This is a genomic window from Insolitispirillum peregrinum (assembly GCF_900156605.1).
Taxonomy (GTDB): domain Bacteria; phylum Pseudomonadota; class Alphaproteobacteria; order Rhodospirillales; family Rhodospirillaceae; genus Insolitispirillum; species Insolitispirillum peregrinum.
This window is the reverse complement of record NZ_FTOA01000002.1, coordinates 230,687-461,372: the sequence shown is the minus strand read 5'-3', so window position 1 is coordinate 461,372 and position 230,686 is coordinate 230,687. Positions and strand designations below refer to the sequence as shown.

The following is a 230,686-nucleotide window of genomic DNA, read 5'->3' as shown; positions in this document are numbered from 1 at the left end:
AGAAATACCCAGACTGTAGGCGGGCTGAGGAATGCCCAGTTCATCAAAAAACACATCCCGCATACCAGGATCAAAATGCTGGCCGGTATGGATCATCACTTCCGAAATGCCCGCCGCCGCCAGTGCCCGACTGACCGCAGCGGCCTTAATGAACTGCGGGCGCGTGCCCACCACCGAGACAAGTTTCATTCCGTCACCGTTTTTCCGTTTTAGAGCCCGCACCGTCACGCCGAACAACCAGCCTGCCGGGCCGACGCGACTCTGGCCGACGCGACCGACGCCAGCAGCGTCGCATAGCGACCGGTAATGGCAGAAAGATCATAGTTCGGCAATGCGGCATATCCGCCCTGCCGCAAACCCTGCTGCTGCTCCGGGTTGGACAGCAGCAGGCTCAAGGCCGAGGCCAGCGCCGGACAGTCACCCTCAGGCAACAGCAGCCCGTTCTGCCCGGACACGATGACGTCGCGTGGACCATAGGGGCAGTCAAAGGACAGCACCGGCGCACCGCAAGCCATCGCCTCGACCAGCACATGCCCAAAGCCTTCCCAGCGCGACGACAGCACAAAGGCCGCAGCATGGGCCAGCCATGCCGCTGGCGAGCGCACAAACCCCGGCAGCAGCAGATCAACGCCAAGCGCCTGCGCCTGTGCGCTCAGGGCATCGCGCAGGCTGCCTTCGCCGAGGATCACCACCCGGGGCCGCTGGTCGGCGGGCAGCAGCGCCACCGCCTCGATCAACCGTTCAAAACCCTTTTGGCGATGCAGACGCCCCATCCCGACCACCACCGGCCGGGAGCTGTCTGCCCCCCATGGTGGCGGCGCTGCACGGGCGGCGTCGGCCTGTTGGCGCAAGCTGGTGGTATCCACCGGATTCGGGATCACCGTCACATGGTGCGGCGACAGGTGATAGCTGTGGATCATTTCCTGCCCCACGCCCGACGACAGCGCCACCAGATGATCGGCCCCACGATAGGCCCATCCGGCGATCCGGGTCAGCCAGCCGGGCAGATCGCCGCGCGCCTGATGGCTGTTGGTTTCCCGCACCACCAGCGCCGGACGGTGGCGCAAGCCCAGACAGGCCACCCGTGCCGCCACGTTGCCATCAATCAGGGTCGAGAACACCACGTCCGGCTGCCAGTCCCGTATCAGCCGCCGCAGGCGCAGCGGCGCTTGCCGGGATCGGAGCACGGCCAGATCAACCACTTCGGTATGGGGTTTCAGCCAGTCGCGCGCTCCGCCAGAGGCCCGCCCGACCGCCAGCTTGACCTGCCAGCCCAGAGTCGGCAGTTCATTGGCCAGATTGACCATCGTCCGTTCGGCACCCCCGCCCTCCAGCCCCGGCAGATAGCACAGAACCTTAGGCATTACCCTCGCCCCCCGGCGGCAGGATTGCATCCCGCCCGACACCGGCCAGTTCGCCCCGTCCCAAACGCTCGATCAGGTCCAGTTCCCAGTCAATCCGCTGCTGCCATGAGCCAAGGAAGCCGGACGCCGCCTGTCGCATCGCATCGCCCATCCGTTGCCGTTCTGCCGGATTGCGGTGCAGGTCGAGAATCGCCTCGGCCAGTGCCGCCACATCGCCGGCATGAGGAATGCGGCGAACAGCATCAGGCGGTATCAATTCATCTGTGGCCATATCAATCCCGCTGTCCGGCTGCGCCTGCGGGAAGATCATGCACTGCCCCAGCGTCATCGCCTCGAGATTGGCATTACTGAGGTTACCCAGCCGGTTCAGCGACGCATAAATATCCGAGCGACGACGGGCAGCGGCCACCTGGGCAAACGGCAGGCGTGAAATGAAGGTCACCGCATCGGCGGCCCCGGCTTCGGCAACCTGTTGCCGCAGGCGGTCTTCGAGGCTGCCAGTCCCGATCACCAGCGCGTGCAGGCCGTCCGGGGCCTGTTTCCACGCCTGCAAAAAGCCGTCAATAAAGGTGTCAACCCCCTTGGGCTGCTCCAGCTTGCCAACGCTCAGGACAACGGTCTTGTCCTTCGGCAAAGCCGCCAGCGCCGGATGCAGCTCGCTGTCGGCCAGCTCCGGCAGCGGATCAATGCCGTTCAACACCCGCACCCGCGGCACGTCAGGCCGCAGGGCATCGCGCAGCCAGCCTTCGACCCCGCTGCCATCCTGTGAGCAGACCACCAGCCCGAACGGCGCGCCATAGCACCAGCGCAGGGCTTTCAGCTTCCAGCGCGGCGAAGTCAGCGCCTCGCGCATCACCGAATGAATCCCCATCACCCGGAACAACACCTTTCCCGGCATCAGGCGTCCCAGCACCCCGGCAACCCAGACGTTGGCATGATCGAGATAGACCACATCAGGCCGCATTTTCCGTACTTGCCGAATCACCGCCCATGCCTGCCGCAGATCACGCAACGCGGTGCGCAGACGACCACACCATGCCGGAATGGCCGCCTTGCCCGCCTGTACCCGCACCGGCGTCGCCAGTCCGGCCAGGGTCAGCGTGACATCATCAGCACGGGTCCACGGCGAGGTTTCATCCCGTGCCGACAGCACAAAACTGACCCGGTGCGGACCACGATCCAGTGCTTCCATCATTTTGAAGATCGTCGGAACCCCGGTCGGTTCCCACCGCTGCGCCTGAACTGATGTTTCCAGCCCGCCGAACAAACGGACACTGTACAGAATGGAAAGGCTCATCGCCCTGCGGTCTCCTGCATGAGAATATTGTGCGAAAACAAGACAACAAAACAAAACCGACAACTGTCGGAGAGGATCACATCTATCGTGCAGTGAAGAGTCTCACGGCTTCAGCGGTTTTCCCTGCCAGTCGAGGCCATGCCGGGCGAGATAGCGCTCCTCCACCCACGAGACGGGATTGCGATAACCGCGACGATCCACCAGCACCCGCAGATAAGGCAGAAAAGCCATGTTCAACAGCACGTCCATCGGGTAGCCAAACACCTGCTTTTCGACCCGATGCCACGTCTGGCGTCCGAACGGCGCACAGGCCAGCTTGGCCAGCAGGCGCGGCCCGCGCAGCCAGCCCGGCACCACCGTGCGCGGCGGCGTACGATAGCCCTGCCAGACGCCGCCCCAGTCAAGCTCCCACAGAACCTCGCGGTACAACGCCTGCCCGACTTTCAGCGAGGCCGGAACACCTTCGTAGAAATCAATCAGCGGCTTTTCCCACAGCGGTAACCGCCAATCCAGTCCGAAAAAGTCATAAACCCGCTGGCCGGAAACCACATATTTAGCCTGCCGGTTTTCATATTCCGACACCTCATAGGCCCCATGCGGAGCCTCTGCCGGAATATCCGACAGACCAATATCACTCAAATGTGCCTGCAGGCGAACCTTGATCAACGCCATCAGGTCGGGCGTTTGCGCGCTTTGCCACAGGTCATAGTGTTTTTTGACCAGCGCAGCAAACACGCGGTCAAACCGTTCCGCCGCCGACAGGCCCGGCAAGGGAGCCGCCAGTGAGGACGGTATATGTCCACCGGTCAGATAATCACCCGACTGACCGTTGATCATCACGCAGTCCGCCGGTAACCAGCCCTGGTCCATCAGGTCACGGATAGCGAGGAAATCCTGTTCAAACGGTGCAGCGCTCAGACTGTCGCCGAAGGCCACATAATCATCATGCAGGGTCGAGGTCAGCGCCGCCCGCTGCCGGGACAGGGTGTAGGGAACAAAAGTCCAGCGATAGCCCAACCGCTCGGCAATCTGGCGGCTGGCAATTGCTTCGTAATTGCCCGGCTGACCATAGGCAAAGCAATGCACATCCTTCACGCCCGCCGCATGCAGGCCGCTGACAATCAGGCGGGAGTCCAGCCCGGCGCTCAGCGGCACCACAACCGGACGTCCGGCACAGCCCTGTGCCAGCGTCTGGAACAGCTGTTGAAGAACGTCTTTCAGCTCGTGGCGGGCACGCTCGGGCGTCAGATCGGACCGCACCAGCCAGGGCCGGTACTGGTGCCAGCGGTGAAAGTCCACCTGCCCCGGTCCCCGGACATGGCACAGTTCCCCCACTGCCAATCGACGGATCTCACGGTGCAGGGTAGCTGTGCCGGTACTGAAACCAGCCAGCGCCATCTCGCGCGCGGTGTCGGTATCAAGGGCCTGCAACAGCGGGGTATCGCTCACCTGCAACGGCCGGTCACTGATCCGGCCATCGGTCCCGATGAACAACGGAAAGCTGGCCACCCGGTCCACCGCCGCCCAGACTTCCCCTTGCCGTTCCGCCCGCAGACAGAAATGACCATCCAGCGTGGACAGAAAGGCCGCCAGTTGCCCCTGAACGATGGCCTCGCGGACCAGCCCGGCCAGCGCCGCTCCCTGATGCGTCCGGCCAGCGGCTATCCCATAACCCTTGACCGCCACCTGCCAGCCATCATCCCCCGCCGGGACAGAGGTCCAGCCTGTCGCCGCTGCCTGTCCGTCTGTCGTCGTCCAGCTGTGGTTCACCGTTGGTTATCCTTGTTCCGCCAGCAGATATTTCCGGGCAAAGGCCCCGCCATCATCCGGGGCCGTCTGCAACGCCGCCGCCACCTCGGCAAAGTCAACCTGCGGCCGGCCATCTTCATCCATCCGACTGGGAACAATCGCACAGCGGGCCGAAAAATCCTGCCAGACTTCCGGGTTCCAGTGGGCCAGATGATGATCAATGAACACCACCGGCTTTTCACTGCAAATCGCTTCCCACAGGGTTGATGTGGCCGGATAGTCGAGCACAAAGGCATCGGCCTGATCCATCACATCGCCAAAGCGCCCGCCGAGAAACTCGCCAGCTTGCGACCTTTTCAGCGGAACACCTCTGCGCAGTCCCTCCGGGTGCTGCTTGACCAGCACCTCGAGCCCCTGCCCGGCCAGACCATCCACCAGACGCCCCTGCCAGTCGGCATAGACCGGGTCCGGCAACAGGGGTTGAAGTGGATATTGCATTTCCCCGACAAACGCCGTGGTGACGTACATCACCCGTTTCGGCGGTTGCGCCCCCTGCCCCTTGCGGAACGGCCAACTGGCACGCGGCCCGCTGGTTGCGTCGATCCGCGGCATCGCGCCGTCAAGAGACCCTTCGCGAGAGATCCCCCGCGACAGAATCTCTGCCTTGGCCGGAGCATCAACGATAAAGCGATCACAGAACGCCAGTTCATTCACCTGAAACGGCATCAGATTGGCGTGGATATGACACCCCCCACCGTGGTCAAAACCGGTGACCGTCCCGCCCTCACGCTGGACCGCCAGACGCAGCAGGCGGGTCATCAGATTGCCGCCCGTCCCTGTCCACAGTTCGGCAGGAACATCACGCCATGCACGGGACAACGCCGCATCATAACGTGCCACTTCCGCCAGAAAAGCCGAACAGCTCTGGAGCATCACCTGTCGCAGAGGGGCAAGGTCGCCTCCCCCCAAAGCCTCCAGCACCGGCAGAACCCTCGCCGTCAACGCCTCGACCATTTCCGTCAGCCGCTTCTGCACCGACGCCGGTGCCTCGGGAAGATCTCCGGCACGGTGATGACGAAAGACCTGATCGGTCATCAGGTAGGTAAAGTGCCGCTGCCGGTCAGCCCGTGCCATGCCTTGCAGCATGGTATTATGGTTAAAGACCCCCGTCCGCTGTTCCCAGGGAAGCACGGGGCGACGATTGGTCATCAAACCATGGGCAGCAGAGCGCAACCAACTGTGCTTTTGTGGCATGGCGTTGCGCTGCATCCGGTTTTCGATCTCGCGGGAAAAGAAAGCACCATCCATGATGCCCCCTTCGCACAAGGTCCGCACAAGGCCGGGCCGCTGGAAACGGAATTTGATCCCAAGCGCCTCTGCCCTGCGCCACGTCAGCCACGTCATGCACAGGGTCAGAACCGTCACATCCAGAACAGGGGCGGCCAGCATGAATGCAGTCCGACTGGCCGTATCGGATTCCTGACCGGCGATAGCCACGACACCGGAAATGAGCGCCTTATTCAGGGCATGCGCATCCTCGACAGACGTCGGCCAGCGAATGGCGTCATCCGGCCATTGTTCGACCGCCGTAATGTCATAGGAACACAGCATCATTCACCGCGGGTCTTTTCGAACAGCCACCAGGTGGTATCGTCAAACGGCGAGTTGCCCAGCCAGAAAAAGCCGGTGTTCAGCGGCTTCAGATCAGGCCATTGCTCCTGATAGTAACGACCGAAATCGCGCTTGAACAGCAGCCCGGCCTCACCGCGATAGCTGATCTCTTCCGGCTGCTTGGCAAAGTACTCGTTGCACAGGACATAGCGCCGGGAAACGCGCACCACTTCACTCATGATCCGCGGCAGATCAGCCGGAGCGATGTGGATCAGCACCCCGGAGGTGAACACGAAATCAATCGAGTTGTCTTCGAACGGCAGTTCAAAGCCGCTGCAATTGTGCGCAGAGGTCAAACGATCCCCCAGCAGGGACGGCTGTTGCGCGAACGCATCGGCAAAGGGCTCCACCGCGTGCAGACTGGCATCGGTCAGACGGGCCCAGCAGGCCAGATTGCGACCGATGTTGGCACCGACTTCGAGAATCGATCCGGGGACTTCCGGAAAAGAACGCAGCACATTCCCCCACGCAGCCGTCCGCGGAGCCAGATCCGTATCATCGGTCACGCTGTTCCGCTGGAGGTATGCACGACCGAAGTCGCCGGTCCAGGCGTCAAGTTGCTTGGTATTCGTCACGGTGTGAGTCCATTCGCAAGAGAAAACAAGGGCGGCCCCGGTCACGGGTTCCGCCCCCGGTAAACTGGAATCCTGTGCTGCCTTAAGGGGCGGGGGCGCTACAGTCTGTGACCTGCACCCCATCCCCCACAGCAATGGCCCGCAGGGCCTGATGTCCGTCAATCAGTGGCAAATCATGCGGATGCGCCCCCGGGGTCCGCTTTCCCGGACGCAGGATGGCCAGATTGTCCCCCAACCGCAGCAGATCACCAGCGGCAATCGGGCGGATCGCCTGCACCCGCCGCCGGGCAAAGGCATAGAGTTCATCCTCGATCGGTTCCACTTTTTTGACCCCATCGCCCAGCATCGCCTCGATGGCGCGGATACCGTGGACAAGAGTTTGCAGTTCTTCCGGCAGGATCGAGTTGAAATGGTCCGGGCCCGGGCCGTTGCGGTCGAGCGTAAAGTGCTTTTCCAACACCTTGGCCCCCAGCGAAACGGCGGCGAAGGGGGCATGCAGCGGGTGCGGGCTGTGATCCGACAGGCCGGGCACGGCGGCGAACGTCTGCCCCAGAGCCGGAATCGCCCGCAGGTTCAGCGCTTCGTCCGGTGCCGGATAGCTGGCAGTGCATTGCAGAACCGACAGGTCCTTGCCGCCGGCATCGCGGAAGCATTCAACCGCCCATGCCACATCCTGCGGGATGGCCGCACCGGTGGACATGATCAGCGGCTTGCCGGTACGGGCAATGGCCTCGATCAGCGGATAGAAGGTGATCTCGTAGGAGGCCAGCTTGTGAATCGGCGTCAGGGGATCAACGATCGCAAAATCTTCGAGCGAGAAGCACGAAGACATGAACACCACCCCGCACGAGGTGGCAAAGTCGGCCAACCCCGGCACCATTTCCGGCGGCAGGACATTTTCCCGGATAATGTCGGCAATCGAACGCTTGATCCCGGCGGCAGACAGATAATCACTCTCACCGGGGTCGGGGACATAGAGGGTTTCTGGCCGGAAGGTCTGGAACTTCACCGCATCGCATCCGGCGGCAGCCGCCACTTCGATCATGCGGCGGGCCGCCGTGTCGTCGCTCCGGTCGCCCATCAGCCAGTTGCTGCCGATTTCCGCAATCACAAAGCACGGCGCATCCCCCCCGATCTGTCGCATGCCTTTTGGAGTCGGAATGGTAAAGGACGCCGGAACCGGCACCGAACATGCGTCATGGGACATCGGGCATTTCTTCCGCAACAGGGGAGCATAAAGACGCGATTGCATATACCACGGCCTCGGGACCGCGACAATCCATCCCGCCATACGCGCGGCTGGCCATAGCCTGACGATAGCCAGCATCGGACAGCAGACGGCGCATGGCCTGCAGAAGCTCGTCATCACTGGCCGACGACGGCAGCACGTCGGCAAATCCGGCCCGGGCAAGGCCCTGCCCCAGCATCAACTGGTTATCCACAAACGGGACCAGAACCTGCGCCACCCCAAGGCTGGCCCGTTCCAGCGCCGCCCCGGCGGGGGCCCCGAAAGCAATGTCATGCTCCGCCACCAGCCCGGCCATGTCAGGAACCTGCTCGCGCAGCACCAGACCCGGCAGGGACGACAGTTCCCGCACCACCTCGGCCCGGGCCTCGGTGGTCACCACTCCCAGAACCACCGTACCGCCAACCTGACGTAAAGCGGGATCGGAATTCAGTAACCGCAGAAAACGGGCCGTCAGGCCACCATCCTGCCCTCCACTACAACTGATCAGCAGCTTCTGTCCCTGCTTTGCACCACGGCGGCGCGTTGCAAAGGCCGACCCGATCAGGCAATGCACCGGAGCGCGCAAAACGGGCGCGCCATCCGATGGCAGACCAGCAACCTCCAGCCCCTCAAAGACCGTCGGCAACACCATCAGGTCACACAGAACCGGCTGCAAAGGGGGGTCAGTGACCACCACCAGACGCGCCGCTGTCTGGTCGCGGCAGCGCTGATACCACGGCAAATCCAGCGCATACAGGTCCGCAACGACCGCCGTCGCCCCGGCGGTCAAGGCCAGAAAGGTCGGGTCAGACCAATCCTGCATCATCTGCCGTTCATCATGCGCAGGCGGAACCATCGCCGCCTGCGCCCAGCGGGCCTGCAGAAACGGCGGGACGGTCCCATAGATCGCAACAGCCCACCCCGCAGCCACAAAGGCCTCGGCCAGTGCCAGCGAGCGCATCAGGTGCCCCAACCCGATATGATTGGCCCCCGATGTCCGGAACAAAACACGCCGTCCCGCCGCAGAGGCGGCGGCATGGCCGGAGACGATATCCTGTCGATAGGTCAGGTAGCCGTCTTTCAGCCCACAGGGAGTATAGTGCGCAGCCAGAAACAACCGCTGCGAGGCCGTATTGTCCGGTTTGACGACGGCATGCAGGACACTCACCCAGCCGCACGCCTGCTCACGGGCATGGGCCAGCAGGATTTGCCCCACTCCCTTGCCGCGCTGCGCCTGATCGACGGTAATGCTGACTTCGGCTTCCCAGCCCGCACGGTCCAGCCGTACCTGCCCCAGCGGCACACCCTGTGCGTCTTCGGCAATAAACAGGCGACATTCCGAAGAGGCCAGCCGGGAGGCAAACCACCGCTGATGGGTTTCCCAGGAAATCGGCGCCGTCGAGCGGGCCGTTTGCCGGACAGTCGGATCATTGGCCCAGCGAAACAGCAAGGCACAATCGTCCGCAGTCATTGGGCGGCAACGGATCTGTTCTGTGGCCATCGGATGCCCTCTCCTTTGTTGCTACTGACGGCCCCGCCGGTTGCCTAAGACTGCAGCTCGACCACTTTCTGATACCATGGCGTGGTGCGGATCAGTTCGTCGTGGGTGCCGACCCCCAGCAAGGCGCCGTTGTCCAACACCACCGTCAGGTCAGCGTGGCTGACCGTCGACAAGCGGTGCGCAATAATGACAATGGTCGTCCCGTGCTGCCTTTGCTGCCGTTCCAGCGCCTGCTGCACTGCCTGTTCGCTTTCCGCATCAAGCGCACTGGTCGGCTCGTCCAGCAGCAGGACCGGCACCCGCGCCAGCAAGGCGCGGGCCAGCGCGATACGCTGCCGTTGCCCGCCCGACAGGCGGGCTCCGCGTTCCCCCAACACCGTGTCATAGCCCTGCGGCAGACGCAGGATGAAATCTTCGGCAAAGGCATCACGGGCAGCCCGCTGAATGTCTTCCAGCGTCGCCTGTGGATTCCCGTAGCGCAGGTTTTCTTCCACCGTGCCATCAACGACCAGAATATCCTGCGACACCATCGCAATGTTGGCGCGCAGATCACCCAGCGGGATGTCACTGGCCAGGACATCATCGAAATGAATTGTGCCGTCATTAGGGATCTTCAACCGTGGCAGCAGGTCAATCAGGGTTGATTTCCCGGCTCCCGATGGCCCCAGCAAGGCAATGGTCCGCCCGGCAGGCAGAAACAGCGAAATGTTTTTCAGGGCCAAAACCGGCTGTTCATCACCATCAACGACCGGATAGGCGTAGGAAACATTGTCCAGCCGGATGCCGTTCCGTAGCGGACACGGGAAAGCAACATGACCATCCAGGTTTTCCTGCTGTGTCTCGGCGCGCTCGATCAGTTCGGAAATACGGTCAAGACTGGCCTGATAAGAGGCCATCTGCTGCAGGTTTGAGGACAACTCCTTCATCACCGGCATCAAACGGAACAAGATCAGGACGAAAACACCAACCTCGGACAACCCCATATTCAGGACACGGGAGGCGACGTACAGGATCAACAGCGCAACCACCACCCCAATGGGCTCAAGGCTTGCACCAACACGGCTGTTGTCACGAACCAGCGACGTCGAAAGGGTTTCCACTACCGTTGCTTTTTGCTGGAACAGGCTGGTTTCGGTATCCTGTGTTCCGGCCATTTTCATCAAACGCAGAAGGCGCACCCGCTCGACCACGAAACGACTGAGGCTGTCGTTGGCATCCGCCAGCTCGCTGCCAGCCCCCATCGAACGACGAAAGCCTTTTTTCGATGCGATACCCACAACGGACAGGATCATAAGTCCGCCCAGCGTTGCCTGCCAGGACAGGAACAGCATGAACATGACAAAGATGGCCAGTTTTGCCAGGCTGGTTACGACATTCAAAGCCGCCATCGCCAGCAAACCAGCCCGCTTTGCCTCTGTGGTCAGGGCGTTGATAAGGCTCCCTGAACGCTGTTGTTCAATGAAATGAATGTCTGTGGAAACGATAGACTCGAACAGCTGCGAGGACAGATAGGTGACAGCCCGGTTACTGAAACGCCCGCGCGAGACGTTCACCACATACGTAAAGACCTGGCGCAGAATAATCAGCAGTGCCACCGACACCATCAAGACTTCAAGTGTGGCCGGGACATGCAGACTGTCACTAATCCGAACAATATATTCAAAAATAACGGATTGCTGCGACAGGCTAACCAGATCCTGCCCTGTCCTCATCACTTCCAGAATCGGATAGACGAGAACAGCCCCCACCCCCTCGATCATCGATGCGATCAAGGTCATGAGGATCAAAAGAACCATCGAAAGCGGGCTGGCACCGGCAAAGGTGGGCAGAACCCCCAGAATGTACCCGGATTTCTTAGTACGCTTTGTCATGATACACCTGGACAGGAAAGGTCCGTCACATATGCGCCGGGCCCTTCACGATAGAAAGACGCCCCTTTTACAGACCATTTCCGCATTTCACGAAAACAGCTCACGAAAAGAGGATATGCTGCCGGTTTAAAGCCGCTATCTGCGGATGGGTTTGCAGAAACAGGACAATATCGGCGAAACGGAAATCCGGTTTATGCGGGTAGAGGCCCTCGTAAACAGCGCGGATCAGTTCCAGATCCTCGGGATAATCCAGTGTCAGGCGCAAAGACACATGGTCAGGATCAGCCGCAGTCACATTGATTTGCCGGAACCTTTCGGGCTGGCTCCAGATAAAGGGCATGACATGCTCGCGATGCATCGGGCTGACCGCTTCGGCGGCCGCCACATCCATCGCTCGCCGAGAGGCCACTTCGCAATCAAAACCATGCGGAAACGTCCGGGGATGACAGTTAGAGGCAAAATCTGTTCCTGGCGTTGCCAGGAATGCCTGCCAGATCAAAGACAGGACATCAGGATCAATCAAGGGGCAATCCCCGGTCAACCGCATCACCGCATCGAGATCATACTGATGAACGATATCAGTATACCGTGACAAGACGTCCTGTTCAGACCCACGAAACACATCAACCTGGGGCAGATCGGCGCACAGATCGGCAATGGCGTCGTCCTGAGGCAACGTACTGGTCGCCACGATAACCTGTTGAACTCCGGGGGTGCGCCAAATACGCTCAATCTGGCGGACCAAAGCCGGTCGCCCAGCCAGATCGGCCAACACCTTTCCCGGTAAACGGGTTGACCCCATCCGGGCTTGCACCACAACGGCCCACCGCAGGCCGTCGCGGTCAGGCTCCGTTGCTCCCTGCATCATACTCTCCTTCGCCAACACAGCATCGCTCAAACCTTCACCCACAGATGAAAGTCGGCCCTGGGGAAACCATCACGCCCCGAGCACACCCTTCAGGGTGGACACAACACGTTCAACATCCCCATCCTGCAACGCCGGATACAGCGGCAGGGACAGACAGCGGCGATAATAGGACTCTGCCCCCGGTATCGCCGGACCCGCAACAGCGCGCCCCTGCCAGTAGGGGTGCCAGGGAACCGGCATATAATGCACTTGCGAGCCGATCCCCTGCGCTGCCAATGCACGCATCACCGTGGCTCGATCTGTCCCCAGTCCGTCAAAATCAATCAGTGCCACAGCCAGATGCCACGCCGGTGTACTGCCTGCCACCCGCCCAAGAGGACGAACGCCCGGCACATCAGCCAGAAGATCCTGATACAAATCCACCAGATGCCGCCGACGCGCCACAAAGACGTCGAGCTTTTTCAGCTGACTGGTTCCCAAAGCACACTGAATGTCGGTGGCCCGGTAATTGTTTCCCTCGGCAACCATCTCATAGTACCAGGGGTTGACCTGACCATCGGGACCAAGGGCCAGATCTGGCCGCTGGAACAGGGCTGGGTCACGGGTCATGCCGTGGCTGCGCAGGATACGCATGGTCTGATCCAGATCAGGCATCCGCGCAGTGACCGCGCCACCCTCGCCCATCGCGATTGTTTTGACCGGATGAAAGGAAAAACAGGTGAGCGCAGCGTGGGCACCCGCCCCGACCAGATGCGTGACACCATCAGCATCCCGATACGACGTCCCCAGCGCATGACAGGCATCTTCGACCACCACCGCTCCGTAACGGCTGGCGACATCAGCCATACCCACCGGATCACCGGTTTGCCCGCTCAAATGCACTGGCGCCAGCAGTTTGACTTTTTTACCCGCCGCCTGTGCTGCCAACACGGCTGCTTCGGCATGGGCAGGCATCATCAGGCCGGTCTCAGGATCAACATCGGCAAAAACCACCTCTGCACCCAGATAATGGGCCGCATTCGCGGTTGCGAGGAATGTAATGGCGGGCACCACCACACAATCACCCTCCCCCACACCAATTGCAGCATAGGCCAGGTGCAGGGCAGACGTCCCGGTCGAACAGACCATTGCCGATGGCGCCTTGACATGGTCAGCCAGCGCATGTTCGAACGCACCGACAGCCGGGCCACCGGTTAACCAGTCTCCCCGCAAAACCTGTGTCACAGCAGCAATGTCATCATCGTCAATGGTTTGACGACCATAGGGCAAGAAAGGGGCAGGCGTGCTGGTCACGATCGACTCCGGACAGGAGGGCCCATTTCAGCCCACTCGGCAACCGCATCACGGCAGGAGCAGGCCCATCACCAACGGGCCGACAGCCGGCCACTGTAAAAGCCTGCTCATGGTTTGGCAACAGTCAGCCCCTGCAGCATGCAAGACAGCCTGAGAGGCAGCGACCAAAACCTGTTTCCTGTTACCACCATGGCAGACACTCAAGACTTCCGTCGCGATGACAAAAGACACCCCGCCCGAAGATTCTCCGGGCGGGGTGTTCCACATCAGACGCCAACGTCTTGCACTGAGTCTCAGGCGCGGGCCTTTTCCTCTGCCGCGACCGGAACTTCCAGCCGCGACAGCATTTCCTTCGGCACCACCTGCCAGAACTTGCCGACTTCACGCTCCCAGCCGGTCAGCAGGCTCTTGGCGAACGGCGACTGGGTTTCGGCCAGATGCTCTTCGACCAGCGCCTTCAGCATGTCTTCGTAGTAGGGAACTTCGATCCGCTGCCAGACGATCGACTCGCTGTTGGCACGCGATTCGAACAGCCCCTCGCCGTCATAGACAAAGGCCATCCCGCCGGTCATCCCGGCCCCGAAGTTCGCCCCGACGCTGCCGAGGATCACCACCGTACCGTTGGTCATGTATTCACAACCGTTGGAACCACAGCCTTCGATCACCACCTGCGCCCCGGAGTTGCGCACCGCGAAGCGTTCCCCCGCCTGACCGGCGGCAAACAGCTTGCCGCTGGTCGCCCCGTACAGGACGGTGTTGCCGATGATGGTATTCTCGTTCGACTTCAGCGGGCTGTTGACCGCCGGACGAACGACGATGGTGCCGCCCGACAGACCCTTGCCGACATAGTCGTTGGAGTCGCCGAACACTTCCAGCTTCAGACCCTGAACGGCAAACGCCCCCAGCGACTGACCGGCCGACCCGCGCAGGCGGATGGTGATGTGGCCCGGCTGCAGACCGGTCATGCCGTACTTCTTGACGATCATGTGCGACAGCTTGGTGCCGACGGCGCGGTGGGTGTTGCGCACGTTGTAGGCCAGCTGCATCTTTTCGCCGTCTTCCAGCGCCGGACGGGCGTCGAGGATCATCTGGGCGTCAAGGGTTTCGGCAACTTCGTTGCGGCCTTCGACCTTGTTGATGGTCGGCAGACCACCGGCATCGGCCTGCACCAGCAGCGAATTCATGTCAAGGTCGTCAAGGTGCGACGCCCCACGCGACACCTGCGACAGCAGGTCGGTGCGGCCAATCACCTGATCGAGCGAGCTGAAGCCCAGATCGGCAAGGATCTGACGGACTTCATCGGCCATGAAGGTGAACAGGTTGACCACCTTTTCCGGCGAGCCGGTGAACTTGGCGCGCAGGGCCGGGTCCTGGGTGCACACCCCGACCGGGCAGGTGTTGGAATGGCACTGGCGGACCATGATGCAGCCCATCGCCACCAGCGAGATGGTGCCAACGGCGAACTCTTCGGCGCCCAGCATGGCAGCGATCACCACGTCACGACCGGTCTTGATGCCACCGTCGGTGCGCAGCAGAACCTTGTGACGCAGACGGTTGAGGGTCAGCACCTGATGGACTTCCGACAGGCCCATTTCCCACGGCAGACCGGCGTACTTGATCGAGGTCTGCGGGCTGGCACCGGTGCCGCCAACGTGGCCGGAGACATGGATCACGTCGGCCTTGGCCTTGGCCACCCCGGCGGCAATCGTCCCGATACCCGAACGGGACACCAGCTTGACGATCACCCGCGCCTTGGGGTTGATCTGCTTCAGGTCATAGATCAGCTGGGCCAGATCTTCGATCGAATAGATGTCGTGGTGCGGCGGCGGCGAGATCAGCATCACCCCCGGCGTCGAGTGGCGCAGCTTGGCGATTTCGACCGTCACCTTGAAACCGGGCAACTGGCCACCTTCGCCGGGCTTGGCCCCCTGAGCGACCTTGATCTCGATTTCACGGCACTGGTTCAGGTATTCCGCCGTCACCCCAAAGCGGCCAGAGGCCACCTGCTTGATCGCCGAGTTGGCATTGTCGCCGTTCGGACGCGGACGGTAACGGCTGGGGTCTTCCCCGCCTTCGCCGCTGTCCGACTTGGCGCCGATGCGGTTCATGGCAATATTGAGGGTGCCATGGGCTTCGGTGGACAGGGCGCCGAGCGACATCGCCGGGGTGATGAAACGCTTGCGGATTTCGGTCACGCTTTCGACTTCATCCACCGAGATCGGATGGTCGGCGGGCTTGAAGTCCAGCAGGTCACGCAGGTTGATCGGCCGCATCTTGCGCAGGCCATCGGAATAGCGCTTGTACAGGTCGTAATTGTCGGTTTCCACCGCCTGCTGCAGGGTGTGGATCAGCGTACCATCGAACGAGTGCGGCTCGCCCGAGTGACGACGGAAGCGATAGAAGCCACCGACCGGCAGCACCGCCGACGGGCCGGTAAAGCCAACACCGTGCTGTTCCAGCACCTTTTTCTGGATACCGGCCATCCCCAGACCGGAAATGCGCGACGGCATGCCGGGGAAGAATTCGGCCACCAGCGAGCGCGACAGGCCGACGGCTTCGAAGTTCAGACCGCCACGGTAGGACGAGATCACCGAGATGCCCATCTTGGACATGATCTTGCGCAGGCCGTCGTCGATGGCCTTCTTGAAGTGCTTCAGGCCCTTGTCGAGCGGCAGATCCCCGAACAGGCCACGGGCATGGCGTTCCTTGATCGCTTCTTCGGCCAGATAGGCGTTGACGGTGGTGGCACCGACACCGATCAGCACCGCGAAGTAATGGGTATCGAGGCACTCGCCGGAACGGACGTTCAGGCTGGTGAAGGTGCGCAGCTGCTGCTGGATCAGGTGGGTATGCACCGCACCGGCGGCCAGGATCATCGGGATCGGCGCACGGGTGGCGGTGGTCTTTTCGTCGGTCAGGATGACGTGGGTGCAACCACCACGGATGGCGTCTTCGGCATCCCGCTGAATGGCGGTGATCGCATCGCGCAGGGCGTTTTCGCCACCATCAACCGGGAAGGTACAATCGACGATCGCCACCGTGTCCTTCATGTAGGCCCGCATGGCGCGGAACTCATGGGTCAGCAACACCGGGCTTTCCAGTTGCAGCAGGTCGCACTGGCTGGCGTCTTCGTCGAGGATGTTGCCGAGGTTGCCCAGACGGGTGTTCAGGCTCATCACGCGGGTTTCGCGCAACGGGTCAATCGGCGGGTTGGTCACCTGCGAGAAGTTCTGGCGGAAGAAGTGGTGCAGGCCACGATAGTTGCCCGACAACACCGCCAGCGGGGTATCGTCGCCCATCGAGCCGATGGCTTCCTTGCCGTCCTCGACCATCGGATGCAGGATCATTTCCATGTCTTCCATGGTCAGGCCATGGGCAGACTGGCGGCGGCGCAGGGTCGGCGTGTCGAGGTCCGATTCGCTGCTGCTCGGGGTGTTGTTGATCAGGCTGTCGAGATGGGTGATGCGGGCGGTCCACTTGGCGTAGTCGTGCTCGCCCGAGATGACGTTCTTCAGCTCGCTGTCGTGATAGAACTTGCCCGCCGACAGGTCGATGGCGATGCATTCACCCGGCCCGACGCGGCCCTTTTCGATCACTTCGGCTTCGTTCAGGCGCACCATGCCGGTTTCCGACCCGACCACCAGCAGGCCGTCCGAGGTCTTGGAATAGCGCAGCGGACGCAGGCCGTTGCGGTCCAGACCGGCGACAACCCAGCGCCCGTCGGTGGCGCACAGCGCCGCCGGACCGTCCCACGGTTCCATGATGCAGTTGCAGTAGCTGAAGAACTGGCGGTGTTCTTCCGGCATGTTGGAATTCGAGCTGATCGATTCCGGGATCAGCATCGCCTTGACCACCGGCGCGATACGGCCCGAGCGGGTCAGCAGTTCAAACACCGCATCCAGCGCCGCCGAGTCGGAGGAGAACGGCTGGATCACCGGCTTCAGGTCGGCGATACGGTCGCCGAACACTTCCGATGCCAGACGCGTTTCGTGCGCCTTCATCCAGTTGGCGTTGCCGTTCAGGGTGTTGATTTCGCCGTTGTGGGCAAGCGTGCGGAACGGCTGGGCCAGACGCCAGGTCGGGAAGGTGTTGGTCGAATAGCGCTGGTGATAGATGGCAAAGGCCGACACAAAGCGTTCGTCGCGCAGGTCGGGATAGAACACGTCGAGCTGTTCGGCGAGGAACATGCCCTTGTAGATCACCGAACGGCAGGACAGCGAGCAGATGTAGAATTCCATCAGGTTGGCGGCCAAAGCCCGCTTTTCCATCCGGCGACGCAGCACGTAGAGGTCGGTTTCAAACTGTTCGTCCGACACCCCCTTGGTGTTGGCGATCATGATCTGCTCGATCTCGGGGCGGGTGGCGTTGGCCTTTTCCCCGATCACGTCGATGTTCACCGGCACCTGACGCCAGCCATAAATGGTATAGCCGTAGTGCAGGATTTCCGACTCGACGATGGTGCGGCAATGTTCCTGCGCGTCCATGTCGTTCTTCGGCAGGAACACCATTCCGACGGCCAGACGGCCCCGGGCCAGCTCGTGGCCGGTGCGGCGAACGTGTTCCTTGAAGAATTCCTGCGGGATTTCAACGTGGATACCGGCGCCATCGCCGGTCTTGCCATCGGCATCGACCGCGCCACGGTGGAACAGCACCTTCAGGGCTTCGATCCCGGCTTCGACCACCTGACGGCGCGGCTTGCCGTCGATGGCGGCCACCAGACCGACGCCGCAGTTGGCGTGTTCTTCGGCCGGGTTGTAGAGGTGGGCGGCTTCGAGCCTGGCGGCATTGGCCTTCCACTCGGCCACAAACTGTTCGCCGGAAACGGACTGGATGTTGTTTTCGTTCGACATGTTTTTCAATCCCTGTTCGGCGTTATTCGGCGGCCTGAGCCACGGCTTTTTCATTCAGGTAGCGACCGATCGACGCGGCGGCATCACGGCCATCGCGGATCCCCCACACCACCAGCGACGCCCCGCGCACGATGTCTCCGGCGGCGAACACGCCGTCCAGCGAGGTCATCAGGGTGCGTGGATGGGTCTTCAGGGTGCCCCAGCGGGTGACGGTCAGGTCGGCTTCGCCGAACATCGCCGGCAGGTCTTCCGGCTCAAAGCCCAGCGCCTCGATCACCAGATCGGCCGGCAGGACAAACTGGCTGCCCGGAGTCGGTTCCGGCGACTGACGGCCCGAGGCATCGGCGATGCCCAGATGCATGCGGATGCAGCGCACACCCGACACAGCCTGATCGGTGCCTTCGTTCAGCAGCGCCTCGGGGGCGGCCAGCCAGACGAATTCCACACCTTCTTCCTCGGCGTTGGCCACTTCACGCTGCGAACCGGGCATGTTGTCGCGGTCGCGGCGATACAGGCACTTCACCGACTTCGCCCCCTGACGGATGGCGGTGCGCACGCAGTCCATCGCGGTATCGCCACCGCCGATCACCACCACGTCCTTGCCCGCCGCGTTCAGTTCGCCGCTGGTGTAGGCCTCGATGCTGTCACCAAGGCTGACCTTGTTGGAGGTGATCAGGTAATCCAGCGCCTTGTGCACGCCGGTCAGCCCCGCACCGGGGATGGTCAGCGCCCGGGCCTTGTACACGCCAGTGGCAATCAGGATCGAGTCGTGGCGGCTGCGCAGCTCGGCAAAGGTCACCGTCTTGCCGATGTCGGTGTTCGGGTGGAACACCACGCCGCTACGCTCCAGCAGGTCGACACGGCGGGCGATGACGTCCTTTTCCAGCTTGAAGCCGGGGATCCCGTACACCAGCAGGCCGCCCATGCGGTCATAGCGGTCATAAACATGGACCTGGAAGCCCTGCATGCGCAGTTGTTCCGCCGCCGCCAGACCAGCCGGACCCCCACCGATGATGCCGACGCTTTCGCTGCGCTCTTCGGTCGGGGCGATGGGCTGCACCCAGCCCTTTTCCCATGCGGTGTCGGTGATGTACTTCTCCACCGCGCCGATGGTCACCGAGCGGTGACGGCTTTGCTCCAGCACGCACGACCCTTCGCACAGACGGTCCTGCGGGCAGATGCGGCCGCAGACTTCCGGCATCGAGTTGGTCGATGACGACAGGGCATAGGCTTCTTCCAGACGGCCATTGGCGGTCAGCATCAGCCAGTCGGGGATGTGGTTCCCCAGCGGGCAGTGCACCGAGCAGAACGGGATGCCGCACTGTTCGCAACGTGACGCCTGATCAGTCGCGCGATCGTCCTGGAAGCCCCCGTAGATTTCATTGAAATCCTGTTTGCGAGTTTCAGCAGCCCGCTTGTCGGGGGATTGCTGCTCGATATGAGTAAACTGCAACATTTTGGACGACATCCGTCGGCCTCCTCAGGTGTTCCAGAGACGATACGACATTCTTGTGGCGGGCTCGTGCGCGGGCCTCGCTTACCTTCTCCTCTTACGCCTGGAATTGGCCTATTTCAAGGAAAAATCGGGAAATAGGTCAACTATGTTTACTATTTTCGAGACGTGATCACCTTTTTACGCCCACCCCCTCCCCCCACCCCCGACAAGGGAGGGAGGAAATAGTAAACAAATCATACCTATTTTGTAACTATGGCGCAAAACCATAAGAATGGTAAAAACAGTCCTCTACACCACGTCAGCTGCGGAGCGTCCGGTGCCTTTCCTGCAAATCTTTGTGCTTGCCCTGGTGCAAGGGATCACGGAATTCCTGCCCATCAGCTCGTCCGGCCATCTGGTGCTGGTGCCCGTCCTGACCCACTGGCCCGATCAGGGGCAGGACATGGACATCGCCGTTCACGTCGGTACCCTCGGGGCGGTGGTCCTGTACCTGTGGCGTGACATCTGGGCGATGCTGGTCGGCCTTGGCCGGTCGCTGCGCGGGCGCAAGGACCCCGGTGCCCGGCTGTTCTGGCAATTGATTGTCGGCACCATTCCGGTGGTGATCTGCGGCTTTGCCGCCAAAAAGCTGCTGGGTGAAGAGTTCTTCCGCTCGGTGACGATCATCGGCTGGTCGATGCTGCTGTGGGGGATCGTCCTGTGGCTGGCCGACGTGATGAGCCTGACCGTCAAGCGCATGGAACACATGCCGTGGTTTGATGCCATCGCCATCGGCGCATCGCAGGTGTTGGCCCTGCTGCCCGGCACCTCGCGCTCGGGCATCACCATGACTGCCGCCCGTGCCCTGGGTTATGAACGGTCGGATGCCGCCCGCTTCTCGATGCTGCTGTCCATCCCGACCATCGTCGGGGCCGGTGTACTGGCGGGCAAGGACATCTATGAAGCCGGTGATCCGGTGATGACCCAGACCGCCCTGATCGCCGTCGCCCTGTCCTTTGTCTCGGCGCTGATCACCATCACCATCCTGATGTCCTGGCTGAAACGGGCCAGCTTTACCCCGTTCGTGCTGTACCGGGTGGTGTTCGGTATTTTCCTGATTGCCCTCAGCTATGGCTGGGTACAGGTTTAACGAGCCTTAAAGGGTTCGCCCGCTACACTGGGGGGACAGGGTCTGCGCCCTGTCCTTCCGGTCGTTCGCATCCGGTCCGGCTCCACCAGCGTAGAAGGGTACCATGAGCGTTACATCCTACGTTTCTGCCAATGGTATGGAACCGATGCCGCTGTCAGCAATGACACCGGATGCCGGACCCCAGAAAGTGCCTGCCAACTCCCCGGCATCCGCTGCGGTTTCTGGTGCAGACGCCGCCAGCCCGAACGGCGAAGCCGTCACCAACAGCGAAGACGACGCGTTCTCGTTCTGGGATGTCCTGGACATGGTGAACCCGTTGCAGCACATCCCGATTGTCTCGACCATCTACCGCGAAATCACCGGCGACAGCATCAAGGATGTCTCGCGCGTGGTTGGCGGTGCCCTGCTGGGCGGACCGATCGGGGCAGCGGTGGCACTGGTCGATGTCGGGATCAATCAGACCACCGGCAAGCATATCGACGAACACATGCTGGCAATGGTCGACGGCGACGGCAGCACAGCATCCACCGCAACGGCGGCGATCAGCAGCGGCACCGACAACAGCGAATCGGCCTATAACATGATTCCCCCCGCAGGGACCGCGATACCGCGTGTCGGCAAGGGCCGCGTTGATGTCACCCTGCCTGCCGAACAGCAGTCCCAGGCCCCGCAGACCGGCGCGACCACCACCGCCGAAGCCACCTTTGGGCAAGCCCAGCCGCTCACAGTCCCCGCCGCAAAGCCGCTGACCGCCACCTCGCTGTCGCCGGAAAAGCACGCCGCCGCCCATGCCGTTCAGGGGCAAGAGCAACAGGCTGATGCCTCGCAGGCCCCCCCGCAAGGGCGGCGGTTTGCCCTGAACCGCACCCGCGACACCCGGACAGCCGACGTCAAGCATATCCGGGTCGAAAGCGAATATCCCACCATCAACAAGCCCGACCTGCGCCAATCGACACCGACCTCCTACCGCACGCCTGCCGCAGCCCCGAGCACCAGCGCAGCAACCGCCGCCTCCATGCCGTTGACGCTGGGCGGCGAAACCGCTGTCAACGCGGGGGCGGCACCCGATGCGGTCCCGATGGGCAACGCCACCCTGCCGATGGGTGTGCTGGCCCCGCAGGACGGTACCGTCCCGGCCGGATCATCCCAGCCATCGCCCGACGCCCTCTACAAGGCAATGCAGGCGCAGGGACTGGAGCCCAATCAGCACCCGTCCTTTGCCGGAACCGAAAAGACCACCGCTGCCCAGAAAGCCAGCGCCGACAAGACCGCCCGCGCCCAGCGCCGCAAGGCCATGTCAGCCGCCGACTCGGCGGAGATGGGCACCGCCATCATGCCCGCAGGCATGGGCGGGGGATCAACCCCGACCGCCAGCGCGGCGGCGGCCAGCTATAGCCAGACAGCGGCCACCACCCAGCCGGGGGTACAGACAACCGCCACGGCTCCGGCAACACCGGCTTCAACAACGTCTGCCGCGACTCCGACCCAGTTGCCCGGCTGGTATGATCAGGCGGTGCAGAAGGCCTATTCCAGCTATCAGAAAACCGGTGCCCTGACGGGGGGCAATGCCACCGTTGCCACCAACGCCCCCACGCCGATCAACACGGTTGAATAGGGCCTGCCCGCCGGATGCCGGATCAGCCGCACGACATTCTGGTGATCGCCACCAGCCCCGACGCCCGGCAGGGGGAGATCCGTCATCGTGGCAGAACCTTCCGCTGCGCTGTGGGAAAAGGGGGCCTGAAGCCCGCTGCTGACAAGCGTGAAGGCGATGGCGCCTCTCCCATCGGGCGCTACCCTTTGCGGCAAGTCTTTTACCGCCCCGATCACCAGCCGACTCCGCAAACCTGCCTGCCCGTCACCGCCATCACCCCGGCCATGGGCTGGTGCGATGATCCGGCAGACCCGGCATACAACCGACTGGTCACGCTTCCCCATGCTGCCAGCCATGAACGGCTGTGGCGTGATGATCACCTGTATGATCTGGTGCTGGTGTTGGGGCACAACGATGATCCACCCCAGCCCGGTCTGGGCAGTGCCATTTTCCTGCACGTCGCCCGCCCCGGCTATCTGCCGACCGAAGGCTGTGTGGCGCTGGCGGTGGAGGATGTCCGCAGCCTGTTGCAGCAGCTCGGCCCCGACGACCAGTTGGAAATCATGATCACTCCGGCCTGAGCGCCACAGGCGGCCACAGCCGATTATCTTCCAGCCTTCCCGCCCACGGTACCGCCGTCTTTACGGCTCACCCGCCAGATGGTTTGCCCGACATCATCGGACACCAGCAACGCCCCGTCTGCCGCCCACACCAACCCGACCGGACGCCCCCAGACGCGCGCCGCCCCGTCGGGGCTGTCCCCCAGCCGGAACCCGCTGACCAGCACCTGATAATCGCCGACCGGGGCACCATCGCGGAATGGCACCCGCACCACCATGTAGCCACGCGGAGCTTCGGCATTCCATGAGCCATGCAAGGCCACAATGGCATCCCCGCTGCGGTCAAACACCAGCCCCAGCGGAGCCGAATGACTGGCAAACAGCAGCGGAGGCACCACCGCCCGCGCGATCAGCGCCGCCACCTCCGGGGCCGGGCGGCGCACGGCAGGCAAATCCGGTTGCGGATGGGAGCCGGTATAGCTGTACGGCCAGCCAAAAAAGCTGCCCTCCTCCAGCCGGGCCAGATAATCCGGCACCAGCCCGTCGCCCAGCCCATCCCGCTCATTGACCACCGTCCACAAGTGCCCGGTTCCCGGCTGAAAGGCCAACCCGACCGGGTTGCGCAGCCCGCTGGCCCAGGTTCGCTGCTCCCGAGCCTCGCGCCCGTCCCCGGACAGGGTGAACGCCTGCACCGATGCCCGCGGCAAGGGGTCTTCGCTGATGTTGCTGCGCGAGCCAATGGCGACGTACAGGGTGCTCTGATCCGGCGAAACCGCCAGCGTCCGCGTCCAGTGACCATCGCCACTGCCCAGCGCCCCATCGGGGGTGACCTGATGCAGGGACACCGGCAGGGTTTCGACCGGATAGGGCGCGAACCACACCGCCCGCGTATCGGCGATGTAGACACCACCATGGGCAAAGGCCAGACCATGCGGACGCACCAGCCCTTCGGCCAGAACCTGCTGCTCCTCGGCCTCGCCGTCGTGGTTGCCATCCCGCAGAATGGTCACCCGCCCGGCAGCAGACTCACTGACCAGCACCGCCCCATCCGGGGCCACCGCCAGCCAGCGGGCATGCAGCAGGGCCGAGGCAAACAGGGAAACCTGCCAGCCATCGGCCACACGCGGCATCATGGCCGCTGTGCGGGCAATTTTTTCCGGGCTGTTGGCGATGCTGACACCGGCATAGGGTGACGGCACGGTGGCCGGATCGACCCGCAGCACCGTTCCCGGACGGAGATCCCCTGCCGCCCGGACAGGCAAGGCAAACCCCGCCAGAACCACGACCAAAGCAAGCACCGTCACACCATGGCGTCCCATCGGTCCGTCCTTTCGCTGCAAGCGGCCCCGTACCGAACCGCAGGCGATCAGCGGTGTATCATCGCCAACCAGCTGGCCAGATCCTGCTGCCGGATATCATCGCGCAGGATGTCATCATCAAGGCCCAGCGCCACCAGCAGATCAGCCCGTTCGCTGACCTGACATTCAATGGCCCGGCGGGAAAAGGCCGCCACCTGCCCCGAATCGGCAAACAGCCCCTCATCAATCAGGTCGTCCTGATGCAAGGTGGCATAGGAGGCCATCTCGCGCAGATCGAATTCCGGCAGATACTGCACCCCGCAAAAGGTGCTGCCCCCCGGCAGCGGAATTTCCACTGCCTGCACCCCGCCGGTCCGGTTGTAGGCCAGAATCAGCGACCCCAGCGGCAAGGCTTCAATCACATCGGCATGCAACGCAAAAGCGTCATAGGACTGGGTGCGTCCGGCGAACACCGGATGAGTCACCCCGCACTGGGTCAGCTGAATCTTGCGTGCCAGCGGGAATTCACGCCGTAACGGATTACGGGTGACTTCGCCGCCCAACGCGACCACCGCCAGATGCATCCCCCAGCCAGAGCCGAACACCGGCACCCCGGCCTGGGCACAGGCCCGCATCAGCGCCAGATGCTGGGCGATCAGGGGCGAATCCGGGCTTTCACACACGCTGAGATCAGTTCCTGTCCACAGGATACCGTTAAAGCTGTTCAGCGCCAACCCCGCAGGCAGCTCTTGCCCGTCCCCCGCCCGCAAAACGGTCAACACCGCCTGTGGACATAACCGGTCGAGGGTCTCCAGCAGAACCTGCGCGGCACCGCCTCCCCCAACGGCTTCCAGATGAGCCGTCCGGCGGGCGGTTCGCGGGGTACCGTCAATGACCAGCAGGGCAAGCTGTGGCATCAGAAGCCTCCGGTGATTTCCCTCAAGAGCATTTCTTGTCTCTGTTCTCAGCAGGATAAGCCGGAAGCCAGCGATGCATCAACCGCTGCCAGCGTTCGTTGCAACAGTCCGTCCCGGACCCCCAGCGCCGCCAGCTGGGCGACCGTCTGCGCCAGATAGTCCCGGCTGCTGCCCTGTTCCCCCCGCCCCTGACACAACAACGCCAGCCGCCGCTGGGCCGACAGGTGGCCGCCATACTGCGGATGCGCCGGGTCGGTGACATAGACATAGCTGTCAACCCGACGCCCGTCGGTCAACCGGATGGGGGCAAAGCGGGGCAGGTAGCAGCGCGATGGCAATTCACGCCCGTCGAGATACTCGGCCGCCGCCTGCCGTTCCCCGGCGGCGACGCGATAGGCAATCCCCTTGCACGATCCGCCCCGGTCCAGCCCCAGCACCAGCCCGGGAACCTCGGGCGTTCCGCGATACTGGATCGACAGGATGCACAGCGACCGGTGCCAGCCATGCAGCACTGCGGGTACCCGCTCGACAAAGGAAAAGCCGGGCCGCCACATCAGCGAACCGTAGGCAAAGACCCACAGGTCGCCCGGCTCATGGCGCGCCCGCCACTCGGCAACTGTCTGGTATTGATCAGGAACGCTCATCTTTTCACCCGGACCATCAGCGCAGAGCGGCATCATGACATTCTTTCGCCAGCCGTGGTAAGACAACAGAAGGATGACCGGGGACAGATTCGCAAGGAGCACGGCAGATGGCCAAGCCACCACCGAAAGCATCGGCAAGCCCGAAGGCGGCCGCAGGCAAAGGCAGCCCGCCGTCCTCGAAGGCGGCAGGGAAAGGCCGCCCGGACTCTGATGCCCTGCATGCTCCGCTGGAAATGAAGTCGCGTACCCATGAGGAAATGGCGCAGGACGCCAAACGGACATCCCGCGGCAAAGGACAAGGCAACGGTGCCAAAGAGGCCAAAGCCCACCTTGAACGACGCCAGAAAATGTCGCGGACCAAGCAACTGGCCGTATTGATGACCCTGCCGCTGATGGTGCTGGGGGTGCTGGGGATTTACACCGTCCTGTGGTTCAACGCCGCCCATACCGTTCGCAACATCGCCCACGAGGCACTGGCGGGCGAGTACAGCGACAAGGACTGGTCCCTCGGGGCCAAAACCGCCAGCGGAGAAGATGCCGAAGTCAGCATTTCCGGCTTCCCGTTGAAAATCATCGGTACCCTTCCCGGTGTGGCGATCAAGGCCCCCGAGCGCTGGGGCGGCTGGAGCCTGAGCAATGCCACCCTGCGGCTGGAAGGCAAAGCCTGGGGCCGCAACGAAGTCCGGATTCATCCACAGGGCAAAACCACCCTGACGCTGGCTTCGGGGCGCAGCTTTGACCTGACCGCCACCGACCTGTCGCTGTTGCTGGGACTCGGGCGGGGAGATACCGTCAACACCCTGACCCTCAGCGCCAAAGACCTGACCATCCAGCCACCATCAGGCGCTGCTCCGGCGGTCATCGCCTCGTTTGAACTGGTCGGCAGCGCCCTGCCCGTTTCGGGACAGGCCGATTCCCATACCCCGACCTATGAAGGCTCGCTGACCGTGCGCGATGCCAGCTTGCCACCGGATATGGCTCCGCCCATCGGCCCGTCGATCCGCTCGCTGGAAATTCAGGGCCGCCTGCTCGGGCTGCTGGGGAGTGGCCCGTCCCTGCGGGAAAAAATGAGCAAATGGCGCGATGACGGCGGCGTGGCCGAACTTGATCGCCTGTATCTGAACTGGTCGCCGCTGCAACTGGCCGCCACCGGCACCATCGCCCTTGATGACCACCTGCAGCCGGTCGGAGCCCTGTCCAGCCAGATGCAGGGCTACCTCGAAGCCGCTGACGGTTTGTACAAGGGCAAACTGATGCGCGCCCGCGACCTGACCCTCAGCCGGGTGGTGCTGAACAGCATGGCCGAAATGAAGGACGGCGTTCCGACCCTGACCACCCCGATGAGCGTCCAGAACGGCCAGCTGTTGCTGGGCCCGGTGACGGTGACCGAGCTGCCGACCCTGTCCTGGCCGCCATCCGCCGAAGGCCGCGAACTGCCCACATTGCGACCGAACTATCAGGTCGATCGCTGGGGAAATGTCTCACGACAGGATTAGGCGGGGTTCGGTGGCTTTTGCTATTGCCTAACGGTGCTGGCTGTCCCCATATTCGCCGCACCCTGCCGATTGTGCCGAACCAGAAAGTAAAGCCGTGTCCTCACACCCTGCCCCGTCCCATGCTGCCGCCATTGACGCCAACCAGCCGACTGCCGAAACCACCGCCTCGCCCGAAGCCCTGAGCGGTGAGAAAAAGCGGCTGTTCATCCGCACCTACGGCTGTCAGATGAACGTCTATGACTCCGGCCGGATGACCGACGTGCTGGCACCATTCGGCTATGCCCCGACCGATCAGCCCGAAGGCGCCGACATGGTGGTGATCAACACCTGCCATATCCGCGAAAAGGCGTCGGAAAAGGTGTTCTCGGAACTGGGCCGCCTGCGGGTGCTGAAAGAAGAGCGTCGCGCCGACGGCAAGGACATGATTCTGGCCGTCGCAGGCTGCGTCGCTCAGGCCGAAGGCGAATTCATCCTGCAGCGCGCCCCGTTCGTCGATATCGTGCTGGGGCCGCAGACCTATCACAAGCTGCCGGAAATGGTCGCCCGCGCCGAACGCGCTGCCGCCAGCAAGACTGGCCGCAAGACCGGCGTCGGCATTCTCGATACCGATTTCCCGCTGGAACCGAAATTCGACCACCTGCCCGAGCCGGTGGCCCATGGGTCTGCCGCCTTCCTGTCGGTGCAGGAAGGCTGCGACAAGTTCTGTACCTTCTGCGTCGTGCCCTATACCCGGGGGGCGGAATACTCCCGCCCGGTGGATGACGTGCTGAAGGAAGCCCGCCTGCTGGTCGGTCAAGGGGTGCGCGAACTGACCCTGCTGGGCCAGAACGTCAACGCCTACCACGGCACCAGCGCCGATGGCCGTGAGCTGGGGCTGGGCGATCTGTGCCGCGAGTTGGCCACCATCGATGGTCTGGAGCGGATTCGCTATACCACCTCGCATCCGCGCGACCTCGACGACGCCCTGATCAGTGCCCATGCCGAACTGCCGCAGTTGATGCCGTTCCTGCACCTGCCGGTCCAGTCCGGCTCGGACCGCATCCTGAAGGCAATGAATCGCGGCCATACCGCCGCCGACTACATCGCCAAAATCGAGCGGCTGCGGCAGGCCAACCCCGACCTCGCCCTGTCGTCGGATTTCATCGTCGGCTTCCCCGGTGAAACCGATGCCGACTTTGATGCCACCATGGCGCTGGTCCAGACGGTCGGCTTTGTGCAGGCCTATTCCTTCAAGTACAGCCCACGGCCGGGGACTCCGGCGGCGACGATGGAACAGCAGGTTCCCGAAAACGTCAAAAGCGCCCGCCTCAGCGCCCTGCAAGCCCTGTTGAGTGCGCAGCAGGACGCCTTTAACCAGTCGTGCATCGGCCGCGATCTGCGCGTGCTGCTCGACCGCACTGGCCGCCATGACGGCCAGATGGTTGGCCGCAGCCCGTTCATGCAGCCCGTCCACGTCACTGCCCCCGCCGAACTGTTCGGTCAGGTGGTCACCCTGCGGATCGTCGGGGCCACTGCCACCAGTCTGGCTGGCGAGCTTGTTTAACCCAAGGGAAACTACCCGATGCGTCTGACCCTGACCTTGACCGACAACTCTCTGGTGCCGTTGGTCTATGGTCCGCACAACAGCAATCTGGAACGCCTGGAGGGCAATCTGGGTGTCAGCCTGTCCACCCTCGGCAACACCATCACCATCGAAGGCGCCGAGCGCGCCATCACCGCCGCCCGGGCGGTGATCGAGGACCTGTATGAACAGGCCCGTCTGGGGAGCGACATTGATCTGGGGGCCGTTGATGCCTCGGTCCGCATGGTGCCGCGTGATCCGGCGGCAGCCGTCGGGACCGAAGGCGTCGAGGACCTGACGATTCGCACCCGCAAGCGGTCGGTGGTCCCCCGCACCCCGACCCAGGCCGATTACATTCGCGCCATGCGGGATAACGAACTGGTGTTCGGTCTGGGTCCGGCTGGCACCGGCAAGACCTATATGGCGGTGGCGATGGCGGTCAGCATGAAGCTGCGCGGACTGGTCGACCGCATCATCCTGTCCCGTCCGGCGGTCGAAGCCGGGGAACGTCTGGGCTTCCTGCCCGGCGACATGCGGGAAAAGGTCGATCCCTACCTGCGTCCGCTGTACGACGCCCTGCACGACATGCTGCCCGGTGACACGGTGGTCAAGGCGATGGAAAGCCAGGAAATCGAAGTCGCTCCGCTGGCCTTCATGCGGGGCCGCACCCTGTCGCGCGCCTTCATCATCCTTGACGAAGCCCAGAACACCTCGGCGATGCAGATGAAGATGTTCCTCACCCGTCTGGGCGAGAACTCGCGCATGGTGGTCACTGGCGACATGAGCCAGATCGACCTGCCCAGCGGCGTCAAGTCCGGCCTGCGCGATGCCCGCGAGGTTCTGGCCGGGACGCCGGGGATTCGCTTTGTCGAATTTTCGCGGGCCGACGTGCTGCGGCATGATCTGGTCGCCCGCATCGTCAACGCCTATGAAACCCGCGAAGCGCGCGAACAGTTGCAAAAAGCCGCCACCCCGGACGCTGGAACCCGAGAACATGCGCCACCCGCTGAGTGACTTTGCCATCCTGCCGGAAGACCCCCGCTGGAGCGCCGCCTTTGCCGATGGCGAAGCCGGGCTGATTGCCTGGTGCGAACGGGCGGTCGATGCCGCCATCACCGGGGCCGAAGAAACCGACGCGCCGCTGGAACTGTCGGTGGTGCTGACCGATGACGCCAGCGTGCAGACCCTGAACCGGGACTATCGCCACAAGGACGCCCCGACCAACGTGCTGTCCTTTGCCGCCCGCGAAATGGGACTCGAGTTGCCCGACGACATGCCGGACGACATGCCCGAGCCGGTCGGCGACGTGATCATCGCCTATGAGACCACCGCCCGCGAAGCGGTCGAAGGCGAAAAATCCCTGCCCGACCACCTCTGTCATCTGATCATCCATGGCGTCTTGCACCTGTTGGGCTATGATCATCAGGACGACGCTGATGCCGAAGAGATGGAAGCCCTGGAAGCCGACATTCTCGCCGGTCTCGGGATCGTCAACCCCTATGCCGACGAGGATTGATCCCCGCCGGTCCGTACTTGTTGCGACGAGACCAGCGTGCGTTGAACCTGTTCCCACGTTTCGCACAACGCTCTATGGGTAAACGATGAACGACGAGCCTTCGAGTAGACGGCCCCGGATTGAAGCCGGGGCAGAAGAGACACCTTCGCTGCTGAGCCTGCTCAAGCGCCTGCTGCCCGGGCGACGCAGCGATGACGCCGTGCGCGAAGCCATCGAAGAGTTGATGGAAGAGAGTGACGATGACACCTCGACCAGCTCGCACGAACGCATCCTGCTGGGCAACGTCCTGCGCCTGCGCGATGTGACCGCCTATGACGTGATGATCCCGCGCGCCGACATCGTCGCCGTCGAAGTCAGTACTCCCCTGCCCGATCTGGTCGGCCTGATCGCCAAAAGCGGCCATTCCCGCCTGCCGGTGTACCGCGACACCCTGGATGATGTGCTGGGAATGATTCACATCAAGGACCTGTTGCCGGTCCTGTCCGCCCCCGCAACACCGCCGTCACCATCGACGATGCGGTCACTGATGCGGCGGGTGATGTTCGTCAGTCCGGCGATCCGGGTTCTTGATCTTTTGCTCGACATGCGGCTGAAGCGCACCCATATGGCGCTGGTGGTGGACGAATATGGTGGCATCGACGGCCTGATCAGCATCGAAGACCTGATTGAGCAGATCGTGGGCGACATCGAAGACGAACACGAAACCGAAATCGAACCGGAAATGGTGCTGGGTGCGGACAATACCCTGATCGCCGATGCCCGCGTCCTGCTGGAAGACTTTGAAAACCGCTTTGGTGCCAGTTTCACCGAAGAGGAAAAAGACTATACCGACACCCTCGGCGGGTTGGTGTTCCGCATGATTGGCCGTGTCCCGATGCGGGGCGAACTGATCAGCCACCCGTCAGGCCTGGAATTCGAAGTGGTCGAGGCCGACCCCCGGCGAATCCGCCGACTGCGTGTCCGCAACCTGCCCGGAACTGGCACGGCAGACGACGACACCCCCGAACCGGCCCCGGCCGATGCCAAGGAGTAGGACCTATTCCGCCCGTTGATCTTTCCCCTGATGCATCATCCCATGCGTCGTCATCCATTCCCCTGTCACCCCCATGGGTGGCAGGGGTTGCCACATTCGGGCTGCGCCTTGGCACGCTGCGCACTTCGCTGCGTTTGCTGGTCGCCCTGATTGCCGGTGCAGTCAGTGTGCTGACCCTGCCGCCGGTCCATTGGGTTCCCCTGCTGGCGGTCACTCTGCCGTCCCTGTTGTGGCTGCTGGACGGAGTGCGCAGCAAAGCCGGCTCGTTCTGCTTGGGCTGGGCCTTCGGGACCGGCTTTTTTGCCGCCGGCCTGTACTGGGTCTCCAACGCCCTGCTGGTCGATGCCGCACAGTTCGGCTGGCTGGTTCCCTTTGCCATCACCGGTCTCGGTGTTGGGCTGGGGCTGTTCCATGGCCTGCTCCTGCTGCTGGTCCACCTCAGTGGAACACGGGGCCTGGGCCGGGTGGTTACCTTTGCCGCCCTGTGGACCCTGCTGGAAATCGTCCGCGGCTATGCCTTTACCGGCTTTCCGTGGAATCTTGCCGCCAGCATCTGGGCTGAATGGCCGACCATGCTGCAATCACTGGCATGGATCGGCTCCTATGGCCTGTCCCTGATCACCGTGCTGGCCTTCAGCCTGCCCGCGCTGATCAGCTGGCAGGGACGGCGCGGGGTTGCGACCAGTGTCGCCGGGCTGCTGGTGCTGGTCCTGCTGGGGATCATCGGCAGTCAGCGCTTGCCTGAACAGGCCGCGCCCATCGTTGATGGCGTGACCCTGCGGCTGGTTCAGCCCAACATTCCGCAAAGCGAGAAATGGCGCAACGACCTGCGGCAAGCCAATCTGCGCGACCATCTGGCGCTCAGTCTGGCCGAAGGCGACAAGCCGGTCACCCATGTGATCTGGAGTGAAACCGCCCTGCCCTATGCGCTGGACGGCAAGGATGATGCCGAACTGCGCACCGCCCTCGCCGACGCCCTGCGCGACGACGACAGCGCCAGCCCACGCGCCGATGGCCGCAAGGGGCCGATCCTGATCACCGGCACGGTGCGCAAGACCCCGGCGGGCGTCGAGCCGTTTCAGGTGTGGAACAGCATGGTGGCGCTGGATGACACCGGCACGGTCGTCGCGCAGTTCGACAAGGCCCATCTGGTGCCGTTTGGCGAATACATGCCGCTGAAGTCCATTCTGCCGCTGAAAAAGATCACTGCCGGACTGGTGGACTTTACCCCGGGCCCAGGCCCGGCAACCGAAGCCATGCCCGGTACCCCACCCGTGTCACCGCTGATCTGCTATGAAGCGATCTTCCCCGGTGCAGTGACCGCTGGCAGCGACAGCGCCACCCGTCCCGGCTGGTTGCTGAATCTGACCAATGACGGCTGGTATGGCCTGTCTGCCGGTCCCTATCAGCATTACGCCAGCACCCGTATGCGGGCCGTGGAAGAAGGCTTGCCGCTGGTCCGCGTCGCCAACACCGGCATTTCGGCGATTGTCGATCCGTGGGGCCGCGAAGTGGCCCGCCTTGATCTGGAAGCCAAGGGCTTTGTTGACGGCCCCCTGCCACAGGCATTGCCTGCGACCCTGTTTGCCCATTGGGGTAATGCCCTGCCGCTGAGTCTTGCGGTGATCGCCCTGATGGCCGGAGTGTTCGGCGGACGACGCCGGGCTTCCTGACCCTGTCTCCCTGTCAAAAAAAGAAAAGGGCGAGGCTTTCGACAAGAGAGCCTCGCCCTTTGTCTAGGCAACACTTACCCTAGGATGCAAAGATTACACGCTTAAAGACTATAAATATCAATATTTTCATGTAATACATGTGCCCATCGTATTAATACACATACATCCCTAGCATAGCTTCGTTGACGAAATAGCCTTGTCGGTATTACGGTTCCGCAAGTTTCTTTAGCACTAAAGAACTTATGATCAGACGTCACGTTTTACGATCACACGCGAAAATAAATTCCTCCAAAAAGGGGAAGAGGCAAAAGCGGAGACCCTATGCCATGACCGATTCAGAGGACATCGCCGTAATCGACTGCGATGAAGACGAAGATGAAGGCAGCAGCCTGAAGCGATCCCGCCGGGGTCGTCTGCCGTCGGGCAAGCCCAATCCCGTCGACGTGCATGTCGGTGGACGGGTCCGCCTGCGTCGCACCCTGCTGGGCCTGAGCCAGGAAAAGCTGGGGGAAGCCATCGGCCTGACCTTTCAACAGGTGCAGAAATATGAACGCGGTGCCAACCGCATCGGTGCATCGCGTCTTTATGATCTGTCCCGTGTACTCGAGGTTCCTGTCTCCTTCTTTTTTGAAGACATGGACCCGCAAACGGCCGCCCTGTCACCGCGCAACATGACGCCGGAAACCACCGAAATCAGCAACAGCGAGAATGACCCGATGTCCAAACGGGAAACGCTGGAGCTGGTGCGGACCTATTACCGCATTCCTGATCCAGTGGTCCGGCGGCGGATCTATGAGCTGGCCAAAGCGGTGGCCATTTCCTGCGAAGCCCTGGAACAGGCTCAGGACCCGGCAACGCTGCACGAACAGGCCAATTAAGCCTCCCGACCATGGCGATGACAGCCTGTCCCATTCGCCTGTCGCTGCCCGATACACCGTGAGTAAAGAGAGACAACAGGCCTGCACTCCGCTGGTACTGGCTTGCAACAGGGGGAGCCATCCGACTTGGCTTTCCCCTGATTTTCTTGCCATCGCCAGCGGTTTCCTTTAATGCATGAGGCACGTTTCAGAGCGCGACATGCTGTTGCCTGTTGCCCAATCCCTCTTGCACAGGAAACGGCACGCAAGAGGGCGTTGCAGATGGGGCAAAAGCCCCCTCAACCGGAGGATTTTCAGGTGTCCCTGAAGGATTATCTCTTTACCAGTGAATCTGTCTCGGAAGGCCACCCCGACAAGGTGTGTGACCGGATTTCCGATACCATTGTTGACCTGTTTCTGGCTGCCGACCCCTATGCCCGCGTGGCGGTCGAAACCCTGGCGACGACCAATTTTGTCGTGCTGGCCGGCGAAGTCCGTGGGCCGGATCACCTGACGCACGACCTGTTCAGGGAAAAGGCCCGCGAAGCCATCCGGGACATTGGCTATGAACAGCACGGGTTCCACTGGAAAGACTGCGAAATCATTTCGCACATCCACAGCCAGTCTGCCGACATCGCCGTCGGCGTTGACGCCGCCGGGGCCAAGGACGAAGGCGCTGGCGACCAGGGCATCATGTTCGGCTATGCCTGCAACGAAACCGAAGAGCTGATGCCGGCTCCGATCCAGTATTCGCACCGGATCCTGAAGTCGCTGGCCGACGCCCGTCATGGCGGCCAGAAGCTGCTCGGCCCCGACAGCAAGTCGCAGGTCACCCTGCGCTATGTCGATGGCAAGCCGGTCGGCGCCACCTCGATCGTGGTGTCCACCCAGCACGCCGCCGCCGCCTCGACCGAGGAAATCCGCGAGCTGGTGCGTCCGCACGTGATGGCTGCCCTGCCGGAAGGCTGGATGTGCCCGGAGGAAGCGTTCTACGTCAACCCGACCGGTCGTTTCGTGATCGGTGGCCCGGATGGTGACTGCGGCCTGACCGGTCGCAAGATCATCGTCGACACCTACGGCGGGGCTGCTCCGCATGGTGGCGGCGCCTTCTCGGGCAAGGATCCGACCAAGGTTGACCGCTCGGCCGCCTATGCCGCCCGCTATCTGGCCAAGAACGTGGTGGCCGCCGGTCTGGCAGAGAAGTGCGTGATCCAGCTGTCCTACGCCATTGGCGTTTCCAGGCCGCTGTCGGTCTACGTCAACACTTTTGAGACCGGCAAGGTCGAAGAAGCGAAGCTGTCGACCGTCCTGCAGGAGCTGATGAACCTCAGCCCGCGCGGGATCCGCGAGCACCTGCAGCTGAACAAGCCGATCTATGCCCGCACCGCCGCCTATGGTCACTTCGGCCGCACCCCCGAAGCCGATGGCGGCTTCTCGTGGGAACGCACCGATCTGGTCAGCGACCTGAAGAGCGCCTTCGGCGCCTGACGGATTCGCCTGGACGACAGACAGGGGCTTGGCTTGACAAACAGGCCAGGCCCCTTTCCTTATGGACCCCGTTTTCAACCGTAACAGAGCCCCCGCGTCAAAGATGGACCAGAAACCGGAAGATCGCCGTTTCTATGGACGCCGCCACGGCAAACGCCTGAAGCCCGGCCAGAAAAACCTGATGGAAACCCTGTACCCGACTTTGGCCCTGCCAATCATCGACCGGGGAGAGGCCGAGGCCGGTCCGCGCCCGGACCTGGCTGGTTCGATTGATCCGTGCAGCTTTTTCACCGACATGCCGCAGCCCCCGGATTCCCTGTGGCTGGAAATCGGCTTTGGCGGCGGGGAACATCTGGCCCATCAGGCACAGCACAATCCGGCCATCGGCTTTCTTGGCGCTGAACCGTTTATCAACGGCATCGGCAAGCTGCTGAGCAAGATTGACGAGCACGACCTGAAGAATGTCCGTCTGTATGGCGAGGACGTCCGCCCCCTGCTCGACCGACTGCCGGATGCCTGCTTTGACAAGATATTTCTGCTGTTTCCCGATCCGTGGCCGAAATCGCGCCACTGGCGGCGGCGGTTCGTCAACGACTGGAACCTCGACATGATCGGGCGGTTGCTGAAGGACGGCGGCGAATTCCGGGTGGCCTCGGACGACCCGACCTATCAGACCTGGACCATGCGGGTGGTCCCGGAGCATCCGCTGTTCCAATGGACGGCCCAGGGCCCCGATGACTGGCGCAACCGCTGGGCTGACGCCTGCCCGACCCGCTATGAACAAAAAGCCGTCCGTTGTGGCCGCACCCCGATGTATTTCAGCTTTGCCCGCAAACCCCGCAGCGCCTGATCATCGCAACGGCAACCGTGAGCATCGCCTTCCCCCTTCTGCCCACAGTTCAGGCAGGAGGGGGATTGTGTTTTAAGCACAACCGGCGTATATAGACGTCTATGACATTCTCTGGTGTGGCCCACAGGGGCGCAGGGGGTGGGCCAGTGGCCCACTTTTTTTGTTATTGGGGCCTGAATTACCGGCCCTGCCAACGACTCCCGCGCCAGGCCCACCCCTCTCTTGCGTTTCTTTGCCAATGGGATACCCCGATGGACCTGGTTGACCGGCTGATCAGCATCATTGAACCCACCATTGACGCGATGGGCTATGAGCTGGTGCGCGTGCAAATTCAAGGGAACCGTCGTCAGACCGTGCAGGTGATGGCCGACCGCAAGGACGGCGCCTCGATGACGGTGGACGACTGTTCTGATATCAGCCATGCCGTTTCGGCGGCACTGGACGTGGAAGATCCGATCGCAGGGGCGTATAATCTGGAAATCAGTTCGCCGGGGATCGATCGTCCGCTCACCCGCCTGAAGGATTTTGAAGCCTGGGCCGGGTTCGAGTGCAAGCTCGAAGCCAAGGGCCTGCAGGACGGACGCAAGCGGTACGCAGGCAAGTTGCTGGGCCTTGAAGGTTCGGACGTGCTGCTGCTGGTTGACGGCGAAACCTTCCGCGTCCCGTTCGACGCGGTGTCCAAAGCCAAACTGGTCCTGACCGACGAGCTGATCGCAGCTGTCACCCAGGGCGCAGACCTGACCGATCCGGACGGCGACGATGGCGACCTGGGCGAGCTGCCCGACGGCGACATCGAGCCGGACAACGACAACATCATTCAAGACTAAAGCTAGGGCTTAGACGATGGAACGAACTGTTGGCATGGCGCGGCCGGAACTTTTGCAGGTCGCCGACAGCGTGGCCCGCGACAAGAACATTGATCGCGAGGAAGTTTTCGCCGCCATGGAGCAGGCCATTCAAAAGGCTGGCCGCTCCAAGTATGGCCATGAACACGACATCCGCGCCCACATCGACCGCCGCAGCGGCGAAATCAAGCTGGCGCGTTACATCGAACTCGTCGAAACGGTCGAGGACGAGCACACCCAGATGACGGTCGCCCAGGCCCGCCGCAAAAAGCCCGATGGCAAGGTCGGCGACTTTGTGGTTGACCCGCTGCCGCCGATCGACTTTGGCCGCATCGCTGCCCAGACCGCCAAGCAGGTGATCGTGCAGAAGGTGCGTGACGCCGAGCGTGAACGCCAGTTCAACGAATACAAGGACCGGATTGGCGAAATCGTCAACGGTCTGGTCAAGCGTGTCGAATTCGGCAATGTGATTGTCGATATGGGCCGCGCCGAAGCCCTGTTGCGCCGTGACGAACTGATCCCGCGCGAGCATTTCAAAAACGGTGACCGCGTGCGCGCCTACATCATGGATGTGCGCAAGGAACAGCGTGGCCCGCAGATTTTCCTGTCGCGCTCTCACCCGGGCTTCATGGCCCAGCTGTTTGCCCAGGAAGTGCCGGAAATTTATGACGGCATCATCGAAATCAAGGCCGTCGCCCGTGATCCCGGCTCGCGTGCCAAGATCGCCGTGGTGTCCAACGACTCCGGCATCGACCCGGTCGGCGCCTGCGTCGGCATGCGCGGTTCGCGCGTGCAGGCGGTGGTTGCCGAGCTGCAGGGCGAAAAGATCGACATCATTCCCTGGACCGCCGACCCGGCGACCTTTGTGGTCAACGCGCTGGCTCCGGCCGAAGTGGCCAAGGTGGTTCTGGACGAAGATGCCGGCCGCATCGAAGTGGTCGTTCCCGACGACCAGCTGTCGCTGGCCATCGGCCGTCGTGGTCAGAACGTTCGTCTGGCCAGCCAGTTGTCTGGCTGGGATATCGACATCCTGACCGAAGAAGCCGAATCCGAACGCCGTCAGGAAGAGTTCCGGACCCGTTCAAACCTGTTCATCGAAGCGCTGGACATCGACGACGTGATCGCTCACCTGCTGGTGACCGAAGGCTTTACCACCGTCGAAGAAGTGGCCTACGTTCCGCTGGACGAACTGACCGAAATCGAAGGCTTTGATGGCGATGTCGCCACCGAGCTGCAGGCGCGCGCCCAGGGGTATCTGGCCGAACAGGCCCGGATCGCCGAACAGCGCTGCGACGAGCTGGGTGTTGATGCCGCCCTGCGCCAGATGGAAGGCCTGACCCCGCAGGTTCTGGTCGCTCTGGGCGAAGCCGGTGTGAAAACCCTGGATGATCTGGCCGACCTGTCGTCGGGCGAATTCCAGGATTACGTCGGGGCCGACGCCGTCAGCGAAGGCGAAGCCAATGCCATCATCATGGCGGCTCGCGTGCAGGCTGGCTGGTTCGAAGGCCTGGATGACAACGAGGAGAACGCCTGACTCCATGACATCACAGTCCCGGGTTCCCATCCCGCCTGACCTTGCCACAGCCCCTCCGCCACCCGATACACGGCGCAAGGGTCACCGCAAGGGAGAAAAAACGGCCCCCCGTCATGGGGCTGCCGACTCTGACAGTGATCCGACGCTCCGCCGCTGTATCGTCAGCGGCGAGAGCTTCCCGAAAGAGCGGATGATCCGCTTTGTTGCCACTCCCGATGGTTCGGTGGTGGCAGATCTGGACGGAAAACTGCCCGGGCGGGGTTTGTGGTTGAGTGCGCGCCGCGATATGGTAGAAACAGCCACGCGCAAGCGGGCATTCTCCCGCGCAGCCCGGCAAGCCTTGACGGCTCCGCCGGATCTGGCCGATCAGGTCGCGATGCAGTTGCGCAACCGTTGCCTTGATACCCTTGGCTTTGCCCGCCGCGCCGGTCTGGTGGTGGCAGGATTTGACAAGGTCAAGGCCGAAGCCAAGGCAGGACGGGTTGTCCTGCTGCTGGAAGCCGAGGACGGTGCCGAGGACGGACGGCGCAAATTGACTGCACTGGCCCCCAAAGCGCCAGTGGTTGACATGTTTTCGGGGGCCGAACTGGCCGCCATTCTTGGCCGTGACCACGTGGTGCATGTCGCCCTGGTCGCTGGTCCCCTGGCTCAGCGGCCCCTGGTCGCCCGGCTGGAACACCTTATCGATCGCCTGGTGGCCTATCTGGGCCAGGGTGATTGTGCGGAACACGTCCCCGCGCCAGCGCAGGGGCGGACGGAACCGACGGAACCGGCCCCGGCGCACGCCTGGTCCGAAGGGCCGTCCGAGCACACTGATTTTGACGCCTAAGGACGAACCGGTACGAATGTCGAACGATAACGAAAAGAAGCCTTTGTCGCTCTCGCGCGGAAAGCTGGAACTGACGAAAACGGTCGGGGCTGGCAAGGTCGAGCAGACCTTCCCCCATGGCCGTAAGAAGGAAGTCACCGTCGAGCGCCGCAAGAAGCGTTCGTTTACCCCGGGCGCTGAAGGTCCGTCAAACGACAAGCGCAAGGACGCGGCGACCGCCTCCCTGCCCACCATTGAGCTGCCCAATCACCCCTCGCTGGCCAAGCTGACCCCGGAAGAGCGTCAGCACCGCGTGCAGGTGTTGCAGCTGGCCCATCGCGCTGCCGAGGAAGAAGCCCGTAAAAAGGTTGAAGCTGAAAAGCGCGCAGTCGAAGCTGCCAAGCTCGCCGCCGAAGAAGCCGAAAAGGCTCGAATCGTCGCCGAGGAAGACGCTCGCCGCAAGGCGATCGAGGACGCCGCTGCCGCCAAGGCCGCCGAGGAAGCCGCCGCCAAGGCTGCGGTCGAACAGGCTGCGCAGGCTGCTGCTGCTCCCAGGCCCGCTCCGGCTGCTGCCGCCCAGGCTCCGCGCCCCGCTGCTCAGGCAGGTCGTGGCCCGGGTCAGGGTCAGGGCGCTGGTGGCCCCCGTCAAGGTGCTGGTGGTGGTCCGCGCTCGTCCAACAACCGCCCGGCGGTTCCGGCGCCCAAGGCGCTGAGCCGTGATCAGGGTGGTCGTGACCAAGGCAACCGGGCCGATCAGGCTCCGCGCGGTGACCTGGCTCCCAAGGAGCCGCCGGTCAAGGAAAACACCAAGGCCGTCAAGCCCGCCGATCCGGAACGCAAGTCCCGCCTGATCGACGACGAGGACGAACGCCGGAAGGGTCTGGGCGCGGCCGCCAAGGTTGCCGCCAAGGTCGCGCCGGTCAAGAAGGCCGTCGATGTCAAGCGTCGTGGCAAGCTCAGCGTCAGCTCGGTGATGGAGGATGATGAAGGCCGTCGTGGTCGTTCCGTCGCCGCCATGAAGCGTGCGGCGCAAAAAGAACGCCGCAAGATGCAGGCCCAGTTCCAGAGCCCGGAAAAGGTCGTCCGCGAAGTCATCATTCCGGACGCCATCACCGTGCAGGAACTGGCCAACCGTATGGCCGAACGCGCCCCGAACGTCATCAAGGCCCTGATGAAGATGGGCGTGATGGCGACCATCAACCAGGTGATTGATTCGGATACCGCCCAGCTGGTGGTCGAAGAATTCAACCACCAGGCCAAGCGCGTGTCGGAAAGCGACGTCGAAGTCGGTCTGGAAACCGGCCCGGACATCGAAGGCAGCCTGCGGTCGCGTGCCCCGGTTGTTACCGTCATGGGTCACGTTGACCACGGCAAGACCTCGCTGCTTGACGCCCTGCGTGAAACCGACGTGGTGTCGGGCGAAGCCGGTGGCATCACCCAGCATATCGGTGCCTATCAGGTCACCATGTCCACCGGTGCCAAGATCACCTTCATCGACACCCCGGGCCACGAGGCGTTCACCGCCATGCGTGCCCGCGGTGCCAAGGTGACCGACATCGTGATTCTGGTGGTGGCTGCCGATGACGGCATCATGCCGCAGACCATCGAAGCCATCCGCCACGCCAAGGCCGCCGAAGTGCCGATCGTGGTGGCGGTCAACAAGATGGACAAGCACGGTGCCGATCCGGAACGCGTGCGCACCGAACTGCTGAGCCACGAAATCGTGGTCGAGCAGCTGGGCGGCGACGTGCAGTGCATCGAAGTGTCGGCGAAAAAGCGCCTCAACCTCGACAAACTGGAAGAAGCCATTCTGTTGCAGGCCGAAATCCTGGAACTGAAGGCCAACCCGAACCGTCTGGCCGAAGGCACCATCGTCGAAGCCAAGATGGAAAAGGGCCGTGGCTCGGTGGCCACCGTGCTGGTCAAGCGCGGTACCCTGCGCGTCGGCGACATCTTTGTGGCTGGCGCCGAGTGGGGCCGTGTCCGCGCGATGATCGACGACCATGGCAACCGTGTCGAAGAAGCTGGTCCGTCAATGCCGGTCGAAATCCTCGGCCTGCAGGGTGTTCCGGCGGCTGGTGATGACCTGATCGTGGTCGAAGACGAACAGAAGGCACGCGAAGTGTCGAGCTATCGTCAGCGCAAGGACCGCGAAGCCCAGGCCGTCAAGTCGGCGCGCGGCACCATGGAACAGATGTTCGCCAAGATCCAGGCGGGCGAAGCCAAGGAACTGCCGGTCGTCATCAAGGGCGACGTGCAGGGTTCGATCGAAGCCCTCATCGGTACCCTGGAAAAGTGCGGTTCGGACGAAGTCAAGGTGCGCGTGCTGCACGGTGCCGTTGGCGCGATCAACGAATCCGACATCACCCTGGCCAAGGCATCCGAGGCTCTGGTGGTCGGCTTCAACGTCCGTGCCAACCCGCAGGCGCGCGAAATGGCCCGCCGCGACGGGGTGGACATCCGTTACTACTCGATCATCTACGATGTCGCCAACGACATGCGTGCGGCCCTGACCGGTATGCTTTCGCCGACCTATCAGGAAAAGTTCATCGGTTACGCCGAAATCCGCGAAGTGTTCAACATCACCAAGGTTGGCAAGGTCGCTGGGTGTCGTGTTACCGAAGGCATCATCAAGCGCGGCTGCAAGGTTCGCTTGCTGCGTGACAACGTGGTTGTCCACGAAGGCGATCTCGGCCAGCTCAAGCGCTTCAAGGACGACGTCAAGGAAGTCCGCGAAGGCTTTGAATGCGGGATGTCGTTTGCCAACTATGACAACATCCAGGTTGGCGACGTCTTCGAATGCTTTGAAATGGAAGAAATCGCCGCCCAGCTGTAAGGCTGACCAGGCACTTTTCCAGGCTGTTTCCCCGGCATCTCCCTTTTGGGTCGATGCCGGGGCTGGCTGCTACGGCGCCCGGTCGGTTTTCACCGCACGGGTGCCGTTTTCTTTTTACAGCCCGGCCCATCACGATTTTACAGGAAACAAGGAGCCCCCCTCATGTCTCGCGCTCCCAGCAAGGCCCCCTCGCAGCGCCAGCTGCGCGTTGCCGAAGAAATCCGCTACGCTCTGGCAATGACCATCGAGCGCGGTGATGTGCACGACGCCGTGCTGCAACAGCACCCGCTGACCATCACCCAGGTCCGGGTCAGCCCGGACCTGAAGAACGCCACCGCCTTTTTCACCCCGCTGGGTGGTGGCGAGGCGGCTCCGTTGCTTGACGCCCTGAAGCGGGCAACGCCGTTCCTGCGTCATGAACTGGCGCGCCGGGTCAACATGAAGTTCGTGCCACGGCTGTCGTTCCAGACCGATACCAGCTTTGACGAATACAGCCACATCGAGGAACTGCTGCATCGCCCCGAAGTCCTGCGCGACACCGGTGCCAGCCACACCCCGGGTAACGAAGACGATGATGATATCGACGATACAGATGATGCCACTGATGGCACCGACCGGCTGAAAGACTGAAACGATGGCACGTCGGCGCAAGGGAGAACCGGTCCATGGCTGGATTGCCATCGACAAACCGGTGGGAATGACCTCGACGCAGGTGGTGGCCAAGGTGCGATGGCTGTTCAACGCCCAGAAGGCTGGACACGGCGGCACGCTTGACCCGTTGGCCAGTGGCATCCTGCCAGTGGCGCTGGGAGAGGCGACCAAAACCGTTCCTTATGTGATGGACGGGCAAAAAGTCTATTCCTTTGCCATCGTCTGGGGGGAACAACGCACCACCGACGACGAAGAGGGCGAAGTCTGCGCCACTTCGGACCATCGCCCCTCGGTCGAAGCGATTGAGGCTGCCCTCCCGCAGTTCACCGGCACCATCTCGCAGGTGCCGCCGCGCTATTCGGCGATCAAGGTCGATGGTCAGCGTGCCTATGATCTGGCCCGCGATGGCGAAGAGGTTGATCTCGACGCCCGCCCGATCCGCATCGACGCCTTTGAGCTGGTCGAAGCCCTGCCGGACCGGGCGCGCTTCCGCGTGCTCAGCGGCAAGGGAGCCTATATGCGCTCGCTGGCCCGCGACCTCGCACAGGCGGTTGGAACGGTCGGTTACATCACCGAATTGCGCCGCCTGAGCTGTGGCCCGTTCACCGAAGCAACGGCGATTTCGCTGGATAAGCTGGGGGAAGTCGGGCATAGTGCAGCCCCGTTGGATCTTCTGTTACCGATCGCGACCGCGCTGGACGACATCCCGGCGCTGGCCGTTTCCGAAGCAGAAGCTCGTCGCCTCCATACCGGACAGACCCTGCCGTTAAACGCCGGGGTTGGCCGTGTTACGCGTTCCGATCTGACAGACGGCTGTCTGGTTTGCGTCGGAACCGCTGACAAACCGGTGGCGATCGCCCGTATCGAGGACGGATCCATCCGCCCGATTCGCGTATTGAACCTCTAAGACATGAACGGAGTTTCCGATGTCGATTACTGCTGAACGCAAGCAGGCCCTGATCACCGAATTCGCCACCCAGCCGGGTGACACCGGTTCGCCGGAAGTCCAGATCGCCATCATGAGCGAGCGGATCAAGAACCTGACCGAACACTTCAAGAGCCACAAGAAGGACAACCACTCCCGTCGTGGTCTCCTGATGATGGTCGGCCAGCGCCGTGCGATGCTCGACTACCTGAAGAAGAAGAACGTGAAGCGTTACGAGACGCTGATCGAACGTCTGGGCATCCGCAAGTAATTCGGACCCGTTTCGGACAGGGCGCCCTCCCCGGGCGTCCTCGTCTGTTTTAAGTACCTTTTTATAAGACACCTTCGCGATTTCGAAGGATGCCGCACAGGCTTCACCGCCTGCGGCTGCGACCGGGAACGGTTGCTTATTCGTTTGGTTATGAAAGAAAAGACTAAATCGGGGTCAACTGACCCGTTTGCATGGGGTACACGGTACCTCCTCTGCGGCGGCCTCCGGGTTGACCCACCTGAACTAAGGAAAAACGACGATATGTCCATGTTCACCGTGATCCGTAAGGAACTCCTGTGGGGCGGCCGCAAGCTGGTGCTGGAAACCGGCCAGATCGCCCGCCAGGCTGATGGTGCGGTTCTGGTCACCTACGGCGAAACCACCGTTCTGGTGACCGCCGTTGGCGCCAAGTCCGCCAAGCCCGGCCAGGACTTTTTCCCGCTGACCGTGAACTACCAGGAAAAGGCGTTCGCTGCGGGCAAGATCCCCGGCGGCTTTTTCAAGCGTGAAGGTCGTCCCTCGGAAAAGGAAACCCTGGTTTCCCGCCTGATCGACCGTCCGATCCGCCCGCTGTTCCACGAAGACTACAAGTGCGAAACCCAGGTGGTCGCCACTGTTCTGGCCCACGATCTGGAAAACGACCCCGACATCGCATCGATGATCGGCGCGTCGGCCGCGCTGACCCTGTCCGGCCTGCCGTTCCTCGGCCCCATCGGTGCTGCCCGCGTCGGCTTCAAGGATGGTGCCTACCTGCTGAACCCGACCTCCGCCGACATGGCTGACAGCGCCCTTGATCTGGTCGTTGCCGGTACCCGTGAAGGGGTGCTGATGGTCGAGTCCGAAGCCAAGGAACTGTCCGAAGAAATCATGCTGGGCGCGGTGACCTTTGGTCACGACCAGATGCAGGTGGTGATCGATGCGATCATCGATCTGGCCGAAGCTGCCGCCAAGGATCCGCGCGATCTGGCCGCCCCGTCGCCGGTCTATGCCGAGGTCAAGGCGAAGTTCGAAGCCGTCCGCGCCGACCTGTCCGCCGCCTACAAGATTGCCGCCAAGACCGCCCGTCACGAAGCCGTCAGCGCCGTCAAGGCCAAGGCGATGGAACTGATCGCGCCGGAACAGGCTCAGGTCGCCGGCGAAGTGTTCAAGGGGCTGGAAGCCGACGTGGTGCGTTCCACCATCCTCGACACCGGCATCCGCATCGATGGCCGCGACACCAAGACCGTCCGTCCGATCGAATCGGTGGTTGGCGTTCTGCAGCGTGCCCACGGCTCGGCCCTGTTCACCCGTGGCGAAACCCAGGCGCTGGTGGTCACCACCCTCGGCACCGGCCAGGACGAACAGATCATCGACGCGCTGGCGGGCGAATACCGCGAAACCTTCATGCTGCACTACAACTTCCCGCCGTACTCGGTCGGTGAAGCTGGCCGCATGGGCTCGCCGGGCCGTCGTGAAATCGGTCACGGCAAGCTGGCATGGCGCGCCGTCCACCCGCTGCTGCCGGGCAAGGACAAGTTCCCCTACACCATCCGCGTGGTGTCGGAAATCACCGAATCCAACGGTTCGTCGTCGATGGCAACCGTCTGCGGCACCTCGCTGGCGCTGATGGATGCCGGTGTGCCGCTGACCCGTCCGGTGGCTGGCATTGCCATGGGTCTGATCAAGGAAGGCGACCGTTTCGCCGTCCTGTCCGACATTCTGGGTGACGAAGATCATCTGGGTGACATGGACTTCAAGGTGGCCGGGACCGAAGCGGGCGTGACCTCGCTGCAGATGGACATCAAGATCACCTCCATCACCCGCGAAATCATGCGCATTGCGCTCGATCAGGCCCGCGACGGTCGCCTGCACATTCTGGGCGAAATGACCAAGGCTCTGGGCGCTGCCCGGACCGACGTGTCGGGCAATGCTCCGCGCATCACCACCTTCAAGATCGACTCCGGCAAGATCCGTGACGTGATCGGTTCGGGTGGCAAGGTGATCCGTGAAATCACCGAAACCACCGGCACCAAGATCGACATCGAAGACGACGGCACCATCAAGGTTGCCTCGACCGATGCCGACGCCGCCGCCAAGGCCGTGAACTGGATCAAGGGCATTGTTGCTGAACCGGAAATCGGCGTTGTCTATCAGGGCAAGGTCGTGAAGGTGATGGACTTCGGTGCCTTCGTGAACTTCCTCGGCAAGCGCGACGGTCTGGTCCACATCTCGGAAATGACCGAACAGCGCGGTTCCAAGCCGTCCGACTTCGTGACCATGGGCGACAACGTCTGGGTCAAGTGCGTCGGTTTCGACGACCGCGGCAAGGTCAAGCTGTCGATGAAGCAGGTTGACCAGGCCACTGGCGAACTGAAGACCAAGGAAGCCGACGCCTGATAAGGCCGAGGTTCCATCCTGACTGACATCGGCCTGACAGACCCCCGTACCGGGTCTGTCAGGCTTGATGCTATCAGGCGGCCTTTTTTCAGGACGTTTCTACTTCGCAATTCCCCCCACCAGCCCCCATCAGAGAGAAACAAGCGTGCCCATCGGACTTGCGACCCTGTATCCGTCACCGGTGATTGGTCACCGGGGCGCCTGTGCCCTGGCGCCGGAAAACACCTTGGCGTCGTTTCGTCAGGCAGCCCGCGACGGCGCGGCAATGGTCGAGTTCGATGCCAAGCTGACCGCCGACAACCGGGCAATCGTCTTTCATGACGATGATCTGGAACGGACCACCGATGGAACCGGGCCAGTGCAGGACATTACCTTCGAGGCCCTGAGCGGTCTGGACGCCGGCGGCTGGTTTTCCCCGGCCTTTCAGGGCGCGCAGGTCCCCAGTCTGGAAGAGGTCCTTGATTGCGCGCAAGATCATGATCTGGCGATCAATCTGGAACTGAAGCCCTGCCCGAACCGCGTCGAGGAAACGGCGCGGGTGGTGCTGGCAACAGCGGCCCTGCAATGGTCGGCCGATGACCGCCCGCCGCTGATCAGCAGCTTTTCCCGTGCCGCGCTGGCGGTCGCCCGTGATCTGGCGCCGTCCTGGCCGCGAGCGTTGCTGTGTGACAACCTGCCCGATGACTGGCGCGAACAGGCTGCCATCCTGCGCGTGCAGGCCCTGCATCTGGGAGACGTGGAATTGTCTCCGGCGACCATCGCCCAGGTGAAGAATCACGGATTGGCTGTTGCGGTCTGGACGGTGAATGACCCGGAACGGGTGCGGTTTTTGCTCGCCGCCGGGGCTGATGCGGTGTTCAGTGATGATCCGGGCGCGATCAGAAAGGCTCTCGGATAGCGGTATTGCAGGGCAAAACGGGGCTGATGCGATGCGGTAATTGCATTTGCCCTGTTGCAGAGGGTAGCCAAGGCTGTCTTCGCTGAATATATAGAGGACGCGGGGAGTCCTGTGCGTGGCTGGCAAGCGGCACGGGACAACAAACAAATGTCATGGTCCGCCCGCACGGCAAATGGCAGGGAACGGACCAGTGCCTGACGGTCAGGGATGTCCGACAGGTTTATGGCTAGAACAGCGGCGAACCACGGGTTCGCCTGACGGGTGACTTGGGAGAGAGCAGTGAAGGCGATTAAGCCGGTTATCATTTCCGGAAAAGAAGTGCTTCCCATTGTCGAAGGCGGCAAGGGCGTAGCGGTGTCAAACGGTCGAACCTGTGGCGCATTCGCTGCCGCCGGGGCCGTCGGGACGTTTTCCGGGGTTAACGCCGACGATTACGATGAAAACGGCCATCCCAAGCCGGTAATCTATGAAGGCCGCACCCGTCAGGAACGCCACCGTGAACTGATCGAGATGGGCATTCGCGGCGCCATCCGTCAGGCCCGGATCGCACACGACCTGTCGAACGGCGAAGGCCGCATCCACATGAACGTCCTGTGGGAAATGGGCGGTGCCGAAGAAATCATGGAAGGCGCGCTGGAAGGGGCCAGGGGCCTGATCCACGGCGTGACCTGCGGGGCTGGCATGCCCTATAAGGTGGCCGAAATCGCCGCCCGTCACAACGTGTACTATTACCCGATCATCTCCTCGGCCCGTGCCTTCCGCGCCTTGTGGAAGCGCAGCTTTCACAAGATCCCCCACCTGCTGGGCGGCGTGGTCTATGAAGACCCGTGGCTGGCTGGCGGTCACAACGGCCTGACCAACGTCGAAGACCCGCGTCAGCCGCAAGACCCGTTGCCGCGCGTGATCGAACTGCGCAAGACCATGCGGGAAATGGGCGTCGCTGAAGTTCCGGTATTCATGGCCGGTGGCGTGTGGTTCCTGCGTGAATGGGCTGAATGGCTGGATAATGCCGAGGTCGGCCCGATTGCCTTCCAGTATGGCAGCCGCCCGCTGCTGACGCAGGAAAGCCCGATCCCCGATGGCTGGAAGCAGCGCCTGCTGACCCTGAAGGCGGGCGACGTGCTGCTGCACCGCTTCAGCCCGACCGGCTTCTATTCCTCGGCGGTGCGCAACGACTTCCTGCGCACCCTCGAAGCCCGCTCCGAGCGTCAGGTAAGCTACAGCCGTGAGCCGAGCGATGTCCTGAGCGAAGCGATTGCCATCGGTGCCCGTGGTCGCGAAATTTTCGTCACCCCCGCCGATGCCATCCGCGTGCGCAGCTGGCTGGAGTCCGGTTACACTCAGGGCATCCGCACCCCCGACGGGACGATGGTCTTTACCACCCCCGACGAATCGACCGAAATCCTCAAGGACCAGCGCGATTGCATGGGCTGCCTGTCGTCCTGCGCCTTCTCCAACTGGTCGCAGAACGAAGCTGGCACCACCGGCCGTCTGGCCGACCCGCGCAGCTTCTGCATCCAGAAAACCCTGCAGTCGATCGCCCACGGCGGCAATGTCGAAAACGAGCTGATGTTTGCCGGTCACAATGCCTATCGTTTTGGTGAAGATCCGTTCTATGCCAACGGCTTCATCCCGACCGTCGGCCAGCTGGTCGAACGGATCATGCAGGGTGACTGATCGCCCGCAGGACCGGTAACGGCCCGCACGGACCGTCACTTTTCAGGCTGTACCATATTGCAGATGGTGCAGCCTGATCTTACTTTAAGGCAAGGTTCATCAACCGGAACGCTCTTCATTGCACGACTCCATGCGGTTCCTGTTCCCATCGGCCTTACTTTTCGGTAAAACTTGCAATTCGTCCAAAGCGTTTCCGGCAGAAACAAAACTGTTCCTGTCTGAAGAGGCGTTCTGACCTTATGAAACAAGGGCACCATCACGAGACGTGCCCTGACTGAAGGACCATGCTCCATGCAGATGATGCACCGGCCCTATACGAACATCCTGGAACGCCTGCGCAGTGTTGGCTTGCGTCCGACCCGCCAGCGCCTTGCCCTGGCCAAGCTGTTGTTCGAGGGAGGGGACCGTCACCTGTCAGCCGAGCAGTTGCACTCCGAAGCCCAGGCCCACAACATCCGGGTGTCGCTGGCCACCGTCTATAACGCCTTGCACCAGTTCACTGATGCCGGTCTGCTGCACGAGATCGTTGTCGATGCCGGGCGATCCTATTTCGATACCAACACCAGCACCCACCACCATTTCTTTTTTGAACGCTCGGGGCGTCTGGAAGACATTCCGGGGGATCAGATCGAACTGACCCGTTTGCCGCAGGCTCCGGCGGGCTACGACATTTCGCGGGTGGATGTCATTGTGCGGGTGAACGGTTAGAGCAGGCTGCCACCTGAGCCGCTCGGAGCCTGAGGCTCCGAACCCCCATTTTTTCTTTTATGATCAAAGGAATGGGGTCTGGGGCCTCAAGGCCCCAGCGAGGTGTGGAGCAGCGCTCCACGTCCTTGTTTCCCAACTGTCGTGTCCTGTGGCGTGACATTTAACCCACGCAAATCGAACAGAGCCAAAGCCGCCAGCGCAAACCCCCTCTGGCGGTTTTCCTGACCCCATAAATAACAAATTAATTAAGTTATATAAAAACAATTTACATTAATAAATGCGCAATGCTAGCATCACTCCATCGTTCCTCACGCTGGAGAGCTTTGCGATGTCCTCCCCCTCGCCTGTCCTGATTGTTCCCGGCCTTGGCGGCAGCGGGGCAGACCACTGGCAAGCCCACCTCGCTCGCGCGCTGAATGCCCGCTGGCTGGAGCAAACCGACTGGGATACCCCCTCGCCAGTCCAGTGGGAGCAAACTCTTGCCGCCGCTTTGTCCGGCAGCACCGAGCCCGTCACGCTGGTCGCCCACAGCCTCGGGTGCATTCTGTCGGTACGCTGGATACTCGCCCATCCCGAAGAGGCTCGCCGTCGGGTCAATGGCGTGCTGCTGGTGGCCCCTGCTGATGTGGACAGCCCCAGCCATACACCGTCCGTTGTCCACAGCTTTGCCCCCATTCCCTTGCACACCCTGCCGGTTCCCAGCGTGGTGGTTGCCAGCCAGACCGACCCTTATTGCAGCTTTGCCCGTGCCCGCCAGTTTGCCGGACAGTGGGGAAGCGACCTGATTGATTTGGGGGATGCGGGCCACATCAATGTCGCCGCAGGCTACGGTCCGTGGCCACTGGCCCAAACATTGTGCGAAACATGGCACACTACCAGACCTGCGTGCGTTAGATCTGACGCCACAGTACACGACAATTGTGAAACAAGGACGTGGAGCGCTGCTCCACACCTCGCTGGGGCCTTAAGGCCCCAGACCCCATTCCTTTGATCATAAAAGAAAAAATGGGGGTTCGGGGCCTCAGGCCCCGAGCAGTTCAGGCGGCAGCCTGCACTGGTTTCACTCACTGTCGTGTACCGTGATCTGACGCAGGCACGCTGGTCTAACCTTTTGTCGTGCCGCATTGTTGTTGCGAAAACCGGTTCCCACTTTTCGCACAATGCTCCGGCCTGTCGGAGTAAGATGATCACCCCCCGGCCCTGTTTGCGCGAGGCTTGCAATGACCACCGCCCCCACCGAGACACCCTTTCTGCTGCCCCTGGTGTTGCAGCATAATCCCGCCGTTGCCCGTGCCCTACGGGCGGTGGCGGCTGACGTGGATCAGGTGAGTGACTGGTGGGGGCTAAGTGGTGCGCTCGCCGGACATGTTGCCGATCTCGTGGCTTTTCCCGGCAACAAAAGCGAGCGCTTGATGCTGGCCGCAGTGCTGGTCAAGGCTGACTATGCGGATGCGGCCTGTCAGATATCGCCCGATTTCTGGCGGGCGTGGTCAGGGCTGGATCGCCGGAACAAGCGGCTGATTATGGCCCTGCTGGAGGAAGACTTAGCCTTGCTCGACCTTTGAACGCGGCTTGATGCTGTCAATGTCGCAACGGGCAATACCGATATCGGCCAGCATGTGGTCATCCATCGCATGCAGCACGCGCATCTCGCGGCCGTGGTCCAGGCCATCCACCAGACGATCAAACAGGGTGATCATGGTCCGGGACAGACGCTCGCTCCACCGGGTGCGCTTCGGATGACCAAGGATATTTGACACTTCACAAGCCTGATTTGTGGTCAGGGCCTTTGTCGAAAAATCCATTGCTGACATAGCATTAGCTCCATTTCCCTATCCGGGTTGTCGTTACAAGGGCATAATGCGCTGCAAAATCAGGCAATACAAACGAGGCTTTTTCATATAAAGACTTAGAGGAGCTAACCCTTCTCCGAGGTTGCCATGGTCCGCCGTCTTCCCCCACTCAACGCCCTGCGTGCCTTCGAGGCCGCCGCTCGTCTGGGCAGCTTTACCGCTGCTGCCGACGAACTGAATGTTACCCCGGCGGCGATCAGCCATCAGGTCAAGAGTCTGGAAGAGTATCTGAATGTCGAGCTGTTCGTGCGGCTGCCACGCGGGTTGTACCTGACCGATGACGGCAAGGCATATCTGCCGGACCTGACCGCGGGCTTTGACTCCCTCGCCCATGCCACCGACAGTCTGCATGGCAGCCGTCTGGATGGTTTGCTGGCCATCAGCGTTCCGCCCAGCTTTGCACAATGCTGGCTGATGTCCCGCCTGCCGGACTTCTGCAAACGCTATCCCCAGATTGATCTGCGCCTCGAATCCAATGCCGAGAACTCACATTTCATCAAGGATCAGATTGATGTCGGTATCCGGCACGGGCTGGGCCGCTATCCCGGCCTGCGGTCACGGCTGATCATGACCGAGGAAATTTATCCGGTCGCCAGTCCGGCCCTGCTGGCCGGGGCGCATCCTTTACGGACATGGAACGATCTGCGCTATCATACTTTGCTGCATGATTACGTCGCCAATGACCGTGAACGCTGGCTGACGTGGGAACCATGGCTGGATCTGAACGGCATCCACACCGTTGATGTCTCGCGCGGGCTGCAATTCAACAACTCGGCAATGATGGTCGATGCGGCTCTGGCCGGGATGGGAGTGATGCTGGGGCGCACTGCGCTGGTTGGTCAGCATGTGCGCGACGGTCGCCTGGTGGCCCTGTTCGACAGCCGCCGCACTGCTGATTTTTCCTATTACGCCGTCTGCCCCGAAGCCACCGCCGACAAGCCTCGCATCCGGGTATTTGTCGACTGGCTGGTGCAGACGGCGCAAAGCAACGGGTAATGGGAATGGATTATTCCGCCAGCGGCTTGGGGCGCGAGCCGAAAATCGCCGTCCCCACCCGCACATGGGTCGCCCCCAAAGCGATGGCCGTCTGATAGTCGCCGCTCATCCCCATCGACAGGACAGTCAGCCCGTTACGGCGGGCAATTTCCCGCAGCAGGGCAAAATGCGGTGCCGGGTTTTCGTCCACTGGCGGGATGCACATCAGCCCGATGATCGACAGGCCCAGCGCCCGGCACGAGGCAATGAAGGCATCGGCCTGTTGTGGGGCAATCCCGGCTTTTTGCTCTTCCAGCCCGGTGTTGATCTGCACCAGACAGGCCGGGTGCCGCCCCTGCCGGGTCATTTCCTCGGCCAGCGCCTGCGCGATTTTCGGGCGGTCAACGCTTTCGATCACATCGAACAGTGCCACCGCTTCGCGAGCCTTGTTCGACTGCAACGGGCCAATCAGATGCAGTTCCAGATCGGGGAAATCAGCACGCAGCGCAGGCCACTTGCCTTCGGCTTCCTGCACGCGGTTTTCCCCGAACACCCGCTGCCCGGCGTCCAGCGTCGGGCGGATGGTGTCGGCGTCGTGGGTCTTGCTGACGGCAACCAGTGTTACCGCCCCGACCGGACGCCCGGCATCGTCTTCGGCAGCAGCAATGGCAGCCTTGACCGCCAGAAGACCATTGACCTGTTCACAAGAAGCGTTCATCGACCTTACCCAATCCTGTACCTCGGGGCAAAAAAGTGATGCCGACCCTAGCAGACAGCGTCTCGAAGCTCAAATGCCAGCGTAACCGCCGCCGCTCGCCTGCGGTCGCCCTGCCCACAGGCTGGTTGATGACCGACGAGCGCCTTGCAAACCCTCTGGCCTGTCTGGCCCGGCTGCCGGTGGGGACCGGAGTGATCGTGCGGGCAAAAACCCCCGCAGCCCTGCGTACCCTGGCCCTCGCCTTGCGCCCACTGGCCCGACGCCGACGGCTGCCGCTGCTGATTGCGGGTGACTGGCGGCTGGCAGCCCGCCTGCGCGTCGATGGAGTCCACCTGCCCGAAGCCCAAGCCCGATATGGTGTGCTGGCTGGAGTGCGTCTGTGGCACAAGCAGGGACGCCAACGCCTGTTGACGGTGGCCTGCCATGACCGCGCCGGGCTGGCGCGCGCCAAGGCCCTGAACGCCAGCGCCTGCACCCTGTCGCCGTTGTTTGCCACCCGCAGTCATCCGGGCAGTCGGACATGGGGCATCACGCGCGCCAGTTTGCTGATTGGTGCGCAGGCGACGGTTCCGGTGATGGCTTTGGGGGGGATCAATCCGCTGTCGGCGCAGACCCTGAACGGGCGTGGTTTCAGCGGGCTTGCCGCTATTGACGGCTGGACCGGCTAACCGCAGCAGCCCCCGCACGGAAACGCGCCAGCCTCCCGCGCGGAAACGCGCCAGCCCCCCGCGCGGAAACGCGCCAGCCCCCCGCGCGGAAACGCGCCAGCCCCCCGCGCGGAACGCGCCAGCCATCGTGTTCCCGAAGCGGGGAGAGGGATAACTCAGGGACACGATGGCCGCGCACCACTGACACAGGAGAGGATGGCCCATACCATGACAAAGTTCGTTTAATATGTTTAGTACTGATTTTATCTATGATTAATATGGTTAGCATATCAATGAACCGGCGACCCAACCATGCCCCGTCTGTCTGTCGAACTCCGCCGCATCCGCTATTTTCTCGCGGTCGCTGAAACCCTGCACTTTGGCCGCGCCGCCGAACGGCTGGGTATGGCCCAGCCGCCGCTGAGCGAACAAATCCGCAAGCTGGAAGAAGAGCTGGAAGTCACCCTGTTTGTCCGCAACACCCGCACGGTTGCCCTGACCGACGCCGGAGCCATCTTTCTGGCCGGAGCCCGCCGGGCGATGGACGAAATGGAGCGCGCCGCCGTTGCCGCCCGGCAGGCTGAACGGGGGATTCGCGGCCATCTGGTGCTGGGCTTTGTCAGCTCGGCCAGTGTCACCGTTCTCCCCAAGGCACTGGGACGCCTGCGGACCAGCATGCCCGACCTTGAACTGGACCTGCGCCAGTACCGCCACTCGCGTGATGTCATCGAATCGCTGTTGCAGGGCGAAGTGGACATCGCCGTCACCCGCCCCAGCGGCAAGGCCAGCATCAGCGAACACATCCTGTTGCGCGACCGGGTGCTGGTGGCCTATCGCGAAGACCATCCTCTGGCCGCGCTGGACGAAATCACCCCCGATACCTTGCGGGAAGAGCTGTTCGTCCTGTTCCCGCCCTATCAGGGCAATGTGGTCAACTCCGTGATTGGCCGCATTTGTCAGGCCTCTGGCTTCACCCCTCGCCCGGCGCACTTCGTTGATGACGTCTATGCCATGCTGGGACTGGTGGCCGCCGGAACCGGCATCGCCCTATTACCAGAGTCGCTGGCCAAGCTGGCGGTCAGTGGGGTGGCCTATCGTCCGCTCAGTGGCAGCAATGAAACCATGGACCTGTGCGTGGCGTGGCGGCGGAACGAAACCGCCCATCGCCTGCTGTTGCACCATGCGGTCAACCAGATTCTGGAATCACAAGGACTGCCTCCCCCTCTGGCGCAGGCGTCGCTGACGCCCTAGGTATCCCGCACTGGGGCTTTTCCGCCGTTCCCCCCACACGGCTACCGGAATGACAGCATGCTGATCGAAAAACTGAACTGGCGCTATGCCGCCAAAAAGATGGACCCCGCCCGCCCGGTCGACGCCGACAAGGTCGAGCGCATTCTGGAAGCCATCCGGCTGGCCCCGACCTCCAGCGGCTTGCAGCCGTTCGAGGTGATCGTGATCACCAATCAGGCCCTGAAGGAAAAAATCCAGCCGATCGCCTACAATCAGGGGCAGGTTGTCGACGGCTCGCACCTGCTGGTGTTTGCCGCGTGGGATACCTATACCGCCGACCGCATCAACATGATGTTTGATCTGGTCAATGCCGAGCGCCAGAGCGTCAACGAAGGGTGGGAAAATTACCGCCAGATGCTGCTGTCGACCTATCCGCAGCGGGACGCGCAGGTCAATTTCGAGCACGCTGCCCGTCAGGCCTATATCGGTCTGGGGATGGCGCTCGCAGCCGCTGCCTTTGAAGGCGTCGATGCGACTCCGATGGAAGGCTTCGATGCTGCACAGCTCGATACCCTGCTGGACCTGCGTGCCCAGGGGCTGCGCTCGGTGGCAATCCTGCCGCTGGGGTATCGTGATACCGCTGGCGACTGGCTGGTCAACCTGAAAAAGGTCCGCCGCCCGCGTGCCGACTTCGTTCGTGAGATTTCCTGACCAAACCTGCCGTTGTCCTGCCTTTCCCGTCACTTCCTACAGTGACGGGGGGCAGGCATCCTGTTAAAAAGTGCCTCCCGTGAATTGAGCCTGCATTTGATCGTCCCCACATAGTACAGGACGCCGTGCCGCACTCCGCACCGGAGGCCCCAGATGGTCCAGCCCAGCTTTTCCCGCTCCCGCCTGATCCTGCGCCTTGGCCTGCTGGTCCTCACCAGCATGATTGGGTTCGGCTCCGCCCACGCCGAAACGGCGGCCTCCAGCGAAACCGGCATCCGTTTTGTGCAAATCGCCACCGGCCCCACCGCCGGAACCTACTTTCCGGTTGGCGGTCTGATCGCCAACGCCATTTCCAATCCCCCCGGCTCCCGCCCGTGCGAGCGGGGCGGCAGTTGTGGCGTCCCCGGTCTGATCGCTGTCGCCCAGTCCACCAACGGCAGCATGGCCAATCTGGCCTCTCTGGCCGCCGGAACGGTGGATCTGGGGATGAGTCAGGCCGATCTTGCCTATTGGGCCTACCATGGCACCGGAGTCTACAAAGGCAAGGAACCGCAAAGCAAACTGCGTGGTATTGCCATGCTGTATTCCGAAAGCATCCACCTGGTCGCCCGCAAGGATGCCCGGATCACCTCGGTTGCCGATCTGAAGGGCAAGCGGGTTTCGGTCGGCGAAGAAGGCTCGGGTACGCTGGTTGACGCCATGCTGGTTCTGGAAGCCTATGGCCTGCGCAAGACCGACATCAAGCCGGAATACACCCGCCCGAGCAGTGCCGCCGACGCCCTGATTCAGGGCAAGATTGATGCCTTTTTCTTCGTCGCCGGGGCCCCGGTGTCAGCGGTCACCGCCTTGACCAACGAAGGACTCGCCACACTGGTGCCCTTGAGTGGCCCGCCAGCGCATGCATTGGCCCAGCAATACCCGTTCCTGCTGGTCAGCACCATTCCGGCCGACACCTACGAGGGCGTCCCCGAAACGCCAACCCTGTCGGTCGGGGCGCTGCTGGTTTGTTCAGCCGATGCCCCCGATGAGCTGGTCTACGGCATCACCGCTGCCATTTTCCATCCCAACACCCGCCCGCTGTTTGCCAAAGGCCATCCGGCAGCAAACAAAATCGCACTCGAAACGGCCTCCACAGGATTGGGGATTCCCCTCCACGCCGGGGCCGCCCGTTATTATGATGGACAAAAGGGGGCTTCGGCCACCAACCCCACGCAATAGGATGTGACCTGATGCCCTGTCCCGCCGTGCTTGTCGATGCCGCTGCCCTGACGCCCGAGGCTGTCGAGGTCGCCTGTCCCGTCCGCCTGATCGCCAGCACCGATGACCGGGCATCCCTGCCGCCGTATGCCGTTGCCACCGGCTTCAAGGCCGCTGTGGGCAGCATCTGTCTTTTGCCAAGCCAGGACGGGACCGGCATTGCCGCTGTCCTGCTGGGGATCGGGGATGGCACGGACCCCTACACCAGCCCCTTTGCCGCAGGCGATCTGGCCCGCAAGCTGCCTGCCGGACTGTACCGGCTCGCCGACGACACCCCGCAGGAGCAGGCCGGACAGGCCGCGCTGGCGTGGATGCTGGGGGCCTATGCCTTTGACCGCTACAAGAGCAAAGCCAGCGACGACGCTCTGGCCTGCCTGCTCTGGCCCGCCGGAGTTGACCGTGTCGCGGTCGAAGCTCTGGCAGCCGCCTTCGCTCTGGTCCGCGATCTGGTCAACACACCAGCCGCCGATATGGGTCCGCAAGAGCTGGAAGACACCGCCCGCGCCCTTGCCGACCAGTACGGAGCCGGAATGACCTCCATCATCGGGGATGACCTGCTGCATGCAGGCTATCCGGCGATTCATGCTGTTGGTGCCTCGTCGCCCCGCGCTCCCCGCCTGCTTGATCTGCGCTGGGGGGATGCCGATGCCCCCAAAGTTACTCTGGTCGGCAAGGGCGTGGTCTTTGATACCGGCGGCCTTGACCTGAAGCCCGCCAGCGCCATGAAGCTGATGAAAAAGGACATGGGTGGAGCCGCCCATGCCTTGGGGGTCGCCTTGCTGGTGATGGCCCACAAACTGCCGATTCGCCTGCGCGTGCTGATCCCGGTGGCCGAAAATGCCGTTTCCGGCACCGCCATGCGCCCCGGTGATGTCCTGCAAACCCGCAAGGGCCTGACCATTGAGGTCAACAACACTGATGCCGAAGGGCGCCTGATTCTCGCCGACGCCCTCACCGAGGCCGACAGCGAGTCGCCCGAGGTTCTGATTGATTTTGCCACCCTGACCGGTGCCGCCCGCGTGGCACTGGGGACCGACCTGCCCGCCCTGTTCAGCAACAACGATGCGCTGGCTGCCGACCTGCTGGCCGCCAGCACCGACAGCGCCGATCCGCTGTGGCGTCTGCCGCTGTGGCCGGGCTATCGCAGTCAGGTCGAAAGCAAGGTTGCCGATCTGGACAATGCCCCGGAAGGCGGCATGGCCGGGGCCATCACCGCCGCCCTGTTCCTCGAGCGCTTTGTTTCGCCCGACACACCCTGGGCCCACCTCGATACCTATGCCTGGAACGGCAAACCCCGCCCCGGCCATCCGACTGGCGGCAATGCATTGGGGATGCGGGCGGTGTTTACCGCCCTTCACAGTCGTTTCGGTTGACGAACTATCCCCCATCCTCTTAACTGCTGGCAGAGGGGCAACGCTGCCCTTCTGCCAGCCGACCATTCCGGGATGAAGCGGAGACCCCATGAGCGTCAAGATCACTGCCGTCGAGGCCCTCGACCTATGGCGCGGCGCCATCGTCGAAAGCGTCCGCCGCGAAGCTCCCGACCTGTCCGCCCGCCAGATGGCGCTGCTGCTGACCGTCTACCTGACCTCTCCGCCCCATACCGTGCGCGGACTGGCAACCCTGCTGAATGTGTCCAAGCCCGCCATCACTCGGGCCGTTGACCGGCTATCAGAATATGGTCTGGTCAAGCGCAAGGCCGACGAACTGGACCGCCGCAGCGTTCTGATCCAGCGCACGGTCAAGGGCAGCGTCTTTCTGCGGGAATTCGGTGACATTGTGGTCCATGCCGCCGCCGATGTTGGCAGTGATAGCACAAAAAGCACCGGTGGAGCTGGTGCCGCTGCCTAGAACTGTGAGCCTTAGAGCGTTTTCACACTGAGCGAAAACGCTCTCCATTTTTCGTGCCGTATTTTCCGAGCCGTTGACCGGAGACGGTCAACTTGAAAATGCTCTAAATGTGACGCCACGGTACACGACAGTTGTGAAACAGGGTCATGGAGCGCTGTTCCAAACCTCGCTGGGGCCTTGAGGCCCCAGCCCCCATTGATTTGATATTGAAAGAAAAATGGGGGTTCGGGGCCTCAGGCCCCGAATGGGTTTGGGCGATAGTCCATTCTTTTCCACCAACTGTCGTGTACCGTGCCCTGACGCAGGCACGCTGGTCTAACCTTTTGATCTGTCCAGTAATTTTGCGCAAAACCGGTTCCCGTTCTTGCGCTCACTGCTCTCAAGCAAGTTCCGAGGCATTCCGCGCACCCTTGCGTATTGAAAAAGCCGCTTTCCAGCAGGAAGGCGGCTTTTTCAATACGCGCTTTCAGCTCCATGACGTGCACAGGACCGATATGAACGATATTTCGTTCATATCGGATAAAGCAGAGACCCACCCTTCACGCTTTTCCCGAAACACCCAGACATAACCACTGGTGGAAAATCATCTGATAGAATATTCACATCATTGAATTTACTAAAAATATTCCATTCTTACTCCGCAAATATGCCACACTCCCCTTCTATAACCGGTGGGGTCACAGTCGGACACAGGTCCGCCTTTCCGACCATTGTATCGCATGCTGCCTGTCAGCTATGCGCACCTTGGCGTGTACGATTCTCACGACAGGGATGGTTGAGGCTGCACGATTCTCAAGCCAAGCGTTTCCCGGATGCCATGCCAGCAGGCAAAGGTACCCCTTGCAGGTCACGCCGCAAGTGCTGCAGGGCCATTTTCAGGCCGATCGCCCGTTCATCCGGATCCTCATAGGCATCCGACAGGTCCGCATAGATTCTCGCCGCCAGTCGCCCCACATCACGGTCGGAAATCGCCGCTCCGACCTCTTTGTAAACCCGCCGGATTCCTTCAACGACTCGCCCCAGCAGGTCCTCATCCAGAACCACTGGCATGGTACTGACAGACGACGACCGCGGCATATCCTGCCCTGTGGCCAGCCAGTCGATGCTAACCCGTCCTGCACGGGCAATTGCGATCAACGTATCCAGAGTTGGACGGTTTCCGGACAGAATACTTTGCAGGGTGCTGGGTGCAACGCCTGCCCCCAAAGCAAAAGAGCGGACAGACTGTCCCCCAATGATGGCCCGTATCCGGGCTGACAGATCATCACTCATCGTACAGACCATTATAATCCACTGATAAACATCAAGAATGACAGGGTTTCCCAGCTTCCGCTTCCCAACGACAGGAACAACTGAAGCGATTAAAGATGCAGATATGCGACAAACTTTCGTTTTTCCGATTGACCGGTGAACGAAATTTCGTTAACTCTGCCTTTAGAGAACACACGCATAGCGATATGTGACGGAAGTACCCACTTTAAGGTACGGACACGAATTGTCACGACCTTGCGCCAACAGCATGACAACCCATTCTTTTACAAGAAGAATCCTTCCCATTTACGGGTAACCGATACGCACAAACCGCCTCCATCATGGTGAACGACTTTTAGTGTACCGGACGACCCCAGCCTAGCACGCGCAAAACGCGCTGCCATCATGAAAAACCCGCCTGGCTTCCTTTCCCCGGGATTCGCTGTTCCGGCCGGATAAGCCGTTCGTGCGCCCATTTCGCCATTCTCATCAGCCGCCAGAAAAGCATCGAGTCCATCCATGTCCATTGACCATCACACTCCGGCTTCCCGCCTGTCCCTCCGCCACCGTGGCGAACGGCCCCCCCGTCGGCCACAACGCCGCCCTCTGGCCCATCAACAACACCGCCCGACGCCGTTTCTCAGCGAGACCATCCGCATTGCGGTGATTGCCGAATTGCACCGTCTGCGCTGGAGTCCCACCCTGCCATCCGATGCCGTGGAAATCGGTCGATGATCAGTCTGAGCGACAATCTGGCGGCTTTTTCCGCCTTCCTCGCCGGCTATCAGGACAGCGGCATGGTCCTCGAAGCCCCTGCTCTGCGGGCCCTGCGAGATGAGTTTGACCGCTATGTCGAACAGGCACGCACCCTGGAAAGCCATTTGCCTTCTGCAATTCCCTTTGATCTGGAGACCCGTTGATGATCTCGCCTTCCTTGCCTGCCCTGCTGGCCGAACTGGCCGACGCCATCGGCCTGCCCGCCGCCCTTGCCATCGCCCATAACCGGGGGGGACAGATGGTTTATATTCCGCAACCGGATCATTTGCCGGACAGCCACTGGCTGGTTGAAACCGTCGGCATGGATGCAGCGCGCACCGTCGCCGCTCATCTGGGTGGCGGCTGTCACTTGATTCCTCTGGGACCGACCGGCACACGGGCCACCATCAAGACCGCGATTACCGACAGCCTTCAACGTGGTCTGTCCATTACGCAGATTGTTGCCGAAACGGGTGTTTCCCGGCGTACGGTCGAACGCCATCGGGCCACGCTCCGGCAAAAATAAGGTCTTTTTTTACACCCTGCGACAACTGTCGGTCTTATTATCAACAGCAATCTACCTCAAATTGCCCTCACCAACGACACCACAGCGCGAGGGCACAGCGTGATCCACTCTCTTGATCAGGCATTCAAAACCAGACTGAACAGCGCCAGCAGCGGTGGCTTGCTGGGCTACACCCTGGGGACCATCGCCTCGGTTCCAACTGTCCGTGGTCAACTGGCAGCCCTGGCCCAGACGCCTCCCTCTCTGCCCGGCTGCTGGCTCTGTATCAGTGATATCATCGCCCAGGAGGGGAGCCACAATGGCAAATGGCCACTGCGCGTGACCCTGTCAATCCTGTGTGCGGCCCCAACGCTCGACGATCAGGCCGACCAGCCAGGCAGCCTGACAATCGCACAGGATCTATTGGCCCTGTTGACCGATCAAAGTCTGGGGCTTGCCGGGGTCTTCACTCCGCTGACTCCGGTCAGTCTGTCCCCGGTGACCGTGACGCCTGCCAATGGCAGTGCGCTGTCGGTGTGGCTGCTGACCTTGACCACCCGCCTGATCCTGTCAGCGCACCCTGATGCCCTCAGCCCCGATTTGCCTGCCCTCAGCGCCCTGCCCGCCACCACCGGAGCCACCTCGGCAGCCCGGCTGGAGGCCGCGCTGACACAAGGCGCAATCATCACCGGTCCGAATACGGTTTCCCTGCAATGGGATACTGGAACGACCAGTGTGCCCTACACCGACACCCTGACGGTGTAGCCCTGTCCTCTTACGAGGTTTTCCATGTCTGAACTTCTGCTGATCAAACCGGCCCGTGCCGGTGAGATCGTCCGCGACCCGGTCGACGGTACGCCGTTGGCCGCAGCGGGCGACTACAAGCCGCGTCTGTCGTACTGGCTGCGCCGTCTGGCCGCTGGCGATGTGACCGATCTTTCTTCCCTTGCCGCTCAGGAGCCGCAGGAATGACCATTTCCTTTAATCAAATCAGTGCCTCTCTGCGTACGCCGGGGGTTTATGTCGAGTTCGACAACTCCAAGGCCGTGCAGGGTCTGGCGCTGGATGTGACCCGCCCGCTGATGCTGGGCCAGATGCTGACCTCGGGTTCGGCGACCGCGCTGGTGCCGGTGCGGGTGACCAGCGCCGCGCAGGCCGTCCGCCTGTTTGGCCGTGGGTCGATGCTGGCCCAGATGGTTGCCGCCTGGAAAACCGCCAACAGCGACAGCGATCTGTGGGTGATGCCGCTGGCTGACAACAGCGCCGGTCAGGCCGCCAGCGGGACCATCACCGTCAGCGGCACTCCGACCGCTGCCGGAACTCTCGCCCTCTACGTCGCTGGTCAGCGGGTGCAGGTGGCGATTGCGGCGGGCCAGAGCGCGGCCACCGTTGCGACCGCGATTGCGGCGGCGATCAATGCCGATGCCGACCTGATCGTGACCGCCAGCGCCACCACCACCGTCGTTACCCTGACCTGCCGCCACAAAGGTCAGGTGTTCAACGGTCTGGACCTGCGTCTGAACTACTATCCGGGCGAAAGCACCCCCAGCGGTCTGGGCATCGCCTTTACCACCGTCAACGGCGGCTCGGGCAACCCCGATCTGACCGATGCGCTGGCGGCGCTGGGGGACGTGCAGTACCACCACCTCTGCTCGCCCTACGCCGATGTTGCCAATCTGGTGCTGCTGGAAGACGAGTTCGGCAGCCGCTGGGACGGCATGCGCCAGATCGAAGGTCAGGTGTGGACCGCCACCGTCGGCAGCCACAGCAGCCTGTCGACGCTGGGCGCCAGCCGCAATTCCGAAGTCCTGTCGATCCTGGGCGTGCAGGGCTCGCCGACCCCGGTGTGGGTGATTGCCGCCATCTATACCGCGGTGGCGATCAAGGCGCTGGACAACGACCCGGCCCGCCCGCTGCAAACGCTGGTGCTGACCGGCATGCTGGCCCCGTCGGAATCGCTGCGCTTTACCCGCACCGAACGCAACCTGCTGCTGTTTGACGGCATCAGCACCTTTACCGTCGCCGCCGATGGCACCTGTGCCATCGAACGCGCCATCACCACCTATCAGGTCAACAGCTCGGGCCTGCCCGATCCGTCGTATCTCGACGTCGAAACGCTGGCCACCCTCGCCGTCCTGCGCCGCACCATGCGGTCGCGTCTGGCGCAGAAATTCCCCCGCCACAAGCTGGCCAACGATGGCACCAACTATGGCATCGGGCAGGCGATCGTCACCCCGTCGCTGTTGCGGGCGGAACTGATTGCGCTGGCCCGTGAATGGGAAACCCGTGGCTGGGTCGAAAACATCGACGACTTCAAGGACCAGCTGATCGTCGAACGCAACGCCGACGACGCCAACCGCGTCGATGCGGTGATCCCGCCGGACCTGATCAACCAGCTGCGCGTGTTCGCTGGTCAGGTGCAGTTCCGGGTGTGACCGGCCTGCCGTTCTCCTGTTTCTCTTTTCTGCTCTGAAAGGGGCTCTTCATGACCATGTATATTGGCCGCGCCAAAATCACCTTTGACGGCACCGAACTGGACTCGGCTCCGGGGGCCAAAATCACCCTGGGCGGCGTCAAGCGCACCCCGGTGACCACCATGTACAAGGTGGGCTACAGCGAGTCGCTGGTCCCCGCCACCATCGAATGCGAAATCGCGGTGTCGGATGCCACCCCGCTGGAAACCATCCGCCAGATTGCCGGTGCCACGGTGGTGTTCCGCACCGACATCGGCAAGTCGTGGATGGTGGCCAACGCCTTTGTCGAAGACCCGCTGGCGATCACCGCGAAGGAAGGCGGCAAAATGACCGTCAAGCTGACCGGCGACCCGGCCGAAGCCGTCTGATCAGGAGGCACCGACCATGAACGATGACAGCAGCCAGGCGATGTCCTCTGCCGATCCGTCCCTGTATGCGGTGTCTTTGGGGAGCCCCGTTCATCTGAACGGGGCCACCTATCACACCCTGCACCTGCGCCCGCCGACCGTCGGCGACCAGCTCGATGCCGTCAAGCCGGGCATGAGCAATGCCGAGGCCGAACTGGCCCTGATCACCCGGTTGACTGGCGTGCCGCTGGAGGTCATCCGCCAGCTGTTGCTGACCGATTACCACCGCCTGCAGGAGATTCTGCTGGGTTTTTTCTCCCGGACGCCGGGCACCTCCGCCGGGACGTGATCGCCTTCAGCCGAGGCACCGGCTGGTCCCTGTCCGAGATTCGCCGCCTGACCACCCACGACTACCTGCTGTGGGTGAAGGCCTTCAACGCCTTGTATAGCGAGGGTTCCTGATGAGCAGCAACCGCCCCTCCGGGGCCAATGATGGCGGCGAGTCGGCAGACTTTGCCTCGGTCATCACTGGCACGAAAAACTCCTTCTCACAATTGGCGGCCTCAGGTGCACGCCTGAATCGCGTATTGCAAGCTATCGAGCTGTCCATCACCGCATCCAAATTTTTCTACGAATTTGGAGCGCGCGGAATTCAAAGCCTGTCTCCAAGCTATGACATGGTCTTTGACCTCAAAATGGACAGTAGAGAGGCCCCGCACCTATACCGGAACCTGAACAATCTGGGAGACGCCAACGAAACAAACCTGCCCTGGAGTACTATAAGCGGTATCGGGCAAATCTTGGCCAATGACGATATCGACGAGATTCAACTACGGCAGGGGGTGAGGGGTGTCGGGCGAACGGAGCAGGCCACCCAAGTGCCCTACGAAACTGCCGCCCAAGCCGCCCGCAAAGCCCATGATGACCTGAAAGTGGCTTATAACGATATTGAGGAGGTACTAGGCGTACTGCATGATATGGGAGATCCGGACGATCTCGACTTTGAGCCCCTGCTGAACGCCATCCCCAACCTCAGCCAGTTGGCCGAGAATATCGGCATGAAAGACAAGCAAGGCCTGATCGATCTGGGGGCTGCCCTGAAAGAAGCCGGCACCCTGACCGATACCCCGGTCGCAGCCTCGACGATGGTGTCCGAAACACTGAAGAGCCTGAATTCAGCCACAACACAGGATGCCTTCAAGGCCGCAGGGATCGACCTGAAAGCCCGTCTGGCAGAGGGAAGGGCCCAAAATCTCTCGGAATTCACCGTTGCAGCTCAGGCGGTCCACGAAGTGGCCGGGGATGATCCAAAGAAACGGACCGCCCTGCTCAATTCCCCGCAGGCCGAAATGCTGCTCAGCAGGATCGGTGGCAAGGACAGCCGGCTTCAAGAGCTGCGGAGCCATAAGCCGGATGAACAAAACACCATCGGCGCCTTGTACAAGCGGCGCCGCGAGAACCCAAAAAGCAATGCTGATGCTGCAGAAAACGCCAGAAGCCGACTTGGGCGCGCAATTGATATGGGCTTCAAACCATTCACGGACAAAGTGAATCAAATTCAGGCTCCACTCTTGAATGACGTGGCACAGTTTGTCGAATCGATCGTCTTCAAGCCTGAAACCGGCCTGTCAGACCAGGATTTTCTCGACGCAAAAATGCGCAATAAAAATAATGCGCCAGTTTCTTTGCCAATACCACCACGCGAGAAAACGGGCACCTCGGCGCCACAGAACAAAAGCAAGGCACCAATTTCCCTGCCCATGCCCCCCCCTGCAACTGAGAAACCTCACGCGGCAGGCTCTCTCGCCCCGGGGGACGCCTACGACACCGCTCGTAGCAATGCAGCCACTCTTACCCCTGTTTCCGCGGAGACCAGCTCTCCCCCCGGCCCGCAAAGCCTCCTCGACCCCAATCGTCCCCTACTCGCCGACCCCGCGACCAAGGGCAAGGTCGATGTGTCGATCACCTTTGCCAATGCCCCGCCAGCGGCGATTTCCACCCGCTCGGATTCTCCGCAGGTGACGGTCAGCACCCAGATTTTCTCCGCCGCTCTCGGCCCGTCGATGAATGGACCTGTCTGAAATGACTTCATATTTCGACTCCCTGCGCGCCGCCAGCTTTCGTGGCGTCATGTTTGATGTCTCGACCCGCACCCTGAAGGGCGGTCGGCGCATCGTCCAGCACAGTTATCCCCAGCGCGATGCCGTCGGCAGCGAAGACATGGGCCGCGAAGCCCGCACCTTTACCGTCAAGGCCTTTCTGGTCGGGGCGGGCTGGATGCTGCGGCGCGATGCCCTGATCAAGGCATTCGAACAGGGCGGCCCCGGCGATTACATTGACCCGTGGGGGCGCAAACAGCGGGTGGTCCTGACCAGCTACTCCCTTGAAGAGAACATGGGACAAGGGGGGCATTGCACCTTTGACCTGTCGTTTGTCGAAGCCGCCGAACAGCACCGCCACACTGTCCTGACCGACACCGCCGGAGTCAGCACCAGCACCGCGACCACCGCCAGCACGGCCATCCTCAGTGACTTCTACGCCCTGTTTGACACCAGCAAGGCCAATGCCCTGGTGCAGGATGCACAGGCAACGCTGTTTGGCCTGTGCGACACCATCAACGGACTCAGTGCTGCATCGGGGGTCATCGCCGGGATCAACAGCCTGAAAGCCTCGGTCTATGGCCTGCTGGTTGCTCCGGCTGATCTGGCAAGCGCTGTGCTTGACCTGATTGGAACGCTGGGAAACAGCGTCGATATCGCCGACCGCTATCGCACGCTCGGACGATTGGCCGGTTTTCAGGCCCAGTCGGTTGGCTCGGCCTCGGTCGGCTGGGTGGCTCCGGCGACCAGCAGCCAGATTGCCGCCGCCCGCCAGAACGCCGCCACCGGCACAACCACCAACACCAGCGTCAGTGAAGCGGTGGCGGTCAACCGCGCCGCCCTGACCACACTGGTTCAGGATACGGTGCTGATCGAACAGGCCAAATGCTCTGCGGCGATGACGTTCGAGTCCTATGACGATGCCGTTGCCATTCGTGACGCCCTGATCAGCGGACTGGAAACCCGCATGAGCACCGCCGATGACGAGGTGTACCGCGCCTTTGACAGCCTGCGGACCGCCATCGTTGCCGATATCGCTGCCCGTGGCCTGTATCTGGAACGCCTGACCACCCTGACCCTGCCGACCTCGCTGCCCGCACTGGCGTTGGCATGGCGTCTGTATGGCGATGCCACCCGCGACGAAGAGCTGATTGCCCGCAACAGCCGTCTGATCTGCCATCCCGGCTTTGTCCCCGGTGGCGTTCCGCTGAAGGTGCTCAACCATGCCTGAGACCGCTGCCGACCTCGTGACCTTGCGCGTCAACAACACCCTGCATCGCGGTTGGAGCACCGTCGATATCACCCGTTCGCTCAGCACCATCAGCAACGCCTTTTCCCTCACCGTTGCCAACGACTGGGGATCGGACAGCCCGACCCTCAACAGCACCCTGCTGGCGCCGGGCGATATCTGTCAGGTGCTGATCAATGACCAGCCGGTGGTCACCGGCTATATCGACAGCGTCAAGCCGTCCTACGATGCCAAACAGCACCAGATCAGCGTCAGCGGACGCGACCGCACCGGCGATCTGGTCGATTGTTCGGCAGACGTTCAGGAATGGCATGATCATTCCCTCGACGATATCGTCCGCGCCCTGATTGCGCCGTTTTCCCACCCCGAGCTGGGGGAGATCGGGATCAGGGTTGTTCCCGAGGGTCGCCTTCTTCCACAGGTGGCCAAACATTCGGTGCATCCCGGCGATACGGTGTACAGCGTCATCGAACGTCTCAGCCGTCAAACCGGCTGTCTGGTCTGGTCTGACGGCACCGGAGGCCTGATCATCGGCAATCCGGAGACGACCGAGACCGCTGCCCCCCTGCAGCGGGGCGTCAACATCCTCAGTGCCAATGCCAGCAACAGCTGGAGCAAGCGCTACAGAAACATCGTCGTGCTCAGCGATACCCCAGGCAAAACCAGCGGACCGACAGGCACCCCCCCCTTTTCACTGAGCGATCCCGCCATCGGAGCCAGAGACCCGGAGATCACCCGCTATCGCCCCCTGCTGATGATTGCCGAAGCAAGCGTCAGGGACGATCTGCTGCAGAGACGGGCCGAATGGGAACGGCGACACAATGCCGGGCAAGGTCAATCCTATATCGTCACGGTGCAGGGCTGGTTGCAGGATGGCCAGCTGTGGACGCCGGGGCAAACCGTCTCCCTGAAAGACGCCTGGCTGGGGGCAGACGACAACTATCTGATTTCCACCGTCAACTTCAAACACGGGACCGGCGGTACCACCACCACCCTGACGGTGACCCCGGAAAGCGCCCTCGGCCCGGAACCCAACGACGGGTACTACAAAAAGAAACAGCAGGACTCATCAGAGCCCCCCACAAACACCAGCGCTGCCTCACAGAAAACCTGACACAAGGCCTTTTCCCATGCCCCATATCGCTCATCTGGCGCGCCGACTGGCGTTGCTGATCGGACGCGGCTGGCTGCGGCTGACCAATGACACCCCGGCCATCCAGCAAATTCAAGCCGAATTCTTTGCCGGAGAAGTCCACGACCAGATGGAACGGGTCCAGGACTACGGACTGACCTCGGTCGCCCATCCCGGCATGCAGGCCATCAGTGCCTTTGTCAATGGTGACCGCAGCAACAGCATCGTGCTGGCCGTTGCCGACACCCGCTATCGCCTGCGCGGCCTGCAAACCGGCGAAGTCGCCCTGTACGACGATCAGGGGCAGGTGGTCCACCTGACCCGCAGCGGCATCAGCATCAGCACCCCGCTGTCGGTGACGGTCAGCGCCGGTCAAAGCCTGCGCCTTGAAGCCGAAGACATCGCCCTGCATGGCCGGACCTCGCTGTCATGGGACGTGGATGGCTATGGCCGCCGCGTCACCAGCACCGGCGGCGGCAGTTACGAAGACAAGACCTGGCAGCAAGGGGCCGTCGTGTCGCCGCAAACCCTGCCGATCCGTCCCCCCGAAGGGCCATAAGGAGTGCCCCCATGGATATCTGCACCACCTTTTCACCAGAAACGCTGGAGTGCGACTGGGGACTGGACATCGACAGCGACAGCTCGGCTCCGGTCGATCTGACCAGCGACACCAGCCTGCGCACCGCCATCCTGCTGTCCCTGTTTACCGATCGCCGGGCCAATGGCGACGACAGCCTGCCCGACGACACCGACGACCGGCGGGGCTGGTGGGGCGACAGCCTGCCCCCTGCCACGGCGGCAACCGGCTGGCAAACCGGCTCGCGGTTGTGGCTGCTGTCCCGCGCCAAACAAACCGATGAAACCGCCCGGCGCGCCCGCGATTACGCCGAGGAAGCCCTTGTCTGGCTGACCGACAGCGGCGCGGCCGATGCGGTCACCGTTGAAACCGCCTGGCTTCCTGCCAGCACGACGAGTGCCCGCTCGGGCGTGTTGACCCTGAAGGTCACCGTCGACCGCCCGTCGGGGGTCCCCGCCACCTATGACCTGTTATGGAGTCTCGTGTAATGCCCTGGTCACGCCCATCCCTGAAAGAACTGGTCAGCAGCGCCGAAACCACCATCGCCACCGCGCTGGGCCTGACCGTCCGCCCGCAGGTTTCCAACTGGGGCATTCTGGCCCGCGTGGTCGCCGGGGCGACCCATGGCCTGTATGGCTATCTGGGCTGGCTCAGCCGCCAGCTGTTGCCCGATACCGCTGAAACGGCATGGCTGGAACGTCATGCCTCGATCTGGGGCCTGCAGCGCAGCGCCGCCAGCCGTGCCAGCGGCCAGCTGACCGTCACCGGCGCCAGCGGAGCCATTCTGCCGCAGGGCACCCTGTTCCGCCGCAGCGACGGGCAACGCTTTGCCACCACCGCCGACCTGACCATCCCGTCCAGCGGCACCGGCAGCGTTGCCATCACTGCCAGCACCGGCGGGACCAGTAGCAACAGCGACAGCGGCATCACCCTGACGCTGCTCACCTCACAATCCGGGATTGCCACCACCGCCACCATCAGCACCGGCGGCCTGAGTGGCGGGACCGATGCAGAGAGCGATGACTCGTTACGCTCCCGCCTGCTGACCCGCCTGCGCCGCCCACCGCAGGGCGGCTGCGCCGATGACTACCTTGCGTGGGCACGGGAAGTTGCCGGCGTCACCCGTGCCTGGGTCTATCCTGATTGGGCCGGAGCCGGCACCGTCGGCCTTGCCTTTGTCTGTGACGAACTGGCTGACCCGATCCCAACCGCCACCATGCGGGCCACCGTCAAGGAGTGGGTTGATGCCAAGCGGCCAGTGACCGCCCACCTCGAAGTCATTCCGCTGACCGCGCAACCGATCACTGTTGTTTTGTCCTCGCTGACCCCCAACACCAGCCTGGTCCGCACCGCCATTGAAACCAACCTGCGCGACCTGCTGGCCCGCGAGTCAGCCCCCGGAGCCACCGTGTTGATCTCGCACATCCGCGAGGCGATCAGTCAGGCCACCGGCGAAACCGATCACGTGCTGGTCTCCCCCATCGCCAACATCACCCTCGCCAGCACCGCCTTTCCGGTCTTTGGCGCCCTGACCGTCCAGTAACCCGCTGAACCCCGCTGAACATGGATCTTGTCCCATGGCCCCTTCTACCGAAGAGTCCGTTCCGGTAGTGCTGACCCCCGGCTGGGTCGCCTCTGCCGCCGACTACGCCAGTTCCCTTGCCGCCCTGTTCCCCCGTGGCCTTGCCTGGCCCCGCCACCCCGACAGCATTGTGGGGCAGGTGATCGGTGGACTGGCCCACTGTTTTTCCCGCAGCAATACCGACCTTGCCGCCTTGCTGGAAGAAGCCGACCCGCGCACCGCCATCGCCCTGCTGGACGACTGGGAACGGGTTCTGGACCTGCCCGACGGCTGTACTGGCGAGGGCGCCAGCACCATTCAGGGACGGCGCGCCGCCATTTTGTCCAAACTGCTGATGCAGGGGGGACAATCGCGTGCCGCGTTCCTCAAACTGGCCGAGACTCTCGGCTACCAGATCAGCATCGAGGAATTCCGTCCCTTCCGCGTCGGGTTCAGCCGGGCCGGTGATCCGCTGATTGGCATTGAGGGAGCGTATCTGTGGCGTGTCCGCATTTACGCCGTCCCCGTCCTGCGCTTTCAGGCCGGATCAAGCCAGACCGGAGACCCGCTGGCCGCCGGAACCGCCAGTGATCTGGAATGCCTGTTCCGCCGCCTGAAACCCGCCCACACCACCATCACTTTCCTCTATGAGGTCTGAGCATGTACTACATTGATACCACCGACGCCGTCACCGCCGCAGCCAAACCCACCCCGCCGACCGCGGGCAGCGAGAAGTTCTTTTCCGACACCCCCGGCTCGGCCACCGTCGTTCCGGCGTGGTTCCTCAACATGCTGCAGGAAGAGCTGGGCAATCTGGTCAGCGCCGCCAGTCTCAGCCACAGCAAAACCGACAACAGCCAGTTGCTGAAGGCGGTGCAGGCGCTGATCGCCAGCAAAACCACCGGGACCCTGCTGGCCAGCAAAAACCTGTCCGACGTCGCCAATGTCGCCACCGCCCGCAGCAATCTGGGGCTGGCAACGGTGGCCAGCAGCGGGTCGTACACCGACCTCAACAACAAGCCCGCTCTGGCCGCTGTGGCCACCAGTGGCTCTTATGCCGATCTCGCCAACAAGCCCGATCTGACGGCGCTGCCCGGCTATGCCAAGACCACCACCGGGGCAAAGATCGAAGCCTTTAACATCTATGGGGGGGATTTGAACGCCTGTAACGGCACTCCCGGTGTGGTGATCACGGAATGTACCACTGCCTGCACGCCACTCCCCGCCGAAATGGCAAATACCACCGGCGGTCTCCTCATCCAGTTCGCTGATAGTGGCGGCGATGATATCAGGATGCAACTTTTGATAAATGCCACTGGCACCACGATGTACCAGCGCATCAAGTGGGGGGGTGGGATATCTGGCACGTGGTCAGCCTGGCGTAACCTCTCCCAGACCACCTATGACATTCCCTTCCTCGCTGGCTGGGGGGCGGAGATGTCAGGCGAAGACCTGGCCATCCGCCAGTATGGCGGGGTGGTCATCGCGCGCGATGTGGCCATTGATCCGGCTGCCATCATCACCTGGTGCGAAGTTCCACCGACTGGTTCGGCGGTGATTTTTGATGTGCGGGTCAATGGGACGTCCATCTTCAGCACCCTACCGACCATCCCCGTCGGCAGCTCCAGCAACACGGCAGGTACCGGCACGTCCACCACTATCAGCCTGTCCCGTTTTGACCGGCTGACATTCCACGTCACTCAGGTTGGATCGACCGTCAAGGGGCAGAAGCTGTATGTCTGCGTCAAGGGGACCTGCTGATGCTGTATGCCTCGCAACACCAGATTGCCCCACAGGGACGCAAGCCGATGACCCTGTCGATCACCGCCTCGGGCCGTAACATCAACCTGCGCACGCTGGCTGATGCCGCTGGCTATAACGGCACCTCCCCCGCAGCGGTAACCGTCACGGTGGCCGCAGGGGTGATCATCGGATCGACCAGCACCAGTACCTATGCGCTCGATACCGGCACATGGCCGACCGGGACCACGTTGCGGCTGATCATCGGCAGCGGTGCCTATGTGGTCGGCAGAGGCGGGGATGGTGGATACCCTCCATTTACAACACCAGCATTGTCTGGTGGCCCAGCCCTTCGCTTACGTGTTGCTACGACGATCATCAATTTAGGAACTATTGGTGGTGGTGGCGGCGGTGGTGGCCTCACAATTGATGATGGCACCTCCCTGCCTGGAGACGAGATCGTCGGAGGTCGGTCCACGTTTCCATTTTCTGGGGGAGGAGCCGGGGATCTCCCCGGCAATTACGGTTATGGCGGAATCAATCCTCTGGGAACATTGACCACCGGTGGCAAAGGCTCGGTGGACATCTACAGCGTCTACCAGAAAACCGGTGGCAACGGCGGCGATCTCGGTATGCCAGGAACAGTTGGTGATATGCCAGGAGGCTCCGCCGGAGCCGCCATCACCGGTGGAGCCTATGCCACCTATGCCACGACTGGCACCATCCTTGGGAGCATCCTTTCATGACCTTGTACATCCACGTCACCGACGGCCAGCCCGTCGGCATCCCTGACTCTCGCCCGATCACCGTCACCCTCCCGGCCCGCCCGGCACTGCACCCCGATGGCACCCCGATGGAAGGTGTCACCCTGCCGGAAGCAGTGGTTGGCTGTGATCACTGGGACGATGACGCCCTGCGGGAGTACGGCTGGTATCCGGTCGCAGACGAAGAGATTCCGGAAACCCACAGCCTGACCGGCTATGCCGTCGATGGCCTGCTGGTCCGTGCGCAAACCGTACCGCGGCCGGACAGCGAACTCACCACCATTGCCGCTGATCGGCGGCGTGCCGAAGTGCTCGCCCGACTGATGGACCTTGATACCATCAGCACCCGCCCACTACGTGCCATCACTGCAGGCACTGCCACGCCTGAAGATCATGCCCGGCTGACGGCTCTCGAAACCGAAGCCAGCGCACTGCGTATCGAGCTGGCCTCCCTTTCCTCCCTCTCGTGATCCAGCGGACTCATCATGGCGGCGCGTGACCGGGGTGCTGGTGCGCCCTGTCACCGCCTGCCTCCACACCACCGTTATCTCCCCCCATGAGGTCTGAGCATGTACTATATCGATACCCCCGACGCCGTCAGCGCCTCGGCCAAACCCACCCCGCCGGACGCCGACAGCGAGAAGTTCTTTTCCGATGCCCCCGGCGTGGCCACCGCCGTTCCGGCGTGGTTCCTCAACATGCTGCAGGAAGAGCTGGGCAATGTGGTCAGCGGTGCCAACCTCAGCCACAGCAAAACCGACAACAGCCAGTTGCTGAAGGCGGTGCAGGCGCTGGTCGCCAGCAAAACCGATGGTGCCCTGCTGGCCAGCAAAAACCTGTCCGACGTCGCCAATATCGCCACCGCCCGCAGCAATCTGGGGCTGGCAACGGTGGCCAGCAGCGGGTCGTACAGCGACCTCAGCAACAAGCCCGCTCTGGCGACCGTGGCCACCAGCGGCTCCTACGCTGATCTCGGCAACAAGCCCGATCTGACGGAATACCTGTCAAGGGGGCAAATCGGCATCGCGGCACAGGTTGCCCCCGGTCAGGGAGGACCGAATGGGGCAGTTGTATCCCTTAACGGAACTGCCCTGTCTGGCTTCGGGGAAGTCACCGGATATGCAACTTACTCCAGTTTCGACGATAGGCCTCTCGTATGGGGCTGGTCTTATGTCATCGGCACAGGCAACTCGCCTCATGCCGGGTATCAAGGCGGCTACCGTCAGAGAGTCTCGATGGGATACGAGCATGGGGACTATGCCCTAGAGTGGTGTGTGCCACGGTACGGGACCGGTCCCGACGCCGACCCGACGGCAGTATACACCCGGCAGATGACGGCCAACGCCTGGGGCGATTGGACTAAAATCTCCGCAGGAAATGCCGACACGCTGGGCGGGTACAACGCCAGCCAGATCACCGGAGCTGTTAAAAAATACCTCGTTCTGGATCAGTACAATGGCAACATCATCCGGAACAGCCTGGGAATTTCATCGATCACGGATCACGCTGTCGGGCAATACACGGTAAGTTTCACCACGCCGTGGCCGAACGTCTATTATGTGCCTGCTAGTTGTACGCTTGGTGATACAGGCAACCCCGATTGTGTGGTTATCGAAGATGAGCCTGGCTTGACGTTCTGGTCGGATACAAAAATGCGTATGGCCCACAAGGTCTCGGGGACCGGCAATTATGTTGACGGCCGTCCTGACACCATCATCTTCGCCGGGATGTAACGATGCTCACCACCTCCCAGCGGATTGCCGCATGGCAGGGTACCCCGGTTCCCGGACAGTATGCCATCGCCTTTGAAGCCAACCTTGACGAGCCGGTGTCGGTGCTGATTCCCGACCCGTCGTGGCTGGCGATGGCTCTGGCCGGGGGGATTTTGCCTCCCCTCGACGCCTATGCCGGAGGGCTGGAGGCGGTTGACGCTGCCGCTCCCCTCGGCCCGATGACCGAAGAACAGGCGATGGAATACCTGCTGCAAAAGGACGTTCCCGCTCATGTCTGGGACGCCCCGGCAGGCAATCGCCGACGCTTTGCCATCACCCGTAAGGACATGTTGCCCACAAGCCGCCAATGGCGTGGGGCCTGGAAACTGAAGGACCTGAGCGATGACTGATACCGATCTCATCCAGTTACAAGACAGCCCGTCTGCCGACGCCAGCACTGCCGAAACCCCGGCAACCGTCTCCGTTGAGATGAACGGCAGCGTCATCGACAGCGAACACACCCAGTCCCTGCCCCGCACCTTCCGCGATGCCTGGGTGCTGGACGGTGACGCCGTGGTGATCGACATGGGGAGCGCCCGCGATATCCATCGGGCGGCTCTGCGGCAGGCCCGCCCTGCCCTGTTCCTGCCTCTCGACGACACCTTGCGCCGACTGGCGCGCAAGGACCTGCTTGACGGGCTGAGTGAAGACGAGCGGGCCGAAGCCCGCGCCGCCGAAGCCGCCTGTCAAGTCTTGCGCGATATCACCATCGACCCCCGGATCGAGGCTGCCGCATCGCCCGATGAGCTGGCAGCCCTGACCATCACCGCCCTGCTCGCCTGACCCGGCATCCGCAGGCTTACTTGGCGTAGATCGACTTGACCAGTTCGGTCAGGGTGACGCCGATGCGGTCGCCTTCGGTGATCACCACTTCGCCACGCGCCACCAGAATATCGTTGGCGTAGATTTCCACCGGGTCGTCGGTGCGCTGGTCCAGTTCGACCACCGCACCACGGCCCAGTTTCAGCAACTGGTTGACGCGCAGTTCGGACTTGCCCAGCACCACCGAGATTTCCACCGGTACGGTAAAGATGGCGTCCGAGGTCAGTTGCCGATTCCCGCCGATCGTATCGAGATCGGGATCATCCATCGAACGCGGGTTTTCATCGACCATTGGGCTGTCCTTGCGCAAACGGAGCCATCATTCCCCACGGCATACAATCGCCGGGGTTTCTCTGCAAGGGCGCATCATAGCGCGGGCAGAATGGCAATGAAAGCTCACAGCATCAGGGGGAAAGGCAAGAGCCCCCTTACCCCCTGACACTGTGGCTGGTGTTACTGCAGGCTGTCGATCTGGCCCTGCAGGTTCTGATAGGCCGGGCCATCCTTGGGCAGCGTTGACAGCAAGCGGGTCCATTTGGACTTCGCCAGCGCCTTGTCACCCTGAATCGCCGCCGCCAGACCGCCCAGATACAGCACGTCAGCACTGTCCGGAGCCAGAGCTTCGGCCTTGGCCACCACCGCAAAGAACTGCGGGTCGGGCTGGTCCTGACCGGTCTTTTCCGCCACATCAATCAGCGAGGTTGCCAGATTGAACAGCGGCTCGACCTCGGTCGGCTTCAGGGCTGCGGCCTTGCCATAGGCGTCCACCGCCCCTGCCGGGTCCTTCATCACCGTCAGCGAGCGGCCAAGCTGCATCCAGCCGTTATAGTCGTCCGGCTGGCTGGCCAGACGATCCTTCAGACGCTGAACCATACTGCCGATCATCTGCTTTTCATCACCGCTGAAACCTTCGCCCGGCTTGCGGTTGGCGTCGGCCTCGGCACGCATGGCAGACCCGGCATCGACCTCGGCGGTTGCCTTGCCGTCGATCAGGTCCAGCGGATGCACCGGCTTGACCGCCATCGGTGGCAGGTTTTCCTGCCGGGCCACCTGCCCCATGCGGGCGCGCAGCATCCCCATCCACGGCGCATCAGCCGGGCTGGAGGCCGACAGGTCGCGCCAGATGGCCAGCGCCGCACGGTTGTCCCCGTCCTGCACCCGCGCCAGCCCAAGGTAATAGCGCGAACGGGCATCATCGCGGCTCAGACGCAGGGCATTGACGAACGCCGCCCGCGCCTGCTCGCTGACCGCCCCGTCCGAGGCCAGCACCTGCGCCTCGCCAATCGAGGCCCACACGTCCGCCGCAACCGGCCCCAGCGCCACCGCCTTGTCAAACGCAATCAACGCCTGCGCCGATTCGCGCAGGGCGGCGCGGGCTTCGGCCAGCGCCAGCCAGCGCTTTTGATCCTGCGGGTTGGCGTCGGCAGCAGCGGCCAGGGTCTGCTCCTGCCGCTTCAGTTCGGCCATTTTGGCCTCGTCCAGCCCCATCCGCTTGGCCTGCTGGGCTTCAAAGGGAAAATCCGGCATACCCGGCGTTCCCAGCACGCCATACATCACCAGCGTTCCGACCGGCACCAGCACCGCCAGCAACGCCGCCAGTGCCCGCCGGGTTTTATGCCCCGGCAGGGGAGCCTGTCCAGCGGCCATCGCCCGCGCTTCGCTGTCGGCGGCCAGCATCCGGCGCTGGATTTCCACCCGTGCCGCCTCCGCCTGAGCCTCGGTCAGCAGCCCGCGATCCCGGTCGCGCTCCACTTCACCCAACTGGTCGCGGTACACCCGCAGGTCATAGTCTGCCCGAATCGCCGATGCCGCCGGACGGCGCAGTAACGGCCAAACCACAAACAGCCCGACCGTTGCCACAGCCAGCCCGACAAAGAACACGATTTGCACGGTCATCGGGCGTTATCCTCATCCCGCAGGAGCTTTTCCAGACGCTTTTTCTCCTCCGCCGACAGCGGAGCCACCACCGGCTCGCTGTCAGCCGTCGCGGTCGCCGGACGGCGGAAGAAACTCCAGCCGCCCCACAAGGCCAGCAGCAGGAACGCCAGCGGACCAAACCACAGAGCATAGGTTGACAGCTTGAACGGCGGCTTCAGCAGCACGTAATCGCCATAGCGGGCGACCACAAAATCCAGCACCTGCTGGTTGCTGTCGCCTTTTTGCACCCGGTCGCGCACGATCAGGCGCAGATCACGGGCCAGCTCGGCGTTCGATTCGTCGATGCTTTCGTTCTGACAGACCACACAGCGCAGCTCGCGCGAAACCTCGCGGGCGCGGGCCTCCAGCGCCGGGTCTTTCAACATTTCATCCGGCTGCACGGCCCACGCCGTGGCCGACAGGCCGACGGTCAGCACCGCCGCCAACAGACCTTGCCGCAGCCGGGGGCTCATTTGCGCAGTCCTTCAATGATCGGCTTCAGGGTATTGGCCCATACTTCGTCGGTCACCGGGCCGACGTGCTTGTAGCGGATCACCCCGGCCTTATCGACCACGAAGGTTTCCGGTGCGCCGGTCACCCCGAAATCCACCGCCACTTTCGAGTCCGGGTCCAGCCCGACCAGCGTATAGGGATTGCCGTTGCGGTCCAGCCAGCGCCGCCCGTCTGCCGGATTCTTTTCCCGCCAGTCGATGCCGTAAATCTTCACAAAGCCGGTATCGCGAATCTTGACCAGATAGGGATGCTCGGCCACGCAGGCCACGCACCACGAGCCAAAGATATTGACCAGACTGACATCGCCTTTCAGGTCGTCACTGGTCAGGCCGCGCGTATCCCCCGGCAACGGTTCCAGTGCAAAGGCCGGAACCGGACGATTGATCAGCACTGAGGGAATGTCACGCGGGTTGTTGTTCAGGCCCAGCACGAACGCCCCCACCAGCAGCAGGAACATCAACGCCGGAGCAATGAAAATCAGCTTTCTTACCATCAGAGCCTCAAGAGTACCGATCAGGTTCAGGCCTGTCGCCTTGTGCGAAAAGCGGGAACCGGTTTTCGCACAAGGCGACAGAACAAAAGGTCAGGCCGATGCAGGGGGAGCAGAAGACGCCCGCGCCCGTACCGGAGCCCCGACGCGGTGGCGGCGGTCGGTCAGCGAGACGAACCCACCCAGCCCCATCAGCAGCACGCCGTACCACAGGAACGGCACCAGCGGTTCAAAGTACAGGCGGGTCACCCAGCCCTTGCCATCCTTGGCCGGATCACCCACCACCGCGTACAGGTCGGCAATGCCGGTGGTGTGGATGGCGGCTTCGGTGGTCGGCATCGGTGGCTGGCGATAGGTGCGCTTTTCCGGTGTCAGCACCGAAATCAGCGCGCCATCCTTGCGCACCTCAAAGGTGCCTTGCAGGGCGCTGTAGTTCGGGCCATCGACCGACTTGACCCCGGTCAGGGTCAGTTGATAGCCCTGAATGGTCAGGGTCTGGCCGATCTCCTGCGTCTGCACCATCTCCTGCTTCCACGCCGACGAGGCCGTGACCCCGGCCACCACAAAGGCAACGCCGATGTGGGCCAGCGTCATCCCCCACGCCGCACGCGGCAGGTTGGCCGCCCGGCGCAGGCTTTCGCCCAGCGGTGCGCGGAACAGCTTGATGCGTCCGGCCCATTCGACCAGCGAACCGACGAACAGCCAGCCCGCCAGCCCCAGACCAAAGGCCGCCAGCAGCGAATCGACATCGCCGCCGTGCCAGGCCCACACCGCCAGCATCACCACCACCAGCGCGGCAGCGGCGGCCCACAGGCGGCTCAGGGCGCCGCGCAGGTCGCCACGCTTCCACGCCAGAAACGGACCACAGGCCATCGCCAGCAGCATCGGCACCATCAGCGGCACGAACACCCCGTTAAAGAACGGCGCGCCCACCGACACCTTGCCCAGATGGAACACATCGGCAAACATTGGGTACAGCGTGCCAAGCAGGATCGAGGCCGCGGCGGTGGTCATCAGCAGGTTGTTCAGCAGCAAAGCACCTTCACGCGAAATCGGCGCGAACAGGCCCCCGGCCTTCAGCGACGGAGCCCGCCAGGCGTACAGCATCAGCGAGCCGCCCACCGCCACCGACAGCAGCACCAGAATGAACAGGCCACGGGTCGGATCACTGGCAAAGGCGTGCACCGAAGTGATCACCCCGGAGCGGACGAGGAAAGTCCCCAGCAGGCTCATCGCAAAGGCGAGGATCGCCAGCAGGATGGTCCAGCTTTTCAGGCTGTCGCGCTTTTCCACCACGATTGCCGAATGCAGCAGGGCGGTCCCCACCAGCCACGGCATGAACGAGGCGTTTTCCACCGGGTCCCAGAACCACCAGCCGCCCCAGCCCAGTTCGTAATAGGCCCACCACGAGCCCAGACCGATGCCCAGCGTCAGGAAGGTCCACGCCGCCAGCGTCCACGGGCGCACCCAGCGGGCCCAGGCGGCATCCACCCGACCTTCGATCAGCGCGGCAATGGCAAAGGAAAAGGCCATCGAGAAGCCGACATAGCCGAGGTACAGCATCGGCGGATGGAACGCCAGACCGGGGTCCTGCAACATCGGGTTCAGGCCGCGACCGTTGGCCGGAATTTCCGGCAGGCGCAGGAACGGGTTGGAGGTGAACAGGATGAACAGCAGGAAGCCACTGGTGATCATCGCCTGCACCGACAGCGCCCGCGCCCGCAGTTGCGGCGGGATGTTGCCGCCAACCAGTGCCACCGCCAGACCAAACACCGTCAGAATGGTGATCCACAGCAGCAGCGAGCCTTCGTGGTTCCCCCACAGGCCGCTGACCTTGTACAGCATCGGCTTGTCGGAATGCGAATTCTGGAACACGTTGCTGACCGAAAAATCGGACACCACAAACGAATAGGTCAGGCAGCCAAAGGCCAGCCCAACCAGCAGAAACAGCCCCAAAGCCCCGGCGCGCGAGGCATTCATCATCACCACATCGCCCTTCTGCGCCCCCCACATCGGGATGATCGACTGGGCAAGGGCGACAAACAACGCCAGGATCAGGGCAAAGTGTCCGAGTTCGGCGACCATCAGGGTTCCTTACTTCGCGCTGGCCGGGGCGGTCATGCCCGCCGGATGGCCTTGTTCTTTCATACGTTCCGTCTCGGCGCCGGTCCATTTCCCGGACTTTTTCAGCGATTCGGCGACTTCGGGCGGCATGTAGTTCTCGTCGTGCTTGGCCAGCACCTCGACCGCCTTGAAGGTGCCGCTGCCATCGAGCGCGCCTTCGGCCACCACCCCTTGCCCCTCGCGGAACAGGTCGGGCAGGATGCCGGTAAAACTGACCGGCAGGCTGTTGTTGAGGTCGGTCACGTTAAAGCGGACCGTGGTCCCGTCCTTGTGTACCGAGCCCTCTTCGACCAACCCACCCAGACGGAACCGGCGACCCGGATCGACGTGCTTTTCCTGTACGTCCGATGGACTGTAGAAGAACACCAGATTGTCCTGAAAGGCGGTCAGGGTCAGCGCCGTTGCCGATCCCAGCAACAGCATCCCCAGCCCCACCAGCATCAGGCGGCGTTTTTTGCGCGTCATGGCCGCTCGGCTCCCGTATCCACCGTCGAAGGAGTAACAGCCTGATCCCCGACCGGGGCCGCACCCCGACGGGACCGGCGACCGCCACGGGCCTGCTGCAACAGATCAAGGGTCTTCTGGCTGCTGGCCGCCCCGCGCAGGGTCAGAACCAGCACCAGCACCAGCACCACCAGGGCGATGGCATAGGCGGGCCAGACATAGCCGCCATAGCCCCCCATTGTCAGAAAGTCGTTCATCGCCTCACCAGCTTTCCGTTATCCGTGCAGTTCCGCCATCCGCAGGGTGCGAATCTTCGCCTCGGCAATTTCCGTACGAATGCGAATTAATAGCACGACCACGTAATACCCCTTGAAGGCCAAGGCCATCAACAACAAAGGCACCAGCATCGACGCATCAATCGCCGGACCGCCCATCTTCACCACACTGGCCGGCTGGTGCAGGGTGTTCCACCAGTCAACCGAGAACTTGATGATCGGCACATTGACGAATCCCACCAGCGCCAGAACCGAGGCCGCCTTTTGCCCCCGGCGCGGATCGTCAAAGGCCGACTGCAACGCCATATAGCCCAAATAGAGGAACAACAGAATTAACATACTGGTGAGGCGGGCATCCCACACCCACCAGGTTCCCCACATCGGCTTGCCCCACAGCGACCCGGTCACCAGACAGATCAGGGTAAAGGCCGCCCCCACCGGCGCACTGGCTTTCCCGGCCAGATCGGCCAGCGGATGTTTCCAGATCAGCGCCACCGCACTGGCAATCGCCATCATGGTGTAGGCAAACATCCCCATCCAGGCGGCCGGCACATGGATGTACATGATGCGGACGGTTTCCCCCTGCTGATAATCGGCAGGAGACAGGACCAGGGCATAGGCCAGCCCGGCGACCAGTGAAATCACCGTCACCCCGACCGCCCACGGCAGCAGGATGGTCGCCAGTCTGAGAAAGCGGGCCGGATTGGCAAAGCGATGCATGGGAACTCCCAATCAAGCAGACAGCCTGAGGCAACGGGCGGAGCCATACCGCCCAATCGTGGCAAAATTCGGGGACTGTTTTAGCGCCGCTTTGCGCCGTGTGCTACCGTTCTCGCGGGTTAACTCTGGGCGAGCCATATCAGATTGTGCTGAATGGTTGCTGAAACCGGCAAAAACAAAACGGCAGAGCGCCATGCCCTGCCGTTTTGTCATCATCCACACCCCGCCAGCACGACGGGGACAGGCATGTTCAGTTTCAGGTGCCAGCCTCAGGCGTCGGCTTCCAGAACCGACTCCACCCATTCCACCATCTTGTTCTTCGGCAGGGCGCCGATCTTGGTGGCGGCGATCTGGCCGTTCATGAACACCATCAGGGTCGGAATCCCGCGCACACCGTATTTGGTGGGGATTTCCGGGTTTTCGTCGATGTTGACCTTGGCGACATCCAGGCGGTCAGCCAGCTCGGCGGCCAGTTCTTCCAGCGCCGGAGCGATCTGACGGCACGGGCCGCACCATTCGGCCCAGAAATCCACCAGCACCGGCTTTTCTGCCTTCAGCACATCCTGCTCAAAGGAGGCGTCAGTAACCTGTTTCATCGATTTGTCCTTTTATACGGCATCACCGGGCACTTGTGGCACAGCCATCGCGCCAGGCCTGCAAACACGGTGGTAAGAAGAAATCCGGCTGACCAAGGATGCTCGTGCCACCGCTGATCAATGGCTAGAGTCTAAGGAGGGGACGGAAGGTCGTCAAGGCGGGCAATACCCTTGAAAAGAATATGCTCATACTGTCAGGGGCTGCGCGGACCACAATTCAGCTCGCCCAGATCCCAGTCATAGCGCACCCAGTCGGTCACCTCGGCCACCTGATCATAAAGAACCCGCGCCGTCGCATTATCGGCCTTGGTCTGCCAGTACAGCCGCCGCCAGCCGAACTGGCGGCCACGGGCGGCACAGGCTTCCAGCAAGGCCCGGCCCACCCCCTGCCCACGGGCAGACGCGGCCACGAACAGGTCTTCCAGATAGCCGACCTGCTGGCGACTCCACGTTCCCGGATGGGTCACCACAATCGCAAAGCCGACCAGATCCCCGTCAACCACCGCCACCAGACAGTCCATCGGCCAGACATCGCTCAGACAGCGCCGCCAGGTGGCCTGCGTGACCTCGGTCGGAACGGCCGCCTCGTAGAACGCCAGATAGCCCTGCCACAGGCGATACCACGCCAGATAATCCCCCGCCGTCGCCATTCTGACCCGTACAAGGGGCCTGTTGCCCTGCGACTTGCCGGTTTCACTCATCCCGTTGTCCTCCCGAGTCACCACCCCCCAGGCGGTTGTTTTTCAGGCTAGCCTCCAGAACCGCGCGAGGCAATGGCATAACAAAGGGACCATCCGTCCAGACCAGAGCGCAGTCCACCCGCCGCCCGGGATAAATCCCCTGCAAGACCTGCCGGTAGAGGGCCAACTGGACGCAATAGGCTTCCGCGACGTCTTCAACGCGCCTCGGTGGCGGGCGATTGGTTTTGAAATCAACGATCAACACCGCTTCGTCGGTCACCACCAGCCGGTCAACCTGCCCCGACACCACATGGCCACCGACCACCCCGGTGATCGGCACTTCGGCCAGCGAGCCGGGACCAAACAGCGGGGCAATGTCCGGGTGATCGAGGACCGCCAGCGTCTCGCGGCACAGGGCGGCCTGTGCCGCAGGCGACAGCTCCCACACCGGACGGGCAAGGAAGGTTGCCGCCGCCGCCTGCCGGTGGAGCGGGGCCAGATCGGGCAGGCTCTGCAACAGGCGGTGAACCAGCGTCCCGCGCCGGAACCGCCGCTTGGCATCGCTGGCCGGGTTGTCTCCGTGATCCAGTGGCGAACGGGCGGGCGGGTCCGGCAGCTCCACCCGCGACGGGGCCAGCGGGCGCGGCGGCGACGGCTCGGCAGGCGGCGGTGCCGCCGTCCAGGCAGGCAACGGAGCCTCTTCCGCCGCCATTGCCAGCTCCCCGTGCGCGCTGATGCGGGGGGCAACCGTCTGCGCCGACTGCAGGCGCCAGATGGTGGCACTCTCGACGCCAAAGGCCGGACCTTCGCGGCTGAGGAACGGGTCATCGCAGGATTGGCCAATCGCCGCCATCCCGGCTTCGACCAGATCATACCAACAGCCCTCGGGGCGGCGGGTCTTGCCCTGCCAGCCACAGACCAACAGACGGTCTTCGGCACGGGTCAGCGCCACGTACAGCAGGCGATTGTATTCCTGCAGCTGGGCATCCTTCAGCCGTTCAATCTGCTGGTCGCTCAAGGGGTCACGCATTTCCTTGCGCGGTGGCCACAGCATCAGGCCGTGCTCGTCCTCCCACAACACACTGTCGAGCTTTGACGGCACCCCGCAGGTATCGGGCAGGATCACCACCGGCGCCTGCAAGCCTTTCGAGCCATGGACGGTCATCACCCGCACCTCGTCCCGACGTTCGGCCATGTCGCGCTTTTTCTGGCTGTCGTCATAGCGCGCCCAGTGCAAAAAGCCCTGCAACGACGGCGGGTTGCCCCGGTCATAGGTCAGGGTCAACTGCACGAATTCGTCAATCGCATCCAGCGCATCCGGGCCCAGCCGGGCCACCAGTTTTTCCCGCCCGCGCAATGGGCCCAACACCCGGGCATACAGCTCGTGCGGCGGCAGAAAGTCGGCCTGCCCCATCAGGTCGGCCAGCGTTTCATGGGCCGGACGGAACGGCCCCCCACCCTTTTCCGCCGCCGCCCGCAACGACCGCCACAGACTGACCCCGCGCGGACGCCCGGCGGCGATCTGCAACAACTGGTCTTCACTGAGGCCGATCAGCGGCCCTTTCAGCACACAGGCCAGCGTCAGATCATCATCGGGCAGCAACAGGGCCTCGCCCAGCGCCAACAGGTCCATCACCGCCATTTGCTCGGACAACACCATCCGGTCGGCCCCGGCCACTGGCACCTCGGCCTTTTTCAGCGCCCGCACCAGATCTTCGACAAAGCCGCCACGCCGCCGCACCAGCACCAGAATGTCACCGGCAGTCATCGGTCGATCCTGACTGAGCAACCGCTCGCCCGAGATCATCGCCTTGATGCGGGCGGCCAGCAGACGGGCCAGCCGCGCCTGCGCGGTGTCACCGCTGACCACCTCCACCGGTGGCTTCCACGGCTGACCATCCGCTGCCTTGGCGGTTTCCAGTACCGGCCACAGCTCGACCAACCCGGCCATCCCCTCGCGGGCGGCCAGATGATGCACTGGTTCATGCCGCTCGCGCACCCCGTGGCAGGCTTCGGTGGCGTTGAACACCTGATCGACCAGATCGAGCACCGCCGACACGCTGCGGAACGACACCCCCAGCGTCACATCGTGAAAGGTCTGCTCCGCCGCCGGAACGACCTCACGGTAGCGCGCCCGCATGGTGTCAAAGGCCGCCGGGTCGGCCCCCTGAAAGGAATAGATCGACTGCTTGCGGTCGCCGACGGCAAACACCGTGCGCACCGCCTCGTTGATCCGCCCTTCGCCGCTGAAAAACTCTTCGGTCAGACTGCGGATCACTCCCCACTGGTCGGGGCTGTTGTCCTGTGCTTCATCGACCATCACATGATCAATGCCACCGTCGAGCTTGTACAGCACCCACGCCGTCGCCTCGCTGCCCGACAGCAGGGCACGGGTGGTAAAGATCAGGTCGTCAAAGTCCATCAGCCCGCGCTGTTCCTTGGCCGCCTCATAGCCGGAGATCAACGCGTTGCCCAGCACCAGCAGCGCCGCACTGCACTCGGCCACCTGCGCCGCCTTGTACCGTCGTTCCCACAGCAGAACGGTATCGGTCAGCTGGTCGAGAACGGTCAGCACATCGGGATAGGTTTCCTTCACCGCCTTGCTGGGATACTTGCTCTGGCTGCGCGCCGCGCCGTCCTTGGTCAGAAAGGCCGCGCTCATCAGCTCCCACTGGCTGGCCTGATCGGGTGGTGACGAAGTGAACCAGCGGGCCAGACTTTCGGCAATCCCCTGATCGGTCTTGCCGCCGCTGGCCATCATGCGGGCAAAGGAGCGCAGTTCGTCGCCATCGAGCACCGCCACGGCCTTCAGCCGGATATCAGCGGCGGTCTCGCCCTCGGCCACCTCCAGAACGCGGTACAGCGCCGCCAGCGCCTCGTCCAGTCCTCCATGCCGCCGCAACAGACGGCGCAGCTTGCCCCGGTTGCCGGTCAGTTGCCCCATCAGGGCCGGAAAGTTCATCTCGTGGACCTGAGCCGTCACCACCGCCAGGGCTCTGGCCAGCGGGCTGTCACCGCCAGCCCGCACCGTTTGCAGCAGCCGTTCATAGGCCTGATCCATCAATTCGGCGGACGATCGTTCATCCAGAACCTCGAAATGCGGCGACACCCCGGCTTCCAGCGGGAACCGGCGCAGCAGGCTTTGACAGAAGGCATGGATCGTTTCGATCCGCATCCCCCCCGGCACATCCAGCAAACGGGCAAACAGCCGACGGGCCACCGTGCGCTGGGCGGCATCGGGGATACGGCCCAGATCACGCAACGCCTGATCCAGCGCCTCGTCGCTGATCACCGCCCAGTCGGACAGCTTGGCTGCCAGACGGGTGGACATTTCGGCGGCGGCGGCCTTGGTGAAGGTCAGGCACAGAATCCGTTCCGGCCCGGTGCCTTCCAGCAGCAGGTTCAGCACCCGGTCGGTCAACACCTTGGTCTTGCCGGTCCCGGCATTGGCCCCCACCCACACCGAGGCACGGGGATCGGCGGCCTGTCGCTGGCTATGGGTCGCCTGCGCAATGATCTCACTCATTCGCTCTCTCCTTCACCCGCCGACCATTCGCGCACCCGCGCCAGATGCAGATAGTCCGACCACTTCGGCGCCCGTTCAGGATGGGGCCGGGCGAGATAAGGAGTCTCGGGGGCATCAAAGGCGCGGATCAGTCCGCGCACCCCGTCCAGCGCCTCGGTCACCAGCTCACCCAGCGGTTTGTCTTTTGTTTTGACGCTGCGCGCCTCGCCGCCGTCGGTATTGCCCTTCAGGTGCCAGAATTGCAGGTCCGAAACGGGTCGTCCCGGAACACCGTCAAAGCCGCCACTCTGGGCAATCAGCGCCTCCAGCGGCAACTGCGGCGCAAACCCGGCCAGCACTTCCTTGTCCGATGGCGGCTGGCCGGTCTTGTAATCAAGGATCGCCAGCGTGCCATCCTGCAGCAGGTCGATACGGTCGGCGGTGGCGGTCAGCAGGAAGTCCCCCAGATCCAGCTTGCCACGGGCCTCAACATGGGTTTCGCGCACCAGCGGACGACGAGCGGTTTCTTCCTGCGCCACCCAGCGCGCCAGCCGCTCGAAACGTGGCCACCAGAAGGCCCACACCGCCGGGCGAGCGATGGTTTCGGCAAACACCTGTTCGCCACAGGCCAGCAGCGCCGCATAGGGGTCGGCGGGCAAAGCCTGTGGATAGCGGCGCTGGAACAGCTCCAGCGCCCGGTGTACCAGCGTGCCGTAATCCCCCGCTCCCGGGTCTTCGTCGAGCGCCTTCAACGCCCGCAATCCCAGAATGTACTGGGCATAGATCGCATAGGGGTCGCGCATCCAGGTCTCGATCCGCGTCACCGACAACTTGCGCGGACGCAGGGCCACCGGCGGACAGGGTGCCGGGCGCCGCCCCAGATCATAGCGGTCGGGCTGGTCCAGCCGACTGACCCACGACAGCCACGGTGCCCGACAGCCCAGCCTGGGCAGTCCGGCAGCGGTCAGCACCGTATCGAGCCGCAACAGCCAGCGCGACGGCACCGTCGGAGTCCCGTCGATCTTTTCCGCCCGCGTCAGCACCACCTGCGGCGCGCAGAACAGCGCGGCGAAATCATGGGCGGCATGGCCGACCCGTTGTTCCGGTTGCGGCAAGCCGAACTCGCCCCGCATCGGGCGGCTCATCCACGGGTCGATGGCCGTTTGCGGCGGCCAGACGTCTTCGTTCAGGCCGCCCAGAATCAGCAGGTCGGCATGGCGCAGGCGGGCTTCCATCGGCCCGAGAATGGCCAGACGCGGATGGTTGCCGAACTCCTGCCGCACGCCGGTGCCGGTCATCAGGCCATCGAGGACTGCCGGATAGCGCCCCGGAACGATGGTGTCCAGCACACTGGCGGTATCGCCCAGATCGCGCGCCCAGATCGCCGCCGTGTCCCCGGCATCTTCGGCCCACAGGCGCAACGGTCCCGGCATCGCCGCCGTCCCTGCCAGCGCCTCGGCCAGCCGCATGTGGGCTTCGAGCAGGTCGGCAAACGACGCTTCATCCTGTTCCATCAGCGTAACGAAGCCCTGACAGCACTGCTCCAGTGTGTCCAGCAGCATCGCCAGCCCGTCCAGATCGTCGCCGCCAACCGCTTCCGAGGCCAGCAGCGCCGTCCGCAGCCCGGCAATCCCCGGCCCCGGGCGGACCCCGCGCAGGACGGCCATTTCCAGTCGGCGGGCCGCATCGCGGAAGATCGCCGGTTCCAGCCCGGCCCCTGCCAGCGGATGTTTCAGCACCGACAGCAACGGCACCGGCGCAAAGCGTTCAGCCACCATCGTCGCCGTCAGCCGCAGAAAGGCTCCCGGCGGTGTTACCGCCAGCGGCCTGCCCGCCGAGTCATCAACGCGGATGTGCCAGCGGGCCAGTTCCGCCGACACCCGCCGCGCCAGATCGCGGTCAGGCGTCACCAGCGCCGCCGTCCGTTCGGCGGTTTGCAGGGTCTGGCGCATCAGCAGGGCAATCGCCAAAGCCTCTTGCCGCTGGTCGGGGCAGTCCAGCCGGGTGATCCCCGCTGTCGCCCGCTCGTCCAGCGGTGCAGCCGCCCCGGTCGACAAATCGCGCCAGCGGTGGGTGGTCTGGGCCGGTCGCATCGCTTCCGAAATCAGCCGCACCCGCGACGGGTCGGCCAGCGATGGATCATCCTCGCCGGTCTGCGGCCAGTCGGCCACCGCCTGCCGCTCGCAGCCGATCACCGCCAGCAGGGTCTTCAGGGCATATTGTGGATGACTGTCATCCAGCGCCTGCCACGAATCGTCGTCCATCTCGCGGTCCAGCCCCGGCAACACCACCATCCCGCCCGGCAGGCGGGCCACCACCGCCAGCACCTCGGCGGCGGCAGGCAGCGAGCCGGTGATCCCGGCGGCAATCACCCGCCCGTGGGGCGGCACCTGTTGCCACGCCACCGCCTGCGCCCGCAGCAGGCGATTACGCCGGTCGGCCGGGTCCAGACAGCCCTCGGCCTCCAGAAGGGTCGGCCAGACCTGCGCGACAATCGCCAGAAACTCGACAATCCGGGTCCAGTGCGCCGCATACCGATCCGGGGCCAGCGTCCCCAGCCGCCCCAGATCACAGTCGGCGGTCTGCACCTGATCAAGCAGGCGGGCCAGTTCATCGGCCAGCCGCAACGCCTGATCAGGGGTATAGGGCCGCCCGGTCTCGTCGCCCTTGGCCATCACCAACCGGCTGAGCAACAACCGCCGCCGCAGGGGCGGAATCGCCGGAGCCAGCGCCTCGACCGCGCCATCGGCAGACCCCAACCCCTGAAAGCCGTTGAACAGCATTTCGTCGTCGTCAAGGTCGCCCAGCGCCAGCAGGCGCGGCAGCATCAAGGGCCGACCACCCGACCGCCGGAGAAAGGCTTCGCGGACCGTGCGCTGGGTGCGCCGGTTGGGCAACAGCAAGGTAATACCGGCCAGATCGAGCGGATCACTGCCGCACTGTGCCAGCACCCCCGCAGCCAGGGTATCGCCAAAGGACAAACGGGGAGAGATGGTATAGAGCGACATCAGGCACCCTTTCGAATCAGCAACAGCCCTTACCGCCCGAGCCGGGCAATCTGGTCGGAGGTCGGGGCAATCCGGTCCGGCGTGCCGACGTGGAACCAGTGGCCATCATGGACCACCCCATAAAGCCGTCCCACCGCCAGCAGGCGGTCAAAGATCACGTTCAGCGACCAGGCCCCGGTCGGGGTATCAGCAAACAGTTCCGGTTTCAGAATTTGCACACCGGCATAAACATAAGGCGCCCGCCCCTGCCCGTCCCGCCGACCCACAATGCGGCCATCGGCCTGCCAGTGGAAATCCCCGGTGCCGTCGTAGCCATGGGCGGTTTCCAGCGGGTGGAGCAACAGCAGGGCATCCATCCGTTCCGGGTCCCATGCCGCCGCCAGCCGGGCCAGCGCCGTTTCCCCCGGCCCGTCGAGCCACAGGATATCGGCATTGGCCACCCAGAACGGCGCATCCCCCAACAGCGGCAGGGCATGACGGACGCCACCGCCGGTTTCCAGCAAGGCCGCCCGTTCATCGGAATAGCGCAGTTCGACCGCAGGCGGCAGCGGATGAGCCTGCATGTGCTGCTCCACCCGCTCGGCCAGATGATGCAGGTTGATCACCACCCGCGACACCCCCGCCGCCGTCACATGGGCCAGCACCCGGTCGAGCATGGTCATCCCGCCAACCTCGACCAGTGGCTTGGGGGTATGGTCGGTGATCGGGCGCATGCGCGTGCCCAACCCGGCGGCCAGCACCATCGCGCTGGTCAACGCGGCCCCGCTCATTGCGGCGACCGCTGACGAACCGCAGGCGGAACGTAGGCCTGCAACCACGCCTGCACCGGCGCACAGGCCGGATGCTGGCAGGCTGTTTCCAGCAGACGCCACACGCGCGGAATGTGCGGCAGATAGCCCGGCTTGCCATCCCGCTTGTACAAGCGGGCAAAAATGCCGATCACCTTGGCATGACGCTGGGCAGCCATCACCGCCCACGACGCGGCAAAGGTTTCTGCGTGCAGGTCGGGGCGGGCGACCAGAAAACGCGCGGTCATCGCCGCCACCAGTGCCGGGTCGATATCCCGGCGGGCGTCTTCCAGCAGGCTCATCAGGTCATAGGTCAGCGGACCTACCACCGCATCCTGAAAGTCAAGCAAACCACAGGCGGCCAGCCCCGCCCGTCCGGGCAACAGCAGCAGGTTGTCAACATGGTAATCGCGCAGCACCAGCGCACTCGGCACTCCGCGCGCCACCGGCAACAGGTCAAGCCAGATCCGATCCCACTCGGCGCGAGCCTCGGCAGACACGGCTGCCCCGACACTGGTCAGAAACCAGTCCGGCAGCAAACCGGTTTCGGTCAGCAGGCGCTGATCATCATAGGCCGGAACATCCGCCGGGACCGGCTGCTGCGACAGCTCGGCCAGAACGTCGGTGGCCAGCGCATACAACGACCACTCGTCATTGCCCTGCTGCAACAGGCGGGTATAGGTGCCGTCGCCCAGATCCTCCAGCAGAAGAAAGCCGTTGTCCTCATCAACCAACGCCACATGGGGGACGGAAAACCCCAGTGCCTCAAGATGGTTCGCCACCCGAACGAACGGCCGAACGTCTTCCTGCGGCGGCGGCGCATCCATGATCACCATCGTCGCGCCATCAGCCCGCCGCAGTCGCCAGTATTTCCGGAACGAGGCATCCCCGGCCAGTAACGACCGTTCGGCATCTCCCCAGCCTGCACGCTGTTGAAAGCCGGTCAGCAAGGTCTCACGCATCTGTCAGATCATCTTTCCTGCAGAATTTCATTTCGCTGCCGCCTGCGCTGCCGTAAAGGCCGCCGACAGGCGGGACAGCAGGTGCGGTTGCGCCTCGACATCGACCCGCCGCGAGGTCTCGCCGGTCTGGATCAGGGTCAGGTGAATCGCCCGCCGGGGCAACAGCCGCCCCAGCCGGTCGGGCCATTCGATCAGTGCCACCCCTTCTTCAAAGGCGTCTTCGATGTCCAGCTCATAGGCATCTTCGGGCTGTTCCAGCCGGTAAAGATCGTAATGCCAGATCGCCCAGCCCGGCGTGTCATAGACCTGCACCAGCGTAAAGGTCGGACTGGGGACTTCTTCTGCCGGATCACCGACCGCCGCCCGGATATAGGCCCGGCACAGGGCGGTCTTGCCAGTCCCCAAATCTCCTTGCAGAGCCAGAACATCCCCCGGCCGCAGCACATCGGCCAGCGCCACCCCCAGGCAGCCGGTCGCCGCCGGGGTCGCCAGTTCCAGCGACAGTCGTGAAGCAGACGATGTGCTATCGGTCATCATGTCCCCCTGTTGGCCCCGACATCTGTCGCAAGGGTAGGGGAAAGATCGTCGCGATGCCAGAGGCTTCCCGGCTCTCCTCCGAGGATCAACTTGATTCCCGGCGCGCCTCGCGCCACAGTCAGCCCTTCCAGATCCGCTCCCCCCACGGAGCACGGCAAGACCAGTTACAGGAAAGCGAGTCGCCCATGGTTGACCAGACCCTTCATCACACCGACGCCTGCGTTATCGGGGGCGGCCCCGTCGGCCTGTTCACCGTTTTCCAGTGCGGGATGGTGCGGATCAAATGTCATGTGGTGGACGTGCTGGATGCGCTCGGGGGCCAGTGCGCCGCCCTGTACCCGGAAAAGCCGATCTATGACATTCCGGCCCACCCCAGCATTCTGGCCGGTGACCTGATCGGCCAGCTGGAACAGCAGGCCGCCCCGTTCAATCCGGTCTATCACCTGAGCCAGCAGGTGGTCGGCCTGACCCGTCAGGACAATGGCCGCTGGCTGGTGGAAACCGACAAGGGCACGCAGATCGATTGCGCGGTGGTGATCATCGCCGCCGGTGCCGGAGCCTTTGGTCCCAACCGTCCGCCGCTGGACGGTCTGGCCCATTACGAAGGCAAATCGGTGTTCTATTTTGTGAAAAGCCGCGAAGCCTTCCGCGGCAAGCGGGTGGTGATTGCCGGTGGCGGGGACTCGGCGGTGGACTGGGCCGTTTCCCTGTCCGAAGTCGCCGCCAGCGTCGCGGTGATCCACCGCCGCCCGAAATTCCGCTGCGCCCCGGAAAGCGCCGCCCGTCTGCAGGACCTGGCCAGCCAGGGCAAGATCGATCTGGTGGTGCCCTATCAGTTGTCCGCCCTTGAGGGTGACACCGCCAGCGGCCAGTTGAACACCGTGCGCGTTGCCGACCTTGACGGCGGCCTGCGCGACCTGCCCGCCGACATCCTGCTGCCGTTCTTTGGGCTGGCCACCTCGCTGGGGCCGATCAGCAGCTGGGGTCTGGGGATGGACAAAAGCCACATCACCATTGATCAGGGCACCAGCGCCACCAACGTCGAAGGCATCTTTGCCGCTGGCGACGTCTGCACCTACCCCGGCAAGCTGAAGCTGATCCTGACCGGGTTCGCCGAAGCGGCACAGGCGGCGCATCATGCCTATCCGTTTGTGTACAAAGGCGAACACCTGCACTTTGAACACTCGACCAGCATCGGCGTTCCGGCGTAACCCTTTTGCACCGGGTGGAGACGTTTTTCTTCACCCGGTGCAAAAACAAAGGTGTTAAGACAAGGCCTTGTTGATCCCTGCGGTGATCGTTGCCATGTCAGCCCCTTTTGCCAGCCTGTCCATCCGCATCGCCTCCACCGCCGCCGAGCGCGAGGCAATCTATCGCTTTCGCTATGACATTTACGTGCGCGAAATGGGCAAGGTCCGTCTGGAACAGGCCGACCACGGGCGCGGCTGGCTGAAGGATGATGCCGACGATCAGGCCACCCTCTACGGGGCCTATGCCGAAGACGGCAGTGTGATCGGCACCCTGCAAGTGATCGGCGGAGAAACCGGCATACCCGATGCCTTTCGCCAGCTCCCCCACTTTGAACAGTTCCTCACCCTGCCCCCCTCAGCCCTGTCGTTCACCGGACGCCTGATGGTTGCCCCCGGACGGCGCGGCGGTCAGGCGATGACCGCGCTGGTCGGGCGGGCCTATCAGGACGGACTGGCCACCGGGCGGCATTTCAATTTCTGCGTCTGCTCGCCGGGGCTGGTTGATCTGTACGAGCACCTTGGCTATCGCCGCTTTACCGGCAATCTGGTCGATCCGGTGGTCGGCTATCAGGTGCCGCTGGTGCTGGCGGCCCGTGACCGCGAACACCTGTCCACCATTCAGTCGCCGCTGTGGCGGATTCTGCGCCACCTCCCCGGCGAGTCCGGGCCAAACGATGATGCCCGCCGCCTGCTGGACTGGCTGCATGCCAGTGTGCCGGTGACCTCGGTGGTGCGCGACTGGATCGAGCAGGAAGACGCCTTTTGGGTCTTTCTCGCCGACAAGGTCCGCCATGCCGCCAGCGGAACCGCCTCGATTCTGGCCGACCTCGGCGAGGACGAGCAAAAGCGCCTGCTGAAAGGCGGAACCCTGCTCGACTGTGCGCGCGGCGACCTGATCATCAAGGCCGGTGCCGTTGGGACCGAGGTGTTTGTGGTTCTATCCGGGCTGGTCGAAGTGCGCCTGGCCGGACAAAGCACTCCGCTGGCGGTGCTGGATAGCGGGCAGGTCTTTGGCGAGATTGCCTTTATCACCGACATCACCCGCACCGCCGATGTGGTGGCGCTAACCGATGCCCGCTTGCTGGTGGTCAGCCAGACAGCCCTGAAACGCCTGATGGCCACCGCCCCGGCCCTCGCCGCCAAGCTGATGTTCAACCTGTCACGGGTTCTGTGCGAGCGGCTGATTTCATCAAACCGGCGGATTACGGGATAACCCTATCGTTGACGTAACAAGTCCATCGCCGCATTCAACTGGCTCATCCGCTGATGGCTGCCATAGGGGCTGTCGGGATGGTGAACGGTGGCCAACAGCCGAAAGCGGGCACGCAGTTCGCGGCTGTCCGGGTCGGCGGTCGGGGGATAGCCAAACACAAACAGTGCCTCGCCTTCGGTCTGCACGCCGCTGGGCAGCGGATCAAAGGACAGCACCGACAAAACCGTTCGCAAGCGGTCCAATTCCTCGGTGTGGATAGCAATTTCACTGGTCAGCCGGGACACCTGCTCGGCCAGCTCCGGGTCCGGCTCGCAGCGGGCAGGTTCAGGCGGCGGTGGTGGAGGGGCAGCCGGAGGGGGGGCCATCGTCCCGCCCAGAACAATCCCGTTTTTGTCTCCGACCTGCAAAGACATCATTCCACCTGCGAGCGCAAGCGCCAGATTCAGAGACTTACGGATAAAAGAGCTGCTCATGCCGGATGGCAGGCGGACCTGAAGGCGAGGCTTGCGGCGCAGCACCTTGCCCATCGACGGCCCGGAGTGCAGGTTGACCATTTCACGGTCGTCGTCTGCGGGTTCGCCGGGATCGGGATACAGCTCGATCACCTCGGGCGGAACGACCAGCATCACCGAACGGGCCAGGTCCCCGGCATTCACCCGACGCTGTTCCGCCAACGCCAGCACCGCATCGCGGAAGGCCGATGAGCATGATAGCGTATAACTCTCTTTGACCTCAGCCACAACCAATCGATCTCCACACTCTGCACCGCCGCAGATCAGACACCAAACCCACCATGCCCGACAAGCGGGACAGAGGACCTACAGGGGTGAGCCGTCCCGGCGCGCCGCTCTTTTCCCGCCAATTCCACGGGAATAACGCTGCCAAAGACCCCTCCATAGACGGGGGTGTATCCCGGGGCAGCAAATTTTAGTGCGACATCGCAATGAAAATGGCTCGCAACGGCACTTTTCACCTACGATCGTAGATTTTCAAGTCCGAAGGACAGGCGGGTGAGGAAAACACCCGCCCAAAGATCACAAACAACATGAAGAAAAGAATATAGTGAATTGATATCCATTGGCTTTATTAGACCGGCATCGGCATCGGCGGGCGCGTCTGGAACATGGCCTCCATCGCCTCCCCCGGCAAGGGCCGCGACATCAGGAAGCCCTGAATCTGGTCACACCCCACACCATGCAGGAAATTCAGCTGATCCTGCGTTTCCACCCCTTCGGCCACCACCTTCAGGTCCAGCGCATTGGCCATCGCGATCATCGCACAGACAATAGCGGCATCGCCCGGATCGGTGGTCACTTCGTTCACAAACGAGCGGTCAATCTTCAGCTTGCCGATCGGAAACCGCTTGAGCACTGACAAAGAAGAATAGCCGGTGCCAAAATCATCAATCGCACAGGAAATGCCCCGTTCGGTCAGCAAGCGAACCACATTGATGGCGTTCTCCGGGTCGCTCATCGCCGAGCTTTCGGTCAATTCCAGCTCAAGATACTGCGGCGGCATATCAAAATCCCGCAACACCGTATCGACCATGGTCAGCAGTTGCCGGGAATTGTGGAACTGGCGGCCCGAGATGTTCACCGCCACCGGCACATGCGCCAACCCCAGATCCTGCCAGCGCTTGTTCCAACGGCAGGCATCCCGCAACACCTGTTCGCACATGGTGTCGATCAGGCCGAATTCTTCCGCCACGTCGATAAAGGCACCGGGGGGAATCAGGCCGTGTTCCGGGCTGATCCAGCGGACCAGCGCCTCCATCCCCACAATCCTGCCCGAGCGGGTTTCAATCTGCGGCTGGAAGTACGAAACAAATTCCTCATTTTCCAGCGCCCGCCGCAACCGATGCTGCATGGTCAGCGTCTGCTGGGCCTTTGCCCCCATCTCTTCGGTAAAGATCAGGAACGACGACGGGCCATTGCCTTTCTTTGCCTGCTGCATCGCCGTCTCGGAATGCATGATCAAGGCCTCGGCACTTTCGCCATCGCGCGGGAAAACCGCCGCCCCAACGGAGACCGTCAGGTCAAACTCCTCGTCTTCAACGGTCAACGGCTCAAGAAAACGCGCCTGAATCGTCCGAATGGCCTGCTCGATATCACTGGCCGAGGTCATCCCGGTCAGCATCAACAGGAACCGGTCGCCACTGGCCCGACACAACAGGTCGCCCACCTCAATGGTTTCCTGAATCCGGTGCGCCACCGCCAGCAGGACCTTATCCCCCATCGAATGGCCGAGCGTCGCATTGACGATCGAAAAGCGGTCAACCCCCAGCGACAGCACCACCACCCATGCGTCAATCTGGGTAGCAAAGCTGCGCGCCCGACCAAAGCGTTCCATGAACAGCGAGCGGTTGCCCAGCCCGGTCAGCGGATCGTAGTAGGCAAGGAAGGTCAGCTCTTCTTCGGCCCGTTTGCGGTCGGTCACATCCAGCGCCACGCCGTCCCAGATCAGGCTGCCATTGGCCCCCTTGCGGGGCCGCGACCACGACCGCAACCAGCGTTCTTCATTGCGGCGATTGACCAGCTTGATGTCAGCCTCCATCGGCTCCATCGTTTCGGCGGATCGCCGCATGGCATCAATGAAACCACTCCGGTCCGACAGGTCCATCAGGTCGGTAAACAACTCGCCATCACTGCGGATTTCTTCGGGCAGAACGCCCAGAATCTCGCGGCACCCTTCCGAGATGTAGCTGAACGAGATGTGCCCCTCGGCGGAAACCTCACGCTGAAAGACAATCCCCTGAATGTTGTCGGCGATATTCAGCAAACGCTGTTCGCTCTCGTGCAGGCGGGCCTCGGTTTCCTTGCGGGCGGTAATGTCGCGCACGATGGCAATGAACAGTCGCTTGCCCTCGGTCAGCACTTCGCTCAGCGACAGCTCCATCGGAAAGACATGGCCGTCCTTGCGTTGCCCCTGCAACTCGACCGGTCCATGCCCCAGCATGGCGCTTTCTCCGGTCTTCAGGTAATCATGAACAATTCCGCCTTCACCGGTATTGGCGAGGGCCGAGCCATCGGGGGTCAGGAACACCACGTCCTTACCCAGCAACTCATCGGCGGACCAGCCAAACACACGCTCAACGGCGGCATTGACCGACTCGATCCGGCCTTCGGCATCCATGGTGATGATGCCGTCCGCTGCATGATCCATGATCATCTGCAGACGATGTTCCGCCCGCATCCGGTCGCTGACATCAATCAGTACCGCGTCCCAAATGACATCGCCATTGGGCAGACGTTCAGGCTTCAGGGTGGCCGACAGCCAACGGACATCACCACTGCGGCTGATGGCTCGCCATTCTTCGGTATAGCCGGTCAGGGTACGGGCCGACTCGTGCAGGCGGGCCAGATAATCGCTGCGGTCCGCCCAGTGAATGCAATCCAGACAGCCGTCCTGGGTGATCCGCATCTCCTCTGGGGCATACCCCAGAATGTCGAGCGTTCCCGAAGAAAAGAACGGGTAGTAAATCACCCCGTCAGTCTGCAAGACCCGCTGCAGGATGATCCCCGGCAGATTCTGCGCCACCGATCCCAGACGCTCTTCGGCTTCGGTCCAGCCATCGGCCAGACTGCTGAGCAGATCTGCCGCACGCAGACTGACCACAAACAAGCGCTCGCCTTGATGGTTCAGTACAGCAATCGTACTGTCGAGGGTCACATGCCCGCCGTTGCCGCGTCGATAGGGGAGAAAGCGCCGCCCGCCGGTGTATAGATCAGGATTCCCCCCAACCAGCATGCACAACCCGGCTCCCGGCGGAGGTTGGAGTGTTTCGAGTCCCCGGCCAGCCAGATCCTCGGCCCGCACCTCCAGCAGGTCAGCCGCCGCCGCATTCAGCAGGAGAATCTGTCCCGCAGCATCACAGACAAACTGCGCGGCAGGAGACAGGGCGAACAGGGCCAACAGGCGATCACGCGACAAACGTTCAGAGGGCGAGGGCACACCAACAGACAACACCGGGGACGCAGGATCCTCGTCGGTCATCCGTCCACCCATGATCATCACCCACACTTGCTATTGGTTTGCGGTGCCGGACCACTGGCGTATGCCACCATGCGGCCCTGATTTCAGCCATTCTGTAACAGAATTCTGACGTTAGAGCATTGTGCGAAAAACGGGAACCGGTTTTCGCAAAAACAATGCGACACTACAAAATGTTATCGCCTGCCCTCAGGACAGGCAACAATCAAACGCAGATGCCGCAACAGTACACACGAAAACGCCAGCACCATCAGAGCAGTGCCAGCCAAAGACGTGTCTTTTTTTTCAGGAAGGGTGGTGCCGCAGAAGGGATTCGAACCCCCGACCCACGCATTACGAATGCGTTGCTCTACCGAACTGAGCTACTGCGGCACACTGACATGATCAGATACGACAGACCATGAACATCATCCCCTGCCGAAACAGGGAAGGCGGGCGGAAGATACGCAAGGCCAGCATCTTTGGCAAGAGCCTTTTTCAGCAAACACCCTGCTGCGCCACAAAAAGAAAGGGCCACCCGAGGGCGGCCCTTTCCCAGCAGTCCTGCCAAACTTTCCGTAAGGAAAGATTAGAAGGTCAGCGACAGACCGGTGGCAACCACCCAGCCGCTGTTTTCGTTGCTGTTCTTCTGAGCGGTGGTCGCACCAGCGGCCGTACCGTTTTCGAAGTCGACGTGAGCAACACCGGCGACCAGAGCAACGCCCGGGCCCATGGTGTATTCGCCAGCCAGTTCCCAAATCTTCATGGTGTCGTCAGAGACGTTCTTGGCAGCGTTTTCCATCGACGAGTCGAAGTAGGCCAGGCTCACGCCATAGGGGCCGGTCTTGTACTGCAGACCCACGTCCCAAGCGCGACCATTCATCTCGTCACGAGCGCCCAGACCGGCAAGCGTCAGACCGTTGCTGGCCTTGAGGTCCTGGCTAACGTCACGGTAGCCACCGCCGAAGGTGAAGCCAGCGTAGCCGACCTGACCACCCAACTGCCATTCTTCACGGCCGGCACCGTACACGCCACCAACAAGATTGGCATTTCCAGTGGTGTTCGGGCCAGCATCAGCCCACAGATAGCCACCCTGGGCAGCAATGGTCACGCCACTGACGGTACCGTTCCACATCAGGCCAGCGCCATAGGCTTCGTTCGAGCCATTGGCACCGCGCAGGCTGCTCGGCTGGTTCGGGTTGTCGTCACCGCCGAGAGCATCCGGCATATAGGTGGCGCCAAAGGTGAAGCCAGCGATCGCCGGGGAGATGTAGCTGATGGTTTCCGCATCGCCCCCGGTGTTGATGTAGGCGGAGTTCAGGGCGTTGTCGAAGCCAGCCGGACGCAGGACGTAGGCGCCATCCTGCAGGTCGCCTTCTTCCAGACCGCCGTTGAAGATACGGCCGCCGACGTTCGGGGCAGTCTTGGCAATGGCAGCCAGGGCGGTGTCGTCAGCACCGGCAACGATGCTACCGAAAGCACCCGACACGGTGATGTTGTATTCGTCAGCGCTGTCGATGGTGGTGTTGGCGTTCACCGAACGGCCACCGGCTTCGATTTCGTACTTCACGGACACGGTCAGGCCGTTGTCCAGAGTGGTCGAACCCTTGAAGTGGATTTCGTTGTCGCCCTTGACGTCAACGCCGGTCACTTCGCGACCGGTGGCCTTGGTGTAGTCGTCGTCCTGGGAGGCATAGCCAACCATGACGGCGCCATAACCACCAACAGACAACTTGATCGGGTCAGCGGCCTGAGCGGCGCCGGCGATCGAGGCAGCGGCCACGAGGGCCGAGGTGCCGATGAGAAGCTTCTTCATTCTCTCGAAATCCCTAATTTCACGTTAGACTGGAACGAGCCGTTCAGTACCGCCCGGGGCAAACAGAGCGTCCACAGAGCGTCACCACTGAAAGCCCGTCACATACGGTAGGCCCATAAGGCCATTTTCAAAGGCAAGGGTCAAGGCACCAGCGCCCTCCTTTGTGTCTATTCCCGCACAGTGTGGATTTTGTGCAACAACACCCTTCAGCCCCACGTCCAAAGGGCAAACGGGGCCCCACTTGGTTTTTGCTTAACGCTGCCCGGTCCCCCCTGCTATATAAAGAGCCGCATGTGCTCCACACAGCCATGCGGCACATTCTGCGCGACTCGGGGTTTTTGCACCCCGTCAGGCACAACAAAGGGTTCTCTTCCCATGGTGATGAAGACCACCGCCACTTCCCGCCGCCGGATCTGGGGCATGACGATGGCGTCATTGGCAACTGCCTTGCTGCTGGGAGGCTGCGGCCTCGATACGGACAGCCGTCCGATGCAAAAGCAGGGCGACGGCACCTGGTCCCGCGAAGATCCGACGCAACGCGACACGATCTTTGGCAAGGGCGGTCTGGAGCTGTTTGGCGGCAAGAAAAAAGACGAAGCCGCAGGCGGTGGCACCGGTATCGGGGTCAACCTGTACCTGTGGCGGGCGGCGCTCGATACTGTCGGCTTCATGCCGCTCAGTTCCGCCGATCCGTTTGGCGGGGTGATCATCACCGACTGGTATCAGCCCCAGAGCAGCCCCGGCGAGCGCTTCAAGGTCAACCTGTACATCCTCAGCCGCGAGCTGCGCGCCGATGCCCTCAAGGCGTCGGTGTTCCGTCAGGTGCGCGACCCGGCCACCGGTGGCTGGCTGGATGCCCAGGTCGATGCCTCGACCAACACCGAATTTGAAAATGCCGTCCTGACCCGCGCCCGCCAGATCCGCACCGCCGAAGCGTCCAAGGATCAATAAGGCCCGAGTCCCGACCGCCGACCGGACAGGCGCCCACCGGGCGCCGTCCCTGTTTCATTGCCGACCGCCGCACCCTGTTCCCGACGCCTGTGCGGCCGCTGTGTCCGATATTGTAGTCTTGTGGCGAAACCCCGGCGTCCCTGTTTCGCCCGATGTTCCAGGAGTAGCACGACGATGGCCCGCGAGGACCGCTATAACGTAAAGGAAACCGAACGCAAGTGGCAGGCGGCGTGGGAGTCGCGCCAGTGTTTCCAGGCCAGCGAAGATACCTCCCGGCCCAAGTACTATGTCCTTGAGATGTTCCCCTATCCGTCGGGCCGCATCCACATGGGCCACGTGCGGAACTATACGCTGGGCGACGTTGTTGCCCGCTTCAAACGCGCTCAGGGCTTCAACGTGCTGCATCCGATGGGCTGGGATGCCTTTGGCCTGCCGGCCGAAAACGCCGCCATCGAACGCGGGGCCCATCCCGGCCAGTGGACCTATTCCAACATCGACACCATGCGCGAACAGTTCAAGCCGATGGGCCTGTCCATCGACTGGAGTCGCGAAGTCGCCACCTGCCGCCCGGAATACTACCGCCACGAACAGAAAATGTTCCTGGACTTCCTGAAGCAGGGTCTGGCCTACCGCAAGGAAAGCTGGGTCAACTGGGACCCGGTGGACAACACCGTGCTGGCCAACGAACAGGTGATTGACGGGCGCGGCTGGCGCACAGGCGCGCTGGTCGAACGGCGCAAGCTGAGCCAGTGGTTCCTGAAAATTACCCACTACGCCGACGACCTGCTCGACGCCCTGACCGGCCTCGACCGCTGGCCGGAAAAGGTCCGCACCATGCAGACCAACTGGATCGGCAAGTCCGAAGGCGCCCGTGTGCAGTGGGCCATTGCCGGTCGGGATGGCGAGTCGATCGAGGTGTTCACCACCCGCCCCGACACCCTGTTCGGGGCCAGTTTTGTCGCCATTTCGGCCCACCACCCGCTGACCACCGAGCTGGCGGCCACCAACACCGCGCTGGCTGACTTCGTTGCCGAATGCGACCGCATGGGCACCTCGGAAGAAGCGATCGAGACGGCGGAAAAGAAGGGCTATGACACCGGCCTGCGCGTCATCCACCCGCTGGACCCGACCTGGACCGTGCCGGTGTATGTCGCCAACTTCGTGCTGATGGACTACGGTACCGGGGCGGTGTTCGGCTGCCCGGCCCACGACCAGCGCGACATGGACTTTGCCCGCAAGTATGGCCTGCCGGTCAAGGCCGTCGTCGCCCCCAAGGGTGCCGACGCCGACGCCTTTGCCCGCGACCTCGAATCAGCCACCGAAGCCTTCACCGATGACGGTGTAGCGATCAACTCCGGCGACTTCAACGGCCTGTCGGTCACCGACGCCAAGCGCGCCGCGATTGCCAAAGTCGAGTCGCTGGGCAAGGGCCAAGGCACCATCCAGTTCCGCCTGCGCGACTGGGGCGTGTCCCGCCAGCGTTATTGGGGCTGCCCGATTCCGGTGATTCACTGCGACGAGTGCGGCGTGGTGCCGGTCCCGGAAGACCAGTTGCCGGTCACCCTGCCCGAAGACGTCACCTTTGACGCCCCCGGCAACCCGCTGGCCCGCCACCCCAGTTGGCAGTTCGTCAAGTGCCCGTGCTGTGGCAAGGATGCCCGGCGCGAGACCGACACCTTTGACACCTTCTTTGAAAGCTCGTGGTACTTCAGCCGCTTCTGCGACCCGCGCAATGCCGACAGCGCCTATGACCGCAACAAGGTCGATTACTGGATGCCGGTTGACCAGTACATCGGCGGGGTCGAACATGCCGTCCTACACTTGCTGTACTCGCGCTTCTTCACCCGCGCCCTGCGCGATTGCGGCTACCTCAGCGCCTCGGAACCATTCGCCGGTCTGTTCACTCAGGGCATGATCTGCCACGAGACCTACAAGTCCGCCGAAGGCAAGTGGCTGGACCCGTCCGAAATCGACCGCCGCGATGATGGCTCGCTGGTCAAAATCGACGATGGCTCGACAGTCACCGTCGGCCGGTCGGAAAAAATGTCGAAGTCGAAGAAGAACGTGGTCGATCCCAACCACATCATCGACACCTACGGCGCCGATGCCGCCCGCCTGTTCATGCTGTCCGACTGTCCGCCCGACCGTGATATGGACTGGTCCGACGCCGGGATCGAAGGCGCATGGCGCTATCTGCACCGCCTGTGGCGCATGGCCGGGGATGTGGCCAGCGACGCCAACCCGGCAGACGTCCCGACCGATGGTGCGTCGGATGCAGGCAAGCTGGTTCGCCTGTGCCACAAAACCATTGCCGACGTCAGCGAAGACCTGGAACGCCTGCGCTTCAACAACGCCGTCGCCCGCATCCGCGAACTGACCAATGCGGTGCAGGCGCTGAAGCAAACCGACGCTGCCAGCCAGAACGCTTATCGTTTCGGTCTGGAAATGGTGATCCGCCTGCTGGCGCCGATGACCCCGCACCTGTCCGAAGAACTGTGGGCCGAGCTGCGCGGCGCTGATGCCCTGCTGGCAGAAACTGCCTGGCCGACCTTTGACCCGGCCCTGCTGGTGCAGGACACTGTCACGCTGGCAGTGCAGGTCAACGGCAAGCTGCGCGGGACGCTGGACATGCCGAAGTCTGCTCCGCAGGCCGAGGTGGAACAGGCGGCGCTGGCAATGGACAACGTCCAGACCCAGATCGCCGGGAAAACGATCCGCAAGGTCGTGGTCGTCCCGGGGAAAATCGTCAATGTGGTGGCCAATTAAACCGCGGCAGCCCCACCGGGCTGCCCTGTCCCGCCGCACCGTGCTGGTCGGGCTGACGACAACCGTCGTCGGCCTGCCGCTGGCTGCCTGTGGTTTCAAACCGATGTATGCCGGTGGCAAATCCTCGCCGGTCACCGCTCAGCTGGGGCAGGTCGAGGTCGCCCGCATCAATGATCGCAACGGTCAGGTTCTGCGCAATGCCCTGGAGCAACGACTGGAGCGCAGTCAGAATGCTGGCAAGAAAATCTACCTGCTGACCGTCAGTTTGCAGGAATCGATCGACGAAACCGGCCTGTCAAAAGACAGCTTTGCCACCCGCGCCGACATGATCATCAGCGTAAACTTTGCCCTGACCTATGGTAAGGCACAGTTGCTGGCGGGCATATCCGAAGGCGTGGTCTCCTACAACATCCTTGACCAGCAATACGCCACGGTGATTTCCGAAAAGGATGCCCGGACGCGCGCCATAGAACAGGTGGCCGACGACATCCAGCGGCGCCTGTCGGCCTATTTCTCACAGCACCCGTCGCCTCCTGCCAGCCCTGCCCCGCAATGAAAATCAGTGCTGACCGCGCCGATGCCTTCAGCAACCGCCCGGATGCCAAAGCCCGGGCGGTTCTGGTCTATGGTCCCGACGAAGGTCTGGTGCGCGAGCGGGCCCAACGCCTGATGCGAACGGTCGTCAGCGAGCTGAACGACCCCTTCCGGGTCGCCGACCTCGTCGGCAGTCAGGTCAAAAACGACCCGGCCCTGCTGATCGACGAAGCCGCCGCCCTGTCGATGACCGGTGGCCGACGAGTCGTCCGCCTGCGCGACGCCGATGACGGCCATACCAAAGCCGTGCAGGCTTTCCTCGAGTCGCCCCCCGGGGATGCACTGGTGGTGCTACAGGCCGGCGATCTGGCCGCCAAATCATCACTGCGCAAACTGTGCGAGTCGGCGCTGAACGCCGCCGCCATTGCCTGCTATATGGACGATGGTCAGGCGGTCGAACTGGTCATTCGCGACAGTCTGGGCAAGTTCGGCATCAGCATCGCCCCCGAAGCTCTCGACCTGATGGCCAGCCAGCTGGGCAGCGACCGTCAGGTAACGCGCGCCGAGGTCGAAAAGCTGATCACCTACATGGGGGGCCCGGATGCCAGGGGCCTGACCGTGACGCTGGACGACATTCAGGCCTGCGTCGGCGACCTGTCGGCCCTGTCGATGGATGACATGACGCTGGCGCTGGCCGACGGTGACGACAGCACCGCTCAGGCGATGCTGGACCGCTTCGTCGCCGAAGGACAATCGATGATCCCGCTGCTGCGCAGTGTGACCCGCCATTTTCTGCGCCTGCATCTGGTCAGCGGTGCTCTGGCCCATGGCAAGCCTGCAGAACAGGCGGTCGCCCTGCTGAAGCCGCCGCTGTTTTTCAAGACCAAACCGCGCTTCATGACCCAGGTCCGCCGCTGGCCAACCCAGCGGATTACGCAGGTTCTCGACCTGCTGCTGGATGCCGAGATGGATTGCAAAAGCACCGGCGCCCGCGAGCATGAAATCGTATCACGGGTATTTCTCCAGATTTCTCATGCCTCACGGGTAGCAAAGCCTACGCCTTCGGGACCATAAGCCCTTCCCCGCGATCACGTTTTACGCCGCCCTCTCGAGCATTGTGCGAAAAGTGGGAACCCGTTTTCGCAACAACAATGCGGCAATACAAAAAGTTAGATCAGCGTGCATGCGTCGTATCACAGTAGACGACAGTTTGGCAAGAAAGTGCAGGCTGCCGCCTGAACTGCTCGAGGCATGAGGCCCCGAACCCCCATTTTTTCTTTAAGAATCAAGTCAATGGGGTCTGGGGCCTCAAGGCGCCAGCGAGGTTTGGAGCAGCGCTCCATGAGCCTGTTTCACAACTGTCGTGTACTGTGGCGTCATATTTAGAACGTTTTCACACCGAGCGAAAACGCTCTTCCCTTTTAGTGCCGCATTTTCCGAGCCGCTGACCGTCGACGGTCAACTTGAAAATACTCTAACGCACGTTGATCTATGGCTTTTGGCCATAGGGATTTTGCGCCCTTTCCAGCATGAGGCGTTGTCTGGCATAACAATCTTGCATTTTATGCAAATTCGCAGAAAAACCATTCTAATTGCGAGGGTGTTGATGCAGGCCGCACACATTGGGAACAGTATCCTTGACGAAGGCCACGAGGCCCTCGCCCAGCAGGTCAATGCCCTGTGGGATTACTGGCGCCATACTGGTGATCGCCCCAGCCTGATCGCTGCCCTCAATGCCTTTATCGGCCAGCTCCGCCACCACTTCAGCCTGGAAGAAATCATCATTCGGGGGGCAGGCTTTCCCGCCACCGACCATCACAGCGAACGGCATCATACCCTGCTTGCCACCATCGCCGGGGTTCGCAATCAACTGGCAATTGACAGCACACTCCGGCTGTCCGAGGCGATGCAGGATCTCGAATCCCTGCTCTGTGACCATGAATTGATCGAAGACAGTGCCTATTGGCCCTATCTGCAACGGTTTGCCGACCATGCCGAAGCGATGCGCAACACCCGCAGCGGGCAGATTTTGCAATGGCATGAAACCTACCTGACCGGCAACATCCAGATCGACTCGCACCATCGTTCGCTGATGTACCATGCCGAACGGCTGAACCGGCTGGCAGGCCAACAGGCCCGGCACCAGTTCAGCCATGCCATGCACGAGTTCCGCGCTCTGGCTGCCCACCATTTCCGGGTCGAAGAAAGCGTGCTGGCGGAGCAGGATCAGGATATTGGTCAGACCCATCGGTTGGCCCATGTCGGGCTGATGCGCAGTCTGGATGCCATGATCCAGCGCGTCGAGCAGGGCAAGCTTGCACCACTGAGTTTCGCACGTGATTTTCTCAGCTTCTGGATGCTCAATCACATCACCGAAGGCGACATGAAGGACTTTCGCCGCCTGGCCCCGACGCTGGCAGCTCAAGCCCTGTAGTGCAGGCTGCCGCCTGGAACCGCTTGGGGCCTCAGGCCCCAAACCCCCATTTTCTCTTTCAATATCAAATTAATGGGGTCCGGGGCCTCCCAGTCCCGGCGAGGTTTGGAGCAGCGCTCCATGATCCTGTTTTTCTACTTTCGTGTACTGTGGCGTCCGGTTTAACGCACGCGGCTCCAAGCAATCCCTCCCTCAAACCGGGCCGGTCATCGGGGCAAACCCATCCTGCCCCCGCACCTTGCGCCAGCTTTCCAGCGCCCACGCCACATTCGGATAGGCCAGCTCGTTCCACGGAATTTCGTCCCAGCGGAACAGCGCCGTTTCGATGCTTTCCGGGCCTGCGCCGTGGTGACTGGTCATCATGCGGGCGCGATAGATCAGATGGACCTGACTGATCTCCGGCAAATTGTAAATCGCCAGCAGATGGTCGGTTTCGACCCGGGCGCGGGCTTCTTCCCACACCTCGCGCGCTGCCCCGGCATGGCTGGTCTCGTGCAGTTCCATATAGCCGGACGGCAGCCCCCAATAGCCCAGCTGCGGCTCGATCCCTCGCCGGATCATCAGGAACAGCGGCTCACCATCCGCATCATCCCAGGTACAAACCGCACCGACGATCACCTTGGGGTTTTCGTAATAGACGAAACCGCAATCGTCACAGACCTTGCGCAAACGATCATCGCCTTCCGGCATCCGCAAGGATACCGGACCACGCCCGCCGCATCCGCTCCGGGCGGCGGTATCGGGGGCAACAGCGGGTCCCTTTGGTGGCGTGAACTGCGTCATCAGGCGGCTCTCGTCGTCGCTCGAACGGTTTCAGGTTACTCCCAGTGTGGCGACCGCCGCCGCCAAGAGCAACAAAAACCCCGCCGGATGATCCGGCGGGGTTCCGATACACGTCCTGTTGGTGACGCTGAACGGATCAGCGACGGTCGCCAAAGAAGCGCAGCAGCATCAGGAACAGGTTGATGAAGTCCATGTACAGGGTCAGCGCACCCATCACCGCCTTTTTCGAGGCCATCTCCGCGCTGTCGGCTTCGTAGTACATTTCCTTGATCTTCTGGGTGTCATAGGCGGTCAGACCAGCGAAAATCAGCACACCGGCAGCAGAGATCACCCAGTGCATCATCGTGCTCTGCATGAAGATATTGACCACGCTGGCAATCAGCAGGCCGATCAGGCCCATGATCAGGAACGAGCCAAACCCGGTCAGATCACGCTTGGTGGTATAGCCGTACAGCGACAGACCGGCAAACGCACCCGCCGAGATGAAGAACACACGCGCAATCGAATCAGCGGTGTAGGTGTAGAAGATCGGCGCCAGACCGATACCGGCCAGGGTGGCATAGGCCCAGAACAGGCCCTGCGCGGTCGAGGCGCGCATGTGGTTGATGCGGAAGCTGAGGAAGAACACCATCCCGATGCTCAGCAGGATCGCGCCCCACGACAGCATCGACGGAGCATAGCCACCCTTGGGGGTCATAACGAAGAACAGACCACTGAGCGAGGTGTTCACAACCAGCCAGGAAATGATCCCGGTCAGGGCAACAGCCGATGCCATGTAGTTGTAAACGCGCAACATGTAGCTGCGCAGGCCCTGATCGACTTCATAGGCTGCCTCTGCCGAACGGGCCTGCATATAATCGCGGTCCTGAAAGGCCATCGTGATGTGTCCTCTGTGTTAAAGCATCGCTGACAAGGTCATCTCACCCCGGCGACGCACCATTCCGCCCCGCCGTGCCAGCCCGATGGCAGGCCACAGCGGAACCCTCATGCCCTCCAAGGTAGGGGCAGCTCTGACCCTGCGCAATGGAAACCCGACAGGGCGAGGGTAAATTTTGCACTTTTTTCATTTTTCACTTTGATTCACAGGATAAAAAGCAATTTAACTTTTTGTCATTCTTGTCGCAGCAACGGTGCCGCCTTGGCTGCCAGCGCCCGCCCGGTGGCCCACAGCCCGGCCAGTGCCACCAGCAGCACACAGACGGCCACCACCCCACCGGCGACTCCGGGCATCGCCAGCCAGTCCATCCGCATCACAAAGCGCAACACCGCCCACGCCGCCGTGCCACCGACCAGCACCGCCAACGCCCCGGTGGCCAGCCCGATCAGGGCATATTCCAGCAGATGGGCGCGCAGGATATCCCCCCGTGCGGCCCCCAGCACCTTCAGGATCACCGACTCGTAACTGCGCCGCCGCTGACCGGCGGCCAGCGCCCCGCCCAGCACCAGCGCCCCGGCGCACAGCGTCACCAGCGCGGTGGCCCGCACCGCCAACCCGGCCTGCTCCAGAATACCACTGACCGTCACCAGCGTTTGCCGGATACTCAGCGCCGAAGCATTGGGGGCGACCTCGGCCACCGCCCGTTGCAGGGCATCTTCAGCGGTTGGCGGCACGGCCACCGAGGCAATCCAGGTGGTCGGAGCCCCCTGCAACGCCCCCGGCGACAGGATCACCGCAAAGTTCATCGCCAGACTCGACCACTGGACTTCGCGCAGGCTGGTGATGGTGCCGGTGATCTCGCGCCCCAACACATTGACGGTCAGACTGTCGCCCAGCCCGACGTGCAGCCCCTTGGCCAGACTGGCGGCCAACGATACCTGTGGCGGTCCGGCATAGTCTGCCGCCCACCACTGACCAGCGGAAACCACCGCCCCGGCAGGCAATTCGGCGGCAGAGGTCAGCGCCCGGTCTCCGCGCACCGCCCACTGGACATCCGGCTCCACCGCCTCGACATCGACCGTTTGCCCCTTCAGGGCTGAAATACGGCCACGGACAATCCCGGCGTCATTAAGAATTTCGGCCTGCGGCGTCGCCCGCACCGCCTGTCGGAACCCGTCCAGTTGGTCCGGCTGCAGATCGATGAAGTAAAAGGCCGGTCCTTGTTTCGGTAACGTTTCGTTGATCTGGTGGCTGATGTTGGCCTCGATCAGCGCCACCGTCACCAGCACCGTCAACCCCAGCCCCAGCGACACCACCAGCGACGGGGTTTGTGTTCCACTGCGATGGAGGTTGGACAGCGCCAGTCGCACACCGGGCCGTCCCTGCACCACCGCAGGCAAGGCCATCAACCGGCGGGCCACCGCCATCAGGCCACTGGCCGCCAGCCGGAACAGCACCAAAGCCAGCACCGCCCCGACCACAAAGCCGATCGCCACAATCTTGCGGTCGGTGGTCAGCAGGGTCAGCCCCACCAACCCCAGACTGCCTGCGGCCAGCACCAGCCAGCCTGCCAGCCCGATCACCCGTCCAGCATCACTTTCACCTTCAGCGGTACGGAACAGGGCAGCGGCGGGAGTGGCCCGGCTGCGCAGCAACGGCCACAGCCCGAACACCAGCGCCGTCAACAGGCCAAAGCCAGCCGCCAGCGCCAGCGGAGCCGGATAGAGGCCGATCTCCAGCGGCATCGGCATCAATGGCTCCAGCAGCGGCCCGGCCACCCACGGCACGCCACCGCCCAGCACCACCCCGATCAACACCCCGGCCAGCGCCAGCAGGGCGATTTGCAGCAGATAAATCCACAACACCTGCGCCGACGACGCCCCCAGCGTTTTCAGGGTGGCAATGGTGGCGATGCGGCCTTGCAGATAGGCATGGATGGCGTTGGCCACCCCCAAGCCCCCCACCAGCAGGGCGGTCAAACCGACCAGCGTCAGGTACAGGGTGACGGTATCCATGAAGCGGGTGATGCCGGGCGAGGCATCATCGAGTTGGCGGATTTCCCATGCCGCATGCGGAAAGGCATCGTTCAGGCTGCGCACCAGTGCCGCAGGCGTACCGCTGGTCACCCGCACCGTCACCACCTCGCGCACCAGCGACCCCAGTTGCAGCAGGCCGGTATCGGCGAGCGCTGGCAGGGTGATCATCACCCGTGGACCCAACGCCAGCCGCGCCCCGCCCCGGCCCGGTTCGCTGGTCAGCAAGGCGGACAGGCGGAACGTTGCGTCCCCGATGTGAAAGCTGTCCCCCACCGCCAGCCCCAGACGACTGGCCAGCGCCGGTTCGATCACCGCCCCCCAACTGCTGCCGTCCGCCTGCCGCGCCAGCGCCGTTGCCAGCGGCTGACCCGTTGACAGGGTAACGGTGCCGAACAGCGGATAGCCCTGATCAACCGCCTTGACCTCGGCCAGCGCCTGCGCCCAGTCCGCAGACCCGACCGTCCCGCGCCGGGCCATCACCCGCAATTCCTGCGCTTCACTGATCTCGCCGTGCTGTTGCAGCATCGCCCGCTGGTCGGCATCAAGGGTGCGATAGGTCTGGCTGATCTCCAGATCGCCGCCCAGCAGAATCTGGGCATTGTTGGCAATACCGCCTTCCACCGCCATGCGGGTTGACCCCGCCGCCGCGATGGCAAACACCCCCAGCGCCAGACAGGCCATCAAGATCCGGAAAGACCGCACACCCCCGCGCAAATCACGCAGGGCCAACCGCACCACCACCGCCATCACCGTCTCCCGTCAGCCACGCCGGTGGCAGAGATAGCCACCGAACAGAAATCCGCCAAAGAATCGCTCGGCGGGGGTGAAACCGGCCTCGTCCAGCAGGCTGGCAAGACGTGTTTCGGAAACAAAATGAATGTCGCGGTCAACGTGAGCGACACCCTTGGCAATCTCTGCGTCGGGAATTCCCATCGTCCGCTGCCACGCGACCCACGCCGCCCGCAGATGGGCAAAGCGGGGAGTCTGCGGGTCTTCGTACATGTCGGCAAAAATGAACGGCGCCCCCGGTGGCAGACGATCGGCCACCGAGCGCAACAGCGCCAGTTTGCTGCCGTCATCGGGCAGAAAGTGCAGGACCAGCAGGCAGGTCGCGGCGACAAACGGCCCGGCGTCGGTCGGCACCGCATCCAGCGTGCAGGGAAAGAACTGCACCCGCTCAGCAACGCCCAACGCCTGCGCCCGCTCTTCGGCCACCGCCAGCATTCCGGCGGACGGATCGCAGGCGGCAAAGGACCAACCGACCTGCGCCGGAGCCAGCGCCGCCAGCTCGGCCCCGGTGCCGGTGCCGACCAGCAGAATCCGCCCCTGCCCCGCCGTCGCCTGCGCCAGCAGCGCGGCGGTCATGCTGTGCAGGGCCTCATACCCGGGGATCACCCGCCGGATGGTGTCGTCATAGCGTTTGGCACGGCTGGCATGGAAGGTTTGCGCGCCGTCGGCACCAGAAGTTTCAGCGGTCATCACCGGCATCCTTGCAAAACTGTCGATCTCAATGGGCTGTCAGCGCCCCGTCTTCCAGCCGCACCGCCCGGTCACACCGCCCGGCCAGAACCGGATCATGGGTGATCAGCAACAGCGTGCATCCCGTGGCTTCACGGCGGGAAAACAACAGATCCATAATATGCTCACCGGTGGAACGGTCCAGATTGCCGGTTGGCTCGTCGGCCAGCAGCACCGCCGGGTCGACGGCAAAGGCCCGCGCCAGCGCCACCCGCTGTTGCTCGCCCCCGGACAACTGGCTGGGCCGGTGCCCCAGCCGGTGGCCCAGCCCGACCGCGATCAATTCCCGCTCGGCCCGCTCAAAGGCATCGCGCCGACCGGCAAGTTCCAGCGGGATCGCCACATTTTCCAACGCACTCATTGTCGGAATCAGGTGGAAGGATTGAAAAACGATCCCCACATTATCACGACGGAAGCGGGCCAAGGCGTCTTCGGACAGGCCGTTCAGCGTCTGCCCGGCCACCGCCACCCGCCCCGCCGTCGCCTGCTCAAGACCGGCGGCAACCATCATCATCGTTGATTTGCCCGACCCCGAAGGACCGACCACCCCGACCGCTTCCCCCCGCCTTACCTGCAACGACAGGCCGCGCAAGATGGGCACCTGCCCGCCCGGCCCACCAAGGATCACCTGAACGTCTTGCAAATCAATGGCTAAAGCACCAGCATCATCCGGAGTCAAAGAGCGCACCATGCCGGGAACAACCGCTTCGTCAGGGGGGAGTAAAGACATGAGCCTCTCACAGGATTATCAGACTGCCGCACTGCATCACCAGCACGGACCGTGCTCGGGATATGGCAGTGCGTTTTCTCCCGTCAAGGCGGGGACACGCCGAAAGGGGGCTTTTTTTGCCGTTCTCCTGTCTGCCGGACTGCTGATGACCAGCCTGTTTACAACCGCGGCCCACGCCGAAACCACCATTCTCGCCCTCGGCGACAGCCTGACCGCGGGCTATAACCTGCCTGCCGCCAACGCCTTTCCGGTCCGCCTGCAACAGGCCCTGCACGACAAGGGGCACGCGGTCAAAGTCATCAACGGCGGCGTTTCGGGGGATACCACCACTGGTGGCCTTGCCCGGCTGGACTGGATGCTGGCCGAGCATCCACAGGTAGCACTGGTCGAGCTGGGCGCCAATGACGCCCTGCGCGGACTGGACCCGGCGCGGGCCGAAGCCAACCTTGACCAGATTCTGACCCGCCTGAAAAAAGACAACATCCGCATCCTGTTGATCGGCATGAAGGCTCCCCCCAACTTGGGACGCGACTATCAGACAGCCTTTGACGGCCTTTACCCCCGCCTTGCCGCCAAACATCAGGTGGCACTGTATCCCTTCTTCCTTGACGGCGTCGCCGCACAGGCCACCCTGTTGCAGACCGATGGCCTGCATCCGACTGCGCAGGGTGTTGATGAAATCGTCAAACGCATCCTGCCTGCCGTGGAGCCCCTGCTGCCCGCAGCGCCGTCCAGCACACAGGCAAAGCCATGAAACCGCGTTTCCGTTCCATGGCGGCCCAGGCGCACGACTGGCGCACCGCCGCCATGATCTGCGCCGAGGCCGTCGCCCCCGTCGATCATGCGGCGCTGGGGCTGGTCTATGTCACCGAAGCCGTCGCCGCCCATCTGCCCGAGGTGGTCTCGCTGCTGTCGGCCACCACCGGCGTTCGTCACTGGGCCGGAACGATTGGGGCCGGGGTCTGCGGAATCAACGAAGAGTTCTTTAGCGGTGCCGCCGTTTCCATCCTGATCCTGCCGCTGGAGGAAGACGACTGGACCTTCCTGCCCAGCCTGCGCCAACCCGAAGACGTCGCCGATGCCATCCCCGAAGACTGGATGCAGACCGCCCGCCCGCTGGTTGGTCTGGTCCACGGCGACCCGCGCAACGAAGCCATTCCCGGCATCATCGACCTGCTGCCCGAAGCCATTGACAGCTATCTGGTCGGCGGGCTGACCGTCCTGCCCGACAGCCTGTCCCACCTCGGCACCAAGGGACTGGGCAGCGTCGGCGGCCACATCGCCGGAACCCTGGTCCCTGATCACCACGGCGAACAGCCCGGTTTTGAAACGATCACCGGCGGTGGTCTGTCCGGGGTGCTGTTCGGTGCTGACGTGCCGGTGGTGGTCGGCCTGTCGCAAGGCTGCCAACCCATCGGCCCGCCGCACCTGATCACCAGCATGGATGATGACTGGGTCGAGGGACTGAACAACCGCACCGCCCTTGATGTTCTGCGGCAGGATTTGCAGGCCGCCAACCTGTTGAGCAAAAACCCGCGCCAGCAGGATGATGACGGCCTCGCCAGTCTGGCCGGAACAATCCATGCTGCCGTCCCGGTCAGCGGTTCGGACACCGCCGACTATCTGGTGCGCAGCCTGATGGCGATTGACATTCAGGACGGGCGGCTGGGGATTGCCGCCGATCTGGTCGAAGGCGAACGGCTGATGTTCGTGCGCCGCGACCCGGTCAGCGCCGAAGCCGACCTGCGGGCGATGGTCCACCGCCTGCTCGCCCGCTGCCCCGAGCCGCCGCGCGGGGCCCTGTACATCAGTTGCCTCGCCCGCGGTCCGCGCCTGTTCGGTCAGGACCGGCAGGAAATGGCGATCATCACCGAGGAACTCGGCACCGTCCCGCTGACCGGCTTTTTTGCCGGTGGCGAGATCAACCACAACCGCATCTACACCTTCACCGGGGTGCTGATGCTGTTCCTGTAGGGGAAAGGGCAAACATCAGGCCGTCATACAGGTACATCGGCACCACCGAGCCATGGTCCAGACCGGGGTGTTCGCGGTAGTCCACCGTCAGCCCCGGCAGGGCGGCCAGCAGCGTCCGCATCTCCTGCGCATTGCCCAACATGCGGTTGCCCTGCTTCCACGCCAGACGGCGGGCGGCATCGGGTTGCGCCTGCTCGGCGGCGGTCAGCCGCTCTTCGTCGCCGCCGGTGACAATCAACACCCGCCGCCCGGTGGTATCCGCCGTGCCGCTGGTCATAACGGCTTTGGCCTGTTGTAACAACGCCCCTTGGCCGAACCACACCGACGGGCTTCCTGCCACATAACTGTGGAAGGCCTCCGGGTGCGACAGCAGGGTGTGGAGGGTGAACAGCCCGCCGAACGAATGTCCCATCAACACATCCTGCTGCGGATTGACCGGCAGGCGGGAGGCCACCAGCGGCTTGACCTGCTGTTGCAGGAAATGCAGGAATTCATCGGCTCCACCGGTTTCCGACCATGGCTGGCCGTTGGGCCGCATCGGCAAGGTCTGCGGGTCCACGGACGGCGTCAGGTCCCGGGTCCGGCGGGTCAGGTCATAGGCGGCATCGGTCGGATAGGCGATCCCCACCACCACCGCAGGCCGCACGCCGGTTTTGCCCGCCGACTCCGACCGGCTGTTCATGATGTCGGTCACCATCCCGAAAACGCTGTTGGCATCCAGCAAATAGACCACCGGCCAACCGTCGGGCGGCGGCGGCGAGGCCGGGCGCCAGATCAGCAGGCGATAGGCCTCACCGGTTCTGGAATTGACCACCGGCAGGTCTTCACTGCGCGGAATGCTGACCGCTGCAGGAGCCGTAGCGCAGGCCGCCAGCATCGACATCAGCATTCCCAGCCCGATCCGGCGCATCCACTGCCTCGCCCGTTTCCCCATCATCCCGACCATCTTTCGCACATCCTTCCCTCACATGAGCGTTTTCACACCGAGCGAAAACGCTCTTCCCTTTTAGTGCCGCATTTTCCGAGCCGTTGACCGTCGACGGTCAACTTGAAAATGCTCATGGCAAATCCCGGACCGGTGCTGTCACCGATCCGGGAGTCCATAACCCTCTGCCCTTGATTTAGAATTTGGCTTCCAGACGCAGGGCGGCACTCAGCGGTTCACCGTAGAAGTTGAACACCGAGGTCCCGCCGACCCGTTCGTAATAGGTGGCGTCAAACAGGTTGTTGACGGTCAGGGTGGTTGAAATCGAGTCGGTCAGTTGATAACCGACCATCGCGTCAACCACCGCATAGCCGTCGGCATCAATGGAGGTACCGTTGGAAATCGAGCGGAAATCGCTGAACGCCTTGACCCCACCGCCGACGGTCAGCTTCGGCACCGCTTCGAGGTGGTGCTTGACCCAGGCCTGCACCATGTGACGCGGGGTGTAGGTGCTGAAGGTCGAGCCGTTCGAGGTGCCGTTCAGGTATTCCGACCGGCTGAGGGTATAGCCTGCCATCACCTCCCAGCCCGGCGCCACCGTCCCCGCCGCCTGCAGTTCCAGACCGCGCATCCGCACTTCTTCCGAAGCGACGTTGTTGCCGTTGCCATCGCTCATCGAGCGGTTCTTGTCGGTCAGCTCGAACAGTGCCGCCGCCACATCCAGCCCGTCGAGCACCGTTCCCTTGACGCCGATTTCATACTGGCCGCCGGTACGCGGATCGAGAATCTTGCCGGTGGCGTCGGTGACATCCTGCGGCTGGAAAATCTCGGTGTAGCTGGCATAGACCGATGCCTCGGGCAGCACGTCATAGACCGCCCCATAGTACGGAGTCAGCTTGCCGCCGATGACCTGGCTGCTGGTCTGCACTCCGGTCAGCATGTTGACCGCCTTGTCATTGTACCAGGTACCACGCGCACCGCCGATCAGGGTCAGGTCATCAACCGGCTTGACCCGCAGCTGGCCGTACAGGCCATATTGCTCGGAGTCGGTCTCGGTCTGCGTCGAATAGGTGACGCGCGGCATGCTGATGTCGGTGTTCCAGGCATAGACGTTGTTGCGGGTGGCAATGCTGCCGCGCCCCTGCAACAGGGTGCTGTCCACTTTCTGGTAATCGGCCCCGACCAGCACGTTGTGCTCCTGCCCGAACAGGACGAACGGACGGCTGACGTGAGCATCGACGGCCAGCGAGTCTTCTTCATAATCGCGCGCCAGCCACGCCATGCTGGTCACCGTGCCGCTGCTGTTGGCCGCCGTACCGGCATAGCCATAGAGGAAATCCACATCACGGTCGGAATAGCGCGCCGACAGCTTGGCATAGCCACCCGAGTCAAAGCGGTGCTCGATCTCGCCAATGTAATCAACCACCTGATTGCTGAAGTCGTTCCAGTCGGTGCCGGTGGTGGTCGAACGGTCCACATCCAGCAAGGTGCCGTTGGCCAGCGTCGGCAGGCCGTTGAACGGCTTCATGTCGCGCTGCAGGTTGCTGTAGCTGAGGGTGACAGTGGTCAGGTCAGTCAGGTCGCCTTGCAGCGACAGATAGCCAACGGTGGTATTGTTGTCGTTGTTGTCGATCCACGTCTGACCATCATCGCGCACCATCACTGCCCGGCCACGCAGCTTGCCATCGGGGGTCAGCGGTGTGGACACATCGCCTTCGACCCGCACCCCGCCCCAGCTGTCGCCGGTCACCGCCACCGAACCGCCCAACTCTTTGGTCGGCTGCTTCAGGCGCATGTTGATCGCCCCGGCAGGCTCACCGGCCCCGGCAAACAGGCCCGATGGCCCGCGCAGGATTTCCACATGGTCAACGATCGCCATGTCCGGCTGGGTGCCATAGATGCTCGACAGCGGGGCAGGCAGGCCGTTGAAATAGAGCGAATCGAACTCAAATCCACGGGAATAGAGGCTGGAGCGGCCATTGTCATTGCTGAGCACCACCACCCCCGGCGTCTTGCGCAGGGCGGTATCGAGCGACGACACATCACGGTCATCGAGATATTGCCGGGTCAGCACGGTGGTGGTCTGCGGCACTTCACGCGGGGTGCGGGCGTCCTTTTCCCCGACGCTGATCTGTGACGAGGTGTAGCTGGTGCTGTCTTCGGTCTCATAGCCCGAGCCAGTCACCCGCACGGTCGGCAGAACCACCCCCTGTGGATCGGTGTGTGGATCGGCCTGCGCCTCTGCCGTGTTGTCCTTGGCCTTGTCCGTCTGGCTGGTGTCGTCGGCCCACGCTGGCGTTGCCAGCATGATCGCCAAAACCAGAGCCGATGGTCCCCACAGCCGGTTATCCCGCCGCATACGCATGATCCCTCCGATCCGAAATCTGTGCCGCACCACAGGGTGTGCTTTGGGGGCTGTGTGATCCGGCGCTCCCCGGCGCAGGATATCCCCTTCTTTTGTGCGGCTTGTGCATGTGTGATAATGATTGTTAATATCATACGTGCAACAAAGACCTGCCTCCAGCCATCGCACCTTTGCAGAACGCTCAAAAGGCTTTGCCGTCCATTCATTTATCTCCCCCTCACCCCGGAGTTCCCTGCCCATGCCCCCCTGTCCCTCCGGCGCCGTCGCCTTTGCAACGATTGCGGAAAGCTCGGTCGCGGTCGGGCAGAACTTCCGGGTGGTGCGTCCCTCCCCCCTACCCGCCCCCGTGCCACCCGGCCCGGCCCTGCACGGCTCCTATGGGCTGCGACGTCTGCGGGACAGCATGGTGCTGCATGCTTCGGATGCGGTGGACCTGCACGATCTGGTCACCCAGGTCGAACGGGCCCCCGGTATGTCGGTGCAGGTCTTTCTGAACGGGACGGTCAACGCCTCGATGGGCGGGCGGCATCTGCTGGCCGACGCCCAGCACGGCGAGGTGGTTCCTCTGCCCCGGCCGCAGGTGGTGGTCAGCAGCCGCACCCAGACCGAGCTGTTTGAACGCCGCGCCCAACAGGGCGACCGCATCCGCAAGGTCAGCCTCAGCCTGTCGCCGCACTGGCTGGAAAGTTATGGCGATCTGTGGAAAACCGAGGCGCAGGACCTGTATCGCTTCAGCCGCCAGCACATGGCCCGGCGGAGCTGGACGCCCTCGGCGCAGGTGGTGGCGCTGGCTGAACGTCTGGTCCAGACCACCCACAGCAACGGCGCGCTGGCGGCGCTGTATCAGGAAAGTGCGGCTCTGGAATTGTTGGGACAGGTGTTCACCACCTTTACCGATCCCCCGGCCCCGCGCCCGGAGCCGCGCGACCAGCAGCGACTGCGCCGGATCGAGGAGTTCCTCGCCAGCACGGACAGCGCGCTGGTATCACTGGACGATCTGGCCGGTGCCGCTGGCACCAGCATCAGCACCGTGCAGCGGCTGTTTCAGACCACCTATGGCCTGAGCGCCTTTGAAGCCCTGCGCCGCCGGGCGCTGGAGCGCGCCCGCGCCGCCTTGCAGCAGGGCCTGAGCGTCAAGGAAGCCGCCTATCTGGCAGGCTATGGCAGCGCGGCCAATTTCTCGACCGCCTTCCGCAAGCATTTCGGCTGTTCACCGGGGCGATACGGCGACCCGTCAGCGAGCTGACACCACAGTACACGACAGTACCGTGGAGCGCTGCTCCACACCTCGCTGGGGCCAGTCGGCCCCAGACCCCATTTCTTTGATCATAAAAGAAAAATGGGGGTTCGGGGCCTCAGGCCCCGAGCAGTTTCAGGCGGCAGCCTGCACTGATTGAACCAACTGTCGTGTGCTGTGACCTGACGCAGGCACACCGGTCTAACCTTTTTATCTGTCGCAGTGATGATGCGCAAAACCGGCTCCGGTTTTTGCGCTCAGGGCTCCAATCCCCTCAGGACATTGGCCACGTTCTTGCCGACATCGGCCACCGCATAGCCGCCTTCCATCACCACCAGCGTCGGCAACCCCAGCAAGGCCAGGTGTTGCCCCATGGCGGCGAAATCCTCGGTTTGCAGGGCAAAGCCGCTAATCGGGTCGCCATACCAGGTGTCAACGCCAAGGGAGACCACCAGCGCCGTCGCTCCGTGGGCCTTGGTCGCGGCCAGCATCTGCTCCAGCGCCGGTTGATAGCCCTGCCAGTCAGTCCCGCGCGGCAGCGGCAGGTTCAGAGTGGCTCCAGCCCCGTCACCGGCACCGGTTTCATCGGCATAGCCACAGAAATAGGGGAAATCGGTCAGGGGCTCGGCGTGAATCGAGCCATAGAACACATCGCCCCGCTGCCAGAAAATATCCTGCGTACCGTTGCCATGGTGATAATCGACATCAAGGATGGCAACTTTGGCATGACCGGCTTGCCGCAGGGACTCGGCGGCCAGAGCGGCATTGTTGAAGAAGCAATAGCCGCCATAGTACCCCCGCCCGGCGTGGTGCCCCGGCGGACGACAGAGGGCAAAGGCCAGCGGGACACCCTCGGCCAGCAGGTCGGCCCCGGTCAGCGCCGTCTGGGCCGACCAGTAGGCCGCTTCCCAGGTGCCGCCGACAATCGGCGTTCCGACATCGAAACAATAGTGCCCCAGCCGGGCAAAGATGCTGTTTTGCGGCGTCATCGGACGACGCGCCATCCCCCCCGAGGCCGGAAAGGTAAACGGCAGGGCGCTGCCCTCGCGGCCACTGGCCCGCCAGTCGGCATAAGCGGTTTTCAGAAACGCCACAAAGTCAGCATCATGGCAGGCCAGCAACGGCTGCTCGCCATGGTCGCGTGGGGCCAGCGGTTCGGCAAAGCCCTGATCGCGCAGGGCGGCGGTGATGAAATCGGCCCGCTCGGGGCATTCGTGGCAGGGAACGATGCTGCCGCGATTGAGTTCCTCGCCCCCGGCATGCGAGCGCTGCAATGGGCTGAAAATCCAGGGAATCATGCGGATGCCGTCTCCAGCAGGCTGAGGGGGGCCACGTAGTCTTCGCCCAGGGCATGGGCCACGCCCTTGTGGGTGATCTTGCCGTGCAGCAGGTTCAGACCCGCACACAGATGGGGATTGCCGATCAGTGCGGCCTGCCAGCCATGGTCGGCCAGCTCCAGAATATAGGGCAAGGTGGCGTTGTTGAGGGCAAAGGTCGAGGTCCGCGCCACCGCGCCGGGCATGTTGGAAACGCAGTAATGCACCACGTCCTGCACCACAAAGGTCGGCGAGGCGTGGGTGGTCGGGTGGCTGGTTTCAAAGCATCCACCCTGATCAATCGCCACATCAACCAGCACCGAGCCGCGCCGCATGCCGCCAACCATTTCCGCGCTGACCAGTTTCGGCGCGACATCGCCGGGAACCAGCACCGCCCCGACCACCAGATCGGCATCCAGCACGGCGGATTCGATGTTTTCCATCGACGACGACAGGGTGTTCAGGCGCGAGCCAAAGAACATGTCGAGTTTGCGCAATCGCGCCACCGAGGCATCCAGCAGGGTGACCTGTGCCCCCAGTCCGATCGCCACCCGGGCGGCATTGGTGCCGACCACCCCGGCACCGAGGATCACCACCTTGGCCGCCGGAACACCGGGAACGCCGCCCAGCAGAATCCCGCGTCCGCCGATGGATTTTTCCAGACAGTGCGCCCCGGCCTGAATCGCCATCCGTCCGGCAACTTCGGACATCGGGGCCAACAGCGGCAGGCCACCGTGATCATCGGTCACCGTTTCATAAGCCATCGCCACGCACCCCGAGTCGCGCAACAGCCGGGCCTGACGGCGGTCCGCCGCCAGATGCAGGTAGGTGAACAGGATCTGCCCGTTGCGCAGCATCCGGCATTCGTCGGCCTGCGGTTCCTTGACCTTGACGATCATGTCGGCACGCGCAAAGACCTCTGCGGCGGTATCAACCACCTCGGCTCCGGCGGCGCGATAGGCCGCATCGTCGATTCCAGCCCCGCTGCCCGCTTCGCGCTCGACGATCACCGCGTGACCGTGGTGCACAAGCTCGCGCACGCCTCCTGCGGTTAACCCAACCCGGTATTCGTGGGTCTTGATTTCCCTCGGCACGCCGACCAGCATGGACTTCTCCGACTCTGTTGGTGCGATGGCGCCACGCTAACACGCCATCTCGCCCCCGACCAGTGCGGGCGTTAAGCACAACCGAGCACCCAGACCCAAGAGGAACGCATGGCTAAATCCTTGAGTGCCGACGATTACCGCCAGATGGCCGCCGAGCTGACGCCGCGCACGCAAGCCTTTATCGGTGGTCAGTTCGTGGATGCCGCGTCGGGCAAAACCTTTGCCACCGTCAACCCGGCGACCGGCACGGTGATTGCCGAAATTGCCGAGTGTAATGCCGAGGATGTCAACCGCGCCGTGGCGCTGGCACGGGCGGCGTTTGACGATGGCCGGTGGAGCCACCAGTCGCCGCGCAACCGCAAGCGGGTGCTGCTGAAGCTGGCCGAGCTGATGCGGCGCGATGCCCAGCATCTGGCCCTGCTGGAAACCCTCGACATGGGCAAGCCGATTGCCGAGGCGCTGGCGGTCGATGTCGGATCGTCGGCCAATTGCGTGCAGTGGTACGCCGAAGCGGTCGACAAGGTGTATGACGAAATCTCGCCGTCGGGTCCGCACGCGCTGGGGCTGATCACCCGCGACCCGATCGGGGTGGTGGCGTGCGTGGTCCCGTGGAACTTCCCGCTGCTGATGGCATCGTGGAAGATTGCCCCGGCGCTGGCCGCCGGGAACTCGGTGATCCTCAAGCCCGCCGAACAAAGCCCGCTGACCGCCCTGAAGCTGGCCGAACTGTGCGCCGAGGCCGGTCTGCCCGAAGGCGTCTTTCAGGTGCTGCCGGGCTTCGGCCCGACCACAGGCAAGGCGCTGGGCCTGCACATGGATGTCGATTGTCTGGCCTTTACCGGCTCGACCGAGGTCGGCAAGCTGTTCATGCAATACGGCGGGCAGTCGAACCTGAAACGGGTCTGGCTGGAATGCGGCGGCAAAAGCCCGAATGTGGTGCTGAGCGATGTCGCTGATCTCGACAAGGCGGCTTTCCACGCCGCGCTGGGCATTTTCTACAATCAGGGCGAGGTCTGTACCGCCGCATCCCGGCTGATCGTCGAAGACAGCATCCATGATGCCTTACTGGAAAAGGTGATCGCGCTGGGGCAGGCCATGCAGCCGGGCGATCCGCTGGACCCGGCGACCAAAATGGGTGCCATCGTCGATCAGCGCCAGATGCAACGGGTGCTGGGCTACATTGATCAGGGCGTCCGCGAGGGCGGTGTGCTGGCGCTGGGTGGACGACAAGCACGGGTGAACAGTGGCGGCTATTTCATCGAGCCGACCATTTTCAGCGGCATTTCCAACGACATGACCATCGCCCGCGAAGAAATCTTTGGGCCGGTGTTGTCGGTGATCCGGGTGAAGGACGCCGACGAGGCCATCCGGGTGGCCAATACCTGCGATTACGGGCTGGCCGCCTGTCTGTGGACCCGCGATGTCACCAAGGCTCATACCCTGTCGCGCAAGTTGCGGGCGGGCAGTGTGTGGGTCAACTGCTGGGATGGTGGCGACATGACCATGCCGTTTGGTGGCTTCAAACAGTCGGGCAATGGCCGCGACAAATCCCTGCATGCGCTGGACAAGTACACCGAGCTGAAGGCAACGTGGATTGATCTGACCTGACAAGGTCAAAAAGGGCATCCTCCCGTTCTGGGGAAGATGCCCTTTCCTGTCCCGGACAGCTTACTTCGTCACGTTGCAGGCCTTGTTGATCGCATCCAGCGCCTGACCAAAGCCACGCAGGGAATAGGTATCGTTGGTCTTGGTGCCCTTTTGCGACGTGCCGGTGATCACCATCGACGCCCCCTTGCGCATGCCGTCGGCAATCGCCTTGTCGGTGTCGGAATCATGCGCCCAGGCGCGCTCACCCTTGGTGAACAACTGCCATTCCTTTTTGCCGATGGCGATCGAGGTCTGGCTGTTGGCCTTGTAGGGATAGCCCGCCACGATCGACACCACATACAAGGCGTTCTTGTCCTTGGGGCGGTGGGTGATCAACGCATAAATGTTGCCACGCTGGGCATAGTCCCCGTCTGCTTTGGTCGGCTGGCTGGCAACGTAGCAAACCGGTTCGCCGCCTTCCTGCACCGTATAGGCGGTCCAGTCACCAAAGGCGCCGAGCACTTTCGGATCGGCAGCCTGGGCGGCAGAGGTGAAGCCGGCAGTGGCCAGCAGAGTCGCGAAAGCAAGGCTGGCAAAGCGTCTGCTGCCCAAGGTGCGCGAGAGAAGCGTCATGGTCCTGATCCCCGATGGTAGAAAACGGATTTGGCAAAAATCGCTTGCGACCAAAGGAACCCGCTGTGCCCGGCACGCACCGTCCCCCTGCCCGAGCCTTTTATATGGGGTAAAGCAGGGGGTGGTGCGAGTGAAAATCTGGCAAGACCTAGAACTTTTTCACTAACAGCCAGAGCCGTGAGCCTTAAATGTGACCCACATTACAGGACATGGCAGTAGAGTGGAGCGCTGCTCCACACCTCGCCGGGGCCTTGAGGCCCCAGACCCCATTTATTTGATAGTCCAAGAAAAAGAGCGGCTGGGGGGTCGCGGGTATCGTCCCACGTGGAGGCCCGCAACTCCCGTCATGAAAGCCCGTCAGCCGCCGCAATCAGAACGCGGGCCGAGGCCGCCAGCCCTTCGGCTTCGGCAGGGGACAACAGGGGAGTCAGGGTATCGCTGATCCCCTGCGCACCAATCACCCGTGGCAGCGACAGGGCAACCGGAGCCAGCGGAGTATCCTGACCGGGCAGCATCAACCCCGTTTCCAGACAGGACAGGGTCAGGATGGCGCTTTCGTCGTGGGCGACCGCCTGAACAATGCGGGCCAACCCTCCACCGATGCCGTACCACGTCGCCCCTTTGCCGTTGATGATGGTATAGGCGGCACGGCGGACGCCATGGTCAATGGTCGCCCGCACCTCGTCGGTCAGCGGGCAGCCACGCTGGGCAGCCATTTCTGCCACGGGCAGCGTACCCGCCATTGCCGACGACCAGCAGAGAATTTCAGAATCACCATGCTCGCCAAGGACATGGGCATGCACCGAGGTGGCGGAAATGCCCAGATGACTGGCCAGCAAGGCCCGGAAACGGGCGGTGTCGAGAATCGTCCCGCTGCCGAAACACCGCCCAGGCGGCAGTCCTGACAGGCGGCAGGCAATGGCGGTCATGATATCGACCGGGTTGGTCGCCACCACCAGAATCGCATCGGGGGCGGCAGCCTGCACCTGCGGGATGATCTCGGCAAAGACCGCCGCATTGCGCGACAGCAGCGCCAGCCGGGTCTCGCCCGGCTGCTGGTTGACCCCGGCGGTCAGGATCACCACTTTTGCCCCGTCAAGGTCGGCATAGCCGCCGCTGATCACCCGTGTCCCGTGGGCGAAGGGGGTGGCGTGCAGGATATCTTCGGCCTGCGCCTGCGCCAGTGCGGCATTCCGGTCCACCAGCACCACTTCGCTGGCAACCCCGCGCAGGGTGATGGCAAAGGCTGCGGCGCTGCCCACCATGCCTGCGCCAATAATTCCGACCTTCATGCCGTGCTCTCCTGTGGCTCCCGCCGTCAGGCCACCGGATCGAGCGGCGTGACCAGCGGGGCAAATTCGTCACAAACCGCCTGATAGATATCGCGCTTGAACGGCACGATATGGCGGGGAACGTCCGCCAGGGACATCCAGCGCCAAGCATCAAACTCGGGATGCTCGGTGGCAATGTTGATTTCGCTGTCCTCCCCCAAAAAGCGGACGAGGAACCATTTCTGCTTCTGGCCGCGATACTTGCCCTTCCACACCTTGCCGATCAGATGATCGGGCAGGTCATAGGCCAGCCAGTCGGCGGTTTCGGCGATGATTTCGGCGTTGTCGGTGCCGATTTCCTCTTTCATCTCGCGCAGGGCCGCCGCACGCGGCGCTTCGCCCTCGTCAATGCCACCCTGTGGCATCTGCCAGGCATCGAGATCGGTATCAATCCGGCGGGCAACAAAGATTTCCCCCTGCCGGTTCATCACCATCAGCCCGGCGCACGGGCGATAGGGCAGAGCATCCTTGTCGATCATTCTGGACCTGTCCTTTGTTTTAGCGTTCTTTCCCATCGATCCCTTACCCTTGCGAGCCACTGACCGCCGCCGAAACCGGGGCGAGGGAAATCCCCTTCGCACTCAGGCCGTTGGCCCAGTTGACCACCCGGTGGAACGACAGCGGATAGGTGTGCAGGACGGCCACCACCGTTCCCCGGCTTTTGGCGACATCGGTCAGATACTGCAACCGGCTGTCGATGGCATCGCGGAAGGGGCGGTCATCAATGGCAATCAAGGCCTCGGCCATCGGCAACGGCAGATCAACGTTGGCCGCCAGAGCATCCGACGGCGTGGAGCTGACATACAGCAGACCCCGGCTGCTCAGGGCCTCGAGAACCGGGCGCAGGCTTTGCGGCACGGCGGTAAACTTGCTGCCCATGCGGCTGATCACCCCGGTATAGCCATTCCCGCGCCCCAGCGCCGTTTCGAGCCGGGTGATGTTGTCACCGGCTGGCAGGCTGCTGAGCATGGCCAGCGGGCCGGGGTCCTGCGCCGGGAAGGTGTCCGGCTCCATCGGCAGGTCGAGCAGGACTTCATGACCAGCGGCACGGGCGGCGGCCATCTGCTCGGACAGCTTGGGGGCATAGGGGCTGAAGGCCAGCGTCACGTCAGCGGGCAGGCTGGTGATGGCGGCACTGGTCGCCTCGGGGTTCATCCCCAGACCGACCACCACCAGCGCCACCCGGGGGGTATTGGTCTGGGTGGTGAACGGGCGGGCATAGGCCTGCCAGGCGGCACGCCCGTCGGCGGCACGAACCGGCAGCATCCCGAGCGGGGACTGGCGCACCAGATCCTTGGCCGGGGCCGGGGTCAGGGCCGCCGCAGGCTGCGCAGGCTTGGGCAGGGCCTCGTAAGACGGAACCGGGTCCTTGCCATTCGGCTGGGTCGGTTGCCTGACCTCGGGCATTTTGGGCAACGGCGCCAGCGCGACCTGCATGTTGCCGCCAGACGCCGCCGCAGAGGCCGGGTCCGCGGTCGGCGGGGCGACAGGTGCGGCGGCAGGCGGCGGAGTGACCGCAGCCTGAGCTGGCACTTGCGCCGGGGGCTCTGGCGTTGCCGCCGCCGGGGCCGCAGGTGGCGTCTCCGGCGCGGCAGCGTCACCGCCGGTCAGCCAGGGGCGACGCGACGCCGACTTCTCGGTGGCGGCTTCGGCAGTCGCATCCGGCATGGCGGGCGGAGGGGGCAACGCCATCGAAATCTTGTCGCCGGACAAACCCTTGTCCGAAGTCATCCGGGATGCGGACGCGCCATCATCGGCAGCCGGAGTCCCCTGCCCCTGCGCGCCCCCCCCAATGGTACCCCCAACACTGCCCGAGGCTGCCGTCGAGGTCGCCGGGGACTTTTCACCCCCCAGCACCATCCACAGGCCACCCCCGACCACAGCAACCCCGGCCAGCCCGGCCGCAGCGATCATGGCGACCTTTTTCATCTTTTCTTTCCGGTCGGCGCTCATGGTCCCTGCAGCTCGATCATCGTCATCGACCCCTCCCAACGACGGCCCGCCAAATCCGTCTTCATCCCCCTCGTACCGTATCGAGTTCTTCATGGGGTCAGGCATTGCAAAGTTTGGCAGGCTCCCGTATTCCCGCTCGGGCTTGGGCGGCTGGGGAGACAGCTCGTCTTCCAGGTCGGGCTCCTCCTCCTCCGGCTCCTCTGGCGGGGGCGGAGGAGCGGCCACGACCGGCTCGGGCGCGGGCTTGGCTTTCGGGGTCGCGGGTTGGGGCTCCTCGCTGGCGACTTCTTCGGGCAAGGGGATGGCCGCCACTTCCGAGGCAATCAGGGCCATCAGTTCCGGGTTGTCGAACGGGTCAACGACCGGCCCGCTGTCCTTTTTGCCTTTCCGCAGAAAGGGCAAGGCGGCGGTCATCTTTTCCATCATGCGAGCCAGCGGAGGCGTCTTGCGTTTGTTTTTCGCCCGCTCCAGGCGTTCGGCTTCCATGGCAGGAATTTCCTCGGAGGCGCGGGCGAACGGATCATCGTCCAGTTCGCCCATCGCGTCTGCCGGGTCTTTCTTCTTGCCTTTCAGCAGGGATTTCAAAGAGAAAGCCACGCTCTGCCTCGCCTTGCTGTGCTCAGAGCAAAGGCCCGGCACGGGATGCCGGGACCTTTGCCTGTTGCGGAATCACCAAAGGACAGCCCCCGGTGAGGTCATCTTTCGCGCCGTGATGCAGACGGTTCGCACCAAGGCTGATCCCCTGCACGGCATCACACGACGCCGTGCAGGGGGGCCATAAAACGTACTCTACCTTAGAGCAGCGTGCGTTAAACCGGTTCCCACTTTTCGCACAATGCTCTAGCGCGCCATCGTATCGCGTTCGCGGTACAGCGCAACCCCACGCAGAATATCAAGGGCGCGTGCGAGCTGATAGTCTTTCAGCTTGCTCTCTTCAGGGTTGGCGGCTTCGACGCCATTTTCCGGCTCGTTGCCATCGGCCTGATCCTGCGGTGCCTTGTCATCCTTTTTCACGGTGTCGTTGGTCAGGGCATTGCGGTAATCCGCCTCGGCCCGACGGTGGGCCGGGTTGATTTCAGACACCGACAGCTGCTTGACCTCGATGTCCGGCTCGATCCCGACCGCCTGAATCGACCGGCCCGACGGCGTGTAATAGCGGGCGGTGGTCAGGCGCATCGCACCATGCGACGGCAACGGAATGATCGTCTGCACGCTGCCTTTCCCAAAGCTCTTGGTGCCGACGATGATCGCCCGCTTGTGGTCCTGCAGGGCGCCGGCGACGATTTCCGACGCCGAGGCCGACCCGTCGTTGATCAGCACCACCAGCGGCAGGCCGTTGGTCAGGTCACCGCTGTGGGCATTGAACCGCTGGGTATCTTCGGCATGACGCGAACGGGTCGAAACGATTTCGCCCGACTCGAGGAAGGCGTCAGACACCGCAATCGCCTGATCCAGCAGACCACCGGGGTTGTTGCGCAGGTCAAGCACAAAGCCCTTGACCTTGTCCTTGCCGATTTCTTTGGTCAGCTTGTCGATGGCATCCTTCATGCCATCGTAGGTCTTTTCGCTGAACGAGGTGATGCGGATGTAGCCGATATCGCCTTCGCGCTGCGAACGGGCCGACTTGATCTTGATGGTGTCGCGCACCAGCGAGACATCAAACGGCTCGGCACTCTTGCGGCTGACCGACAACTTGATCGAGGTGCCGACCTTGCCACGCATCATGTCAACGGCGTCTTGCAGGGTCATCCCCTGAACACTCTTGCCATCGAGATGGGTGATGTAATCGCCGGGCTTCAGGCCCGCGCGGAACGCCGGGGTATCGTCAATCGGCGACACGACTTTGACAAAGCCGTTCTCCATGCTGACTTCAATCCCCAGACCGCCAAACTCGCCACGGGTCTGGACCTGCATGTCCTTGTAGCTGTCGGCATTCAGATAGTTCGAATGCGGGTCCAGCGAGGTCAGCATGCCGTTGATGGCGGCCTCGATCAGCTGCTTGTCGGTGACTTCTTCGACATAATCCCGACGGACACGTTCAAAGACGCTGCCGAACAGGTCGAGCAGGCCATAGGTATTTTCCTCGTCCTTGGTCGCGGTTTCCGCGTGGGCGACAGGGGTGGAACTAAAATAGGCAACCCCGGTACCAACCGAGAGGGCCAGAACGGCGCAGGCCGCCAGGAGGGTTTTCCGCATCATCTTCGCCACAGTTAACCTTTGCGCGCAGTGAGCCAAGGGAGGGGGTTGATGGGCTGGCCATCCTGGCGCAGCTCCACATAAAGGCTGGGTCCGTCCGAGTCGTCCATCACACCGACCGGTTCGCCTGCCAGGATTCGTTGGCCAACGACCGCGTCGATCCGGTTCATCCCGGACAGCAGGGTATGATAGCCGCCGCTGTGTTCCATGATCAAGAGTTGCCCATACCCCCGGAAAGAGCCCGCAAAAGCGACCACACCGTCTGCGACGGCAACGACCTGGGCGCGCGGGCGTGTTTTAAGGACCAAACCTTTCTGAGTTGGGCCAGTCCCGTCGGTTTGTCCATAGTGAGAGGTAATTTGTCCACGGGCGGGCAAGGGCATCTGCCCACGGAGTTCTTCAAAACTCCGCAGTTTCTGGGATTTCCCATGCGCCGGGGCAGGCGACGTGACCACCGAGGCGGTCTGAAGCTCTGCCGCTGGTTCGCTGGCCCGTGGGGTTTCAGCCGGATCCGACGGCGGGGTCGGTTCGGCCTTGGGGGCTTCGGCCCTGGCCGGGTCCACTTTGACAGGGTCCGCTTTGGCAACCACGGGTTCCGGCGGTTTGGGGGCCGCAGGCTTGCTGGTCAGCAGGGCGGCCACCCGTCGGGCTTCCTCCTGCTGACGCTTGCGCTCTTCGTCTTCCCGCCGCTTGCGCTCGACCTCCAGCCGATCCAGCAGATCGCGCATCGACGATGCACTGGCCGCCAGATCCTCGGCCCGTTTGGTGGCGGCATCGCTGGCCTCAAGGGTCGATTTCTGCAGGGTCTGTTTGCGGGTCAGCAGGTCATTCAGACGGGTCTGCTGTTTGGTCAGCTTGGCCCCTTCGCGGGCAATGTCGCGGCGCTGAGAGGAAATCTGCTTGCGCAGGGCCAACAGCTCCTGCAACTGGCCGCGCAGGGTTCCGGCCATGTCGTGCAATTGCGGGACCGCCGAACGCAACAAAATGGCCGAACGAATGGCATCGGCGGCTGGCATCGGCTGCACCAACAGGGCTTCGGGCGGGCGCATGGCCTGCCGTTCGAGGGCCGTCAGCACCTCCAGCAACTGGGTATCGCGGCTGGACAGCTCGTTGCGCAGGGTCTTTTCCCGCTCGCTCAGGCCACTCAGGCGACCTTCCAGATCGGACAGGTTTTCTTCAGTGTCCTGGGCGGCTCCGGCGGCGCTGATCAGCTCCTGCTGCAAGCTGTCGATCTCTTGCGCCAGGGCCTCGGCCTTGGCTTGCAGGGCTTTTTGTTCCTGACGGCTTTCTTCCAGCTTTTTTTCCACCGCCTTCAGATCGCGTTCGGAAACAGCTTTGGACAGCCGTTCCATCTCCTCGTTGCTCATCGGGGCAGAGGCCGGAGCGGGGGCCGGTTTGGCCTCGGGTTTGGCCTCGGGTTTTGCCTCTGGCTTGGGGTCGGCCTTGTCTTCGCTTTTGATTTCTGGCTTGGCTTCCGGGGCCGGAGGCAGATCCGCCGGAGGCTTGGGCATCGGGCTCTGGACCGCCGACGGCGACGCCGCCCACAGCGGCGGGAAAGACAGCAGCAGCAGCGCCATCCCCAGCATCACCCCAGCGCCAACGGCCCGGCAGGACACGCCTTGCCGGGCCATCGTCTGCCAACCCCTCAGGCCAGCATCATGTCGCAGGTGGTCAGCCACCCGCCCGTGCCAGCAGCGACGCACCGGTCATTTCCGCCGGTTGCGGCAGGCCGACCAGCTCCAGCACCGTCGGGGCCAGATCGGCCAGACGTCCCGGATGGAGCGCCGTCACCGTCTGCGGGCCATTGACCAGCACCGCATAGACCTTGCCGACGGTGTGCTGGGTGTACGGTTCGCCGGTTTCCGGGTCTTTCATCAGCTCGGCGTTGCCATGGTCGGCGGTGACGATCATCACCCCGCCCGCCGCCTTCAGCGCCTGTTCCAGCCGCCCGAGCGAAGCATCAATGGTTTCCGCCGCCTTCATGGCGGCAGACATGATGCCGGTGTGGCCAACCATGTCACCGTTGGCAAAGTTGACAATGATCACGTCATAGGTGCCAGCCTCGATCGCCGCCACCAGCTTGTCGGTGACTTCGGGGGCCGACATTTCGGGTTGCAGGTCGTAGGTGGCAACCTTCGGGCTGGGGATCAGGATACGGTCTTCGCCGGGGAAAACCGTCTCTTCGCCACCGTTGAAGAAAAATGTTACGTGTGCGTATTTTTCCGTTTCGGCGATGCGCAACTGACGCAGACCGGCCTTCGACACCACTTCGCCCAGAATGCCGCTCAACTGCTCGGGGCCGAACAGCACGTCGAGAAAGCGGTTATGGTCGCGCGAATATTCGGTCAGAGACAGGGCCGCCGCAGCCTTGAACCGGCGGCTGCGCTCAAAGCCGTCAAAGCTGTCATCCAGCAGGGCCTGCGAGATTTCCCGCGCCCGGTCGGCGCGGAAGTTGGCAAACAGGATGCCGTCGCCATCGACCATCCCGGCATAGTCGCCAATCACCGTCGGCAGGACGAATTCATCGCTCTTGTCGGCAGCATAGCTGGCATCAATCGCCGCAATCGGGTTGGCGGCGGTCGGCCCGTTGGCGTCCAGCCCCTTGACCATCGCGTCATGGGCCAGCACCACCCGCTCCCAGCGCTTGTCGCGGTCCATGGCGTAATAGCGGCCCGAGACGGTGGCAATCGACAGCTTGGGAATGTCGCGGGTGTCCTTCAGGAACTCCTCGACAAAGCCCTTGGCACTCTTTGGCGGGGTGTCGCGGCCATCAAGGAAGGCATGGACCTTCACCGGAATGCCTTCGGCGGCCAGCACCGCCGCCAGCGCCGCCATGTGCTTTTGATGCGAGTGGACGCCGCCGGGGCTGAGCAGTCCCAGCAGATGCGCCGCGCCGCCGCTGGCCTTCAGGGCGTCAATGAAGCGGCGGAGCGCCGGTTCACGGGCCACCGAACCATCGGCGCAGGCAGCATCAATGCGGGGCAGGTCCTGCATCACCACCCGGCCCGCCCCGATGTTCATGTGACCGACCTCGGAATTGCCCATCTGGCCGTCCGGCAGGCCGACATCCAGACCAGAGGTCTCGATCAGCGACCACGGACAATCGTTCAGCAAACGGTCCCACACGGGGGTGTTCGCCTGGGCGATGGCGTTGTCTTGCGGGTCCGGGCGATAGCCCCACCCATCAAGAATACACAGGACAACCGGCTTGGCAGCACGCGAAACAGGGGCAGTGGTCATGGAAAAAGGCCTATGGGTTGGCGTGATACGAGTGTGCCTCACTATAGGCAATGCGGCAAAAAATGCGAGGGCCGATCCCCCGGCAGGTGGTGCTTTTCTTGCGGGATGCGAGTCCGACCCGGCGCACAGAGGCGGTGGGAGCAGGACAGCATAAAGTTCTTTTAATCGGGTATCATTTCGACGATTTGCCTGAGGACGGGGGGCAAGTCGTTTGATATAAAGCCCGCTCCTGCAACCCGCCAGAAAGAGATGCTGATCATGGATACCCTTCCTCCCTGCCCGCAGTGCGGCAGCGCCTATGCCTATCAGGATGGCCAGATGCTGATTTGCCCGGAATGCGCCCATGAATGGGACCCGGCCCAGACGCCTGCCGCCGCCGATGGCGCGCTGGTGGTCAAGGATGCCAACGGCAACCTGCTGGCCGACGGGGATACCGTCACCGTGCTGAAAGATCTGAAGGTCAAAGGCTCGTCGCAGGTGCTGAAGGCCGGGACCAAGGTCAAGGGCATCCGGCTGGTCGATAGTGACCACAACATCGACTGCAAGATTCCCGGTATCGGGGCGATGGGCCTGAAGTCGGAATTCGTCAAGAAGGCATAAGGCAGGCTATCGTACACGACAAAAAGAAAACAAGACCATGGAGCGCTGCTCCATACCTCGTTGGGGCCAGTCGGCCCCAAACCCCATTCCTTTGATCATAAAAGAAAAAATGGGGGTTCGAGGGCATTAGTCCCCGAGCAGCCCAGGCGGCAGCCTGCACCGATGCGACGGACTGTCGTATACTGTGAAAAACCCTGTCGAGGTGTGGAGCGCTGCTCCACGGAAAGACAAGGCCCGCCCCCTGTACAGGGAACGGGCCTTTTTCTTTGTCAACCGACCGCGTAACGAACGCTTACGCGCCGCGGTTTTCGATCAGGTCATCGACCACCGACGGATCGGCAAGGGTCGAGGTATCGCCCAGCGCGCCAAAGTCGTTTTCGGCGATCTTGCGCAGGATACGGCGCATGATCTTGCCCGAACGGGTCTTCGGCAGGCCCGGAGCCCACTGAATGACGTCCGGCGAGGCGATCGGACCGATTTCGGTACGGACCCAGCCCACCAGTTCCTTGCGCAGGGCGTCGGTCGGTTCTTCGCCCGCCACCAGAGTCACATAGGCATAGATGCCCTGGCCCTTGATGTCGTGCGGATAGCCCACCACCGCCGCTTCGGCGACCTTGGCATGAGCAACCAGCGCGGATTCGATTTCGGCGGTGCCCATGCGGTGACCGGACACGTTGATCACGTCATCGACGCGGCCAGTGATCCAGTAGTAGCCATCTTCATCGCGACGGCAGCCGTCACCGGTGAAGTAATAGCCCTTGTAGGTGGTGAAGTAGGTCTGCACAAAGCGTTCATGGTCGCCATAAACGGTGCGCATCTGGCCCGGCCAGCTGTCGGCAATGCACAGGTTGCCTTCGGTGGCACCGCTCAGTTCGTTGCCTTCGGCATCGACCAGCAGCGGCTGGACGCCAAAGAACGGACGGGTGGCCGAACCCGGCTTCAGGGCGGTCGCGCCCGGCAGCGGGGTGATCAGGATGCCGCCGGTTTCAGTCTGCCACCATGTGTCGACGATCGGGCACCGGCCTTCACCGACGACGTTGTAGTACCACATCCAGGCTTCCGGATTGATCGGCTCGCCGACCGACCCCAGAATGCGCAGGGACTTGCGGCTGGACTTCTTCACCGGCTCTTCGCCTTCGCGCATCAGCGAACGGATGGCGGTCGGGGCGGTGTAGAAGATGTTGACCTGATGCTTGTCGATCACGTCCCAGAAGCGCGAGACGCTCGGGTAGTTCGGGATGCCTTCGAACATCAGCGAGGTCGCACCGTTGGCCAGCGGGCCATAGACGATGTACGAGTGGCCGGTCACCCAACCCACGTCAGCGGTACACCAATAGATTTCGCCGTCCTTGTAATCAAAGACGTACTCATGGGTCATCGAGGCATAGACCAGATACCCGCCCGAGGTGTGCAGCACGCCCTTCGGGCTGCCGGTCGAACCGGAGGTGTAGAGAATGAACAGCGGGTCTTCGGCGTTCATTTCTTCCGGAGCGCACTCGGCAGGCTGGTTGGCGGTGACGTCGTGGTAATAGCTGTCACGGCCTTCGACCATCGGCACCGCACCGCCGGTACGGCGGACGACGATGACGTTTTTCACCGACGGGCAGTCTTCCAGCGCCTTGTCGGCGTTGGTCTTCAGCGGCACCTTGCGACCACCGCGCAGACCTTCGTCGGCGGTGATGACCATCACGCATTCCGAGTCCTTGATGCGGCTGCCCAGCGAGTCGGGCGAGAAGCCACCAAAGACGATCGAGTGCACCGCACCAATACGGGCGCAAGCCAGCATCGAGACGGCGGCTTCGGGGATCATCGGCAGATAGATGCAGACGCGATCACCCTTCTTCACGCCCATTTCGCGCATGGCATTGGCCATTTTGCAGACGCGTTCATAGAGGTCGCGGTAGGTGATCTTGGCGTCGTCGTTCGGGTCGTCGCCTTCCCAGATGATGGCGACCTGATCACCACGGGTGGCGAGGTGACGGTCCAGGCAGTTGGCCGCAACGTTCAGGCTGCCGTCATGGAACCACTTGATGTGCACATCATGCGGATCATAGGAGACGTCCTTGACCTGGGTATAGGGCTTGATCCAGTCCAGGCGCTTGCCGTGCTCACCCCAGAATGCGGTGGGGTCCTCGACGGACTGCTTGTACATCGCCTGATACTTGGCATCGTCCACGAGAGCGTTTTTGGCAGTCGCTTCGGGAACGGGAAAAACTTGGGCGTCCATAGACTGTCTCCTTAGATCATCCGCTGGCCTTGTTTTTACGGGGCGGGAAGGCGCACAGATGGGGCCTGTTGACGCAGATGTGTAACATCATTGCGCAAATGACCTCGTAACCTCCCCTTTTCGTCTCTTTTTGGACGATTCGGCGCAATATTAGATCAAAGCGTGTCCTGCTGTCACGGCTTCAGTTGTATAAAATGCAAAAACCGTATGGGTAGGATGCACTACCCGTATACGCGGGGCAAGCCCTGAAAAAGACCGCCCAAAGGGGTAGGGTACCAAAAACAGGGTGCATTGCCGGTTCGCAGACGCACCAAACCAACCCGGTCGCAAGGCATCAGCCGGGGAAAAGATCACCATTCACGGGAGGAAAGAGCCGGTATTTCAAAGAAGTAGAGCACCATTCGCCGGACAGGTCCAGCGTCCTGTGCTTACGGTTTGCCAGAGGGTGCCGCAGGGGCAGCCGGAGCTGGTGCGGGCGACGGGGCCGGACAAGTGTCCGTTGCAACGGCAGCCATCCAGCGGGCCAGTGTAGCACTGATCGCTTCGGCGCTATAGGGCACCGGAACTTCCTGGTCGCGGGGGAACTCGGGGATATCCTTGTGGGTCATCGACAGGACTGTCACCTCGGGCGGGGTGCGGGTCAGGTCGTAAAAAACCTCCAGACGCGGATAGGGATCACCGCCGGAAAAGTCATCCGCCCCAAAGGTGATGGCATAGCCCGGAGCATTGAACAGACTGCGGACCTGCCGAGCCGGTTTGCCGCGATAGCACAGGGTTTCATGGGCTAACGCCTGTTCGACAGCCCGGTTGGCCGGAGCAGGCAGCGTCGAGGGAGCAGGCATGGTCAGCCCCTGCACCGAGGCAATCACCGCCTTGGCCGGTGGCGGCGCTTCGCTTTCCGGCGGGCTTTCCTCGTCGGTCTTGATCTTGCGCGCCTTGGGGTCAACCTGGGCGGCCTTTTCAACCACCTGCTTTTCCGCCACCGGACCGACACGGGTCAGCGGCACAGACCGCTCGGCCTTCGCAGCATCGGGAGCAGAAGAGCTTCCTTTGGTCATGCCAGGCAAGTACACAATCGCTGCAATCACGGCGGAGATAACAACCACCGAGGCCAGACAGCCAATCATGCCTTTTGTATCATCATCCATCGGCGCGTTTTACTCTGTTTTATGCTGATACCGGGGAACCCTTGGATCAGAAGAACTATACCCGCCTTTGGTACGCTTGTCCTGCGGCTTTCAGGCATCGAGATTTATGATGCCGTTCTGCTCATGAATGGCAACAGACTCGAGAAAGCGCCCGAAACAGGGGCCGTGGGTGCATTCTCCGCTGACCGGGTTAAACAACGCCTTGTGCATCGCGCACATCAGCGCCGTCCGCTCAGGATTCCAGAACCCCTCCGGCTGCCAGTTCAGGGGAACGCGCAGATGGGGACACAGGTTGCGATAGGCGCGCACCTGTCCCTGATGGCGCAGAACAATCAGTGACTGCGGATCACCTGCACTACCGGGGAGGGGAATCTCTCTGGCAATCCCCTCGGGCAACTCAGCGGAGGGCAGCAGGGGATGCGGCATCGGTCAGACCTCCGGCAAGATCGAGGATGATCGCCCACGCCTCCGCATCAATCGGCACCACCGACAGGCGCGACTGACGCAGCAGGGCCAGATGGGCCAGACGCGGATCGGCCTTGATCTGTGCCAGCGTCACCGGGCGCACAAGGGCGGAGTCGGCCCGCATCCCGACCACCCCGAACCGGCCTGTCACATCCTCCGGGTCCGGACTCCACGGCGCGGTGACGGTCAGCACCCCAATCGCTGCCCGCTGGCTCTGGCTGTGGTAGAACAACGCCTGATCACCGATCACCATCGCCTTCATATAGCCGTTGGCCTGATGATTGCGCACGCCGTCCCACGGGGCGGTGCCCGCGCGGCAATGATCATCCCACGACCAGCATTCGGGTTCGGACTTGACCAGCCAGAAGGCCATGGTGACTCCTGTGGTATGCGGACGCACAGAGGCACCTTGCCTCTGTGCGTCCACAAAGACGTTACGCCGCTGGCAGAACCTTCTTGAACGGCTTGACGGTCGAGCTGGCAAACAGACCGGCCTTGGCATAGGGGTCTTCGGCGGCCCATGCCTGCGCGGCGGCAAGGTCGGGGAAATCGACCACCACCAGCGACCCAATCATCGTTTCGCCATCGTCAGACAGCAGCGGACCGGCCAGAAACAGCGAGTCGCCCAGTGCCTTGAGGAATTCGACGTGCGCCGGACGATTGTCCAGACGGATCTGCAAAGCGCCCGCGTTGTCGAGATTGTAAACTGCAAACAGTGCCATGGGAGTGTCTCTCTCTTTTCAAGAACGCCGGAGTCCCGGCAAACAGGTCATCACCGGCCTCGATCGCCAGTGATCAGTGTTCCAGTTCGACGCGGAACGGACGCGACAGCAGGGCGGCAACCACCTGTTCCACATCGGCCCCGCGATTGAGGATCGCATCGACCGCCTGACAGATCGGCATGTCAACGCCCAGTTGTTCCGCAAGAGCAACGACGGCAGCGGCAGTGAACACCCCTTCGGTGACGGCTTTGCGTCCGGCAAGAATCGCGCTCAGGCTTTTGCCTTCCCCCAGCGCAAAACCGAGCGAAAAATTGCGCGACTGCATCGAGGTCGCGGTCAGCAACAGGTCGCCCATCCCCGACAGACCCATGAACGTCCCCGGCAGCCCGCCCTTGGCGACGCCCAGACGGGTGATTTCAGCCAACCCACGGGTCAGCAGGGCGGCGCGGGCATTGTCCCCCATCGCCCGCCCTTCGAGCACACCACAGGCGATGGCCAGCACGTTTTTCACTGCGCCGCCAACCTCGGCCCCGATCAGGTCCGCCGACAGATAGGGGCGGAACGACCGGCTGCCAAGGGCACTCAGCAAAGACGTGCCAAGCGCCTGATCCTCGCAGGCCAGCGTCACCGCCGTCGGCAGCCCACGGGCGACTTCGGCGGCAAAGCTGGGACCGGACAAGGCCACCAGCGGCACCGTTGCCGGTAACGTTTCGGCAGCGACTTCGCTCATCAACTGGCCGCTGCCCTGCTCGATCCCCTTGGCACAGATCAACGCCGGAACACCGGGACGCCAGTGCGGGGCCAAAGTGGCACAGGTGGCCCGCAGGTGCTGGGCCGGAACCACCAGCAGCACCGCATCGGCAGCCGCCAGCACCGCCAGCGCATCGGTGGTCGCCCGCAGGGACGGGTCCAGCGGCAGGCCGGGGAGATAGTCGGGATTTTCATGCTGGCCGTTGATGGCGTCGGCGACGGCCTGTTCCCGCGCCCACAGGGTTGTCTGCCGTCCGGCCCGCGTTGCCGCCAGCGCCAGCGCCGTACCCCAGGCGCCTGCTCCGATTACCCCAATCCGTTGCACTGTCTGCTTTCTCCGCTCTCCCGCCCATCGCTGGCCGGGTGAAAATGATCATTCGCCGACATTGAGCAACAAGCCACGCCGCCGCGCAACCCGGAAGGTGTACAAAAACAGTCCACCCAACAGAGACAGATAGCCCAGATCGAGCACCAAGGCTGTCCACCACAGGCTCCAGTCAAAGGTGCCGGTGGTCAAAACGACGCGCATTCCCTCGAAAACGTGCGAGGACGGCAGCCACCAGGCGACGGTTTGCAGCCATCCGGGCAGGGTCGAGATGGGGTAATAAATTCCCGACAGCGGGGCGAGGGCAAAAATCAGCACCCACGCCAGACTCTCCGCCCCCAGCCCAAAGCGCAGGACCAGCGCCGAAACCCCCAGACCGACACTCCAGCCGGTGATCAGCAACAGCAGGAAAAAGCCGACCAGCGGCAGACCCATGGCGAAAATGTTGTAGTGGAACAACGGAATCGCCAACAGCGCCGCTGGCAACAGGCCAATGGTGGTGCGGATGGCGCTCATGGTGATCAGGGCGACGATGAATTCATAGGGGCGCAACGGGCTGACGAACAGGTGTCCGAGATTGCGCGCCCACATTTCTTCCATGAACGACAGCGACAGGCCGAGATTGGCGCGGAACAACACGTCCCACAGCAGCACGGCGGCCAGCAGCGCCCCGGCCGCCTGCACCAGCCATGATGACTGGGTGGTGAAGAACTGGCTGATGAAGCCCCACATCACCATCTGGACCGTCGGCCAATAGGCCATTTCCAGCAGCCGGATCGGGCTGGAGCGCATCACATACAGGTGCCGCAGACACACGGCCCCGACACGATGCCAGGCAAAACCGGACCAGCCGGGAACAAGACCTCTGCTCATTGGGCGGGTCCGCCTTTTTCCTGTCCACGGGCGATATCGAGAAAGACATCTTCCAGATTGGTGCGGCCATAGCGTTCGGTCAGCTCGGACACGCTGCCACGGTCAAAAATCCGCCCCTGCCGCATCATCAAAACCTGCGAGCACAGGCGTTCGACCTCGGCCATGTTGTGCGAGGCGAGGAACAGCGTGGCTCCCGTTTCCGCAGCGTAACGGCTGAGGTAGCCGCGAATCCAGTCGCCGCTGTCCGGGTCAAGGCTGGCCGTCGGTTCGTCGAGGATCAACAGGCGCGGGCGATTGATCAGCGCCTTGGCCAAAGCAACACGGGTTTTCTGTCCGGCAGACAGGCGGCTGGTCCGGCGGGTGACAAACGCGCCCAGCTCCAGATCCTCGACCATCTCGGCAATCCGCTCCGCCGGTCGGGGCAGGCCGTACAGGCGGGCGTAAATCGTCAGATTCTCGCGGACGGTCAGCCGTCCCGGCAAATCGACATAGGGGCTGGAAAAGTTCACCTGCGCCAGTGCCGCGTAACGGTCGGTGGCCATGTCGTGCCCGAGTAAAGCCACCTGCCCGGACGTCGGCAGCAGCAGGCCCAGCAACATGGCAATGGTGGTGGTCTTGCCCGCCCCGTTGCCCCCCAGCAGGGCGGTGATGCTTCCCTGTGGAACCTCAAAGCTCAGGCCATCAACCACCGGGGTCAGGCTGTAGATCTTGGTCAGATTGTGGACCCGGATTGCCGGGGGACACTCATCAGGCATCATTGCGCCATCACAACAAAAGATAGGGTTTGGTGATGCGGTCGATATAGCGGCCCTGGAACAGGCGAATTCCCTGCCCTTGACCGAACTGCACCGCTTTTTCATCGTCACAGCGGGCCAGAATGATCTTGCCCTGTCCGGTACGGGCCAGCACCGCACTGGCGGCATCGCCCTCGGCGCTGCGCAGGACGTTGGGCAAGTCGTCAGACCATGACAGCTTCATCAGGTCAACCCCCAGCCGGGTCGGATCAACAAACGGCAGGGTGCGCCAGTTCAGGCCATCAACGCACAAGCGATAACCGCGCTGGCGGACAAAATCACGGGCAAAGAAAAAGGCGTTGAGGTCAGCAAAGATGTCTTCGCTGCGCACCTCCAGCACCACCGTACCATGACTGCCGGGCGACAGGCTGTCATCAAAGCGCAGGAAGTCATCCGACAGGATGGTGCTGACATTCAGATTGATCGAAAACCCCTGATTGAGGGTCTTGTCATCGCGACGGGTCAGCATCGCCAGAACCCGGCGGTCCAGGGTCTGGGTCAGGTGCTGGAACAGCCAGGGATTCGAGGCCAGATCGACATGCGGCAACATCGTTTCGCGCAGGTCATTGATCGACACGAACACTTCGGTAAACACCGGGTCCGGGGCGGCCCGCCCGACCATCGCACAGACGGCCTGCCGGCGGATATGGCTGGAGAGGTCGGCCCCCATCAGGGCACTCTCAACGCGGGACAGCATGGCCGCCGTCAAGGGCGCTCCCCGCCGGATGGAACCGGGGTCGCTGTTCTGCCGCAAATGCCGTCGCGGGGTCCCCATGCTGGGGGCGCGGTGGCTTTGCACCAGTTGCTGGATGTCCTTCAGCAGCAGGCCATGGTCGTTGTCCAGGCGATACCAGGTGGCAAGAGAGTCGCTTTCAACGCCATGCGCCGCCGGTTGATCCATCAGCGGGTCATGGGCGAACAGGAACCGCACCTTGACCAGCGCCGCCCGCACGGAATCAGCCGAGGTGATCGAAAATGACACCACAAAGTCATTGTTGCGCAGCCAGTAAAAGCGGACCCCTTCGCGGGTGACCAGACCATTGAAGGTATGCTCGACCGCGTGCAGGGTGTGATCGGCCAGATTGTCCGGCTTCATCCGCGACAGGTGCCCGCGCACGACCCAGCGGCCTTTGGTATTGGCACTCAAGCGCTTGATATCGTGGAGCAGGCGCTTTTCATCGACCACCCCCTTGGGATGTTCGGGGGGGCCACTGCTGCGCCGGGCCGGGGTCAACGGGGGTGGCGTCTGCTTCTCGCTCATCATCGCCCCCGTGCTCACTGGGTCCGGCGCCGGGACGGCGCAGACAAAACCTGAACCTGATCCAGCCAGGGCATGTTGGGGCATTCGCTGCGGCGGCGCCCCATGACCGAGGTGCGCCGGATGATGCAATCCCGCAGGATGCACTGGCTGGATGAGGGACATTGCTGCATCGTAACCGTTCCCAGAATGGCATCCATATAGCGCCCTTGAAAGGCGGTCATGCCATTGGCCAGCCCCCAACTCATCGCCTGTTCGGATTCGCAGCGGGACAGAATAACCCGCTCGGCCCCCAGCCCGCTGACCAGATCGGCCAGACCTTCGCCCTTGCGGGGATGCTGGGGGGCCGCCAGATCGGCTGCCCACAGGATTTTCACAAAGTCCGGGTCAAGCAGCGACATGTCCATCGCCCCCAGCATCGCCGGACTCAGGCCATCGATCAGGATGCCATGGCCGTTATGGCGCAACAGGTCGCGGGTCGACTGATAGGCCGCCAGATTGGTGAAAATATCGATCACCTGCACTTCGGCGATCACTTTCTGCCCGGGCTTCAGGACATTCAGCAGGCCCCGGAACTCGCGGCTGTCGATGCTTTCCAGATTCAGGTTCAGGCTGATGGCAGCCGGACGGGCCAGCACCGGGGCCTGCGGCAAGACCGCCAGCAGGGCGGCGTCAAGGGTGCGGGAGAAATCCTGAAACAGCCAGCGATCGGCAAAGATATCCTTGCCGGGGGCGATGGAATCGCGCACCTCGGTGATGCCGACGGTGATTTCCTCGAACATGATTTCGGCGCTTTGCCTGGGCCGCAAGCGGATGCAGGGCTGGCGGCGCAGCATCGGACGAATGTTCAGGGCCAGCACCTTGTCGCGCAACTGATCGAGGTCACTGGGGCTGAGCGGTTCCGGCGGTGCCGGAGTTCCGAGACGCTGCTTGCGCAGGATTTCGGCGGCCTCCAGCAGGTTGCGCACCACCATTTCCAGCTCGGAAAAATCAACCTCATAGGCATACCACGTCACGAACGGGTCAATGCCATCATCAAAGTCGTCAAAGGTCAGGGGATCATTATCGAACAGCGAGCGGACCCGGTGGACGATGTTGTCCACCTGATTTTCCGGCATGTCCCGCCCGAGGACAAAGATGTCCCCGTTCGACAACAGAAAGACTTGCAGATTGTGGCTGATTTCCAGCGGGGCAAACAGGCGTGAGGCGATTTTCAGGCGGCTGCCGGGGCGATTGCTGGGCAACAGCTGGGACAAATGCAATTGCACCGCCGTCCGGCCCGCAGGGGTCCGTCCACCACGCTCGATGGTATCCAGCAACTCCCGTTCCGCACGGGTGGGGTCTCGTTCCTGCAACATCATGGCCCACGATATACTCACTGGGAATATCCAACCCTAAAAAGGCTATAAAGGAAAGGCTTCAGCGCCATTCAGGCTGAAATTTCACCAGCCGGACCCATTCTGTTCCAACTGCTTTCCGGCCGCGGCAAAGGTGACAACATCCCTTGGCGAACCAGAGTCGCTGGTGGTAGTGTACCGTCATCATGACAGAAACACACTCGCGCCTGGCGTCTGCCGTCCCCCTGTTCACCACCGCACAGGTCCTGTGTGTTGGTGATATCATGCTGGATCGTTTTGTCTATGGGGTGGTGGACCGCATCAGCCCCGAGGCTCCCATACCCGTGGTCCGCGTCACCCGTGAAACCGCCATGCTTGGCGGGTCGGGCAACGTGGTTCGCAATCTGGTCGGACTGGGGGCAAAGGTGCAATTCCTGTCGCTGGTCGGCGATGATGCTGCCGCCAGCGAAGTCGCCACCATGCTGGGGGCCTTGCCGAACGTGGTTCCGATGCTGGAAGTCGAGCAGGGACGGGCCACCTCGATCAAGACCCGCTACATCGCCGGATCGCAGCAGCTGCTGCGCGCCGATCAGGAAACCATCCGCCCGCTGACCGCCCACCACGAAGCCACCCTGATTGCCAACGCCGAAGCCATTCTCAGTGGCAGCACCGGCGCGGCCTGTACGGTGGTGATCCTGTCCGACTATGGCAAGGGTGTTCTGACCCCGCTGGTGATCCAGAAGATCATCGCTGCCGCCCGACAGGCTGGCGTGCCGGTGATCGTTGACCCCAAGGGGCGCGACTACAGCCTGTATGCAGGCGCAACGCTGGTCACCCCGAACCGGAAAGAGCTGACCGAGGCCAGCGATTTGCCAACCGGCAATGATGATGACGTGATTGCCGCCGCCCGGGTGATTATTGAGCGCTGTGGTATTGCCGGGGTGCTGGCAACGCGCAGTCAGGACGGCATGACGCTGGTGACCGGCGATGAGCTGTCCCCCGCCGGGCAAGTTCATCACCTGCCCGCCGAAGCGCGCGAAGTGTTTGACGTGTCAGGCGCCGGTGACACCGTTATTGCCACCATGGGGGCCGCGATGGCCGCCGGGCTGGATCTGGTGGATTCGGCCTATCTGGCCAATATCGCCGCCGGGATTGTGGTCGGCAAGGTGGGAACTGCAGCGGTTCATGCCGACGAGCTGGTGACCGCCCTGCATCATCAGGATCTGGATCAGGCTGAAACCAGGGTTTTGTCACTGGACCAGATGGCGGCACAGGTTGAACGCTGGAAAGCACAAGGCTTGCGGGTCGGTTTTACCAATGGCTGTTTTGACCTGTTGCATCCGGGGCACCTGTCCCTGTTGCGGCAGGCCCGTGCCGCCTGTGACCGGCTGGTGGTCGGGGTCAACGCCGATGCCTCGGTCCGCCGCCTGAAGGGGGAAACCCGGCCCGTGCAAAGCGAAGCCGCCCGCTCGGCGGTGCTGGCCTCGTTGATGATGGTTGATGGTGTACTGATCTTTGGCGAAGATACCCCGCTGGAGGTCATCACCCGGTTGCTGCCGGATGTGCTGGTCAAGGGGGCCGATTATACGGTAGAGACCGTGGTCGGTGCTGATCTGGTGATTGCCAACGGTGGACAGGTGGTTCTGGCCGTACTGGAACCGGGTCAGTCAACCACCAATACCATCCGCCGCATGACGGCAGAGACACTTTAACAGGGGGCACGGGGCGATGCGGCAGGCAGATGGGTGGATCAGGGGAAGCCTCGGCGCGATGGCGCTGGTCGGCATGGCGTTGACCCTCGCCGGGTGTGATGGCACCCGCCAGACAGTTTCCGGGCTGTCGTCCTGTGGCGGAGAGGCGATGCAGGGCTGGATCGGGCAACCGGCCGGACCGCTGGCCAGTCAGCTCCCCGGTGTACGGGTGCTCGACAGCGGCAGCCCGACCACCTATGACTTCCGCCCCGAACGCCTGAACGCCCACGTCAACAGCGACGGCGTGGTCACCGGCCTCAGCTGCGGCTAGCCCGGCGTGCGTTAGAGCATTTTCAAGTTGACCGTCTCCGGTCAACGGCTCGGAAAATGCGGCACGAAAAATGGCGAGCGTTTTCGCTCGGTGTGAAAACGCTCTAAGTCTGATGCCACAGTACACGACAGTTGGTGGGATCAGTGTGGGCTACCGCCCAAACCCGTTTGGTGGCGATGCCCCCAAGCCCCCATTTTTCTTTCACTATCAAGTCAATGGGGTCCGGGGCCTTAAGGCCCCGGCGAGGTTTGGAGCAGCGCTCCATGATCTTTTTGTTTTTTGTCGTGTCCTGTGGTCTGACTCAGGCACGCTGGTTTAACCTTTTGTTTTATTGCAATGATTTTGCACTCACTGCGTTAGGCCGGACCGGCGTCTTCGGCCCGCACCGGCGGGTTGGGACGGCGGATGTCCCAGCGCTTTTCGATCACCCGCAGTGCAAAGGTCAGCGCATAGATCAGGATCAGGTATAGCACGCCAGCGGCAAGAAACACTTCGACCGGCTTGTAGGTCTTGGCGACCAGCGCACGGGCGACACCGGTCAGGTCCATCAGGGTGATGGTCGAGGCCAGCGCCGAGCTTTTGATCATGAAGATGATTTCGTTGCCATAGGCAGGCAGGCCCATGCGGAAGGCACGCGGCCACAGGATGCGGCGGAAAATCTGCCACCGGCTCAGGCCCAGTGCGCGCCCGGCTTCGATTTCCCCCACCGGCACCGCCTGCATCGAGCCACGGAAAATTTCGGCGCTGTAGGCGCTGGTGTTGAGCGAGAAGGCGATGATGGCGCACCAATAGGCCTCGCGCAGGATCGGCCACAGCAGCTCATTCTCCCGCACCCACGCAAAACCGCTGAGGCCGTAATAGATCAGAAAAATCTGCACCAGCAGCGGCGTGCCACGGAAAAAGAAGATATAGCCACCCGACAACCAGCGCAGCAGCCGCGAGCGGGCGGTGCGGGCAACGGCCATCGGCAGGGCGATGCAAAAGCCGATGACACCCGACAGGGCAATCAGTTCCGCCGTCAGTCCGGCCCCGCTGAGCAGTTTGGGCAGGCTGCGCCAAATCAGATCAACCGAAAAGTCCATGGTCGTCTCCTGTATTTCCGGTCGTTTAGAGCGTTTTGCGTTCTCTCTCGATCGCTCAAAATGCTCTAATGTATTGTATTTTCAGCAAATGTGTCGTCGCAGATGAGCCCATCTGCTCGGGATTTGCCCTAAGCGCGGCGCACGCCACGGTTGGCGCGCTGTTCCAGACGGGCCAGAACGGCGGTGGTGATAGCGGTCAGGGTCAGGTACATCACCGCCGCGATGGCGTAAAAGGTAAAGGTGTCGCGGGTGGCCCCACGGGCGATATCGGCCTGACGCATCAGGTCGGACACCCCGATCATCGACACCAGCGCGGTATCTTTCAGCAACACCAGAAACAGGTTGCCAAGGCCGGGCAGGGCATAGCGCATCACCTGCGGCATCACCAGCCGCCAGAAGATTTTCCGCCGGGACAGGCCCAGTGCCAGACCGGCTTCGACATGGCCCTGCGGGATGGCCTGAATGGCCCCGCGAAAGACTTCGGTGGCATAGGCGCCAAAAGTGGTCGCCAGAGCCAGACTGCCCGCGATGAACGGCGGCACATCGACATAGGTTCCGCCGCCGATGGTGGCGGTCAGCACCGCAGCCCCGGCAAAGTAAACGATCAGCACCACCAGAAATTCCGGCAGGCCCCGGAACAGGGTGGTGTAGACCTCGGCCAGCCAGCGCAGGGCGGCGACCTCGGACAGCTTGGCGACGGCCCCGGCCAGCCCCAGCATCAGCCCGACAGCGCAGGCGGTGACGGCGACCTCGACCGTTACCAGGACTCCTTCGAGCAACAGGGGACCAAAACCGTGCAAATCCATGATCGGCTCCGCAAAAAACAAACCGGCAGAGCCTCGCCATCCGGTGGGGCCCTGCCTGTTCTGGCATGATATATCCGGGGCTTAGTAGATGCTGAACGGGAAATACTTGGCGTTCAGCTTGTCATAGGTGCCGTTCTTGCGAATGGCCTCCAGCGCAGCGTTCATCTTGTCGCGCAAGGCGGTGTCGTCCTTGCGCAGGGCAATGCCGATCTTGTCGTCGTCATAGACCGGCGAGCCCTTGAACTCAAAGCCCTTGCCCGCGTCGCTGTTCAGCCAGCCATAGGTGACATAGACGTCGTTGATCACCAGATCCAGACGGCCCGAAGCGAGGTCGAGGAAGGCTTCTTCCTGCGTGCCGTACAGCTTCACCTCGACGCCGGGCATGTGCTCTTCCATCCACGAGGCCGAGATGGTGGAGCGCTGGGCACCGATGGTCTTGCCCTTCAGGCCGTCCTTGGTCAGGGTGAAGTCCTTGCCCTTGGGGGCAACGAACTGCAGCTTGTTGGAATAGTAGGGGTTGGTGAAGGCCACCGCTTCCTTGCGTTCCGGGGTGATCGACATCGAGGCGATAATCGCATCGTATTTCTTGGCCAGCAGGCCCGGAATGATGCCGTCCCAATCCTGGGTGACGACTTCGCATTCCACCTTCATTTCGGCGCACAGGGCCAGACCGATATCCACGTCGAAGCCCTGCGGCTTGCCGGCGCTGTCGATGGTGTTGAACGGAGGGAAAGCGCCTTCGGTGGCCAGACGCACCTTTTCAGCGGCCTGAGCGGCGGTGCTCCCGGCAACGGCCGCCGAAACGGCAACGGCGGCGGCGAGGGTCAGGGCGGAGAGTTTGAAAGCTTTCACGGGAGCGGCTCCTGAGTTGCGTTAAAGGAAAATCGCCCCGGACAGAGGTCGGGGGCGACGCTGAAAAGCAGGATCAATGCAGATGGCTGGCCAGAAACTGGCGCAGGCGCGGCGAGGTCGGGTCCTTGAAAATCTGCTCGGGCGCCCCCTGCTCCTCGATCCGTCCCTGATGCAGGAACACGACCTGCGAGGACACGTCGCGGGCAAAGCCCATTTCGTGGGTGACGATCAGCATGGTGCGACCTTCTTCGGCCAGGCTGCGCATGACGCCCAGCACTTCGACCACCAGTTCCGGGTCCAGGGCCGAGGTCGGCTCATCAAACAGAATCACTTGCGGTTCCATCGCCAGCGCACGGGCAATCGCCGCCCGCTGCTGCTGGCCACCGGACATGTGCGAGGGGTATTCGTGGCGCTTGTGGGCGATGCCGACCTTGGCCAGCAGGCTTTCGGCCATCTCGGTGGCTTCGGCCCGGCTCAGGCCCTTGACCTGCATCGGTGCTTCGATGACGTTTTGCAGGATGGTCATGTGCGGCCACAGGTTAAAGCTCTGGAACACGAATCCCAGCTTTGCCCGCAGGCGCTGAAGCTGCCGTTCGTCGGTGACGGCAGCCCCCTTGCGACCGCTTTTGACCTGCACCGCCTCGCCGCTCAGGCGGACCGTGCCCCGGTCGGGGGTTTCCAGAAAGTTGATGCAGCGCAGAAAGGTGCTTTTGCCCGAGCCAGACGAGCCGATCAGAGAGATCACATCCCCGTCGCGGGCTGTCAGCGAGATTCCTTTCAGAACCTCCAGTCCGCCAAAGCTTTTGTGAATGTCTTCGACGTCGAGGGTGGCGGGGGTGCTGGCAGTCACTGAAACATCCCTGATCTGGCGTGGCGGCGAAAATGGCGAATACTGTCCTGTCAATCTGCCGTGCAACCTCCGAAAAGAGGGGGTTGGTGGCGTGATCACAGACGGATAATGTCAGCGCCATTACAAAGCAGTGTCAAGCGATAGAACATCGATCCCGCGTGAAAAGGAATCACCATGAACCCTGTTGTGTTGCCGGAGGCCCCGGCCGTGATTCATCTCGCCTCTGACACGATGGCCGCCTGCTGCCCGCAAATCGCGCAGGCGTTGTATCAGCAGTCCTTTTTGTTAACCGCCCCATCCTATGGTACCGACGCTGAAACAACGGCGGCACAGCAGGCGTTGCGGCAGGTGCTGGAGGCCCCGCAGGCAGAGATTTTCCCGCTGGTCAGCGGCACGGCGGCCAATGCGCTGGCCCTGTCGGCAATGACGCCACCGTGGGGCACGGTCTATTGCCATCAGGCGGCCCATGTGCTGGTCGATGAATGCGGCGCCGTTGAACAGTTGTCCGGTGGGGCGCGCCTACATCCCTTGCCGGGGGCAAATGGCAAGATTACCGCCGATGTGCTGGACATGCATCTGGTCACCGCAGCGGCGGGCAGCGTGCACCAGATGCCAGCGGCTGCCGTATCACTGACCCAGGCCACCGAATCGGGCACAGTGTACAGCGTGGGGGAAATCGCCGCACTGGCCGAGGTCTGCCATGATCACGGGCTGTTGCTGCACATGGATGGGGCGCGGTTTGCCAATGCGCTGGTGACACTGGGCTGTTCTGCTGCCGAAATGACCTGGAAGGCCGGGGTCGATGTCCTGAGCTTTGGGGCGAGCAAGAACGGAGCCTGGGCCGCCGAGGCGGTGGTGTTCTTTGATCCGGCTCTGGCCGGGGGCTTTGCCTATCGCCGCAAACGCAGCGGTCATCTGGTGGCCAAGGGGCGCTTTATCGGAGCACAACTACAGGCCTATCTGCAGGATGATCTGTGGCTGACCAACGCCCGCCATGCCAATGCGCTGGCGCAGTTGCTGGGGCAGGCCTTTGCCGACGCCGGAATGCCACCGGTCTGGCCGGTGCAGGCGAATGAGGTGTTCGTCATCCTGACCCCGGTGGTCGAAGCCTGCCTGCGCCGGATTGGCGTGGAGTGGGCCCCGTGGAGCAATGAAAGCGGGGACGGAGACATGGCGCGCTTTGTCACCAGCTGGGCGACCAGCGAGGCCGATATCCTGCTGATCGCCGAAACCCTGCACCGGTTGTCGCGGGAAGGTTAGAGCAAATGTGACGCCACAGGACACGACAGTCCGTGCAGGAGAATGGGCTACCGCCCATACCCGTTTGGTGGCGATGCCCCCAAACTCCCATTTTTTCTTTCAATATCAAATGAATGGGGTCTGGGGCCTTAAGGCCCCAGCGAGGTTTGGAGCAGTGCTCCATGATCCTGTTTTCTGTTTGTCGTGTACTGTGACCTGACGCAGGCTCACTACTTTAATCCACTGCCTGCCGCAATGCCGCCGCCGCCGCCCACGGGCACAGGGCCAGCGCCCCCAGCAACATTGCCCCCAGAATCAGCAACTGGGCGCGGAAGCCGAAGTCCATCACCGCCGCGTCCACGGCAGAAACCCCGAACACCAGCACCGGGATGTACAGCGGCAGGACCAGCAGCGACAGCAGCACACCGCCCCGCCGTGCCCCCAGCACCAGCGCCGCGCCCACCGCTCCGATCAGGCTGAGAGTCGGAGTCCCCAGCGCCATGGCGGCAACCAGCACGGCAAAACCATCGCCGTTCATGTGCAGCAGCACGGCCAGAACCGGGGCGGCCAGCAGGATCGGCAAGCCGGTGGTCAGCCAGTGGGCGACCACTTTCCCCAGCACCAGCACCGGCAGCGGGACGGGCGACAGGGTGAGCAGATCGAGCGAGCCATCTTCGTATTCCTGCTGAAACAACCGGTCGAGCGACAGCATGCAGGCCAGCAGGGCGGTGACCCACAAAATCCCGGCGGAGATGCGTTCCAGCACACCAGATTCCGGGCCAACTCCGAACGGAAACAGCACCACGCACAGCACGAAAAAGGTGACCACCATCAGGCTGTCCGATCCCTGACGCAGGGCCAGACGCAGGTCACGCCGAATCACTGTCCACAACGACCGCCCCATGGCTTACCCCTCCGTCCAGCCAAAGGCGCTGTCGTCATCATCGTTTTCGGCCAGCCCCTCGCGGTGGGGCGAAAAGTCTTCCATGTGGAAGGCTCGTGCTCCGGGGAGCACCACATCGGTGTGGGTTGACAGCGCAACGATGCCCCCGCGCGCCCGGTGGGCAGCAATCTGATCTTCGAGCACCGCAATCGAGGCCTTGTCCAGCGCGGTGGTCGGCTCGTCCAGCAGCCACACCTGCCCCGGGGCAGCGAACAGGCGGGCCAGATTGACCCGCCGTTTCTGACCGGCAGAGAGGAACCGGCCCGGCACGTCGGCCAGCCGTCCCATGTCAAACAATTCCAGAGCCTGATGGACTGCCGCCTCGACGTCCGCCACCTCGGGAGCCCACAGGCGGACCCAGAACGAGACATTTTCCGCCACCGTCAGCACTGGCTTGATGGCGTCGGCGTGACCAAGATAGCGCGTGCGCAGGCCGTGGGCTTCGCGGTCATCCTGCACCGGCTGGCCCTGCCACAGCAGGTGCCCGGCGGCCGGAGCCACCAAAGCGGCCATCACCCGCAAAAAGCTGGACTTTCCGGAACCGTTCCGCCCCAGCAACAACAGGGCATCGCCCGGTTGGCAGGCAAAATTCAGCCCACGAAACACCACACGATCACCACGGATGCACCCCAGTCCCTGCCCGGCAAACAACGGGGCAGAGGGCGACGGGGCAGAGGGGGGGGCTGCCGCCTCGACAGGCGGTTCTATCGGCTGAGTGCTCATGGCGCAGAGGTATAGCAGATAAAAAACTGCCCTGCCACCGCGCGGGACGGTCTGACAGGGCAGAAGGTAACCCCTGAGGGCGGGGGGAAGAGAGACTCTGGATCAACAGGGTCTGCAACCAGGATGGGCCTGATGCGGGAGGGAGGGAGCATCAAACCCGAAATCGTTCAGAGAGGTCGGCGACCAACACCCTGAGGGGGGCGGGGAGGTTGGGCGTTGGTCGCCTCGGCTGCGGTCGTCCCAAACCGCCTTGGGGAACGGGGATGGGGGCGGTTCGGGCGCGGACGACGGTCATGGGGAGTGCAGGGGGAACTGCGTTTCCGTCGCCGTCCATGAGATGTATTTAGCCGTCCGAATGTGGCGAGACTTTGATCAAACCTAGGTCATTTGGGGGCGGAATATCCGGTTTGACGGTCCAATTGCGGCAAAAATGCGCCTTTATGACAGGTTGTTCATCAAATCAGCCCCATCCGGTCGTTTTCCTGCGGGATGGCCCTGCCTGTGCGCTTGCCGTTCTCTTTTGTGACTGAACGGGTTAGTCTGGGGCAACATCACCTTCCCTGCCGCCGAAAGGCCCCGCCGATGTCCATCTACCTTCCGATCGCTGGCGTTACGGAAAATATCCTCGTCCTGCTGATGCTGGGGGGGAGTATCGGTTTCCTGTCCGGCCTGTTCGGGGTCGGTGGCGGGTTTTTGCTGACCCCGCTGCTGATCATGATGGGTGTTCCGGCGCCGGTGGCGGTTGGCTCGGGGGCCAATCAGGTGCTTGGAGCCAGCGTTTCGGGCATGCTCGCCCACTGGCGGCGCGGAACGGTCGATGTGCGGATGGGGGTGATCCTGCTGGTTGGTGGTCTGGTCGGCTCGACCGCCGGGGTTCACCTGTTCGCCTGGCTGAAGGCCCAGGGGCAGGTCGAGCTGGTGATCAATCTCAGTTATGTCCTGCTGCTGGGGGTGATCGGGGGTCTGATGCTGATCGAAAGCTCGCGTGCCCTGCTGAAACGGCGGGCACCGGTGGTTTCCCGCCACAAACTGCACAGCCACAGCCTGTTGCACCGTTTGCCGTTCAAGATGCGCTTTCCCCGCTCGCGCCTGTACATTTCGATCATTCCTCCGGCGCTGGTCGGCTTTGCCGTCGGGGCGCTGTCGGCGATCATGGGCGTTGGCGGTGGCTTCATCATGGTTCCGGCGATGATCTATCTGTTGAAAATGCCTGCCGAAGTGGTGGTGGGAACCAGCCTGTTCCAGATCGTGTTCGTCACCGCCAACGTCACCTTCATGCAGGCCAACACCAATCAGGCGGTGGATGTGATCCTGTCGGTGTTGCTGCTGATTGGCGGGGTGGTCGGGGCCCAGTGGGGGGCCACCCTTGGCCGCCGTCTGCGCGGGGACCAGATGCGGTTTTTGTTGGCGTTGCTGGTGCTGGGGATGGGGGTGAAGATCGTCTTTGACATTACCCTGACCCCGGCGGACCTCTATTCCATCAGCGCCGCCGCCCAGCACTGAGAAAAACCCTTGACCCGGCTCCAGTGGCACGGCACAACCGCCTGTGTACCGAGCCGGCATGAGTCTATGCGGAACGGCCTCGGCCTGTGGGGGCGTGGCGAAACTGGTATACGCAAGCGACTTAAAATCGCTCGACTTCGGTCGTACGGGTTCGAGTCCCGTCGCCCCCACCATCTTTCTTTCTGGCTTCTGGCTCCATGATCTCTCTTGATGCGCTGCCTGCGGGCGTTTACAGCGACCTTTCCGCGTCCCGTGCCGGTACCCCCGTGCGTCCCGGCATCGTGTTTGACCGCGATGGCGTGCTGATCGTCGAAGCCCATTACCTCAGCAACCCCGATGATGTCTGTCTGGAGCAGGGCAGCGCGGCGTTTCTGCGCCGGGTGCAGCAGGCAGGCTGGGGCTGTGGGGTGGCAACCAATCAGGCCGGGATTGCCCGTGGCTATTTTGACTGGGCCGCCTATCGGGCGGTGGCGGCCCGGCTGAACGAGATTCTGACCACCGAAGGCTGCCCGGTCGAGGCGACCATTGCCTGTGGTTACCACGCCAAATATGGCGAACAGCACCCCGACGGCGATTTCTGGCGCAAGCCCGGCCCCGGCATGGCCCTGTACCTGCTGCATCATCTGGCACTGGACCCGGCGCACAGCTGGCTGATCGGCGACAAGGCATCCGATCTGGGCAGCGCCAAGGCAGCCGGAATGCGCGGTGGCATCCACCTGTTGACCGGCCACGGACGGGATGCCGGCGAGCGCGAGGCGGCGCTGGCGCTGGCCGATGACCGCTTTACCGTACTTGCCGCTGACTCCCTGCTCGACTGCATGGCGCTGTTTGACCCGGAGCATGGCTTTCTTTCTGCCGGGGATATGGAGTAACCTCCCGCCCCGGTTTCCTGTACAGGCGATGGTGTTGTGTCTTCTCCCCGCTCCTCGGAACATACCCTGCGGCTGATGCTGACCGATGCCGGTCTGACCTTGCTGGCGCAACTGCTGTGTTTTGGCTCCTTTCTGGATATCAATGCCATCGGGTCCGGCAGTGGCGCGATGATCATCGGGGCGACGCTGGCCATCACCGCCCTGATGCCGTTGTCCGGGCTGGCCTTTGGCCTGTACAAGATCATCCTGCGCCACGTCAGCCTGTTCATGTTCATTGTTGCCGCGCTGGTGGTGATGATTCTGACCGCTGCGGTGGTGGTGGTCGATTCGCTGTTACCGTCGCTGATCATCCCGGCACGAATATATGCCGTCTTTGCCCTGCTGATGATCTGCGCCCTGTGCGGGCCCCGGCTGGGGATTGTGGCCCTCTATCAGCGGTCGCGGCCGATGTCGGCAGCCTGTCGGCGGCTGTTGATCTATGGCGCCGGGCAGGCCGGGCTGTCGCTGGCTATGTCGGTGCGGGCGTCGCTGAGCCATCAGGTGGTTGGGTTCCTTGACGATGACGCCGCCCTGCAGGGCCGCGAGCTGCTCGGGCTGCCGGTCCTGTCACCGCGCGATGCCGCCAGCAGCATACGGGAGCTGAATGCCCAGACGGTGGTGGTGGCCCTGCCCAGCGTTGGCCAGCAGCGTCGCCGCCAGATTCTGTCGCAGTTTTCGCACTATCCGGTGCAGCTGCGCACCCTGCCTGCCCTCGATGAATTGCTGGACCGCGACCACATCACCCTCAATCAGGTGCGCGACGTCGAACCGGAAGAGCTGTTGTGGCGCGACGTGGTGCCCCCGGGTGCTGATCTGCTGGGGCGCGACATTCGGGGCCGGTCGGTGCTGGTGACGGGCGGCGGCGGGTCGATTGGCAGCGAAATCTGTCGTCTGGTGCTGACTCTGCACGCCCGGCGGCTGGTGATTCTCGATCATTCCGAATTCGATATCTATACCATTGACCACGAAATTCACGAGAAACTGGCCCGTCACAAGCTGGCGGTCGAGGTGGTCAGCGTGCTGGGCGATGTGCGTGACCGTGCCCTGCTGGACGAGGTAATCCGCAACAACGGCATCGAGATCATTTTCCACGCCGCCGCCTACAAGCACGTTCCAATGGTCGAGCACAATCCGCTGTCCGGCCTGTCAACCAACGTGCTGGGGACATGGACCGTTGCCCGGGCCGCCCACGACCATGCGGTCGGCAAGATGGTGCTGATTTCCACCGACAAGGCGGTGCGCCCGACCAACGTGATGGGGGCCACCAAACGGATGGCCGAGCAGGTGTTGCAGGCGATGGCCGCCAACGGCAGCCCGACCTGCTTTACCATGGTCCGCTTTGGCAACGTTCTCGGGTCCAAGGGCTCGGTGGTGCCGCTGTTCCGCCAGCAAATTTCCTCGGGCGGGCCGATCACCCTGACCCATCGCGACATCACCCGCTATTTCATGACCATCCCCGAAGCGGTGCAACTGGTGTTGCAGGCGGGCGCGATGGCCGATCCCGGCGACCTGTTCGTGCTGGATATGGGCGAGCCAATCCGCATTTACGACCTTGCCGAACGAATGATCCGCCTCAGCGGTTACAGCGTGCGCAGCAGCGAAAACCCCAACGGTGATATTGCCATTGAAATTATCGGCCTGCGTCCCGGTGAAAAGTTGTATGAAGAGCTGTTGATCGGCGCCGATGTCACCGGCTCGGAACATCCGCTGATCATGCGCGCGCGTGAGAAATTTCTAACCTGGGATCAACTTTCAGGGCATATTCAGCACCTGCGCGCCCTTATCGAGCGCCGCGACACTCAAGGCGCCCTCACCTTGCTGCAAACGGCGGTTCCCGAATACCAGCCGGACACGGGGGGGCACACCTGCGGGTGATCGTCCCGTCAAACCAAGAGATTGCCTCAGTATGTCTTACGATCGCCTGCTTGTTCACATCGGCTTTGCTGTCTTTGTTTTTGTCTGTTCGTACCTGCTGACCTTTGTCATGCGGCAACGGTTCAAGATCATGGATGTGCCCAACCAGCGGTCTTCGCATAAAGTTGCGGTCCCCCGCTCGGGCGGGGTGGCAATCGTTCTGGCCTCGACGCTGGCGGTGATTATGTACCTGCTGCTGGGGACATCCTCGTTGTTGCCGCAGGAAAACCTGATTCACTTCGCCTTTGCCTATGGCATCGTGGTGGTGATGTCGCTGGTCGATGACATCAAACAGATTGGTGTGCTCGGCAAGCTGATCGCCCAGATCATGGCCGCCGCGCTGGTGGTCAGCGCCGGGTTCTGGGTCAAAACCCTCGACATTCCGTTCATGGGGACGGTGACTCTTGGCTGGTTCGGCATTGTCCTGACCGTATTCTGGGTGGTGGCGGTGACCAACGCCTTCAACTTCATGGACGGACTCGACGGACTCGCGGGCGGGCAGGCGGTGCTGACCCTGCTGGTGTTTGGCATCATCACCTTTTTCAACGGCTCGCACTTTGTGTTTGTCATCTCGTATTGCCTGATGGCTGCCTGCCTTGGCTTTCTGCTGCACAACCTGCACCCGGCCAAAATCTTCATGGGCGATACCGGCAGCCAGTTTCTGGGCTTTACCTTTGCCCTGCTGGGGGTGATTGCCAGCCAGTTCGATCAGGCCGAGACCACCATTATGGTGATGCCGATCCTGCTGTTCTCGTTCCTGTGGGATACCGCCTTTACCCTGATCCGCCGCAAACTGGCTGGTGATCCGATCACCGCCCACCGCACCCACCTGTACCAGTTGCTGAACCGGCTGGGGGTCGGGCATCGCGGTGTTGCCGGGCTGTATTACGCTTTTGCCATCCTGCAGGGGGGGCTTGCCCTGCTGACCATGGAACTGAAGGGGTTGATGTCCCTGATTTCCATTGCCATTTTGTGTGTCGTTTTCTCCCTCTACTCGCTGCTGATCACCCGCAAGGCCCGGGCAGCCGGTTTGATTTAAACCAGCTCCAATCTTGGAGCCCGGCGCGGTTCGGTGTACAAGCACCCAGCCGCACCGGGGCCGCTGCCCGGGTGGATGACGTTCGGCACTCTCCCCCTTGTCCGCCAGAGGCCCGCTCGCTGTGCAGTCACTTCTTCAAGGCTATCGCCCGTATCTGCTGCTGACCCTGCTGTGGGCGTTTGTCGCCCTGCCGGGCCTGACCTCAATGCCCGTCATGGACCGCGACGAAGCGCGTTTCGTGCAGGCCACCCGCCAGATGGCCGAAAGCAACGACTATGTGGTCGTGCGCTTTCAGGACGAACTGCGGGCGAAAAAGCCGGTCGGGATTTATTGGTTGCAATCGGCGATGGTCGATGCGTTCTCGCATCCGGCCAAAACCGACGCCTGGCCCTATCGCCTGCCGTCGGCGCTGGGGATGCTGATGGCGGTACTGATGACCTTCCGCCTTGGCTTGGTGCTGTTTGACCGCCGGATTGCCCTGCTGGCCGGGGGGCTGCTGGCCACCTCGCTGATGGCCGCCGTCGAGGCCCATCTGGCCAAGACTGATGGCGTTTTGCTGGGGCTGACTTCGGTGGTGATGGGCTGCTTTGGCCTGATCTATCTGGCGGGCAAGGGGGGGCCAAAGGCTCCGTCATGGGCAGCGCTGGCCCTGTGGCTGGCGCTGGGCTGTGCCTTGCTGGTCAAGGGGCCGGTCACGCTGATGATCCTGCTGCTGACCATGATCACGCTGGGCATCGCCGACCGGACGGTGGTGTTCCTGCACGGCCTGCGCCCGGTGATGGGCCTGTTGCTGTGCGGGGCGATTGTCGGCCCGTGGCTGGCCGCCGTCACCAGCGCCACCAAAGGGGCCTTTGTTCAGAAGGCGGTTGCCGAAGACCTGTTGCCCAAGCTTCTGGGGGCGCAGGAAAGCCACGGCGCGGCTCCCGGTTTTTATGTCGCCATCGTTCTGGTGACCCTGTTTCCCGCCAGCCTGTTCCTGTTTCCGGCGCTGGTGCGGGCCTGGCGGGAACGCTCGTTGCCCGGCATCCGCTATGCGCTGGCGTGGCTGGTGCCGAGCTGGATTGTTTTCGAGCTGCTGCCGACCAAGCTGCCGCATTACACCCTGCCGCTGTATCCGGCGCTGGCGCTGATCATTGCCACCTGCCTGTTCGCCGTCCGTGATGGCACCTATCAGCGACTGGCCGCCCTGCCTGCCATGCTGTGGTATGGCTTGTGGAGTCTGGTCGCACTGGCGCTGGCCGGTGGCTTTATCGCCCTGCCAATCCTTTATGGTGATGGCTGGTCACTGTGGTCCATCCCTGCCGCGGCGGGCGTTCTGCTGGCGCTGGGCTGGGGCTGGCTGAACCTGCTGCGCCACCGCTTCCTGAATGCGGCAGCGGCGGTGATGGCCGGGGCGGTGCTGACCTATGCCAGCACCTTTGGTGGCCTGATCAACACCCTGCAAGACCTGTGGGTCAGCGAACGGGTTGCCGCTCGCATCGAGGCGATGGCACCGGGTGCTGCTGTTGCCTCGGCTGGCTACCATGAACCGAGTCTGGTGTTCCTGCTGGGGACGCACACCCTGCTGACCGATGGCGAAGGGGCCGCCCACCTGCTGGCCGAAAAGCCGGGCAGCGCGGCAGTGGTCGAAGCCCACCAGCTTGACGGTTTCCGTGCTGGCATCACCACGGCAGGGCTTGCCCCGCGCCTGATCGAAGGCGAGGTGGTTCGCGGCTTTAACTATTCCCGTGGCAAGCCGGTCGAGATGCACCTGTTCACCCTGACGTCGCAGCCCTGAAGCAGTGTGCGAAAAGTGGGAGCCGGTTTTGCGCACAGTCACTGCGACAAATTAAAGAGCAGGAAGGATATCGAGCCATGAGTGACACTCCCTCACGCGGTCCGCTGGCAACTGTCTGCGATACTGTCCGCGCCGGGACTTTGCGCGCAGGCTGTGGCCTTGTTCGCTTCACCCGAAGCTCTCCACGACTGGCGACGCTGGCCTATGTCAGCCTGTTCTGCCTGCTGTCGGTCCTGTTCATTGACCGCCCGCTGGCTCTGGCCCTGAAAAATGACCTTGATCCGCACGTCTTCGGGTTTTTCAAAACCATTACCGACATCGGATTGGGCGGGCCGTGGTTCGTCCTGTTCCTGGCCCTGCTGGCGTTCTGTGCGGCAATGATGCACCTGTCCCACACCGTCGAAGGCCATGCCAAATGGCGCGCCCGGCTGGAACCGTGGTTCTATGCCCTGACGGTGATGATCGTGTCGGGCATTCTGGTCCAGTTGCTGAAATTCACTTTTGGCCGCTATCGTCCCAAGTTTCTGTTCTCTGACCAGATTTATGGCTTTGCGCTGTTTTCCGGCAACAACAGCTTTCCATCCGGTCACAGTCAGGGCATCTGGGCGGCAATGATGGCCCTGTGGTTCATTTTTCCCCGCTATCGCGTCGTGTGGGTCGCCATTGCGCTGCTGATCTCGCTGTCCCGCGTGTTCACCACCGTTCATTTCCTGTCTGACGTGGTGATGGGCAGCACGCTGGCGATCCTGTGCGCCCTGTGGGTCAAGACCCTGTTCGACAGCTCGGTTCAGCGTGGCTCGGTCGAGTGGAAATAAGCCGCTTTGACGGCAAACGATGGACGAAACGCCCTCGACAGGCTATGTATCTGCAACACTTCCAGACCGTGGTCTGATCACGGTCACAGCACATGAGAATGGGGTACCATGAGCACAGGCAGGTTTACCGGGGCAGGCACCGACTGGAGTGTCCTTGAAGGCAAGTCGGTTCTGGTTACTGGCGGCACCGGCTCGTTCGGGCGGAAATTCATTCGTGCCCTGCTGGACAACTGCACGCCGCGCCGGGTGGTGGTGTTCTCGCGCGATGAACTGAAGCAGTACGAGATGGACCGCGAGTTCCAGACCCATCCCGGCTATGGCCGCCTGCGCTTTTTCATCGGTGATGTGCGCGACCTTGACCGTCTGGTGATGGCCTTCCGCGACATTGACATCGTGGTTCATGCCGCCGCGCTGAAGCATGTGCCGATTGCCGAATACAACCCGTTTGAATGCATCCGCACCAACGTCATCGGGGCGGAAAACGTGGTCACCGCCTGCCTGCGCACCAATGTGCAAAAGGTGGTGGCGCTGTCCACCGACAAGGCCGCCAGCCCGCTGAACCTGTATGGCGCCAGCAAGCTGGCCTCGGACAAGATTTTCGTTGCTGGCAACAACATGGCCGGTGGCGACGGCCCGCGCTTTTGCGTGGTGCGCTATGGCAACGTGATCGGTTCGCGCGGCAGCGTGGTACCGCTGTTCCAGCAGATGATCCGCGATGGCGCCAAAGACCTGCCGATCACCGACGAGCGGATGACCCGGTTCTGGATCACCCTGCAACAGGGGGTGGCCTTTGTGGTGTCCAGCCTGCAGCAGATGGACGGCGGCGAGATTTTCATCCCCAAGATCCCCAGCATGCACATGGTCGATCTGGCGGCGGCGCTGGCCCCCGACCTGCCGCGCCGTATCGTCGGCATCCGTCCGGGCGAAAAGCTGCACGAAGTGATGATCACCGAAGACGACGCCCGCAACACGCTGGAACTGGCCGACCGCTATATCATCGAGCCGTCGCTGGCGTTCTGGAAGCGTGGCGGCGTGGCGGCCAATGCCACCCCGGTGGGCGATGATTTCTATTATGCCAGCAACAACAACCCGGATGTCCTCGACGCCAGCGGGCTGGCCGAGATGCTGCAAAGTGCCGGCCTGCTGTAAGCCCTGAAACGTCTGCACATGAAAAAACGCGCCGTCCGCTATCGGGGGGCGCGTTTTTTCATTGGGAGAGTCGGCCTGGAGCATTGTGTGCTCACTGTGGCGTCAGATTGCACAGGACACGACAGTTGGTGGAAAAGAATGGGCTATCGCCCACACCTCGTCGGGGCCTCAAGACCCCGACGAGGTGTGGAGCAGCGCTCCATGATCCTGTTGCTTTTTACCGTGTCCTGTGAGGCTTACGGCTCCTATTCCGCCACCATGCGGGCGCGGTGCTGCTGGCGGATCGGATGCTGGGGATAGACCCCCAGCACATGGACTTCGTGCGAGAAGAATTGCAGTTCTTCCAGCGCCAGCCGCACCGCCCGTTCTTCCGGGTGGCCTTCGACTTCGGCGTAGAACTGGGTGGCAACGAACAGGCCATCGACCATGTAGCTTTCCAGCTTGGTCATGTTGACGCCATTGGTGGCAAAGCCGCCCAGCGCCTTGTACAAGGCGGCGGGCACGTTGCGCACCTTGAACACAAAGCTGGTCACCACCGCTTCATCAACCGTCGGCACCACCGCCTGCCGAGCCATGATCACAAAGCGGGTGGTGTTGTGAGCGGCGTCCTCGACGTTGGCGCGCAACGACACCAGCCCATAGGTTTCCGCCGCCAGCCCCGAGGCAATGGCGGCAATGCTCTTGTCGCCACGGGCGGCGATTTCCTGCGCCGACCCGGCAGTATCGGCGGCCACCACGGCCTTGATGCCCAGCTCGCGGATCAGCTTGCGGCACTGGCCCAGCGCATGGACATGACTGCGCACTTCGCGGATATCGTCGATCGATGCCCCCGGCACCGCCAGCAGGTGATGATGAATCGGCTGGAAGTGCTCGCCGATGATGTGCAGGCCGGAATTCGGCAGCAGGTGGTGAATGTCCGCCACCCGTCCGGCGACCGAATTGTCGATCGGAATCATGCCATAGCGGGCCTGACCGTCACGCACGGCGGCAAAAGCCTCGTCAAACGATGCGCAGGGCAGAGCGGCCATGTCGGGAAACACGGCGCGGCAGGCCAGATGCGAATAGGCTCCGGGCACGCCCTGGAACGAGATCACGTCGTCCACCGGGGTGGAAGCATCGGCAACACGCAACGGAGAAGAGGCTTGGGTCATGGGAAGACGAACTTTCTTGCTTGGGCCGTGCTGTCTCAGGTCCGAGACAGCAAACGGCGGGCCTTTTCAAGATCGGCAGGAGTATCGACACCCAGTGGAACGGTGTCAACGCGGGCACAGTCAATCCGCATGCCGTTTTCCAGCGCGCGCAACTGTTCCAGCTTTTCACGCTGCTCCAGCGGCGACGGCGGCAGACTGACGAACCGCTCGAGAGCCGAGCGGCGATAGGCATACAGCCCGATGTGATGCCACAACGGGCCGTCGCCGGTGGGGGCGGTGGCGCGGGTAAAGTACAGGGCGCGTCCATGATCAGCCCCGCCCTGGGCGCTGAGGCCGGTCACCGCCTTTACTACGTTGGGATTGGTACGCTCTTCCGGGTCGGTGATCTCGGCCACCAGGGTGGCAATGTCCACCGACGGCTCGGCCAGCGGGGCCAGCGCGGCGGTGATCAGGTGCGGTTCCAACGTCGGCAGGTCGCCCTGCACGTTAATGATTACCTGATAGTCACCCTGCGGGTCAAAGCGCTGGATGGCCTGCCACACCCGATCCGAACCGGATGGCAAATCGACATCGGTCATCACCGCCTGTCCGCCAGCCGCAACCACCGCATCGAACACCTCTTGCTCGCAGCAGGCAACCAGCACCGGGCCAACGGCGGCTTCGGTGGCCCGCCGCCACACCTGTACGATCATCGGAGCCCCGGCAATATCGGCCAGCGGCTTGCCGGGCAGACGGGTAGAGGCCATGCGGGCCGGAATGACAACCAGAGAACGGGCAGCAGGAGACAGGCTCACGATGGGCTTTCCTTGCAACAGGGGCCGTACAGAAGGGGGCGAACTCTAGCAAGAATTCAGCGCGGGCAACAGCGGCAAGCAGAGTCTTACGCCCTGAGGTAATATGATGGCATAAAATTCAATCAAAATAACGGATCGCATCCCTGTTCTTCTGCGGTTTCCGCTATCAAAGGCGTATAGCCAATGGTATACGACGAAGCAGGGACGTCACGTCATCCACCAACAAAACCAGAGGAACGGCAATGCCGGTCGGACAGCAGGTGCCAGCAGATATGGCTGCCGGGCAGCCGGAGACTCTCCTGCGTGCCAGCAACACTCTGGCCTGCCGGACCAAGGAAGAAGAGCGTCGTATCATCTGCGCCGCGCTCGCCCATTGGGAAAGCTGCCGCCCGACACGGGATGACCTCCCCGACGCCGAGACGATCGACCTCTACCATCCCCTGCTCAAACCGCATTTTTACATCGTCCGCATCCATGACGTCATTGGCGACTCGCTGGTCGAGCATTGCGGTGGCGCCCTGACCGCCATCTGTGGTCGCACGGTGGTCGGCCAGCGGCTGTCAACCAGTCTGCCGCGTGGCATTGCCGCTGATCGTCTCGATTACCTTGATGCCGCTGCCCGTCTTGGCAAACCGATGGCCGAAAGTACCGCCTTTCAACGCGATGACGGGCAGGTGATCCTGTTCCGCGATGCCATCATGCCGCTGGCATCGCACAATGGATGTCGCTTACTGTTGGGGGCCATCAGTTTTCGCCTGGGGACAGAGAACGATCTGTAACCACTGGCACGGGCTGGCGGCATTCCCTTTATGTCACGGCACGCAGGCACCCATGACCCAGACTGTTCCCTCCCCGACCGTTCCAGCCGCCTTCGTTTCCCTCGCCCACCAACTGGCTGATGCTGCCGGAGCGGTGATCCGGCAGTATTTCCGCACGCCGGTGGCCATTGATGACAAGGCCGACGAAAGCCCGGTCACCATCGCCGACCGACAGGCCGAGCAGGTGATGCGCGATCTGGTGCAGGCGAACTTTCCCGACCACGGCATCATCGGGGAAGAACACGGCAGCCTGAACGGCGAGGCCGAATGGGTGTGGGTCTTTGATCCGATTGACGGCACCAAGGCCTTCATCACCGGCAAGCCGAGCTTTGGCACCCTGATTTGCCTGCTGCACCGGGGGACTCCGGTTCTGGGCGTACTGGACCAGCCGATCACCCGCGAACGCTGGATTGGTGTTGACGGACAGGGCACCACCCTCAACGGAGCGCCGCTGCGGGTGCGCGCCTGCGATGCGGTGGAAAAAGCCGCCCTCTACAGCACCGACCCGTCGATGTTCAAGGGCGACGCCTGGCCCGCCTATCAACGACTGGCCGAGACGGTCAAGCTGCGGCGCTTTGGCTCGGATTGCTATGCCTATGGCCTGCTGGCGGCGGGCTTCGTCGATCTGGTGTGCGAAGCCGACCTCAAGCTGTACGACTTTGCCGCCCTGATCCCGATCATCCGCGAAGCCGGGGGTCTGGTCACCGACTGGCAGGGACAGGCACCGGGGATTGGCTCGGACGGGCGCATTCTGGCCGCTGGCGATGCCCGCTGTCATGCGCAGGCCCTCGCCCGCCTGCAAGACGCGGGCTGATCAAGGCTGATGCTGCGGGGGGACACACTCCCCCCGCAGACGGCCTCAGGCGTGGCCCGGCGTATCCAGCAGCATCGCCGGGTCAATGCCCAGACGACGGATGGCCATGTCCCATTTGCGTTCCAGCGCCGGGCTGAACAACAGCTCGTCGTCCGCGTCCACGGTCAGCCAGGCATTTTCCAGAATCTCGCGATCCAGTTGCCCGGCCCCCCACCCGGCATAGCCCAGTGCCATCAGCGACTTCTGCGGCCCGTCACCACGAGCAATCGCCCGCAGAACATCGGTGGTGGCGGTCAGGGCAATCCGGCCATTGACCCGCATGGTGGACGACTGGCTATAGTCGCTGGAATGCAGGACAAAACCACGGGCAGCCTCGACCGGCCCACCGGCGTGGACGCGAATGTGGTCGCAGTCGGCCAGCGGCTCGATCGCCAGTTGCTCCAGAATGTCGGGAAAGGTCAACTGATGCAGGGCGCGGTTGACCACCAGCCCCATCGCGCCTTCCGACGAATGGGCACAGATATAGACGACAGTACGGGAAAAATTCTGATCCGCCATGCGCGGCATGGCAATCAGGCACTTTCCGGCCAAAGCGTCGGTTATGTCGATCATCTTAACCATAGTCATGATGTATTCTTTCCCGTCAATTGCTGCAAGCATCCTGCGCATCCTGTTTTCTGATCAGGGACCTGTTCGGCCTGTTCACCGCGGGCATCACGGAGCTGTGACCCCGATAGTTTCCGTGATGGATTGACGCCACCGGGCGGACCTGCTTCGGTGGGGACGATATCCATCGTCCTGTCGGGTCTTTTCGTAATGCACCTGCGTTTCTGCCTGCCGAGCCTGTTCAGCGCCTGCCTGCTGATCCTTGCCCTGTCGCTGCCGTCGGCGTGGGCAGCATCGGGCGAAGGCCCGTGGACCCGGACACCGCAAGCCGATGTGCGCCTGCTGGCCGGTCAGGAAACGCCGTCTGCCGATGGCCACCTGAGTGCCGGGCTGGAATTCCGGTTACAGGACGGCTGGAAGATTTACTGGCGCTCGCCGGGGGATGCCGGGTATCCGCCCGCCCTCGACTGGCAGGCATCGGACAATCTGGCCGCCTCGCCGGACATCAGTTGGCCCTATCCCCACCGCTTTGAAATTCTCGGCATCCAGACCCTTGGCTACAAGCAGCAGGTGATTTTCCCGCTGGCAGTCCGGGTGCAAGACCCCAGCCACCCGCTGACCCTGCGTCTTGCCGCCGACTACCTGATCTGTTCGACCATCTGCGTCCCCGGTCGTGCTGAAGTCACGCTGGACGTCCCCGCCCATCAAGGTTCTGTCACCCTGACCGACGCCGCCCATGCCATCGAAACCTTCCGCGCCCATGTGCCGCCAGCGGTGGCCGCTGGCGCTCCGCTGAGCGGCAACGGCCTGACCATCACCGACAGCGTGCTGGAAACCGGTGCCGATGGTACCCCCCGACTGGCGCTGGCGCTGACCGCCTCGCCGCCGCTGGGACCGGATGCCGACCTGTATGTCGAAGGTCAACCCGCCGGAGACCCGACCGCCACCCTGATTTCCGGCGTTCCATCCCTCACCCGGCTGGAGGACGGCCAGCGCGCCATCATCCGCGCCCCCCTGACTGCGCCGCTCCCCGCCAGCCTGACCATCACGGTCGGCGACGGTGCCCGCGGCCTCGAATGGACACGGGCCGTCCCCCCCACCGGGGCCTTGCCTGACCCCATCCCCACCGCTGAAACCGGCCTGTGGCTGAGCATGATCACCATCGCCCTGCTGGGGGGGCTGGTGCTGAACCTGATGCCCTGCGTCCTGCCGGTGCTGTCGCTGAAAGTGCTGGCCTTTGTCGGCCACCACCAGCAGGCGGGCCAGCCAACACCCCGCACAGCCTTTCTGGCCTCGGCAGCCGGGATCATCAGCGCCTTTCTGGTGCTGGCAGTCAGCCTGATGGCCCTGAAAAGCGCCGGAGCGGCCGTTGGCTGGGGCATTCAGTTCCAGAATCCGTGGTTTCTGGCTGGCATGGTGGTGCTGGTGCTGCTGTTTGCCGCCAACCTGTCCGGCCTGTTTGAAATCCGCCTGCCCGGCAGGATCAGCGATCTGGCCGGATCAGCGCACAGCACCCGCCTGTCCGGCCATTTCATGACCGGCCTGTTTGCCACCCTGCTGGCAACGCCCTGTTCGGCTCCGTTCCTCGGGACGGCGGTCGGCTTTGCCCTTGCCCGAGGTCCGCTGGACATTCTGGCGATTTTTGTCGCTCTGGGGCTGGGAATGGCCGCCCCGTACCTGCTGATTGCTGCCGTCCCCCGTCTGGCCGCGTGCCTGCCCCGCCCCGGTCGCTGGATGCTGACGGTCAAGAAAGTGCTGGCCTTTGCCTTGCTGGGAACGGCGGTCTGGCTGGGCAGCGTGTTGTGGAGCATCCTGACCCCGTCCGATGCCAGCGACAGCGGCGCGTCGCGCTTTGTCTGGCAGCCGTTCGACACTGCCGACATCGCCCGACAGGTGGCGACGGGCAAGGTGGTGTTTGTCGATGTGACCGCCGACTGGTGCATCACTTGCAAGGTCAACAAGGCGGCGGTGGTGGACCGCGATCCGGTGGCGACGGCGCTGGCCGCCCCGTCGGTGGTGGCGATGCGGGCCGACTGGACCCGCCCCAATCCGGCCATTTCCGCTTATCTGGCCTCCTTTGGCCGCTATGGCATCCCGTTCAACGTTGTCTATGGCCCCAAGGCTCCGCAGGGGATTGCCCTGCCGGAATTGTTGACATCTCAAGCGGTTGTGGATGCCCTGACCGCCGCAAGCCCATAAGCCTGCGAACAGAAGCTGTCCGACTGTTTCACGAGGATATTGCCCGCTGACAAGCGACATGCTACGGACATGCGAAAGCGTTCTTTAATGCGCCATGAAAAACCAGAGGCCGGGCGGCGATCCACCAGCCCCGGCCTGTCGCAGGATCACGAGGAAAACCCATGACCCTTCAGACCCAGATCAGCCCTTCGGCTCCGGCCGCCCACTCTGCTGACCGCATCAGCGATGCCGACCTGCGCCATGACTGGACCAAGGACGAAATTCTGGCGCTGTTCGACCTGCCGTTCATGGAGCTGGTGTTTCGTGCCGCTGCCGTCCACCGCGAGCATTTCGACCCGAACGTGATCCAGCGCTCTTCGCTGGTCAACATCAAGTCCGGCAAGTGCCCGGAAGACTGCAAGTACTGCTCGCAGTCGGCCCGCAACAAGGCCAAGCTGCGCGTCGAACCGCTGATGGAGGTCGAAGACGTGGTGGTCTGCGCCGAAAAGGCCAAGGCCAACGGCGCCACCCGCCTGTGCATGGGCGCGGCATGGCGTTCGCTGAAGGATCAGGACCTGCCCAAAATGGTGGCGATGATCAAAGCGGTGCGCGGCGTCGGCATGCAGACCTGCATGACGCTGGGCATGGTCACCCACGAACAGGCCGACGCCCTGCGCGAGGCCGGTCTTGACTACTATAACCACAACGTCGATACCTCGCGCGAGTATTACCCCGAGGTGATCACCTCGCGCACCTACGACGACCGCCTGAAGACTCTGGCCGCCGTGCGCGATGCCGGGATCAAGGTGTGTTCGGGCGGGATTGTCGGCATGGGTGAAAGCCGCGAAGACCGCGCCGGGATGCTGCACACCCTGGCCACCCTGCCGACCCACCCGGACAGCGTGCCGATCAACATGCTGGTGCCCATCGCCGGCACCCCGGCCTATGAGGCCGGTCAGGGTGCCCCCGGCGTTGACCCGCTGGAATTCGTCCGCACCATCGCCGTTGCCCGCCTGACCATGCCAGCCTCGATCGTCCGCCTGTCGGCGGGCCGTCATGCGATGGACGACTCGACCCAGGCGCTGGCGTTCCTCGCCGGGGCCAATTCGATGTTCTATGGCGAAGAGCTGCTGACCACCGAAAACAGCGCCATGAACCGCGACAACGCCCTGTTCGATCGGCTGGGCCTGCAAGGCATGGCCCCCAACGCCCGCGATTAGAGTATTGTGCCGACGTCAGATCACAGTACGCGACAGTCCTCGCAGCGGGATGGGCTACCGCCCATGCCTATTCGGGGGCCAATGCCCCCGATCCCCTATTTTTCTTTGAATATCAAATTAATGGAGTCTGAGGCCAGCAGGCCCCAGCGAGGCGTGGAGCAGTGCTCCACGTCCTTGTTCCCTAACTGCCGTACACTGTGGCGTCCGATTCAACGCACACCGCTCCAAGAAGCCAACACGGCTATGAGTCTGCCGTATCGGAAAACAAGATCGACATGTCTTCCCTGCCACTGACACGCCGAACCATACTCTCTTCGATCACCATGGCTGCTGCCGTACCCCTGTTGACGCCATCAAGTGCGATGAGCAGCCCCAACGGCATGGAAGCCCGGCTTAAAAAACTCGAAGCGCAAAGCGGTGGGCGGTTGGGTGTGGCCGTGCTGGATAGTGCGACCGGCCAAGTCACGGGAAACCACCTCGATGAACGCGTTGCCATGTGCAGCACAGTAAAAACACTCATTGTTGCCTATGTACTGGCCCGCGTCGATCGCCAAATGGAAACACTCGACAGGCGCATCGTTTTTACCGCCCATGATCTGGTCAGCCCATACAAGGCAACCCAGCCCCATGTCGGGCCTGAAGGCATGTCAATTGCTGCACTCTGCGAGGCCGCGATCACTGTCAGTGACAGTACAGCCGCCAACTTGTTGCTGACCAGCTTTGGTGGTCCAGTCGCTCTCACCTCCTATCTGCAGTCGCTCGGCGATGAGGTCACGCGATCCGATCGTTTCGAACTGGCATTGAATGTCGTAAAGCCGGGCGAAGCACATGATACGACAACGCCACGGGCCATGGTCGGGACATTGCATCGGCTCCTTTTAGACGACGCCCTTTTGGAAACATCACGAGCCAGACTGACCAACTGGATGATCGAAGCCAAAGATGCTGCCACGCGACGTTTGCGCGTCGGGCTGCCAGCAGGCTGGCGCATTGCAAACAAACCCGGTACGTGGGAGGGAATTTCAACCAACGATGTCGCCGTGATCTGGCCACCCAGCCGGGCCCCGATTGTCGTTGCAACCTATCTGGGCAACGCGCCGGGTTCTATTATCATGCAGGAAGGCATCTTGGCCGACGTCGCCAGAATCATCGCCGAAGAGGTGTAAACCCGGTGCGGAACAAGCATCTTGCTGCCGGTCCGGTTTCATCCCTGATAGGGCTTCAGGATCCGCATCTGCAACGGCGGTGCGGTCGGGCTGAAATACTGCACGCTGTGCCAGACAAAGCCGCGCTGGTCCCGCCAGAAGGTGTTCTCAAAGTCCCAGTCAAAGCGACGACAGCGACAGCGTTCGACCACCTTGTTCAGGGTTCGCACCTCGCCATAGGTATCGACGGTTTCCAGCCCCTGCTCTTCCCAGTCGCTTTCGACCACCAGCCCGTACAGCGAGCGGTAATGCAGGTCGATCTGGCGCAGGGTCTGCCCCCGGGCCGGGCTGCGTTGCAGGATGGGGTCATCCCCCCACGGCAATGTCTTCAGCAGGTCTTCGGGAAACCCGCTGGTCGCCATCACCCGTCCCTGCCGGGTGCTGAGGGTCACCTTGTCGGCGGTCAGCCAGTGCAGCGTCTCGCCCTCGACCGAGGCTAGAATGACCAGCGACTGCATGGAAATCCCCAGCTTGACGTCCATCGAGGCATAGGGAAGCTGACGGGCCTGTTGCGGGTCATAGGCCTGCCCGCTGTTGCCGGTAATGATTTCCGAAGCCCGGCCCAGCCGCTGCAGGTTATCACTCAGACATCCAGACAGCATCAGTCCGGACAAGGGTGCCAGAAAGGCACGCCGCGAGATCACCATCCCTGTTCCCCCCTCACACCCTTACCCGCCATTACCCTACAGAATGTCCAGAACCGATTCCGGCGGGCGACCAACGCGGGCCTTGCCATTGGCCACCACGATCGGGCGTTCAATCACCGCCGGATGGGCCACCATCGCCGCGATCAGCTGTTCGGTGGACACCGTCAGGTCCAACCCGGCCTCTTTGGCGTCCTTTTTGCGGACCAGATCCTGCGGAGCCATCCCCAGTTGGGCCAGAATGGCAGTCAGCTCGGCCACCGTCGGCGGAGTCTTCAGATACTCGATCACCGTCGGGTCCACACCCCGTTCGGTCAGCAGAGCCAGAGTCTCGCGGGATTTCGAGCAACGCGGGTTGTGGTAGATGGTCACAGACATGCGGATTCCTTGTTGCTGCGGATCAGACATTTCGCCGTTGCTGCGGATCAGACATTTCGCCCGGCAGCCTATACACAGTTCGCCTGCAGGGCTAGCATCACCTGTACGAGACGCGCTTGCCTCCCGGGCCAATCCGGTTATATCAGAGGCTTGAACGGTTCTACCGCACAGATATTTTCATTCACGTCCCCACGCCCATGATGACGGGAGTTTCTCCAGTGTCTTGTATCCTACGTCGCCTGATGACAGGGCTGTGGCTGGCCTTGTGGCTGGTCGGCGGCAGCCTCCTGCTGCCATCAGCCCCGGCGCATGCCGCCACCGCTGACGGGGCGCCCTCTGCCGAAGCCTTGCAGGATCTGGTTTCCACGCTCGACAATGATGCCAAACGCAAGGAATTCGTCGATACCCTGAAAACGGCGCTTGCAGCCCAGAAAGAACAGGAAAAGGCTCAGGCCAAAGACCTGACCCTGGCCTCGCAACTGGTCGGCGGACTGTCGGACAGCCTTGGCAAGGCGGGCAAGCAGCTCGCCTCTCTGGGCAGGCAGTTCGGCCAGATTCCCGCCGGTCTGGAGGTCCTCGAACGGCGTCTCGACACGCCGGAAGAATTCGAGGCTCTGGTGATGGGCGTTGGCAAGGCGCTGGCCGTGCTGGCGATCGGCACGCTGGTCCGGATGCTGGCGCAAGCCGCATTCAAGCCGTTCCTCCGCCGTCTGGAAGCCCGCATCTCCGAAGACGCCAAGTGGGAACGCTCGGCCCTGCTCAGCGTGCGGATGGTGGTGCTGATGGTGCCTCCGGTCCTGATGGCCATCGCTGCCTGGGTGGCCTTGCCGCTGGTCAATGCCTCGGGGGATGTCCGGTCCGGGATTGCCGGGTTTGTCGGGGCGATTGCCCTGCTGCGCGGGGTGATGGTGTTTACCGATACCCTGCTGCACCCCAGCGAAGCCCGCCTGCGCCCGGTCCCGCTGACCGATGAGACCGCCCAGTACCTGCTGATCTGGATTCGCCGTCTGGCATCCATTGCCATCCTTGGCTATTTCTCGATCTCGATTGCCGGTCTGCTGGGGCTGCCGCGCGATGCCGCCACCATGCTGCTGAAACTGCTGGCGCTGGTGCTGGCCACCATGGCGGTGATGTTCATCATGCAGAACCGTCAGGGGGTGGCCCGTGCCCTGCGCAAGGGCACCAGCAAGCCCCCCGCCGGTCGCACCCGTCGTCTGGCCAGCCAGCACATCCGCGAACGGCTGGCCGATGTCTGGCACGTTCTGGCCAGCCTGTACGTGATTGCCGCCTTTGTGGTGTGGGTGGCCGAAATCAAGGATGGCTTCCCCTATATGGTACGGGCAACCGTGCTGACCGTCGGGGTGCTGGTGGCGACCACCATCCTGTCGCATGTCCTGCAGGCCCTGCTCAATCGTGCCTTTGCCATTTCATCGGATACCGAAACCAAATTCCCCGGTCTGGAACAACGGGCCAACCGCTATCTGCCCGCACTGGAAACCGTCTTGCGGGCGGTGATCACTCTGGCCGCCCTGCTCGGGGTGTTGCAGGCCTGGGGGATCAATACCGTCGGCTGGCTGACCGAGGGCAGCGGCCAGCGGGTGGCCAGCGGGCTGATCACCATCGCCTTTACCCTGACGCTGGCGCTGGTGGTGTGGGAAGCCTTCTCGGCATGGATCGAACGCTATTTCAGCACCACCGATGAAGACGGCAACCTGCTGGAACGCTCGGCCCGCGCCCGCACCCTGCTGCCGCTGGCGCGCAACGTGCTGGTGGTGATTCTGGGCGCGATGGTCATTCTGACCTTCCTGTCGGAAATCGGCATCAACATTGCGCCGTTGCTCGCCGGTGCCGGGGTGGTCGGTCTGGCGGTCGGTTTCGGCTCGCAAAAGCTGGTGCAGGATGTGATCACCGGCGCCTTCATGCTGATCGAAGACAGTATCTCGGTTGGCGATGTGGTGCAGGCCGGAACCTATACCGGCACCGTCGAAAGCATGTCGATCCGCTCGCTGCGCCTGCGCGATGCATCGGGCAACATCCACACCCTGCCGTTTTCCACCGTCAACACCATCACCAACATGACCAAGGACTACAGCTTCTATGTCCTGAATGTCGGCGTTGGCTATCGCGAAGACACCGATCAGGTTTGTGTCGTGTTGAACGAAATTGCCCACGATCTGGCGCAGGACAGCGAATACAGCAACGACATCCTGACCGCGCTGGAAATCCAGGGTGTTGACCAGTTCGCTGCCAGTGCGGTGGTGATCCGGGCGCGCATCAAGACCAAACCCGGCAAGCAGTGGCGGGTGGGCCGCGAGTTCAATCGCCGCATGAAGAAGGCGTTTGATCATTACGGTATCGAAATTCCGTACAACGCCACCACCCTGTATTTCGGGGAAGACCGCAACGGTCAGGCGTCGCCGATGCGGATCCGTATGGAACGGGCCAGACAGGCAGCAACGGACATCCCCTCGAATGCCGAGCCGCCGGTGATTGACCACGACGGCCCGCCGATGATGGGACCGCCGTCACCTGACAGCCTGACGGCGCAATAAAAGGGTCATTCCGGCGTCACCGGAGGTTCACTGGACTTGCGGGTCCTGAGGGCGGATAGAGCAGGACGGCTCTATCCGCCCTTTCTTTCTGCACCGCCGGAGACTGCCCCCATGCCGCAGACCGCCGCCCTCGCTGTTCCCGCGCCTGCCTTTTCGCCGTCGTCTCCCTTGCCTTTGCAGTCGCGGATTGTACTGGTCAGTGATGCCTGGCATCCCCAGCGCAATGGCGTGGTGCGCGTTCTGGCCTCCCTGCAGGCCGAATTGCTGGCCGCAGGATATCAGGTCGAGGTGATCCACCCCGGCCTGTTCCCTACCTTGCCCTGCCCGACCTATCCAGAAATCCGCCTGGCCCTGCCATGGGGCAATGCGCTCGCCCGGCGGCTGGCCGAGGCCCGCCCGGACGCCATCCATATTGCCACCGAAGGCCCGTTGGGGGCGGCGACACGGCGCTGGTGCCTGAAGCACGGCCATCCGTTCACCACCGCCTACCACTCGAAATTTCCCGAATATATCCACACCCGCACCGGCCTGCCGCTGCCATGGCTGTATGCCGCCCTGCGGCGCTTCCACCGGCCATCCAGCGCGGTGCTGGCCCCGTCAGAAAATGTCTTTCGCGAACTGACCGAGCGGGGCTTTGACCGCGTCCGTCCATGGGCCCATGGTGTTGATACCAGTGTCTTTTATCCGGCAGACAAGGGGGCGTTCCACGCTGCCCTGAGCGAGCGCGGCATGACCGGCCGCCCGCTGTTCCTGTACGTCGGGCGGGTGACGGTGGAAAAGAACCTGAGCGCGTTTCTTGATCTCGACCTGCCCGGTGCCAGGGTGGTGGTCGGCGATGGCCCCCAGCGGGCGGCGCTGATCAAGGCCTATCCGCAGGTCCTGTTCCACATCGCCAACGGCGACGATGAACTGCGCGCCTGCTATAACGCGGCTGACGTGTTTGTCTTTCCATCGCGCACCGATACCTTTGGGCTGGTGATGCTGGAAGCGCTGGCCTGCGGCGTTCCCGTCGCGGCCTTTCCGGTAACCGGCCCGCAGGACGTGCTGCTGGATGGCGTCGGGACCATTGGCTGCCTTGACGAAGACCTGCGCGCCGCCGCCATCGCCGCCCTGTCGCTGTCGCCGCAGGCCTGCCGCCGCCATGCCGAACGTTTTTCCTGGCAGGAAGTCGCCCGCCAGTTCGTCACAGCCCTGCACCCGTTGCGGGTCTGACCGGCTGTCATCCTGGAACACGGTGCGAAAACCGGTTCCCATTTTTCGCCCAATACTCTATCCGTCTGGGCTCTAAAGCGTTTTCACACCGAGCGAAAACGCTCTTCCCTTTGAGTGACGCATTTTCCGAGCCGTTGACCGGAGACGGTCACCTTGAAAATGCTCTATCGGTCTGGCTGAACGGAGCGGTGGCGTGTACACCGCTCCGTTCGCTTTCCCCTGATCCCGGAGTCGCCCCGTGTCCTCTGCCGCGCTGCCGTCAGTCCTGCGGATTGCCAGCTGGAACGTCAATTCGGTCCGCCTGCGTCTGCCACACCTGGAACGCCTGATCCGGGCGCAGGACCCGGATGTGATCTGCCTGCAGGAAACCAAAGTGATCGACGTCCTGTTTCCCGCCGGGGTACTGGCCGACTGGGGCTATCCGTATCAGGCCCTGTCGGGGATGAAGAGCTATAACGGCGTGGCGATCCTGTCACGCTGGCCGCTTGAGGATGTGCAGCGGGTCAGCTGGTGCGGGCGCGACGATTGCCGCCACGTCTCGGCGCGCGTGGCCTTTGCAGGCAGCCCGCAAGGCTCGGTCGAGGTCCATTGCCTGTATGTCCCGGCGGGCGGCGATATACCGGACCCCGAGGTGAATCCGAAGTTTGCCCACAAACTGGCGTTCCTGCGCGAGGTTGAGCAATGGTTCCTTGCCTGCCGGGGTTATCATGACGCGATGGTGCTGACCGGGGATTTCAATGTCGCCCCGTTACCGAGCGATGTGTGGGATCACAAAAAGATGTCGCGGGTGATCACCCACACGCCGGTGGAAATCCTGCATCTGCAACGGCTGCAAGACTCGGTGCGCTGGATCGACAGCGCCCGCACCTTTGTCCCGCCGTCCGAACCGCTGTTCACCTGGTGGAGTTACCGCCAGCAAGGGGACGCCTGGCAAACCAGCAACCGGGGGCGGCGGCTGGATCATCTGTGGATCACCGAACCGCTGGCGGCGGCACAGGCAGGCTTCGAGGTGGTCCGCGATGCCCGGGGCTGGGAGCCTCCCAGCGATCATGCGCCGGTGGTGCTGACCCTGCGAACGCCCTGAATTACCGGGCCGGCTCGCGGGTCGGCTTGGCGCTGTGGGACTCGGCACCGCGCTGGGCCGGGGCCGGAGTCGGGCGAGGGGTGTTGGCCGAGGCCGTGCGCTGGGCGGCCTGTTGGGCGGCCATCGACAGCAGCAGGCTGGCCATTACTTTGGGCTGCAGGCCGCGCCAGATCATCATGATGCTTCTCCCCCATGTCGGGATGCCTGAAAACAGTGTCACAGGGCCTTGGTCGGGCTTTACCGGACACTTTGTAGGGCTATCCAATCATGGCCCGGATGATTCTGCAAATCATTTTCACTTGCGAAACACGGCAGCTTCGGTAGAGTGCTCTCCAGGGTATCGAAACTGCGACACAGACGCAAAATCAATTGCACCTGACCGCGTAGCTTCGTATAGTCCTAACAAGATTAGGGGTTCCCATTGTGTGGAGCGCGCAGCATGTACGTTTGTCTTTGCAATGCCCTGACTGATCGCCAGATCCGCGAAGCGCGGAATCGCGGGGCGCAGAACGTCTCTCACGTCTTCCGCTCCACCGGGACCAAGCCGGAATGCGGAAAATGCGTTCATTGCGTCCGTGATATCCTGCGAGAAAACCAGCAACTGAGTTCGCTGGAAAAGGCTTCGTAAGGTCTTCGAAGCCCCTCCCGCGCGATGTCCGTCCCGTTTATGCCGGCCCCCTTATGCCGGATCCACCGTCAGCACCGCCTTGCCGGTGATCTGGCGGTTTTTGAGGGCTATCAACGCCTCGGACGCCTGTTCCAGCGGGAACGTCTGTGATACCAGCGGCTTCAGCAATCCGGCCTTGTACCAGCTGATCAGTTCTTCAAAGCTGGCCTGAAAGCGCGCCGGAGCCAACGTCCGGTACGCCCCCCAATAGACCCCGATCACCGACAGGTTCTTGACCAACAGATGGTTGGCAGGAATTTGCGGCACCGTTCCGCCAGCAAAACCAATCACCAGCAGCCGCCCATCCGGGGCGGTGCAGCGCAGGCTGGCATCAAACAGCTCGCCGCCGACCGGATCATAAACCACATCAACGCCCCGGCCATCGATCAGCGCCCTGACCTGATCGCGCAGCGAGAAATCCGGGCTGGCGGTATCAAGACCAACATCGGCCCCGTGATCGAGGGCAATCTGCACCCGGTCAGCCCCGCGCGCGGTGGCGATCACCCGCGCTCCGGCAGCCTTGGCGCATTCGACGGCGGTCAGACCGACTCCACCGGCCGCGCCGTGAATCAGCACCGTCTCCCCCGCCTGCAGGCGGGCGCGGTCGATCAGGGCGAAATGGCTGGTGCCATAGGCAATCGGAAAGGCCGCTGCGGTGGCGAAATCCATGCTGGCCGGGATGGTGTGCAGGTGGCTGGCAGGCAGCACCACCTGATCGGCATAGCCGCTGTGGGCGATGGCGGCGAACACCCGTTGCCCGATGTGGAAATGGGTGACGTCAGGGGCGATTTCACTGACTTCGCCCGCGATTTCAAAGCCGGGAGCAAAGGGAAAGGCCGGTTTTTCCTGATACTTGCCCTGGATAATCAATCCGTCGGCAAAGTTCACCCCGACCGCCCGCACCGCGACGCGAACCTGTCCGGCGGTCAGCGCCACATCGGGCATCTCGCGCAGGGTCAGCTGCTCGGGTTGGCTCCAGTCGGTGATGAAATGTCCTTTCATGGGTCCTCCGGGGTGCTTGTTGGCTTGCGCATTGGTGGAAAATCCCGATGATGCAGCCAATTTTTCCCCTGCGACAGCAAAACATCCCTGTCCGGGCAACATCTCAAGGAGTCGAGTCCATGCGCGGCTATTTCGGCGTCGGAGTCGAACGGATCAGCAAGCCTTACAATGTCGGGAACCTGTTCCGTTCAGCCCATGCTTTCGGGGCCAGCTTTGTCTTTACCGTCGCCGCCAACTATCAACGGCTGGAAGGGGCCAAAATTGATACTTCGGACAGCCTGAATACCCTGCCGTTCTTCCAGTTCCCGACCCTGGACCAGATGATGCTGCCCAAGGGTTGCGCTTTGGTGGGAATCGAGCTGATGGACGATGCGATTGATCTGCCGAGCTTTCACCACCCGCTGAATGCCGCCTACATTCTGGGGCCGGAACGGTCGTCGCTGTCGCCGGAAACGGTGGCCCGCTGTGACCATATCATCAAGATTCCCACCCGCCTGTGCCTGAATGTCGGGATGGCCGGGGTGGTGGTGATGTATGACCGCGTGCTCAGCCGGGGCCGTTTTGCGCCACGCCCGATGCGACCGGGGGGGCCGCGCCCGGACGCACTGCCCAAGCCCGCCTTTGGCATCCCCGATGCCTTTGCCAAATTCCAGTCACCGACTCCGCTGGCCGAAGTCGAACTGGCAAAGGTCGGCAAAGACGGCGATTTGCTGGAAGAGTAAAAGGACGTGGAGCGCTGCTCCACGGTACTGTCATGTACTGTGGGCTCACAGCGCCAATGCTCACGCCTCCAGCGCGGTCAGGAACTGAAGGAAATGGTCACCCGGCGGCGAGTGGACTCCACGTCCCGATCCTTGCCTGACACCGTTTCCTTGCCGCTTTTCGGCCCCTTGGGGGTCGGCGGCGGGGTGCTGGGCAGCGACGGGTCTTCTTCGCCATAGACCATTTGCTTGATCCTGTCGGCGGGAATACCGGCTTCGACCATCATCGTATAGACCGCCGTCACCCGCTTTTGCGCCATCACGATATTGGCCGCCAGCGTTCCGGTGCTGTCGCTGTAGCCGCTGATGATCACTTCGCGCGGATTGCCCGCCTTGATCTGCTCGATGATCTTTTTCAGTTCCGCCCGACCCGCTTCGCTGATCTTCGACTGGTTGCGGTCAAAATAGATCGCGGTCGGCTCGCTCGGCGGGGTCAGTTCGGGGGTGGTCAGCAGGCTGCTCAGCGCCTCGTCAAACATGGTCTGGCAACTATGGCTTTTCGCCCCTTCCGGGTGCGGCGGATTGAGCGACGAGCGGGCCAGACAGTCATAGGCCACCTGCAACATCGCCGCATCAATCGGCTTGCGCTCGACCCGGCCCGGCGTCAGGGCGGCATCAACCCGCCCGCGCAATACTTTCAGCCCGTCGCTGGTCGGCTCTTCCATCGTCGGCACCGCCCCACCGGCTGCGGCCCGCGCCTTGCCCAGCATCAATTCGGAATCGGCCCAGTTCTGCTCTTCCTGCTTCCACTGGGCGACATCGGCATAGCCTTGCTGCAAAGCAAGCTGATAGGTGCCACCGTCGGCTTTCAGGTTGCGAACGGCAGAGATGTTGTAATCCCCGGAACACGCCGCCAGCGTGCTTCCCACCATGGCAACCAGCAACCCAACTCGACGGGAACGGGAGGCGAGGGACGGCATACAGTCAGGCTCCTTGTGGGCAGAAAGGATGGGGGTGTACGTCGCCAGCAGGGAACCACGAACCGCCCATCCCGCCAAGTGAAAAGACGGATTATTTTAACATCGTAATCATGGCAGGAAGAAGGCCGGAATACCCTTTTCGGGACGTCACCCCGTCCCTGAAAATAGCCGGAAAGACAAAAGGACTTTTCCTCTTGCGGCTGGCGGCTTATATGAAGACCCTGATGTCCCATATTCTGGCCGCGATGGCCCCCCGTCATGACGGGGCAATCTTCCCGAATGCTCCGCTCTGGCCGTTGGCCCCGGCGTGCTGGCATGGTCGGGACGAGCACGATAGAGCAACCATGACCGACCCTATTTTCAAGACCAGCGCCGAGGATGCGCCGCGCCGTTCCCTGGACTCCGAAGGCCGTCTGGACCTGATCGGACTGTCGCGCGAGGAAATGGCCGAAGCCTTTGCCGAGCTGGGCGAAAAATCCTTTCGCGTCAAGCAGGTCTGGCTGTGGCTGTACAATCGGGGTGTCACCACCATTGACGAAATGACCAACCTGTCCAAGCCGCTGCGCGACAGGATGCAGGAACGGTTCTTCATCTCGCGCCCGCAGGTGTCGCGCGAACAGACCTCGGTCGATTCGACCCGCAAGTGGTTGCTGCGCTTTGGCGACCGCAACGAAGCCGAAACCGTCTACATCCCCGACCCGGACGAAGAACGCGGCGCGGTGTGCATTTCGACTCAGGTCGGCTGTACCCTGACCTGCCGGTTCTGCCACACTGGCACGCAAAAGCTGGTGCGCAACCTGACGGCGGCGGAAATCGTCGGCCAGTTCCTGATCGCCCGCGATTCCTATGGCGAATGGCCGACCCCCAACGAGACCGGCCGCCTGCTGTCGAACGTGGTGGTGATGGGGATGGGTGAGCCGCTGTTCAACTATGACGCCACCGTCAATGCGCTGAAGATCCTCACCGATCCCGACGGCATTTCGCTGTCGAAACGACGAGTCACCCTGTCCACCTCGGGCGTGGTGCCGCGCATGTATGATCTGGGCCGCGATGTCGGGGTCAATCTGGCCATTTCGCTGCATGCCGCCACCGATGACGTGCGCAGCGAGATCATGCCGATCAACAAGAAGTGGCCGCTGAAGGAATTGATGCAGGCCTGCCGCGATTACCCCGGTGCCACCAACGCCCGCCGCATCACCTTTGAATACATCATGCTGAAGGGCGTCAACGACAGCGATGCCGACGCCCGCCAACTGGCGCGGATGGTCAAGGGCATTCCCTGCAAATTCAACCTGCTGCCGTTCAACCCGTGGCCCGGCTCGACGCTGGAATGCTCGGACTGGGCGCGCATCGAACGCTTCTCGGACGTGCTGGCCGGTCTGGGCTATTCCGCCCCGATCCGCACCCCGCGTGGCCGCGACATTCTGGCCGCCTGTGGCCAGTTGAAGTCCGACAGCCAGCGCGAACGCAAGGCCCGTGGCCTGGCCGCCGATGCCTCGCTGGTTGGTGTCCTGCCCGAAACCAGCGCTCCGGCGACTCCGGCAGCCTGACGATGGCCGTTCGCCTGCCGCCGTATCGTGGCGACTCCCGACGCGGTGAAATCGAACTGCTGGAAGAAGGCCCGATCTTTCAGAATGCCTATGTCGAGGTGTTCAACGACCGGGTCCGCTTCCCGGCTCCCGGTGGGGCGGCGGGCAACGACGGCACATCGTTTCGCTGGCGGTGGGCGGCGCCCTATGGGGTGGTCGCCCTGCCGCGCCTGCCCGACGGCAGCCTGCTGCTGATCGAGATTTTCCGCCATACCGAACGCGGCTGGCGGCTGGAAGCCCCCCGCGGCTTTGGCGCCAGCGACCAAAGCCCGGACGAGGCCGCCCGCCGGGAAGTGCTGGAAGAAACCGGTCACGCCGTGCTGACCCTGACGCCGGTACGCACCATCGGGGCCAGTGATTATCCGGTCCATCTGTTCATTGCCGACATCACCGCCGCACCGGTCAACAGCCAGACCGACGCAGACGAAGCCATCCGCGCCTGCCACCGCTTTGGCCGTGACCAGCGCCCGGCCCTGCTGGCCGACACGCGCATTCATGATGCCGAAACGCTGTTCCTGATCAGCGTGAGCGGATAAGTCCTTATCCCTCGCTCATCACCGATGCCACCACCGCCCCCAGCACCGCCACCGCATCCGCCGGAGCCAGCCGGACCAACAGGCCGCGCTGACCGCCGTTGATGTAGACCAGCGGGTGAGCCAGCGCGTCGCTTTCAACAACGGTCGGGACACGCTTTTTCTGCCCGAACGGGCTGATGCCGCCGACGTGGTAGCCGGTCAGCCGCTCGGCATCGGGTGGCTTCATCATCTGGGCTGACTTGCCGCCAAAGGCCGCCGCCAGCTTTTTCATGCTGACTTCGCCGTCCGATGGCACCACCACGCACACCGGATGCCCATCGACCTCGGCCATCAGGGTTTTCAGCACGATCTGCGGGTCGGCCTGCATCGCTTCGGCCGCCTGAAGGCCGACGCGCTCGCCCGCCGGGTTGTACTCATAGGGGTGCAGGGTGAAGGCAACCTTGGCTTTGCCAAGCACTTGTGTTCCACGGGTGGTTTTTGACATGTCGCGACAGCTTGATTACCGGATGACACAGGAAGTCAGGGCTTTGTAAGATGCGCCACCTTTGATGTTCCTGCAAGGATCGCTGCCGATGTTGCCTGTGTTGCCGCCCGCGCTGGATGCCGCCCTTCAGCAAGCCCTCGCCGCCCACCGCGCCGGACAGGGCGAGGCCGCCGAGGCCGTCTATCGGCAGGTGCTGGACGCCTGCCCGACCCATGCCGAAGCCCGCCACCTGCTGGCGGTCCGCCTGCTGCAAAGTGGTCGTGCCGCCGAGGCCGAGCAGGAAATCCGTCGGGCGATTGAGGATGGCAAGGGGGCCTTTGCCCGCCATTTCAACACCCTGGGCAACATTCTGGCTGCCACCGGCCAGCCGCAAAAGGCACTGGAGGCCTTTGGCCGGGCCGAGAAGGCCGACCCCAAACTGGCCGATGCGCCCTTTAACCGGGGAACGATCCTGCTCGGCCTCGACCGCCCGCAAGAGGCGATGCAGGCCTTTCAGAAAACCCTCGCCCTCGCCCCCGGCCATCTGGGGGCGCTGAACAATCTGGGCGGCGCACTGGTCAAGCAGGGCCGGATGGCCGACGCCATCGCCCTGTATCAGCGGGCACAGACGGCGGGTGTGCCACTGGCCGCCATCGGCCCGAATCTGGCCAATGCGCTGGAGCTGGCCAACCGGCTGGACGAGGCCCATGCCATCATCGACAGCCTGCTGGCCGCCTCGCCAGCGCCGCTGCCTGCCGCCCTGCTGGTGATCCGTGGTCGTCTGCGGCGGCGGCAGGGCGACCTGAGCGGGGCGCTGGCTGATCTGGACTCTGCCCTGTCTCAGCCACTCGGCGATCCCGACCGCATCGAAGCCCTGCACAACAAGGGGCTGACCCTCGACCAGCAGGGTGAAGCCAGCGCCGCCTTTGCCGCCTTTGCCGCCTGCAATGCGCTGGTGGCCGCCCAGCCCGCCACCCTGCGCCATGACGGCGCGGCCTATTTTGACAGCATCGAGCGCACCCGCCAGTGGTTCAACGCCGACCGGCTGGGCAAGATGGCGCGGCGGGCACAGACCATCGAAGCCGGGGAGAATGTGGTGTTCTTCGTCGGCTTCCCGCGCTCCGGCACCACGCTGATGGAACAGATTCTCGAAGCCCATCCGCGCCTTGTCACCACCATGGAATCCTCGCCGCTGGAAAACGTGCGGCAGAATCTGGGCCTCAGCTATCCCGAGGTGGTGGAACGCCTCGACGGCCCGGCCGGGCACCGCCTGCGGCAAGCGTTCTTTGCCGCCGCCGAAGCGGTCACCGGCCCGCTGGATGACCGCATTGTGGTCGACAAGCTGCCGCTGAACATCGTCAATCTGGGGTTGGCACAGGCGCTGTTCCCGCAGGCCAGGGTGCTGTTGGCCCTGCGCGACCCGCGCGACTGCGTGCTGAGCTGCTTCATGCAGAATTTCCGCCCCAACCCGGCGATGGTCAATTTCCTCGACCTGACCCAGACCGCCCGCACCTATCAGGCGGTAATGGGGCTGTGGCAGCATTTCCAGCAGCATCTGGTGCTGCCGATGCACAGCTATCGTTACGAAGACCTGATCGGCGACTTTAACGGCACCGTGCGCGGGGTGCTGGACTTCATCGGCGTCGAATGGGATGATGCAATTGAAAAATATCGGGAAAAGGCCAGTCGGCGCGATATCGTCACCCCCAGCTATCGTGATGTGACCGCCCCGCTGTTCACCCGCGCCATGGCCCGCTGGAAGCAGTACGAAGCCGATCTGGCACCGGTGTTGCCAACACTGGCCCCGTTTGTCTCCGCCTTTGGTTATCAGGATGCCGTGGAGTAACCGTTGATTACTGTTTCCGAAATGGAAACAGTCCAATCGCACCTTCGTGAATTGTCCTACCGGCGTGAACGGGTATCTTTAGCCCATCGAAACCGTTCACGCTCAGGACAAGGACACGCACCATGAGCCAGATTGACACTGCTTATCCCTCCGACGCTGCCCCGGCCATCCGCCCGCTGATCCCCGCCGTTGCCGGTTTTGAACGTCTGGTCGCCCCGATCGGTGAGCCGATGCTGCGCATCGCCGCTGGCTTGATGCTGATGCCGCACGGCGCGCAAAAGCTGTTCGGCTGGTTCGGTGGCTATGGCTTGCAGGGCACCGGCCAGTTCTTTGCCACCAAGCTGGGGCTGGAACCGGGTGTGCTGATGGCTGGCATGGCGGGCTCGGTGGAATTCTTTGGTGGCCTGCTGCTGGCCCTTGGCCTGCTGACCCGCCCGGCGGCGGTGGCCGTTGCCTTCATGATGCTGATCGCCATCAGCACCGCCCACTGGAGCGCCGGGTTCTTCAACACCAACGGTGGCTATGAATTCGCCCTGCTGTGGGGTCTGGTGGCAGTGTCGTTCGCCCTGCGTGGCGGCGGGCGCTTCTCGGTCGATGCACTGATTGGCCGCGAGATTTGATCCTGAGAATTTCAGGAAAAACGCCCGGACAGAAGGGGTCTTCTGTCCGGGCGTTTTTTTTATCGACTGAGCGCCAGAATCTGGCGGTTGGCAAATGACAGCCGTTCAGCCTGCAAGCGGATGATGTAGCCCATCAGCGCCTGCACCAGATGGGGATGATCAAGCTCCAGCCGGTGATAGGCGTCGGCGGTCAAGGCCCACAGCACACAGTCCTCCTCCGCCCGCAGTCCCGCCGAACGGGGAGCGTTGAGGAAGAAGCCCATTTCCCCCACCACCGACAGCCGGGCCATCGCGCGGACCCGCACCGACGGTTTGCCGGGGCTTTCCAGCAGAACCGACAGACGGCCATTCTCCACGAAGTGCATCGCATTGGTGGCGTCACCGCCATGGCACAGATAGGTTCCGGCGGGCAGGTGCAACCGCTCCAGATAGGCCAGCAACACCGAGCCACTGTCATCATCGCCCGGGATCGGCCCCAGACTGTCACTCAGCCAGTCAACAAATGGCCGCGACGCCGACACTCCTTGCCGGTAATAGGCCAGCAGGGCATTTTCCAGATCCTCCAGCGACGGATCAAGGGCTTCGTACAGGCTGACCCGCTGGTCAATCACCCGCGCAGCCCGCAACACGCCCAGTGCCGTCGGGGCGATGCCACTGATGCAAAGATGGCATTCGGCTTCGCGCAGCACGCTGGCAATCTTGGAGAACGATGCCGCTGCCGAGGAATCAATGCCGCTCACCTGATGGAAATCAAACACCAGCGCATGCGGCCGCTGCTCGGCCACCAGCGCCTTGACCATTTCATACAGGCGATGGGCCGAACCAAAGAAAATGAAGCTGCGCAGGACGATCACCTGCACCTTGTGGCCGTGGGCAGCCAGAACCGCCATGTCTTCGGGTGGGCGGATCAGGCTGGAGGGGTGCTCATGGACACCAAACCGCGCCCGCACCACGCTGACCCGGCTGAAATCGAGGGTAAAGATGACACAGCCCGCCAGAATCCCGGCGAACAGGGCCACCAGAAAGCCGAAGTGCGCCGCCAGCAGCACCAGCCCGACCACCACCAGCCAGTCAACAAAGCTCAGACGGCGGCGGGATTGTACCAGCCAGTCCCACAGCAGGCGCACCCCCAGCAACAGCAGCAGGCCCCCCAGCACAAAGCGCGGAATCACCCCCACCACCGCCGGGCCAACCGCCAGCACCAGCAGGCAGACCAGTCCGACCAGAATCCCCGACAGCCGTCCACGCCCCCCGGCGCCATAGTTCAACAGCGACCGGCTGACCGACAGATAGCCAACGAACCCACCCAGACAGGCCGACAGGATATTGGCCTGACCTTCGGCTTTCAGCTCACGATCAAGGTCGGCTTCGCGGCTCGTCGCCATTTCGATGCCGGTGGCATTCATCAGGATGCTGAGGCACGACACCACCACCACCGCCAGCACATCCCCGGCGATCTTCAGGCTGGCTCCGTGCCACTGGTCCCAACTGAGCAGGGACCACGGCGACGGGAAATCCGCCCCTTGCTGCTCCAGCGGCCCGAGGCCGGTCAGCCACAGGTTGCGCTCCGAGGATACCGCAAACAGCCAGCCGTCATGTTGGGCCTGTTCCGGTGACAGCCCGGCCAGCCACAGGATGCCATGGGTCACCACCGTCGCCGCCACCAGCGCCAGTGGCAGCACCGCCGGGCCGCGCACAAAGCGCGGGACGATCAGCAGAACAGCCGCCCACAGGACCGTCAGGCCAATCTGATAGGGGGCCAGACCGTCAAACAGGGTCGGCAATCCCGCCCACGACAGCGAATGGCCACTGACCATCCGCACGGCACCGGTCACGATCAACCAGCCGGTGGCGGCAAGGAAGCCTGCCATCACCGGATAGGGGAAATAGCGCACCAGCCGCCCGGCCCGTTGCCAGCCGAGCAGGAACAGCACCAGCCCGGTAACCAGCGACGATCCCATCAGGGCCGCCATCACCAGCGACAGACGGGCCATGTCGCTGGACAGGGTGGCCGCCAGAGGTGCCAGACCACTGACCATCGCCGCCAGAATGGCGGTGGCATTGCTGTCCGGTCCAGCGATACCAAAGGGGAACTGCCCGCGCCATGCCACCACCACCCCGGTCACCACTCCGGTCAGCAGGGAGGCACTGATGCCAAAGCCGAGAAACGGGCTGAACGGCCCGGAGAAAATCAGCGCCCCATATGAAAAGCAGTAGGCCAGCACCAGACTGGCGGTCAGCACAGCGGCGGCCACGTCCGCGGTCCACCCCCCGGCAACCCAGGCGGTCCCGGCCTCGTCGGTCATCGCCATGGCCCCATCGCTCCCCGGCACCCCGCGTGGGCCGAGGAACGACGGAGCCGGACGCACTTCGTCGTCTTCCAGCAGGTCGGCATCGGGGGCCACCAGTTCGGCCTCCTCGTCCTCAACCGGCCCGGCAGGCGTTTCAGGCGGCAGCGGCCCGGCGTCCGGGGCGGGCGCCTCCGGCTCTGGCTGCAGCGAGGGAGTTACGGCGTCAGGCTGTGGCTCGGCGGCCAGCGGTGCTTCGGAAACGGTCGGAGTATCCTGCGGATGTTCGTCGGGAGACTTGTCCTGCGCCATATGGCCTTACCTCTTTGTTCCACCGCTTCCTGCTGGCGTCCCCATGGCAGGAAAGACCTCTGTTCCAACCCCCAGACGCCGGATGGCGCGATCAAGCAGAGCACTGTACGCTTCGGTATCAGGCTCCAGTCGCGCATCCCGCAGTCCCCGCCCAACCGGACGCCCCGCCTCGTCAACCGCCGGCAGGGCGAGGAAGAGGCGTTCACCGGTTGCAGCATGCAATCCCGTTACTAGCCATAACGCACTGTGTGCGATCAATAAAGCGGCATCATCGGTTGCGTTGCGACGCAGAAGCACTTGCGCGGCCATTCCCAGCGCCGAACGACCGATCCGGCCCAGTCCGGTAGACGGCAGGACACCATGGGCGGTGGGCAGAATCACCGGCTGATCTCCGCCCCGTCGCAACGACAGACTGAGGCGGTTGCCCGCAACACTGTCGAGGTCAATGATGCGGCTGGCACGGCGGATGGTGTCGCGTCCGGTGCGGGTGCGATGTTGTTCCTTCCAGCGGGCGGCGCGGCTGTCCAGCCGGGCCAGCGCGGCCAGATCGGCGCGATCGAGCGGCACAAAGGCATCCCAGGCGGTGATGCCGATATCCCCCAGCGGCACCAGCCGGGCATCGGCCACCTCGGCAGCGACGGCGGCGGGGACTTCCTGTAACGGAATCACCATCGCCTGATCCCCCACCAGCAGCCGCAGGCGTTGTTCCAGCAGCCCGCCGGGACGGGAGAAGTTGCTTTCCTGAAAGACGTCGGCACAGGCAACACCCGCCGCAACACCGCCATAGGCCTGCAACAGGCTGCGCACCGCCGCAGGCGACAGCACGAACACCCGCCGCCGGGGCACGCCGGGCAAAGGCGGGATCTCGGCCCGCACCAGCGGACTGTCCAGACTGCCGCCGATCAGCAGCGAACACCAGTCCTGATGGTTGACCAGCCGGACGATGGCCTCGCTGCCGACCAGCGGCACCACATGGCGCAACACACTGACCACCGCTGCAAAGGCAGGCTGCCCGGCCCCCTCGGACGCCGGGGCCTGACGCTGGCACGAGCGGGCGATGGTGGAAATCACCTCGATCAGGATGTCAGGCGTCAGGCCGGACAAGCGGATGGCCTGATCATCGCCCAACGAGACAATCACCGCCGCATCTTCCGGCGCTCCCAACCCTTTCAAGGCCAACGGCGTCACATCCACCGAGGCGGGCAGACGGTCAACGGCCTCTCCCAGCTTGTCCAGCCAGCGGCGATCCCTGGCCGGGGCCGGAAGCGGGGCCGGAAGCTGGGCAAGCAACGCCGCCTGCTCGTCGGCCCGCAACGCCTCGCGCGCCTCCCGCAAGCGGCGGCTGAGCGACATCGGCACCGCTTCGCCCAGCGCGTTCCAGTCGGTGCTCAGCCAGTCTTCGACCGCTGTCGCCGCAATTCCACGGTGGGCAGCATAGTTCATCACCGTGGCATATTTGTTGATCTGGCTGTCCGACAGCCATTCCCAGCGCGGCGGGCCACCAGTGCCGTCCTCGACCTCTCGCCCGAACACCGCCTTGACCACCCGGATGAACGGATTGGTCGACCGGTCCTGCCGGGTCTGGCGGATACCCAGCACCTTGCACAGCGCCTCGAACGCCTCCGGCTCTTCCTGCACCAGCAGCCCGAAACGGTAGCAGTCCGCCACCGCCGAGCGGGCGCGGGCCTCGACCGCCGCCCGCGCCCGGCCCATTTCCTCCATCCAGGCGCGAAAGCTGGCGCGAGCCTGCTGGCGGGGCCGGTCGAGCAGGGTCAGGCTGCCGGTCAGGGTCTGCGTCACCCGCAGGGACGACGAAGGCGGCACTGTCATGGGGTTTTTCCTCCTGCCGGGGCCGGGGGAGGCATCGGCACTGCCGTAACCGGCTGATAGCCCTCGGCCCGCAAGGTCCGCGCCAGGCTATCGGCCTGCTGTGGCCGCATGTTGGGGATCGAAATGGTGAACCATTGTGTCTGGTCGCCGTCCAGCCAGACGGCCAGCGCACTGGCGGGGTACAGCTTTTGCAAGGTCTTCAGGGCTGCCGCTGCCCGCTCCTGCGAGGCATACAGCCCCACCTCGACCGACCACGGCACCGGCAAGGCTGCCTCCGGGCTGGCCAGCGGCTTGCCATCGGCCCCCAGCAAATCGGGCGGCGGCGGATCGGTGGGAACCGCCAGTGCCGGACCCGTGCCACGCGGACTGATCAACAGGGCCAACGGGCGGGCAGCTGGCAGAGGCGCGGCCTCTTTCGGTGTTTCCTTGGCGGGTGTTTCCTTCGCCGGTGCATCCTTCGCCGGGGCCGGGCTGGCATCGGTTTTTGCCGTGGGCGTGTCAGCCGGTTTGCTCCCGGTCGGGGCAGGCTCTCCGGGCTTGCTCTCTCCCGGTTTGGCATCCTCAGGCTTGCTGTCCACAGGTTTGCCATCAGCGACTTTGCCCCCTGCGGGGGGAGCCGTTTTGGCACCGGTCCCGGCGGCACGCAAATCCGCCGCTTCGTTCTGGATCGCCCGCTGGAACTGGGTTTGTGCGCTGTTTTCTGCAACGCGCATCAGGCGGGCAGCATCAAGGGCTTGCGGGCTGATCCAGAAGGTCACGCCCAGACCGGCCAGAATCAGCGTCGTCGCCGCTGCCCCGATCATCACCATTGCGCCCTTCATGGCCGCATCCCCTTGTCGCCCTGCCTGCTCACACCATCACCTGTACCTGTCCGGCAAAACTGATGCTGATCATTCCCCCCCAATTGCACAACAGTTTTGAATCATTGCTCAGGGTCGGCATGTTACCCAGCAGGATTGTCGGCACCCCAACGATCCACGGGGCCGCCGTCGCCGGAATGCACGGCATCGGCGTCAACACTCCCAGCGCCGCCGCCGTCGCCGCCGCCACCATCGGGTTGGCAAGACTCATACAGGTGCCAAAGGGCAGGATGTTGAGGAACGGCTTGTTGTCCATGATGTTGGCGGCAGGCGTCGGCGCCATCACCATGTTGGTCGGCAACACCGACAGAACCGACGGAGCAGCCCCGAACGGACAACTGCAAACGGCTCCGGCAACGGTTTGGCAGCCCATGGCGGCCTCCTTTCAGCGATGAGGGGGGAGGGAGCCGCATCAGGCCCCGGTCAGACGTTTCCACCACGGCGTTTCCTGCCCGGCGGCAGAGGGGACCGGAACAGGGGCCACCGGAGCAGGCTCGGTCCAATGGCTGGCCACCCCATGCCGGGCCAGCAGCCCGCCCTTGTCATCATAGGTTTCCAGCCCGACCAGTGCCCCGGCATTATAGGTGCGGATTTCCTGTGGCTTGCCGGTCGCAACGGCATAACGGACCGAGGGGCCGTGCAGGACACCATCATGGAAACTGCGCCGCGCAATCACCTTGCCATCCGGGGTGTAGTCCACCACCTGCCCCTCAAGGCGTCCGGCATGGAAGCCCTGATCACGGCTGCGATAGCCATCCGGGGTGAAGTACTGCGCCATCCCGTGCGGCTGCCCGCCCTGATGCGGAATGCGGGCGATCGGCTGGCCGGTTTCCGGGTCCAGCGAAATCATCTCGCCACTCAACTGGTCCTGATCATAGGCCATGCGGGTGACCGGACGACCGTTGCTGAACACCGTGCTCGGGCCTTGTTTGCGCCCGGCGGCATAGGTCAGGCTCATCACCAGCAGGCCCTGATCATAAAACAGCGCCTCGCCATGGGGCACGCCCCGGGCCATCGGCACCTGACTGAGCAGCAGGCCAGCGGCATCATAGGTAATACAGTCCCCGTGCAGCACGCCATTGTGGAACCACATCACCTGCCGGACCATCTGGTCGGGACCATAACTGGTGTGCTGGCCGTCAATCTGGCCGCCAACGCGGGTATAGGACGCCAGCAGCGCCCCGCTGTCCGGGTCATGGTCGGCCACCGGACCATCGGGCAGAGGCGCTGGCGGCACGGGGGGCAAAGCCTCGGGATCGCTCATTGTCCGTCTCCCTTATCCCATCTTGATCAGGCCACCCTTGATCATGGCCATACCACCACCATCAAAGGTTCCCATCGCACTACCCTTCATGGTCAACTGTGCCCCGGCCTTGCCGTCCAGATTGACCCCGCCGTCCAGCGTCAGGCCGACGCCTGCCTTGTGGGTGGCATTGACGCCGCCCTTGGTGTTGAGGTTCATCGCCGCTTCCAGCGTGGCATCGGTGCCGCCCTTGGCGGTGAAGGTGGTGCCGCTTTTCAGCTCCATCGCCGTTCCGGCCTCGATGTTGGTGGCGGTGGCCGACTTGGTGCTGATGGTCGAGCCGGTGGACTGAATGGTGATGCTTTTGGCCTTGATCACCAGATCGCCATCAATGGTCAGGGTGTAATTGCCGGAAACCTTGTGGGTAAAATCGGCCTTGTTGGTGTGGCTTTCATCACCGGTGATGGTTTCGGTCGATTTGCCCTCGATGGTCACCGTCTCGTCGGTCTTGATTTCCTTGGTCCGGCTGCCGGTTTCAATCTTCAGGGTCTCGTCACCCTTCTTGATGGTGGTGGTGCGGCTGCCTTCGTTGAGGGTCAGCAGGTCGTTGGCCTTGTCGATGGTGGTTTCGCGCTGGTTCTTGACCAGCACGTTCATGTCCTTCTGGGCCTGAAGGTACACTTCTTCGCTGTCTTTCTTGTCCTCGAAGCGCAGTTCGTTATAGCCCGCACTGCCCTTGGACGAATCCGACTTGATGGTCGATTTGGTCTGTTCGCCGGGCAGGGTATAGGGGACAGTCTGCTCGGCGTTGTACACGCTGCCGGTCACCAGTGGCCGGTCGGGGTTGCCTTCCAGAAAGCTGACCACCACTTCCTGCCCGATGCGCGGCAGGAACCACGCCCCCCAGCTTTTCCCCGCCCAGCCCTGCGCCACCCGCACCCAGCAGGACGAGTTTTCATCGCTGGTACCTTCCTGATCCCAGTGGAACTGCACCTTGATCCGGCCATAGCTGTCGGTCCAGATTTCTTCCCCCGACTTGCCGACCACCGTCGCCGTCTGCGTCCCGGCAATCAGCGGGCGCGGCACATGCGGCCACGGGCGGAACGGCGTATCCTTGGGGAAAGCCTGAAAGCTGTTTTCACAGCCGCGCTGGCTGATCTGGTGGCGGACCGACAGCAGGACCCATTCGGCATTCACATCATCGCGCGGATGGCCGCTGACGGTCATCGTCGCGCCGGGAACCAGTGCCGGAATGGTGGACTCGCCGGTGATGCGCAGGGCGGGCAGCTCGTAGGCTTCCATCCGCAGGGCAGCATAGCTCTCGCCGTCGGTTTTCTTGGCATACAGGCCCGGATAGTCATAGCGCCGCATGGTCGAGCCGCTGCCATCGACCTTGGCAAACAATTGTGTCGAAGGCGTTTCGAAATTGTAGTCGTCATAGGCCACCTTGCCGGTGGTGACGGCATGTTCCACCTGCAACGACGAAATCACGTCGCCGCGCTGGCGGGTCTGGCCCAGAAACGGCGTCTGGTACAGGGCGCTGTCCAGCCCGGCAGCGGCACTATGGGCCGAGGCATCATCGGCCAGCACCATGGTATGCTTGGAAGACTCATGCTCGAAAAAGAAAAAGATGCCTTCTTCGGCCATCAGGCGGCAGATGAAATCATAGGCGGTTTCGCGGTACTGCACGCAGTATTCACGCGGGGTGTAGCTTTTCTTCAGGCTCTTTTTCAGGTCGGTAAAGCCCAGATCGCTGCACACCGCCGAAATGATGTCGGGGACGGACTTGTTCTGGAAAATCCGGCAGTCGCTGCTCAGGGTCAGCATCCACGTCCACGGCACCAGTTCGGCCCAATAGAGGGTCACCCGGCCATCGGTCGGCCCCTGAATGAAGCGGGCCACCCGGCCATGAAAATAGCGCGACGTTCCCGACGGCGTTTGCAGGGTGACGCCCGCCGCTTTCCCGATCACCGACGAGGCATCCAGACTGCTCGACGAGGCTTCCATTTCCAGATGAAAGGAGTACAGCCCGAACATTTCCTCGTGACCGCTGAGCGAACGCAGGATCAACGCATCCTTCCCCAGCGGGGTCGATACCGAAAAGGTCAGGTTGTCCTGGGTGGCGGTCATGGGGCTCCCCCTGTGCTGTCATCAAGGGATCGTAACGCTATCGCAAAGGTCCCGTCGGCGGCCAGCGACACCCGCGCCGACACCAGATCGCGCCCGTCGGCCATCGCTTGCAGCACCGCCACCGACAGGTCAGGCAGCAGGGCCCCACTCAGCAGATGATCAATGGCGCGCGCACCGCTGTCGGTCGAGACACAGCGTTCGGCCATCGCCGCCACCACCGCCGGATCAATGTCCAGCGGCACCCCGTGGCTGGCCTGAAAGCGGTCGGCGATCTTTTTCAGCTTCAGGGTGACGATGGTGCGCACCCGCTGTTCGTCCAGCGGATAATAGGGCACCACCGTCAGACGCCCGAGCAGGGCAGCCTTGAAGTGGGCTAGCAGTTCGGGGTGAATCGCCTCGATCAGCAACGACGGCTCGGGGCGGCGATGCTGGGCGCACAGGTGGGTGATGGTATCGCTGCCCAGATTGCTGGTCAGCATGATCACCGTGTTCTTGAAATCAACCACCACCCCGTCGGTATCTTCGAGAGTGCCCTTGTCAAACACCTGATAGAACAGCTCGATCACGTCGGGATGGGCCTTTTCCACCTCGTCGAGCAGCACCACGCAATAGGGATTGCGCTTGACCGCCTCGGTCAGCACGCCGCCCTGACCAAAGCCGACATAGCCTGGCGGCGCACCCTTCAAGCGGCTGACCGAGTGGGCTTCCTGATATTCGCTCATGTTGATGGTGACAATCCGCCGCTCGCCGCCGTACAGCAGTTCGGCCATTGTCAGTGCCGTTTCGGTCTTCCCCACCCCCGACGGCCCGGCCAGCAGGAACACCCCGGTCGGTTTGCCCGGTTCGTCCAGTCCGGCGCGCGAAGTCTGAATCCGCTGGGCCACCGCTTCGAGGGCATGATCCTGTCCGACCACCCGCTCGGCCATCCGTTCGCGCAGTGACAACACCGCCTGAATTTCATCGGACACCATCCGCCCGACCGGAATGCCGGTCCAGGCCGACACCACCCCGGCGATGGCCGCCCCGTCAACGCTGGCCAGCACCAGCGGGGCCCCGGCCTGCAACACATCCAGCTCCAGCCGCAGCCCGGCCAGTTCGTCCTTGATCTGCGCCCGCTCGATCACCTCGCTGACCTGCCCGGCCCGCTGTTCCAGCGCGTGAATCTTGCGCACCGTCGCCAGTTCCTGCTGCCAGCGGCTTTCCAGTCGGGTGCGGTTTTCATCAATGGTCCGGCGGCGGCTTTCCAGCTCGTCGATCCGGCTGGCGTGCGGGCGGCCTTGCGCCTCTTCACGGTCGAGGATCGCCAGTTCGCGGTCGATGCTGGCCAGATCGTGGTTCAGCGCCTCGATATCGACCGGCGTGCCGTGCAGCCCCAGCGCCACCCGCGCACAGGCCGTATCGAGCACCGAAATCCCCTTGTCCGGCAACTGCCGCCCGACGATATAGCGCCCGGACAGGTGGACGGCATCGACCACCGCCTCGTCGAGAATGCACACCCCGTGGTGCTTTTCCAGCGTCGGCACCAGACCGCGCAGCATGCCAATCGCCGTTTCCTCGTCCGGCTCGGCCACCTTGACCACCTGAAAACGCCGCGCCAGCGCCGGGTCTTTTTCGATGGTCTTTTTGTATTCCGCCCAGGTGGTGGCCCCGATGGTGCGCAGTTCGCCACGGGCCATCGCCGGTTTCAGCAGGTTGGCGGCATCACCCACTCCCTGCTCGCCCCCGGCCCCCATCAGGGTGTGGGCTTCGTCGATGAACAGGATCACCGGCACCGGGCTGGCTTTCACCTCGGCAATCACCCCCTTCAGGCGGCTTTCAAATTCGCCCTTCAGGCTGGTTCCGGCCTGCAACAGCCCCAGATCGAGGCTGCGCACCACCACCCCCTTCAAGGCCGGAGGCACGTCGTCAGAGACGATTTTCTGCGCAAAGCCTTCGACCACCGCCGTCTTGCCCACCCCGGCCTCGCCGGTCAGGATCGGATTGTTCTGCCGCCGCCGCATCAGGATGTCGATCACCGCGCGGATTTCCCGTTCGCGTCCAAACACCGGGTCAATGCGACCGGCCCGCGCCTCGGCGGTGATGTCGAGGGTATAGGCATCCAGCGCCCCGCCCTTGCCTGCAGCCTCGGCGCTGGCAGCGGCTCCCGCCGCCGGGGCACTGCCAGCGCCCAGCGGAGATTCCGTACTGCCCGCCGTCACCGCCGCGATTTCCCCGCGCAGGCGGGCCGCCGTCACCGTCAGCAAGGTCGGCGCGCTGTCGAGCAGCAGCGAGCGCAGGGTGTCATGTTCCAGAAAGGCCAGCAGCACCGCCGACGAGCGCACCCGCGTTTCGCCCAGCGACAGCGACGCCCGCACCCAGGCTTCTTCCAGCAGTTTCGGCAGATGGGGCGAAAAGGCCGGGGTGCGGGTGGCCCCCTGCTTGAAACGGGCCACCGCCTGATCCAGCTGACCACGGATTTTGCTGCCATCGACGCCATAGGCGCGCAGGATCAACGCCAGATCGTTGTCGCTCTGGTCCAGCAGGGCCAACAGGAAGTGCTCCGGCTCGACATTGTAGTGTGTCCGCTGAACACACAGCTCGGCGGCACGTTCCAGGGCCTTTCGGCACGGAGGCCCCAGACGGGTTACCAGTTCCTTCAGGGTTTCCGCACTGCTCATCGGAAGCTCTCCACTGTCTGGGGCCGGGTTAGGGCGGCAGCAATTTCATCAACGGTCGGAACGGTCAGCACCACCTGGGTGTCATCGCTGCGCGGGGTGCGGGTGGACAGCCATGCACTGTAGCCCAGCCGTGGCCCCGAGGGAGCCGGGGCGGCCGACAGGCGCAGGCCGGGCAGGTCGGCCCGCCGCAAGACCAGCCGCAGCGACACATCGAGGTCACGGTCGAGATAAAAGCGGATCAGCGAGGCCACCCGCAGATGCTGCGCCCCACCGGGGAGCAGGCCGCGAAAGGCCGACAGGGACAGCGGCCCGACATCCAGCCGGATACCATCATCCTGTGCCCACACCCGCGTGCCCAGCACCACGCCTTGCCCCAGCCGGGCATTCTGGCCGCCAAAACCGCGCAGGTCGGCAAGGCGACTGTGGTCGCCCTTGGCCAGCGGCAACCAGCGCCCACGCAGGGCGTGCAGGCGGACCGGAGCCCCGATCATGTCTTCCAGAATTTGTACCAGCCCGGCCGCCGAGCGGGGACGGCTGGCAAACAGGGCGGCATAGCGCAACAGCAGACGGTCCGGGATTGCCAGGCGCCCGGCCAGCCCCGGCGTTCCCAGCCCCAACATCGCCAGCAGATAGCCGGTCATCCGCCCCTGATCGGGTGGCAGGTTGTCAAGACCGGGATAATGGCGCCGTTTGGCCCGGATCAGCACCGACACCAGCCGGTGGACAAACATGTCGAGGAACGCCTTCATCGCCCGGTCGCCTCGGGCCACCCGGTCACGCACCATTTCGGTGTAGGCGTGCGGCAGCGGGCCGTTCTGGCCGATCAGGTCCAGAAAGGTCACCACCAGTTGCGGCGGCAGGGCCGGATGCCGCTCATCGGCGGGGCGGGCAGGCTGCAGGGCAGCGATGGCACTGGCCGGAAAGCCCATCCCGCCAGCCCCGACAAAGCGCATCGCTTCACGGCGGGGGTCCGGGCTGCTGGCCAGCGGATCGGCCTCAGGCGCAAGGGCCTCCAGCAGACGGGCCGCCTGGAAGGGATCAAAGCGATAGGGCTCTTCTGCCAGAACGTCCTTTACAGGACGTCCAGAACGCCAGTGACGGCGGGCCATCGTTTCCAGTCCTCATCCCGTTGAAGCGAGCGCACGGTCAGTTGGGTAAAACTGTTGACCGAGGCATAAAGGGCAAAGAAATGCCGCAGCACCGCGCCAAACAGAAAGGCGCTGGAGCCGACATAGTTCCGTTCATCAAAGGTCAGGGTGATGGCATGCCCCGATACAAAGCCGCGCCAGGCTTCCTGCCCCATCCGGCTGACCGTCCGTTCCACCGCCATTTCCTTCAGGCCGTCGATCTGCTGGCGGAATCCCGGCTGACCGCTTTGCCCGTACAGCACCAGAATTTCCTTCAGCGCGGTCAGGCAGGCCGGATTATTGCCCAGCGACAGGTGATTCAGCGACAGGTGACTGACCAGCCGCCACAGCGTTTCCCCCGCCAACGGCGGCATCCGTTGCGGATTGGGCCGCCGCAACAGGGTGATCAGCGAGGCGGGCAAGGCATCTTCGACCTGCAACAACGTGCCGGGCGGCAGTTCTTCCGCCAGTCCGCGATTGGTACACAGGGTATGGGCGAACACCGTCTTGTCGGCGGGCAAACGCGGCGTGAAGTCGAGATCAAGGAAGCTGATCATCAGATCGGTTCCCGGCACATGCAGCCGCGACGACGGCACCCGCCGGGTGGCAAAGAAAGACCGCTCCTGCGTGGCTTCGCCGTGCTGGACCGAGAAATAGGGCGCGATCACACTGGCCTGTTCGCGCGGGTCCGCCGACGCCGAGACCTTCAGCACCGAATGAATCTCGGTGATCGATTCAAAACGGGCATCGGGAACCAGCAGGTATTCATGACGGGTATGATCCAGCCGCAGCGGCTCGCTGGTGCGTTCAAACAGGTTGACCACCGGGGTACAGCCCAGCTCCAGCGCCTGATCATCCAGCATCACCGTCTTGGGGGGCGCACTGCCCAGCAGGAACAGGATTTCGGATCGGGTACCCCGCAGCGCCCCGCGCAGCCCGGCGACATCAAGGAACAGGAATTTCTCGGGGCAGGCAAAGTATTCCTGCACCAGACGATAGCCGGGATGGGCCTGCGGCGGCGCAGGCAACACCGCCTCGCGCGGGCCAAAGCCGACCGGGCGGATGGCCTCTGGCCCCAGACGGGCGGATGGGCGCTCGGCACCTTCGGGCACCACCAGCACCCCGCGGGCCGCCGCCAGCAGTTCGTACAGGGGGGCTGCCGACAGCACATCTCCCGCCAGATGCAGGCGCAGCTCATCCAGCGGCAAGGCCTCCAGCGGCAGGCTTCCCCGCGTTTCCACCGGCACCACCAGCACGGCAGCAGCAGAGGCCCCGCTCAGGAACGGATAGGCGTCAACACTGGTCAGACGGGGCCGCCCCAGCCGCACCGGCCACAGGGTCACATCATAGGCGGTGCGAAAGCGGCAGGTCGCCCCCTGTGCCGTTTCGGCAAACAGCGACGTTCCACGGGCGATAAGATGGCCGTCCGTCAGCGCCCCTTGCGTCAGCTTGGGTTCAAAACGGGCGATGGCCACCGACGGGGCCGGGGCGGTCAGGTGCGGATAGAGCACATCCAGCAACGCCCCCGGAATCAACGGGAAATCGTTGTCGATGGTGGTCTGGATGCGGGCGGTCAGAAAGGCAAAGGCTTCGATCAGCCGTTCCACCTGTGGGTCGGCGCTGCCATCGGCCCCCAGATCCAGCCGGGCGGCGGCCTTGGGATAGGCCCGGGCAAACTCGCTCCCCAGGGTCCGCAGAGCCTGAAGCTCGCGCTGGTATGCCACCAGCAGGTCTTCGTTAAAGGCGCTCATCGGACCATACCTTTTATCTGTTCCCCACCCCGCGTGTCACACGATAGCAGCCTGATCATCGTGCGTTAAATCCGAAATCCAGACCAGCGTGCGTCAGATCTGACCACAGAACACGACAGTCCTCGCAGGGAGATGGGCCACCGCCCATACCTGTTCGGGGGCCAATGCCCCCGAACCCCCATTTTCTCTTTTATGATCAAAGAAATGGGGTCTGTCGCAGTAATTCAAACGGGTTATTCCCCACCGGCTGCCGGCCCGGCATCGGGCAGCGCCACCCGCACATGCACCGGCTCGCGCAGGGCCCCCGAGGCCAGAACACCTTCGATCACCGCCAGCCAGCGCGGCAGGCGGGTCGTTTCATCCCGTTCAACGGTGACCACCGGATTGAGCAGGCGCGGCTCAAAGGCCCGCAGCGCCGCTTCGGCTTCGCGGGCGAAACGGGCGTGGCCTTCCAGCCCATCGGCGGCATAGGTGGAAAAGTCGGGAATGCCGTAATCAATCACACTGCGCGGCCAGCGGCGCAGGGCCGCCGCCGCGATCGGGGCACGGGTATTGAACAGGCGGGAGATTTCCGCCTGCACCGATGCCATCAGCCCGTCAATCCCGAACGACCGGTACGGGCGGGCTTCGTGGGTGTGACCCGGCTGTTCATCCACCAGACGCTCAAGGAGCGGAACCGGCGCCCCCGGAAGGGAACGCCGGTCCACCGCCGCCGGAATACCGGAGATCGGCCCGTAGGTTGAACGCCGGGGCGGAGCTTGCTCCGCCATCGTCGTGTCCGACCCGCCGGGTTAAGACGACGACGCGCCCTTGGCCAGCATCAGGTCGTATTCGTAAGCGAGGTTGCCCTTCTGGACCGACTCGTCTTCCTGCGCCATGTACCACCACTTGATCTTCGAGTAGTTCAGGGTCAGGGTTTCGGTCGGCACGCCACCGCCGCCGCCAACCGACACCGACGAAATGATGGCGTTGGTCAGGGTGTATTCGATGTACTTCTTTGGTGCCTTGGTGGCTTCATCCATCTGGTAGATGGTGATGATCGCCGTGGGATGGTTCTTGCCGATGCAGCAGTTGTAGTTCAGCACCGGGCTGGCCTTGTCGAACAGCTTGGTCAGCACGAAATCCTGATGCTGCGGCTTGCCCGAGGTACGCTTGTTGTTCGACACGTCAAAGGTCAGCGGCTGCGACACGCCATGCGAATAGCTGAGGCACTGGATCTTGCCGACGTTGTCCTGCAACTGGCAGTCACCGACCACTTCCTTGCCCAGATCGAGAATGATGTAGTCCATCACGGAAACTCCTGAAGTTTGCCCGGGAAATACGAACCCCTGTTTTCCCGCAACGACAAACAAAACCATGGAAATGCGAGAGATACGCCCCGCCGTTCAGGGATCATTGAACGGCGGGGGCACCAAAGGAACGCCCAGGGAGCCGAACGCCTGATGATCAGGCGCTGCGGGTTGCACTCGGCGGCGGCAGCTCGGCCACCAGACGGATCGAGGCCGTCAGCTCTTCGAGCTGGAAGTGCGGGCGCAGGAAGACGGTGGCGTTGTACACACCCGGCTTGCCCGGAACTTCGGTGACGTCAATCCGCGCTTCGCGCAGCGGATAGGCCGCCTTGATCGACTGCTGGGCATTGTCGTCCAGCAACACGTAGTTGGTGATCCAGGTGTTGAGATAGCTCGACACGTTGCTGGCAGTCATGAAGCTGCCAATCTTGTCGCGCATGATCACCTTGAGGTAATGGGCAAAGCGCGACACGTTCAGCATGTAGGGCAGCATCGACGACAGACGGGCGTTGGCGTTGGCGCTGTCGAGGTTGTAGACCTTCGGCTTGTTGGTCGTCTGGCCGCCAAAGAAGGCCGCGTAATCGGTGCCCTTGCAGTGACACAGCGAAATGAAGCCGAGATCATTGATCTCTTTTTCACGCCGGTCGGTGACAGCGACTTCGGTCGGACACTTCAGCGCAATGTCACCGTCGTCGGTCGGGAAGGTGTGGGCCGGCAGGCCTTCGACCTTGCCACCGCCTTCGACGCCGCGAATGGCCGCCGTCCAGCCATAGAGGGCAAAGGCGTTGGTGATGCGCTGGGCCATCACCCACACCGGGTTGCCCCACAGATAGCGGCTGTGGTCGCGGCCATCGACGTCTTCGACGAAGTTCACGTCTTCGACCGGCACCGTTTCCGGGCCATAGGGCAGACGCACCAGCCAGCGCGGCAGGGTCAGCGCCACATACCGGCTGTCTTCGCTTTCCCGGAACGACCGCCACTTGACCAGTTCGGTGCTTTCAAAGATCTTCGACAGATCGCGCGGGTTCATCAGTTCCAGCCAGCTGTCCATGTCGAACATCTTGGGGCTGACCCCACCGATGAACGGAGCATGGGCGGCGGCGGCCACCTGCGACATCTTTTCGAGGAAGGCGACATCCTGCGGATGACGGCCAAATTCGAAATCGCCGATCAGGCAGCTGTAGGGATGGCCCCCAAAGGTGCCGTATTCTTCTTCGTACAGCTTTTTGAACAGCACCGACTGGTCGAATTCGACCGCCTTTTCCAGATCCTTTTGCAGCTCGGGACGCGACGCGTTGAGCACGCGGATCTTCAGGCGGGTCGAGGTTTCGCTGTTCATCACCAGATAGTGCATGCCGCGCCAGGTGGATTCCAGCTTCTGGAAATCCTGGTGGTGCATCACTTCGTTCAGCTGCGCCGAAATCAGGTCATCGATGGCGGCAATGCGATCATTGATCGCCTGCACCACGTCGTTGGCAACGGTCTGGCCTTCGGCCAGGATCTGGTCAACGAATTCGCTCAGCAGGTCCTTGGCATGGGCCTGCTGGCTGTCGTCGCGGGCCATGTGCCCTTCGACGAGGATGCGATCAAGGATCGGCAGCGTTTCGGTCGCCGTCGCAGTCCCGGCGGTCGGTTCGGTGTCGGCCATTACTGGTCCTCCTGTCGTGGGCAGCGCCGCCGGTTGCTATGGCGCGCTTCGCCCCCTGGTCAGTCTGGAAGATGGAGCGGATGACTTACGCTTCGGCGGGCGTTTCGTCGGCTTTGGCCAGGCTGCTCTTCAGCTCTTTCTGAGCGTCCGTGCTGGCAATCACCGAGCGCAGCAGCGCGTCGAGTTCGTCGTTGCCGTCCAGCTTGGCCAGCAGGTCGCGCAGACGCAGGCGGGCTTCAAACAGCTTGGCCAGCGCCGGAACCTGCTTCAGCACGTTGACCGGCTCGAAGTCTTCGATCGACTTGAAGCCCAGTTCGACGTTCAGCTGGCTGTCGTCATCAGCCAGACGGTTCGGGACGCGGAACGCCAGACGCGGCTTGGCAGCGTCCATCACATCATTGAAATTGTCGCGGTCGATTTCAACGAACTTGCGTTCTTTCAGCTTGGGCAGGGCCACAGCGGGCTTGGCCGACAGGTCCGCCATCACGCCGACGACGAAGGGCAGTTCCTTCTTTTCAATGGCGTCGCCGATTTCCACATCATAGGTGATCTGCACGCGGGGCGGGCGAACCCGGTCCAGCTTGTGCTGAATGCTCTCTGCCATATCTCCCTCCGTATCTGCGGCTGTGCATTCCGCAGTGTGAGACCGGACGCAAGGCGCCCTGATTGCTGTTTGTGTGTTCCCGGACCTGCCCGACCAGCGCTGCTTCAAGACAAACTCAAAACAGATATATCAGGCATTTATCAACTTATAGGAGTATACCCACTTTGTCGAACCGGCAACGGTGATACCATACTGTAGGGTGACAATACTCTATCGTCAAAGTAATTTTTAAGAAAAAACAAACAATAACAACACATTAAGAAATATATAACCACGCCATCGCCAAAACGAAAAGCGTTATTGGCGATTCTTTTAATATTGGAAACAGTTCTTTCTTGTCGGAAACAAAAGGCTTCCTTCTAAATCCCGCTACTCCTCGTGCAGGTCCAGCAACGACATCAGTCGCAACCGGTCCTGACTATCTTCCAGCAACTCTGCCAGTAATTCGGGCAGCGGCAGACTGCCCCAGCGAATTGCCCGACGCAGCAGGTAGGACACCGGGCTGTGCGGCTCGGTCCGGGCCAGAAAATCAGCCACCTCGGCCAGAGACTCGAACGCCTCGGCGCGCGACCGGATCGGCCCGCGCAGAACGGTTTCATCGACCATCGGGGCCGCCTCCTGTTGTTCTGTGGTCAGGGAACCGCCACTTTCCGGCTCGATATGGGCCTGCTCCCCGGCAGGGTCGGACTCCACCGGGTCAGGCTCCGGTTCAGGCTCGGGAGGCGTCAGACTGATCCCCCGCTGAGTCAGATCGCGGTCAATCTTGTCCACACTGCCCTGCAAAACGGTGCGCAACCGGGCAAATCCCGGCTGCTGGTTCAGCGGCAGATGCAGCCCCAGCACCGCCTCCAGATCCTGCAGGGCGATCAACGCGTCGTTGAGTCCCCGGTGACAGGCCAGCAAATGCTCTGCCGGTGTCTGGCGCAGTGCCTCCAGAATGTGGGCCAGCATCGGCACCCGCCGACCACCATCACGGGGCAGGGTGTCCTCGTCGTCCGTGTCCGGCGCTGCCGCATCAATGTCGGCGTGGGAAAACGACGGATCATCATCGGACAGCGACAACGGCAGGCGGGCCACGGTGCGCGCCAGCGACTCGTTCAGCCACGCCAGAGCATTGAGGCGGGCCTCGGGATCACCGTCATCATCCAGTTCCGGATGCAGGGTCGGCCACTGGCTCCGGCACAGTTCGACCAGCACCCGCAGCCCGCAGGCCAGTCCGCCAAAGCCATGCAGACGGGCCAGGGACTCGGTCAACCACAGCCCCAACTGCAAATCCTTGCTGCTGGTCTGCAACGCCTTCAGGGAGGCCTCTTTCACCGTCCGCCAATCGCCCGCCTTGACCGCCGTCTGCCAGATTCCCTGCGGCAGGTTGGGGTCTTCTTCGTGGCGGGCGGCGCGGATCAGGTCATAGGTGCCCTCATAGCGCAACGACTCGCCGCTGGGCCGCTCGCCCTCAAAGGGCATGGCCAGCGCCAGCGGATCAACGCCGGGATCACTGCCTTCGCCGGGACTGACCCGGTAGGCGAAACTGCGCAGTCGCAAGGTCGCCAACTGGCTCATCGCGGATATCCTCCTGTTGCAGGGACGGCAGCCAGCGATGACCCGCCATAGGGGTTGCCATAAGACGGGGCACCATAGGGCTGAACGCTGGCGCCTTGTTGCCGCCCCCCCCGTTCCGTCACCGGCGCCAGAACCGGGAAGTCCGGGACGATCAGCGTCTCGACCGGCGCCGCAGCCGGAGCCCCCGCCGGAGCCGGAGGCAGAACCGGTTGCAGGCCAAAGCGCAGGAATGCCGTCGTCCCCACCTGCCCGTTGGCCGCCGCATCCAGCGCACTGGTTGACATGCGTACCACCTGCTGGTTTTTGCTGTCGGCCTTTTCCGGCGTCACTGGCCGGGTCGGCACATGGAACATCACGATGTTCGGCTGCGGACGGCGGGCGGTATCAAACTGCCCCCGCTGCACCGACTGTTGCCGCAGCATCGTCACCAGCGACCACGGATCGGTATAGGAGAACACCGCCGTTGCCGGAGGCTCCACCGCAGGCCGGTTGTCGGCGGTGGCAAACGGCAGCGACGGGCTGTCCTTGGCCCAGCGCATCCGCACCGTCACCGGGTCGCCCCAGCGCCATTGCACCGGCGTTGACACCGACCCGGCCAAAGGCGCCAGCGGCGGGTCTTGCAGGGTTTGCGAGCCGACACTGACACTCCAGGTCAGGATCTGGTTGGCATTGACCTCAAAGGGACGATTGACGCGGAAGTCCACCGACAGGGTATAGGCCCCCGGTGGCTCACCGGGCTTGCTGGCCAGAATGGGGGTCATGAACGAGCGCACCGATGCCAGTTGCGCCAGAAACTGCTCGGCAGCGGCACGGGTGGCATAGGTCATGGTCCCGCGTGCCAGCTCCTGCTTGATGCCCGGCTCCAGCATGTCGTACTCGGCAAAGAAGCCCTTGACGTCTGCCGGGGTCGCCGCCCGCAGGCCGTTGCCATCCAGACTGTCGGCAAACGGATAGCGTCCGGCCAGCCGTTCATTGAACAAACGGGCCACCCGGGTATAGGACCCAGCCAGAATCCCCGTCCCACCGTTCAGTTCATCACAGCGCGCCCACACATCTTCCAGCAGGCGGTTCTTCTGGTTGAGGAAGTAATCATCCGACGCCTGCCCCGGTCCCAGCGCCGCCAGTTTGTCACCGCAGTCGGTCACCGTCAGCCCGGCCAGTGTAAAGCGGACAAAGCTTTCCAGCTGGACCAGTGTCGAACCGGGCCGACGCTGATAATAGGAATCCACTTCCTGAAACAGCCGCTGCCAGCGGCGGACCAGCGGACGCTGGGCCATGCCGCGCCCGTTGTCGGTGGTGGCGAGCACGGTCAGCGCCGGTTCGGCATAATCGACCGCCAACCGGTGCGCCCGTTCCCGCTGGAAGGCGAGATACTGTTGCAGGGCAACGTCATCGACCGCGTTGAACAGAACGCCGGTGAGGGGCCGCAGGCCATCCCACATCTGCACCGGACTGAGGGCGTTATAGAGGGTGTCATTGCTCAGCAGGCCATCCACCCGCCCCAGCAGGTCATAGGCTCCGACCCCGGCGGCTTCGGCCAGATCGTCGCGCTGTACCACACTGCCCAGCGTGTTGAAGGCGGTCATCAGCACTGCCAGCGACTCGTTGGCCTGCTTCAGGTTGTTGACGTCGGACGCCACCACGCTTTCGACCGGCCCGCGCCAGGTCTCGGATACCGGTTGCTGTTGAATGGCGTGAGCAATCAGCCACAGCAGGTTGCTGGTCAGGCGCTGTTCGATGACCGCCTGCACCCGTGGCCGCAGACTTTGGGGGAAACGTGGCATGGCATCGCCCATATAGGCGTCGTAGTCACGCCACATGCCGATTGCCCGCTTCAGGCGTTCCAGATCCCAGGTGATCCGCCCCTGTACCTGCGGAATGACCTCGGCAGGAACGGCGGTCATGAAGCTTTTGTCAAACAGGGTGCTGAGGGCCGACGACAAGGCCATCAACGGCTGCGATACCGTCATGGTTCCACTGTCCCCGACCACCAGCAACGGGCCGGTGAGCGGCGAGTCATAGGCCGCCAGTTTGCGCTGGAACCGCCGCAAGGTGCCCTCGACATCGGCCACCACCCGATCCCGCACCCGTGGCCCGAGGAAATGGTTCTCGCCCATCCGGGCCACCAGTGCGGTGATATCGCCTTCCCGGCGCAGCTGGCCATCGGCGACCAGCCCCCACCACGGTTCACTCAGCAGGCGGTTCAGGGTGTTGGTCCCCTGCCGCACCTGCCACAACAATGTTCCCTGCGGGTCTTCGCTGCCGGTTTGCAGCTTGTACAGGTCACCGGCCAGCGTGCGCAGGGCCTCGGCCAGCTCGCCCTGCTCGGTCAGATCGTTCAGCACCATCCAGACCAGCTGCGACAGCCGCTCGGCGGCGGCACCGTCGAAGCGGTCGATGGCAAAGCGCCGCCGCCCGGTCCGTTCCAGCGCCGAACGCAGCAGGTCGGGGTATTTGCTGAATTCCGGCGGCAGTTCAAACCCCATCAGGGTGCGCACCAGATTCGACAGCTCCGCCGGACCGTCCGAACCGCTGAGGTTGTTATAGCGTTTGACGTCACTGTCGAGGGCATCCAGCGCATCCATGAAGCGGATCAGGGTGCTGAGCGAGGCCGGACGACCGCCTTCGCCACTCTGCGCCCGCAGGCCGGTCAGCGGCCCCTTGATCAGCTCGTCGGCCCGCTGGTCCAGCCGCAATTCCATCGCATCCAGCACGATGTGTTCAAAGCCGAGCGCCAGAAAACCGGCAATGTCATCTCCGGCACTGCTGAACCACGAACTGGGGATGAACGGCGTCCCCAGCGTGCTGGTACGAATGGTGCCCAACGCATCCAGCAGGGCGCGCGCCGCCTCCAGCTTGATTTCGGCATTGACCGCCTTCTGGATGGCAACCTTGGGAGGTGACGCCGCGCCGTTTTCCAGCTCATCAACATCACCCGACATCGGCACCGCCCGGTTGCCCTGACTTTGCCGCATGTCATCGCGGACAGCGGTCAGCGCCTGTTGCAGCGAGCCCAGATTCTGGTCCAGCGACCACGTCGACCACGCCAGCCCGCCGCACAGCGCCAGTCCAGCCACGCCCGCCGCAATCTGCATCCGCTGAACTTCGCGCCGGTCGGTGCCAAAACCGCCTTCCAGCGGGCGGGCTACCGCCCGTTCGGCAAAGATTTTACGGCGGAACAGGTGGCGAACCAGAATCGGGCGGGGCACAGCCCCTTCGACCGAAGCAATGGTGGCCACGTCGTCGGTGGCTTCGCCCAGAATGCGGGCGGTGGCATTGGCGATCAGGCTGTCCCGTTCCCCCGGCAGCGAACCGACGAACCAGACCCCACGGAAAAAGAACGATTCATGGTAGGCCGTCGGCTGGAACACCATCGACAGCATCGCCTTTAACGGCTGACGCAGGCGGTCAAAGGCGGCGGGGAACAACACCATCCCCGATGCCTTGGGGCTGCCCACCGGCAGGTCGGCACTCAGCGACACCTGTCCGCGGAAAATATCCAGCGACAGGCTGTCGAACACTTCATCAATCCAGCTTTGCAGATAGGCTTCGTCCAGCGCATGCGGATTGGACCAGCCAAACATCTCGCTGCGCCGCTCGGGCGGCATGGCCGACCAATAGCTGGTAAAGCCGTGAATCAGGTCGCACTTGCTGACCACCACATAGACCGGCAGGCGCAGACCCAGCTCTTCCTGAGCCACCCGCAGACGGCGATGGAAATCACGGCCCCGCTCCAGCAAGGCCTCGCGGCTGAGGGCGGCGGCACCAATCAGGTCTTCGGCAGAAATGGTCAGGATCAGGCCATTCAGCGGCCGCCGGGCGCGCACCCGCCGCAGCCGACCCAGAAACCGCCGCCACGCACCATCATGCCCGGCAGCGCCAGCCTGACGGGTTCCCATCAGCAAGCTGCCGGGAACGTCGACCACCAGACCATCGTCAAACAGCCACCACGTCGGCTCGTTGATCGCCCCTGCCCCGCCGTCGATCCGGTCCGGCCCCAGGTCCACCGCTTCCATGATCGCCGTTTTTCCGGCGGCGGGGGAGCCGATCAGGGCATACCATGGCACGCGATAGCGGCGACCGCCGAGAATCTTCAGCACATCGCGCAAGCCCAGCCCGGCCCCGGCAGGGGAGACCGGTTCATCTTCCAGCGACAACACCGGCGGTTCGTCGGCGGTCAGAGGGGCAGCAGCCGGTTCCGCTGGCGGCGGAGGCGGAGGCGGCGCGGCCATTGACGGCGGTGGCGCACTTTGCGCGCTGCTTTTGGCAACCTTGTACACATACAGGGCCAGCAGGATCAGGATCAGAACCCCCAGCACCGCCAGCGCTACCCCGATCGTCGGCAGGTAGGGCGCCAGTTGTGCCAGAAGGGACGGCGCAGCGGTCTCGGCCATGATCGCTCAGCCCTCCCCGATAATGGCGCGGACCGGGCCGGTCAGCCAGACCCACAGCCCGTGCGAGATCAGCAAATAGCCCAGCACAAAGATCACCACTGCCCAGATCCACGGACGGATGGCGGGTAAAAACTGCTCGCGGCCTTCATCCAGAGTATGGGCATAGCTGCTGGCAAACACCGGTTCGGACGGCAGCACTGCGGGCAATCGCAAGCCAATGAAATCGCGCAGTCGCTGACGATAGGTTTCAAGAATCGCTTCGCCATCCCCCCGATAGCGGCCCTTGAAGCCCAACGTCAGGACCATCAGGTAGATCGAGGCCAGTTCGATGTGCAGCGGGTCACCACCATCAAGCAGGGCGTCAATCAGGCGGAACACCCGCTCGCCGGAAATCGAACTGCCAAACAGGCGGGTTTCCACCAGCGTATCCCGCCAGACCAGACGGCCTTCCCACTCGACTTCATGCAGGAATGTTTCATCGGCCAGCGCGGCCATCATGTACTTGGCATCGCGATAGATCGCCGCACCATAGGCTCCGCCCAGACGGGCGGCCTCGGCGGCCCCTTCTTCCAGCCGCTGGCAAATCTGGCGGACCATCCGTTCCACCAGATCGACCGGCTTGCCCGCTGGCAACGGCGAGGCCATCGCCGGAGAGGCGGCAGGCGGGATGATCAACGACGGCGGAATGGGCGACGCCGAAACGGAAGAGGGGGGAACCTGCTGCGGGTCAAGGGCCGCGTCGGCACTCAGGCCAGTGAAACTCACCCCCTGGTCGGCACGGGCTCCGGCGGCGCGGGCTTCGTCGACCAGCAGGCGGATTCCGGCGTAAAAGGCCCGGAACTGAAACACCAGAAACCCGGCTTTGCGCCCATCGGGCAAGGTGGTCAGCCCGGCCAGCGGCATCGCCTCGGGCAAGGGTTCGGCATCGGGCGGAACCAGACCGGGCCGCAACACCGGCGGCAGATGGGGCGAGGGCGTACCGCTCATGATCGCCTATCCTTCCTGCCGGAGCACCGATGGTTTGGTGGGGGCGGTACCATCGCCAATCGGGACGAACAGCACCACTTCAGCCGGGGCATGGTGGCCGCGCAAATCAGCCCGATTGATGATCACCAGCGGCTCTCCGGCCTGAATGAAGCCGGGGTCATAGATCAGGGCAAACAGCGTCTGCCCCCGCCCCGGCATCACGCCCAGAGCCTCGTCACGGTCAATCACCTGCCGCTCGGTCCCGCGAATGCGGCGTGCCCCGATCGACTGCACCTGACTGGCGGCACCAATAATGGCGTCTTCGATCCACTGGATGGCGTCGGTATCGGACTCCCCGGCCCGCCGCCGCACCCCGATCACCATCCGGCTGGACAGCCAGCTTTCGCGCAACGGCAGGCTGAACGAGCCCTCGTGCATGCGGAACGGAACCGCCATGCAGGTTTCGTGCACGCTGTCGACCATCCGCCGTCCGAAATCCAGCGCCCGGCCAAAGGTCGCCATCAGGTCATGGTGATCATAGGCGGGCAAAACCGGCGGCATCAGTTCCGGCGACAGCATCGCCAGCTTGCCAACCACGCCGCACAGCGCCACATAGAGGGTAAAGGGATGGGCCACCCCACTGCCCAGCAGGGCCTCGAACGGCGGCAGGTCCGACACCAGCGCCGCCACGATTCCGCGCGTTTCGCTGATCATGTGGTCGGCGGTCGCCGCCGTCGGTGCCCGCACACGATCAACCAGATAGGCAGCTTTTTCCCGCAGGCGCCGGGCCAGGGCCTGGCATTCCATGCCCAACAGCGACAGAGGCGACACCCCCAGCACCGGCGGCATGTAATCATCCAGCCCCAGGGCTTCCTCGCGCACCGTTACCCGTGCAATCGGCATCGCCACATAGGCAGGGGGCACGTCATCATCAAGGATCAGGCGCGGACGCGGACGCAGGCGGGGAATCAGAACCTCGCCCTCGCCGGTGTTCATGTCGGCCACCGGCCCGCCATCGACCGAGCTGTACCGCTCCAGTTCGCCCTTGGCGGCGGCGGTGGTCCGCTGGACCGGCACCGCCAGATAAACTGTCCGGGGGCGTTCGCGGATGGCGTCTTCATGGGGAGACAGATCAAGCGACAGGTCTTGCCCGTCCAGCGGATGGCTGACCAGCAGCCCGTCCGGCAGGATCGCTTCAAGGTCGCTGAGACGGAAGACTCCCCCCACCAGCATCGCCTGATCGACCTGCAACCGTCGTACGCCCCATGGATAGGGGGCGGTGGCAGCCACATGATACTGCAGCAACAGATCCTGCCGCAGGAAAGCCTGTTGAAAATGCTGGGGGGTCAGCAGCATGCCTTCATGCCACTGTACAGCCTCGGGCACCTTTGACGGCGGTTGGCTCATTGAAGGCTCCCCATCGCCTGGATGTCCATCCGCATCCTCCCCATGTCACGGGCGAGAGCCCGTATGTGTTTTAACAGGCCAGAGCCTGTCTGTGTTCCGGCTTCCCTGCCGCCCCGGCGTCAGAGTTACCCCTGTTGTCTTACGGACGAGCCAAGCCTTTCCGGCCAAATACCCGTCTCTTTTCCTTACCTTTGTTTGCGTTATACGCCCGTTCCCCCCGCGCCATGAAACGAAGCATCACAATCATGGCTCTTTGGAGACGTTTTTTTACTCTTTTCCCGTAACGACAAAGCCGTCCCGCTGTAATTGAACGACAACAGACGACAATTTCGTCACCCGCGCCCGGTGGTCGCCCGGCGTGCGATAATTGGCAAACACCAGAACGCCATAGGCCGAACCAGTGTCGGCCTGAATGTCCTGGGTCGGGACAACCTGCCCCGGCACAACCTGCCAGTTCCACGCCTTCCATCCTTTCGGATAGTCCAGTTCGAACTGTCGCCGCTTGCTGAACCAGTCGCGGGCCGGCATCGCCAGCAGGGTCTTGAGCAGGTCACTGTCATAAACCGCCACGATATCCAGCTCGATGGCAGAATCCTGATTGGCATCCGGGGCAATCTGTAATGTCACCCGGGCAGTTTCGGCGTGCTGCAGGCTGTCACTGCTGCAGGCGGTCATCCCCAGCATCGCCAACGCCATAACGGCTGCAGAGACGGTCAGGCGCTTTGTCATGGCAAACGGTCCTTCCACACCGGCATTTGCCCCACCAGAGGAACCCACGCCTGTTCCTGCGGCAGGACGGTCATGTATCCCCCGCCGCGGACTTGCTCCAGCAGGGGTTTCACCGCGCTGTTGCGGCCATCGGGCCCGAATCGAACCGAGCCGAACAGGGTTTCCATGTCGGTTTCCGCCAACGCCCGGCGCAAGGCTGTCCGGTCGAGCTTTCCGGCCCGCTCCAGCGCCTTGGCAATCACCACCAGCGATGCTGCCGCCTGCGCCGCCTGATAGGTCGGCTCGGCCCCAAACGCCACCTCGAACGACGACATGAACTGGGTCGAATGGCCCCAGTAGGGATCAGCATAATCCGCCAGCCCGTCCCACTGCACCGGACAGACGATATATTCGGCTGGCGTTCCCAGCTTCTCCAGCCCGGCGGCCCGGCAGCCACTGACCGCCAGCATGTCAATATTGATGCGTTTTTCCGCCAGACCCGTCACGAAGTTGCGGGTCATTTCGGCATCGTTGGCCGAAAAGATCAACACATTCGGGTGTTCCCGCTGCACCACCTCAAACAGGGACGACAAATCCGCCGAGCGGGACAGGACCTGAACGAAGGACGCCGGAATGCCGGTGCGCTGCAATTCACTTTCGGTCCACGCCCCGATGGCCCGCCCGAACAGGTCATCCTGATAGGCAACCCCGACCCTCATGGCATGCCCCGCCGCCATTCGGCGCGCCGCTGCCTCCAGCACCGGGGCGAAATAGCCGTTCGCCGCCGAGCCAATGCCGAACATCCATTGCTCGTCGCGCACACGGTGCAGGGTTGGAGCCGCCCCAACCGCATTCAGAACCGGCAGGCCAACCTTTTCCGCCTCGTCCCGCACCTCCAGCACCATGTCGCTGGAATAGGGGGCGATCACCGCCATGATATCCGGGTCCTTGGCCAGCGCCGCAGCCTGTTCACGGGCTTTTTCAACCGTCGAACGGTCATCGACGAACACCAGTTCGACCATCACCTTGCGATCATTCAGCGCAATCCCGCCACTGTCGTCAATCCGCTGGGCGGTCAGTTCCAGCGCCTGAGCCATTGGCCGCGAGGGCAAGGCCAGCCGCCCGGTGCGCGAGGTCACCACCCCGATCCGCACATAATTGTTGACCAGCACGCTGGAGGTCGGGGGCGCAGAGCGGGGGGCCGGAGCCGGTTGGGGCTTTTTGGCCCATGCCGGGGTCATCATCCCCACCCCGGATGCGGCCAGCACGGCTCCGGCCAGCACGGCTCTGGTCAGCGTCACCACGGCCCGTTTCCACCACGGCCTGCCGCAGTTTCCCCGGCTGTTTCCTGCCATCAGTCGCATGCCCGTATGCCCCAATCCCTACAGTACGCCGCGCCAGGGCATCCCGGCTGCGCGGTAACAGTGGCGGTTATTGATTGTGCAGCGTAGGTATTCTAGACTACATGTCGATCGATATCAAAACACTCTGCCATACAAGACATATGTAGGGTGCCATTCACCGTCCCGTTGTATCGCATGGCTTTTCAGACCACCAGAGACCTTGTGACGCCCGGGCGACCTTCGGGCCTGTTCCCTGCGCTCCACCGGGCCGCCGCCCCCCTGTCAGGAGTCCCCGTAATGACCGCCGCTGCCCAGGTTGCGTCCGGCACTCCCCCGCCACTGGTCACACCTGACAGGTCTGCGACTGAAACCGTTGCGGGTGCCCCGGAGGACCGGCAAGCCCCGTCTCCCCGGTCCTTGCCCCTGACCTCCACAACCGTCTCCATCATCGGGGGAGCGCTAGGGATTTCCGCGCTGGCGCTGTTTTCCGCCGGGGTATTGACCGGAGTGTTCCTGTCAGCCAGGGGAGCCCCGCTGGCCGCGTTGCGTGAACTGCGGGAGGCCACACCAATGGTTGCTTCTGCGCCGCAGAAAAGCGGGCCAACCCGCCCCACAGCCCCGGACACGACAACCGCCACCGCCACCGATCTCGCCGACGCCGAAATGGCGGCACTTCCGGCAGAAAAGCATGGCGGTGCAGACACAACTGCCCCGACAGGCCTGCTGGCAGCCCATGCCGCCCCGGTAGAAGACAACAGCCTCGAGTCGCTGCCCCGAAACCGGGCCTCTGGCCTGAGTCACGGCGGCTATACCTTGCAGGCTGGGGTGTTCGACACTGCCGCACAGGCCACTGACCGCCAACGGACCATCGCCTCGCTGGGGCTACCTGCCCGTCAAAGCCGGCAAACCCTCTCTGATGGCCGGGTGATCCATGTGGTGTCCGTCGGACAGTACCCGGACCCGGTGCAGGCAACCGCCAGCCGACAGGTCTTGGATCGGATCGGAATCGACGCTACAGTCGTCCCGACGGACTGACCCGCCCCCCCTTGCCAGCGGATGGCCATGCGCCCTTCCTTTAGTGACCTTGACCGCATCGACATCAAACGCTGCGAACAGGCGGACCCGACCGCCGTCGGGCGCAGCGGAACCAGCGTGAGCATGGGCAGCGCCGTTTCCCTCAGCCATGGCAGCCGGTTCCGCCAGATGTTGACACGCCCACGGCTGGAGGTCACCTGCGACCTTGCCGGGGACCCACGTGCCAGCACGGGTGCGAAAACAGGAACCGGGACCTGAAGGCCCCGGTTTCCACTTTTCGCACAATGCTTTTGGCAACACTTTAACGATGCATCGAACTGACCTGGCTGCTCAGCGAGTTCAGGGATGAGGACAACGAAGAAATCTGGCTGTTGGCCTGCGAAGCCCGTTCAGAGGCCTGAGACGCCTTGTCTGACGCCTGAGAGGCCTTGTCTGAGGCCTGAGAGGCGCGGTCCGCCGCCTGCGCGGCTTTGTCCGCAGCCTGTGATGCCTTGGACAAGGCATCGTTTGCCGTCCGGGCGACCGCCTGCAGGTCGCTTTGCGACACCCCGCTGCTGCTCCCGCTCGAAGACCGCGCCTGGGTGCTGAGGGAGCTCACTGACGATTCCAGCGACGAAACCTTGCTGCTGACCTGCGACACCTTGTCGGCAGCCTGTGCCGCCTTGTCTGCAGCCTGCGATGCCTTGTCAGAAGCCTGCGATGCTTTGGACATGGCTTCGGTTGCCGTGCGGGATACCGCCTGCAGGTCGCTTTGCGACACGCCCCCGCTGCTGCTTCCACTCGAAGAGCGCGCCTGAGTGCTGAGGGAGTTCACCGACGATTCCAGCGACGACATCTTGCTGCCGAGCTGCGCGATCTTGTCCAGCGCATCCGCGGCCTTTTTCGACGCCTGTTCGGCAGTCTGGGACACCGCCTGTAAATCGCGCTGCGTCACCAGCACTTGTGCAGACTGGATACCAGCTGTTTCCGACGGAATCCGACGCTCCATGTCCTGCATCTGAGACGTCATCTTGTCCAGCGTCCGCCGCAAGAGGGCGTTTTCCTGCTCCAGACTGTTCAGGCGCGACGTCACCTCGGGGGATGTTGCAGGCCCGCTGGTATTGACCGACGAGCTGACCGAACGATCAGCAGGCTGCCCCTGCAGCACACGGATTTGCGTATTGACGTCCCGCAGGCTGGACCGCCGCAGATCGTCCAGCGCCAACAGGGCCTGCGTCCAGTCGCCATTACTGCGGCTCATCGCTGCGGCGGCACGGTCGCAACGGGCCTTTGCCTCGGCAGCCGAAACATCGGCAATTGTTTCAACGTTTTTCGCGCACAGCGCAGCGTCGCCTCCGGCAGCTTCGGCTGCAGTGGCGAGGAAAACCGAACCCACGACCGCCAGAGCGGAAAGAACACCAGATCTCATCGTCGTTTTCACCATCGTTAAGGTTCATCCCTCTTCTGGAGATGGAACCGATGCAGACGATTATTCCTATACGGGAAAAATGGCGACAAGCAGATCCGTAAGGTGTTCTTTTCAAGGCAAGCTACCGCAGGTGAGGGATCACACAGAGCGAACGGCCACCACCATGTCCAGTTCGACCGGAGCCCCCCGTGGCAGCTCGGCAACACCCACCGATGTCCGGCTGTGCCGACCACGGTCCCCCAGCCGCTCGACAAGGCGATCAGAAGCCCCGTTCATCACCTGTGACTGTTGGGTAAACCCCGGAGCCGAAGCGACATAGCCAACAATGCGCAACACCTGCACGATGTTGTCGTCGCCACCAACGGTCTGACTGACGGCGGCCAGACACAGGTCGGCGCAGAACGCCGCTGCCTGCTGTGCGGTCTTCAGGTCAACCTCGGCCCCCACCTTGCCAACGCACAGCAGGTCTTCGCCCCGCCGAGGCAACTGGCCACTGACATAGGCGATACCGTCATGAACAATCACCGGCAGATAGTTCCCGCCCGGCCTGTTCAAGGGGTCGTTGTTCTGGTCGTGGGACATGGTGTCTTCTCCGACAAGGAAAGGATGCGACGCGGGAACATCTCCCGCATCGCAAGCCCGGTTCAGCGCAGGGTAAAAGTCAGCGGCGGCAATCCGGCGATTTCGGCATGCACCGTTTCACCGCGCTGCACCGCCCCCACGCCTTCCGGCGTGCCGGTAAAGATCACATCCCCGGCTGCCAGCGTCACCAGCCGCGACAGGGCGGCAATGATGTCAGCCACCGGCCAGATCATGTCAGCCGTCGAGCCATCCTGCCGCACCTCACCATTGACGCTGAGGGTAATGCGCGCCTGCTGTGGCACGGCATCGACGCCTGCCAGCGGCAACAACGGCCCCATCGGCCCCGAAGCATCAAAGCCCTTGGCCATATCCCACGGCCGCGCGGCCTTTTTGGCTTCGGCCTGCAGGTCGCGGCGGGTCAGGTCCACCCCGACCGCACAACCATAGACGTGATTCAGCGCGTCCTCGGGGGCGATATCGGCCCCACCGGATTTCAGGGCCACCACCAGCTCGACTTCATGATGCAGGTCCGCCGTTGCTGGCGGATAGGGCAAATCCCCAACCACCGGCGTCAAAACCGCATCGGCGGGCTTGGTGAAGAAAAATGGCGGTTCCCGGTCACTGTGGCCCATTTCGCGTGCATGGGCGGCGTAGTTGCGCCCCACACAGAACACCCGGCGCAGCGGGAACTGTGCCGAGGTCCCGACCACCGGCACGGCAGCAACGGGCGGCGGGGAAATCACGAAAGAGGACTCGGACATGATGGAGGCTTCCTGCAAAGTCATCGACAAGGCGGAAAGCATAAGGGATTTCCGCTGGCCGGACAGTGTCCGATGAATCACCTCCCCCAAAAGGGTAGGATGACACAGGCCAACAGGAAACCGGAAAACGAAAGAGCGCCCGGTCAGGGGGGACAACCGGGCGCTCTGCTCCGTTAGGACGGAGGGGAAGGATGGCAGGGGAACCACCTTCCGAGGACCAGCGCACCGGGGAAGCGCGCTGTTCTTGAGTCTTAGGTAGGCCTGCAAATCCGACGATACCAGTCAGATTGACGCATAGCTGACATGCAATTAACGCATATCAACAGCACCGCTTGTTTCTACCGTTCATTGAACAGCTTTTGCTTCGGAACATACTTGAAGCGGGCATCATCAAGGCTGAGGCCGGTCTTGACGTCGCGCAACATGACCGTCGTGGTGATACCCTGCGCATCGCGCATCCGCCACTGGCGCAGCTCGAACGGCTTTTGGTTGAATACCAGCGTCAGCGTTCCGGCTCCCGCATCGCCGCTCATGATCAGGTCCACTTCAGCACCGACACTATCCTGCCGAACCGCCGTCACCGTAATGTCGGGGTCACTGAAGCTGACCTTTTCCCGCAGCAGAATCCCGGCAGGCGTCGAGTCCAGACCAATATAGCTGGTCTGATCGAGTTCCTTGTCGATGTAGATCAGATGGGTACCGTTGGCGATCACCTGAATTTTGCTCGGCGGATCATAATCCAGCCGCATCCGTCCGGGGCGCTTGATCGCCACCACACCATCGGCAGACGCACCATTGTCGGAAACCTGCTGGAAACGGGCTTCGAGCGTGCTGACCGCCGACAACTGGGCTTCGGCTTTTTGCAACAGGCTGCGCTCTTGCTCACCCAAGGCAGCGGCCACCGTCGCCTGCGCCGGAGCCACACCAGCCCCCACCGCAGCCAGAACAATCCCCGCCCCCAGAACCAGCATGGTGCCATGGCGTTTCAGCGGTGCCAGCACCGCAGACAAGGCGGGGCGCCGATGGGGCACGGACGTGTAAACAGACATGAATCCTCGCAGGTTTTCTGGCAACAGGCCGTCAGGGATAGCCGGTGATGATGGTAAAAACAAGGCAGCAACGCCCCTTATTCCGCCGAAGCCGGCTTATCGGTTGCCGCCTCTGCCGGTGGCGTCTCCGGGGTCGGCAGCAGAACTTCGCGCTGACCGATGTAACTGGCCTTGGAAATCATCCCCTTTTGCTCCATGCGGGCGATCATCTCGGCGGCCTGATTATAGGGGATCTGCAACTTGCGCTGCACAAAGCTGGTTGAGGCCTTGCGTTCACGGGCCACCAGCAGCACCGCCTGCCGGAACAGCTCTTCATCACCCTTGTATTCGGGCTTGCTGCGATCATGTCCCTTGGCAGTGGCATCAATCACCGCCTTGGCGCGGCTGTCATCAAGCACGGCAGAGACATAATTCGGCTCGCCTTCCGCCTGCAGATGGGCAACCACCGTTTCAATTTCCCCCTGACTGACATAGGGGGCATGGACCCGCATCATCCGCCCGCCCTGTGCCAGATACAGCATGTCGCCCGGCCCCAGCAGATTTTCCGCACCGGCTTCGTTCAGGATGGTCCGGCTGTCGATCTTGGTTTCGACCTGAAAGGCAATGCGGGCCGGGAAATTGTTCGCCACACTGGGCGTAATCACCTCGGTCGAGGTTTCACTGGTGGACATGATCAGGTGCACCCCGCTGATGCGCGCCACCTGCATCAGGTGGGTGATCAGGTTTTCCATCGCCTTGCTGGCGATTTTCATCAGCGGTGCCATTTCATCGACCACCACCACCACCAGCGGCAGCGGCGTCATGTCCAGCGCCTGTTCTTCGTATTTCGGCTGGTTGGTTTCCGCATCAAAGCCAACCTGGACCGTGCGGGTCAGGGTCTGGCCCTTTTCCAGTGCATCGCGCAGACGGGCGTTATAGCTGGCAATGGTCCGCACCCCCAGACTGCTCATCACCCGGTTGCGGTTTTCGACCTCCTTCAACATCCACTTCAGCGCCACGATCGCCTGCCCGGTATCGCGGATCACCGGGGTCAACAGGTGTGGAATGTCGGTATAGATGTTGAAGCTGCTGCCCTTGGGATCAATCAGGATCAGGCGGCACTGGTCCGGGGTCTGCCGGTACAGCAACGAACAGATCATGGTGTTCATCGCCATGGTCTTGCCCATCCCCACCCCGCCCGCCAGCAGCAGGTGCGGCATGCGGGCCAGATCGGCAAACACCGGAGCGCCGTTGATGTCCCGTCCCAGCGCCAGCGTCAGCCCGTGATCATGGGCGCGGAAGTCATCTTCGGCCAGCAGCTCGCGGAAATTGATCCGTTCCCGCCGCCCGTTGGGAATTTCAATGCCGATGGTGGCATTGCCCGGCATCACCGCCACGCGGATCACCGACACCTCCATCAGACGGGCCACATCATCGGCCAGCCCCACCACGCGGGCGGCCTTGGTCCCCTGCGTCGGGCACAGTTCGTAATGGGTCACCACCGGGCCGGGGCGGACTTCGACGATCTGTCCGTTGACCCCGAATTCGGCCAGCACGCTTTCCAGCCTTCGGGCATTGCGTTCCAGCGTCTGTTCCTTGACCGGCGGAATGCTGCTTTCCAGCGGCAGGCGCAGCAATTCCAGCGACGGCAAGCGGAACCCGTCGTCCTCATCGGGCCGCAAGGCGATGGCCTGCTCTTCGGCCCGTTTGCGGGCCCGGCGACTGGGGGTGATGATCGCCCGGGCGATGATCGTCGGTTCGTCTTCCGGCTCTTCGACAAGGGCCGCCGCCGCAGCGGCCGCGGCGGCCTTCTGTTCGCGCCAGGCCGCTTCGGCGGGAGAAATCTCTTCCCCGGTGGCCGACACCAGAATCGGCTCGAGCACATCGGCCCGTTCCTCGGTCCGCCCGGCGGGGTAGCCCGGGATCAGCGGACGCTGGCCAATCACCTTTTCCAGCGAGGCATGGGCCACTTCGTTGGCGGCATCACGGATGCGCTGGGCACCGCTGCCCGCAGCCCGTCCCAGATCAGCCAGATTGTGCACCCCCTTGCGCGCCTCACGCCAGCGCAGCTCCATCGCCCCGGCGAGGAAGGGCAAGGCCAGCACGCCGCTCAGCCAGGCCACCAGCCAGGTCACATCCCGCCCCGCCCCGGCCTGTGCCGCTGCCGTCCGCAGGGAGGCCAACGCCAGCGTTCCCACAAATCCCCCGGCCCCGGCAGGCAGCGGCAAGACCTCGGCACCCACCCCGACCATCACCACCGGTGCAAAGGCGGTGGCCAGCAAAACCAGGCTGATCAGCAAGGACAGCAGCCGCAGCGGCAGCCAGGTAATCGGCAGCGCCGCCGCCTGTCGCAACCCCCAGGCCACCAGCAACAGGATCGGCGCAAAGCCCGCCAACCCAAAGGCCTGAATCAGCACATCCGCCGCATAGGCCCCCGGAACGCCCAGCGCATTGAGCACCGCCTGATGGGTGGCGGTGTTCAGCGACGGATCGGTCGGGGCATAGGTCAGCAGGGCGGTGGCCACCATCCCGGCAAAGATCACCACCGCCAGCCCCCACAGACGCCAGAACGTCCGCTGCAAACTTTCACGGACCTCACGCGGGAACAGCGGCGGACGCTTGGGCGCAGCCTTGGCCCGGGGGCGGTTGAAACCAGCCGGAGGGCGCTTGCGGTTTTTCCCCTGCGGACGGCGCCCCGGAGGCGGAGCACGCCGAGCACCGTCTGCCCCGACCGGGTTGCCCTGCCGCGAACCGGGCCGGAGATCGGGGCGCGGATCGGGGCGCGCTCGCGGTCCTGATGGGGCTCGCGAGGGCACGGATACGGGGGAAGGGTCCTCGACCCGCGCCGGATCGACCAGCGGCAAGGCAGGAGGACTCGCAAAGGAAGCAGGCGGGGAGAGGGGCGGAGGCAAGGACTGCCCGCCCTGCGCCTCAGCCGGGAACGGCGGCGGGGGAGCCGCAGCCGGGGGGGGCTCTGGCAGAGACACACTCTGCGGCACCGGCGAAGGCTCGGCATACAGGGGATCAATGAAGCCCGCCGGAGCGGAGGCTGGCGGACTGGGGGCTGGCGGCGGCTCTTCCGTTTCGACCGGCTCGGGCAACACATTCGGCGGCCCGGACCATAGCGGCCCACGGACCGTTTCCAGCGCCACCGGGGGAATGAAGGGCGTTACCGGCTCGGGGAGAACAGGCTCCGGGGGGGCCAGTTCGGGGGGAGCCTCCCACCGGGCCTCGGGCACAGGGGGGGCCTCGGGCTCGGCAGGCGGGGCGATACCCTGCGATGCCCAGACATCCGCAGGCGGCGACGGTTCAACGGCCCACCCCTGCAGGTCAGCGGGCAGAGCGCTGGCGGCCCCGCCGTCGCCCGGCCTGCCCTGGGGCGATGCCTGCGACGGTGTGCCGCCAAAGCTCGGCTCCCGGCGCTCGTCCTCGCGGCGCGGGCCCGCCCGCCGTTGCTGGCCATTGGCCAGAAAGCGCGACAGTCCCGTTTTTTTCCCGCCAAACAGCGCCATACCCTGCTCTTTTTTGAGAGTTTGTCTGGTGACAATGCTCCAGGCTGTGCCTTACAGCACCGAAACCATGCGCTGCAAAGCCTGCTGTGTTGTTTCCCGGTTCTGCACCAGCGCCACCCGAATGTAGGGAGCCCCCACATTGGACACCGCCCCGCTCACCGGATCAACCCGATCGCGCGCCAGATAGCGTCCGGGCAGCACTTTTACCCCGGCTTCGGCCCACAGGCGGCGGGTGGCGGCTTCGCCATCACCAACATTCAGCCACAGGAAAAAGCCACCGGCGGGCGGATGATAGCCGAAACGATCGCCAAAAATGGCCGACGCATCGCTGATCTTTTCCTGATACAGACGACGGTTGGCCACCGCATGCGCCTCGTCGCTCCACAGGGCGGCCGAGACCATTTGCAGCGGCAGCGGCATCCCGGCGGCGGCATAGGCGCGCAGGCGCTGGAAACGCTGGATAATCGCCGGGTCGCCAGCGACGAACCCCGACCGCATCCCCGGCACACTGGACCGTTTCGACAACGAATTGAATACCAGAACGTTGTCCAGCGAGCCGCCCAGCGCATGACAGGCTTCCAGCACCCCCGCCGGAGGTACTTCAGCGTAGATTTCGGAATAGCACTCGTCGGCCACCAGCACGAAATCATACTGCCGGGCCAGCCGCACCAGCGCCGTCCAGCGTTCCAGCGAGACCACCGCGCCTTGCGGGTTGGCCGGAGAGCAGACGATCACCATTGCCGCCCGCTCGAGGGTCTCCGGCGGCAGGGCCTCGATGTCGGGCAGAAAGCCGGTGTCCGGGCCAGCATCGACCAGCAGCGGCTCGGCCCCCTGCATCAGCACGCCGCCCAGATAGACCTGATAGAACGGGTTGGGCATCAGCACCAGCGGCGTCGCCCCGGCCTTGCGCTCGGGCACCACCGTCTGGGCGATCATGTACAGCGCCTCACGCGTGCCCGACGCAGGCAGGATGGCCTCGGGCGGCAGCATGCCCTGCGGCAGGCCATAGCGACGTTCCGCCCATCCGGCAATCGCGCCCTTCAGCTCGGGGGCTCCGGCAATCGGCGGATACTTGCCCCACCCGGCGCCACTGGTCGCCAGTACCTCGCCCACCAACGCCGGAACCGGGTGCTGGGGCTCGCCAATCGACATCATCAACGGAGCCGCTCCCGGCTCCAGCCCTTCCAGCAGGGCGGCCAGGCGTTGGAACGGATAATCGGTCAACAGGTCAAGGCGCGGATTGTGCATGGTCCCCCGCAGGTGAACGGTCTGGGTAGAAGACGGCCCGGTACAGTCTCAACGGACAAGCACCGGAAAAACCGACGCAGACTAACTGTCTGCAAAGCTGTCGTCTACTCTCCGCACGCACTCCGGCCAGCCGGAGGGGGCCAAAAGGATCATACCCCCATCGCAGAGTTCACCCGCGCCGGGCCTTGGCCCGCCGGTTGGCCAGAAAGATCCCGCCCAGAATCAGCGCCATCCCCAGCCCGTGATGCAGGGCAAAGGTTTCCCCCAGAAACACGATCGCCAGCAGGCTGCCGAACAGCGGGTTCAGGTGAATGAACAGACCGGCGGTGTTGGCCCCCAGCAGCTCGACCCCACGGTTAAAGCACAGATAGCTGAAAATCGACGGGAACACCGACACATAGCCCACCGCCATCCAGGTGTAGGGGTGCCCCCAGTCCATCGCCCGCCCGCTTCCCCAGGTTTCCCAGGCGGCAAAGGGGGCCAGCATCACCGTTCCGATCACAAACGTCAGGGCGACAAAGCCCAACGGATGAATCGCCGGGCGTTTTTGCAGAAACACCGAATAGACGGCATAGGCCGCCACCGCCGCCAGCACCCACAGGTCTCCGCGATTGAGATCAAGGGCCATCAGCCGTTCCGGGTGGCCCGCGGTGATGATCAGCAGCACCCCGGTCAGCGACACCAGCGTTCCGATGCCCTGGAAGGCGGAAATGCGCTGGCGGAAAATCACGAACGACAGCACCACGATCAGCACCGGGATCGCCGATTGCATCAGCAGGGAATTGATTGCCTGCGTGTATTGCAGGCCAATGTAGAGAAAGGTGTTGAAGGCCCCGATGCCACAGGCCGCCAGCACCGCCAGCCACGGCCAGCCGGATGCCGCCACCGCCCAGTCGCGTTTCAGGTGCGGCCAGGCAAAGGGCAGGATGATCAGCGACGCCCCGATCCAGCGGAAAAAGGCCATCCCCACCGGCGGCACCACCCCATGAACGGCCCGCCCGATGATCGCATTGCCCGCCCAGAACGAAACGGCCAGCACCAGCAACAGATAGGGGTTTCCCCACAGCCGTTGAAACAGGGATCGCGGAGCGGGGGATGTCATCACTGAACTCGCTTCATCAGGGCTATCAACGGCAAAGACAATACGGCCCGCTCCCCAAGGCGACAAGCAACCTTCAGGGACTCCCCAAATCTGGCGACTCTCCGGCCAGCAGCCAGTCGCGGCGCTGGTGGATCAGTTCACCGACCCAGTCCGCCACCGCCCGCACCCGTGGCAAACGGATCACCTGCTGATGGGCCACCAGCCACAGCTCGCGCTGCACCGGTACCGGTCGCGGGTCGCGCACCAGTCCCGCCACTCCGTCGCCCAGATAGCACGGCAGGGCCAGCCACCCCAACCCGCTGACCGCCGCCGCCACCAGACTGCCGAGGCTGTTCGAGCGCAACAGGATGTCTTCCGGCTGGTCTGCCGCCCATTGTGCTTCGGGCAGGCTGGCCCAGGCGGTGCTGTAGGTCAGCCAGCCGGGACAGGCAGATGCCGGGCGTCCCTGCGCCCGGTAGGCGGCATAGCCGATATCGGCCAGCTTGCGGGTGACCATTGCCGTTTCGGCCCCCTGCCCGCCCTCTGGCTCGGGGCGGGGACGGGCCAGCCGCAGGGCCAGATCGGCCTCGCGCCGTTGCAGGCTGAGGCGCTCGTGGCTGCCCAGCAGCTCGACCCGCACCCCCGGCACACGGGCGTAAAGCTGCGACAGGTGCGGGGCCAGCAGCACATCCACCACCCCTTCGGTGGCGGTCAGGCTGACCGGACCAGCCAGCAGGGCCTGTTCGTCCTGAATGGCGTGCTGACAGGCCAGCGCCTCGGCCTCCATGCGGGCGGCACGCTCCAGCGCAATCTGCCCCGCCGCCGTCGGCTGCAACCGTCCGCCCAGCCGCAGGAACAGCGGCGTTCCCAGCGCCTGCTCGGCGGTATCCAGATGGCGGGCGGCGGTGGTCTGGTTGACGCCCAGCACGCGGGCTGCCGCCGACAGGGTGCCGCCCCGCCCGATCGCCAGCACGGTGCGCAGATGCTGCCAGTCCATCGTTTTCTCCTGCCGCAGCGGGTCTGCATTTTTGCAGAACATGACTGCACACTTGCTGATTTTCGCAGAAGCGGTTGTGAGGCACAACAGGGGAAAGCAACTCCCCCGTCAAGCCCCCCCAGCGCGGAGACCTTCCATGACCAATTCTTTTGTTCCCCTGACCCTGTTGCAGATGGTCAAGGCCTCGCTGACCCCGCCACGGTGGGATCGCGCCACCCTGCTGATCATCGATGCCCAACGGGTCTATCTGGATGGTGTCATTCCGTTGACCGGCATGGACGAGGCGGTGGCCGAAGCGGCTGACGTGCTGGCGCAGGCACGCGCCGCCGGAGCGCCGGTGATCCACATCGTGCATCGCAGTGGGGGCGACAGTCCGTTCGCCCCCACCAACCCGCAGACCCGCATCATTGATGCCCTCGCCCCGCAGGGAGAGGAAGTGGTGGTGGAAAAGACCTTTGCCAACGGCTTTACCGAAACCACCCTCGCCGCCGAGCTGGCTCCGTGGCGGGCACGCGGACGGGACGAGCTGGTGGTGGTCGGCTTCATGACCCACAACTGCGTCAGTTCCACCGTGCGCGGGGCGCGTGATCTGGGCTATCGCTGCACGGTGGTCGCCTCGGCCTGTGCCACCCGCCCGCTGCCCGACCCGACCCGTCCGGGGGCGATCATCAGCGCCGAAGAGTTGCACCGGGCCAGTCTGGCCGGGTTGTTTGACACCCACGGCCCGGTGGTGGCCACCGCCGCCGATCTGCTGGCCGACCAGTGTTGAGGCACCCTCCTTACAGGTAAATCCCGCTCAGGAAGCGTTGCCCGGCAGCGATGGTTGCCGGTGAGATGCCGTGCCCAAGACCGGGGAAGGTTTGCACCTCGGCCCGCATGCCCTGCAAGGTCAGGGCATCGCAGGCCAACAGGCTTTCACGGGTCGGCATCACCGGATCGGCGTCGCCGTGCAGCAGCAACACCGGCGTTCCGCTGGCCGGGGTCAGTGGCAGCGGCGAAGCCAGGCGCCCGGAAAAGGCCAGCACCGCCCCCACCGCCCAGCGCCCCGAGGCCACCGCATCAAGGGCCATGATCGCCCCTTGCGAAAAACCGGCAAACACCACCCGGTCGAGGGCCGTTTCCAGCCCGTGGGCGGCGATGATCTGCCCGACCACCGCATCAAACGCCGCCCGCGCCGCCATCACCCGCTGCGGGCGGTTGCTGGTGGTGACGCCATCAATGCTGAACCACTGCCAGCGGCCAGCCCCACCAAAAGACGGCCCGCCAAAGGAGTCCGGGGCATCGGGCGAAGCGGTCCGGCTGCCCGGCAAGACGCTGGCCAGCGCCTCGCCAACCGGAGCCATGTCGGCACCATTGCTGCCGACGCCATGCAGGGTAAGGATCAGGGGAGCGCTCATTGCGGGAAACCTCGTGCGGGAAAGAATGAGGCTCTACCTTAGACCTCCCACCGCCCGCCGGAAGCCACCGGAGCGCGACAGCACTGTTTCCACAAGATCAACAATGCTCCGATCACCCCGCCGTGGTACCATCAGGCCCGTTTTTTCCCACACAGGCCGCTCCCGATGCTGTCCCTCGCCACCCTGATCGACTTTGACCTCTACCGCCTGTATCTGCTGGCCGTGCTGATCCTGATTCTGATCCCCGGACCGGACATGCTGTTGATTCTCAGCCGGGGCCTGTTTGAAGGCTGGAAAGCCGGCTGGATCGCCACTGCCGGAATCGGCGTCGGAGCGCTGGTGCATTCGGTGCTGGCTGCACTGGGCGTCTCGGCGCTGATTGCCGCCTCGCCGCACCTGTTCGGCGTGCTGCAGATTGTCGGGGCCTTTTACCTGCTGTGGGTCGGCAGCAAGTCATTGCAGGGCGCGTGGAAACTGTGGAAAGCGCAGGCCGGGGGTGCCGTGCCGCAGGTCGCCCGGCTGTCGCCGCGCAAAACTTTCCTGCACGGCATGATGACCAATCTGCTGAACGTCAAGATCATCCTGTTTTTTCTGGCTTTTGTGCCGCAATTCGTCAATCCGGCGCTGGGCCATGTCGGCGTGCAGAGCCTGATTCTCGGCCTGACCCTCGCCCTGTTCGGCTGCGGCTTTTTGCTGGTGATGGCGGTGATGGCCTCGGGCGTCGGTAAGGCCCTGATGGGCAGCACCCGCATCCGCGCCGCGCTGGATGGCATCGCCGGGGTGATCTTCATCGGCTTTGCCATCCGCCTGTTCCTGACCGAGCGCAAGTTCGCCTGACGTTATCCACAGGGCTGCAACCGCTTTTCCCCCAGCCGGATGGCCTGCGAGGCCACAAAGTTCAGCGCCAGATAAATCACCCCGGCGAGGATGAAAATCTCGAACACCGCAAAGCTCTGGGCGATGATTTTCCGGGCGACGCCAGTCAGTTCCATCATGGTGATGGTGCTGGCGAGCGAGCTGGCCTTGACCATCAGGATGATTTCGTTGCCATAGGTGGGCAGCATCTGGCGGAAGGCAATCGGCAGCACAATCCGCCGGAAGGCCAGCGTGCGCGACATGCCGCAGGCCCGCGCCGCTTCGACCTGCCCCGCGGGCACCGATTGCAGCGCGCCGCGCAGGATTTCACAGGTATAGGCTCCGGTGTTCAGGCTGAGGGCCAGAATCGCGCACCACAGCGGCTCGCGCAAAAAAGGCCACAGCACACTGGTGCGCACCGCGTCAAACTGCCCCAGCCCGTAATACAGCAGGAAAATCTGCACCAGCAGCGGCGTACCGCGAAAGGCAAACACATAAGTCTTGATCGTCCACACCAGCGGGCGATAGTCCGACAGCCGCAGTAACGCCGTCACAAAGGCAATCACGCCGCCACAGGCCAGAGCCGCAAACACCAGCGTCAGGGTCAGCGGCAGGGCGGCCAGCAGGCGCGGCAGGCTGTCCCACATCAGGGTCCAGTTCATGATCAGCGTCTCCCCGTTCCACGGTTGGCGTACCGCTCGGCCTGCTCGAACAGGATGGTCGAAGCCGAGGTCAGCAGCAGATACAGCAGGGCAGCGGTGGTGTAGAACACGAACGGTTGCCGCGACGCTCCCGCCGCCAGATGGGCGATACGCATGATTTCGGCCAGCGCGGTAACGGAAATCAGCGCGGTATCCTTCAGGGTCAACTGCCAGACATTGCCCAGCCCCGGCAGGGCGTGGCGCAGGGTCAGCGGCACCAGAATCCGCCGCAGGATCAACATCTTCGGCATACCGCAGGCGCGGGCGGCTTCGAGCTGGCCTTTCGGCACGGCACGCACCGCCGCCCGGATCACTTCGGTGGAATAGGCACCGGAAATCAGCCCGACTGCCACCACGCCGATGGTAAAGGCGTTCAGTTCCAGATAGCCGTCATAGCCAAACACCCGCGCCAGAGCCATCACCATCCCCGATCCGCCAAAGAACAGCAGATAGATCACCAGCAGCTCGGGAATCCCGCGCACGACGGTGGTGTAGGTTTCGGCCAGCCCGCGCAGCAGCAGGCGGTCGCCCAGTTTGGCAGCGGCGGCAAACGAGCCGATCAGCACCCCGAAGCCAAAGGCCGACACCGCCACCAGCAGGGTCATCAGTGTGCCGGACAGCAGTTGTGCCCCCCAGCCATTTGGTCCAAAAGAAAGCAGGTCCAGCATCACGGCCCCCAGAAAAAGACAACAGTCAGGAAGCAAGGACGTGGAGCGCTGCTCCACACCTCGCCGGGGCCTTGAGGCCCCGGACCCCATTCCTTTGGGTCCATCTGCTCGGGATTTGCTCTATTTCACCGACACGTCATAGCCAAAGTGCTGCAAGCTGAGCTTGCTGACTGTGCCGTCGGCGGTGGCCGCCGCCAGGGCGTCGTTGAATTTGGCTTTCAGGTCGGCATCGGCCTTGCGCAGACCGATTCCGAAGCCGTCGCCGAGCACACCCCGCACGAAATCCGGCCCGAACTGGACCATTTTGCCGCCCTGCGAGGCTCCCAGCGCCTCGATCACCGAGCGGTCGCCGAGGATGGCATCCACCCGCCCGGCCAGCAGGTCGATACTGGCGCTGTCGAGCTTGTCATAGGTGCGCACCGACACATCCGGCAGGTATTTGTCAACAAAGTTGGCCTGAATGGTCGAAGTCTGCACGCCGATGCTCTTGCCCTTCAGCGCCTTGACCAGCTCGGCCAGTGCCGCCTCGCCCGTCGCATCGGGAGCCGACAGGTTGACCCGCTTGCTGGCAAAGACCACCTGCCCCAGCGGCGAGTCCGCCAGCACACTGAACGCCGACGGTTCGGTGCCATAGGGACCGGCAAAATCCATCACCGCCTTGCGCTCGTCGGTGATCGACATCGCCGCCATGATCGCATCGTACTTGCCCTGTTGCAGGGCGGGGATCATGCCGTCCCAATCCTGCGCCACGATCTCGCAGTCGGCCTGCATCCGTTTGCACAGGCTTTGGGCCAGGTCGATTTCAAAGCCGATCAGCTTGCCCGACGGGTCCATGCCGTTCCACGGCGCATAGGCGCCTTCGGAGGCAATGCGGATTTTGCTCCAGTCCTTCGCCTCGGCGGGCTGCGACAGGGCAAGGCAGGGGAGCAAGGCGCCGAAAGCCAGCGCCAGCAGGGTATTGTTCATGGTTAAAGCCTCTGGGAAAAATGCCGCCGTTATGGCGTTGTCATGACGAGAAACTTATGATGACAGATGGCGCGACAGGAACTGGCGTACCCGCTCGGAGTCCGGGTTGGTCAGCACCTTGTCGGGGTGGCCCTGTTCTTCGATCCGGCCCTGATGGAGAAACACCACCTCGGAGGACACTTCGCGGGCAAAGGCCATTTCGTGCGTCACCAGCACCATGGTGTTGCCTTCTTCGGCCAACTGGCGGATCACCCGCAACACTTCGCCGACCAGTTCCGGGTCCAGCGCCGAGGTGGGTTCATCAAACAGCATCACTTTCGGCTGCATCGCCAGCGCCCGCGCGATGGCCGCCCGTTGTTGCTGGCCGCCGGACAGTTGCACCGGGTAACTGTCGGCCTTCGACAGAATGCCCACCTTGTCCAGCAACATCCGGGCGTGGTCGATGGCCTCGGCCTTGGGGACCCCCAGCACATGCACCGGTGCCTCGATGATGTTTTGCAGGATGGTCATGTGACTCCACAGGTTAAAGCTCTGGAACACCATCCCCAGCCGGGTGCGCAGCCGCTCCACCTGCTTGTGGTCGGCAGGCTCGGTGCGCCCGAGGCGGCCGGTTTTCAGGCCGATGGTCTCGCCACTGATGCGGATGGCGCCACTGTTGGGGATTTCCAGCAGGTTGATGCAGCGGAGCAAGGTGCTTTTCCCCGACCCCGACGAACCGATCAGGGTGATCACGTCACCTTCGCGGGCGGAGAGTGACACCCCTTTGATCACCTCCAGCGGGCCATAGGACTTGTGAATGTCCTCCAGCTCGACCGCCAGCGGGGCCGCCGGATTGGGCGGAGGATGGCGATGCACCGGCGATGCATCGGCCAGGGCGGAAATACAGTGATCGTCCATGCCGTCCCCTCGGTATCTGTCCGAAAAAGCAACCTGTGTTGCCAGCCGGTTCAGTATTCCGAAGGTCAGTGGCGGTCGATAGACGAGAATGTGATAGAAATGTCCGTCTTTCTGCCCAGAGTGGCAGGCGCCGTTGCGCAAATTGGCAAAAATTAGGCAGATTGCTGCACTGCCCAATAATCAGTCACCGCACTGCACCTACAGGCGCGCGCGCGTGCTGCGCGGGGTATTCAGCAAAAGGTTGGTTTCGCTGCTGGTGATGCCGGAAATCAGGCGAATCCGCCGCAAAATGGCATCCAGTTCAGGCAGACTGGTGGCAGACAGCTCGACAATCAGATCCCAGCGGCCATTGGTGGTGTGGATCTCCAGCACCTCGGGAAAGCCGCTCAGCGCCTTCACCACCCGGTCACTGGCATGGCCCTCGACCTCGATCAGCATGATGCCACGCACCGGAGCCTCCACCGTGTCGGCGCGCAGGATCACCGTGTAGCCAATGATGATCCCGGCCTTTTCCAGCCGTTCGATGCGGGCGCGGACGGTGGCCCGTGACACATCCAGATCAATGGCAATATCCGAGATGCTGCGGCGGCCATCATGGCGCAACAGGGTAATCAGCTTTTCGTCCAGAGCGTCCATCGAAATGGTCATTGCGGCCCCCTGTTGCCATTTTGAGAAGTCAGTCTGTGCAATTTATGAAGCAATGCTGACAGTTTTGTCAATTTGCCCTCTCCATTCTGCCGCCTGCTTGTGATGAACTTTCCTTATCACCAGCAAGGACACACCCGCCATGT

General features: G+C 63.2%; 205 protein-coding genes, 2 tRNA genes and 1 pseudogene (2 of these 208 cut by a window edge). 95 read left to right on the top strand and 113 right to left on the bottom strand.

What is annotated here, in order from left to right:
• From wecB to BW995_RS06040, 13 genes are all read right to left on the bottom strand, one after another.
• Positions 1-189 carry the 5' end (the start) of a non-hydrolyzing UDP-N-acetylglucosamine 2-epimerase gene (gene wecB, locus BW995_RS06100; RefSeq protein WP_076399283.1) on the bottom strand. It extends 852 nt beyond the left edge of the window, so the window shows 189 of its 1,041 coding nt (coding positions 1-189); the start codon lies at positions 187-189; the stop codon falls past the left edge of the window.
• A gap of 35 nt (positions 190-224) precedes the next feature.
• A complete protein-coding gene (locus BW995_RS06095) occupies positions 225-1,364 on the bottom strand; it encodes a glycosyltransferase (protein ID WP_076399282.1) in 1,140 nt (379 codons plus the stop codon).
• Entirely contained in the window at positions 1,357-2,661 is a 1,305-nt protein-coding gene (locus BW995_RS06090; RefSeq protein ID WP_076399281.1) for a glycosyltransferase family 4 protein, read from the bottom strand. The genes BW995_RS06095 and BW995_RS06090 overlap by 8 nt, the downstream gene beginning before the upstream one ends.
• 102 nt (positions 2,662-2,763) lie before the next feature.
• Positions 2,764-4,431, bottom strand: coding sequence for an asparagine synthetase B family protein (locus BW995_RS06085; protein ID WP_076399280.1), 1,668 nt, complete (start codon positions 4,429-4,431; stop codon positions 2,764-2,766).
• Between the two features lie 6 nt (positions 4,432-4,437).
• Positions 4,438-6,024, bottom strand: a complete 1,587-nt coding sequence (locus BW995_RS06080) for a hypothetical protein (RefSeq protein WP_076399279.1) — start codon at positions 6,022-6,024, stop codon at positions 4,438-4,440.
• The gene (locus tag BW995_RS06075; protein ID WP_076399278.1) at positions 6,021-6,656 is read right to left on the bottom strand and encodes a pseudaminic acid biosynthesis-associated methylase; all 636 of its coding nucleotides are present in this window, start codon (positions 6,654-6,656) and stop codon (positions 6,021-6,023) included. Before BW995_RS06075 ends, BW995_RS06080 begins: the two co-directional genes overlap by 4 nt.
• 82 nt (positions 6,657-6,738) lie before the next feature.
• Positions 6,739-7,863, bottom strand: coding sequence for an N-acetylneuraminate synthase family protein (locus tag BW995_RS06070; RefSeq protein ID WP_175617001.1), 1,125 nt, complete (start codon positions 7,861-7,863; stop codon positions 6,739-6,741).
• On the bottom strand, positions 7,853-9,385 hold the full coding sequence (locus BW995_RS06065) for a GNAT family N-acetyltransferase (protein ID WP_076399277.1): 1,533 nt from the start codon (positions 9,383-9,385) through the stop codon (positions 7,853-7,855). Before BW995_RS06065 ends, BW995_RS06070 begins: the two co-directional genes overlap by 11 nt.
• Positions 9,386-9,429: 44 nt before the next feature.
• The gene (locus BW995_RS06060; protein WP_076399276.1) at positions 9,430-11,256 is read right to left on the bottom strand and encodes an ABC transporter ATP-binding protein; all 1,827 of its coding nucleotides are present in this window, start codon (positions 11,254-11,256) and stop codon (positions 9,430-9,432) included.
• 100 nt (positions 11,257-11,356) lie between these two features.
• On the bottom strand, positions 11,357-12,124 hold the full coding sequence (locus tag BW995_RS06055) for a cytidylyltransferase domain-containing protein (RefSeq protein WP_084194623.1): 768 nt from the start codon (positions 12,122-12,124) through the stop codon (positions 11,357-11,359).
• 69 nt (positions 12,125-12,193) lie between these two features.
• A complete protein-coding gene (gene pseC / locus BW995_RS06050) occupies positions 12,194-13,417 on the bottom strand; it encodes a UDP-4-amino-4,6-dideoxy-N-acetyl-beta-L-altrosamine transaminase (RefSeq protein ID WP_084194622.1) in 1,224 nt (407 codons plus the stop codon).
• Between the two features lie 293 nt (positions 13,418-13,710).
• Complete coding sequence (gltB, locus tag BW995_RS06045; RefSeq protein WP_076399273.1) at positions 13,711-18,267, bottom strand: glutamate synthase large subunit; 4,557 nt, start codon at positions 18,265-18,267, stop codon at positions 13,711-13,713.
• Between the two features lie 22 nt (positions 18,268-18,289).
• Positions 18,290-19,735 carry an NAD(P)-dependent oxidoreductase gene (locus BW995_RS06040; protein ID WP_076399272.1) on the bottom strand — a complete coding sequence of 482 codons (1,446 nt, stop codon included), beginning with the start codon at positions 19,733-19,735 and terminating at the stop codon, positions 18,290-18,292.
• Between the two features lie 304 nt (positions 19,736-20,039).
• Between BW995_RS06040 and BW995_RS06035 the strand changes: the two genes are divergently transcribed.
• From BW995_RS06035 to BW995_RS06025, 3 genes are all read left to right on the top strand, one after another.
• Positions 20,040-20,852 carry an undecaprenyl-diphosphate phosphatase gene (locus BW995_RS06035; RefSeq protein WP_139332780.1) on the top strand — a complete coding sequence of 271 codons (813 nt, stop codon included), beginning with the start codon at positions 20,040-20,042 and terminating at the stop codon, positions 20,850-20,852.
• Positions 20,853-20,955: 103 nt separating this feature from the next.
• Positions 20,956-22,467 (top strand): hypothetical protein, encoded by a 1,512-nt coding sequence (locus BW995_RS06030; protein WP_139332779.1) that lies wholly within the window; start codon positions 20,956-20,958, stop codon positions 22,465-22,467.
• Positions 22,468-22,481: 14 nt separating this feature from the next.
• Positions 22,482-23,027, top strand: coding sequence for a L,D-transpeptidase family protein (locus tag BW995_RS06025; RefSeq protein WP_084194621.1), 546 nt, complete (start codon positions 22,482-22,484; stop codon positions 23,025-23,027).
• A gap of 23 nt (positions 23,028-23,050) precedes the next feature.
• On the opposite strand, the gene BW995_RS06020 is transcribed toward BW995_RS06025, so the two are convergent.
• Genes BW995_RS06020 through BW995_RS06010 form a run of 3 tightly spaced genes read right to left on the bottom strand, consistent with a single transcriptional unit; the run spans position 23,051 to position 25,865 of the window.
• Positions 23,051-24,325, bottom strand: a complete 1,275-nt coding sequence (locus BW995_RS06020) for a PQQ-dependent sugar dehydrogenase (RefSeq protein ID WP_076399269.1) — start codon at positions 24,323-24,325, stop codon at positions 23,051-23,053.
• 47 nt (positions 24,326-24,372) lie between these two features.
• Complete coding sequence (locus tag BW995_RS06015; RefSeq protein WP_076399268.1) at positions 24,373-25,221, bottom strand: type 1 glutamine amidotransferase; 849 nt, start codon at positions 25,219-25,221, stop codon at positions 24,373-24,375.
• Positions 25,222-25,268: 47 nt separating this feature from the next.
• Positions 25,269-25,865, bottom strand: coding sequence for a gamma-glutamylcyclotransferase (locus BW995_RS06010; protein ID WP_076399634.1), 597 nt, complete (start codon positions 25,863-25,865; stop codon positions 25,269-25,271).
• 107 nt (positions 25,866-25,972) lie between these two features.
• On the opposite strand from BW995_RS06010, the gene BW995_RS06005 reads away from it, so the two are divergent.
• From BW995_RS06005 to BW995_RS05900, 22 genes are all read left to right on the top strand, one after another.
• A complete protein-coding gene (locus tag BW995_RS06005; protein ID WP_076399267.1) occupies positions 25,973-27,361 on the top strand; it encodes a DUF2125 domain-containing protein in 1,389 nt (462 codons plus the stop codon).
• A gap of 178 nt (positions 27,362-27,539) precedes the next feature.
• Entirely contained in the window at positions 27,540-28,904 is a 1,365-nt protein-coding gene (gene miaB, locus BW995_RS06000) for a tRNA (N6-isopentenyl adenosine(37)-C2)-methylthiotransferase MiaB (protein ID WP_281251127.1), read from the top strand.
• Positions 28,905-28,922: 18 nt separating this feature from the next.
• Complete coding sequence (locus BW995_RS05995; protein ID WP_076399266.1) at positions 28,923-29,936, top strand: PhoH family protein; 1,014 nt, start codon at positions 28,923-28,925, stop codon at positions 29,934-29,936.
• Positions 29,917-30,438 carry an rRNA maturation RNase YbeY gene (gene ybeY / locus BW995_RS05990; RefSeq protein ID WP_076399265.1) on the top strand — a complete coding sequence of 174 codons (522 nt, stop codon included), beginning with the start codon at positions 29,917-29,919 and terminating at the stop codon, positions 30,436-30,438. The genes BW995_RS05995 and ybeY overlap by 20 nt, the downstream gene beginning before the upstream one ends.
• 85 nt (positions 30,439-30,523) lie before the next feature.
• Positions 30,524-31,471 carry a hemolysin family protein gene (locus tag BW995_RS05985; protein ID WP_076399264.1) on the top strand — a complete coding sequence of 316 codons (948 nt, stop codon included), beginning with the start codon at positions 30,524-30,526 and terminating at the stop codon, positions 31,469-31,471.
• Positions 31,472-31,548: 77 nt separating this feature from the next.
• On the top strand, positions 31,549-33,144 hold the full coding sequence (gene lnt, locus BW995_RS05980) for an apolipoprotein N-acyltransferase (RefSeq protein ID WP_175617000.1): 1,596 nt from the start codon (positions 31,549-31,551) through the stop codon (positions 33,142-33,144).
• Positions 33,145-33,470: 326 nt separating this feature from the next.
• Positions 33,471-34,022, top strand: a complete 552-nt coding sequence (locus BW995_RS05975; protein ID WP_084194619.1) for a helix-turn-helix domain-containing protein — start codon at positions 33,471-33,473, stop codon at positions 34,020-34,022.
• Positions 34,023-34,283: 261 nt separating this feature from the next.
• Complete coding sequence (gene metK, locus BW995_RS05970) at positions 34,284-35,489, top strand: methionine adenosyltransferase (RefSeq protein WP_407656302.1); 1,206 nt, start codon at positions 34,284-34,286, stop codon at positions 35,487-35,489.
• Between the two features lie 103 nt (positions 35,490-35,592).
• Positions 35,593-36,339, top strand: a complete 747-nt coding sequence (trmB, locus tag BW995_RS05965) for a tRNA (guanosine(46)-N7)-methyltransferase TrmB (protein ID WP_076399263.1) — start codon at positions 35,593-35,595, stop codon at positions 36,337-36,339.
• A 251-nt stretch (positions 36,340-36,590) separates the two neighbouring features.
• Positions 36,591-37,166 carry a ribosome maturation factor RimP gene (gene rimP / locus BW995_RS05960; protein ID WP_076399262.1) on the top strand — a complete coding sequence of 192 codons (576 nt, stop codon included), beginning with the start codon at positions 36,591-36,593 and terminating at the stop codon, positions 37,164-37,166.
• A 16-nt stretch (positions 37,167-37,182) separates the two neighbouring features.
• Positions 37,183-38,718, top strand: a complete 1,536-nt coding sequence (gene nusA / locus BW995_RS05955) for a transcription termination factor NusA (protein WP_076399261.1) — start codon at positions 37,183-37,185, stop codon at positions 38,716-38,718.
• A gap of 4 nt (positions 38,719-38,722) precedes the next feature.
• Positions 38,723-39,547, top strand: a complete 825-nt coding sequence (locus BW995_RS05950) for an RNA-binding protein (protein WP_076399260.1) — start codon at positions 38,723-38,725, stop codon at positions 39,545-39,547.
• A gap of 16 nt (positions 39,548-39,563) precedes the next feature.
• The gene (infB, locus tag BW995_RS05945) at positions 39,564-42,362 is read left to right on the top strand and encodes a translation initiation factor IF-2 (protein ID WP_076399259.1); all 2,799 of its coding nucleotides are present in this window, start codon (positions 39,564-39,566) and stop codon (positions 42,360-42,362) included.
• Between the two features lie 162 nt (positions 42,363-42,524).
• Entirely contained in the window at positions 42,525-42,992 is a 468-nt protein-coding gene (gene rbfA / locus BW995_RS05940) for a 30S ribosome-binding factor RbfA (RefSeq protein ID WP_076399258.1), read from the top strand.
• A 4-nt stretch (positions 42,993-42,996) separates the two neighbouring features.
• Complete coding sequence (gene truB, locus BW995_RS05935) at positions 42,997-43,920, top strand: tRNA pseudouridine(55) synthase TruB (RefSeq protein ID WP_076399257.1); 924 nt, start codon at positions 42,997-42,999, stop codon at positions 43,918-43,920.
• A gap of 19 nt (positions 43,921-43,939) precedes the next feature.
• Complete coding sequence (rpsO, locus tag BW995_RS05930) at positions 43,940-44,209, top strand: 30S ribosomal protein S15 (RefSeq protein WP_076399256.1); 270 nt, start codon at positions 43,940-43,942, stop codon at positions 44,207-44,209.
• Positions 44,210-44,470: 261 nt separating this feature from the next.
• A complete protein-coding gene (gene pnp, locus BW995_RS05925) occupies positions 44,471-46,585 on the top strand; it encodes a polyribonucleotide nucleotidyltransferase (protein ID WP_076399255.1) in 2,115 nt (704 codons plus the stop codon).
• A gap of 145 nt (positions 46,586-46,730) precedes the next feature.
• Positions 46,731-47,483, top strand: a complete 753-nt coding sequence (ugpQ, locus tag BW995_RS05920; RefSeq protein ID WP_076399254.1) for a glycerophosphodiester phosphodiesterase — start codon at positions 46,731-46,733, stop codon at positions 47,481-47,483.
• Positions 47,484-47,762: 279 nt separating this feature from the next.
• A complete protein-coding gene (locus BW995_RS05915) occupies positions 47,763-49,160 on the top strand; it encodes an NAD(P)H-dependent flavin oxidoreductase (RefSeq protein WP_076399253.1) in 1,398 nt (465 codons plus the stop codon).
• 291 nt (positions 49,161-49,451) lie between these two features.
• Positions 49,452-49,868: an iron response transcriptional regulator IrrA gene (gene irrA, locus BW995_RS05910; RefSeq protein WP_076399252.1), complete on the top strand. Its 417-nt coding sequence runs from the start codon at positions 49,452-49,454 to the stop codon at positions 49,866-49,868.
• Between the two features lie 328 nt (positions 49,869-50,196).
• Positions 50,197-50,859, top strand: coding sequence for an RBBP9/YdeN family alpha/beta hydrolase (locus tag BW995_RS05905; protein ID WP_076399251.1), 663 nt, complete (start codon positions 50,197-50,199; stop codon positions 50,857-50,859).
• A gap of 229 nt (positions 50,860-51,088) precedes the next feature.
• On the top strand, positions 51,089-51,433 hold the full coding sequence (locus BW995_RS05900) for a hypothetical protein (protein WP_076399250.1): 345 nt from the start codon (positions 51,089-51,091) through the stop codon (positions 51,431-51,433).
• Here BW995_RS05900 and BW995_RS05895 read toward each other — a convergent pair.
• Positions 51,413-51,628, bottom strand: coding sequence for a DUF1127 domain-containing protein (locus tag BW995_RS05895; protein WP_175616999.1), 216 nt, complete (start codon positions 51,626-51,628; stop codon positions 51,413-51,415). The two genes, BW995_RS05900 and BW995_RS05895, sit on opposite strands and share 21 nt — an antisense overlap.
• 180 nt (positions 51,629-51,808) lie before the next feature.
• Between BW995_RS05895 and gcvA the strand changes: the two genes are divergently transcribed.
• Positions 51,809-52,717, top strand: coding sequence for a transcriptional regulator GcvA (gene gcvA / locus BW995_RS05890; protein WP_076399248.1), 909 nt, complete (start codon positions 51,809-51,811; stop codon positions 52,715-52,717).
• A 10-nt stretch (positions 52,718-52,727) separates the two neighbouring features.
• Here the strand turns inward: gcvA and BW995_RS05885 are convergent, their stop codons facing one another.
• Positions 52,728-53,414: a YggS family pyridoxal phosphate-dependent enzyme gene (locus BW995_RS05885; protein WP_076399247.1), complete on the bottom strand. Its 687-nt coding sequence runs from the start codon at positions 53,412-53,414 to the stop codon at positions 52,728-52,730.
• A 38-nt stretch (positions 53,415-53,452) separates the two neighbouring features.
• Between BW995_RS05885 and BW995_RS05880 the strand changes: the two genes are divergently transcribed.
• From BW995_RS05880 to BW995_RS05855, 6 genes are all read left to right on the top strand, one after another.
• Positions 53,453-54,082 carry a thiamine phosphate synthase gene (locus tag BW995_RS05880; protein ID WP_084194616.1) on the top strand — a complete coding sequence of 210 codons (630 nt, stop codon included), beginning with the start codon at positions 53,453-53,455 and terminating at the stop codon, positions 54,080-54,082.
• 291 nt (positions 54,083-54,373) lie between these two features.
• A complete protein-coding gene (locus tag BW995_RS05875) occupies positions 54,374-55,312 on the top strand; it encodes a LysR substrate-binding domain-containing protein (protein ID WP_076399245.1) in 939 nt (312 codons plus the stop codon).
• Between the two features lie 57 nt (positions 55,313-55,369).
• Positions 55,370-56,002, top strand: a complete 633-nt coding sequence (locus BW995_RS05870) for a nitroreductase family protein (protein ID WP_076399244.1) — start codon at positions 55,370-55,372, stop codon at positions 56,000-56,002.
• Positions 56,003-56,155: 153 nt separating this feature from the next.
• Positions 56,156-57,220: a TAXI family TRAP transporter solute-binding subunit gene (locus BW995_RS05865; RefSeq protein ID WP_084194615.1), complete on the top strand. Its 1,065-nt coding sequence runs from the start codon at positions 56,156-56,158 to the stop codon at positions 57,218-57,220.
• Positions 57,221-57,231: 11 nt separating this feature from the next.
• Positions 57,232-58,632, top strand: coding sequence for a leucyl aminopeptidase family protein (locus BW995_RS05860; RefSeq protein WP_076399243.1), 1,401 nt, complete (start codon positions 57,232-57,234; stop codon positions 58,630-58,632).
• Between the two features lie 88 nt (positions 58,633-58,720).
• Entirely contained in the window at positions 58,721-59,110 is a 390-nt protein-coding gene (locus BW995_RS05855) for a MarR family transcriptional regulator (RefSeq protein ID WP_076399242.1), read from the top strand.
• 792 nt (positions 59,111-59,902) lie between these two features.
• On the opposite strand, the gene BW995_RS21080 is transcribed toward BW995_RS05855, so the two are convergent.
• Together BW995_RS21080 and BW995_RS21075 are read right to left on the bottom strand one after the other, a co-directional pair.
• Positions 59,903-60,187, bottom strand: coding sequence for a hypothetical protein (locus tag BW995_RS21080; RefSeq protein WP_245821336.1), 285 nt, complete (start codon positions 60,185-60,187; stop codon positions 59,903-59,905).
• Between the two features lie 27 nt (positions 60,188-60,214).
• Positions 60,215-60,382, bottom strand: a pseudogene (locus tag BW995_RS21075) (helix-turn-helix domain-containing protein); the annotation flags it as partial.
• Between the two features lie 498 nt (positions 60,383-60,880).
• On the opposite strand from BW995_RS21075, the gene BW995_RS05840 reads away from it, so the two are divergent.
• From BW995_RS05840 to BW995_RS05740, 21 genes are all read left to right on the top strand, one after another.
• The gene (locus BW995_RS05840) at positions 60,881-61,096 is read left to right on the top strand and encodes a hypothetical protein (protein ID WP_076399241.1); all 216 of its coding nucleotides are present in this window, start codon (positions 60,881-60,883) and stop codon (positions 61,094-61,096) included.
• On the top strand, positions 61,093-61,281 hold the full coding sequence (locus BW995_RS05835) for a hypothetical protein (protein WP_076399240.1): 189 nt from the start codon (positions 61,093-61,095) through the stop codon (positions 61,279-61,281). The genes BW995_RS05840 and BW995_RS05835 overlap by 4 nt, the downstream gene beginning before the upstream one ends.
• The gene (locus BW995_RS05830; protein ID WP_076399239.1) at positions 61,281-61,643 is read left to right on the top strand and encodes a hypothetical protein; all 363 of its coding nucleotides are present in this window, start codon (positions 61,281-61,283) and stop codon (positions 61,641-61,643) included. Before BW995_RS05835 ends, BW995_RS05830 begins: the two co-directional genes overlap by 1 nt.
• Positions 61,644-61,742: 99 nt before the next feature.
• Complete coding sequence (locus tag BW995_RS05825; protein WP_076399238.1) at positions 61,743-62,387, top strand: phage protein Gp37; 645 nt, start codon at positions 61,743-61,745, stop codon at positions 62,385-62,387.
• Positions 62,388-62,411: 24 nt separating this feature from the next.
• A complete protein-coding gene (locus BW995_RS05820; RefSeq protein ID WP_076399237.1) occupies positions 62,412-62,594 on the top strand; it encodes a DUF2635 domain-containing protein in 183 nt (60 codons plus the stop codon).
• Positions 62,591-64,057: a phage tail sheath subtilisin-like domain-containing protein gene (locus BW995_RS05815; RefSeq protein ID WP_076399236.1), complete on the top strand. Its 1,467-nt coding sequence runs from the start codon at positions 62,591-62,593 to the stop codon at positions 64,055-64,057. The genes BW995_RS05820 and BW995_RS05815 overlap by 4 nt, the downstream gene beginning before the upstream one ends.
• Positions 64,058-64,107: 50 nt before the next feature.
• Complete coding sequence (locus BW995_RS05810) at positions 64,108-64,464, top strand: phage tail tube protein (protein WP_076399235.1); 357 nt, start codon at positions 64,108-64,110, stop codon at positions 64,462-64,464.
• Positions 64,465-64,480: 16 nt separating this feature from the next.
• Complete coding sequence (locus BW995_RS05805; protein WP_076399234.1) at positions 64,481-64,792, top strand: phage tail assembly protein; 312 nt, start codon at positions 64,481-64,483, stop codon at positions 64,790-64,792.
• Between the two features lie 112 nt (positions 64,793-64,904).
• Positions 64,905-66,524, top strand: coding sequence for a phage tail tape measure protein (locus BW995_RS05800; protein ID WP_076399233.1), 1,620 nt, complete (start codon positions 64,905-64,907; stop codon positions 66,522-66,524).
• A 1-nt stretch (position 66,525) separates the two neighbouring features.
• Positions 66,526-67,773: a DNA circularization protein gene (locus BW995_RS05795; protein WP_175616998.1), complete on the top strand. Its 1,248-nt coding sequence runs from the start codon at positions 66,526-66,528 to the stop codon at positions 67,771-67,773.
• Positions 67,766-68,905, top strand: coding sequence for a phage baseplate assembly protein (locus BW995_RS05790; protein ID WP_076399231.1), 1,140 nt, complete (start codon positions 67,766-67,768; stop codon positions 68,903-68,905). Before BW995_RS05795 ends, BW995_RS05790 begins: the two co-directional genes overlap by 8 nt.
• 16 nt (positions 68,906-68,921) lie before the next feature.
• On the top strand, positions 68,922-69,482 hold the full coding sequence (locus BW995_RS05785; RefSeq protein WP_076399230.1) for a phage baseplate assembly protein V: 561 nt from the start codon (positions 68,922-68,924) through the stop codon (positions 69,480-69,482).
• A gap of 11 nt (positions 69,483-69,493) precedes the next feature.
• The gene (locus BW995_RS05780; RefSeq protein WP_084194612.1) at positions 69,494-69,988 is read left to right on the top strand and encodes a phage GP46 family protein; all 495 of its coding nucleotides are present in this window, start codon (positions 69,494-69,496) and stop codon (positions 69,986-69,988) included.
• Positions 69,988-71,043: a baseplate J/gp47 family protein gene (locus BW995_RS05775; protein ID WP_076399229.1), complete on the top strand. Its 1,056-nt coding sequence runs from the start codon at positions 69,988-69,990 to the stop codon at positions 71,041-71,043. Before BW995_RS05780 ends, BW995_RS05775 begins: the two co-directional genes overlap by 1 nt.
• A 34-nt stretch (positions 71,044-71,077) precedes the next feature.
• On the top strand, positions 71,078-71,719 hold the full coding sequence (locus BW995_RS05770; RefSeq protein ID WP_076399228.1) for a YmfQ family protein: 642 nt from the start codon (positions 71,078-71,080) through the stop codon (positions 71,717-71,719).
• 2 nt (positions 71,720-71,721) lie between these two features.
• The gene (locus BW995_RS05765; RefSeq protein WP_076399227.1) at positions 71,722-72,822 is read left to right on the top strand and encodes a hypothetical protein; all 1,101 of its coding nucleotides are present in this window, start codon (positions 71,722-71,724) and stop codon (positions 72,820-72,822) included.
• On the top strand, positions 72,822-73,547 hold the full coding sequence (locus BW995_RS05760) for a hypothetical protein (protein ID WP_076399226.1): 726 nt from the start codon (positions 72,822-72,824) through the stop codon (positions 73,545-73,547). Before BW995_RS05765 ends, BW995_RS05760 begins: the two co-directional genes overlap by 1 nt.
• Positions 73,544-74,035: a hypothetical protein gene (locus BW995_RS05755; RefSeq protein ID WP_076399225.1), complete on the top strand. Its 492-nt coding sequence runs from the start codon at positions 73,544-73,546 to the stop codon at positions 74,033-74,035. The genes BW995_RS05760 and BW995_RS05755 overlap by 4 nt, the downstream gene beginning before the upstream one ends.
• Positions 74,036-74,134: 99 nt before the next feature.
• The gene (locus BW995_RS05750) at positions 74,135-75,298 is read left to right on the top strand and encodes a hypothetical protein (RefSeq protein WP_076399224.1); all 1,164 of its coding nucleotides are present in this window, start codon (positions 74,135-74,137) and stop codon (positions 75,296-75,298) included.
• 2 nt (positions 75,299-75,300) lie between these two features.
• Positions 75,301-75,687 carry a hypothetical protein gene (locus BW995_RS05745; RefSeq protein ID WP_076399223.1) on the top strand — a complete coding sequence of 129 codons (387 nt, stop codon included), beginning with the start codon at positions 75,301-75,303 and terminating at the stop codon, positions 75,685-75,687.
• Entirely contained in the window at positions 75,680-76,120 is a 441-nt protein-coding gene (locus BW995_RS05740) for a hypothetical protein (RefSeq protein WP_076399222.1), read from the top strand. The genes BW995_RS05745 and BW995_RS05740 overlap by 8 nt, the downstream gene beginning before the upstream one ends.
• Before the next feature lie 16 nt (positions 76,121-76,136).
• Here the strand turns inward: BW995_RS05740 and BW995_RS05735 are convergent, their stop codons facing one another.
• From BW995_RS05735 to tsaE, 15 genes are all read right to left on the bottom strand, one after another.
• Positions 76,137-76,427 (bottom strand): FliM/FliN family flagellar motor switch protein, encoded by a 291-nt coding sequence (locus BW995_RS05735; RefSeq protein ID WP_076399626.1) that lies wholly within the window; start codon positions 76,425-76,427, stop codon positions 76,137-76,139.
• Between the two features lie 185 nt (positions 76,428-76,612).
• Positions 76,613-78,055, bottom strand: coding sequence for a c-type cytochrome biogenesis protein CcmI (ccmI, locus tag BW995_RS05730; protein WP_076399221.1), 1,443 nt, complete (start codon positions 78,053-78,055; stop codon positions 76,613-76,615).
• Entirely contained in the window at positions 78,052-78,549 is a 498-nt protein-coding gene (locus tag BW995_RS05725) for a cytochrome c-type biogenesis protein (RefSeq protein ID WP_076399220.1), read from the bottom strand. Before BW995_RS05725 ends, ccmI begins: the two co-directional genes overlap by 4 nt.
• The gene (locus BW995_RS05720; RefSeq protein WP_139332778.1) at positions 78,546-79,082 is read right to left on the bottom strand and encodes a DsbE family thiol:disulfide interchange protein; all 537 of its coding nucleotides are present in this window, start codon (positions 79,080-79,082) and stop codon (positions 78,546-78,548) included. Before BW995_RS05720 ends, BW995_RS05725 begins: the two co-directional genes overlap by 4 nt.
• A 90-nt stretch (positions 79,083-79,172) precedes the next feature.
• Complete coding sequence (locus tag BW995_RS05715) at positions 79,173-81,164, bottom strand: heme lyase CcmF/NrfE family subunit (protein WP_076399219.1); 1,992 nt, start codon at positions 81,162-81,164, stop codon at positions 79,173-79,175.
• Positions 81,165-81,173: 9 nt separating this feature from the next.
• A complete protein-coding gene (ccmE, locus tag BW995_RS05710) occupies positions 81,174-81,668 on the bottom strand; it encodes a cytochrome c maturation protein CcmE (protein ID WP_076399218.1) in 495 nt (164 codons plus the stop codon).
• Positions 81,665-81,904: a heme exporter protein CcmD gene (ccmD, locus tag BW995_RS05705; RefSeq protein WP_076399217.1), complete on the bottom strand. Its 240-nt coding sequence runs from the start codon at positions 81,902-81,904 to the stop codon at positions 81,665-81,667. Before ccmD ends, ccmE begins: the two co-directional genes overlap by 4 nt.
• Before the next feature lie 18 nt (positions 81,905-81,922).
• Positions 81,923-82,642 carry a heme ABC transporter permease gene (locus BW995_RS05700; RefSeq protein ID WP_076399216.1) on the bottom strand — a complete coding sequence of 240 codons (720 nt, stop codon included), beginning with the start codon at positions 82,640-82,642 and terminating at the stop codon, positions 81,923-81,925.
• A gap of 269 nt (positions 82,643-82,911) precedes the next feature.
• Positions 82,912-83,238 (bottom strand): thioredoxin, encoded by a 327-nt coding sequence (gene trxA / locus BW995_RS05695; protein ID WP_076399215.1) that lies wholly within the window; start codon positions 83,236-83,238, stop codon positions 82,912-82,914.
• Positions 83,239-83,432: 194 nt separating this feature from the next.
• Entirely contained in the window at positions 83,433-83,939 is a 507-nt protein-coding gene (locus BW995_RS05690; RefSeq protein ID WP_076399214.1) for a GNAT family N-acetyltransferase, read from the bottom strand.
• Entirely contained in the window at positions 83,932-87,444 is a 3,513-nt protein-coding gene (gene addA, locus BW995_RS05685; protein WP_076399213.1) for a double-strand break repair helicase AddA, read from the bottom strand. Before addA ends, BW995_RS05690 begins: the two co-directional genes overlap by 8 nt.
• Positions 87,441-90,431 carry a double-strand break repair protein AddB gene (gene addB, locus BW995_RS05680; protein ID WP_076399212.1) on the bottom strand — a complete coding sequence of 997 codons (2,991 nt, stop codon included), beginning with the start codon at positions 90,429-90,431 and terminating at the stop codon, positions 87,441-87,443. The genes addA and addB overlap by 4 nt, the downstream gene beginning before the upstream one ends.
• A gap of 29 nt (positions 90,432-90,460) precedes the next feature.
• Entirely contained in the window at positions 90,461-91,201 is a 741-nt protein-coding gene (locus tag BW995_RS05675; RefSeq protein WP_076399211.1) for a nucleotidyltransferase family protein, read from the bottom strand.
• Positions 91,198-92,181: an aminoglycoside phosphotransferase family protein gene (locus BW995_RS05670; protein ID WP_076399210.1), complete on the bottom strand. Its 984-nt coding sequence runs from the start codon at positions 92,179-92,181 to the stop codon at positions 91,198-91,200. Before BW995_RS05670 ends, BW995_RS05675 begins: the two co-directional genes overlap by 4 nt.
• 27 nt (positions 92,182-92,208) lie before the next feature.
• Entirely contained in the window at positions 92,209-92,715 is a 507-nt protein-coding gene (gene tsaE / locus BW995_RS05665; RefSeq protein WP_076399209.1) for a tRNA (adenosine(37)-N6)-threonylcarbamoyltransferase complex ATPase subunit type 1 TsaE, read from the bottom strand.
• A gap of 188 nt (positions 92,716-92,903) precedes the next feature.
• Between tsaE and BW995_RS05660 the strand changes: the two genes are divergently transcribed.
• Positions 92,904-93,929 carry an NAD(P)/FAD-dependent oxidoreductase gene (locus BW995_RS05660; protein WP_076399208.1) on the top strand — a complete coding sequence of 342 codons (1,026 nt, stop codon included), beginning with the start codon at positions 92,904-92,906 and terminating at the stop codon, positions 93,927-93,929.
• A gap of 94 nt (positions 93,930-94,023) precedes the next feature.
• The gene (locus BW995_RS05655; protein WP_139332777.1) at positions 94,024-95,181 is read left to right on the top strand and encodes a Crp/Fnr family transcriptional regulator; all 1,158 of its coding nucleotides are present in this window, start codon (positions 94,024-94,026) and stop codon (positions 95,179-95,181) included.
• Positions 95,182-95,183: 2 nt separating this feature from the next.
• Here BW995_RS05655 and BW995_RS05650 read toward each other — a convergent pair whose 3' ends face one another.
• The 4 genes from BW995_RS05650 to BW995_RS05635 form a co-directional block, all read right to left on the bottom strand.
• On the bottom strand, positions 95,184-95,921 hold the full coding sequence (locus BW995_RS05650) for a J domain-containing protein (RefSeq protein WP_139332776.1): 738 nt from the start codon (positions 95,919-95,921) through the stop codon (positions 95,184-95,186).
• Positions 95,922-96,267: 346 nt separating this feature from the next.
• A complete protein-coding gene (locus BW995_RS05645) occupies positions 96,268-99,174 on the bottom strand; it encodes a sensor domain-containing protein (protein WP_084194668.1) in 2,907 nt (968 codons plus the stop codon).
• A 292-nt stretch (positions 99,175-99,466) separates the two neighbouring features.
• A tRNA-Thr gene (locus BW995_RS05640) sits at positions 99,467-99,543 on the bottom strand.
• Positions 99,544-99,739: 196 nt separating this feature from the next.
• Entirely contained in the window at positions 99,740-100,966 is a 1,227-nt protein-coding gene (locus BW995_RS05635; protein WP_076399205.1) for a porin, read from the bottom strand.
• Between the two features lie 375 nt (positions 100,967-101,341).
• On the opposite strand from BW995_RS05635, the gene BW995_RS05630 reads away from it, so the two are divergent.
• The 5 genes from BW995_RS05630 (at position 101,342) to BW995_RS05610 (ending at position 107,651) form a co-directional block, all read left to right on the top strand.
• A complete protein-coding gene (locus BW995_RS05630) occupies positions 101,342-101,917 on the top strand; it encodes a DUF3576 domain-containing protein (protein ID WP_245821300.1) in 576 nt (191 codons plus the stop codon).
• Positions 101,918-102,091: 174 nt separating this feature from the next.
• The gene (gene leuS, locus BW995_RS05625; protein ID WP_076399204.1) at positions 102,092-104,683 is read left to right on the top strand and encodes a leucine--tRNA ligase; all 2,592 of its coding nucleotides are present in this window, start codon (positions 102,092-102,094) and stop codon (positions 104,681-104,683) included.
• Entirely contained in the window at positions 104,667-105,239 is a 573-nt protein-coding gene (gene lptE / locus BW995_RS05620; RefSeq protein WP_076399203.1) for an LPS assembly lipoprotein LptE, read from the top strand. Before leuS ends, lptE begins: the two co-directional genes overlap by 17 nt.
• Positions 105,236-106,291, top strand: coding sequence for a DNA polymerase III subunit delta (holA, locus tag BW995_RS05615; RefSeq protein WP_076399202.1), 1,056 nt, complete (start codon positions 105,236-105,238; stop codon positions 106,289-106,291). Before lptE ends, holA begins: the two co-directional genes overlap by 4 nt.
• A gap of 532 nt (positions 106,292-106,823) precedes the next feature.
• Complete coding sequence (locus BW995_RS05610; protein WP_076399201.1) at positions 106,824-107,651, top strand: bacteriohemerythrin; 828 nt, start codon at positions 106,824-106,826, stop codon at positions 107,649-107,651.
• A 192-nt stretch (positions 107,652-107,843) separates the two neighbouring features.
• Here the strand turns inward: BW995_RS05610 and BW995_RS05605 are convergent, their stop codons facing one another.
• From BW995_RS05605 to BW995_RS05585, 5 genes are all read right to left on the bottom strand, one after another.
• On the bottom strand, positions 107,844-108,434 hold the full coding sequence (locus BW995_RS05605) for an NUDIX hydrolase (RefSeq protein ID WP_076399200.1): 591 nt from the start codon (positions 108,432-108,434) through the stop codon (positions 107,844-107,846).
• A 136-nt stretch (positions 108,435-108,570) separates the two neighbouring features.
• Positions 108,571-109,311, bottom strand: a complete 741-nt coding sequence (locus tag BW995_RS05600; RefSeq protein ID WP_076399199.1) for a Bax inhibitor-1/YccA family protein — start codon at positions 109,309-109,311, stop codon at positions 108,571-108,573.
• Positions 109,312-109,544: 233 nt separating this feature from the next.
• Complete coding sequence (locus BW995_RS05595) at positions 109,545-112,094, bottom strand: ABC transporter permease (protein ID WP_076399198.1); 2,550 nt, start codon at positions 112,092-112,094, stop codon at positions 109,545-109,547.
• Between the two features lie 12 nt (positions 112,095-112,106).
• Positions 112,107-112,826 carry a class I SAM-dependent methyltransferase gene (locus BW995_RS05590; RefSeq protein WP_076399197.1) on the bottom strand — a complete coding sequence of 240 codons (720 nt, stop codon included), beginning with the start codon at positions 112,824-112,826 and terminating at the stop codon, positions 112,107-112,109.
• Positions 112,827-112,854: 28 nt separating this feature from the next.
• Positions 112,855-113,595, bottom strand: a complete 741-nt coding sequence (locus tag BW995_RS05585) for an ABC transporter ATP-binding protein (RefSeq protein WP_407656300.1) — start codon at positions 113,593-113,595, stop codon at positions 112,855-112,857.
• A gap of 145 nt (positions 113,596-113,740) precedes the next feature.
• Here BW995_RS05585 and BW995_RS05580 point away from each other — a divergent pair, with 145 nt between their 5' ends.
• Positions 113,741-114,349 carry an arylesterase gene (locus BW995_RS05580; RefSeq protein ID WP_076399623.1) on the top strand — a complete coding sequence of 203 codons (609 nt, stop codon included), beginning with the start codon at positions 113,741-113,743 and terminating at the stop codon, positions 114,347-114,349.
• Positions 114,346-115,569 carry an FIST signal transduction protein gene (locus tag BW995_RS05575; RefSeq protein ID WP_076399195.1) on the top strand — a complete coding sequence of 408 codons (1,224 nt, stop codon included), beginning with the start codon at positions 114,346-114,348 and terminating at the stop codon, positions 115,567-115,569. Before BW995_RS05580 ends, BW995_RS05575 begins: the two co-directional genes overlap by 4 nt.
• Here BW995_RS05575 and BW995_RS05570 read toward each other — a convergent pair.
• The gene (locus BW995_RS05570) at positions 115,541-116,515 is read right to left on the bottom strand and encodes an alpha/beta hydrolase (RefSeq protein WP_076399194.1); all 975 of its coding nucleotides are present in this window, start codon (positions 116,513-116,515) and stop codon (positions 115,541-115,543) included. The genes BW995_RS05575 and BW995_RS05570 overlap by 29 nt on opposite strands.
• A gap of 175 nt (positions 116,516-116,690) precedes the next feature.
• Positions 116,691-118,859, bottom strand: a complete 2,169-nt coding sequence (locus BW995_RS05565) for a TonB-dependent siderophore receptor (protein ID WP_175616996.1) — start codon at positions 118,857-118,859, stop codon at positions 116,691-116,693.
• Positions 118,860-119,097: 238 nt separating this feature from the next.
• Here BW995_RS05565 and BW995_RS05560 point away from each other — a divergent pair, with 238 nt between their 5' ends.
• Entirely contained in the window at positions 119,098-120,105 is a 1,008-nt protein-coding gene (locus tag BW995_RS05560; protein WP_076399192.1) for an AraC family transcriptional regulator, read from the top strand.
• A 248-nt stretch (positions 120,106-120,353) separates the two neighbouring features.
• On the opposite strand, the gene BW995_RS05555 is transcribed toward BW995_RS05560, so the two are convergent.
• On the bottom strand, positions 120,354-121,394 hold the full coding sequence (locus BW995_RS05555) for a histone deacetylase family protein (RefSeq protein WP_076399191.1): 1,041 nt from the start codon (positions 121,392-121,394) through the stop codon (positions 120,354-120,356).
• Positions 121,391-122,518 carry an alanine dehydrogenase gene (gene ald / locus BW995_RS05550; RefSeq protein WP_076399190.1) on the bottom strand — a complete coding sequence of 376 codons (1,128 nt, stop codon included), beginning with the start codon at positions 122,516-122,518 and terminating at the stop codon, positions 121,391-121,393. The genes BW995_RS05555 and ald overlap by 4 nt, the downstream gene beginning before the upstream one ends.
• A 108-nt stretch (positions 122,519-122,626) precedes the next feature.
• Here ald and BW995_RS05545 point away from each other — a divergent pair, with 108 nt between their 5' ends.
• Entirely contained in the window at positions 122,627-124,126 is a 1,500-nt protein-coding gene (locus tag BW995_RS05545) for an aldehyde dehydrogenase (RefSeq protein ID WP_076399189.1), read from the top strand.
• Positions 124,127-124,186: 60 nt separating this feature from the next.
• Here BW995_RS05545 and BW995_RS05540 read toward each other — a convergent pair whose 3' ends face one another.
• The 7 genes from BW995_RS05540 to gpmI form a co-directional block, all read right to left on the bottom strand.
• Positions 124,187-124,738, bottom strand: coding sequence for an invasion associated locus B family protein (locus tag BW995_RS05540; protein ID WP_139332775.1), 552 nt, complete (start codon positions 124,736-124,738; stop codon positions 124,187-124,189).
• A gap of 344 nt (positions 124,739-125,082) precedes the next feature.
• Complete coding sequence (locus BW995_RS05535) at positions 125,083-126,030, bottom strand: L-lactate dehydrogenase (RefSeq protein WP_076399188.1); 948 nt, start codon at positions 126,028-126,030, stop codon at positions 125,083-125,085.
• A gap of 26 nt (positions 126,031-126,056) precedes the next feature.
• Positions 126,057-126,548: an RNA pyrophosphohydrolase gene (locus BW995_RS05530; protein ID WP_076399187.1), complete on the bottom strand. Its 492-nt coding sequence runs from the start codon at positions 126,546-126,548 to the stop codon at positions 126,057-126,059.
• Between the two features lie 43 nt (positions 126,549-126,591).
• The gene (locus BW995_RS05525) at positions 126,592-128,619 is read right to left on the bottom strand and encodes a divergent polysaccharide deacetylase family protein (protein WP_139332774.1); all 2,028 of its coding nucleotides are present in this window, start codon (positions 128,617-128,619) and stop codon (positions 126,592-126,594) included.
• 243 nt (positions 128,620-128,862) lie between these two features.
• Positions 128,863-130,221, bottom strand: a complete 1,359-nt coding sequence (locus tag BW995_RS05520; RefSeq protein ID WP_076399621.1) for a S41 family peptidase — start codon at positions 130,219-130,221, stop codon at positions 128,863-128,865.
• A gap of 11 nt (positions 130,222-130,232) precedes the next feature.
• Entirely contained in the window at positions 130,233-131,849 is a 1,617-nt protein-coding gene (locus tag BW995_RS05515; RefSeq protein ID WP_084194607.1) for a murein hydrolase activator EnvC family protein, read from the bottom strand.
• A gap of 40 nt (positions 131,850-131,889) precedes the next feature.
• The gene (gpmI, locus tag BW995_RS05510; RefSeq protein WP_076399185.1) at positions 131,890-133,458 is read right to left on the bottom strand and encodes a 2,3-bisphosphoglycerate-independent phosphoglycerate mutase; all 1,569 of its coding nucleotides are present in this window, start codon (positions 133,456-133,458) and stop codon (positions 131,890-131,892) included.
• Between the two features lie 258 nt (positions 133,459-133,716).
• Here gpmI and BW995_RS05505 point away from each other — a divergent pair, with 258 nt between their 5' ends.
• Positions 133,717-134,058 (top strand): zinc ribbon domain-containing protein YjdM, encoded by a 342-nt coding sequence (locus BW995_RS05505; RefSeq protein ID WP_076399619.1) that lies wholly within the window; start codon positions 133,717-133,719, stop codon positions 134,056-134,058.
• A 292-nt stretch (positions 134,059-134,350) separates the two neighbouring features.
• Here BW995_RS05505 and acs read toward each other — a convergent pair whose 3' ends face one another.
• The 10 genes from acs to BW995_RS05455 form a co-directional block, all read right to left on the bottom strand.
• Positions 134,351-136,285, bottom strand: coding sequence for an acetate--CoA ligase (gene acs / locus BW995_RS05500; RefSeq protein WP_076399184.1), 1,935 nt, complete (start codon positions 136,283-136,285; stop codon positions 134,351-134,353).
• Positions 136,286-136,713: 428 nt separating this feature from the next.
• On the bottom strand, positions 136,714-137,433 hold the full coding sequence (locus BW995_RS05495) for a hypothetical protein (RefSeq protein WP_076399183.1): 720 nt from the start codon (positions 137,431-137,433) through the stop codon (positions 136,714-136,716).
• A 90-nt stretch (positions 137,434-137,523) separates the two neighbouring features.
• Positions 137,524-137,859 carry a Rieske (2Fe-2S) protein gene (locus BW995_RS05490; protein WP_076399182.1) on the bottom strand — a complete coding sequence of 112 codons (336 nt, stop codon included), beginning with the start codon at positions 137,857-137,859 and terminating at the stop codon, positions 137,524-137,526.
• On the bottom strand, positions 137,831-138,271 hold the full coding sequence (locus BW995_RS05485; protein WP_076399181.1) for an EVE domain-containing protein: 441 nt from the start codon (positions 138,269-138,271) through the stop codon (positions 137,831-137,833). Before BW995_RS05485 ends, BW995_RS05490 begins: the two co-directional genes overlap by 29 nt.
• A gap of 61 nt (positions 138,272-138,332) precedes the next feature.
• On the bottom strand, positions 138,333-138,620 hold the full coding sequence (locus BW995_RS05480; RefSeq protein ID WP_076399180.1) for a YciI family protein: 288 nt from the start codon (positions 138,618-138,620) through the stop codon (positions 138,333-138,335).
• 73 nt (positions 138,621-138,693) lie between these two features.
• Positions 138,694-139,695: an NAD(P)H-dependent glycerol-3-phosphate dehydrogenase gene (locus BW995_RS05475; RefSeq protein WP_076399179.1), complete on the bottom strand. Its 1,002-nt coding sequence runs from the start codon at positions 139,693-139,695 to the stop codon at positions 138,694-138,696.
• Positions 139,696-139,743: 48 nt separating this feature from the next.
• On the bottom strand, positions 139,744-140,568 hold the full coding sequence (locus tag BW995_RS05470) for an ABC transporter permease (protein WP_076399178.1): 825 nt from the start codon (positions 140,566-140,568) through the stop codon (positions 139,744-139,746).
• Positions 140,565-141,326: an ABC transporter ATP-binding protein gene (locus BW995_RS05465; RefSeq protein WP_076399177.1), complete on the bottom strand. Its 762-nt coding sequence runs from the start codon at positions 141,324-141,326 to the stop codon at positions 140,565-140,567. Before BW995_RS05465 ends, BW995_RS05470 begins: the two co-directional genes overlap by 4 nt.
• Positions 141,327-141,333: 7 nt before the next feature.
• A complete protein-coding gene (locus tag BW995_RS05460) occupies positions 141,334-142,623 on the bottom strand; it encodes an EAL domain-containing protein (protein ID WP_084194606.1) in 1,290 nt (429 codons plus the stop codon).
• Positions 142,624-142,637: 14 nt separating this feature from the next.
• Positions 142,638-143,999, bottom strand: a complete 1,362-nt coding sequence (locus BW995_RS05455; RefSeq protein ID WP_139332773.1) for an EAL domain-containing protein — start codon at positions 143,997-143,999, stop codon at positions 142,638-142,640.
• 164 nt (positions 144,000-144,163) lie between these two features.
• Between BW995_RS05455 and rfaE1 the strand changes: the two genes are divergently transcribed.
• Both rfaE1 and BW995_RS05445 read left to right on the top strand, forming a co-directional pair.
• Positions 144,164-145,669, top strand: a complete 1,506-nt coding sequence (rfaE1, locus tag BW995_RS05450) for a D-glycero-beta-D-manno-heptose-7-phosphate kinase (RefSeq protein ID WP_076399175.1) — start codon at positions 144,164-144,166, stop codon at positions 145,667-145,669.
• A gap of 16 nt (positions 145,670-145,685) precedes the next feature.
• The gene (locus tag BW995_RS05445; protein WP_084194605.1) at positions 145,686-145,979 is read left to right on the top strand and encodes an I78 family peptidase inhibitor; all 294 of its coding nucleotides are present in this window, start codon (positions 145,686-145,688) and stop codon (positions 145,977-145,979) included.
• Between the two features lie 356 nt (positions 145,980-146,335).
• Here BW995_RS05445 and BW995_RS05440 read toward each other — a convergent pair whose 3' ends face one another.
• From BW995_RS05440 to BW995_RS05425, 4 genes are all read right to left on the bottom strand, one after another.
• Entirely contained in the window at positions 146,336-147,061 is a 726-nt protein-coding gene (locus BW995_RS05440; protein ID WP_076399173.1) for an ABC transporter permease, read from the bottom strand.
• A 128-nt stretch (positions 147,062-147,189) separates the two neighbouring features.
• A complete protein-coding gene (locus tag BW995_RS05435) occupies positions 147,190-147,867 on the bottom strand; it encodes an ABC transporter permease (RefSeq protein WP_076399172.1) in 678 nt (225 codons plus the stop codon).
• Positions 147,868-147,948: 81 nt separating this feature from the next.
• Positions 147,949-148,719 carry an ABC transporter substrate-binding protein gene (locus tag BW995_RS05430; RefSeq protein ID WP_076399171.1) on the bottom strand — a complete coding sequence of 257 codons (771 nt, stop codon included), beginning with the start codon at positions 148,717-148,719 and terminating at the stop codon, positions 147,949-147,951.
• Positions 148,720-148,792: 73 nt separating this feature from the next.
• Entirely contained in the window at positions 148,793-149,569 is a 777-nt protein-coding gene (locus tag BW995_RS05425; protein ID WP_076399170.1) for an ABC transporter ATP-binding protein, read from the bottom strand.
• Between the two features lie 174 nt (positions 149,570-149,743).
• Between BW995_RS05425 and BW995_RS05420 the strand changes: the two genes are divergently transcribed.
• Positions 149,744-150,829 carry a threonine aldolase family protein gene (locus BW995_RS05420; protein ID WP_245821298.1) on the top strand — a complete coding sequence of 362 codons (1,086 nt, stop codon included), beginning with the start codon at positions 149,744-149,746 and terminating at the stop codon, positions 150,827-150,829.
• Positions 150,830-151,043: 214 nt separating this feature from the next.
• Here the strand turns inward: BW995_RS05420 and ccmB are convergent, their stop codons facing one another.
• Both ccmB and ccmA read right to left on the bottom strand, forming a co-directional pair.
• A complete protein-coding gene (ccmB, locus tag BW995_RS05415; protein WP_076399169.1) occupies positions 151,044-151,712 on the bottom strand; it encodes a heme exporter protein CcmB in 669 nt (222 codons plus the stop codon).
• A 3-nt stretch (positions 151,713-151,715) separates the two neighbouring features.
• A complete protein-coding gene (ccmA, locus tag BW995_RS05410; protein ID WP_084194604.1) occupies positions 151,716-152,474 on the bottom strand; it encodes a heme ABC exporter ATP-binding protein CcmA in 759 nt (252 codons plus the stop codon).
• Positions 152,475-153,056: 582 nt separating this feature from the next.
• On the opposite strand from ccmA, the gene BW995_RS05405 reads away from it, so the two are divergent.
• From BW995_RS05405 to pseB, 8 genes are all read left to right on the top strand, one after another.
• Positions 153,057-153,977: a sulfite exporter TauE/SafE family protein gene (locus tag BW995_RS05405; protein ID WP_076399168.1), complete on the top strand. Its 921-nt coding sequence runs from the start codon at positions 153,057-153,059 to the stop codon at positions 153,975-153,977.
• An 88-nt stretch (positions 153,978-154,065) separates the two neighbouring features.
• Positions 154,066-154,150: transfer RNA gene (locus tag BW995_RS05400), tRNA-Leu, on the top strand.
• Positions 154,151-154,174: 24 nt separating this feature from the next.
• Entirely contained in the window at positions 154,175-154,849 is a 675-nt protein-coding gene (locus BW995_RS05395) for a D-glycero-alpha-D-manno-heptose-1,7-bisphosphate 7-phosphatase (protein WP_076399167.1), read from the top strand.
• A 36-nt stretch (positions 154,850-154,885) separates the two neighbouring features.
• Positions 154,886-156,763 (top strand): polysaccharide biosynthesis protein, encoded by a 1,878-nt coding sequence (locus BW995_RS05390; RefSeq protein WP_076399166.1) that lies wholly within the window; start codon positions 154,886-154,888, stop codon positions 156,761-156,763.
• A gap of 31 nt (positions 156,764-156,794) precedes the next feature.
• Positions 156,795-157,841, top strand: coding sequence for a glycosyltransferase family 4 protein (locus BW995_RS05385; protein ID WP_076399165.1), 1,047 nt, complete (start codon positions 156,795-156,797; stop codon positions 157,839-157,841).
• A 121-nt stretch (positions 157,842-157,962) separates the two neighbouring features.
• Positions 157,963-159,618: an ArnT family glycosyltransferase gene (locus BW995_RS05380; RefSeq protein WP_076399164.1), complete on the top strand. Its 1,656-nt coding sequence runs from the start codon at positions 157,963-157,965 to the stop codon at positions 159,616-159,618.
• A gap of 77 nt (positions 159,619-159,695) precedes the next feature.
• Positions 159,696-160,433 (top strand): phosphatase PAP2 family protein, encoded by a 738-nt coding sequence (locus BW995_RS05375; protein ID WP_076399163.1) that lies wholly within the window; start codon positions 159,696-159,698, stop codon positions 160,431-160,433.
• 108 nt (positions 160,434-160,541) lie between these two features.
• A complete protein-coding gene (gene pseB / locus BW995_RS05370; RefSeq protein WP_076399162.1) occupies positions 160,542-161,582 on the top strand; it encodes a UDP-N-acetylglucosamine 4,6-dehydratase (inverting) in 1,041 nt (346 codons plus the stop codon).
• Between the two features lie 245 nt (positions 161,583-161,827).
• On the opposite strand, the gene BW995_RS05365 is transcribed toward pseB, so the two are convergent.
• Together BW995_RS05365 and BW995_RS05360 are read right to left on the bottom strand one after the other, a co-directional pair.
• A complete protein-coding gene (locus BW995_RS05365) occupies positions 161,828-162,733 on the bottom strand; it encodes a prephenate dehydratase (protein ID WP_076399161.1) in 906 nt (301 codons plus the stop codon).
• A gap of 35 nt (positions 162,734-162,768) precedes the next feature.
• Entirely contained in the window at positions 162,769-163,530 is a 762-nt protein-coding gene (locus BW995_RS05360) for a 3-deoxy-manno-octulosonate cytidylyltransferase (protein WP_076399615.1), read from the bottom strand.
• Between the two features lie 239 nt (positions 163,531-163,769).
• Here BW995_RS05360 and BW995_RS05355 point away from each other — a divergent pair, with 239 nt between their 5' ends.
• Positions 163,770-164,306: a hypothetical protein gene (locus BW995_RS05355; RefSeq protein ID WP_076399160.1), complete on the top strand. Its 537-nt coding sequence runs from the start codon at positions 163,770-163,772 to the stop codon at positions 164,304-164,306.
• 52 nt (positions 164,307-164,358) lie between these two features.
• Positions 164,359-165,159, top strand: coding sequence for a histidinol-phosphatase (gene hisN, locus BW995_RS05350; RefSeq protein WP_076399159.1), 801 nt, complete (start codon positions 164,359-164,361; stop codon positions 165,157-165,159).
• 45 nt (positions 165,160-165,204) lie between these two features.
• Here the strand turns inward: hisN and BW995_RS05345 are convergent, their stop codons facing one another.
• Positions 165,205-165,786: a YqgE/AlgH family protein gene (locus BW995_RS05345; RefSeq protein ID WP_076399614.1), complete on the bottom strand. Its 582-nt coding sequence runs from the start codon at positions 165,784-165,786 to the stop codon at positions 165,205-165,207.
• 189 nt (positions 165,787-165,975) lie between these two features.
• On the opposite strand from BW995_RS05345, the gene BW995_RS05340 reads away from it, so the two are divergent.
• The 3 genes from BW995_RS05340 to bla all read left to right on the top strand — a co-directional run bounded on the left by BW995_RS05340 (position 165,976) and on the right by bla (position 170,329).
• Positions 165,976-167,964 carry a protein-disulfide reductase DsbD family protein gene (locus tag BW995_RS05340; RefSeq protein WP_076399158.1) on the top strand — a complete coding sequence of 663 codons (1,989 nt, stop codon included), beginning with the start codon at positions 165,976-165,978 and terminating at the stop codon, positions 167,962-167,964.
• 161 nt (positions 167,965-168,125) lie between these two features.
• Positions 168,126-169,163 (top strand): biotin synthase BioB, encoded by a 1,038-nt coding sequence (gene bioB, locus BW995_RS05335; protein ID WP_084194603.1) that lies wholly within the window; start codon positions 168,126-168,128, stop codon positions 169,161-169,163.
• Positions 169,164-169,438: 275 nt separating this feature from the next.
• Positions 169,439-170,329: a class A beta-lactamase gene (bla, locus tag BW995_RS05330; RefSeq protein ID WP_076399157.1), complete on the top strand. Its 891-nt coding sequence runs from the start codon at positions 169,439-169,441 to the stop codon at positions 170,327-170,329.
• Between the two features lie 38 nt (positions 170,330-170,367).
• On the opposite strand, the gene BW995_RS05325 is transcribed toward bla, so the two are convergent.
• The gene (locus BW995_RS05325) at positions 170,368-171,015 is read right to left on the bottom strand and encodes a YjbF family lipoprotein (RefSeq protein ID WP_076399156.1); all 648 of its coding nucleotides are present in this window, start codon (positions 171,013-171,015) and stop codon (positions 170,368-170,370) included.
• Between the two features lie 36 nt (positions 171,016-171,051).
• Complete coding sequence (arsC, locus tag BW995_RS05320; RefSeq protein WP_076399155.1) at positions 171,052-171,390, bottom strand: arsenate reductase (glutaredoxin); 339 nt, start codon at positions 171,388-171,390, stop codon at positions 171,052-171,054.
• Between the two features lie 218 nt (positions 171,391-171,608).
• Here arsC and BW995_RS05315 point away from each other — a divergent pair, with 218 nt between their 5' ends.
• The 3 genes from BW995_RS05315 to BW995_RS05305 all read left to right on the top strand — a co-directional run bounded on the left by BW995_RS05315 (position 171,609) and on the right by BW995_RS05305 (position 176,238).
• A complete protein-coding gene (locus tag BW995_RS05315) occupies positions 171,609-173,942 on the top strand; it encodes a mechanosensitive ion channel domain-containing protein (protein ID WP_175616995.1) in 2,334 nt (777 codons plus the stop codon).
• A 111-nt stretch (positions 173,943-174,053) separates the two neighbouring features.
• Positions 174,054-175,154 carry a glycosyltransferase family 4 protein gene (locus BW995_RS05310; RefSeq protein WP_084194601.1) on the top strand — a complete coding sequence of 367 codons (1,101 nt, stop codon included), beginning with the start codon at positions 174,054-174,056 and terminating at the stop codon, positions 175,152-175,154.
• Between the two features lie 238 nt (positions 175,155-175,392).
• Complete coding sequence (locus BW995_RS05305; RefSeq protein ID WP_456152094.1) at positions 175,393-176,238, top strand: exodeoxyribonuclease III; 846 nt, start codon at positions 175,393-175,395, stop codon at positions 176,236-176,238.
• Position 176,239: 1 nt separating this feature from the next.
• On the opposite strand, the gene BW995_RS20730 is transcribed toward BW995_RS05305, so the two are convergent.
• A complete protein-coding gene (locus BW995_RS20730; protein WP_175616994.1) occupies positions 176,240-176,416 on the bottom strand; it encodes a hypothetical protein in 177 nt (58 codons plus the stop codon).
• A 261-nt stretch (positions 176,417-176,677) separates the two neighbouring features.
• Between BW995_RS20730 and BW995_RS05300 the strand changes: the two genes are divergently transcribed.
• A complete protein-coding gene (locus tag BW995_RS05300; protein ID WP_076399153.1) occupies positions 176,678-176,866 on the top strand; it encodes a (2Fe-2S)-binding protein in 189 nt (62 codons plus the stop codon).
• A 51-nt stretch (positions 176,867-176,917) separates the two neighbouring features.
• Here the strand turns inward: BW995_RS05300 and BW995_RS05295 are convergent, their stop codons facing one another.
• Entirely contained in the window at positions 176,918-177,907 is a 990-nt protein-coding gene (locus BW995_RS05295) for an NADPH:quinone oxidoreductase family protein (protein WP_076399152.1), read from the bottom strand.
• A gap of 119 nt (positions 177,908-178,026) precedes the next feature.
• Between BW995_RS05295 and BW995_RS05290 the strand changes: the two genes are divergently transcribed.
• On the top strand, positions 178,027-178,629 hold the full coding sequence (locus BW995_RS05290) for an RNA methyltransferase (RefSeq protein ID WP_076399151.1): 603 nt from the start codon (positions 178,027-178,029) through the stop codon (positions 178,627-178,629).
• A gap of 77 nt (positions 178,630-178,706) precedes the next feature.
• On the opposite strand, the gene BW995_RS05285 is transcribed toward BW995_RS05290, so the two are convergent.
• On the bottom strand, positions 178,707-179,588 hold the full coding sequence (locus BW995_RS05285; protein WP_076399150.1) for an OmpA family protein: 882 nt from the start codon (positions 179,586-179,588) through the stop codon (positions 178,707-178,709).
• A 344-nt stretch (positions 179,589-179,932) separates the two neighbouring features.
• Here BW995_RS05285 and rlmN point away from each other — a divergent pair, with 344 nt between their 5' ends.
• Positions 179,933-181,138 carry a 23S rRNA (adenine(2503)-C(2))-methyltransferase RlmN gene (gene rlmN / locus BW995_RS05280; protein ID WP_076399610.1) on the top strand — a complete coding sequence of 402 codons (1,206 nt, stop codon included), beginning with the start codon at positions 179,933-179,935 and terminating at the stop codon, positions 181,136-181,138.
• 2 nt (positions 181,139-181,140) lie between these two features.
• Positions 181,141-181,713: an NUDIX hydrolase gene (locus BW995_RS05275; RefSeq protein ID WP_076399149.1), complete on the top strand. Its 573-nt coding sequence runs from the start codon at positions 181,141-181,143 to the stop codon at positions 181,711-181,713.
• Between the two features lie 4 nt (positions 181,714-181,717).
• Here BW995_RS05275 and ybaK read toward each other — a convergent pair whose 3' ends face one another.
• Positions 181,718-182,197, bottom strand: a complete 480-nt coding sequence (ybaK, locus tag BW995_RS05270; RefSeq protein WP_076399148.1) for a Cys-tRNA(Pro) deacylase — start codon at positions 182,195-182,197, stop codon at positions 181,718-181,720.
• A gap of 88 nt (positions 182,198-182,285) precedes the next feature.
• Between ybaK and BW995_RS05265 the strand changes: the two genes are divergently transcribed.
• A complete protein-coding gene (locus BW995_RS05265; RefSeq protein ID WP_175616993.1) occupies positions 182,286-184,022 on the top strand; it encodes a tetratricopeptide repeat-containing sulfotransferase family protein in 1,737 nt (578 codons plus the stop codon).
• A gap of 122 nt (positions 184,023-184,144) precedes the next feature.
• Positions 184,145-184,642 carry a DoxX family protein gene (locus tag BW995_RS05260; RefSeq protein ID WP_076399146.1) on the top strand — a complete coding sequence of 166 codons (498 nt, stop codon included), beginning with the start codon at positions 184,145-184,147 and terminating at the stop codon, positions 184,640-184,642.
• A gap of 59 nt (positions 184,643-184,701) precedes the next feature.
• Here BW995_RS05260 and BW995_RS05255 read toward each other — a convergent pair whose 3' ends face one another.
• From BW995_RS05255 to BW995_RS05165, 19 genes are all read right to left on the bottom strand, one after another.
• A complete protein-coding gene (locus BW995_RS05255) occupies positions 184,702-187,242 on the bottom strand; it encodes an SLC26A/SulP transporter family protein (RefSeq protein ID WP_076399145.1) in 2,541 nt (846 codons plus the stop codon).
• A gap of 6 nt (positions 187,243-187,248) precedes the next feature.
• On the bottom strand, positions 187,249-189,072 hold the full coding sequence (locus tag BW995_RS05250) for a hypothetical protein (RefSeq protein ID WP_076399144.1): 1,824 nt from the start codon (positions 189,070-189,072) through the stop codon (positions 187,249-187,251).
• Positions 189,069-189,893 (bottom strand): hypothetical protein, encoded by an 825-nt coding sequence (locus tag BW995_RS05245; RefSeq protein WP_076399143.1) that lies wholly within the window; start codon positions 189,891-189,893, stop codon positions 189,069-189,071. Before BW995_RS05245 ends, BW995_RS05250 begins: the two co-directional genes overlap by 4 nt.
• Before the next feature lie 28 nt (positions 189,894-189,921).
• Positions 189,922-190,305: a DUF4280 domain-containing protein gene (locus tag BW995_RS05240; protein ID WP_076399142.1), complete on the bottom strand. Its 384-nt coding sequence runs from the start codon at positions 190,303-190,305 to the stop codon at positions 189,922-189,924.
• A 39-nt stretch (positions 190,306-190,344) separates the two neighbouring features.
• Positions 190,345-191,196, bottom strand: coding sequence for a toxin-antitoxin system YwqK family antitoxin (locus BW995_RS05235; RefSeq protein ID WP_076399141.1), 852 nt, complete (start codon positions 191,194-191,196; stop codon positions 190,345-190,347).
• Between the two features lie 12 nt (positions 191,197-191,208).
• A complete protein-coding gene (locus tag BW995_RS05230) occupies positions 191,209-193,305 on the bottom strand; it encodes a type VI secretion system Vgr family protein (RefSeq protein ID WP_076399140.1) in 2,097 nt (698 codons plus the stop codon).
• Positions 193,302-195,962 (bottom strand): type VI secretion system ATPase TssH, encoded by a 2,661-nt coding sequence (gene tssH / locus BW995_RS05225; RefSeq protein WP_076399139.1) that lies wholly within the window; start codon positions 195,960-195,962, stop codon positions 193,302-193,304. Before tssH ends, BW995_RS05230 begins: the two co-directional genes overlap by 4 nt.
• Positions 195,959-197,071, bottom strand: a complete 1,113-nt coding sequence (gene tssG / locus BW995_RS05220; protein WP_076399138.1) for a type VI secretion system baseplate subunit TssG — start codon at positions 197,069-197,071, stop codon at positions 195,959-195,961. The genes tssH and tssG overlap by 4 nt, the downstream gene beginning before the upstream one ends.
• Complete coding sequence (gene tssF / locus BW995_RS05215) at positions 197,035-198,840, bottom strand: type VI secretion system baseplate subunit TssF (RefSeq protein WP_076399137.1); 1,806 nt, start codon at positions 198,838-198,840, stop codon at positions 197,035-197,037. Before tssF ends, tssG begins: the two co-directional genes overlap by 37 nt.
• Positions 198,841-199,073: 233 nt before the next feature.
• Entirely contained in the window at positions 199,074-199,610 is a 537-nt protein-coding gene (gene tssE, locus BW995_RS05210) for a type VI secretion system baseplate subunit TssE (RefSeq protein ID WP_076399136.1), read from the bottom strand.
• A 21-nt stretch (positions 199,611-199,631) separates the two neighbouring features.
• The gene (locus BW995_RS05205; RefSeq protein ID WP_076399135.1) at positions 199,632-200,129 is read right to left on the bottom strand and encodes an Hcp family type VI secretion system effector; all 498 of its coding nucleotides are present in this window, start codon (positions 200,127-200,129) and stop codon (positions 199,632-199,634) included.
• A gap of 157 nt (positions 200,130-200,286) precedes the next feature.
• Positions 200,287-201,777 carry a type VI secretion system contractile sheath large subunit gene (gene tssC, locus BW995_RS05200; RefSeq protein ID WP_076399134.1) on the bottom strand — a complete coding sequence of 497 codons (1,491 nt, stop codon included), beginning with the start codon at positions 201,775-201,777 and terminating at the stop codon, positions 200,287-200,289.
• An 85-nt stretch (positions 201,778-201,862) separates the two neighbouring features.
• Entirely contained in the window at positions 201,863-202,381 is a 519-nt protein-coding gene (tssB, locus tag BW995_RS05195; protein WP_076399133.1) for a type VI secretion system contractile sheath small subunit, read from the bottom strand.
• 369 nt (positions 202,382-202,750) lie between these two features.
• Positions 202,751-203,941, bottom strand: coding sequence for a type VI secretion system protein TssA (tssA, locus tag BW995_RS05190; protein ID WP_076399132.1), 1,191 nt, complete (start codon positions 203,939-203,941; stop codon positions 202,751-202,753).
• Complete coding sequence (locus BW995_RS05185; RefSeq protein ID WP_076399131.1) at positions 203,938-208,335, bottom strand: type VI secretion system protein; 4,398 nt, start codon at positions 208,333-208,335, stop codon at positions 203,938-203,940. Before BW995_RS05185 ends, tssA begins: the two co-directional genes overlap by 4 nt.
• A 6-nt stretch (positions 208,336-208,341) precedes the next feature.
• Positions 208,342-209,322 carry a DotU family type IV/VI secretion system protein gene (locus BW995_RS05180; RefSeq protein ID WP_076399130.1) on the bottom strand — a complete coding sequence of 327 codons (981 nt, stop codon included), beginning with the start codon at positions 209,320-209,322 and terminating at the stop codon, positions 208,342-208,344.
• 6 nt (positions 209,323-209,328) lie between these two features.
• Positions 209,329-210,708, bottom strand: a complete 1,380-nt coding sequence (gene tssK / locus BW995_RS05175; protein ID WP_076399129.1) for a type VI secretion system baseplate subunit TssK — start codon at positions 210,706-210,708, stop codon at positions 209,329-209,331.
• 267 nt (positions 210,709-210,975) lie between these two features.
• Positions 210,976-211,437, bottom strand: coding sequence for a hypothetical protein (locus tag BW995_RS05170; RefSeq protein ID WP_084194600.1), 462 nt, complete (start codon positions 211,435-211,437; stop codon positions 210,976-210,978).
• Positions 211,434-212,771 carry an amino acid ABC transporter substrate-binding protein gene (locus BW995_RS05165; protein ID WP_175616992.1) on the bottom strand — a complete coding sequence of 446 codons (1,338 nt, stop codon included), beginning with the start codon at positions 212,769-212,771 and terminating at the stop codon, positions 211,434-211,436. The genes BW995_RS05170 and BW995_RS05165 overlap by 4 nt, the downstream gene beginning before the upstream one ends.
• Positions 212,772-213,056: 285 nt before the next feature.
• On the opposite strand from BW995_RS05165, the gene BW995_RS05160 reads away from it, so the two are divergent.
• Complete coding sequence (locus tag BW995_RS05160) at positions 213,057-213,794, top strand: SPOR domain-containing protein (protein WP_076399127.1); 738 nt, start codon at positions 213,057-213,059, stop codon at positions 213,792-213,794.
• Positions 213,795-213,821: 27 nt separating this feature from the next.
• Complete coding sequence (locus BW995_RS05155) at positions 213,822-214,052, top strand: hypothetical protein (protein ID WP_139332771.1); 231 nt, start codon at positions 213,822-213,824, stop codon at positions 214,050-214,052.
• A gap of 43 nt (positions 214,053-214,095) precedes the next feature.
• Here BW995_RS05155 and BW995_RS05150 read toward each other — a convergent pair whose 3' ends face one another.
• The 8 genes from BW995_RS05150 to BW995_RS05115 form a co-directional block, all read right to left on the bottom strand.
• Complete coding sequence (locus BW995_RS05150) at positions 214,096-215,202, bottom strand: alanine-zipper protein (protein ID WP_139332770.1); 1,107 nt, start codon at positions 215,200-215,202, stop codon at positions 214,096-214,098.
• A 138-nt stretch (positions 215,203-215,340) separates the two neighbouring features.
• On the bottom strand, positions 215,341-215,784 hold the full coding sequence (locus BW995_RS05145; RefSeq protein WP_076399124.1) for a RidA family protein: 444 nt from the start codon (positions 215,782-215,784) through the stop codon (positions 215,341-215,343).
• A 62-nt stretch (positions 215,785-215,846) separates the two neighbouring features.
• Positions 215,847-216,545, bottom strand: coding sequence for a fumarylacetoacetate hydrolase family protein (locus BW995_RS05140; RefSeq protein WP_076399608.1), 699 nt, complete (start codon positions 216,543-216,545; stop codon positions 215,847-215,849).
• Between the two features lie 338 nt (positions 216,546-216,883).
• Positions 216,884-217,594 (bottom strand): LolA family protein, encoded by a 711-nt coding sequence (locus tag BW995_RS05135; RefSeq protein WP_139332769.1) that lies wholly within the window; start codon positions 217,592-217,594, stop codon positions 216,884-216,886.
• Between the two features lie 77 nt (positions 217,595-217,671).
• Positions 217,672-221,085 carry a DNA translocase FtsK gene (locus BW995_RS05130; RefSeq protein WP_084194597.1) on the bottom strand — a complete coding sequence of 1,138 codons (3,414 nt, stop codon included), beginning with the start codon at positions 221,083-221,085 and terminating at the stop codon, positions 217,672-217,674.
• 51 nt (positions 221,086-221,136) lie between these two features.
• A complete protein-coding gene (locus tag BW995_RS05125) occupies positions 221,137-222,333 on the bottom strand; it encodes an aminotransferase class I/II-fold pyridoxal phosphate-dependent enzyme (protein WP_076399123.1) in 1,197 nt (398 codons plus the stop codon).
• 169 nt (positions 222,334-222,502) lie between these two features.
• Positions 222,503-223,435 carry a DMT family transporter gene (locus tag BW995_RS05120; protein WP_076399122.1) on the bottom strand — a complete coding sequence of 311 codons (933 nt, stop codon included), beginning with the start codon at positions 223,433-223,435 and terminating at the stop codon, positions 222,503-222,505.
• 73 nt (positions 223,436-223,508) lie between these two features.
• On the bottom strand, positions 223,509-224,411 hold the full coding sequence (locus BW995_RS05115) for a LysR family transcriptional regulator (protein ID WP_076399121.1): 903 nt from the start codon (positions 224,409-224,411) through the stop codon (positions 223,509-223,511).
• Positions 224,412-224,547: 136 nt separating this feature from the next.
• Here BW995_RS05115 and BW995_RS05110 point away from each other — a divergent pair, with 136 nt between their 5' ends.
• Positions 224,548-225,180, top strand: coding sequence for a cysteine hydrolase family protein (locus BW995_RS05110; RefSeq protein ID WP_076399120.1), 633 nt, complete (start codon positions 224,548-224,550; stop codon positions 225,178-225,180).
• 10 nt (positions 225,181-225,190) lie between these two features.
• On the opposite strand, the gene BW995_RS05105 is transcribed toward BW995_RS05110, so the two are convergent.
• A complete protein-coding gene (locus BW995_RS05105; RefSeq protein WP_076399119.1) occupies positions 225,191-225,808 on the bottom strand; it encodes an alpha/beta hydrolase in 618 nt (205 codons plus the stop codon).
• 165 nt (positions 225,809-225,973) lie between these two features.
• On the opposite strand from BW995_RS05105, the gene BW995_RS05100 reads away from it, so the two are divergent.
• Positions 225,974-226,645, top strand: a complete 672-nt coding sequence (locus BW995_RS05100) for a LysE family translocator (protein ID WP_076399118.1) — start codon at positions 225,974-225,976, stop codon at positions 226,643-226,645.
• A 2-nt stretch (positions 226,646-226,647) separates the two neighbouring features.
• On the opposite strand, the gene BW995_RS05095 is transcribed toward BW995_RS05100, so the two are convergent.
• The 5 genes from BW995_RS05095 to BW995_RS05075 form a co-directional block, all read right to left on the bottom strand.
• On the bottom strand, positions 226,648-227,325 hold the full coding sequence (locus tag BW995_RS05095; RefSeq protein ID WP_076399117.1) for an ABC transporter permease: 678 nt from the start codon (positions 227,323-227,325) through the stop codon (positions 226,648-226,650).
• A 2-nt stretch (positions 227,326-227,327) separates the two neighbouring features.
• Complete coding sequence (locus BW995_RS05090; RefSeq protein WP_076399116.1) at positions 227,328-228,032, bottom strand: ABC transporter permease; 705 nt, start codon at positions 228,030-228,032, stop codon at positions 227,328-227,330.
• Positions 228,033-228,152: 120 nt separating this feature from the next.
• A complete protein-coding gene (locus BW995_RS05085; RefSeq protein WP_076399115.1) occupies positions 228,153-228,998 on the bottom strand; it encodes a transporter substrate-binding domain-containing protein in 846 nt (281 codons plus the stop codon).
• Positions 228,999-229,052: 54 nt separating this feature from the next.
• Complete coding sequence (locus tag BW995_RS05080; protein ID WP_084194595.1) at positions 229,053-229,895, bottom strand: ABC transporter ATP-binding protein; 843 nt, start codon at positions 229,893-229,895, stop codon at positions 229,053-229,055.
• Positions 229,896-230,093: 198 nt separating this feature from the next.
• Positions 230,094-230,543, bottom strand: a complete 450-nt coding sequence (locus BW995_RS05075) for an Lrp/AsnC family transcriptional regulator (protein ID WP_217696048.1) — start codon at positions 230,541-230,543, stop codon at positions 230,094-230,096.
• A 139-nt stretch (positions 230,544-230,682) separates the two neighbouring features.
• Here BW995_RS05075 and rocF point away from each other — a divergent pair, with 139 nt between their 5' ends.
• Positions 230,683-230,686 carry the beginning of an arginase gene (gene rocF, locus BW995_RS05070; protein ID WP_076399114.1) on the top strand. It continues 950 nt past the right edge of the window, so only the first 4 of its 954 coding nucleotides appear in the window; it begins with the start codon at positions 230,683-230,685; its stop codon lies off the right edge, out of view.

Bases quoted from the DNA above. Each gene is read 5' to 3' on its own strand.
- BW995_RS05440 (WP_076399173.1), bottom strand. From the start codon at position 147,061: ATGGACTTTTCGGTTGATCTGATTTGGCGCAGCCTGCCCAAACTGCTC.
- BW995_RS05595 (WP_076399198.1), bottom strand. From the start codon at position 112,094: ATGGCGGTGGTGGTGCGGTTGGCCCTGCGTGATTTGCGCGGGGGTGTG.
- BW995_RS05540 (WP_139332775.1), bottom strand. From the start codon at position 124,738: ATGACGCTTCTCTCGCGCACCTTGGGCAGCAGACGCTTTGCCAGCCTT.
- BW995_RS06010 (WP_076399634.1), bottom strand. From the start codon at position 25,865: ATGAGCGTTCCTGATCAATACCAGACAGTTGCCGAGTGGCGGGCGCGC.
- BW995_RS05385 (WP_076399165.1), top strand. From the start codon at position 156,795: ATGTCTTACGATCGCCTGCTTGTTCACATCGGCTTTGCTGTCTTTGTT.
- BW995_RS05150 (WP_139332770.1), bottom strand. From the start codon at position 215,202: ATGAGATCTGGTGTTCTTTCCGCTCTGGCGGTCGTGGGTTCGGTTTTC.
- BW995_RS05765 (WP_076399227.1), top strand. From the start codon at position 71,722: ATGTACTACATTGATACCACCGACGCCGTCACCGCCGCAGCCAAACCC.
- BW995_RS05285 (WP_076399150.1), bottom strand. From the start codon at position 179,588: ATGCCGTCCCTCGCCTCCCGTTCCCGTCGAGTTGGGTTGCTGGTTGCC.
- BW995_RS05295 (WP_076399152.1), bottom strand. From the start codon at position 177,907: ATGAAAGGACATTTCATCACCGACTGGAGCCAACCCGAGCAGCTGACC.
- BW995_RS05835 (WP_076399240.1), top strand. From the start codon at position 61,093: ATGATCAGTCTGAGCGACAATCTGGCGGCTTTTTCCGCCTTCCTCGCC.
- BW995_RS05715 (WP_076399219.1), bottom strand. From the start codon at position 81,164: ATGGTCGCCGAACTCGGACACTTTGCCCTGATCCTGGCGTTGTTTGTC.
- BW995_RS05080 (WP_084194595.1), bottom strand. From the start codon at position 229,895: ATGGACGATCACTGTATTTCCGCCCTGGCCGATGCATCGCCGGTGCAT.
- BW995_RS06040 (WP_076399272.1), bottom strand. From the start codon at position 19,735: ATGTCGTCCAAAATGTTGCAGTTTACTCATATCGAGCAGCAATCCCCC.
- BW995_RS05885 (WP_076399247.1), bottom strand. From the start codon at position 53,414: ATGAACGCTTCTTGTGAACAGGTCAATGGTCTTCTGGCGGTCAAGGCT.
- pseB (WP_076399162.1), top strand. From the start codon at position 160,542: ATGAGCACAGGCAGGTTTACCGGGGCAGGCACCGACTGGAGTGTCCTT.
- BW995_RS06095 (WP_076399282.1), bottom strand. From the start codon at position 1,364: ATGCCTAAGGTTCTGTGCTATCTGCCGGGGCTGGAGGGCGGGGGTGCC.
- BW995_RS05690 (WP_076399214.1), bottom strand. From the start codon at position 83,939: ATGAGTGAAACCGGCAAGTCGCAGGGCAACAGGCCCCTTGTACGGGTC.
- BW995_RS05575 (WP_076399195.1), top strand. From the start codon at position 114,346: ATGAAACCGCGTTTCCGTTCCATGGCGGCCCAGGCGCACGACTGGCGC.
- BW995_RS05520 (WP_076399621.1), bottom strand. From the start codon at position 130,221: ATGATGCGGAAAACCCTCCTGGCGGCCTGCGCCGTTCTGGCCCTCTCG.
- BW995_RS05355 (WP_076399160.1), top strand. From the start codon at position 163,770: ATGCCGGTCGGACAGCAGGTGCCAGCAGATATGGCTGCCGGGCAGCCG.
- holA (WP_076399202.1), top strand. From the start codon at position 105,236: ATGAAAATCAGTGCTGACCGCGCCGATGCCTTCAGCAACCGCCCGGAT.
- BW995_RS05490 (WP_076399182.1), bottom strand. From the start codon at position 137,859: ATGCCGCATCCCCTGCTGCCCTCCGCTGAGTTGCCCGAGGGGATTGCC.
- BW995_RS05505 (WP_076399619.1), top strand. From the start codon at position 133,717: ATGGATACCCTTCCTCCCTGCCCGCAGTGCGGCAGCGCCTATGCCTAT.
- BW995_RS06020 (WP_076399269.1), bottom strand. From the start codon at position 24,325: ATGGGACGCCATGGTGTGACGGTGCTTGCTTTGGTCGTGGTTCTGGCG.
- BW995_RS05310 (WP_084194601.1), top strand. From the start codon at position 174,054: ATGCCGCAGACCGCCGCCCTCGCTGTTCCCGCGCCTGCCTTTTCGCCG.
- BW995_RS05870 (WP_076399244.1), top strand. From the start codon at position 55,370: ATGCTGATCGAAAAACTGAACTGGCGCTATGCCGCCAAAAAGATGGAC.
- BW995_RS05600 (WP_076399199.1), bottom strand. From the start codon at position 109,311: ATGGCCTTTCAGGACCGCGATTATATGCAGGCCCGTTCGGCAGAGGCA.
- BW995_RS06005 (WP_076399267.1), top strand. From the start codon at position 25,973: ATGGCCAAGCCACCACCGAAAGCATCGGCAAGCCCGAAGGCGGCCGCA.
- BW995_RS05235 (WP_076399141.1), bottom strand. From the start codon at position 191,196: ATGAGCGATCCCGAGGCTTTGCCCCCCGTGCCGCCAGCGCCTCTGCCC.
- BW995_RS05155 (WP_139332771.1), top strand. From the start codon at position 213,822: ATGCGCCCTTCCTTTAGTGACCTTGACCGCATCGACATCAAACGCTGC.
- BW995_RS05720 (WP_139332778.1), bottom strand. From the start codon at position 79,082: ATGGTAAGAAAGCTGATTTTCATTGCTCCGGCGTTGATGTTCCTGCTG.
- BW995_RS05145 (WP_076399124.1), bottom strand. From the start codon at position 215,784: ATGTCCCACGACCAGAACAACGACCCCTTGAACAGGCCGGGCGGGAAC.
- BW995_RS05100 (WP_076399118.1), top strand. From the start codon at position 225,974: ATGCTGTCCCTCGCCACCCTGATCGACTTTGACCTCTACCGCCTGTAT.
- BW995_RS05735 (WP_076399626.1), bottom strand. From the start codon at position 76,427: ATGGATGATCCCGATCTCGATACGATCGGCGGGAATCGGCAACTGACC.
- BW995_RS05790 (WP_076399231.1), top strand. From the start codon at position 67,766: ATGCCTGAGACCGCTGCCGACCTCGTGACCTTGCGCGTCAACAACACC.
- tssE (WP_076399136.1), bottom strand. From the start codon at position 199,610: ATGGCGGAGCAAGCTCCGCCCCGGCGTTCAACCTACGGGCCGATCTCC.
- BW995_RS05635 (WP_076399205.1), bottom strand. From the start codon at position 100,966: ATGAAGAAGCTTCTCATCGGCACCTCGGCCCTCGTGGCCGCTGCCTCG.
- ccmD (WP_076399217.1), bottom strand. From the start codon at position 81,904: ATGAACGACTTTCTGACAATGGGGGGCTATGGCGGCTATGTCTGGCCC.
- irrA (WP_076399252.1), top strand. From the start codon at position 49,452: ATGCAGATGATGCACCGGCCCTATACGAACATCCTGGAACGCCTGCGC.
- tssC (WP_076399134.1), bottom strand. From the start codon at position 201,777: ATGGCCGACACCGAACCGACCGCCGGGACTGCGACGGCGACCGAAACG.
- BW995_RS05660 (WP_076399208.1), top strand. From the start codon at position 92,904: ATGGTTGACCAGACCCTTCATCACACCGACGCCTGCGTTATCGGGGGC.
- trmB (WP_076399263.1), top strand. From the start codon at position 35,593: ATGGACCAGAAACCGGAAGATCGCCGTTTCTATGGACGCCGCCACGGC.
- BW995_RS05580 (WP_076399623.1), top strand. From the start codon at position 113,741: ATGACCAGCCTGTTTACAACCGCGGCCCACGCCGAAACCACCATTCTC.
- ybeY (WP_076399265.1), top strand. From the start codon at position 29,917: ATGCGCCACCCGCTGAGTGACTTTGCCATCCTGCCGGAAGACCCCCGC.
- BW995_RS05495 (WP_076399183.1), bottom strand. From the start codon at position 137,433: ATGGATGATGATACAAAAGGCATGATTGGCTGTCTGGCCTCGGTGGTT.
- BW995_RS05165 (WP_175616992.1), bottom strand. From the start codon at position 212,771: ATGGCAGGAAACAGCCGGGGAAACTGCGGCAGGCCGTGGTGGAAACGG.
- tssK (WP_076399129.1), bottom strand. From the start codon at position 210,708: ATGAGCCAACCGCCGTCAAAGGTGCCCGAGGCTGTACAGTGGCATGAA.
- BW995_RS05880 (WP_084194616.1), top strand. From the start codon at position 53,453: ATGCCGACCCTAGCAGACAGCGTCTCGAAGCTCAAATGCCAGCGTAAC.
- BW995_RS05975 (WP_084194619.1), top strand. From the start codon at position 33,471: ATGACCGATTCAGAGGACATCGCCGTAATCGACTGCGATGAAGACGAA.
- BW995_RS05860 (WP_076399243.1), top strand. From the start codon at position 57,232: ATGCCCTGTCCCGCCGTGCTTGTCGATGCCGCTGCCCTGACGCCCGAG.
- leuS (WP_076399204.1), top strand. From the start codon at position 102,092: ATGGCCCGCGAGGACCGCTATAACGTAAAGGAAACCGAACGCAAGTGG.
- hisN (WP_076399159.1), top strand. From the start codon at position 164,359: ATGACCCAGACTGTTCCCTCCCCGACCGTTCCAGCCGCCTTCGTTTCC.
- ccmA (WP_084194604.1), bottom strand. From the start codon at position 152,474: ATGAGCACTCAGCCGATAGAACCGCCTGTCGAGGCGGCAGCCCCCCCC.
- BW995_RS05755 (WP_076399225.1), top strand. From the start codon at position 73,544: ATGACCTTGTACATCCACGTCACCGACGGCCAGCCCGTCGGCATCCCT.
- BW995_RS05115 (WP_076399121.1), bottom strand. From the start codon at position 224,411: ATGGACTGGCAGCATCTGCGCACCGTGCTGGCGATCGGGCGGGGCGGC.
- BW995_RS05180 (WP_076399130.1), bottom strand. From the start codon at position 209,322: ATGAGCGGTACGCCCTCGCCCCATCTGCCGCCGGTGTTGCGGCCCGGT.
- BW995_RS05470 (WP_076399178.1), bottom strand. From the start codon at position 140,568: ATGAGCAGAGGTCTTGTTCCCGGCTGGTCCGGTTTTGCCTGGCATCGT.
- addA (WP_076399213.1), bottom strand. From the start codon at position 87,444: ATGAGTGAGATCATTGCGCAGGCGACCCATAGCCAGCGACAGGCCGCC.
- ccmE (WP_076399218.1), bottom strand. From the start codon at position 81,668: ATGACGCGCAAAAAACGCCGCCTGATGCTGGTGGGGCTGGGGATGCTG.
- BW995_RS05585 (WP_407656300.1), bottom strand. From the start codon at position 113,595: ATGTCTTTACTCCCCCCTGACGAAGCGGTTGTTCCCGGCATGGTGCGC.
- BW995_RS05810 (WP_076399235.1), top strand. From the start codon at position 64,108: ATGACCATGTATATTGGCCGCGCCAAAATCACCTTTGACGGCACCGAA.
- BW995_RS05205 (WP_076399135.1), bottom strand. From the start codon at position 200,129: ATGGACTACATCATTCTCGATCTGGGCAAGGAAGTGGTCGGTGACTGC.
- tssH (WP_076399139.1), bottom strand. From the start codon at position 195,962: ATGAGCAGTGCGGAAACCCTGAAGGAACTGGTAACCCGTCTGGGGCCT.
- rbfA (WP_076399258.1), top strand. From the start codon at position 42,525: ATGTCTCGCGCTCCCAGCAAGGCCCCCTCGCAGCGCCAGCTGCGCGTT.
- BW995_RS05645 (WP_084194668.1), bottom strand. From the start codon at position 99,174: ATGACCGACGAGGATCCTGCGTCCCCGGTGTTGTCTGTTGGTGTGCCC.
- nusA (WP_076399261.1), top strand. From the start codon at position 37,183: ATGGAACGAACTGTTGGCATGGCGCGGCCGGAACTTTTGCAGGTCGCC.
- BW995_RS05375 (WP_076399163.1), top strand. From the start codon at position 159,696: ATGAGTGACACTCCCTCACGCGGTCCGCTGGCAACTGTCTGCGATACT.
- BW995_RS05110 (WP_076399120.1), top strand. From the start codon at position 224,548: ATGACCAATTCTTTTGTTCCCCTGACCCTGTTGCAGATGGTCAAGGCC.
- BW995_RS05480 (WP_076399180.1), bottom strand. From the start codon at position 138,620: ATGGCACTGTTTGCAGTTTACAATCTCGACAACGCGGGCGCTTTGCAG.
- ccmI (WP_076399221.1), bottom strand. From the start codon at position 78,055: ATGACCGTGCAAATCGTGTTCTTTGTCGGGCTGGCTGTGGCAACGGTC.
- BW995_RS05875 (WP_076399245.1), top strand. From the start codon at position 54,374: ATGCCCCGTCTGTCTGTCGAACTCCGCCGCATCCGCTATTTTCTCGCG.
- BW995_RS05855 (WP_076399242.1), top strand. From the start codon at position 58,721: ATGAGCGTCAAGATCACTGCCGTCGAGGCCCTCGACCTATGGCGCGGC.
- BW995_RS05545 (WP_076399189.1), top strand. From the start codon at position 122,627: ATGGCTAAATCCTTGAGTGCCGACGATTACCGCCAGATGGCCGCCGAG.
- BW995_RS05515 (WP_084194607.1), bottom strand. From the start codon at position 131,849: ATGGCCCGGCAAGGCGTGTCCTGCCGGGCCGTTGGCGCTGGGGTGATG.
- BW995_RS05950 (WP_076399260.1), top strand. From the start codon at position 38,723: ATGACATCACAGTCCCGGGTTCCCATCCCGCCTGACCTTGCCACAGCC.
- BW995_RS05340 (WP_076399158.1), top strand. From the start codon at position 165,976: ATGCACCTGCGTTTCTGCCTGCCGAGCCTGTTCAGCGCCTGCCTGCTG.
- addB (WP_076399212.1), bottom strand. From the start codon at position 90,431: ATGTCGCTCTATACCATCTCTCCCCGTTTGTCCTTTGGCGATACCCTG.
- BW995_RS05865 (WP_084194615.1), top strand. From the start codon at position 56,156: ATGGTCCAGCCCAGCTTTTCCCGCTCCCGCCTGATCCTGCGCCTTGGC.
- BW995_RS05775 (WP_076399229.1), top strand. From the start codon at position 69,988: ATGCCCTGGTCACGCCCATCCCTGAAAGAACTGGTCAGCAGCGCCGAA.
- ald (WP_076399190.1), bottom strand. From the start codon at position 122,518: ATGCTGGTCGGCGTGCCGAGGGAAATCAAGACCCACGAATACCGGGTT.
- BW995_RS05675 (WP_076399211.1), bottom strand. From the start codon at position 91,201: ATGAGCGGGGCCGCGTTGACCAGCGCGATGGTGCTGGCCGCCGGGTTG.
- BW995_RS05605 (WP_076399200.1), bottom strand. From the start codon at position 108,434: ATGACGCAGTTCACGCCACCAAAGGGACCCGCTGTTGCCCCCGATACC.
- BW995_RS05610 (WP_076399201.1), top strand. From the start codon at position 106,824: ATGCAGGCCGCACACATTGGGAACAGTATCCTTGACGAAGGCCACGAG.
- rlmN (WP_076399610.1), top strand. From the start codon at position 179,933: ATGACCGACCCTATTTTCAAGACCAGCGCCGAGGATGCGCCGCGCCGT.
- BW995_RS05445 (WP_084194605.1), top strand. From the start codon at position 145,686: ATGCGGCAGGCAGATGGGTGGATCAGGGGAAGCCTCGGCGCGATGGCG.
- BW995_RS05820 (WP_076399237.1), top strand. From the start codon at position 62,412: ATGTCTGAACTTCTGCTGATCAAACCGGCCCGTGCCGGTGAGATCGTC.
- BW995_RS05255 (WP_076399145.1), bottom strand. From the start codon at position 187,242: ATGGCGCAGGACAAGTCTCCCGACGAACATCCGCAGGATACTCCGACC.
- BW995_RS05420 (WP_245821298.1), top strand. From the start codon at position 149,744: ATGAACCCTGTTGTGTTGCCGGAGGCCCCGGCCGTGATTCATCTCGCC.
- BW995_RS05405 (WP_076399168.1), top strand. From the start codon at position 153,057: ATGTCCATCTACCTTCCGATCGCTGGCGTTACGGAAAATATCCTCGTC.
- BW995_RS05840 (WP_076399241.1), top strand. From the start codon at position 60,881: ATGTCCATTGACCATCACACTCCGGCTTCCCGCCTGTCCCTCCGCCAC.
- BW995_RS05555 (WP_076399191.1), bottom strand. From the start codon at position 121,394: ATGATTCCCTGGATTTTCAGCCCATTGCAGCGCTCGCATGCCGGGGGC.
- BW995_RS05160 (WP_076399127.1), top strand. From the start codon at position 213,057: ATGACCGCCGCTGCCCAGGTTGCGTCCGGCACTCCCCCGCCACTGGTC.
- BW995_RS06060 (WP_076399276.1), bottom strand. From the start codon at position 11,256: ATGACAAAGCGTACTAAGAAATCCGGGTACATTCTGGGGGTTCTGCCC.
- BW995_RS05770 (WP_076399228.1), top strand. From the start codon at position 71,078: ATGGCCCCTTCTACCGAAGAGTCCGTTCCGGTAGTGCTGACCCCCGGC.
- truB (WP_076399257.1), top strand. From the start codon at position 42,997: ATGGCACGTCGGCGCAAGGGAGAACCGGTCCATGGCTGGATTGCCATC.
- BW995_RS05325 (WP_076399156.1), bottom strand. From the start codon at position 171,015: ATGGTGATCTCGCGGCGTGCCTTTCTGGCACCCTTGTCCGGACTGATG.
- BW995_RS06080 (WP_076399279.1), bottom strand. From the start codon at position 6,024: ATGATGCTGTGTTCCTATGACATTACGGCGGTCGAACAATGGCCGGAT.
- BW995_RS05140 (WP_076399608.1), bottom strand. From the start codon at position 216,545: ATGTCCGAGTCCTCTTTCGTGATTTCCCCGCCGCCCGTTGCTGCCGTG.
- BW995_RS05565 (WP_175616996.1), bottom strand. From the start codon at position 118,859: ATGCGTATGCGGCGGGATAACCGGCTGTGGGGACCATCGGCTCTGGTT.
- BW995_RS06030 (WP_139332779.1), top strand. From the start codon at position 20,956: ATGAGCGTTACATCCTACGTTTCTGCCAATGGTATGGAACCGATGCCG.
- BW995_RS05345 (WP_076399614.1), bottom strand. From the start codon at position 165,786: ATGACTATGGTTAAGATGATCGACATAACCGACGCTTTGGCCGGAAAG.
- BW995_RS05560 (WP_076399192.1), top strand. From the start codon at position 119,098: ATGCCCCCCTGTCCCTCCGGCGCCGTCGCCTTTGCAACGATTGCGGAA.
- BW995_RS06015 (WP_076399268.1), bottom strand. From the start codon at position 25,221: ATGCCACAGCTTGCCCTGCTGGTCATTGACGGTACCCCGCGAACCGCC.
- BW995_RS05365 (WP_076399161.1), bottom strand. From the start codon at position 162,733: ATGACCCAAGCCTCTTCTCCGTTGCGTGTTGCCGATGCTTCCACCCCG.
- gcvA (WP_076399248.1), top strand. From the start codon at position 51,809: ATGGTCCGCCGTCTTCCCCCACTCAACGCCCTGCGTGCCTTCGAGGCC.
- BW995_RS05995 (WP_076399266.1), top strand. From the start codon at position 28,923: ATGCGTCTGACCCTGACCTTGACCGACAACTCTCTGGTGCCGTTGGTC.
- gltB (WP_076399273.1), bottom strand. From the start codon at position 18,267: ATGTCGAACGAAAACAACATCCAGTCCGTTTCCGGCGAACAGTTTGTG.
- BW995_RS05630 (WP_245821300.1), top strand. From the start codon at position 101,342: ATGGTGATGAAGACCACCGCCACTTCCCGCCGCCGGATCTGGGGCATG.
- BW995_RS05780 (WP_084194612.1), top strand. From the start codon at position 69,494: ATGGATATCTGCACCACCTTTTCACCAGAAACGCTGGAGTGCGACTGG.
- BW995_RS05485 (WP_076399181.1), bottom strand. From the start codon at position 138,271: ATGGCCTTCTGGCTGGTCAAGTCCGAACCCGAATGCTGGTCGTGGGAT.
- BW995_RS05815 (WP_076399236.1), top strand. From the start codon at position 62,591: ATGACCATTTCCTTTAATCAAATCAGTGCCTCTCTGCGTACGCCGGGG.
- lptE (WP_076399203.1), top strand. From the start codon at position 104,667: ATGTGGTGGCCAATTAAACCGCGGCAGCCCCACCGGGCTGCCCTGTCC.
- BW995_RS06090 (WP_076399281.1), bottom strand. From the start codon at position 2,661: ATGAGCCTTTCCATTCTGTACAGTGTCCGTTTGTTCGGCGGGCTGGAA.
- BW995_RS05120 (WP_076399122.1), bottom strand. From the start codon at position 223,435: ATGACATCCCCCGCTCCGCGATCCCTGTTTCAACGGCTGTGGGGAAAC.
- rpsO (WP_076399256.1), top strand. From the start codon at position 43,940: ATGTCGATTACTGCTGAACGCAAGCAGGCCCTGATCACCGAATTCGCC.
- BW995_RS21080 (WP_245821336.1), bottom strand. From the start codon at position 60,187: ATGCCGCGGTCGTCGTCTGTCAGTACCATGCCAGTGGTTCTGGATGAG.
- BW995_RS05085 (WP_076399115.1), bottom strand. From the start codon at position 228,998: ATGAACAATACCCTGCTGGCGCTGGCTTTCGGCGCCTTGCTCCCCTGC.
- BW995_RS05670 (WP_076399210.1), bottom strand. From the start codon at position 92,181: ATGCGTGAGACCTTGCTGACCGGCTTTCAACAGCGTGCAGGCTGGGGA.
- BW995_RS05230 (WP_076399140.1), bottom strand. From the start codon at position 193,305: ATGACCGCCACCCAGGACAACCTGACCTTTTCGGTATCGACCCCGCTG.
- BW995_RS05260 (WP_076399146.1), top strand. From the start codon at position 184,145: ATGAGCCAGATTGACACTGCTTATCCCTCCGACGCTGCCCCGGCCATC.
- tssF (WP_076399137.1), bottom strand. From the start codon at position 198,840: ATGAGCGCCTTTAACGAAGACCTGCTGGTGGCATACCAGCGCGAGCTT.
- BW995_RS06065 (WP_076399277.1), bottom strand. From the start codon at position 9,385: ATGGCCACAGAACAGATCCGTTGCCGCCCAATGACTGCGGACGATTGT.
- tsaE (WP_076399209.1), bottom strand. From the start codon at position 92,715: ATGACCGATAGCACATCGTCTGCTTCACGACTGTCGCTGGAACTGGCG.
- BW995_RS05830 (WP_076399239.1), top strand. From the start codon at position 61,281: ATGATCTCGCCTTCCTTGCCTGCCCTGCTGGCCGAACTGGCCGACGCC.
- BW995_RS05590 (WP_076399197.1), bottom strand. From the start codon at position 112,826: ATGACCGCTGAAACTTCTGGTGCCGACGGCGCGCAAACCTTCCATGCC.
- BW995_RS05905 (WP_076399251.1), top strand. From the start codon at position 50,197: ATGTCCTCCCCCTCGCCTGTCCTGATTGTTCCCGGCCTTGGCGGCAGC.
- BW995_RS06025 (WP_084194621.1), top strand. From the start codon at position 22,482: ATGCCGGATCAGCCGCACGACATTCTGGTGATCGCCACCAGCCCCGAC.
- tssA (WP_076399132.1), bottom strand. From the start codon at position 203,941: ATGAGCCAGTTGGCGACCTTGCGACTGCGCAGTTTCGCCTACCGGGTC.
- BW995_RS05465 (WP_076399177.1), bottom strand. From the start codon at position 141,326: ATGATGCCTGATGAGTGTCCCCCGGCAATCCGGGTCCACAATCTGACC.
- BW995_RS05435 (WP_076399172.1), bottom strand. From the start codon at position 147,867: ATGGATTTGCACGGTTTTGGTCCCCTGTTGCTCGAAGGAGTCCTGGTA.
- BW995_RS06070 (WP_175617001.1), bottom strand. From the start codon at position 7,863: ATGTCCCATGACGCATGTTCGGTGCCGGTTCCGGCGTCCTTTACCATT.
- BW995_RS05795 (WP_175616998.1), top strand. From the start codon at position 66,526: ATGACTTCATATTTCGACTCCCTGCGCGCCGCCAGCTTTCGTGGCGTC.
- rfaE1 (WP_076399175.1), top strand. From the start codon at position 144,164: ATGACAGAAACACACTCGCGCCTGGCGTCTGCCGTCCCCCTGTTCACC.
- arsC (WP_076399155.1), bottom strand. From the start codon at position 171,390: ATGTCTGTGACCATCTACCACAACCCGCGTTGCTCGAAATCCCGCGAG.
- BW995_RS20730 (WP_175616994.1), bottom strand. From the start codon at position 176,416: ATGATGATCTGGCGCGGCCTGCAGCCCAAAGTAATGGCCAGCCTGCTG.
- BW995_RS05785 (WP_076399230.1), top strand. From the start codon at position 68,922: ATGCCCCATATCGCTCATCTGGCGCGCCGACTGGCGTTGCTGATCGGA.
- bioB (WP_084194603.1), top strand. From the start codon at position 168,126: ATGACCCTTCAGACCCAGATCAGCCCTTCGGCTCCGGCCGCCCACTCT.
- trxA (WP_076399215.1), bottom strand. From the start codon at position 83,238: ATGAAACAGGTTACTGACGCCTCCTTTGAGCAGGATGTGCTGAAGGCA.
- BW995_RS05985 (WP_076399264.1), top strand. From the start codon at position 30,524: ATGAACGACGAGCCTTCGAGTAGACGGCCCCGGATTGAAGCCGGGGCA.
- BW995_RS05250 (WP_076399144.1), bottom strand. From the start codon at position 189,072: ATGACAGTGCCGCCTTCGTCGTCCCTGCGGGTGACGCAGACCCTGACC.
- BW995_RS05265 (WP_175616993.1), top strand. From the start codon at position 182,286: ATGTTGCCTGTGTTGCCGCCCGCGCTGGATGCCGCCCTTCAGCAAGCC.
- rimP (WP_076399262.1), top strand. From the start codon at position 36,591: ATGGACCTGGTTGACCGGCTGATCAGCATCATTGAACCCACCATTGAC.
- BW995_RS05725 (WP_076399220.1), bottom strand. From the start codon at position 78,549: ATGAGCCCCCGGCTGCGGCAAGGTCTGTTGGCGGCGGTGCTGACCGTC.
- BW995_RS05700 (WP_076399216.1), bottom strand. From the start codon at position 82,642: ATGCATCGCTTTGCCAATCCGGCCCGCTTTCTCAGACTGGCGACCATC.
- BW995_RS05095 (WP_076399117.1), bottom strand. From the start codon at position 227,325: ATGAACTGGACCCTGATGTGGGACAGCCTGCCGCGCCTGCTGGCCGCC.
- pnp (WP_076399255.1), top strand. From the start codon at position 44,471: ATGTCCATGTTCACCGTGATCCGTAAGGAACTCCTGTGGGGCGGCCGC.
- BW995_RS05535 (WP_076399188.1), bottom strand. From the start codon at position 126,030: ATGAAGGTCGGAATTATTGGCGCAGGCATGGTGGGCAGCGCCGCAGCC.
- BW995_RS05760 (WP_076399226.1), top strand. From the start codon at position 72,822: ATGCTGTATGCCTCGCAACACCAGATTGCCCCACAGGGACGCAAGCCG.
- BW995_RS05240 (WP_076399142.1), bottom strand. From the start codon at position 190,305: ATGGGCTGCCAAACCGTTGCCGGAGCCGTTTGCAGTTGTCCGTTCGGG.
- BW995_RS05900 (WP_076399250.1), top strand. From the start codon at position 51,089: ATGACCACCGCCCCCACCGAGACACCCTTTCTGCTGCCCCTGGTGTTG.
- BW995_RS05125 (WP_076399123.1), bottom strand. From the start codon at position 222,333: ATGCACAATCCGCGCCTTGACCTGTTGACCGATTATCCGTTCCAACGC.
- bla (WP_076399157.1), top strand. From the start codon at position 169,439: ATGTCTTCCCTGCCACTGACACGCCGAACCATACTCTCTTCGATCACC.
- BW995_RS05275 (WP_076399149.1), top strand. From the start codon at position 181,141: ATGGCCGTTCGCCTGCCGCCGTATCGTGGCGACTCCCGACGCGGTGAA.
- tssG (WP_076399138.1), bottom strand. From the start codon at position 197,071: ATGGCCCGCCGTCACTGGCGTTCTGGACGTCCTGTAAAGGACGTTCTG.
- BW995_RS05800 (WP_076399233.1), top strand. From the start codon at position 64,905: ATGAGCAGCAACCGCCCCTCCGGGGCCAATGATGGCGGCGAGTCGGCA.
- ybaK (WP_076399148.1), bottom strand. From the start codon at position 182,197: ATGTCAAAAACCACCCGTGGAACACAAGTGCTTGGCAAAGCCAAGGTT.
- BW995_RS05290 (WP_076399151.1), top strand. From the start codon at position 178,027: ATGCGCGGCTATTTCGGCGTCGGAGTCGAACGGATCAGCAAGCCTTAC.
- BW995_RS05105 (WP_076399119.1), bottom strand. From the start codon at position 225,808: ATGAGCGCTCCCCTGATCCTTACCCTGCATGGCGTCGGCAGCAATGGT.
- infB (WP_076399259.1), top strand. From the start codon at position 39,564: ATGTCGAACGATAACGAAAAGAAGCCTTTGTCGCTCTCGCGCGGAAAG.
- BW995_RS05135 (WP_139332769.1), bottom strand. From the start codon at position 217,594: ATGTCTGTTTACACGTCCGTGCCCCATCGGCGCCCCGCCTTGTCTGCG.
- BW995_RS05740 (WP_076399222.1), top strand. From the start codon at position 75,680: ATGACTGATACCGATCTCATCCAGTTACAAGACAGCCCGTCTGCCGAC.
- BW995_RS05130 (WP_084194597.1), bottom strand. From the start codon at position 221,085: ATGGCGCTGTTTGGCGGGAAAAAAACGGGACTGTCGCGCTTTCTGGCC.
- BW995_RS05460 (WP_084194606.1), bottom strand. From the start codon at position 142,623: ATGAGCGAGAAGCAGACGCCACCCCCGTTGACCCCGGCCCGGCGCAGC.
- BW995_RS05300 (WP_076399153.1), top strand. From the start codon at position 176,678: ATGTACGTTTGTCTTTGCAATGCCCTGACTGATCGCCAGATCCGCGAA.
- BW995_RS05745 (WP_076399223.1), top strand. From the start codon at position 75,301: ATGCTCACCACCTCCCAGCGGATTGCCGCATGGCAGGGTACCCCGGTT.
- BW995_RS05750 (WP_076399224.1), top strand. From the start codon at position 74,135: ATGTACTATATCGATACCCCCGACGCCGTCAGCGCCTCGGCCAAACCC.
- BW995_RS05185 (WP_076399131.1), bottom strand. From the start codon at position 208,335: ATGGCCGAGACCGCTGCGCCGTCCCTTCTGGCACAACTGGCGCCCTAC.
- ccmB (WP_076399169.1), bottom strand. From the start codon at position 151,712: ATGGGGCGGTCGTTGTGGACAGTGATTCGGCGTGACCTGCGTCTGGCC.
- BW995_RS05395 (WP_076399167.1), top strand. From the start codon at position 154,175: ATGATCTCTCTTGATGCGCTGCCTGCGGGCGTTTACAGCGACCTTTCC.
- BW995_RS05245 (WP_076399143.1), bottom strand. From the start codon at position 189,893: ATGAAGGGCGCAATGGTGATGATCGGGGCAGCGGCGACGACGCTGATT.
- tssB (WP_076399133.1), bottom strand. From the start codon at position 202,381: ATGGCAGAGAGCATTCAGCACAAGCTGGACCGGGTTCGCCCGCCCCGC.
- BW995_RS05170 (WP_084194600.1), bottom strand. From the start codon at position 211,437: ATGACAAAGCGCCTGACCGTCTCTGCAGCCGTTATGGCGTTGGCGATG.
- BW995_RS05090 (WP_076399116.1), bottom strand. From the start codon at position 228,032: ATGCTGGACCTGCTTTCTTTTGGACCAAATGGCTGGGGGGCACAACTG.
- BW995_RS05570 (WP_076399194.1), bottom strand. From the start codon at position 116,515: ATGGTCGGGATGATGGGGAAACGGGCGAGGCAGTGGATGCGCCGGATC.
- BW995_RS05655 (WP_139332777.1), top strand. From the start codon at position 94,024: ATGTCAGCCCCTTTTGCCAGCCTGTCCATCCGCATCGCCTCCACCGCC.
- BW995_RS05075 (WP_217696048.1), bottom strand. From the start codon at position 230,543: ATGACCATTTCGATGGACGCTCTGGACGAAAAGCTGATTACCCTGTTG.
- BW995_RS06055 (WP_084194623.1), bottom strand. From the start codon at position 12,124: ATGATGCAGGGAGCAACGGAGCCTGACCGCGACGGCCTGCGGTGGGCC.
- gpmI (WP_076399185.1), bottom strand. From the start codon at position 133,458: ATGACCACTGCCCCTGTTTCGCGTGCTGCCAAGCCGGTTGTCCTGTGT.
- BW995_RS05805 (WP_076399234.1), top strand. From the start codon at position 64,481: ATGAACGATGACAGCAGCCAGGCGATGTCCTCTGCCGATCCGTCCCTG.
- metK (WP_407656302.1), top strand. From the start codon at position 34,284: ATGGGGCAAAAGCCCCCTCAACCGGAGGATTTTCAGGTGTCCCTGAAG.
- acs (WP_076399184.1), bottom strand. From the start codon at position 136,285: ATGGACGCCCAAGTTTTTCCCGTTCCCGAAGCGACTGCCAAAAACGCT.
- BW995_RS05530 (WP_076399187.1), bottom strand. From the start codon at position 126,548: ATGATCGACAAGGATGCTCTGCCCTATCGCCCGTGCGCCGGGCTGATG.